The organism is Rhodoferax sp. GW822-FHT02A01, from assembly GCF_038784515.1.
Classification (GTDB): Bacteria; Pseudomonadota; Gammaproteobacteria; order Burkholderiales; family Burkholderiaceae_C; genus Allorhodoferax.
In genome coordinates this window covers 456848-684251 of the sequence record NZ_CP152376.1, presented here as the reverse complement: position 1 = coordinate 684251, position 227404 = coordinate 456848, and the positions used below count along the sequence as shown (strand labels likewise).

209 protein-coding genes, 6 tRNA genes and 2 pseudogenes (2 of these 217 cut by a window edge) are annotated in these 227404 nt (G+C 61.7%); 108 read left to right on the top strand and 109 right to left on the bottom strand.

Going from position 1 to position 227404, the window contains the following annotated elements:
- The 3 genes from AAGF34_RS03215 to AAGF34_RS03205 form a co-directional block, all read left to right on the top strand.
- A protein-coding gene (locus AAGF34_RS03215; RefSeq protein ID WP_342619188.1) for a TerC family protein crosses the window boundary here: on the top strand, positions 1-23 show its 3' portion. Its footprint begins 712 nt before the window's first position; the window shows 23 of its 735 coding nt (coding positions 713-735); its start codon lies beyond the left edge, outside the window; it ends in the stop codon at positions 21-23.
- 23 nt (positions 24-46) lie between these two features.
- On the top strand, positions 47-529 hold the full coding sequence (locus tag AAGF34_RS03210) for an acyl-CoA thioesterase (protein WP_342619187.1): 483 nt from the start codon (positions 47-49) through the stop codon (positions 527-529).
- 131 nt (positions 530-660) lie between these two features.
- A complete protein-coding gene (locus AAGF34_RS03205; RefSeq protein ID WP_342619186.1) occupies positions 661-2724 on the top strand; it encodes an EAL domain-containing protein in 2064 nt (687 codons plus the stop codon).
- 157 nt (positions 2725-2881) lie between these two features.
- On the opposite strand, the gene AAGF34_RS03200 is transcribed toward AAGF34_RS03205, so the two are convergent.
- The 10 genes from AAGF34_RS03200 to AAGF34_RS03155 all read right to left on the bottom strand — a co-directional run bounded on the left by AAGF34_RS03200 (position 2882) and on the right by AAGF34_RS03155 (position 14710).
- A complete protein-coding gene (locus AAGF34_RS03200) occupies positions 2882-3556 on the bottom strand; it encodes a methyl-accepting chemotaxis protein (RefSeq protein WP_342619185.1) in 675 nt (224 codons plus the stop codon).
- A gap of 33 nt (positions 3557-3589) precedes the next feature.
- Positions 3590-4378 (bottom strand): uroporphyrinogen-III C-methyltransferase, encoded by a 789-nt coding sequence (cobA, locus tag AAGF34_RS03195; protein WP_342619184.1) that lies wholly within the window; start codon positions 4376-4378, stop codon positions 3590-3592.
- An 11-nt stretch (positions 4379-4389) separates the two neighbouring features.
- Complete coding sequence (locus AAGF34_RS03190; protein WP_342619183.1) at positions 4390-7278, bottom strand: molybdopterin-dependent oxidoreductase; 2889 nt, start codon at positions 7276-7278, stop codon at positions 4390-4392.
- A 25-nt stretch (positions 7279-7303) separates the two neighbouring features.
- Positions 7304-7708 carry a nitrite reductase small subunit NirD gene (nirD, locus tag AAGF34_RS03185; RefSeq protein ID WP_342619182.1) on the bottom strand — a complete coding sequence of 135 codons (405 nt, stop codon included), beginning with the start codon at positions 7706-7708 and terminating at the stop codon, positions 7304-7306.
- Positions 7705-10194, bottom strand: coding sequence for a nitrite reductase large subunit NirB (gene nirB, locus AAGF34_RS03180; RefSeq protein ID WP_342621026.1), 2490 nt, complete (start codon positions 10192-10194; stop codon positions 7705-7707). Before nirB ends, nirD begins: the two co-directional genes overlap by 4 nt.
- A gap of 47 nt (positions 10195-10241) precedes the next feature.
- Positions 10242-11078, bottom strand: a complete 837-nt coding sequence (locus AAGF34_RS03175; RefSeq protein WP_342619181.1) for an ABC transporter ATP-binding protein — start codon at positions 11076-11078, stop codon at positions 10242-10244.
- A gap of 95 nt (positions 11079-11173) precedes the next feature.
- On the bottom strand, positions 11174-12082 hold the full coding sequence (gene ntrB / locus AAGF34_RS03170; RefSeq protein WP_342619180.1) for a nitrate ABC transporter permease: 909 nt from the start codon (positions 12080-12082) through the stop codon (positions 11174-11176).
- Between the two features lie 36 nt (positions 12083-12118).
- Positions 12119-13363 carry a CmpA/NrtA family ABC transporter substrate-binding protein gene (locus AAGF34_RS03165; RefSeq protein ID WP_342619179.1) on the bottom strand — a complete coding sequence of 415 codons (1245 nt, stop codon included), beginning with the start codon at positions 13361-13363 and terminating at the stop codon, positions 12119-12121.
- 306 nt (positions 13364-13669) lie between these two features.
- Positions 13670-14317, bottom strand: coding sequence for an ANTAR domain-containing protein (locus tag AAGF34_RS03160; RefSeq protein ID WP_342621025.1), 648 nt, complete (start codon positions 14315-14317; stop codon positions 13670-13672).
- A gap of 66 nt (positions 14318-14383) precedes the next feature.
- Complete coding sequence (locus AAGF34_RS03155) at positions 14384-14710, bottom strand: hypothetical protein (RefSeq protein WP_342619178.1); 327 nt, start codon at positions 14708-14710, stop codon at positions 14384-14386.
- A gap of 164 nt (positions 14711-14874) precedes the next feature.
- Here AAGF34_RS03155 and AAGF34_RS03150 point away from each other — a divergent pair.
- Positions 14875-15183 (top strand): annotated as a pseudogene (locus AAGF34_RS03150) (AbrB family transcriptional regulator); the annotation flags it as partial.
- 76 nt (positions 15184-15259) lie between these two features.
- The gene (locus AAGF34_RS03145; protein ID WP_342619177.1) at positions 15260-15931 is read left to right on the top strand and encodes an AbrB family transcriptional regulator; all 672 of its coding nucleotides are present in this window, start codon (positions 15260-15262) and stop codon (positions 15929-15931) included.
- Here AAGF34_RS03145 and AAGF34_RS03140 read toward each other — a convergent pair.
- The 10 genes from AAGF34_RS03140 to AAGF34_RS03095 all read right to left on the bottom strand — a co-directional run bounded on the left by AAGF34_RS03140 (position 15926) and on the right by AAGF34_RS03095 (position 24341).
- Positions 15926-16894: a PDR/VanB family oxidoreductase gene (locus AAGF34_RS03140; protein WP_342621024.1), complete on the bottom strand. Its 969-nt coding sequence runs from the start codon at positions 16892-16894 to the stop codon at positions 15926-15928. The two genes, AAGF34_RS03145 and AAGF34_RS03140, sit on opposite strands and share 6 nt — an antisense overlap.
- Before the next feature lie 9 nt (positions 16895-16903).
- Positions 16904-17950 carry an aromatic ring-hydroxylating dioxygenase subunit alpha gene (locus AAGF34_RS03135; protein WP_342619176.1) on the bottom strand — a complete coding sequence of 349 codons (1047 nt, stop codon included), beginning with the start codon at positions 17948-17950 and terminating at the stop codon, positions 16904-16906.
- Between the two features lie 111 nt (positions 17951-18061).
- On the bottom strand, positions 18062-18472 hold the full coding sequence (locus tag AAGF34_RS03130; protein ID WP_342621023.1) for a MarR family transcriptional regulator: 411 nt from the start codon (positions 18470-18472) through the stop codon (positions 18062-18064).
- A gap of 150 nt (positions 18473-18622) precedes the next feature.
- The gene (locus AAGF34_RS03125) at positions 18623-19573 is read right to left on the bottom strand and encodes a Gfo/Idh/MocA family oxidoreductase (protein ID WP_342619175.1); all 951 of its coding nucleotides are present in this window, start codon (positions 19571-19573) and stop codon (positions 18623-18625) included.
- The gene (locus AAGF34_RS03120) at positions 19573-20442 is read right to left on the bottom strand and encodes a class III extradiol dioxygenase subunit beta (RefSeq protein WP_342619174.1); all 870 of its coding nucleotides are present in this window, start codon (positions 20440-20442) and stop codon (positions 19573-19575) included. Before AAGF34_RS03120 ends, AAGF34_RS03125 begins: the two co-directional genes overlap by 1 nt.
- Before the next feature lie 2 nt (positions 20443-20444).
- A complete protein-coding gene (ligA, locus tag AAGF34_RS03115; protein ID WP_342619173.1) occupies positions 20445-20888 on the bottom strand; it encodes a protocatechuate 4,5-dioxygenase subunit alpha in 444 nt (147 codons plus the stop codon).
- Positions 20889-21833, bottom strand: coding sequence for an amidohydrolase family protein (locus tag AAGF34_RS03110; protein ID WP_342619172.1), 945 nt, complete (start codon positions 21831-21833; stop codon positions 20889-20891).
- A gap of 11 nt (positions 21834-21844) precedes the next feature.
- On the bottom strand, positions 21845-22528 hold the full coding sequence (ligK, locus tag AAGF34_RS03105) for a 4-carboxy-4-hydroxy-2-oxoadipate aldolase/oxaloacetate decarboxylase (RefSeq protein ID WP_342619171.1): 684 nt from the start codon (positions 22526-22528) through the stop codon (positions 21845-21847).
- A gap of 2 nt (positions 22529-22530) precedes the next feature.
- Positions 22531-23571 (bottom strand): amidohydrolase family protein, encoded by a 1041-nt coding sequence (locus AAGF34_RS03100; protein WP_342619170.1) that lies wholly within the window; start codon positions 23569-23571, stop codon positions 22531-22533.
- Positions 23572-23621: 50 nt separating this feature from the next.
- A complete protein-coding gene (locus tag AAGF34_RS03095; RefSeq protein ID WP_342619169.1) occupies positions 23622-24341 on the bottom strand; it encodes a substrate-binding domain-containing protein in 720 nt (239 codons plus the stop codon).
- A gap of 102 nt (positions 24342-24443) precedes the next feature.
- On the opposite strand from AAGF34_RS03095, the gene AAGF34_RS03090 reads away from it, so the two are divergent.
- From AAGF34_RS03090 to queE, 3 genes are all read left to right on the top strand, one after another.
- Positions 24444-25364 carry a LysR substrate-binding domain-containing protein gene (locus AAGF34_RS03090; protein WP_342619168.1) on the top strand — a complete coding sequence of 307 codons (921 nt, stop codon included), beginning with the start codon at positions 24444-24446 and terminating at the stop codon, positions 25362-25364.
- Positions 25365-25480: 116 nt separating this feature from the next.
- A complete protein-coding gene (locus AAGF34_RS03085) occupies positions 25481-26569 on the top strand; it encodes a 6-carboxytetrahydropterin synthase (RefSeq protein WP_342619167.1) in 1089 nt (362 codons plus the stop codon).
- A 3-nt stretch (positions 26570-26572) separates the two neighbouring features.
- Complete coding sequence (gene queE / locus AAGF34_RS03080) at positions 26573-27208, top strand: 7-carboxy-7-deazaguanine synthase (RefSeq protein ID WP_342619166.1); 636 nt, start codon at positions 26573-26575, stop codon at positions 27206-27208.
- 25 nt (positions 27209-27233) lie between these two features.
- Here queE and AAGF34_RS03075 read toward each other — a convergent pair whose 3' ends face one another.
- Genes AAGF34_RS03075 through AAGF34_RS03055 form a run of 5 tightly spaced genes read right to left on the bottom strand, consistent with a single transcriptional unit; the run spans position 27234 to position 31696 of the window.
- On the bottom strand, positions 27234-27959 hold the full coding sequence (locus AAGF34_RS03075) for an ABC transporter ATP-binding protein (RefSeq protein WP_342619165.1): 726 nt from the start codon (positions 27957-27959) through the stop codon (positions 27234-27236).
- Positions 27952-28725, bottom strand: a complete 774-nt coding sequence (locus AAGF34_RS03070; RefSeq protein ID WP_342619164.1) for an ABC transporter ATP-binding protein — start codon at positions 28723-28725, stop codon at positions 27952-27954. The genes AAGF34_RS03075 and AAGF34_RS03070 overlap by 8 nt, the downstream gene beginning before the upstream one ends.
- Positions 28722-29669, bottom strand: a complete 948-nt coding sequence (locus tag AAGF34_RS03065) for a branched-chain amino acid ABC transporter permease (protein ID WP_342619163.1) — start codon at positions 29667-29669, stop codon at positions 28722-28724. Before AAGF34_RS03065 ends, AAGF34_RS03070 begins: the two co-directional genes overlap by 4 nt.
- Positions 29666-30541, bottom strand: a complete 876-nt coding sequence (locus AAGF34_RS03060) for a branched-chain amino acid ABC transporter permease (RefSeq protein WP_342619162.1) — start codon at positions 30539-30541, stop codon at positions 29666-29668. The genes AAGF34_RS03065 and AAGF34_RS03060 overlap by 4 nt, the downstream gene beginning before the upstream one ends.
- A 9-nt stretch (positions 30542-30550) precedes the next feature.
- Positions 30551-31696: an ABC transporter substrate-binding protein gene (locus AAGF34_RS03055; RefSeq protein WP_342621022.1), complete on the bottom strand. Its 1146-nt coding sequence runs from the start codon at positions 31694-31696 to the stop codon at positions 30551-30553.
- Positions 31697-31900: 204 nt separating this feature from the next.
- Here AAGF34_RS03055 and pobA point away from each other — a divergent pair, with 204 nt between their 5' ends.
- The 5 genes from pobA to AAGF34_RS03030 all read left to right on the top strand — a co-directional run bounded on the left by pobA (position 31901) and on the right by AAGF34_RS03030 (position 36612).
- On the top strand, positions 31901-33073 hold the full coding sequence (gene pobA, locus AAGF34_RS03050; RefSeq protein ID WP_342619161.1) for a 4-hydroxybenzoate 3-monooxygenase: 1173 nt from the start codon (positions 31901-31903) through the stop codon (positions 33071-33073).
- Positions 33074-33113: 40 nt separating this feature from the next.
- Positions 33114-33698, top strand: coding sequence for a hemerythrin domain-containing protein (locus AAGF34_RS03045; RefSeq protein WP_342619160.1), 585 nt, complete (start codon positions 33114-33116; stop codon positions 33696-33698).
- Between the two features lie 115 nt (positions 33699-33813).
- Complete coding sequence (locus AAGF34_RS03040) at positions 33814-33999, top strand: DUF3563 family protein (protein ID WP_342619159.1); 186 nt, start codon at positions 33814-33816, stop codon at positions 33997-33999.
- Positions 33999-34226 (top strand): hypothetical protein, encoded by a 228-nt coding sequence (locus tag AAGF34_RS03035; RefSeq protein WP_342619158.1) that lies wholly within the window; start codon positions 33999-34001, stop codon positions 34224-34226. The genes AAGF34_RS03040 and AAGF34_RS03035 overlap by 1 nt, the downstream gene beginning before the upstream one ends.
- Before the next feature lie 157 nt (positions 34227-34383).
- On the top strand, positions 34384-36612 hold the full coding sequence (locus tag AAGF34_RS03030) for a SulP family inorganic anion transporter (protein WP_342619157.1): 2229 nt from the start codon (positions 34384-34386) through the stop codon (positions 36610-36612).
- A gap of 36 nt (positions 36613-36648) precedes the next feature.
- On the opposite strand, the gene AAGF34_RS03025 is transcribed toward AAGF34_RS03030, so the two are convergent.
- The 5 genes from AAGF34_RS03025 to AAGF34_RS03005 all read right to left on the bottom strand — a co-directional run bounded on the left by AAGF34_RS03025 (position 36649) and on the right by AAGF34_RS03005 (position 40978).
- A complete protein-coding gene (locus AAGF34_RS03025; protein ID WP_342619156.1) occupies positions 36649-37923 on the bottom strand; it encodes a SpoIIE family protein phosphatase in 1275 nt (424 codons plus the stop codon).
- A gap of 9 nt (positions 37924-37932) precedes the next feature.
- Entirely contained in the window at positions 37933-38367 is a 435-nt protein-coding gene (locus tag AAGF34_RS03020; RefSeq protein WP_342619155.1) for an ATP-binding protein, read from the bottom strand.
- 8 nt (positions 38368-38375) lie between these two features.
- Positions 38376-38720 (bottom strand): STAS domain-containing protein, encoded by a 345-nt coding sequence (locus AAGF34_RS03015; protein ID WP_342619154.1) that lies wholly within the window; start codon positions 38718-38720, stop codon positions 38376-38378.
- A gap of 125 nt (positions 38721-38845) precedes the next feature.
- On the bottom strand, positions 38846-39301 hold the full coding sequence (locus AAGF34_RS03010) for a universal stress protein (RefSeq protein WP_342619153.1): 456 nt from the start codon (positions 39299-39301) through the stop codon (positions 38846-38848).
- Positions 39302-39316: 15 nt separating this feature from the next.
- Complete coding sequence (locus AAGF34_RS03005; RefSeq protein WP_342619152.1) at positions 39317-40978, bottom strand: L-lactate permease; 1662 nt, start codon at positions 40976-40978, stop codon at positions 39317-39319.
- 173 nt (positions 40979-41151) lie between these two features.
- Between AAGF34_RS03005 and AAGF34_RS03000 the strand changes: the two genes are divergently transcribed.
- Entirely contained in the window at positions 41152-41904 is a 753-nt protein-coding gene (locus tag AAGF34_RS03000) for an FCD domain-containing protein (protein ID WP_342619151.1), read from the top strand.
- Between the two features lie 9 nt (positions 41905-41913).
- Here AAGF34_RS03000 and AAGF34_RS02995 read toward each other — a convergent pair whose 3' ends face one another.
- Both AAGF34_RS02995 and AAGF34_RS02990 read right to left on the bottom strand, forming a co-directional pair.
- Entirely contained in the window at positions 41914-42573 is a 660-nt protein-coding gene (locus AAGF34_RS02995; RefSeq protein ID WP_342621021.1) for a phospholipase, read from the bottom strand.
- A gap of 37 nt (positions 42574-42610) precedes the next feature.
- Positions 42611-43444 (bottom strand): class III extradiol ring-cleavage dioxygenase, encoded by an 834-nt coding sequence (locus tag AAGF34_RS02990; protein ID WP_342619150.1) that lies wholly within the window; start codon positions 43442-43444, stop codon positions 42611-42613.
- A 124-nt stretch (positions 43445-43568) separates the two neighbouring features.
- Here AAGF34_RS02990 and AAGF34_RS02985 point away from each other — a divergent pair, with 124 nt between their 5' ends.
- From AAGF34_RS02985 to AAGF34_RS02960, 6 genes are all read left to right on the top strand, one after another.
- The gene (locus AAGF34_RS02985; RefSeq protein WP_342619149.1) at positions 43569-44468 is read left to right on the top strand and encodes a LysR family transcriptional regulator; all 900 of its coding nucleotides are present in this window, start codon (positions 43569-43571) and stop codon (positions 44466-44468) included.
- An 83-nt stretch (positions 44469-44551) separates the two neighbouring features.
- Positions 44552-45175, top strand: a complete 624-nt coding sequence (locus tag AAGF34_RS02980; protein ID WP_342619148.1) for a flavin reductase family protein — start codon at positions 44552-44554, stop codon at positions 45173-45175.
- Between the two features lie 6 nt (positions 45176-45181).
- Positions 45182-45730 carry a hypothetical protein gene (locus tag AAGF34_RS02975; RefSeq protein WP_342619147.1) on the top strand — a complete coding sequence of 183 codons (549 nt, stop codon included), beginning with the start codon at positions 45182-45184 and terminating at the stop codon, positions 45728-45730.
- Complete coding sequence (locus tag AAGF34_RS02970; RefSeq protein ID WP_342619146.1) at positions 45727-45897, top strand: hypothetical protein; 171 nt, start codon at positions 45727-45729, stop codon at positions 45895-45897. The genes AAGF34_RS02975 and AAGF34_RS02970 overlap by 4 nt, the downstream gene beginning before the upstream one ends.
- A 115-nt stretch (positions 45898-46012) precedes the next feature.
- Entirely contained in the window at positions 46013-46321 is a 309-nt protein-coding gene (locus AAGF34_RS02965; RefSeq protein ID WP_342619145.1) for a high-potential iron-sulfur protein, read from the top strand.
- A 23-nt stretch (positions 46322-46344) separates the two neighbouring features.
- Complete coding sequence (locus tag AAGF34_RS02960) at positions 46345-46665, top strand: ATPase with chaperone activity (protein ID WP_342619144.1); 321 nt, start codon at positions 46345-46347, stop codon at positions 46663-46665.
- Between the two features lie 15 nt (positions 46666-46680).
- Here AAGF34_RS02960 and rsmI read toward each other — a convergent pair whose 3' ends face one another.
- Positions 46681-47595 (bottom strand): 16S rRNA (cytidine(1402)-2'-O)-methyltransferase, encoded by a 915-nt coding sequence (gene rsmI / locus AAGF34_RS02955; protein ID WP_342619143.1) that lies wholly within the window; start codon positions 47593-47595, stop codon positions 46681-46683.
- Between the two features lies 1 nt (position 47596).
- Between rsmI and AAGF34_RS02950 the strand changes: the two genes are divergently transcribed.
- From AAGF34_RS02950 to AAGF34_RS02940, 3 genes are all read left to right on the top strand, one after another.
- Positions 47597-47986, top strand: a complete 390-nt coding sequence (locus tag AAGF34_RS02950; protein WP_342619142.1) for a YraN family protein — start codon at positions 47597-47599, stop codon at positions 47984-47986.
- Positions 47987-48084: 98 nt separating this feature from the next.
- Positions 48085-48684, top strand: coding sequence for a phosphoheptose isomerase (locus AAGF34_RS02945; protein WP_342619141.1), 600 nt, complete (start codon positions 48085-48087; stop codon positions 48682-48684).
- Positions 48681-49313 carry a BON domain-containing protein gene (locus tag AAGF34_RS02940; protein ID WP_342619140.1) on the top strand — a complete coding sequence of 211 codons (633 nt, stop codon included), beginning with the start codon at positions 48681-48683 and terminating at the stop codon, positions 49311-49313. The genes AAGF34_RS02945 and AAGF34_RS02940 overlap by 4 nt, the downstream gene beginning before the upstream one ends.
- A 64-nt stretch (positions 49314-49377) precedes the next feature.
- On the opposite strand, the gene AAGF34_RS02935 is transcribed toward AAGF34_RS02940, so the two are convergent.
- The 3 genes from AAGF34_RS02935 to AAGF34_RS02925 are packed head-to-tail and all read right to left on the bottom strand — an operon-like array spanning position 49378 to position 52509.
- Complete coding sequence (locus tag AAGF34_RS02935) at positions 49378-50286, bottom strand: NAD(P)-dependent oxidoreductase (protein ID WP_342619139.1); 909 nt, start codon at positions 50284-50286, stop codon at positions 49378-49380.
- 3 nt (positions 50287-50289) lie between these two features.
- Positions 50290-51426 (bottom strand): PilT/PilU family type 4a pilus ATPase, encoded by a 1137-nt coding sequence (locus AAGF34_RS02930; protein WP_342619138.1) that lies wholly within the window; start codon positions 51424-51426, stop codon positions 50290-50292.
- Between the two features lie 39 nt (positions 51427-51465).
- On the bottom strand, positions 51466-52509 hold the full coding sequence (locus AAGF34_RS02925) for a type IV pilus twitching motility protein PilT (RefSeq protein ID WP_342619137.1): 1044 nt from the start codon (positions 52507-52509) through the stop codon (positions 51466-51468).
- A 44-nt stretch (positions 52510-52553) separates the two neighbouring features.
- Between AAGF34_RS02925 and AAGF34_RS02920 the strand changes: the two genes are divergently transcribed.
- Positions 52554-53249, top strand: a complete 696-nt coding sequence (locus AAGF34_RS02920; RefSeq protein WP_342619136.1) for a YggS family pyridoxal phosphate-dependent enzyme — start codon at positions 52554-52556, stop codon at positions 53247-53249.
- Between the two features lie 12 nt (positions 53250-53261).
- On the opposite strand, the gene AAGF34_RS02915 is transcribed toward AAGF34_RS02920, so the two are convergent.
- Positions 53262-53747: an Lrp/AsnC ligand binding domain-containing protein gene (locus tag AAGF34_RS02915; RefSeq protein ID WP_342619135.1), complete on the bottom strand. Its 486-nt coding sequence runs from the start codon at positions 53745-53747 to the stop codon at positions 53262-53264.
- A gap of 279 nt (positions 53748-54026) precedes the next feature.
- On the opposite strand from AAGF34_RS02915, the gene AAGF34_RS02910 reads away from it, so the two are divergent.
- Both AAGF34_RS02910 and betC read left to right on the top strand, forming a co-directional pair.
- Positions 54027-57053: an L-glutamate gamma-semialdehyde dehydrogenase gene (locus tag AAGF34_RS02910; protein ID WP_342619134.1), complete on the top strand. Its 3027-nt coding sequence runs from the start codon at positions 54027-54029 to the stop codon at positions 57051-57053.
- Positions 57054-57297: 244 nt separating this feature from the next.
- Positions 57298-58812 carry a choline-sulfatase gene (gene betC / locus AAGF34_RS02905; RefSeq protein WP_342619133.1) on the top strand — a complete coding sequence of 505 codons (1515 nt, stop codon included), beginning with the start codon at positions 57298-57300 and terminating at the stop codon, positions 58810-58812.
- Positions 58813-58821: 9 nt separating this feature from the next.
- On the opposite strand, the gene AAGF34_RS02900 is transcribed toward betC, so the two are convergent.
- The 3 genes from AAGF34_RS02900 to AAGF34_RS02890 all read right to left on the bottom strand — a co-directional run bounded on the left by AAGF34_RS02900 (position 58822) and on the right by AAGF34_RS02890 (position 62538).
- Complete coding sequence (locus AAGF34_RS02900) at positions 58822-60390, bottom strand: methyl-accepting chemotaxis protein (RefSeq protein WP_342619132.1); 1569 nt, start codon at positions 60388-60390, stop codon at positions 58822-58824.
- Positions 60391-60580: 190 nt separating this feature from the next.
- Positions 60581-61825, bottom strand: a complete 1245-nt coding sequence (locus tag AAGF34_RS02895; protein WP_342619131.1) for a hypothetical protein — start codon at positions 61823-61825, stop codon at positions 60581-60583.
- Between the two features lie 8 nt (positions 61826-61833).
- On the bottom strand, positions 61834-62538 hold the full coding sequence (locus tag AAGF34_RS02890) for a response regulator transcription factor (protein WP_342619130.1): 705 nt from the start codon (positions 62536-62538) through the stop codon (positions 61834-61836).
- A 157-nt stretch (positions 62539-62695) separates the two neighbouring features.
- Between AAGF34_RS02890 and AAGF34_RS02885 the strand changes: the two genes are divergently transcribed.
- A complete protein-coding gene (locus tag AAGF34_RS02885; RefSeq protein WP_342619129.1) occupies positions 62696-64159 on the top strand; it encodes a hypothetical protein in 1464 nt (487 codons plus the stop codon).
- A gap of 50 nt (positions 64160-64209) precedes the next feature.
- Here the strand turns inward: AAGF34_RS02885 and AAGF34_RS02880 are convergent, their stop codons facing one another.
- Positions 64210-65562 (bottom strand): GAF domain-containing protein, encoded by a 1353-nt coding sequence (locus AAGF34_RS02880; protein ID WP_342619128.1) that lies wholly within the window; start codon positions 65560-65562, stop codon positions 64210-64212.
- On the bottom strand, positions 65559-66035 hold the full coding sequence (locus AAGF34_RS02875) for a hypothetical protein (protein WP_342619127.1): 477 nt from the start codon (positions 66033-66035) through the stop codon (positions 65559-65561). Before AAGF34_RS02875 ends, AAGF34_RS02880 begins: the two co-directional genes overlap by 4 nt.
- 133 nt (positions 66036-66168) lie before the next feature.
- Here AAGF34_RS02875 and AAGF34_RS02870 point away from each other — a divergent pair, with 133 nt between their 5' ends.
- Entirely contained in the window at positions 66169-66906 is a 738-nt protein-coding gene (locus tag AAGF34_RS02870; RefSeq protein ID WP_342619126.1) for a hemerythrin domain-containing protein, read from the top strand.
- Between the two features lie 27 nt (positions 66907-66933).
- On the opposite strand, the gene rocF is transcribed toward AAGF34_RS02870, so the two are convergent.
- Both rocF and AAGF34_RS02860 read right to left on the bottom strand, forming a co-directional pair.
- Positions 66934-67848: an arginase gene (gene rocF / locus AAGF34_RS02865; protein ID WP_342619125.1), complete on the bottom strand. Its 915-nt coding sequence runs from the start codon at positions 67846-67848 to the stop codon at positions 66934-66936.
- Entirely contained in the window at positions 67845-68852 is a 1008-nt protein-coding gene (locus AAGF34_RS02860; protein ID WP_342619124.1) for an asparaginase, read from the bottom strand. The genes rocF and AAGF34_RS02860 overlap by 4 nt, the downstream gene beginning before the upstream one ends.
- 76 nt (positions 68853-68928) lie before the next feature.
- On the opposite strand from AAGF34_RS02860, the gene AAGF34_RS02855 reads away from it, so the two are divergent.
- Positions 68929-69768 (top strand): phytanoyl-CoA dioxygenase family protein, encoded by an 840-nt coding sequence (locus AAGF34_RS02855; protein ID WP_342619123.1) that lies wholly within the window; start codon positions 68929-68931, stop codon positions 69766-69768.
- A 75-nt stretch (positions 69769-69843) separates the two neighbouring features.
- Positions 69844-71001, top strand: coding sequence for an aminotransferase class V-fold PLP-dependent enzyme (locus AAGF34_RS02850; protein ID WP_342619122.1), 1158 nt, complete (start codon positions 69844-69846; stop codon positions 70999-71001).
- 38 nt (positions 71002-71039) lie between these two features.
- Here AAGF34_RS02850 and AAGF34_RS02845 read toward each other — a convergent pair.
- From AAGF34_RS02845 to AAGF34_RS02825, 5 genes and pseudogenes are all read right to left on the bottom strand, one after another.
- Positions 71040-72224: pseudogene (locus AAGF34_RS02845) on the bottom strand (pyridoxal phosphate-dependent aminotransferase); the annotation flags it as partial.
- Between the two features lie 22 nt (positions 72225-72246).
- The gene (locus AAGF34_RS02840) at positions 72247-72972 is read right to left on the bottom strand and encodes an LrgB family protein (protein WP_342619121.1); all 726 of its coding nucleotides are present in this window, start codon (positions 72970-72972) and stop codon (positions 72247-72249) included.
- A complete protein-coding gene (locus AAGF34_RS02835) occupies positions 72965-73327 on the bottom strand; it encodes a CidA/LrgA family protein (RefSeq protein WP_342619120.1) in 363 nt (120 codons plus the stop codon). The genes AAGF34_RS02840 and AAGF34_RS02835 overlap by 8 nt, the downstream gene beginning before the upstream one ends.
- A gap of 6 nt (positions 73328-73333) precedes the next feature.
- Positions 73334-74836, bottom strand: a complete 1503-nt coding sequence (locus AAGF34_RS02830) for an FAD-linked oxidase C-terminal domain-containing protein (RefSeq protein ID WP_342619119.1) — start codon at positions 74834-74836, stop codon at positions 73334-73336.
- Positions 74837-74937: 101 nt separating this feature from the next.
- Entirely contained in the window at positions 74938-75825 is an 888-nt protein-coding gene (locus AAGF34_RS02825) for a LysR substrate-binding domain-containing protein (RefSeq protein ID WP_342619118.1), read from the bottom strand.
- Between the two features lie 57 nt (positions 75826-75882).
- On the opposite strand from AAGF34_RS02825, the gene asd reads away from it, so the two are divergent.
- The gene (gene asd, locus AAGF34_RS02820) at positions 75883-76728 is read left to right on the top strand and encodes an archaetidylserine decarboxylase (protein WP_342619117.1); all 846 of its coding nucleotides are present in this window, start codon (positions 75883-75885) and stop codon (positions 76726-76728) included.
- Between the two features lie 35 nt (positions 76729-76763).
- Here the strand turns inward: asd and AAGF34_RS02815 are convergent, their stop codons facing one another.
- Together AAGF34_RS02815 and AAGF34_RS02810 are read right to left on the bottom strand one after the other, a co-directional pair.
- The gene (locus AAGF34_RS02815; protein ID WP_342619116.1) at positions 76764-77075 is read right to left on the bottom strand and encodes a DUF3567 domain-containing protein; all 312 of its coding nucleotides are present in this window, start codon (positions 77073-77075) and stop codon (positions 76764-76766) included.
- Positions 77076-77161: 86 nt separating this feature from the next.
- Entirely contained in the window at positions 77162-78280 is a 1119-nt protein-coding gene (locus AAGF34_RS02810; RefSeq protein WP_342619115.1) for a DUF3108 domain-containing protein, read from the bottom strand.
- A gap of 61 nt (positions 78281-78341) precedes the next feature.
- On the opposite strand from AAGF34_RS02810, the gene AAGF34_RS02805 reads away from it, so the two are divergent.
- Entirely contained in the window at positions 78342-79340 is a 999-nt protein-coding gene (locus AAGF34_RS02805; protein ID WP_342619114.1) for a fumarylacetoacetate hydrolase family protein, read from the top strand.
- Between the two features lie 29 nt (positions 79341-79369).
- Here the strand turns inward: AAGF34_RS02805 and AAGF34_RS02800 are convergent, their stop codons facing one another.
- Together AAGF34_RS02800 and AAGF34_RS02795 are read right to left on the bottom strand one after the other, a co-directional pair.
- Complete coding sequence (locus AAGF34_RS02800; RefSeq protein ID WP_342619113.1) at positions 79370-79969, bottom strand: MarC family protein; 600 nt, start codon at positions 79967-79969, stop codon at positions 79370-79372.
- Positions 79969-80382 (bottom strand): VOC family protein, encoded by a 414-nt coding sequence (locus AAGF34_RS02795; RefSeq protein WP_342619112.1) that lies wholly within the window; start codon positions 80380-80382, stop codon positions 79969-79971. Before AAGF34_RS02795 ends, AAGF34_RS02800 begins: the two co-directional genes overlap by 1 nt.
- A 97-nt stretch (positions 80383-80479) precedes the next feature.
- Between AAGF34_RS02795 and AAGF34_RS02790 the strand changes: the two genes are divergently transcribed.
- The 6 genes from AAGF34_RS02790 to AAGF34_RS02765 all read left to right on the top strand — a co-directional run bounded on the left by AAGF34_RS02790 (position 80480) and on the right by AAGF34_RS02765 (position 86149).
- Entirely contained in the window at positions 80480-81187 is a 708-nt protein-coding gene (locus AAGF34_RS02790) for an energy transducer TonB (RefSeq protein WP_342619111.1), read from the top strand.
- An 18-nt stretch (positions 81188-81205) separates the two neighbouring features.
- Positions 81206-81901 carry a MotA/TolQ/ExbB proton channel family protein gene (locus tag AAGF34_RS02785; RefSeq protein ID WP_342619110.1) on the top strand — a complete coding sequence of 232 codons (696 nt, stop codon included), beginning with the start codon at positions 81206-81208 and terminating at the stop codon, positions 81899-81901.
- Between the two features lie 9 nt (positions 81902-81910).
- Positions 81911-82318 carry a biopolymer transporter ExbD gene (locus AAGF34_RS02780; protein WP_342619109.1) on the top strand — a complete coding sequence of 136 codons (408 nt, stop codon included), beginning with the start codon at positions 81911-81913 and terminating at the stop codon, positions 82316-82318.
- A gap of 99 nt (positions 82319-82417) precedes the next feature.
- Complete coding sequence (locus AAGF34_RS02775) at positions 82418-83092, top strand: PhaM family polyhydroxyalkanoate granule multifunctional regulatory protein (protein ID WP_342619108.1); 675 nt, start codon at positions 82418-82420, stop codon at positions 83090-83092.
- Between the two features lie 22 nt (positions 83093-83114).
- Positions 83115-84365 carry an FIST N-terminal domain-containing protein gene (locus AAGF34_RS02770; protein WP_342619107.1) on the top strand — a complete coding sequence of 417 codons (1251 nt, stop codon included), beginning with the start codon at positions 83115-83117 and terminating at the stop codon, positions 84363-84365.
- Between the two features lie 20 nt (positions 84366-84385).
- Entirely contained in the window at positions 84386-86149 is a 1764-nt protein-coding gene (locus tag AAGF34_RS02765; protein ID WP_342619106.1) for a methyl-accepting chemotaxis protein, read from the top strand.
- Between the two features lie 20 nt (positions 86150-86169).
- Here the strand turns inward: AAGF34_RS02765 and tgt are convergent, their stop codons facing one another.
- Together tgt and queA are read right to left on the bottom strand one after the other, a co-directional pair.
- The gene (gene tgt / locus AAGF34_RS02760; protein WP_342619105.1) at positions 86170-87393 is read right to left on the bottom strand and encodes a tRNA guanosine(34) transglycosylase Tgt; all 1224 of its coding nucleotides are present in this window, start codon (positions 87391-87393) and stop codon (positions 86170-86172) included.
- Between the two features lie 20 nt (positions 87394-87413).
- On the bottom strand, positions 87414-88496 hold the full coding sequence (gene queA / locus AAGF34_RS02755; RefSeq protein WP_342619104.1) for a tRNA preQ1(34) S-adenosylmethionine ribosyltransferase-isomerase QueA: 1083 nt from the start codon (positions 88494-88496) through the stop codon (positions 87414-87416).
- 154 nt (positions 88497-88650) lie between these two features.
- Between queA and recG the strand changes: the two genes are divergently transcribed.
- From recG to ubiA, 3 genes are read left to right on the top strand one after another with little or no spacing between them, the layout of a single operon-like run.
- Complete coding sequence (gene recG, locus AAGF34_RS02750) at positions 88651-90702, top strand: ATP-dependent DNA helicase RecG (RefSeq protein ID WP_342621020.1); 2052 nt, start codon at positions 88651-88653, stop codon at positions 90700-90702.
- 21 nt (positions 90703-90723) lie between these two features.
- Positions 90724-91683 carry a LysR substrate-binding domain-containing protein gene (locus tag AAGF34_RS02745; RefSeq protein ID WP_342619103.1) on the top strand — a complete coding sequence of 320 codons (960 nt, stop codon included), beginning with the start codon at positions 90724-90726 and terminating at the stop codon, positions 91681-91683.
- Complete coding sequence (gene ubiA, locus AAGF34_RS02740) at positions 91680-92531, top strand: 4-hydroxybenzoate octaprenyltransferase (RefSeq protein ID WP_342619102.1); 852 nt, start codon at positions 91680-91682, stop codon at positions 92529-92531. Before AAGF34_RS02745 ends, ubiA begins: the two co-directional genes overlap by 4 nt.
- Before the next feature lie 118 nt (positions 92532-92649).
- On the opposite strand, the gene AAGF34_RS02735 is transcribed toward ubiA, so the two are convergent.
- Positions 92650-92949, bottom strand: coding sequence for a PsiF family protein (locus AAGF34_RS02735; protein ID WP_342619101.1), 300 nt, complete (start codon positions 92947-92949; stop codon positions 92650-92652).
- Positions 92950-93089: 140 nt separating this feature from the next.
- On the opposite strand from AAGF34_RS02735, the gene argS reads away from it, so the two are divergent.
- The 9 genes from argS to AAGF34_RS02690 all read left to right on the top strand — a co-directional run bounded on the left by argS (position 93090) and on the right by AAGF34_RS02690 (position 102005).
- Positions 93090-94775 carry an arginine--tRNA ligase gene (gene argS / locus AAGF34_RS02730; protein ID WP_342619100.1) on the top strand — a complete coding sequence of 562 codons (1686 nt, stop codon included), beginning with the start codon at positions 93090-93092 and terminating at the stop codon, positions 94773-94775.
- Positions 94776-94798: 23 nt separating this feature from the next.
- Complete coding sequence (locus tag AAGF34_RS02725; RefSeq protein WP_342619099.1) at positions 94799-95464, top strand: SPOR domain-containing protein; 666 nt, start codon at positions 94799-94801, stop codon at positions 95462-95464.
- A gap of 71 nt (positions 95465-95535) precedes the next feature.
- Positions 95536-96189, top strand: coding sequence for a thiol:disulfide interchange protein DsbA/DsbL (locus AAGF34_RS02720; protein WP_342619098.1), 654 nt, complete (start codon positions 95536-95538; stop codon positions 96187-96189).
- 96 nt (positions 96190-96285) lie between these two features.
- Positions 96286-97215: an exopolyphosphatase gene (locus AAGF34_RS02715; RefSeq protein WP_342619097.1), complete on the top strand. Its 930-nt coding sequence runs from the start codon at positions 96286-96288 to the stop codon at positions 97213-97215.
- A gap of 108 nt (positions 97216-97323) precedes the next feature.
- Positions 97324-97944 carry a lipopolysaccharide transport periplasmic protein LptA gene (gene lptA, locus AAGF34_RS02710; RefSeq protein ID WP_342619096.1) on the top strand — a complete coding sequence of 207 codons (621 nt, stop codon included), beginning with the start codon at positions 97324-97326 and terminating at the stop codon, positions 97942-97944.
- Positions 97941-98696, top strand: coding sequence for an LPS export ABC transporter ATP-binding protein (lptB, locus tag AAGF34_RS02705; RefSeq protein WP_342619095.1), 756 nt, complete (start codon positions 97941-97943; stop codon positions 98694-98696). The genes lptA and lptB overlap by 4 nt, the downstream gene beginning before the upstream one ends.
- Entirely contained in the window at positions 98696-100291 is a 1596-nt protein-coding gene (gene rpoN / locus AAGF34_RS02700) for an RNA polymerase factor sigma-54 (RefSeq protein ID WP_342619094.1), read from the top strand. Before lptB ends, rpoN begins: the two co-directional genes overlap by 1 nt.
- Complete coding sequence (locus tag AAGF34_RS02695) at positions 100288-101559, top strand: class I SAM-dependent RNA methyltransferase (RefSeq protein WP_342619093.1); 1272 nt, start codon at positions 100288-100290, stop codon at positions 101557-101559. Before rpoN ends, AAGF34_RS02695 begins: the two co-directional genes overlap by 4 nt.
- Entirely contained in the window at positions 101559-102005 is a 447-nt protein-coding gene (locus AAGF34_RS02690; RefSeq protein WP_342619092.1) for a putative toxin-antitoxin system toxin component, PIN family, read from the top strand. The genes AAGF34_RS02695 and AAGF34_RS02690 overlap by 1 nt, the downstream gene beginning before the upstream one ends.
- On the opposite strand, the gene AAGF34_RS02685 is transcribed toward AAGF34_RS02690, so the two are convergent.
- The gene (locus AAGF34_RS02685; protein ID WP_342619091.1) at positions 101965-103614 is read right to left on the bottom strand and encodes an FMN-binding glutamate synthase family protein; all 1650 of its coding nucleotides are present in this window, start codon (positions 103612-103614) and stop codon (positions 101965-101967) included. The two genes, AAGF34_RS02690 and AAGF34_RS02685, sit on opposite strands and share 41 nt — an antisense overlap.
- A 53-nt stretch (positions 103615-103667) precedes the next feature.
- Here AAGF34_RS02685 and AAGF34_RS02680 point away from each other — a divergent pair, with 53 nt between their 5' ends.
- Together AAGF34_RS02680 and AAGF34_RS02675 are read left to right on the top strand one after the other, a co-directional pair.
- Positions 103668-104510 (top strand): UPF0149 family protein, encoded by an 843-nt coding sequence (locus tag AAGF34_RS02680; RefSeq protein WP_342619090.1) that lies wholly within the window; start codon positions 103668-103670, stop codon positions 104508-104510.
- 27 nt (positions 104511-104537) lie between these two features.
- The gene (locus tag AAGF34_RS02675) at positions 104538-105143 is read left to right on the top strand and encodes a thioredoxin fold domain-containing protein (RefSeq protein ID WP_342619089.1); all 606 of its coding nucleotides are present in this window, start codon (positions 104538-104540) and stop codon (positions 105141-105143) included.
- Positions 105144-105401: 258 nt separating this feature from the next.
- Here AAGF34_RS02675 and AAGF34_RS02670 read toward each other — a convergent pair whose 3' ends face one another.
- The 4 genes from AAGF34_RS02670 to AAGF34_RS02655 form a co-directional block, all read right to left on the bottom strand.
- On the bottom strand, positions 105402-106928 hold the full coding sequence (locus AAGF34_RS02670) for a porin (protein WP_342619088.1): 1527 nt from the start codon (positions 106926-106928) through the stop codon (positions 105402-105404).
- Between the two features lie 340 nt (positions 106929-107268).
- On the bottom strand, positions 107269-108597 hold the full coding sequence (locus AAGF34_RS02665; protein WP_342619087.1) for a TRAP transporter large permease subunit: 1329 nt from the start codon (positions 108595-108597) through the stop codon (positions 107269-107271).
- Positions 108594-109226, bottom strand: a complete 633-nt coding sequence (locus AAGF34_RS02660) for a TRAP transporter small permease (RefSeq protein WP_342619086.1) — start codon at positions 109224-109226, stop codon at positions 108594-108596. Before AAGF34_RS02660 ends, AAGF34_RS02665 begins: the two co-directional genes overlap by 4 nt.
- Positions 109227-109232: 6 nt before the next feature.
- Positions 109233-110252: a TRAP transporter substrate-binding protein gene (locus AAGF34_RS02655; protein WP_342619085.1), complete on the bottom strand. Its 1020-nt coding sequence runs from the start codon at positions 110250-110252 to the stop codon at positions 109233-109235.
- A 171-nt stretch (positions 110253-110423) separates the two neighbouring features.
- Here AAGF34_RS02655 and AAGF34_RS02650 point away from each other — a divergent pair, with 171 nt between their 5' ends.
- Both AAGF34_RS02650 and AAGF34_RS02645 read left to right on the top strand, forming a co-directional pair.
- Complete coding sequence (locus AAGF34_RS02650) at positions 110424-112430, top strand: PAS domain S-box protein (protein ID WP_342619084.1); 2007 nt, start codon at positions 110424-110426, stop codon at positions 112428-112430.
- Positions 112431-112439: 9 nt separating this feature from the next.
- On the top strand, positions 112440-113060 hold the full coding sequence (locus tag AAGF34_RS02645) for a response regulator (protein WP_342619083.1): 621 nt from the start codon (positions 112440-112442) through the stop codon (positions 113058-113060).
- An 11-nt stretch (positions 113061-113071) separates the two neighbouring features.
- On the opposite strand, the gene AAGF34_RS02640 is transcribed toward AAGF34_RS02645, so the two are convergent.
- The 4 genes from AAGF34_RS02640 to AAGF34_RS02625 form a co-directional block, all read right to left on the bottom strand.
- Positions 113072-113677, bottom strand: coding sequence for a LysE/ArgO family amino acid transporter (locus tag AAGF34_RS02640; protein WP_342619082.1), 606 nt, complete (start codon positions 113675-113677; stop codon positions 113072-113074).
- Positions 113677-114159 (bottom strand): CinA family protein, encoded by a 483-nt coding sequence (locus AAGF34_RS02635; RefSeq protein ID WP_342619081.1) that lies wholly within the window; start codon positions 114157-114159, stop codon positions 113677-113679. Before AAGF34_RS02635 ends, AAGF34_RS02640 begins: the two co-directional genes overlap by 1 nt.
- Complete coding sequence (locus AAGF34_RS02630) at positions 114159-114677, bottom strand: phosphatidylglycerophosphatase A (RefSeq protein WP_342621019.1); 519 nt, start codon at positions 114675-114677, stop codon at positions 114159-114161. The genes AAGF34_RS02635 and AAGF34_RS02630 overlap by 1 nt, the downstream gene beginning before the upstream one ends.
- Positions 114678-114789: 112 nt before the next feature.
- Positions 114790-115695 (bottom strand): LysR family transcriptional regulator, encoded by a 906-nt coding sequence (locus AAGF34_RS02625; RefSeq protein WP_342619080.1) that lies wholly within the window; start codon positions 115693-115695, stop codon positions 114790-114792.
- A gap of 128 nt (positions 115696-115823) precedes the next feature.
- Here AAGF34_RS02625 and AAGF34_RS02620 point away from each other — a divergent pair, with 128 nt between their 5' ends.
- From AAGF34_RS02620 to AAGF34_RS02610, 3 genes are all read left to right on the top strand, one after another.
- The gene (locus AAGF34_RS02620; RefSeq protein ID WP_342619079.1) at positions 115824-116216 is read left to right on the top strand and encodes a 4-oxalocrotonate tautomerase; all 393 of its coding nucleotides are present in this window, start codon (positions 115824-115826) and stop codon (positions 116214-116216) included.
- A gap of 60 nt (positions 116217-116276) precedes the next feature.
- Positions 116277-116654, top strand: coding sequence for a VOC family protein (locus AAGF34_RS02615; RefSeq protein WP_342619078.1), 378 nt, complete (start codon positions 116277-116279; stop codon positions 116652-116654).
- Positions 116655-116776: 122 nt separating this feature from the next.
- Positions 116777-117490: a YafY family protein gene (locus AAGF34_RS02610; protein WP_342619077.1), complete on the top strand. Its 714-nt coding sequence runs from the start codon at positions 116777-116779 to the stop codon at positions 117488-117490.
- Between the two features lie 16 nt (positions 117491-117506).
- Here AAGF34_RS02610 and thiL read toward each other — a convergent pair whose 3' ends face one another.
- From thiL to apaG, 3 genes are read right to left on the bottom strand one after another with little or no spacing between them, the layout of a single operon-like run.
- A complete protein-coding gene (thiL, locus tag AAGF34_RS02605) occupies positions 117507-118505 on the bottom strand; it encodes a thiamine-phosphate kinase (RefSeq protein WP_342619076.1) in 999 nt (332 codons plus the stop codon).
- A gap of 8 nt (positions 118506-118513) precedes the next feature.
- Positions 118514-120502 (bottom strand): site-specific recombinase, encoded by a 1989-nt coding sequence (locus AAGF34_RS02600; RefSeq protein ID WP_342619075.1) that lies wholly within the window; start codon positions 120500-120502, stop codon positions 118514-118516.
- Between the two features lie 9 nt (positions 120503-120511).
- Positions 120512-120913 carry a Co2+/Mg2+ efflux protein ApaG gene (gene apaG / locus AAGF34_RS02595; protein ID WP_342619074.1) on the bottom strand — a complete coding sequence of 134 codons (402 nt, stop codon included), beginning with the start codon at positions 120911-120913 and terminating at the stop codon, positions 120512-120514.
- Between the two features lie 70 nt (positions 120914-120983).
- Between apaG and rpe the strand changes: the two genes are divergently transcribed.
- The gene (gene rpe, locus AAGF34_RS02590; protein ID WP_342619073.1) at positions 120984-121658 is read left to right on the top strand and encodes a ribulose-phosphate 3-epimerase; all 675 of its coding nucleotides are present in this window, start codon (positions 120984-120986) and stop codon (positions 121656-121658) included.
- Position 121659: 1 nt separating this feature from the next.
- Here rpe and AAGF34_RS02585 read toward each other — a convergent pair whose 3' ends face one another.
- Entirely contained in the window at positions 121660-123237 is a 1578-nt protein-coding gene (locus AAGF34_RS02585) for a methyl-accepting chemotaxis protein (RefSeq protein WP_342619072.1), read from the bottom strand.
- Positions 123238-123659: 422 nt separating this feature from the next.
- Between AAGF34_RS02585 and AAGF34_RS02580 the strand changes: the two genes are divergently transcribed.
- The 30 genes from AAGF34_RS02580 to AAGF34_RS02435 all read left to right on the top strand — a co-directional run bounded on the left by AAGF34_RS02580 (position 123660) and on the right by AAGF34_RS02435 (position 153230).
- Positions 123660-125201 (top strand): chorismate-binding protein, encoded by a 1542-nt coding sequence (locus AAGF34_RS02580; protein WP_342619071.1) that lies wholly within the window; start codon positions 123660-123662, stop codon positions 125199-125201.
- 5 nt (positions 125202-125206) lie between these two features.
- The gene (locus AAGF34_RS02575; protein ID WP_342619070.1) at positions 125207-125794 is read left to right on the top strand and encodes an aminodeoxychorismate/anthranilate synthase component II; all 588 of its coding nucleotides are present in this window, start codon (positions 125207-125209) and stop codon (positions 125792-125794) included.
- 5 nt (positions 125795-125799) lie between these two features.
- Positions 125800-126846, top strand: a complete 1047-nt coding sequence (gene ltaE, locus AAGF34_RS02570) for a low-specificity L-threonine aldolase (RefSeq protein WP_342619068.1) — start codon at positions 125800-125802, stop codon at positions 126844-126846.
- Positions 126847-126851: 5 nt separating this feature from the next.
- Positions 126852-127505 carry a LysE family translocator gene (locus AAGF34_RS02565; protein WP_342619067.1) on the top strand — a complete coding sequence of 218 codons (654 nt, stop codon included), beginning with the start codon at positions 126852-126854 and terminating at the stop codon, positions 127503-127505.
- A 10-nt stretch (positions 127506-127515) separates the two neighbouring features.
- On the top strand, positions 127516-128562 hold the full coding sequence (gene trpD, locus AAGF34_RS02560) for an anthranilate phosphoribosyltransferase (protein ID WP_342619066.1): 1047 nt from the start codon (positions 127516-127518) through the stop codon (positions 128560-128562).
- A 7-nt stretch (positions 128563-128569) separates the two neighbouring features.
- A complete protein-coding gene (gene trpC, locus AAGF34_RS02555; protein ID WP_342619065.1) occupies positions 128570-129358 on the top strand; it encodes an indole-3-glycerol phosphate synthase TrpC in 789 nt (262 codons plus the stop codon).
- Positions 129359-129366: 8 nt separating this feature from the next.
- A complete protein-coding gene (locus tag AAGF34_RS02550; protein ID WP_342619064.1) occupies positions 129367-130080 on the top strand; it encodes a uracil-DNA glycosylase in 714 nt (237 codons plus the stop codon).
- Positions 130081-130109: 29 nt separating this feature from the next.
- A tRNA-Tyr gene (locus AAGF34_RS02545) sits at positions 130110-130195 on the top strand.
- A 37-nt stretch (positions 130196-130232) separates the two neighbouring features.
- A tRNA-Gly gene (locus tag AAGF34_RS02540) sits at positions 130233-130306 on the top strand.
- A gap of 33 nt (positions 130307-130339) precedes the next feature.
- Positions 130340-130414 (top strand) — tRNA-Thr (locus AAGF34_RS02535).
- Between the two features lie 45 nt (positions 130415-130459).
- Positions 130460-131650: an elongation factor Tu gene (gene tuf / locus AAGF34_RS02530; protein WP_342619063.1), complete on the top strand. Its 1191-nt coding sequence runs from the start codon at positions 130460-130462 to the stop codon at positions 131648-131650.
- Between the two features lie 11 nt (positions 131651-131661).
- Positions 131662-131737, top strand: a tRNA-Trp gene (locus AAGF34_RS02525).
- A 104-nt stretch (positions 131738-131841) separates the two neighbouring features.
- On the top strand, positions 131842-132225 hold the full coding sequence (secE, locus tag AAGF34_RS02520) for a preprotein translocase subunit SecE (RefSeq protein WP_342619062.1): 384 nt from the start codon (positions 131842-131844) through the stop codon (positions 132223-132225).
- Positions 132225-132818, top strand: coding sequence for a transcription termination/antitermination protein NusG (gene nusG / locus AAGF34_RS02515; protein WP_342619061.1), 594 nt, complete (start codon positions 132225-132227; stop codon positions 132816-132818). The genes secE and nusG overlap by 1 nt, the downstream gene beginning before the upstream one ends.
- Before the next feature lie 169 nt (positions 132819-132987).
- Entirely contained in the window at positions 132988-133419 is a 432-nt protein-coding gene (gene rplK, locus AAGF34_RS02510; RefSeq protein ID WP_342619060.1) for a 50S ribosomal protein L11, read from the top strand.
- The gene (gene rplA, locus AAGF34_RS02505) at positions 133420-134115 is read left to right on the top strand and encodes a 50S ribosomal protein L1 (protein WP_342619059.1); all 696 of its coding nucleotides are present in this window, start codon (positions 133420-133422) and stop codon (positions 134113-134115) included.
- Between the two features lie 229 nt (positions 134116-134344).
- The gene (gene rplJ, locus AAGF34_RS02500) at positions 134345-134872 is read left to right on the top strand and encodes a 50S ribosomal protein L10 (protein WP_342619058.1); all 528 of its coding nucleotides are present in this window, start codon (positions 134345-134347) and stop codon (positions 134870-134872) included.
- A gap of 42 nt (positions 134873-134914) precedes the next feature.
- Positions 134915-135292, top strand: a complete 378-nt coding sequence (gene rplL / locus AAGF34_RS02495; RefSeq protein ID WP_342619057.1) for a 50S ribosomal protein L7/L12 — start codon at positions 134915-134917, stop codon at positions 135290-135292.
- A 265-nt stretch (positions 135293-135557) separates the two neighbouring features.
- Entirely contained in the window at positions 135558-139670 is a 4113-nt protein-coding gene (gene rpoB, locus AAGF34_RS02490; RefSeq protein ID WP_342619056.1) for a DNA-directed RNA polymerase subunit beta, read from the top strand.
- Between the two features lie 18 nt (positions 139671-139688).
- Positions 139689-143912, top strand: coding sequence for a DNA-directed RNA polymerase subunit beta' (gene rpoC, locus AAGF34_RS02485; protein ID WP_342619055.1), 4224 nt, complete (start codon positions 139689-139691; stop codon positions 143910-143912).
- Positions 143913-144005: 93 nt separating this feature from the next.
- Positions 144006-144533: a LemA family protein gene (locus tag AAGF34_RS02480; protein WP_342619054.1), complete on the top strand. Its 528-nt coding sequence runs from the start codon at positions 144006-144008 to the stop codon at positions 144531-144533.
- Positions 144534-144540: 7 nt separating this feature from the next.
- Complete coding sequence (rsmB, locus tag AAGF34_RS02475; protein WP_342619053.1) at positions 144541-145866, top strand: 16S rRNA (cytosine(967)-C(5))-methyltransferase RsmB; 1326 nt, start codon at positions 144541-144543, stop codon at positions 145864-145866.
- Entirely contained in the window at positions 145823-146452 is a 630-nt protein-coding gene (locus tag AAGF34_RS02470) for a DUF4390 domain-containing protein (protein ID WP_342619052.1), read from the top strand. Before rsmB ends, AAGF34_RS02470 begins: the two co-directional genes overlap by 44 nt.
- Positions 146449-148728 carry an ATP-binding protein gene (locus AAGF34_RS02465; RefSeq protein ID WP_342619051.1) on the top strand — a complete coding sequence of 760 codons (2280 nt, stop codon included), beginning with the start codon at positions 146449-146451 and terminating at the stop codon, positions 148726-148728. Before AAGF34_RS02470 ends, AAGF34_RS02465 begins: the two co-directional genes overlap by 4 nt.
- A gap of 35 nt (positions 148729-148763) precedes the next feature.
- Entirely contained in the window at positions 148764-149441 is a 678-nt protein-coding gene (locus AAGF34_RS02460) for a response regulator (protein ID WP_342619050.1), read from the top strand.
- A gap of 54 nt (positions 149442-149495) precedes the next feature.
- Positions 149496-149571: transfer RNA gene (locus AAGF34_RS02455), tRNA-Phe, on the top strand.
- Between the two features lie 170 nt (positions 149572-149741).
- On the top strand, positions 149742-150179 hold the full coding sequence (locus AAGF34_RS02450; protein ID WP_342619049.1) for a hypothetical protein: 438 nt from the start codon (positions 149742-149744) through the stop codon (positions 150177-150179).
- Positions 150180-150365: 186 nt separating this feature from the next.
- A tRNA-Gly gene (locus tag AAGF34_RS02445) sits at positions 150366-150441 on the top strand.
- A gap of 294 nt (positions 150442-150735) precedes the next feature.
- On the top strand, positions 150736-152598 hold the full coding sequence (locus AAGF34_RS02440) for a TolC family outer membrane protein (protein WP_342619048.1): 1863 nt from the start codon (positions 150736-150738) through the stop codon (positions 152596-152598).
- Positions 152599-152672: 74 nt separating this feature from the next.
- Positions 152673-153230, top strand: a complete 558-nt coding sequence (locus AAGF34_RS02435; protein ID WP_342619047.1) for a hypothetical protein — start codon at positions 152673-152675, stop codon at positions 153228-153230.
- Between the two features lie 15 nt (positions 153231-153245).
- Here AAGF34_RS02435 and AAGF34_RS02430 read toward each other — a convergent pair whose 3' ends face one another.
- Positions 153246-155348 carry a UvrD-helicase domain-containing protein gene (locus tag AAGF34_RS02430; protein ID WP_342619046.1) on the bottom strand — a complete coding sequence of 701 codons (2103 nt, stop codon included), beginning with the start codon at positions 155346-155348 and terminating at the stop codon, positions 153246-153248.
- A 147-nt stretch (positions 155349-155495) separates the two neighbouring features.
- Here AAGF34_RS02430 and AAGF34_RS02425 point away from each other — a divergent pair, with 147 nt between their 5' ends.
- Positions 155496-156482, top strand: a complete 987-nt coding sequence (locus AAGF34_RS02425) for an AEC family transporter (protein ID WP_342619045.1) — start codon at positions 155496-155498, stop codon at positions 156480-156482.
- 16 nt (positions 156483-156498) lie between these two features.
- Here the strand turns inward: AAGF34_RS02425 and priA are convergent, their stop codons facing one another.
- The 4 genes from priA to AAGF34_RS02405 all read right to left on the bottom strand — a co-directional run bounded on the left by priA (position 156499) and on the right by AAGF34_RS02405 (position 163019).
- Positions 156499-158742, bottom strand: coding sequence for a primosomal protein N' (gene priA / locus AAGF34_RS02420; RefSeq protein ID WP_342619044.1), 2244 nt, complete (start codon positions 158740-158742; stop codon positions 156499-156501).
- Positions 158743-159119: 377 nt separating this feature from the next.
- Positions 159120-160229, bottom strand: a complete 1110-nt coding sequence (gene hemE, locus AAGF34_RS02415) for a uroporphyrinogen decarboxylase (RefSeq protein WP_342619043.1) — start codon at positions 160227-160229, stop codon at positions 159120-159122.
- A gap of 96 nt (positions 160230-160325) precedes the next feature.
- Positions 160326-162482: a thioredoxin family protein gene (locus AAGF34_RS02410; protein ID WP_342619042.1), complete on the bottom strand. Its 2157-nt coding sequence runs from the start codon at positions 162480-162482 to the stop codon at positions 160326-160328.
- A gap of 165 nt (positions 162483-162647) precedes the next feature.
- Positions 162648-163019, bottom strand: coding sequence for a DUF167 family protein (locus tag AAGF34_RS02405; RefSeq protein ID WP_342619041.1), 372 nt, complete (start codon positions 163017-163019; stop codon positions 162648-162650).
- A 17-nt stretch (positions 163020-163036) separates the two neighbouring features.
- On the opposite strand from AAGF34_RS02405, the gene AAGF34_RS02400 reads away from it, so the two are divergent.
- Entirely contained in the window at positions 163037-164632 is a 1596-nt protein-coding gene (locus tag AAGF34_RS02400; RefSeq protein WP_342619040.1) for a DUF4080 domain-containing protein, read from the top strand.
- A complete protein-coding gene (locus tag AAGF34_RS02395) occupies positions 164629-165471 on the top strand; it encodes a creatininase family protein (protein ID WP_342619039.1) in 843 nt (280 codons plus the stop codon). The genes AAGF34_RS02400 and AAGF34_RS02395 overlap by 4 nt, the downstream gene beginning before the upstream one ends.
- Before the next feature lie 7 nt (positions 165472-165478).
- Here AAGF34_RS02395 and AAGF34_RS02390 read toward each other — a convergent pair whose 3' ends face one another.
- The 3 genes from AAGF34_RS02390 to AAGF34_RS02380 are packed head-to-tail and all read right to left on the bottom strand — an operon-like array spanning position 165479 to position 168645.
- Complete coding sequence (locus AAGF34_RS02390; protein WP_342619038.1) at positions 165479-166153, bottom strand: histidine phosphatase family protein; 675 nt, start codon at positions 166151-166153, stop codon at positions 165479-165481.
- A 25-nt stretch (positions 166154-166178) separates the two neighbouring features.
- Positions 166179-167531 (bottom strand): MATE family efflux transporter, encoded by a 1353-nt coding sequence (locus tag AAGF34_RS02385; protein ID WP_342619037.1) that lies wholly within the window; start codon positions 167529-167531, stop codon positions 166179-166181.
- A 37-nt stretch (positions 167532-167568) separates the two neighbouring features.
- A complete protein-coding gene (locus AAGF34_RS02380) occupies positions 167569-168645 on the bottom strand; it encodes a homoserine dehydrogenase (protein WP_342619036.1) in 1077 nt (358 codons plus the stop codon).
- A 284-nt stretch (positions 168646-168929) separates the two neighbouring features.
- Here AAGF34_RS02380 and AAGF34_RS02375 point away from each other — a divergent pair, with 284 nt between their 5' ends.
- On the top strand, positions 168930-169457 hold the full coding sequence (locus tag AAGF34_RS02375; RefSeq protein ID WP_342619034.1) for a GNAT family N-acetyltransferase: 528 nt from the start codon (positions 168930-168932) through the stop codon (positions 169455-169457).
- Positions 169458-169488: 31 nt separating this feature from the next.
- Here the strand turns inward: AAGF34_RS02375 and AAGF34_RS02370 are convergent, their stop codons facing one another.
- From AAGF34_RS02370 to AAGF34_RS02335, 8 genes are all read right to left on the bottom strand, one after another.
- On the bottom strand, positions 169489-170190 hold the full coding sequence (locus tag AAGF34_RS02370; protein WP_342619033.1) for an aspartate/glutamate racemase family protein: 702 nt from the start codon (positions 170188-170190) through the stop codon (positions 169489-169491).
- Positions 170187-170633 carry a DUF3291 domain-containing protein gene (locus AAGF34_RS02365; RefSeq protein WP_342619032.1) on the bottom strand — a complete coding sequence of 149 codons (447 nt, stop codon included), beginning with the start codon at positions 170631-170633 and terminating at the stop codon, positions 170187-170189. The genes AAGF34_RS02370 and AAGF34_RS02365 overlap by 4 nt, the downstream gene beginning before the upstream one ends.
- Positions 170634-170644: 11 nt before the next feature.
- Positions 170645-171568: a pyridoxal-phosphate dependent enzyme gene (locus AAGF34_RS02360; RefSeq protein WP_342619031.1), complete on the bottom strand. Its 924-nt coding sequence runs from the start codon at positions 171566-171568 to the stop codon at positions 170645-170647.
- 8 nt (positions 171569-171576) lie between these two features.
- Positions 171577-172530, bottom strand: coding sequence for a PhzF family phenazine biosynthesis protein (locus AAGF34_RS02355; protein ID WP_342619030.1), 954 nt, complete (start codon positions 172528-172530; stop codon positions 171577-171579).
- 21 nt (positions 172531-172551) lie between these two features.
- Positions 172552-173172 carry a glutathione S-transferase gene (locus AAGF34_RS02350; RefSeq protein WP_342619029.1) on the bottom strand — a complete coding sequence of 207 codons (621 nt, stop codon included), beginning with the start codon at positions 173170-173172 and terminating at the stop codon, positions 172552-172554.
- Between the two features lies 1 nt (position 173173).
- The gene (locus AAGF34_RS02345; protein ID WP_342619028.1) at positions 173174-174403 is read right to left on the bottom strand and encodes a PLP-dependent aminotransferase family protein; all 1230 of its coding nucleotides are present in this window, start codon (positions 174401-174403) and stop codon (positions 173174-173176) included.
- A 69-nt stretch (positions 174404-174472) separates the two neighbouring features.
- On the bottom strand, positions 174473-175072 hold the full coding sequence (locus AAGF34_RS02340) for a LysE family translocator (RefSeq protein WP_342619027.1): 600 nt from the start codon (positions 175070-175072) through the stop codon (positions 174473-174475).
- A complete protein-coding gene (locus AAGF34_RS02335) occupies positions 175069-176019 on the bottom strand; it encodes a DMT family transporter (protein WP_342619026.1) in 951 nt (316 codons plus the stop codon). The genes AAGF34_RS02340 and AAGF34_RS02335 overlap by 4 nt, the downstream gene beginning before the upstream one ends.
- 142 nt (positions 176020-176161) lie before the next feature.
- Between AAGF34_RS02335 and AAGF34_RS02330 the strand changes: the two genes are divergently transcribed.
- The gene (locus AAGF34_RS02330) at positions 176162-177604 is read left to right on the top strand and encodes a PLP-dependent aminotransferase family protein (RefSeq protein WP_342619025.1); all 1443 of its coding nucleotides are present in this window, start codon (positions 176162-176164) and stop codon (positions 177602-177604) included.
- Here the strand turns inward: AAGF34_RS02330 and AAGF34_RS02325 are convergent.
- From AAGF34_RS02325 to flgB, 12 genes are all read right to left on the bottom strand, one after another.
- Positions 177601-177843, bottom strand: a complete 243-nt coding sequence (locus AAGF34_RS02325) for a hypothetical protein (protein ID WP_342619024.1) — start codon at positions 177841-177843, stop codon at positions 177601-177603. The genes AAGF34_RS02330 and AAGF34_RS02325 overlap by 4 nt on opposite strands.
- Before the next feature lie 127 nt (positions 177844-177970).
- Positions 177971-179212 (bottom strand): flagellar hook-associated protein FlgL, encoded by a 1242-nt coding sequence (gene flgL, locus AAGF34_RS02320; protein ID WP_342619023.1) that lies wholly within the window; start codon positions 179210-179212, stop codon positions 177971-177973.
- A 20-nt stretch (positions 179213-179232) separates the two neighbouring features.
- The gene (gene flgK, locus AAGF34_RS02315; RefSeq protein WP_342619022.1) at positions 179233-181155 is read right to left on the bottom strand and encodes a flagellar hook-associated protein FlgK; all 1923 of its coding nucleotides are present in this window, start codon (positions 181153-181155) and stop codon (positions 179233-179235) included.
- Between the two features lie 11 nt (positions 181156-181166).
- A complete protein-coding gene (flgJ, locus tag AAGF34_RS02310) occupies positions 181167-182069 on the bottom strand; it encodes a flagellar assembly peptidoglycan hydrolase FlgJ (RefSeq protein ID WP_342619021.1) in 903 nt (300 codons plus the stop codon).
- A gap of 1 nt (position 182070) precedes the next feature.
- On the bottom strand, positions 182071-183228 hold the full coding sequence (locus tag AAGF34_RS02305) for a flagellar basal body P-ring protein FlgI (protein WP_342619020.1): 1158 nt from the start codon (positions 183226-183228) through the stop codon (positions 182071-182073).
- 66 nt (positions 183229-183294) lie between these two features.
- Positions 183295-183999, bottom strand: a complete 705-nt coding sequence (locus AAGF34_RS02300; protein ID WP_342619019.1) for a flagellar basal body L-ring protein FlgH — start codon at positions 183997-183999, stop codon at positions 183295-183297.
- Positions 184000-184016: 17 nt separating this feature from the next.
- Positions 184017-184799 carry a flagellar basal-body rod protein FlgG gene (gene flgG, locus AAGF34_RS02295; RefSeq protein ID WP_342619018.1) on the bottom strand — a complete coding sequence of 261 codons (783 nt, stop codon included), beginning with the start codon at positions 184797-184799 and terminating at the stop codon, positions 184017-184019.
- A gap of 21 nt (positions 184800-184820) precedes the next feature.
- Positions 184821-185561 carry a flagellar basal body rod protein FlgF gene (locus AAGF34_RS02290; protein ID WP_342619017.1) on the bottom strand — a complete coding sequence of 247 codons (741 nt, stop codon included), beginning with the start codon at positions 185559-185561 and terminating at the stop codon, positions 184821-184823.
- Positions 185562-185577: 16 nt separating this feature from the next.
- Positions 185578-186807 carry a flagellar hook protein FlgE gene (flgE, locus tag AAGF34_RS02285; RefSeq protein WP_342619016.1) on the bottom strand — a complete coding sequence of 410 codons (1230 nt, stop codon included), beginning with the start codon at positions 186805-186807 and terminating at the stop codon, positions 185578-185580.
- A 21-nt stretch (positions 186808-186828) separates the two neighbouring features.
- The gene (locus tag AAGF34_RS02280) at positions 186829-187479 is read right to left on the bottom strand and encodes a flagellar hook capping FlgD N-terminal domain-containing protein (RefSeq protein WP_342619015.1); all 651 of its coding nucleotides are present in this window, start codon (positions 187477-187479) and stop codon (positions 186829-186831) included.
- A 19-nt stretch (positions 187480-187498) separates the two neighbouring features.
- The gene (gene flgC, locus AAGF34_RS02275) at positions 187499-187903 is read right to left on the bottom strand and encodes a flagellar basal body rod protein FlgC (RefSeq protein ID WP_342619014.1); all 405 of its coding nucleotides are present in this window, start codon (positions 187901-187903) and stop codon (positions 187499-187501) included.
- A gap of 29 nt (positions 187904-187932) precedes the next feature.
- Positions 187933-188388 carry a flagellar basal body rod protein FlgB gene (gene flgB / locus AAGF34_RS02270; protein ID WP_342619013.1) on the bottom strand — a complete coding sequence of 152 codons (456 nt, stop codon included), beginning with the start codon at positions 188386-188388 and terminating at the stop codon, positions 187933-187935.
- Positions 188389-188582: 194 nt separating this feature from the next.
- Between flgB and flgA the strand changes: the two genes are divergently transcribed.
- The 3 genes from flgA (at position 188583) to AAGF34_RS02255 (ending at position 190176) form a co-directional block, all read left to right on the top strand.
- Positions 188583-189332, top strand: a complete 750-nt coding sequence (gene flgA / locus AAGF34_RS02265; protein WP_342619012.1) for a flagellar basal body P-ring formation chaperone FlgA — start codon at positions 188583-188585, stop codon at positions 189330-189332.
- A 94-nt stretch (positions 189333-189426) separates the two neighbouring features.
- Positions 189427-189741 carry a flagellar biosynthesis anti-sigma factor FlgM gene (gene flgM / locus AAGF34_RS02260; RefSeq protein ID WP_342619011.1) on the top strand — a complete coding sequence of 105 codons (315 nt, stop codon included), beginning with the start codon at positions 189427-189429 and terminating at the stop codon, positions 189739-189741.
- Positions 189742-189795: 54 nt separating this feature from the next.
- Positions 189796-190176, top strand: coding sequence for a hypothetical protein (locus AAGF34_RS02255; protein WP_342619010.1), 381 nt, complete (start codon positions 189796-189798; stop codon positions 190174-190176).
- A gap of 25 nt (positions 190177-190201) precedes the next feature.
- Here the strand turns inward: AAGF34_RS02255 and AAGF34_RS02250 are convergent, their stop codons facing one another.
- The 11 genes from AAGF34_RS02250 to flhD all read right to left on the bottom strand — a co-directional run bounded on the left by AAGF34_RS02250 (position 190202) and on the right by flhD (position 200392).
- The gene (locus AAGF34_RS02250; protein ID WP_342619009.1) at positions 190202-190918 is read right to left on the bottom strand and encodes an RNA polymerase sigma factor FliA; all 717 of its coding nucleotides are present in this window, start codon (positions 190916-190918) and stop codon (positions 190202-190204) included.
- Positions 190918-191706, bottom strand: coding sequence for a hypothetical protein (locus AAGF34_RS02245; RefSeq protein WP_342619008.1), 789 nt, complete (start codon positions 191704-191706; stop codon positions 190918-190920). The genes AAGF34_RS02250 and AAGF34_RS02245 overlap by 1 nt, the downstream gene beginning before the upstream one ends.
- Positions 191699-193174: a flagellar biosynthesis protein FlhF gene (gene flhF / locus AAGF34_RS02240; protein WP_342619007.1), complete on the bottom strand. Its 1476-nt coding sequence runs from the start codon at positions 193172-193174 to the stop codon at positions 191699-191701. The genes AAGF34_RS02245 and flhF overlap by 8 nt, the downstream gene beginning before the upstream one ends.
- Entirely contained in the window at positions 193171-195249 is a 2079-nt protein-coding gene (flhA, locus tag AAGF34_RS02235; RefSeq protein ID WP_342619006.1) for a flagellar biosynthesis protein FlhA, read from the bottom strand. The genes flhF and flhA overlap by 4 nt, the downstream gene beginning before the upstream one ends.
- Positions 195246-196400 (bottom strand): EscU/YscU/HrcU family type III secretion system export apparatus switch protein, encoded by a 1155-nt coding sequence (locus tag AAGF34_RS02230; protein ID WP_342619005.1) that lies wholly within the window; start codon positions 196398-196400, stop codon positions 195246-195248. The genes flhA and AAGF34_RS02230 overlap by 4 nt, the downstream gene beginning before the upstream one ends.
- Before the next feature lie 92 nt (positions 196401-196492).
- Positions 196493-197137, bottom strand: coding sequence for a protein phosphatase CheZ (locus AAGF34_RS02225; protein WP_342619004.1), 645 nt, complete (start codon positions 197135-197137; stop codon positions 196493-196495).
- Positions 197138-197139: 2 nt separating this feature from the next.
- Entirely contained in the window at positions 197140-197529 is a 390-nt protein-coding gene (cheY, locus tag AAGF34_RS02220) for a chemotaxis response regulator CheY (RefSeq protein ID WP_342619003.1), read from the bottom strand.
- Positions 197530-197590: 61 nt separating this feature from the next.
- On the bottom strand, positions 197591-198529 hold the full coding sequence (gene motB, locus AAGF34_RS02215) for a flagellar motor protein MotB (RefSeq protein ID WP_342619002.1): 939 nt from the start codon (positions 198527-198529) through the stop codon (positions 197591-197593).
- An 18-nt stretch (positions 198530-198547) separates the two neighbouring features.
- The gene (gene motA / locus AAGF34_RS02210) at positions 198548-199405 is read right to left on the bottom strand and encodes a flagellar motor stator protein MotA (protein WP_342619001.1); all 858 of its coding nucleotides are present in this window, start codon (positions 199403-199405) and stop codon (positions 198548-198550) included.
- A gap of 100 nt (positions 199406-199505) precedes the next feature.
- Positions 199506-200042, bottom strand: coding sequence for a flagellar transcriptional regulator FlhC (flhC, locus tag AAGF34_RS02205; protein ID WP_342619000.1), 537 nt, complete (start codon positions 200040-200042; stop codon positions 199506-199508).
- 23 nt (positions 200043-200065) lie between these two features.
- Entirely contained in the window at positions 200066-200392 is a 327-nt protein-coding gene (gene flhD, locus AAGF34_RS02200; protein WP_342618999.1) for a flagellar transcriptional regulator FlhD, read from the bottom strand.
- Between the two features lie 333 nt (positions 200393-200725).
- Between flhD and AAGF34_RS02195 the strand changes: the two genes are divergently transcribed.
- From AAGF34_RS02195 to AAGF34_RS02170, 6 genes are all read left to right on the top strand, one after another.
- A complete protein-coding gene (locus AAGF34_RS02195; RefSeq protein WP_342618998.1) occupies positions 200726-201571 on the top strand; it encodes a flagellin in 846 nt (281 codons plus the stop codon).
- A gap of 142 nt (positions 201572-201713) precedes the next feature.
- Positions 201714-203162 carry a flagellar filament capping protein FliD gene (gene fliD / locus AAGF34_RS02190; protein ID WP_342618997.1) on the top strand — a complete coding sequence of 483 codons (1449 nt, stop codon included), beginning with the start codon at positions 201714-201716 and terminating at the stop codon, positions 203160-203162.
- Between the two features lie 162 nt (positions 203163-203324).
- The gene (locus AAGF34_RS02185; RefSeq protein ID WP_342618996.1) at positions 203325-204170 is read left to right on the top strand and encodes a flagellin; all 846 of its coding nucleotides are present in this window, start codon (positions 203325-203327) and stop codon (positions 204168-204170) included.
- Positions 204171-204362: 192 nt separating this feature from the next.
- Complete coding sequence (locus AAGF34_RS02180) at positions 204363-207932, top strand: glycosyltransferase (RefSeq protein ID WP_342618995.1); 3570 nt, start codon at positions 204363-204365, stop codon at positions 207930-207932.
- Positions 207933-207996: 64 nt separating this feature from the next.
- On the top strand, positions 207997-208518 hold the full coding sequence (fliS, locus tag AAGF34_RS02175) for a flagellar export chaperone FliS (RefSeq protein WP_342618994.1): 522 nt from the start codon (positions 207997-207999) through the stop codon (positions 208516-208518).
- A 2-nt stretch (positions 208519-208520) separates the two neighbouring features.
- The gene (locus AAGF34_RS02170; protein ID WP_342618993.1) at positions 208521-208817 is read left to right on the top strand and encodes a flagellar protein FliT; all 297 of its coding nucleotides are present in this window, start codon (positions 208521-208523) and stop codon (positions 208815-208817) included.
- Here the strand turns inward: AAGF34_RS02170 and AAGF34_RS02165 are convergent.
- Complete coding sequence (locus AAGF34_RS02165) at positions 208806-210632, bottom strand: tetratricopeptide repeat protein (RefSeq protein ID WP_342618992.1); 1827 nt, start codon at positions 210630-210632, stop codon at positions 208806-208808. The two genes, AAGF34_RS02170 and AAGF34_RS02165, sit on opposite strands and share 12 nt — an antisense overlap.
- 168 nt (positions 210633-210800) lie before the next feature.
- Here AAGF34_RS02165 and AAGF34_RS02160 point away from each other — a divergent pair, with 168 nt between their 5' ends.
- From AAGF34_RS02160 to AAGF34_RS02135, 6 genes are all read left to right on the top strand, one after another.
- Positions 210801-212165 (top strand): efflux transporter outer membrane subunit, encoded by a 1365-nt coding sequence (locus tag AAGF34_RS02160; RefSeq protein ID WP_342618991.1) that lies wholly within the window; start codon positions 210801-210803, stop codon positions 212163-212165.
- A gap of 2 nt (positions 212166-212167) precedes the next feature.
- A complete protein-coding gene (locus tag AAGF34_RS02155) occupies positions 212168-214081 on the top strand; it encodes a hypothetical protein (RefSeq protein WP_342618990.1) in 1914 nt (637 codons plus the stop codon).
- Between the two features lie 269 nt (positions 214082-214350).
- Positions 214351-222390 carry a heme utilization protein gene (locus AAGF34_RS02150; RefSeq protein ID WP_342618989.1) on the top strand — a complete coding sequence of 2680 codons (8040 nt, stop codon included), beginning with the start codon at positions 214351-214353 and terminating at the stop codon, positions 222388-222390.
- A gap of 89 nt (positions 222391-222479) precedes the next feature.
- Entirely contained in the window at positions 222480-224624 is a 2145-nt protein-coding gene (locus tag AAGF34_RS02145) for a peptidase domain-containing ABC transporter (protein WP_342618988.1), read from the top strand.
- On the top strand, positions 224621-226051 hold the full coding sequence (locus AAGF34_RS02140; RefSeq protein WP_342618987.1) for an HlyD family type I secretion periplasmic adaptor subunit: 1431 nt from the start codon (positions 224621-224623) through the stop codon (positions 226049-226051). Before AAGF34_RS02145 ends, AAGF34_RS02140 begins: the two co-directional genes overlap by 4 nt.
- A 20-nt stretch (positions 226052-226071) precedes the next feature.
- Positions 226072-227404, top strand: the 5' portion of a protein-coding gene (locus tag AAGF34_RS02135) for a hypothetical protein (RefSeq protein ID WP_342618986.1). It continues 218 nt past the right edge of the window; the window shows 1333 of its 1551 coding nt (coding positions 1-1333); the start codon lies at positions 226072-226074; the stop codon falls past the right edge of the window.

Here is a 227404-nt window from a genome sequence, read left to right as displayed (position 1 = left end):
GGATCGAAGACAGCATTGACTGATCCCCTACTCCAGGAATACGCCCATGAATCTACCCATCCACCAACTGACCATGACCGTGCTCATGACGCCGGACATGGCCAACTTCTCCGGCAACGTGCACGGCGGCACCATCCTCAAGTTTCTGGACCAGGTGGCCTATGCCTGCGCCAGCCGCTACGCCCGGCGCTACGTGGTGACGCTATCGGTGGACCAGGTGATGTTTCGCCAGCCCATCCACGTGGGGGAACTGGTGACCTTTCTGGCCGCCGTGAACTACACCGGCACGTCCTCCATGGAGGTAGGTATCAAGGTGATTGCAGAAAACATCCAGACACAAGTGGTGCGCCACGCCAATTCCTGCTTCTTTACCATGGTGGCTGTGGACGATGAGCGTAAGCCCGTGCCCGTCGATCCGCTGGTGCCCTCTACTCCCGACGAACACAGGCGCCACGCGGCGGCCCAGGTGCGCAAGCAGCTGCGCCAGGAGTTTGGCGAGCGCTTCGAGAGCCTGCGCAAACCGGGGTAGTACAGTGCGTCAATGCCACAAACCTTGATATTGACCAAGGTTAAGGCCATTGGACCTTTCTAAAATCGGCAGAATCGTTGGAAAAAGTACATAAAGGCTTCCATGTTTGAATTTGTGGCACGCAGCCGACTATGAAAAGCCGTTTGCAAGCCTTGGTAGACGCCATACCGGACCTGCTGTTTGAAGTGGATCTGGCGGGCTGCATCTACAACTACCACTCACCGCACCAGGATTTGCTGGACGTGCCCGTGCAGGCCTTTCTGGGCCAGCGCATCGATGACGTGCTGCCAGCCCACGCCGCAGCTACCTGCATGGAAGCCGTGCAGGAGGCGGCGCAGCATGGCCGCTCTACCGGTGCCACCTACTGGCTGGAGGGGCCCCACGGACGGGTCTGGTTTGAGCTTTCTGTGTCCAGTGTGGTCTTGCCGGAGGATGTGGATCTGCGCTTCATCTTGCTGGCGCGCGACATCACCGCGCGGATGCAGGCCGAGGAGGATTTCCGCATTGCCGCCGCCGCCTTTGAAACGCAGCAGGGCATGCTGATCTGCGATGCCAAGGGCGTCATATTGAAAGTCAACCGGGCCTTCAGCCGCATCACCGGCTACAGCCCCGAAGAGGCGGTGGGCCGGACCCCCGGTCTGCTGGCCTCCGGGCGGCAGGATGCCGTCTTCTATGGCCGGATGTGGGCCGACATCCTGCAGGTGGGAACTTGGCAGGGCGAGATATGGAATCGCCGCAAGAATGGCGAGGAATACCCCGAATGGCTGACCATTCATGCGGTAAAGAATGAAGCGGGCATCACAACCCACTACGTAGGCGCCTTCAGCGACAGCTCCTTCCAGAAAACCGCCGAGGCCCAGATCGCGAGCCTGGCCTATACCGACAGCCTGACTGGCCTGGCCAACCGGCGCCATCTGGTCATGCAGATCCAGAAGCTCACCACCGAGGCCCGCCACGACAAACATTTGGGCGCATTGCTGCAAATCGACCTGGACGACTTCAAGAACCTCAATGACGCGCTGGGACACGAGCAGGGCGACATGATTCTGAAGCAGGTCGCACGCAGGCTGCGGCATTGCGTGCGGGAAACCGATACCGTGGCCCGGGTGGGCGGGGACTCCTTTGCGCTGCTGTTGACCCATCTGGATCCGGTGCCGCAACGCGCCACCGAACAGGCTGAATTGATTGCGGCCAAGGTGCTTGCTGCCATGCAGGAGCCCTACCAGATCGATGCCGACGGACATTCGGGTACAGCCAGCATCGGCGTTACGCTGTTGAGCGGCCAGCGCCATGAAGACATCGATTCGCTGCTGGAGCAGGCCGAACTGGCCATGTACGAAGCCAAGAATGCCGGGCGCAACGCCATCCGCTTCTTCGACCGGCAGATGCAGGAGCAGGTTCGCCGGCGTGTGGCCATGGAGTCGGGTTTGCGTCAGGCTATCCAGGGCGGCACCTTTGAGCTGGCGTATCAAGCACAGGTGTCGCACCACGGCGGCCTGATCGGTGTGGAAGCACTGCTGCGCTGGCAGCATCCGGAACGCGGCTGGATTCCGCCAGCGGAATTCATTCCGCTGGCGGAAGAGACCGGACTGATCCTGGGCATAGGCAACTGGGTGCTGCAAGCGGCCTGCCTGCAGCTGCGGCAATGGGCGTCACACCCGGTGTTCTGCAACCTGACCATGGCCGTCAACGTCAGCGCCTTGCAGTTCCATCAGGACGATTTTGTCGATCAGGTGTTGTCCACGCTGCAGCGTACCGGCGCACGGCCCGACCGGCTCAAGCTGGAGCTTACCGAGTCGGTGCTGGTATCCAATGTGGAAAGCATTATCGAGAAGATGAACGCGCTCAAGGCGCAGGGCATTTGCTTCTCCATGGACGACTTCGGTACCGGCTATTCGTCGCTGTCGTTCCTCAAGCGCCTGCCGCTGGACCAGCTCAAGATCGACCAGAGCTTTGTCAGCGGCATCCTGACCGATGCCCACGACGTGGACATCGCCCGCATGGTGGTGGCGCTGTCCCGCAGCATGGGGCTGGACGTGATTGCCGAAGGGGTGGAAACCGAAGAGCAACGCCAGGCGCTGGCGCAAAACGGTTGCCTGAATTACCAGGGCTACCTGTTCAGCAGGCCCTTGGATATCCGTACGTTTGAAGACTGGGCCGAGCCGAGCCATCGATTGGCGGCCAGCGGGAAGTGACCCTCACGCCCGATTGCGCTGGCTCCACAGAAGCATGAATTGGACACTCGGGCCACGATTCTCTTGGTCCGGAGGCCATGCGTTCGGGACAACCTCATCAGGAAATAGCCGGTTCAATGCGGCTGTTGGATGCCAGCATGCAGACCATTGAGCAGACTCAAGCCGCTGCTTTGGAGAGTGCCGCTTGAACCAGTTTGTCAATTTCTGCAGTGATGCTGGTCATCACATTGGCAACTACCGTAAACTCGCGTCCCGCGTTGCCTGCCCTGGCGGCAATGATTTGCGCATTGAACGCGACCATGTGTGCCTGCTTTGATATGTCTTGGATTTCACTCATCACATCCTGAAGCTGATTCTTTACGGAGTTGGCGTGGGAGCGCGCTTCTTTCTCGTAAATGGCCGTGATGCTGTTGAGTACTGCAAGCAAGGGAGTGGTGCTGGCAATAAGCTCTTTCAGAAAGTCCGACCTCTGCCGCCAATTTGATTCAATGGCTATGAAGGTGCGCTCGGCCAGATCTATAAATGCCTGGATCTTTTTGTCACCAGACTCGGGACCAAAGTAGGCCATATGCAGTTCATCGCTGAACACGCCGGGCAAAGCATCATTTCCCTTGACCAGGGCAGTGTGTGCATCCCTAAAAAGTTTCAGCGCTTCCCTGGCAGTGGCCAGTGCATCCGGGTCTTCGCCGGACGCCAACACGGCATAGAGCACAACGCGCTGGGACGTAAAACGCCTGCGGCCAGAAAGGTTGATGAGTGTTGCAAATGTCTCCCCGGACAATTTGCCGGAGTGGGTGCTTGAATTCGGTTGGATGACGTTTGTGGTGCGCATGCAGGTGCATCAGAGAATTCTTCGATTCCGGGCCTACCCTCTGCGCTCCAGGTAGATGCCTGTCTGGTCCATTGCAGAAACTCCAGATACCACATCACCCACCACAATCACCGCCGGGCTGCCAAGCCCTTCGCGCTCAATGGTGGCGTGCAACTGGTCCAGTGTGGTCTGGGCATGACGTTGCTGCGGCAACGAGGCGTTTTGCACGATCAACACCGGCGTGCCGGCAGCCAGGCCGCTCAGCAACTCCTGCTGGATGCGAGCCGCGCCACCCACACCCATGTAGATCACCAGGGTCAGCTTGGCACTGTGGGCAGTTTGTGCCAGCGCACGCCAGTCCGTCCCGCTGTCGCCGGGCTTGGCATGACCGGTCACGAACACCACGCCATGGGCATGCTGGCGGTGGGTCAGCGGCAGTTGCAAAGAGGTGACTGCCGCCAGGCCGGCAGTGATGCCGTTGACCACGTCCACACGCACACCGGCTGCCTGCAGGTGTTCAACCTCTTCGCCGCCACGTCCAAACATGAACGGGTCGCCGCCCTTGAGGCGCACCACCCGTTCGCCCTCCTGGGCGGCCGTGATCATCAGCTTCTCAATGAACGACTGTGGCGTGGAGCGGCAGCCCCCGCGTTTGCCGACCCGGATGATGCGCGCGCTGGCCGTTGCCAGTGCCACGATGCCTTCGCTCACCAGATCGTCCACCAGCAGCAGGGTGGCGGCCTGTATGGCCTTGAGGGCCTTGATGGTCAGCAGTTCCGGGTCGCCCGGGCCTGCGCCCACCAGGGTGACCTGGCCGCTGGCCGCATACGATGAAAGAGACATGTCCATGGTCTTCAGGCCGCTTCGGCGGTCGGGGTAGAAAGGTTGGAGGGAGTCGAATTTCGTACCATGCGCTGCAATTCCGGTACACAAGAACCGCAGTTGGTGCCGCAACGCAGGGCGCCTTGCAGGTTGGTCAGCCGCTCGGCATCGGTTCCGCTGCAATCGGCCAGTTTTTCGGCGATCGCGATGTCCCGGACATTGAAGCAGGTACACACCACCTTGCCCAACGTCACCACCGGCACCGGGGGTTTGCTCACCGGCAGCAGCAGGGCGCGGCCATAGGCCTGGGTGGCCTGCTCGTCCCGCAGCAAGCCGCTGATCCACTCCTGTGCACGGGTATCCCCCGAGAGCAGGAAGCCATCGAGCAGGGTGTCGTCATGGGTGCGGCGCAGCCGCATGGTGCGGTGTTGGCCGCGCTTGGGATCGGCATAGCGCAGCACCTGGCTGCCTTGCAGTTGCAGGATGACTTCGATCTGTTGCAGCACCTCAGATGCAGGTGCTTCATGGTCCGCAGCGCGCAGCAGCAGGCCTTGGCGCTCGGCCGCGCCATCCATGGCTGTGGCACTGGCAAACGGCACACAGGTGGCGTAGGCAAAGCGCTCCATGAGCGACTGCAGCTGGCTGCGCGCGGCCAGCACCTGCTCGGGGGCCAGCCAGGCCATGGCCACCAGAGAATAGGGCAGCTCGGCTTTGAGAACTTTGACTGCGGCATGCTTGAATTCGGGCTGTTTGGAGTCCGGGCAGAAGGCCGGGCTGGTCAGCGCATTCACGCCCGCCAGGCGCTGGCCGGTGCTGCTGCGCCCGCTGATGAATTCCTCACCCCAGTGCATGGCCAGAAACACCTGGCTCATGGCCTGCTCGGCACTGGCTTGCACCGGCACCAGGATAGAGCCGCGCCGACTGGTCACATGCACCAGGTCGCCCTCCTTGAGCAGGCGCCGTGCCATGTCCTGCGGGTGCATCTGCAGGGCCGGCTCACGCGCATGGCCAAACAGACGTCCCAGCGTGCCGGTGCGGCTCATACCGTGCCATTGGTCGCGCAGGCGCCCAGTGTTGAGCGAGAACGGGTAGCGCGCCTCGCGTGGTTCGGCCACGGGCTTGTAGGGCACGGCGGCAAACTGCGCACGGCCATCCGCAGTGGGGAAGACGCCGTCTTCGTATAGCCGGGCGCGCCCCTTGCTGGCACCTTCTGGAAAGGGCCACTGCTGCGGTTCTATCTCCAGTGCCGTGTAGCTCAAGCCCGTGATGTCCAGATCGCGCCCGCGGGTGGATTCGCGGTGTTCGTTCCAGATCGACTCAGGTGTGGTGTAGGGGAACAAGGTGGGTCCTACGCGCCCCAACGAGCGCTCCAGGCGCTGCGCAAAGTCCACGGCGATGGCCCAGTCATGTCGGGGGGCGCTTTCGCTCTGGTGGGTGTTTGCCTCACTGGGTGGCGGCACTGCTGCGCGCACGCGGCTGATGCGGCGTTCGCTGTTGGTCACCGTGCCCTCCTTCTCGCCCCAGGTGGTGGCGGGCAGCAGCAGGTCGGCGTAGCGGCAGGTGGCCGTGGTCGCAAACGCTTCCTGCACCACCACGTACTCGGCACGCTCCAGCGCGCGGCGCACGGTGGCCTGATCGGGCATGCTTTGGGCCGGGTTGGTGCAGGCAATCCACAAGGCCTTGATCTCGCCGTCGGCGGCGGCCTGGAACATTTCCACGGCGGTCTTGCCGGGTGTTGCGGGCACATCGGCCACGCCCCAGAGATCGGCGACTTCTGCGCGGTGTTGCGCATTGCCCAGGTCCCGGTGGGCACTGAGCAGATTGGCCAGGCCTCCTACTTCGCGCCCGCCCATGGCATTGGGCTGGCCGGTGAGCGAGAAGGGGCCAGCTCCGGGCTTGCCGATCTGGCCGCAGGCCAGGTGCAGGTTGATGAGGGCGGCGTTCTTGGCGGTGCCGCTGCTGGACTGGTTCAGGCCCTGGCAATACAGGCTCAAAGTGGGCTGGCGCTGTACGGCCTGCAACTTGCCATCTGCGCCGACCACTCTATGGCCCAGGCCCGTGAACAGACGGGTGGCTTCCAGCAGAGCGTCCTTGCTGATGCCGCAGACCTGCGCCACCAGATCGGGCGTGCAGTCGCGCACCGTTGCCTTGAGCGCATCAAAGCCGGCTGTGTGCTCGGCGATGTAGGCGGCATCGGTCCAGCCCTCCCACAGCATGAGGTGCAGCATGCCGTTGAACAGCATCACGTCGGTGCCGGGCTGTATCTGCAGATGCAAGTCGGCCATGTCGGCCGTATCGGTGCGCCGAGGGTCTACCACCACCACCTTCAGCGTGGGGTTGGCTCGTCTGGCATCTTCGATGCGGCGGTACAGCACCGGGTGCGCAAAGGCGGTGTTGGAGCCGGTGATGAACAGCGTGGCCGCAAAGTTCACATCGTCGTAGCAGGCCGGGGGCGCATCGGCACCCAGCGTCTTCTTGTAGCCCGCCACGGCGCTGCTCATGCACAGGCGCGAGTTGGTGTCGATGTTGTTGGTGCCAATGAGCCCCTTGGCGAGCTTGTTGAAGACGTAATAGTCTTCGGTGAGCAACTGGCCCGAGACATAGAAGCCCACTGCATCGGGGCCGTGCTCACGAATGATGCGGGCAAAGGTGGCGCTGGCCTGGGTCAGTGCCGCATCCCATCCCAGCGGCTGGGGCGTTGCGCCGCGCGTGAGCCGCTGCATGGGTTGCAACAGACGCGTCTGCTGCGTCACTACCGCGCTTGCAGTGAGATGCAGGGTGCTGCCCTTGGAGCAGAGTCGCCCGAAGTTGGCTGGGTGGTCCGGGTCGCCGCGCACACCGGTGATCTGCGCGCCCTTGCTCTCGATGATGACGCCGCAGCCCACACCGCAGTAGGGACAGGTGGAGCGGGTTTCCTGCATGGGGCGCTCGTTCACTGTATGCGGCTTACGCCGTGGCCGTGCGCCGGGCAGGTCCTGCAACCGGGCGCAGCAGATCGGTGGCGTGGTTCTGCAGTTCGGCTGCCTTGAGGTAGACCTGCCCACCCTCGAGCTTGACGCTGAACTTCGGGGTGCAACCCTCATCCGGCGCAGAAGCCTGGCCGTCACACAGGCCAATGCTCCAGTTGTGCAGCGGGCAGGCCACATGGGTGCCAAACACAATGCCCTGGCTCAAGGGGCCACCCTTGTGCGGGCAGCGGTCCAGCAGCGCGAACACCTCGTCCTGACTGTTGCGGAACACCGCCACGTCCAGCCCTTGTGCGCGCGCCACGCGGCGCGAGCCCAGCACCGGGATGTCGGTGAGCGCACAGATCAGAGCCCATTCATTGGACGTGTTGTGGAGCTTGCTCATGCTGCTGCTCCTTCCTTGACGGTCAGCGCGTCAAACTGGCGCGTGTCCACCTGTGCTTCCTTGAAGTCAAACCAGGGATCGGGCTCGCCATCGAGCGCAAATTGCAACTGCTCCCACAGCGCCTTGCGACCGGCATGGTCTTCGAGGATGCGCTTCTTCACATAGTCCAGGCCTACGCGGTTCACAAAGTGCACCGTGCGCTCCAAGTACCAGCCCTCCTGGCGGTACAGCTCGCAGAAGGCGCCGGTGTACTCCAGCACCTCTTCGGCCGTCTTGAGCTTGGTGAGGAAGTGCGCCACCTCGGTCTTGATGCCGCCATTGCCCGCCACATACATCTCCCAGCCGCTGTCCACGCCAATGATTCCGACGTCCTTGATGCCGGCCTCCGCACAGTTGCGCGGGCAGCCCGAGACGGCGAACTTCACCTTGTGCGGCGCGTACATGCGCCACATCGCACGCTCCAGGTCCTTGCCCATCTGGGTGCTGTCCTGCGTGCCCATGCGGCACCACTCGGAGCCCACGCAGGTCTTGACCGTACGCAAGGCCTTGGCATAGGCGTGGCCGCTGGGCATGCCGATGTCCTTCCACACGGCCTGCAGGTCTTCCTTTTTCACGCCCAGCAGGTCGATGCGCTGGCCGCCGGTGACCTTGACCGTGGGGATGTTGTACTTGTCCACCGCGTTGGCAATGCGGCGCAACTCATCGGCCGTGGTCTCGCCACCCCACATGCGCGGGATCACGCTGTAGGTGCCGTCCTTCTGGATGTTGGCATGGCTGCGCTCGTTGATGAAGCGGCTTTGCGGGTCGTCCACCGCCTCCTTGGGCCAGCTGCTGATCAGGTAGTAGTTCACAGCCGGGCGGCACGATGCACAGCCATTGGGCGTCTTCCAGCCCAGATGCTTGTACACCGCGGTTATGGTGAGCAGCTTGCTTCCATCGGCCAAAGGCGTGCGTATGGCTTCGCGCACGGCCGCATGGCCCAGGTCGGTGCAGCCGCACATGGCCTTGGTCTTGGGGGTGGCCGAGTAGTCGCCACCGGCGGTGAACATCAGGATCTGCTCGACCAGTCCGGTGCATGAGCCGCACGAGGCGCTGGCCTTGGTGTGCTTGCGCACCTCTTCGATGGTGAACAGGCCCTTATCCTTGATGGCCTTGCAAATGGTGCCTTTCTTGACACCGTTGCAGCCGCACACCTCGGCGTCGTCTGGCATGCTGGCGGCCTTGTTGTGGCCCTCATGCCCCACGTCGCCGATGTTGCTCTCGCCAAACATCAGCTTGTCGCGGATGTCGGCAATGGAGCGGCCGTCGCGCAGCAGCTTGAAGTACCAACTGCCGTCCACCGTGTCGCCATACATGCAGGCGCCCACTAATCTGTCGTTCTGGATCACCAGCTTCTTGTAGACACCGCCAAAGGGGTCGCTCATCACGATCTCTTCGGTGTTCTCGCCGCCCATAAAATTGCCCGCACTGAAAAGGTCGATGCCAGTGACCTTGAGCTTGGTGGAGGTGAGTGACCCCTGGTAGCGGCCAATGCCGTAGAGCGCCAGGTGGTTGGCTGCCACCTTGGCCTGCTCGAACAAAGGCGCCACCAGCCCATAGGCGATGCCGCGGTGCGCAGCGCATTCGCCCACGCTGTAGATGCGTGCGTCGGTCACGGTCTGCATGGTGTCGGTCACCACGATGCCTTTGTCCACGTGCAGCCGCATACTCTGGGCCAGCTCGGTGTTGGGGCGTATGCCCACAGCCATGACGACGAGATCGGCGGCCACTTCGGTGCCGTCCTTGAAGCGGATGGACTTGACGCGTCCGCCCTTGCCATCGTCCTGGCTGCCAATGAGTTCCTGGGTTTGCGCGCCCATGAGGAACTTGAGGCCGCGCTCCTCCAGCGACTTGCGCAAGAGACCGCCTGCGACGCTGTCGAGCTGGCGCTCCATCAGTGTGGGCTGCACATGCACCACGGTGACCGTCATGCCACGCAACATCAGGCCGTTGGCTGCTTCCAGGCCCAAGAGGCCGCCGCCAATCACCACCGCATGCTTGTAGCGTGTGGCGGCCTCGATCATGGCGTTGGTGTCGGCAATGTCGCGGTAGGCAATCACGCCTTCCAGGTCCTTGCCGGGCACCGGCAGGATGAAGGGGTTGGAGCCGGTGCACAGCAGCAGTCGGTCATAGGCCGCTTCGGTCACTGCACCGTCGGCGCCCACCGAGCGCACTACGCGCTTGACGCGGTCCACCTCAGTGACCTTCTTGCCTGCGTGCAGGGTGATGCCGTTCTCTTCGTACCAGCTGAAGGGGTTGAGCACGATCTCATCGAGCGTCTGCTCACCGGCGAGCACCGGGCTCAAGAGGATGCGGTTGTAGTTGGGATGCGGCTCGGCACCAAAGACCGTGATGTCGTACAGGTCCGGTGCGATTCTGAGCAGCTCTTCTATCGTGCGCACGCCGGCCATGCCGTTGCCAACCATCACGAGTTTCTGTTTCTGCAGCGGGGGCGGTTTCATGTCCATAGGAGTCTCCGGTGAACGGGGTTTGTTCAGGCTGCCTTTTCCACGTGGGCTTGCCGGGTGTAGAGGAAGTCGATCACGGCCTTGCGATAGCCCAGGTACTGCGGGCTGTCGGCCAGTTCGACGCGGGAGCGTGGCCGCGGCAGGTCCACATGCAAGACCTCGCCAATCGTGGCGGCGGGGCCATTGGTCATCATCACGATCTTGTCGGACAGCAGCACCGCTTCGTCCACGTCATGGGTCACCATCACCACGGTGCTCTGGGTGCGGGCCACGATCTCCAGCAGCTCGTCCTGCAGCTTGGCGCGGGTGAGCGCGTCCAGTGCGCCAAAGGGCTCGTCCATCAGCAGTACCTTGGGCTCCATGGCCAGGGCGCGAGCAATGCCCACGCGCTGCTTCATGCCGCCGGAGACTTCACCAGGACGTTTCTGCGCGGCGGCGGTCAGGCCGACCAGCGCCAGTGCGGCGTCTGTTCGCGCGGTGAGCTGGGCCTTGTTTTCAGAAGGCGCGCCGGTGCTCTTGGATGCCGCACCAAAAACGCGTTCCACACCCAGGTACACATTCTCGAAACAGGTGAGCCAAGGCAACAATGAATGGTTCTGGAACACCACGGCGCGTTCGGGGCCGGGGCCGGCGATTTCACGGTTGGCGCACAGCAGGGTGCCGGCGGTGGGCAGCGCGAGCCCGGCGATCAGGTTGAGCAATGTGGACTTGCCACAGCCGCTGTGACCAATGAGTGCGACGAACTCGCCCTTGGCGACGGTGAGGTTGATGTCGCGCAGCGCGGGGAAGGAGCCCTTCTTGGTCTTGAAGGTCTGCGCTACGCCCTGGATATTGATGAATTGGGATGTGAATGCTGTATTCATGGTGTGCTCCGGTTCAGGGCCACCGTGGAACCGGCTTTGCCGGGCCACTGGGGGCGCCCCTTGAGGGGGAAGCGCCAAAGGCGCTTCGGGGTGGTTCAGGTTCTTACCTCTTCAAATGTGAATGCGGTTGCGACCTTGATCAGTACGTACTCGAGGACAAGGCCAACGATGCCGATGACAAAGATGGCGATGATGATGTGGGCCACGTTGAGGTTGTTCCACTCGTCCCAGACCCAGAATCCGATGCCCACGCCGCCGGTCAGCATCTCGGCGGCCACAATCACCAGCCAGGCAGTGCCCACGGCCAGCCGCACACCCGTCAGCATGTAGGGCAGCACCGAGGGGAACAAAATCTTGGTGATGATCTTCCACTCGGAGAGATTCAGCACACGCGCCACGTTCATGTAGTCCTGTGGCACGCGTTGCACGCCGACGGCGGTGTTGATGATCATGGGCCAGATGGAGCAGATGAAGATGGTCCAGATGGCCGCCGGGTTGGCGCCCTTGAAGACCAGCAGGCCGATGGGCAGCCAGGCCAGCGGCGAGACCGGACGCATCAGGCTGATCAGCGGGTTGAACATGCGGCTGAGGAAGTCGAAGCGCCCGATCAGAAAGCCTGCTGGTATGCCCACCACCGCCGCCAGTCCGAAGCCCATGGCCACACGCTCCAGCGACATCAGCACATTCCAGCCCACGCCCTGGTCGTTGGGGCCTTTGCGGTAGAACGGATCACTGAAGATTGCCACTGCCTGCTTGGCCGTTTCGGTGGGCGTAGGGATGCTGCCACCCGTTCCCATGCTGATGCCAGCCCAGATCAGCATCAGCAGGGCCAGACCGAGCACCGGCGGCAGGACGGCCATCAGCAACGCGTTCCAGTCGTAGCCCGACCGGGCTTCGGTGGGGGCGGTTGGCACCACCACCGGTGCCGGCTTGGCTGGCACGTGCATGACGGCCACGTCTTCGGCTGCAGTGGCCAAGGGGGAGTGAAAAACAGCACTGACCATGGTGGGCTCCTTTGCGTGAGAGTTCGGCACGGGTACTCAGGCCTTGACCTTGAAGGCGTCGGCGTATTTCTTGGGGTCCTTGCCGTCCCAGACCACGCCGTCCATCAGCTTGGAGGTGCGCAGCACGTCCTTTGGAACGGGCGTCTTGGTGGCAGTGGCAGCCTGCTTGTAGATGTCGATCTGGTTGATCTGTTTGGCCACAGCCAGGTAGTCGGGATGCTCCTTGAGCAGGCCCCAACGCTTGTGCTGTGTGAGGAACCACATGCCGTCCGACAGGTAAGGGAAGTTCACCGCGCCGTCGTTGTAGAACTTCATGAAGTTGGGGTCGTCCCAGGTCTTGCCCAGGCCGTTTTGGTAGCGACCCAGAATGCGCTGGTTGATCGCGTCCACGCTGGTATTGACGTAGCTCTTGTCGGCAATGGTTTCGGCCATCTTGTTCTTGTTCTGCAGGCCGGCATCGATCCACTTGCCGGCTTCCAGGATGGCGGCTGTCACCGCGCGTGCGGTGTTGGGGTACTTCTTGACGAAGTCACCGGTAGTGCCCAGCACTTTTTCCGGGTGGTCTTTCCAGATGTCCTGGGTGGTGGCCGCAGTGATGCCGATGCCGTCAATGATGGCGCGGTGGTTCCAGGGTTCGCCCACGCAGTAGCCGTCCATATTTCCCACGCGCATATTTGCCACCATCTGGGGAGGTGGCACGGTGATGACCTTGGCGTCGTTCAGGGGGTTGATGCCATTGGCCGCCATCCAGTAGTACAGCCACATGGCATGGGTGCCAGTGGGGAAGGTCTGTGCAAAGGTGTACTCGCGCTTGTCCGATGCCATCAGCTTGGCCAGGCCGGCGCCGTCCACCGCACCTTTGTCCGCTAGCTTCTTGGACAGGGTGATGGCCTGGCCGTTGTTGTTGAGCGTCATCAGCACGGCCATGTCCTTCTTGGGGCCGCCGATTCCCAGATGCACGCCATAGACCAAGCCATAAAGCACGTGGGCGAAGTCCAGTTCACCGGTGACCAGCTTGTCGCGCACGCCGGCCCAGCTGGCTTCCTTGCTGGGGATGATCTTGACGCCGTACTTCTGGTCTATGCCCAGCACCGATGCCATCACCACGCTGGCACAGTCGGTCAATGGAATGAAGCCGATCTTGACCTCCGTCTTTTCCGGTGCATCGGAGCCGGCGGCGTACACCGCGGCACGCAGTGCGGGGTCCACGCCAAAGGCGCCAACAGCTGCGGTTTGCAGTACCGCGCGACGGGTGAGTTTGTGTTTGAGCAGATCGGTCAAGGCAACACTCCAGGTTAGAAAAACAAAAACAAAAAGGCGTCCGCACGGCGCTCAGTCGCTGGTAGCGCTGAACGCGTGGGGACGCCTTTGTCCGGTGTGATCTGCACCGCCCGCCGTTGGATGGTGCACATCAGTTGACCATCACTGGTCTTGTGTTTTTCTACGCAAACTGCGTGCCATGTTTGGTAGCTATAGAAGTTATAGCGTCAAATGCTTTCTGGTATTGGTCTACAAGCTTGTTTGTAATGGAGTCTACGGATTGCAGGGCTCGCACTTCTTTTGTGCAACGCACCAAGAGTGGCGGTTTCAGCCCATCAGATCGGCCACGTCCAGCATGCGCTGGGCCACTTCCACGATCTTCATGTTCTTGTCCATGGCGGCCTTGCGCAGTCTGGCGTAGGCCTCACTCTCGCTGAGCTTCTGACGCTCCATCAAAAGCGCCTTGGCGCGGTCTATGACTTTGCGTTCCTGCAGCGTGGCGCTGAGTTCGTTGAGTTCGGAGCGGGCGTCGGCCAGTTCCTTGCGCAGTGCCTGCTCGTGCTGGAAGCGGGCCATGGCCACATCCAGAATGGGGCGTATGCGCTCGGGCTGCAGACCGGCCACGATGTAGGCCGTCACCCCGGCGGCCACTGCGGCACGTGCATTGCCGCTGTCCTGGTCGTTGGTGAACATCACGATGGGGCGGCGCTCGTCGCGCGTGGCCATCACCACATGCTCCAGCGCATCCCGGGCGTCACTTTCGGCGTCCACGATGATCAGATCGGGCCGCAACTGGGCCAGCCGCTCTGTCAGAAACACGTCTCCTGGCAACGAGGCCACCAGATTGAAGCCGCTTTCCAGTAAACCAATGCGCAGGCTGCGTGAGCGCTCGGCCTGCTGCTGGGCGTGCTCATCCTGTGGATCCAGGATATCCAGATCGGTGGAAACAACAACGATGCGCAGTGCCTGGTTCATATCAGTGGAGCGCATGACGCAAATAGCGCGCCACGCTACCGTGCAGCATAGCAAGCGGCAGCGGTTTCAGCGCGAAGGTGCGCAGGGCATGTCGGCACCTTGCGCCGACATGAAGGCATGTTGGGATATGGGTGAGCCGGATTGAAGCCGCTCAAGTGAATGGATCAGCGAATCCACTTTCACCAGGAAGTCTTCCTTGTTCACGTAGGGGTTTTCGGTAAACATCTTGGTGGATTGGCTGGCGATGCCGATCTCCCCGGCTTGACGGGCCCAGCCGCGCACCTCGCAGTACGCGAGCAGCGCCAGTCGCCCCAGTTCCGCATGCCGGCGGGCATGGCGCAGATCTGCAAGCAGGTCTTCAAGGCCGAGGCGAATGCTGAGGGAGGCGTTCATGGTGCGTCGCAGCATAGGATTCGATTCTGACTCGAAACTTACAAGATGATTTTTTAAAACGGGGTCAGAAACATGACGTCAGTCAAGCCGGCGATGTGGGCCAAAAGTGCCGTCATGTGCATTCGCGATAATGGTTTCACACCTGTTTCACGAACCCGTATTGCATGATCCCTGACCGAATGCGCTGGCCGTTGCTGTTGCTGCTGAGCGCCGCGCTGGTGGGCCTGCTCCATTTGCTGCAGCTCCCTGCCAGTGTGTTGCTGGGCTGTATGTTGGCAGGCATCTGGATGGGGCACCGGGGATATGTTCTGGCTCCATCTCGCAACCTGTTTGCGCTGGCACAGGGGATTGTGGGTTGCCTGATTGCCCGAAGCCTGCAATGGCCCATGCTGGAACGGCTGGCCAGCGACTGGCCTTTCTTCCTGGGTATTACCTTTTCGGTGATCGCCGCCAGCGCGGTGCTGGGCTGGTTTTTGATGCGCATGCGCATCTTGCCGGGCAGTACGGCGGTGTGGGGCCTGGCGCCGGGCGCCGGGCGCCGCTTCTGCCATGGTGCTGATGTCGGAAGACTTTGGTGCCGACGTGCGTCTGGTGGCCTTCATGCAGTATTCGCGGGTGGTGGTTGTGACGGCACTGGCCTCACTGGTCGCGCACTTTGGAAGCCATCATGCCGTCCTGCCGGTAGCCGAGGTGGATTGGTGGACGCTGAAGAGCCCGTTGAATGCAGGCGTCACCCTGTTGCTGGCCGGCGGTGGCGCCGCCCTGGCCCGGCGCTTTGAGATTCCGGGTGGAGGCATGTGGCTTCCCATGTTGCTGGCGATCGTTTTGCCTGCGTTGGGCTTGTTTCAGGTGGAGCTTCCGTCCTTGCTGTTGGGGCTGGCGTATGCGCTGATCGGCTGGAGCATCGGCCTGCGGTTCAACCGGGCCAGCCTGCTGTATGCCTGGAGGGTGTTGCCTGTCGTGCTGGGCGCCATTCTGGCGCTGGTGGTGGTGGGCGGCCTGCACGCATTGGTGCTCAGCCGCTGGGTGGGCTTTGACGTGCTGACCTCGTATCTGGCCACCAGTCCCGGCGGCGCCGATTCTGTCGCAGTGATTGCCGCCACCAGCGCCGTCGATGCGGGATTTGTGATGGCCATGCAGATGGCCCGTTTCATCATGGTGCTGCTGGCAGGCCCGGCGGTGTCCCGCTGGGTTGCCAGCCGCGACCCGCGCCCCTTATAGGTCCAGCACCAGCATGGCGCTCTTGGAGCGCGAGCAGCAGGGCGTGAACTGGTCGTTGGCGGCCTGTTCCTCGGGCAGCAGGTAGCTGTCCCGGTGGTCTGGCGTGCCTTCGAGCACCCGCGTCAGGCAGGTTCCGCATACGCCCTGCTCGCAGGACAGCATGATGTCCACACCCGCCTCGGCCAGCGCCTGGGCCACGGTCTTGTCCTTGGGGATGCGCACGATGCGTCCGTTGCTGGCGAGTTTGACGTCGAAACTGGCATCGCTGTCGGAGTGGACGACTTCGGCCGTGAAGAACTCATAGTGCAGCTGCTCTTCCGGCCAACCCTGCGCGCGTGCATTGGCGAGTACCGCATCCATGAAGCCCTTGGGGCCGCAGACATACAGATGGGTGCCTGCTTGGGGTTTTGCCAACAGGGCGGGCAGGTCCAGCTTCTGTTCGGCAGCGCCATCGTCAAAGTGGAATTGCACCTGCTTGGCAAACGCGGAGTCGCTGATGCGCTGGTAAAACGCCGTGCGCTCCAGCGTGCGGCTGGCGTAGTGCATCTCGAAGTCTGCGCCCGTAGCGTTCAGGTGCTCGGCCATGCACAGGATGGGTGTGACACCGATGCCGCCTGCTAGCAGCAGGTTGCGCTTGGCCTCAGGCGCCAACGCAAAATGGTTACGGGGCGCGCTGATCTGCAGCGTTTGCCCTTCCTGAATCTCGTCGTGCATGGCGCGCGAACCGCCACGGGAGGACGCGTCACGCAGCACACCAATCAGGTAACGACCACTTTCGCGCGGGTCATTGCACAAGGAATATTGCCGTATCAATCCGTTGGGCAAATGCACGTCCACATGCGATCCGGCCGTGAAGGCGGGCAGGGCAGAGCCGTCAACGGAGACCAGCTCGAAGCTGCTGATGTCCAGCGCTTCCGCTACCTTGCGCGCGACACGTACGGACAGTATGGGACTGGTATGCATCGTCATGCCTCAAGCCTTCGCCGTTGCAGCGGTCTGCTCTTCGGCCAGCATGCGGTCGATGATCTTGCGTGCCTGCACGCCACCCGAATCGATGTTGAGCATCAGCAGCTTGCGGTCAGGGTAGGCCAGCAGGTTCTTCTGCTGCAGTTCCAGCATCTCCAGGTCTTCGCTGAAGATCTTGCCCTGGCCTTCGCGGATGGTGGCCGTGAGCGCCTTGTCGGTGGGGTTGAACTTGCGTGCCATGCCCCAGAAGTAGTGGATGGAAGTTTCGGTCTCGGGGGTGATGAAGTCGATCACCTTGCTGTAGGCCTTGAACTCGTTGGGTGCGTCGTAGCCGCCGTGGCCGCGGTGCGCCACGCCCACTTCGATGATCACATTGCTGGGCGGGGTGAAGCGGCAGATCTGCCAGCGGTCCACCGGCACGTCGTCGGCCAGGTTGTTGCCGCGCAGGGCCAGCTTCCAGAAGGGCGGTGGCGTGACGTTGTCCATGTAGCGCGCGGTGGTGACGGTGGTTCCATCCACCGTGGTCTTGCTGGGCGTCTCGTCAATTTCCTTTTGGCCGATGCTGGTGGAGTGCACATAGGTTTCGTGCGTGAGGTCCATCAGGTTGTCGATCATCAGGCGGTAGTCGCAGGCGATGTGAAACAGGCCGCCACCGAAGGCCCACTCGGGGTGGTCGTACCACTCTTGGTGCGGGATGGTTGCCTTGTCAGCCAGGGCCGCATCACCGGGCCAGACCCAGATGAAGCCGTAGCGCTCTTCCACCGGATAGCTGCGCACTGCGGGAAAGCCTTGCACACGTTGGCCAGGCATGGACACAGTCTTGCCGTTGCAGCCCATGTGCAGGCCGTGGTAGCCGCACACCAGCTTGCCTTCGCTCACATAGCCCAGCGACAAGGGAGCACCGCGGTGCGGGCAGAAGTTCTCCACCGCGGCGACCACGCCTTCGGGGCCGCGGAAGAACGCGATCTTCTCGCCGCAGATGGTGCGGCCCAAGGGCTTCTCGTCAATCTCGTTGGGGGTGGCAGCAACATACCAGGCGTTCTTGGGATACATGGACATTCTCCTTGGAGTGAATACGTGTACTGAATGACATTCATTGTACGGAATGACTTTCCCATTGACCAGCACAATTTGATCCGTGTTAACCCTAGGTTTGGGCGGTTCTCAGTTGTCTATCTGGACCAGTTTGCGCAGCAGGCGCATGAACTCGTCCTGCTCTGCCGGCTCCAGATTTCTCAAAACGGCTTGGTACACCAGCTCGATACCCGGTTGCAGCTCCAGCAATACTTCCGCCCCGGTTGGCGTCAGCGACAGGCTGCGCTGGCGCCGCGGCATCACCTTGCGCTCAATCCAGCCCTTGGCTTCCAGGCGGGTGGCAATGTCGGCGGTGGTGGAGGTGTCCAGCGCAATCTTCTGCGCCAACGTCACTTGGTCAATGCCGGGCGACTCCTGCAGGGTGCGCAGGATGGCGTATTGGATGGGCGTGGCATTGCGGCCATGCACTTCGTGAAAACGTGCCACGGCCAGCTGTTGCGCGCGGCGGATCAGGTGGCCCGGCTCATCATGCACCGGCATGACGGCCGGGACTTTGGTGGTTTTGCGGGCAGTGCTGGTTTTGGCGGATGGGCTGGCTTTGCTCATGTGCGGATTGTGCGGCAAGCAATAAGTAAAAAGGGCACACCCCGGATGGAGTGTGCCCCGCACAGATGCGAACAGAAAGAAAAATCAGCCCTGCAGCTGCTGCTCCAGCTTGTGCAGCACTTCGTAGCAGGCCAGCACGCCAGCCACGCTGCTGTTGGGTTCGCGGCCTTCACGGATGGCTGCGAAGAATTCGCGGTCCTGCAGCTCGATGCCGTTCATGGACACGTCCACCTTGCTGACGTCGATCTTCTCTTCCTTGCCGTTGAACAGGTCGTCGTAGCGGGCAATGTAGGTGGCGCTGTCGCCGATGTAGCGGAAGAAGGTGCCCAGCGGGCCGTCGTTGTTGAAGGACAGGCTCAGCGTGCAGATGGCGCCGTTGGCGGCCTTGAGCTGGATGCTCATGTCCATGGCAATGCCCAGCGTGGGGTGGATGGGGCCTTGCAGTGCGTTGGCGGCCACGATGGGGCTGCCGCACTGGTAGGCGAACAGGTCCACGGTGTGGGCGGCATGGTGCCACAGCAGGTGGTCGGTCCAGCTGCGCGGCTGGCCCAGCGCATTCATGTTGGTGCGGCGGAAGAAGTAGGTCTGCACATCCATTTGCTGGATGTTGAATTCGCCGGCCTGAATCTTCTTGTGCACGTACTGGTGGCTGGGGTTGAAGCGGCGGGTGTGGCCGCACATGGCCACCAGCCCGGTCTGCTTCTGCAGCGCCACCACGTCCTGCGCGCCCTTGAGGCTGTCGGCCAGCGGAATCTCCACCTGCACATGCTTGCCGGCCTTGAGGCAGGCCATGGTCTGCTCGGCGTGCATCTGCGTGGGGGTGCATAGGATGACGGCGTCCAGCTCGGGGATGGCCAGGCTATCGGCCAGCTCGGTGGTCACGTGGCCAATGCCGTATTTGCCGGCCACTTCGCGGGTTTTTTCCAGGTCGCGGCTGATGAGGGAAATCACTTCCACGCCATCAATGTTCTTGATGCCGTCCAGGTGCTTGATACCGAAGGCGCCTGCGCCTGCGAGTGCTACTTTGATAGTCATTATTTGTTCTCCAGAATCAGATGGCCCACGGCCGTGTTGGACGCCGGCACATGGAAGAAGCGGTGCTTGAGGTTCACGCCATCGGCGCGTCCGGCCACATCATCCATGGCACCGCGGGCAATCAGCCACATCACCAGCTCGATGCCTTCGCTGCCGGCTTCGCGCACATAGTCGATATGTGGAATGGCGGCGGCGGCACGGGGGTCGGCAATCAGCTTGTCCAGAAAGGCGTTGTCGAATTCCTTGTTGATCAGGCCGGCGCGTGGACCTTGCAGTTGGTGGCTCATGCCGCCCGTGCCCCAGATGTGCACGTTCAGGTCTTCGTCATAGCTCTCCACCGCCTTGCGGATGGCCTGGCCCAGGTTGAAGCAGCGCTGGCCGCTGGGAACGGGGTACTGCACCACATTCACGGCAAACGGAATCACCGGGCAGGGCCAATGGAAATCTTCCTTGGGCGGGTTGCCGCACATCAGGGACAGCGGCACGGTCAGGCCGTGGTCCACGTCCATCTTGTTGACGATGGTGAGGTCAAAGTCCTGCTGGATCACCGACTGGGCAATGTGTGAAGCCAGCTCAGGATGGCCGATCACGGTGGGCACGGGGCGCGCACCGTAGCCTTCGTCGGCCGGTTCGAACTTGTCTGCCGTGCCGATGGCGAAGGTGGGAATCATGTCCAGGCTGAAGGCCGTGGCGTGGTCGTTGTAGACCAGGAAGATGACGTCGGGCTTGTTGTCCTTCATCCACTGCTTGGAATATTCATAGCCCTTGAACAGCGGGGCCCAATAGGGCTCCTTGTCCTTGCCCAGGTCGAGCGCGGCACCGATCGCGGGGACGTGCGAGGTGTATACAGATGCGGTTATGCGTGCCATGTTCAGGCTTCCCTTTTTTTGTTGGCCGAGCCCTGGGGCTGGTTCTTTGCCTGCGCGTCACCGTCTTCACCGATGTAGCGGTTGCCTTCTACGCTGCGCCCGCCGTTGATCATCATGTTGCGGTATTCCTCTTCGGTCATGCCCGTCATGCTGCCGGCCATCTGCTGGAATGAGAGGCCGTCGGTGGCGCCGATCTTGGCGAGAAAGTAGATGTTGCCGCCAGCAGCCATGCAGCGGTTCAGGTCGCGTGTGAGCACGCCCTGCTTCTGCTCCTCGGTCATGGGCCACTCGTCCAGATAGGCGCGTTCGTTGGCCTTGAAGCGGGCACGGTTCTCGGCCTTCATCAGGCTCATGCAGAACTGGTTGAGGTGATAGCCCTTGCGCGACTGCTCGGCATCAAAAATGATGGTGCCGGGCACATCCAGGTATGGTTTATCTAATGACATTCAATTTTCCTCGGGCCAGTACAGGCGCATGGGGTTGTCGACCAGAAGCTTCTTCTGCAGCTCTGGCGTTGTGGCGATATGGGGAATGAAATCCACCAACAAGCCATCGTCGGGCATATGGTCCTTGAGGTTGGGGTGCGGCCAGTCCGTGCCCCAGAGCACGCGGTCGGGGAATTCCTCGACGATGCGCTTGGCAAACGGGATAACGTCTTTGTAGGCGTTCTGTTCGCCGTCCAGGGCCTTGGGTCCGGTGACCGAGAGGCGCTCAGGACAGCTCACCTTGCTCCACACATTGCTGTGCTCGCGCATGAACTTCACGAACAGCTCGAACTCCGGACCATCGATCGGCTTGCTCACGTCGGGGCGGCCCATGTGGTCCACCACCACGGTGGTGGGCAGGGCGGTGAAGAAGTCCCACAGCTCGGGCAAGTCCACTGCCTCGAAATAGATCACCACATGCCAGCCCCATTTGGCGATGCGGCCGGCGATTTCCAGCAGCTCGTCCTTGGGGGTGAAGTCCACCAGGCGCTTGACGAAGTTGAAGCGCACGCCGCGCACGCCGGCGTCGTGCATGGCCTGGATCTCGGCATCGCTCACGCTGCGTTTGACGGTGGCCACGCCACGTGCCTTGCCACCGGAGTTCAGCAGCGCGTCCACCATGGCGCGGTTGTCGGCGCCGTGGCAGGTGGCCTGCACCACCACGTTGCGGGCAAAGCCCAGGTGGTCGCGCAAGGCGTAGAGCTGGTGCTTGGAGGCGTCGCAAGGCGTGTACTTGCGTTCGGGCGCGTACGGGAATTCGGCACCGGGTCCGAAGACATGGCAGTGCGCGTCCACGGCGCCGGCGGGCACCTGGAAGCGCGGCTTGGACGGGCCGGTGTACCAGTCCAGCCATCCGGCGGTCTTGGTGAAGTCACCCGTGGTGGGTTTGCTGGGAGCGTTGCTCATGCGTGCGGCTTTCAGTCGATGTAGCGCAGACCGGCTTTTTCCAGTGGTTCGCGCATCTTGTACATGTCCAGACCCAGAACGCCTGCGGCAAACTTCTCACGCTTTTCGCCTTCAAAGCTTTCGCGCTTCTCGGCGGCATCCGCCACTTCCTGTGCACGGGCTGCGGGCACGACCACGATGCCATCCACGTCGGCAACCACCACGTCACCGGGATTCACCTGCGCACCGGCACAGACGACCGGGATATTGACGGAGCCCAGTGTGGCCTTGATGGTGCCTTTTGCGCTGATGGCGCGGCTGAAGGTGGGGAATCCCATCTTCTCCAATTCATCCGCGTCACGCACTCCGCCGTCGATCACCAAGCCCGCCGCACCGCGTGCCTTGAAGCTGGTCGCCAGCAGGTCGCCGAAGAAGCCATCGGTGTTGTCGGTGGTGCAGGCTGCTACCACCACGTCACCGGGCTGAATCTGTTCAGCGGCCACATGCATCATCCAGTTGTCGCCGGGTTGCAGCAGCACGGTCACGGCGGTACCGCAGGTGCGCGCGCCCTTGTAGACCGGACGCATATAGGTCTTCATCAGGCCCACGCGACCCATGGCCTCGTGGATGGTGGCCACACCGAAGCGGCTCAGTTTCTCTACCGCAGCCTTGTCGGCGCGGGTGATGTTGCGTTTGACTACTCCGAGTTCGTACATGGTTATTTGCCTTTCTTTTGCAGCAATGCGTTAAGACGTGGGAACACGCGGCGCACATTGCCTTCGTAAATCTGGAAACGGTCGTCATCGCTCAAAATCTTCGACGATTCGATGTAGCGCTTGGTGTCGTCGTAGTAGTGGCCGGTCTGCGGATCAATGCCGCGCACCGCACCAATCATCTCGGACGCAAACAGCACGTTCTTCACCGGGATCACCGTGTTGAGCAGGTCAATGCCGGGTTGGTGGTAGACACAGGTGTCAAAGAAGATGTTGTTGAGCAAGTGCTCTTCCAGCAGCGGCTTCTTGAGCTCCTGTGCCAGACCGCGGAAGCGCCCCCAGTGGTAGGGCACTGCACCGCCGCCATGCGGAATCAGGAAACGCAGGGAGGGGAAGTCCTTGAACAGGTCACTGGTGAGGCACTGCATGAAGGCCGTGGTGTCGGCGTTCAGGTAGTGCGCGCCGGTGGTGTGAAAGCACGCGTTGCAGCTGGTGCTTACGTGGATCATGGCGGGGATGTCGTACTCCACCATCTTTTCGTAGATTGGGTACCAGTGCTTGTCGCTCAAGGGCGGCGAGTTCCAATGGCCGCCGCTCGGGTCCGGGTTCAGGTTGATACCGACGTTGCCGTATTCCTTGACGCACTTCTCCAGCTCGGGGATGCAGGTCTTGGGGTCTACACCGGGGGATTGCGGCAGCATGGCCACGGGCACGAAGTTGTCGGGGAAAAGCTGGCTGACACGGAAGCACAACTCATTGCAGATGGCTGCCCAGGTGCTGGAGACCTGGAAGTCACCGATGTGGTGGGCCATGAAGCTGGCGCGTGGGCTGAACAAGGTGATGTCACTGCCGCGCTCCTTCATCAGGCGCAACTGGTTGAGCTCGATGGTTTCGCGCAGCTCGTCGTCACTGATCTTCAGGTCCGATGCCTTGGGAGCGGATGCCGGGTCCTTGATGCCGGCGATCTGCGCATTGCGCCAGGTCTCCAGCGCTTTGGGGGCCGTGGTGTAGTGGCCGTGGCAGTCAATGATGAGCGGTTTTTTCATATGTTTCCTCTTTGTTGGCTCTTTGCTTGTTGTGGGATTGGTTGCCCGGGTTAGGCTGCAGCCGGTTCCATGCCCTGGCGCCGCTTGGCGGCCGCTGCGTCATCGGACACCAGGAAATGCAGCAACTCCTGCGCCGCTTTCTTGTGGGCGGACGCGGATGTGATGGCGGCGGAGAATGTGGTGGTGATCTGGATCTCGGGAGGCAGATTGCCCAGCAGGGTGATGCCTTCCAGATTGATGAGTTCGCTCAGCTGCTGGAAGCCCAGCTCCACCTCGCCACGCGCCACCAGGGTGCCCACCGGAACGCCGGGTGGCGCCTGGACGATGCGGCCCTGCAATTGATCGGTGATGCCCCAGACATCAAACAGTTTTGCCAGTGCCACGCCGCTGGGGCCGGTGGAGTAGCTGATGTTCCTGGCAGCCAGTACGGCCTGGCGCACCGCTTCCGCTGAACGGATGTCGGGCTGCGCGGCACCCGCACGTACTGCCAATGCCACACCGCTGTCGGCCAGATTCACCTTGCTCTGCGCGTCCAGCTTGCCGGCTGCCACCAGCTTGTCGATGGCGTCACTGGCCAGAAAGACGATGTCAAAAGGCTCGTCCGCCTGCACCCGTTTGGCGGCGTCCACACCGCCTACCGACTCGAGTTGCAGCGTGCTGCCGCCGCGCGCGGCATACAGCGCCAGCAGCTCGTTCAGGAGCTGGCGCGTGGCCATGGACGATATGCCCTTGAGGGCGGGCGCGCTGGTGACGGAGCTTGGGCTTTGCATGAGGAAATTCTAGGGACTTCCCCCATTCAGCGGTGTAACGATGCCCACTAGCTGTTATAAACAATTCGCATAGCTATTCCACAGATATACCGAGACAAAACGATGGACCTCAAACAGATTGAATCCTTTGTCCGGGTGGCCGAACTGGGCAGTTTCACCCGTGCCGCCGCCGCTCTGGGCATTCCCCAGCCCTTGCTCAGTCGCCATGTGCGCCAGCTCGAAGTCGAGTTGCGACAGACCTTTCTGCTGCGCAATGGTCGCGGTGTGACGCTGACCGAGCCGGGCCTGGTGCTGCTGGAACATGGCCGCGGCATCCTGCACCAAGTGGCGCTGGCGCGCGAAGACCTGGAGGCCACACGCGGTGCCTTGGGCGGTCATGTGTCCATAGGCCTGCCACCCAGTCTGTCCAAACTCATCACCGTGCCGCTGACCCTGGAGTTCCGCAAGCGCCTGCCCAACGCCCATCTGACGCTGACTGAAGGGTTTTCGGTGGTGATGCATGAGGGGCTGCGCTCTGGCCGGCTGGATATGGCAGTGCTGTACAACACCGCCCATTCCCCTGAAATCGAAACCAGGCTGCTGCATCGCGAAACCCTGGTGCTGATTGCCTCCGAGGCCAGCGTCAAGCGCATGCCAGGGCTGAACCTGAAGGCGCGCATGCCGCTGTCGGCGCTGGCATCGCTGCCGCTGATACTGCCGAGCCGGCCCAACGCCTTTCGCATTCTGATTGACACCGAGCTGGACCATCTGCGCCTCAAGCCCGAGATCGTGCTGGAGGTGGATGGCCTCAACGCCATTCTGGAACTGGTCGGCGAGGGGCTGGGCTTTGCCGTGTTGCCCCACTACACCTTGAGCAATTTCCCCAAGCCCCACAGCTTTACTACCCACCGACTGCACAGCCCGCAACTGGCGTGCGAACTGATGCTGGTGACTTCAGCGCGCCGCCCCAGCACCGAGACCCACAAGGGCGTGCATGCGCTGGTGGCCGATGTGGTGAAGTCGGCCATCGAGTCCCTGTCCTGAGGCGGGTCCCGGGGGTGAAATCTCCGGGCGTTGGATAATGCACCTTTTACGTGCAGTCGGAACGGTCAGTGCAGTGGCCCGGATTTGCGGCGTGTTTGACCTGGAACCCCCTGAGAATGAATGTAAAGACCCTCTTCACCGCATCGGCCGGTTTTGAAGCGGCACGGCAGCTCGATGGCCTTGCTGCACAGCATCGGCTGGGCCGCCTGCATGGCCACAGTTTTATGGCCTCGGTGCGTTGTGCCCCGCCCGAAGGTTGGGCGCACTTTCCCGGAGGGGAAGTCGATCGGCTGCGCAGTACGCTGACCCAGGCCATTTCCAAGCTGGACTACCGTCTGCTGAATGAGCAGTTGCAGCAACCGACCGACGCCAATCTGGCGCGCTGGCTGCAATCGCAGTTGCAAGTGCCATCCATCACCCAGGTGGGGTTGCAAAGCACGTCCACCAGCGGTGCCACGCTGGACCAAACCGGTCAGGCACACGTCTGGCGACGCTATGTGTTCCAGTCGGCACACCGTTTGCCCAACGTACCGGTCGGGCACAAATGCGGGCGCATGCACGGCCATGGTTTTGAAGTCATTCTGCATGCCAAGGAGCAGTGTAATGGGCGCGTTGTGGATGCCGACGTGCTGGATGCGGTCTGGGCGCCCATGCAGCAGCAGCTCGATTTCGCCTGCCTGAACGACCTGCCCGGTCTGGGTAATCCGACCAGCGAAATGCTCTCCAGTTGGTTGTGGCAGCGGCTGCTGCCGCTGCTGCCGGAGTTGTCCTGGATCACCGTGTTTGAAACCGCGTCCTGCGGCGCCAACTTCGACGGCAGCCACTACCGCATCTGGAAGGACTTCACGCTGGACAGTGCCCTGCAATTGCGCCGTGCGCCCGACGGCAGCGCGCTGCGCCGCATCCATGGTCACACCTACACCTTGCGCCTGCATCTGACCGCTGCGCTGGATCAGGTCATGGGCTGGACGGTGGACTTTGGTGACGTGAAGCAGGTGTTCAAGCCGGTCTTCGATGCACTGGACCATAGGCCTCTGTACGAAATAGCCGACCTGGCCGATTGCGATACGGCCAGCATCGCTGCCTGGATTCTGGCCAAGGCGCGCACGCAACTGCCGCAGCTCAACCGTGTGGACCTGTTTGAGACACAGGGTTGCGGCGCCGTGGTGTCGACCGATCTGGAGGCGCCGGCCCTGCCGGTGTAAGCCATGGCCTATACCGTCAAGGAAATGTATTACACGCTGCAAGGCGAGGGCGGGCAGGCGGGGCGGGCGGCGGTGTTCTGCCGCTTTGCCGGATGCAACCTTTGGTCTGGAAGGGAAGAAGACCGCAGCAAGGCCGTCTGCCAGTTCTGTGACACCGACTTCATCGGTACCGATGGTCCGGGCGGTGGCAAGTTCGCGTCAGCCGACGCCTTGGCGCTGGCGGTGCAGGACCATTGGCCGTTGGCCCCCGGTGGCAAGCCGTTGGTGGTGTTTACCGGCGGAGAACCGCTGCTGCAACTGGACCAAGAACTGGTGGACGCGATGCACCGCCTGGGTTTTGAAATCGCCGTGGAGACCAATGGAACCCAGCCGGCGCCTGAGGGGCTGGACTGGATCTGCGTCAGCCCCAAGGCAGACGCAGAGCTGGTGCTCACGCGTGGCAGCGAACTCAAGCTGGTGTTTCCTCAGGCCCTGGCCATGCCGGAGCGCTTTGCGCAGCTGGAGTTCACCCATTTCTTCCTGCAACCCATGGATGGCCTGGAGGCCAAGCGCAACACGCAAGCCGCCATTGCGTACTGTCTTGCGCACCCGCAATGGCGCTTGAGCATTCAAACGCACAAGGTCGTCGGTATCGCCTAGCCCCTGGGGTCGGGGCCGACCCGGCTTAGCGCGCTACGCCTAGCAACTTGTCCAGCAGCTCGGGCTGTGCCAGCAGGTTGTCAGCGCTGTCGGTGTGTACCACCGTGCCGCGGTCCAGCACGGCAGCCGTGTCGGAGATAGCCAGGATCGCCTGTGGATGCTGCTCCACGATGATGGCTGCCAGCCCTTCGCTCTGGGTGATGCTGCGAATGGCTCGCAGCAGCTCTTGCACGATGATGGGTGCCAGGCCTTCCAGCGGTTCGTCCAGCAGCAGGATGCTGGGGTTCAGCACCAGTGCACGGCCCACGGCCAGCATCTGTTGCTCGCCGCCGCTGAGCTGGGTGCCCAGGTTGTATTTGCGCTCAGCCAGACGCGGGAACATTTCGTACACGCGTTTGGGTGTCCACTGCGGATTCTTGCTGCCCGCACGCGGGGGGCGCGCCACCGCAGTGAGGTTTTCATCCACCGTCAGTGATTTGAAGATGTTGCGCTCCTGCGGAACCCAGCCAATGCCAGCGGCGGCGCGTTCGTGCGAAGGTAGCTTGTGCAGGGCCACACCACCTAGGGTGATGCTGCCGCCGTGCTGGCGCGTGGCGCCAGCCAGGGTGTTGATGAGCGTCGTCTTGCCGGTGCCGTTGCGGCCCAGCAGCGCCAGGGTCTGGCCTTCAGCCAATGACACGTTGATGCCGTTGAGCACTACGGCTTCGCCATAGCCCGCGCTGAGGTTTTCCACGCGCAGCAGATCAGCCATGCTGTGCTCCTTCGCCATGGCCCAGATACACCTCTTTGACCCGTGGGTCGTTGGCGATTTCGTCGGGCGAACCTTCGGTCAGCACCGTGCCGTTGACCAGCACCGTCATGCGGTTGGCAAAGCTGAAGACAAGATCCATGTCATGTTCAATCAAAAGGATGGACACATCCGCTGGCAGCGCAGCCACCGTTTGCAGCAGCTCCTCGCGCTCGCCCGCAGGAACGCCAGCCACCGGCTCGTCGAGCAGTAGCACGCGCGGCTCGCAGGCCAGGGCGATGGCGATTTCCAGCAGACGGCGCTTGCCGTAGGCCAGCACATTGGTGGTCTGGTGCGCAACGCTGGTCAGGTGGAATTGCTCCAGCAGTTCTTCGCAGCGGCGCGTGACGTTCTTGTTGGAGCCCAGCGCCTGCCACCACTTGCCACCCAGCCCTTGCTGTTGCGACACTGTGAGAGCCAGCGTTTCCATGGGCGTCATGGTGTCAAACAGCTGGTTGATCTGGAAGGTGCGCACCATGCCCCGGCGTACCCGTTGGTAGGGTGGCAGGTTGCTGATGTCGTTTCCTTCGAGCGTGATGCGTCCTTCGGTGGGCGTCAGCACGCCGGTCAGCAGGTTGATCAGCGTGGTCTTGCCGGCACCGTTGGGGCCGATGAGCGCATGGCGTGCGCCCTTGCGCAGGTTCAGTGTCACGTTGTTGGTGGCGGTGATGCCACCAAACACCTTGACTAGGCCTTGCGCGCTCAGCACGATGTTGTCTTGCGCGCTCATGCCTTGCCTCCGCGTCCAAACCAGGTCCAGGGGCGTAGCAGCCGCTCGCGTCCGACCAGCACCAGTACCACCAGGAACAGACCAATCCAGAAGGTCCAGTACTGGGGCGTGATGGCGGAGATGACGTTCTGCAGCAGCGTGAATACCAGCGCGCCAGCCACACCACCGTAGAGCCAACCCGTGCCACCCACGACCAACACCAGCATGACGTCAGCCGAGCGATGGAACTCAAACACGTCCAGCGAAGCAAAGCCGCTGGTCTGCGCCAGCAGGCCGCCGGCCGCACCGGCCATGCCGGCAGCAATGGTGTAGACCACCGCAATGCGTTGCGTCACCGGAATACCGATGGCCATGGCGCGCAGACGGTTGTCCCGAATGGCCTTGAGCGTGGCACCGAAAGGCGATTGCACCAGATGGCGTGCCAGCACGAACATGATGAGCAGCACGGTCAGGGAATACCATGCAGCCGTCTTGCCAAACAGGTCAAATTCGAACGTGCCCAGGAGCGGCCCCATGACCACACCCTGCAGGCCATCGGCGCCACCGGTGAGCCAGTCCAGCTTGTTGGCCAGCTCTGCCAGGATCAGACCGACGCCCAGTGTCACCATCAGGCGCGTGAGGTCACTGCCACGGATGATGGTCATGCTGCAAAAGGCGCCCAATACGGTGGACACCACGATGGCGGCAGCCAGACCCAGCAATGGGTCGGGCATGACCAGCTTGGCAAACAGGGCTGCCACGTAGGCGCCCATACCAAAGAATGCCGCATGGCCCAACGACACGATACCGGTAAAGCCCAGGATCAAATCCAGTGACACGGCAAACAGCGCGACGATGGCAATCTCATTGATGATGAGTGCGCGCTCTGGCAAAACCAGCGGTGAAGCCAGCAGCAATACCCACAGCACATATTCCCACCAGGCCCAGCTTTTGGGGACTTTCATGATTTGCCCCCTTGACGCACAAACAGGCCCTGCGGACGCCAGATCAGAATGGCAATCATCAGGCTATACACAATAAAAGCACCCAGCTTGGGGATGTAGTACTTGCCCGCCACATCGGCCACACCCAGCAGCAGGGCTGCCAACAGCGGGCCGGTGATGCTGGACGTGCCGCCCACAGCCACCACAATCAAAAAGTACACCATGAACTTCAGCGGAAAGGTGGGGTCCAGGCCCAGCACCTCGGCGCCCAGTGCGCCTCCGAGTCCAGCCAGGCCCGAGCCCACAGCAAAGGTGGCCAGAAACACCACATTCACATTGATGCCCAGTCCAGCGGCCACGCGCTGGTCATCCACCGAGGCGCGCAGGCGGCTGCCAAAGCGGGTCTTGGCCAGCACATATTGCAGGGCAATGGTGAGCGCGGTACAGACGGCGATGATGAACAGGCGGTAATGCCCCATGCCCAGCATCCACGCGCCTTCGCCCAGCTCGGTGCGACCCTTGAGCCACTCGGGCAACTGGATGATCTGCTGGGTGGAGCCAATGAAGTAGTCGGCACTGGCCACCGCCATAAAGGTCAGGCCGATGGAGAACAGCACCTGGTCCAGGTGCGGCTTTTTATAGAGCGGACGGTACAGGCTGCGCTCCAGCACGGCGCCGAGCAGCGCCGAACCCAGAAACGCCAGCGGCAGGCACAGAAGAAAGGGCATACCGGCGCGTTGCATCAGCAACACCGTGATGTATCCCCCCACCATCGCAAACGCACCGTGGGCGAGGTTGATGAAGTTCATCAACCCCATGGTGACGGCCAGTCCTACAGCAAGAATGAACAACAGCATGCCATAGGCGATACCGTCAAATAACAGTGTCAACATCGAGTGCGATTAACGGTTCTTGCCAGGGTCTTTGACGTCCTTGATCACGTCGAATTCCACGTTGTAGAGTTGGCCTTCCTTGCGTTCCACCTTGCGCAGATAGATGTTCTGCACGATGTCGCGGGTCTGCGCATCGATGAACACCGGGCCGCGTGGGCTCTCAAAGATCTGGCCCTTCATGGCGGCCAGCAGGGCGTCACCGCCGCCATTGCCCTTGGTGGCCTTGAGTGCTTCGTAAATTACGCGCATGCCGTCATAGCCACCCACAGCCATGAAGTTGGGGCGCAGGTTCTTGTTGGCTTTCTGGAAGGCCTCAACAAACTTCTTGTTGGCAGGCGACTGGTGATAGGTGGAATAGTGGTGGGAAGTCACCACGCCCAAAGCGCCATCGCCCATGTCGTTGAGTTGATCGTCATCGGTGATGTCACCAGTGCCGATCAGGCGGATGCCGGCTTTGTCCATGCCGCGTTCCAGGAACTGCTTCATGACTGCTGCGCCCGCACCGGAGGGCACAAACACAAACAGCGCATCGGGCTTGAGGTCACGCACTTTTTGCAGGAAGGGCGCAAAGTCCGGTCCACGAAGGGGCACGCGCAGGGATTCGATGACCTGGCCGCCGTTGAAGGTCAGGCGTTCCTTGAAGAACTTTTCGGCATCGATGCCGGGGCCGTAATCGCTCACCAGGGTGACGACCTTCTTGATGCCGTTCTTGGGAGCCCAGTCGGCTAGCGACACGGATGCCTGCGGTAGCGTGAAGCTGGTGCGGATGATGTAGGGCGAAGATTCCGTGATGCTGGAGGTGGCTGCTGCCATCACCACTTCCGGTGTCTTGGATTGGGTGGCGATGGGGGCCACGGCCAATGCGGACGGCGTGATGCCGAAGCCGGCCAGTACGTTGACCTTGTCGTTCACGACCAGTTCCTGTGCCATGCGCTTGGTGACGTCAGGCACGCTGGTGTCGTCCTTGACGATCAGCTCGATCTTCTTGCCGGCAACCGTGTCACCGTTTTGCGCCATGTACAGGCGCGCTGCAGCTTCGATCTGGCGACCCGTGGTGGCCTGCTGTCCGGTCATGGGCAGGATCAGTCCGATCTTGAATGTGTTGCCATCAGCGAAGGCAGCACCTGACCACAGAGTGGCGATGGCCATGGACATGGCGCCGATCAGTACGCGTTTTTGCACGTTTTGTCTCCTGTAAAAAGCGAATTATGTGGCATGGTGTTCGCAAAACGACCTATTGGCAAGCGCGATTTCATACTGGTAGCTATAACGATTTTAGATAGCTGCTAGCGGCTGGTTCCACCCCAACTGATCCATGATTGCCGTAGCATGAAATTCGTAAAAGCAGGAGTCATTTAAATGCGTACACAAGTAGCCATCATAGGCGCTGGCCCCTCGGGCCTGTTGCTCGGACAGTTGCTGCACAAGGCGGGGATTGACGCCATCATTCTGGAGCGGCAGACCGGTGAATATGTATTGGGCCGCATCCGCGCGGGCATTCTGGAGCAGGTCACCATCGATTTGTTGGATGAGGCAGGCGTTGGCACGCGCATGCACAAGGAAGGCATTCCCCACCACGGCTTTGACATGCTGTTCGGCGGCGAGCGTCACCGCATCGACATGACCGGGCTCACAGGTGGCAAGCAGGTGATGGTGTACGGCCAGACCGAATTGACGCGCGACCTCATGGACGCGCGCAAGACCGCCAATTTGCCCACGGTATACGAGGCCGGTAACGTAACGGTCCATGACTTTGACACCCTGAAGCCGCGTGTGCGCTATGAGAAGGATGGCAAGACGCATGAAATCGAATGTGATTTCATTGCAGGGTGTGACGGTTTCCATGGCGTCTGCCGTGCCAGCGTGCCACGCGGTGCCGTAACCGAATACGAAAAGGTCTATCCCTTCGGTTGGCTGGGCTTGTTGTCCGATACCCCGCCGGTGCATGAAGAGTTGATCTATGCCAATAGTACGCGTGGTTTTTCGCTGTGCTCCATGCGCAGCCAGACGCGCAGCCGCTACTATCTCCAGGTGCCGCTGAGTGACCGCGTGGAAGACTGGTCGGACGAAGCGTTCTGGCAGGAGCTGCGTCTGCGTCTGGACCCGCCTGCACGCGAGAAGCTGGTGACGGGGCCATCGCTTGAAAAGAGCATTGCTCCGCTACGCAGTTTCGTTGCCGAGCCCATGCGCTTTGGCCGCATGTTCCTGGCGGGTGACGCGGCGCATATCGTGCCACCTACCGGTGCCAAGGGACTGAATCTGGCGGCCTCGGACGTGAAGTACCTGTGCGGATCCATCATCGAGTTTTACAAGGAGCGTAGTGAGGCCGGCATCAACCATTACTCTGACCGCTGCCTGCGCCGTATCTGGAAGGGTGAGCGTTTTTCGTGGTGGTTTACCAATCTGATGCATCGTTTTCCCAATGATGGCGCCATCGGGCAGAAATTGCAGGAAGCTGAGTTGGAGTACCTGATCGGCTCCAAGGCAGCCTCCACCGTGATGGCAGAAAACTATGTGGGCCTGCCGCTATAGAGTGGGTATGAAGTTTGAAACAATAAATTGAGGAGTCACCATGAAACACAGCAGTCTGCAAATCATTCGCGAAGAACATTCATCTCTGGCAGCCATGTTGCAGTCCTTGCGCATGATGCTGGAGCGTGGTCCCGGTCAGGATGCCCAGCAATACTTCGACGTGCTGCGGGCCATGCTGTTCTACATCGACGAATTCCCGGAAAAGCTGCACCACACCAAGGAGTCGGCGCTGCTGTTTCCCAAAGTGCTCAAGGTTGCGCCCGAGGTCAAGGACACCCTGAACCGCCTGGAGCAGGACCACGAACACAGCGAGGCGGGCGTGCGTGCACTGCAGCACCTGCTGTCGGCCTGGGAGTTGCTGGGAGATACCCGCAGGAAGGTTTTCGAGGAGCGGTGCACGCAGTACATCGACTCCTACATGGACCATATGCGGCTCGAAGAATCCATCATCCTGCCGCAAGCCATACAGCATTTGACAGAAGCAGACTGGAAGGAGCTGGATACTGCGTTTGAACAAAACACCGACCCGCTCAACGGCAAATATGCGCGCGACCCGGTGTATGACCGTTTGTACTCACGCATTGTTTCCACGGCTCCGGCACCGATCGGACTCGGGCCGAACTGAGGCTTTGCAAAGGCCGTTGCCTAACGGCACCGGATTGGGTGTTTCAGTCTATAGGGGTTGAAACACTAGGGTAAACCCTTATAATTAAGTCATCGCACTTTATTAAGGACTTACCATGTCCCACTTTGTTGAGCTCATCAAGGCTCTTGTTCCTCACATTCCCTCGCAACAAGAGCTGGATGAGAAGTATCTGAATCAGGCCGTAGACATCTATGACGTCGAGCGCCGCATCTGGGAAATCGACCATCGCAGTCAGCAATCGGGTCTCAACTGCCCGGCCTTGGGTGGAGCGATCCACTGATGACTCCCGTTATCGAGAGCGCCGCCGCTGTGCCTGCAGTGCTCAAGAGCATGACGCGTCTTGGCAGTGACATGCTTGCGCTGCCGTTTGACGTGGCGCGCGAGCAGTACGCCAAGTCGGTACGTGCTGGTCTGGTGGAGCGCTCCCTGATTGCATCCGCCCGGTTTGAGCACACCATCAGCGCCCTGGAGCGTCTGGCGCTGGGTTGCATGGCTCGGCGTTACTGACTCCATCATTCTTCGACCAATCCAATTCGCACGGCCGTGTCGTAGCAAAATAGCCCGGCGTATTGATGTCGGGCAATGAATCGGCGAGGAACAACCGGAAGTCAGGCTTCCGGAATGAGTAACACGTTCGGCATCCTTTCTGCGCAAGGGGAAAAGGGTGTCCACTACAAAAATTCACGCTTGGCGCAGCGAACTGCGTGGCGGTATCGAGAGCGCGCTTCAGGGCATACCCATGCTGCTTACCCCGAGCCTGCTATCTGTGGGTATTCTCGGGGCCCTGGCGGCGGGCGCTGGCCTGTGGGGGACCCTGCTGGCCATCACGTTCATTCCCGTATTGCGGTTGTGGTTCAGGGGCTCCAGCGCCGTCATCGCCGGCCCACGCATTGCCTCCACTGCAACGTATGCGGCATTGGTGCTGAACATGGCTCTTCTCGCGTCAGATGCCCCGGTACGCAGCAACGCCGTATTGACACTCTCCCAATTGCGCATGGGGCTGGCTGCGGCCAGCGTGATGTACCTGATCGCCAGCTTCCTGATTCTGCTGTCGGGCCTGTTGCGGCTGGGGCGGGTGTTCAAAATGATTCCTACACCGGTGACCTCCGGCATCAGCAATGGCACCGCGCTGATCCTGCTCGTGCTGGCTGCGCACAAGGTGGACGCGGGTGGAGTGGCCGCAGGCCTGACGGCGGCAACCATGTTGGCGGTGCATCTGGCCTGGCCGCCGGTTCAGCGGCGTTTGCACCTGTTGCGATTCCTTCCCACAGTCGTCATGGTGCTGCTCTCGGGTTTGCTGTGTGTGATGCTTCTAGGGGGGCTGCACGTGGAGTCGGAAGCGGCTTCAGGCGGGCAGGATCCCGTGCAATGGATGTCCGCAGCGCTGTGGCCGTCACTCCATGGCGTGCACCTTGGCGTGCTGATCAAGCAGGGCATTCCGGCAACCATTACGCTGGCTCTGGTAATGGTGCTCGAGACATTCACCGCGGCCAGCACCATGGAGATTCGGTTCGGTGCGAGATTCAGCGCAGACCGCGAGTTGATCGCCTTGGGTGGGGCCAATATGGTGGGCGCCTTGGTGGGCAGCTTGCCCTGCAGCGGTAGCCCGGTGTACAGCGTTGCGGCCAGGCTCTCGGGCGGACGGGGGCGTATGACGTCTTTTGTCTGCTTTGCGGTCAGCGGCATTGGACTGGCGTTCCTCAATCCCTGGCTCATGGCGTTGCCAGCCGGTCTGGCGGCCGGGTTGCTGATACTGCAGTCGACCATGATGGTGAGCCCGGCGTTCCTGGAAAGCCTGTCGCAGGTTGTGCATACCCGCCGCTGGACCAGGCCGCAAGCCAGTGACCTGGGCTTCTGGATCACGGTGGTGATTTCGCTGGTGGGTTTTTTTGGCAATCTGATCTGGGCTACTTTTGCAGGTGTGGGGCTGTCCTGTCTGGTGGTGTTGCGCCGTGTTTCGGCCAACCTGACCGCGCGTTGGGTGTATCTGGATGGCGTGCGCTCCCGCCGCATACGCACGCTTGCGGAAGCGGATGCGCTGACGCATCTGGCCCACCACGTGGGTGTGCTGCGCATGACTGGCCATCTGTTTTTCGGCAACAGTGCGCGCATCACCCAGTTGGCGGATGAGCTTGACGAAGACTGCATCTGCGCGGTCATAGACGTCAGTGCCGTGCAGGATGCAGACCCCAGCGGTCGTGACGCAGTGCTCTGGCTGGTGCGTGCACTCAAGGAGCGCAACCTGCAGGTGGTGATAGCCGGCTTGTCCAAGTGCCGTGTGCCCAGTCTGCAGACTGCTCTGGACAGTGTTCCAGTGCTGGATCAGTGCATTGATCTGGACCGCGGCCTGGAGCGTTGCGAGGAATGGGTGTTGCAAAACGCAACCGCTCTGCCCAGGGCACAGGCCGCGCGCGTCGTCGAAGGCAACAGCTTGCTGCGGGGGCTGGATGAAGACGAAATCACTGCCGTGCTGATGGTGGCCGAGGAGCGCCAAGTGGAAGCCGGCATGGCGCTGTTTCGCAAGGACGATCCTTCCAACGGCGTGTGGATGTTGCAGTCCGGGCAGGTCAGCATTCTGGCGGGGGCGGGTGCCAGCTCCATGCGGCTGGCAACCTTTGGTCCGGGCCAGTTTGTCGGTGAGATGGGTTTGATTGACGGCAACACCCGGTCGGCAACGGTAACGGCGGATACGCCGGTGCAGGCGGTACTGTTGGACAACCAGGGCATCGCCGCCTTGGTACGCGACCACCCGCAAGCGGCGCTCAAGATCACCCGCAACATTGCCAGGGAGTTGTCTCAACGTGTGCGCAGCACCTCGGCCGTGTTGGCCCAGGAGTGGGAGACGCCCAGCGCGGTATGGGGCGACAGCATGCTCAGCGTCGTCAACAAATAGTGGGGTGGACTTTGCGCCGAGGCGGCAGCAGCTGTCTCAGCGCAGCCGCTTGACCGCCAGCATGGTGCAATCATCATCCAGCACCTGCTTGTCGGTGAACCGTGCCACGTCGAAGCGCACCGTGTCCAGCAGTTCAGCCAGCGTCAGGTGCCGGCTGGCCTGCAGCAGGTTGATGCAGCGTTCCTCCGAATATTCGGTGCCATCGGGCATCTGCGCCTCGGTCACACCGTCCGTGTAGCAAAAAAGCAGCTCGCCGAGTTGCAGCGTCTGGTGCTCTTTTCCAAATCGAACGCCCTCAAACGCGCCAATGAGCGGGCCTTTGGGCACCGGCAGAAAACGCGCGCCGGTGTGCGTCAGCAGCAGTGGTGCGCAGTGCCCGCCATTGGAGTAACGCACTTGCCCGGAGCGGACATCGTAGAAGCCACAGAAAATAGTCAGGAAGATATTCGTCTCGTTGGCGATGCAGAGTCTGTCATTGAGTTCCGTGAGCAACTGGCTGGGGTCATCGGTCTTGATCGCCAGCAGGCGCAACAGACCAATGGCCCGCGCCATGAACAGTGCCGACGCCACGCCGTGCCCCGACACATCACCGATGCAGAAAAACAACTGGTGGTCGTCCACAAAAAATGCGTCAAAGAGATCGCCACCCACGTTGGAGGCCGGCTCCATGAAGCCACACACGTCAAGTTCGGGACGTTGCTGGAAGATGGGGCGTTGCAGCGGCAACATGCTGGCCTGCAATTGGGTGGCAACGGCCAGCTCCTTGCGCAAATGCATCAACTCCAGCTGTTCCCTTTGGGCCTTCAGGGCGAGGTCGTTGGTTCTGCGTACCCGCTCGCTCAAGGTTCTCTGCAGATTGCGTGCCACGCTGGGCATGGTCATCAGTCGATCCCAGAATATGTCCGCTGGAATTTTCAGTACCCGTGTTTCGCTGACCGCGATGACCAGGGCCGATACGGCCTTGCCGTCAATGGCAGACATTTCGCCCACGCATTCGCCGTTGACGATGGGGATTTCAGAAGTCGCACCCTGTCCACTGTTGAGCCGGACCACCACGGTGCCGGACAGGGGGATGAAGATGCTGTGGTTGATTTCTCCCGGCGAGAGCAGTCGGGTGTCGGCTGGTAGTTCCAGAACTTCACAGTCCGCCAGTGCATCCCTGAGCTGCGCCGGTGGGATGTCGCGAAACAGGGGGATCCATTCCAGCTCTTCGCGCCTGCGCTCTTCCTTGCGGCGTTCGGGGTGGTGCGGCATGCGCACGTGCCGGCGCTCTTCCCTGTCCTTGAATTTGCGTGGGAATTGGGTGGTCATCAGGGAAGGCTAGCCCCAGTGCACCCGGAAGGTGAGTTCGTTCTTGCCGTCAATGCGGCGATACGCCACGTCGTCGGAAAAGCTGCGGATCATCATCAAACCCAGACCACCCGGCTCGGCATCGGCCAGGGTTTGTGGCCGCTCGGGCAAAGGTGCCGAGGCCATGTCGAAGGCCGGGCCTTCGTCGGTGACGGTGACGGCGGCCTGCGCGCAGTCGCAGACTTCCAATGTCAATCTGATAGGCTTGTTTTCACTGCCCGAGTAAGCATGCGCGATCACGTTGGCCAGCGCCTCGTTCAGACACAAGTCCAGGCGACCCATCTGGTCGGCCGGAACGCCGTGTTCGGTGGCGTGCTGTGCCATCCATTCGGATGCACGGCGTACTTCCGAAGCGTTCGCCTGAACGCAGATGTCAGAACGGAAATGCGTTCCCAGCGCAGTCATGCCGTGCGTTATCCGTTGAGTGCCTTCTCGGCCTCGGACAGTTCGGTGAACATGGGGATCAGGCTATCGATGCCGGTGGTTTCCAGTGTCTTGTACACCGGCGCGTTGTCGCCCACAAACAGAACCATGCGTCCCCCCCTTTGCTGCAAAGCCTTTGCATTGGTGATGATGGCACGGATTCCGATGGAGGCCAGAAAGCTCACGCCGCTCAAATCCACAATGACGCGGCGGTTGCTGGTGGCGGACAGTGCCGCAAACTTGGTGGAGATTTCATCCGTGCCGGGCAGATCCAGACGGCCGGTCAGGGTAACTTTGCGCAGTGTGTCGGTGATGTCTTGAAAATCGATGGCCATGGCAGGGATCCCCGTTGGTAAAGGCTGGGAAGTGAAGAAGGTCCGTCATACGGGCTTCCAACGAGGGTAAGTCAAATATGTGAAACAAATATGACAACTCTTTTTCACCATGGTCCCAACCCTTGCTAGTGCCCCTGGCGAACAATCAGCAGCGAGATGCTGCAGATGCGCGTCAGGTTTTCGGCCACGCTGCCCACCAGCAGGCGCTCCACGCCCCGCACCCCGTGGGCCCCGATGACCAGCAGATTGGCGCCCCAGCGGGTAGCGGCTTCGGACAGCGTTTCCGCCACACGGCGGTTGGCCGATTCGATCAGGAGCTTTTGTGCCTGGCAGCCTGACGCTGTCGCCTTGGCAACGGCTTCATCCAGCAACTGGTTGCCCATGTTTTGCATGTCGGCCTTGACCTTGTTGACGTCGATATAACTGCCAAGCCCCATTCCATGCTGCATGAGTCCGGCCTCATCGGCGACAAAGGCAATGCACAGCTCAGCCTTGAGGGCGCGAGCCAGTGCAATGGCTTCTTCCAACGCCTTTCTGGCGGTGCTGCTGTTGTCGATGGCGACAAATACTTTGGTGTACATACGCTTGCCTTTCGTTTAGTGGACGACCATGGCCGTGAACGGGAACACATAGGCCTGCAGCGTCACGAAGATGCCAACCAGACAGGCCAGGGCGATGGAGTGGAAGAACACGTAGCGCAGGATGTCGCCTTCGTGGTTGAACCAGCGCGTGGCGGTGGAGGCCACCACAATGCTTTGTGCGTCGATCATCTTGCCCATGACGCCGCCAGAGCTGTTGGCCGCGCCCATCAGGTTGGGGGAAAGACCCAGCTGTTCTGCAGCCACCTTTTGCATACCGCCGAACAGCACGTTGCTGGCCGTGTCAGAGCCCGTCATGGCCACGCCAATCCAGCCCATCAGCGTGCCGAAGAAGGGATAGAGCACGCCGGTGTTGGCAAAGGCCAGGCCCAGCGTGGTGTCGGTTCCGGAGTAGCGCGTCAGCGTGCCAAGTCCCAGCATCAGCACGATGGTGGCCAGCGAATAGCGCACCAACCAGGCGGTGCGACCAAAGGTGCGTACGATTTCCAGTGGTTTGTATTTCATCACCAGGGCGCCCACGATGGCGGACAGCAGAATGCCGGTGCCGGTGGCCGACAGGATGTTGAGCGTGTAGACCGCGGCTTCCTTCGTGGGTTTGGCCACCACGGGGGCCACCTTTTCCACCATGTTGTGCAAGCCCGGCATGGGGAAGGCCGGCGCATACAGGCTGTTGAGGAATGCCTTGACCGGTGGCAATCCCCATACGAACACAAAGGCTGTCAGGATGATCCAGGGTGTCCAGGCCTGCATGAGCGCGGCCTTGGAGTGCACCGCAGGTGCCACTTCGGCCTTGGCGTCTCCACCATCATTCTCGTGGCCCTTGAGCGAAGGGGAGCGCCAGATCTTCCTGGGTTGCCAGACGCGCAAGAACAGGATCAGCGAAGTCATGGAGACCAGGGCGGCGATGATGTCTACCAATTCGGGGCCGATGAAGTTGGAGACCAGGTATTGGGGGATGGCAAACGACAGACCGGTCACCAGAATGGCGGGCCAGATTTCCAGCATCGCCTTGCGCCCGGCAAAGGCCCAGATCAGCCAGAACGGTACCAGCAGCGAGAAGAAGGGCAACTGGCGTCCGATCATGGCGGTGACCTGCATCAGGTCGTAACCGTGCACCTTGGCCAGCGTGATCACCGGCGAGCCCAGGGCGCCAAAGGCCACGGGCGCCGTGTTCGCAATCAGCGACAGGCCGGAGGCCGCCAGCGGAGAAAAGCCCAGACCGATCAGGATGCCCGCGGTCACGGCTACCGGAGTGCCAAAGCCGGCGGCCCCTTCAAAGAAGGCGCCGAAGCAAAAGGCAATCAGAAGCAACTGCAGACGCCGGTCGGTGGTAATGCCGGACAGGGAGTCCTGCAGCACCTTGAAGCTGCCGTTTTGCTCGGCCAATTGCTGCAGGAAGATGATGTTGAGCACGATCCAGCCAATCGGCAGCAGACCGGTGAACCCGCCCAACAGTGCCGCTTTGCCCGCCATCTCTGCCGGCATGCCGTAGGCCAGCACGGCAATCGCCAGAGCGCTGACCAGGCCCAGCGCCGCAGCGATATGTGCCTTGATATGCAGAAGGCCCAGGCAGATCAGCATCACGGCCACCGGCACTGCGGCCAGTAGCGTAGAGATGACCATATTCCCGAACGGGTCGTAGATTTGCTGCCAGACCATGAAAGTCTCCTCGTTGGAATTTAGAAAAGGTAAAGTGGTATTACCACTATGTGCGGCAGAATTACACGATAACTTCTAGATTGCGTCAATTGAATTTATCGAGACAGGGGTGAGAGATTTTTTGAAGGGCAGGGATGCTAAACTGGTAAGACCACTTGAAATGGCGTACTTTCATGAATAGCACCCGACCTGCCATGGCCCGCATAGCCGACGTTGTTGCCAGCGAGCTGGAGCAACGCATCCTGGAAGGTTCACTCAAGCCCGGGGACAAGTTGCCGGCAGAGCGCAATCTGGCGCTGGAGCTGAATGTTTCGCGTCCCACCCTGCGTGAGGCGATTCACAAACTGGTATCCAAGGGCCTGCTGCATACGCGGCATGGGGGCGGCACCGTGGTCACCGACCGGTTGCAGGCGCCGTTCACCGATCCCTGGAAAGACATGCTGCGCGGTCATCCGCTGCTGCAAAGCGACATGCTGGAGTTCCGTCACATGCTGGAAGGGGAAGCTGCCAAGCTGGCGGCGGAGCGGGCGACCGATATGGATCTGGCGCGCATCGATGCGGCCTACACAGCGCTGGAGAAAGCCTACGCCAGCAATGACATGAACGCCTGCGTGGAGCGGGATGTGGCCTTTCACCAGGCCATTGCCGACGCATCCCACAACACGTTGATTGGTCAGCTCACCGCCAGCCTGATGCAGGTGATCCATGGCCACGTCACGGACAACCTGATCCACTTGCATGAACTGCCCAAGCAGTGGGAACAGTTGCGCACCCAGCACAAGGCGATCTGGGAGGCGGTGCATAGGCGCGAGGCCGAGGAAGCCTCGCAAGTTGCAAGGGACCACATCCGCTTTGTGCGCCTCAGCATGGAAGAGTCTGCCAAGCTGGAAGATCGCAGGAACAGCGCCCTGCGGCGGTTGACCTGAAGGCCTGCGTCAGCCCGCCAGCCAGCGGACAAAGTCCGCATGCATCTCGGCGCTGATGCCGTGGTCTATGGGGTAGCGGTGCGACTCAGGGATTACGCCGCGCGCCTTCAGCAAAGCATCAGACCGTTCGGCCCAGTGCACCGGCAGCTTGCTGTCGTAGTCGCCATGACCGACGAACGCACGCAAGGTGGCCAGGCGCGCATTGCTGGCTATCTGCGGCTCCAGCTCGGGCAGTATGCGGCCCGACAGGATGGCAAAACCGCGCACGCTCTCGGGTGACGACAGAGCCACGCTGGCACTCATGATGCCGCCCTGACTGAAACCGGCAATCACGCTGTTTGCAGGCGCGATCCCATGCTGCTGCTGAAGCTGCAGCAGCAGCGTGATCAGCAATTGGCGGCTGTGCTCGGCTTCCTGCGGGACGATCTGCGGCCCGCTTGGTGTGAACATCACACGAAACCACGCATATTGCTGCGGCCCCATTTGCAGCGGCCCTTGACCAAACACTACCAGCGTGTCCGCGTCAATGCCCGTGGCAAGGGTCAGCAGGTTGGTCTCGTTGCTTCCCACGCCGTGCAGCAGAACCAGCAGCTTGCTGGGTTTCGCGGGCGTCGGTGTGCGCAGGCGGTAGGCCAGGCCAGATACCGGCTCGGTTTGCAAATCGCTCAATCCGAAAGAGAGTGTGGTCATGGGGGTTCCTTACCTCTTATGCTGCAACCGATGGGGCAACGGCGCTCTGCGGCACTCCCCAGGCAAAGGAGTCCATGGACAGCATGCCGTGTTCGATGCCCCCTTCGAGCAATTGTGCGCTCTCGCCCGGCAGCTGCGCGCCCATGGCTACCAGCAATGGCAGAAAGTGCTCCTCCGTCGGGTGGGCACGTTGGGCGTGGGGAGCTTCTGTGCGGTAGTTCACCACCGGCTGCAGCGCATTGGCCAGCACAGCGGTCTTCACCCAATCGGAAAACTCCTGCACGTAACTTGCGGGTTGGTTCACGCCCTGGCGGAATTCGCGCAGGTTGTGCGTCATGCTGCCGGAGGCAATGATCAGCACGCCCTCCTCGCGCAAAGGTGCCAGCGCCCGGCCCAGTTGCACGCTTTGTTCGGCGCTCAGGTCGTACGGCATGGAGACTTGAAACACAGGGATCTGCGCTTGGGGAAGCAAGTGGTAAAGCGGCACCCATGCGCCGTGGTCCAGGCCGCGGCCCGGGTCCAGCTTGGTGGCAAAGCCCGCATTGCTGAGCAACTGCGCTGCGCGTTCGGCAATGTGAGGCGCTCCGGCGGCGGGGTAACTCAGGTCATACAGCTTGGCCGGGAACCCCCCGAAGTCGTGGATGGTTTCGGGCTTGGAGTCGGTAGAGACGCTGACTCCGCGTGTTTGCCAATGGGGTGAAACCACCAGTACGGCCTTCACGTTAGAGAGCTGCGCACCCAGTGCATTCAGCCGGGGACCCAATTGGCCGGGCTCCAGTGCAAAGGTAGGAGCACCGTGCGAAATGAAGAGCACGGGTGCCTTCACGGCTTGGGTAGACGTATGTGCCATGGCGTTTCCTGGGTTGTTGGGACTATGTATGGCGCCACTCTGCAGCGCATGCAGGAACTGTATTGGCTTATCGCTTGAAGATAAATATGCAAAAATAAGATTGATTGTTCCGTTTGGAGGGATAGTGGACCGATTTCTGGAAATGCAGACCTTCAACGCCGTGGTCGATGCAGGAAGCTTTGTGAAGGCGGCAGAGACACTGGACATGTCCAAGGCCGCGGTATCGCGCTACGTAGGCGACATGGAGACGCGCCTGGGCGTGCGGCTGCTGCACCGGACTACGCGTCGTCTGTCGCTGACCGATGAGGGGCAGTTGTTTTACGCCCGCAGCAAGGAGCTGCTGGACGCGCTGGAAGGCGCAGAGGCAGAGGTCACTTCGCGCAGCGAAGCGGCCACTGGTTTGCTGCGGGTGAATGTGCCCTTCACCTTCGGAATCCTGCATCTGGCGCCCTTGTGGGGACAGTTCAAAGCGCAGAACCCCAAGGTCACACTCGACATCACGCTGGCAGATCGTCTGGTGGACCTGGTGGAAGAGGGCTATGACGTTGCCATCCGGATTGCCACGCTGGAGAGTTCCACCCTGGTGAGCAAACGGCTGGCCAGCACCCGCATGGTGTTGTGTGCCTCGCCCCGATATCTGGCGCAACACGGCACACCACAGCATCCCCACGAACTGAGCAGCCACGCAGTCATCTCCTACAGCTACTGGTCCACCCGGGATGAATGGCGATTTGACGGGCCGCAGGGGCCGGTGAGCGTGAAGACCCAGCCCATCATCAGTACCAACAGCGGCGATACCTGCCGCGCCGCCGCGCTGGCGGACCAGGGTGTGATACTGCAGCCCAGCTTTCTGGTGGGCAAGGATCTGGCCGATGGCACGCTGGTGGAGCTGATGCCGCAATTCCGTTCGCTGGAGCTGGGTATCTACACCGTCTATCCGACACGCAAACACGTGCCTGCCAAGGTGCGTGCTCTCATCGACTTCCTGCAGAGCCACTTTGGCGGCAACCAGCAGCCCTGGTGAGGGGGCATGTGGCCCCGGTCACGCTTTCGCGCAAGCTGCGATACTTCAGCGCATGTATGGCACCTTGCGCGATTGACGGCACCATGGACGAACGTTTCCATTCCTACGAACCCCGATCCGGCCACGGCCTGGCGCATGACCCGTTCAATGCCATCGTCGGCCCGCGCCCCATAGGCTGGATCTCAACGTGCAGTGCCGCAGGCCAGGTGAATCTGGCGCCCTACAGTTTCTTCAACGCGTTCAACTACGTGCCACCCATCATCGGTTTTGCCAGCATTGGCCACAAGGACACGCTGCGCAACATTGAGGAAACTGGTGAGTTCGTCTGGAATCTGGCCACCCGTCCCCTGGCCGAGGCCATGAATCAGACCTGTGCTCCGGTAGGTCCGGAAGTCAATGAATTCGAGCTGGCCCGCCTGGCCGCCGCACCCAGCCGTCTGGTCAAGCCGCCGCGTGTGGCCGACAGCCCGGTAACTTTTGAATGTCGTCGGACGCAGATCGTGCAACTGCAGGGGCTGGATGGCCAGACGATTTCCACCTGGCTGGTGCTGGGCGAGGTGGTTGCAGTGCACATCGCGCAGCACCTGATCGTGGATGGCGTGTACCAGACTGCTGCGGCAGCGCCCATATTGCGTGGCGGCGGCCCCGCCGACTATTTTGAAATTGGCCCGCAGCAGTTGTTCCACATGTGGCGGCCATCCCGGTAAGAAGACATGCACACCACGACGCCCGACGCTGCACTGCGTGCCTTGCTGACCCAGGCCTATGAGGCCGCGCGCCATGCCGTGGGAGCAGATCGCAACATCGTGGTGTTGCACATTGGTGATGCGCAATGCGGGATCGCAGCCGGTACGGGGGCGCAACCGCAGACCCTTCATGCCCTGCCCATGGGGGCCGAGCGCACTGCACGCGAACATTTCCGCTCCGATCCCCCAACTGCGCTGGCCATGGAAAACGCAATTGCAGCAGTGGAAGACGTGGTCATGCCGCTTAGACCACTGTTGCCGCGTGATGCGTTGTTGTTCACCCTGGATGCTCCCTTGCGCGACCTTGCGACGCTCGCAGGAGTGCCAGCCAATGCCCGCGTGCTCTCGCTGGAGTCCATGGAACAGTGCTTCGACAATCTGACGGCGGTGGTCATGGGCACGCCTGCGGCGCGTCTGGGGCTGCCGGAGTCCAGGTCTTTCGCCGCCAGACTGCTGATCCTGCGCGAGTTCATGCACCACATGCAGTTTGCCCAACTGGAGTTCATAGACCCTTGATTGCTGCAGCCCGGATGCGCAGCCGCATTCCACGCCTTTTTCAGCGCAGCTCCTGGCATTTCGCCCTGGACCGCAATACCGTTCACTATCTGGCGTATCAGATCGCGGCCTACGTGATACTGAACCTGGGGGAAGACGTCGCCATGGCGGCCTTCATGTTTTGTTAATTGACCTACATCAGGGGCTATTCAATTTCTGGTTGGTAGGTCAACGGCAGTAGGCGACAATGCGTTGTGCTTTTACATACTCCCCCCTGTTAACTAACCTTTGAGGATCTTCCCCATGAGCAATCGTCGCGAATTCATCGTTCAATTTGGCCTTGGCGGCGCAGCAGTGCTTGCTGCTGGTCAGTCTTTCGCCCAAGGCGCCATGGTCGCCGATGCTGATCCTCAAGCTACAGCACTGGGTTACCACGCTGACGGCACCAAGACCGACAAAACCAAGTTCCCCAAGTACGCTGCTGGTCAGCAATGCAGTTCCTGTGCCTTGTTCCAAGGCAAAGCTGGTGACAAGGCTGGCGGCTGCCCCCTGTTTGCCGGCAAGCAGGTGTCCGCATCTGGCTGGTGCAGTGCTTACGCCAAGAAGGCCTAAGCCAAGCACTGCAAGGATTGCATTTGTCTGAAGACAATCAGATCGAGATTCCGCAGTCCTTCATAGCGCTTTTCATTGAACCGGGTCGCAGCAAACCAGCTGCAACCCGGTTTTTTATTGCCGAGCGCTATGAGTTGTGCGAGGACATGGCCAACATGCTGACGCAGACCGCGCAGGAAATGTTGCACGGGTTGGGCATTACCGAAGCGGACGTGTTGCAACGGTGCTACCTGGGGCTGGTTGCCGGCGACGCAGTGTTCAGCGTGGCCGAGGCCGAATGGGTGGTGCGCCGACTGGCCGAACTATCACAATGGCCGCAGCCATTGCAGCTTTCAGCTCCTTAGAACCTCCCAAGCTTTTCAGTCTTGTTTCTTTAGCAACAGTGCTTGCTCGTATAGTGCATTGCGTGGCTGGCCGGTGATTTCAGCTGCCAGCTTGACGGCGGATTTCAGCGGTAGCTCTGCCATCAACAAGGTCAAGATCCGTACCGCATCACCGCCCTGCGCAGCAATGGCGGCAGGGTGCAGCACCAGTGCGAATTCGCCACGCAGCCGATTGGCATCGGCTTGCAGCCAGGCCGAGAACTGGCCGGCGGACATGGTTGCAATTTCTTCGAACTGCTTGGTCAGCTCACGCCCCAGGGTCAGTTGCCGGTCTCCCAGAACCGCCAGCGCCTGCGCCAAGGCCTCAATGCGGTGGGGTGCTTCCAGCAACACCACGGCGCGCGGCTCCTGGGCCAAAACACCAATCGTGTGCGCTCGCTCGGTGCTCTTGCTGGAAAGAAAACCATGGAATACAAAGCCCGACGTGTCCGCCGACTCGCCACCGATGCCCGCAACACTCAGCAGCGTGGTGACGCTGCTGGCACCGGGCAGCGGAATGCAGCGCAAGCCCTGCTGCGTCGTGACTGCCGCGAGCCGTGCGCCGGGGTCGCTGATGCCGGGCGTGCCCGCATCGCTGACATAGGCCACTCGCAGGTTCTGCCGCAGCCTGTCGATGACGGTCTGCGCAGCCTCGGACTCGTTGTGCTGGTGTACTGCCAGCAGCTGGCCGGCGCTTTTGTCGATGCCGTAGGCGCGCAGCATCTGCTGGGTATGGCGCGTGTCCTCGCAGGCGATGACGTCGGCCAGCTCCAGAACATGCAGGGCGCGCAGGGTGATATCGGCCAGGTTGCCAATCGGCGTGGCCACCACATAGAGCGCCCCTTGCGGATAATGCTGCGAAGAGGCCGCCTCGCGGGCGGCACCCCGGGCAGAAGAATAAGAAGCGCTCACTATGGAATTCCCATCATCAAAATCACCGCACAAGGTCACCACCAAACAAACTGGTGATGCCGCAGAAGGCGTGGCGCTGCGTTACCTGCAGCAAAAGGGCTTGCGCCTCATACAGCGCAATTATCGAACCCCGGGCCGGGGTGGCGGCGAAATCGATCTCATCATGGCCGCGCCTGACGGTACCACGGTGTTTGTGGAGGTACGTAGCCGCGCGTCGGGAGCGCACGGCGGCGCTGCCGCCAGCATCGGGTTTGTCAAGCAAAGGCGCATCATTTTTGCGGCGCGCCACTACCTCGCAAGGCTGCGGCAGTTGCCCCCTTGCCGATTTGACGTGGTACTGGTGGAGCCGGATGGTGTGCAGTGGCTTCAGGCCGCATTTGACGCCAGTTGAGATGCGTTGGGCGCCCAAAGACGTTTGGTAACAAATGCCATTGTTTCGCGCAGGGACTGCTTCACAAGGGATTTATGTCGGGCAGGTATCATTGCCCCATGCTGGAACAACGAATTCACCAACACTTTATCGATAGTGCCGACTTGAAGTACCAGTCGGCAGAGGCGCTGAGCAAACCCATTGCGGCCGCAGTACAAGCCGTGGTGGCAAGCATCACCAGTGGTGGCAAGGTGCTGGCTTGCGGAAACGGCGGCTCGGCAGCCGATGCCCAGCACTTCTCCGCAGAGTTTGTCGGACGGTTCGAGCGTGATCGCCCCGAACTGGCCGCCATAGCGCTGACTACCGATACCTCCATCATCACGGCCATTGCCAACGATTACGACTTCAATGTGATCTTTTCGCGCCAGGTGCGTGCGCTGGGCCAGCCCGGCGACGTGCTGTTGGCCATTTCCACCAGCGGCAACTCCGCCAATGTGTTGGCCGCCATTGAGGCGGCGCACGAGCGCGAAATGGTCGTCATTGGCCTGAGCGGTCGGGGCGGCGGCAAGATGAACCATGCGCTGCGTGACACCGATGTGCATATCTGTGTCCCCCATGATCGCACCGCACGCGTTCAGGAAGTTCATATTCTGGCTTTGCATTGCATTTGCGATGCGGTCGATGCCCTTTTGTTGGGCGATCAGGAAGCGTCTGCATGAAAACATTGATTCAAAAATCCGTACTGGGCTTGACCCTGCTTGCTGCCGTGGCTGGGCTCTCCGGCTGCTTTCCGTTGTTGGTGGGTGGTGCGGTCACCACCGTGATGGTGGCATCCGACCGCCGCACCCCAGGAACCGTGGTGGAAGACAACGGCATTCAGCTCAAGGCCAACAACCGTATCGACGATAGTTTGGGTGACCGTGGGCATATCGATGTCACGGCCTACAACCGCCAAGTGCTGCTCACCGGTGAAGTGCCGTCCGAGCAGGATAAGCAGTTGGTCGAAAAAATTGTCGCCAATGTGGAAAACGTGCGTAGTGTGCTCAACGAGCTGGCCGTCATGGGCAACTCCACATTGGGCCAGCGTTCTTCCGACGCGCTGGTCACCAGCCGCGTGAAAGCCAACCTGGTTGACGCGAAAGACCTGTATGCCAATGCCTTCAAGGTCACCACCGAGCGTGGCACGGTGTACCTGATGGGGCGCGTGACAAAACGGGAAGCCGATCGTGCGACAGAAGTGGTGACGGCGACCTCGGGCGTGCAGAAGCTGGTGCGCATACTGGAGATCATCAGCGAAGACGAGTTGGTTCGCATGATGCAGCAACCATCGGACGCCAAGGCGCAGTAATTTGGCTTCCAACAAAAAGGCCCGGAACAATCCGGGCCTTTTTGCTTTCAGGTGTTGATGCGCTTTACTTGAGTCGTTTGATCAGGCTGCTGGTGTCCCAACGTCGGCCCCCCATCTGCTGCACGTCCGCATAGAACTGGTCGACCAGTGCCGTGACGGGCAGGCGGGCACCATTGCGCTTGGCCTCGTCCAGCACCAGTCCCAGGTCCTTGCGCATCCAGTCCACTGCAAAGCCGAAGTCGAATTTGTCGGCCACCATGGTCTTGCCACGGTTGTCGAGTTGCCAGCTTTGTGCCGCACCCTTGCCGATGACGTCGAGCACCTGGTTCATGTCCAGGCCGGCGCGCTGGCCGAATGCAATGGCTTCGGACAGACCCTGCACCAGACCGGCAATGCAGATCTGGTTCACCATCTTGGCCAACTGGCCCGCTCCGCTTTCTCCCAGATGCGTGTAGGCGCGCGAAAACGCCATCGCCACCGGTTGGGACTTGGCAAAGGCCGCCGCATCACCGCCACACATCACGGTCAGCATGCCGTTTTGCGCCCCGGCTTGGCCACCGGATACCGGCGCATCGACAAATTCCAGCCTGGCCTGTTTGGCCAGTGCATGGAGCTCACGCGCTACGCTGGCCGACGCCGTGGTGTGATCCACAAAGACAGCGCCGGGCTTCATGCCGGCAAATGCGCCGTCGGCACCGAGGGTGACGCTGCGCAGGTCATCGTCATTGCCGACGCAGCAAAAGACAAAGTCAGCGCCCTGAGCCGCCAGCTTGGGTGTCGCAGCGAATGCATGCCGGTTGCCGAATTCGGCTACCCAGGCTTCAGACTTGGTTGCGGTGCGGTTGTATACCGTGACACGGTGGCCAGCTTTGGCCAGATGGCCTGCCATGGGGTATCCCATGACACCAAGACCCAGAAAAGCAACAGAAGCAGGAGAGGATGTTTCGTAGGTTTTGGCGTTGATGCTGGACATAAATTACATGATGGCGAGGTTTTCGGTGCCGGCACTCAGGTCTTGCGACTTGCCGCGCACGCTGTTGAGTTTAATCTGCAGGCGCAAGTCGTTGAGCGAGTCGGCATTGCGCAAGGCATCTTCATAGGTGATCTGATTGTTCTCGTAGAGATCGAACAGCGCCTGGTCAAACGTTTGCATACCCAAGTTGCGGCTCTTCTTCATGATCTCCTTCACCTCCGAGACTTCGCCCTTGAAGATCAAGTCGGATATCAGAGGGGAGTTGATCATCACCTCCACCGCGGCCATGCGGCCCTTGCCATCCTGTTTGGGGATGAGGCGCTGCGATACCAGCGCCTTGAGGTTGAGTGACAGGTCCATGAGCAACTGCTGGCGCCGCTCTTCCGGGAAGAAGTTGATGATGCGGTCCAGCGCCTGGTTGGCGCTGTTGGCGTGCAAGGTGGCCAAGCACAGGTGACCGGTTTCCGCAAAGGCAACCGCGTGCTCCATGGTTTCCCGGTCGCGGATTTCGCCCATGAGAATCACGTCCGGTGCCTGGCGCAAGGTGTTCTTCAGAGCCGCCTCCCAGCTGTCGGTATCCAACCCCACTTCGCGCTGTGTGACTACGCAATTCTTGTGGGCGTGCACAAATTCCACCGGGTCTTCGATGGTGATGATGTGCCCATAGGAATTTTCATTGCGCCAGTCCACCATGGCCGCCAGGGTGGTCGACTTGCCCGAGCCGGTGGAGCCCACCATGATGCACAGCCCGCGCTTGGACTGTACGATTTCCTTGAGCACCTGGGGAACACCCAGGCCGTCAATGGTGGGCAGATTGGCCGGGATGACCCGCAGCACCAGGCCGACTTTGCCTTGCTGGATGAACACATTGACCCGGAACCGGCCAATGCCGGGTGGCGAGATGGCAAAGTTGCCTTCCTTGGTGCGCTCAAACTCCGCGACCTGCTTGTCGTTCATGATGGAACGTGCCAACGCCAGCGTGTGTGCGGAATTGAGTGGCTGGGGCGACACCTTGGTGACCTTGCCATCCACTTTGATGGCTGGCGGGAAGTCCGCGGTGATGAACAGGTCGCTGCCATTGCGACTGATCATCAGCTTGAGCAGGTCATTGATGAACTTGGTTGCCTGGTCGCGTTCCATGATGGGTCACCCTGGGAAGTTTTAGTGAAACATCCCGGCTTAGCCTGGGAAGTTTTCTGGGATCTTGGCCTTGCTGCGTGCCTCTGCCGGGCTGATGATGTTGCGCTTGACCAAGTCTGCCAGATTCTGGTCCAGCGTCTGCATGCCGACGCTGTTACCGGTCTGGATGCTGGAGTACATCTGCGCCACCTTGGCTTCACGGATCAGATTGCGGATGGCGCTGGTGCCCAGCATGATTTCATGTGCCGCCACGCGACCCTGGCCGTCCTTGGTCTTGCACAGCGTTTGCGAAATCACGGCCTGCAGTGACTCGGACAGCATGGCACGCACCATCTCTTTTTCGTCGGCCGGGAACACGTCAATGATCCGGTCAATGGTCTTGGCGGCACTGGAGGTGTGCAGCGTGCCAAACACCAAGTGGCCGGTTTCCGCGGCGGTCATGGCCAGGCGAATGGTTTCCAGATCACGCATTTCGCCCACCAGAATGGCGTCCGGGTCTTCCCGCAGCGCGGACTTCAGGGCAGCGGCAAACGACAGGGTGTGCGGACCAACTTCGCGCTGGTTGATCAGGCACTTCTTGGATTCGTGCACGAATTCGATGGGGTCTTCCACCGTCAGAATGTGGCCGAACTCGGTTTCGTTGAGGTAGTTGACCATGGCAGCCAGGGTGGTGGATTTGCCCGAACCGGTGGGGCCGGTCACCAGCACCATGCCGCGTGGTTTGAGCGCCAGGTCGCCAAAAATCTTGGGCGCATTCAATTGTTCCAGCGAGAGGATCTTGCTGGGAATGGTACGGAACACGGCGCCGGCGCCGCGCTGGTGGTTGAACGCATTGACCCGGAAGCGTGCCAGTCCGTCGATCTCGAACGAATAGTCGATCTCCAGAAACTCTTCGTAATGCTTGCGCTGGGTGTCATTCATGATGTCGTACACCATGCTGTGCACCTGCTTGTGGTCCAGTGGCTCCACGTTGATGCGGCGCACGTCACCGTGCACACGGATCATGGGTGGCAAGCCAGCTGAGAGGTGAAGGTCCGACGCTTTGTTCTTGACGCTGAACGCCAGCAATTGGGTGATGTCCACAAAGTCCTCTCTCGCTTGATGTTGTTTGGTACGCTTGGCAGATTATGACCATGATTGCCGACAATCTCCAGCGCGTAAGGGCCCGAATTGCGCAGGCCGCCACAGCCTGCCAACGCAAACCAGACAGCGTGACCTTGTTGGCTGTATCCAAAACCTTTCCCGCCGAGGCAGTGCGCCAGGCCTATGCGGCCGGGCAGACGGCGTTTGGCGAGAACTACATCCAGGAAGCCGTGGACAAGATGGCCGCATTGGCCGACCTGCCCCTGGTCTGGCACTGCATAGGCCCGATCCAGAGCAACAAGACGCGCCTGGTGGCAGAGCATTTCGATTGGGCGCACTCGGTGGACCGGCTCAAGATCGCCCAGCGTCTGAGCGATCAGCGCCCGGAGGGCATGGCTCCCTTGCAGGTGTGTATCCAGGTGAACATCGACGGCGGGCCGACCAAGGCTGGCGTAGCGCCCGAGGCCGTGCTGGAACTGGCCCGGCAAATCGCTGCGCTGCCACGCCTGCATCTGCGTGGGCTGATGACCATTCCCGAGCCTGCAGCCGATTTCGCGTCAGCCTGTGCCGTGCACACACGGGCGCGCGCCTTGTTCGATGCGCTCAACGCAGAGGGTCTGCAGCTGGATACCTTGTCCATGGGCATGACGGCAGACCTGGAGGCAGCGGTGCAATCCGGCAGCACCTTGGTCCGCGTGGGGACGGCCATCTTCGGCAAGCGGGACTACGCCACCGCCTGAAATCCGAGCGCCTCAGCTGAGCTTGAGGTGCGTGGTGCTCTTCACTTCTTCCATCACGGCATAGGTGCGGGTTTCGCGCACACCGGGCAACTGCCACAGCACATTGCCCGCAAAGTCGCGGTACGCGCCCATGTCGGCGATGCGCGTCTTGAGCAGATAGTCAAAGCCGCCGGCCACCATGTGGCATTCCTGGATCTCACCATGCACCTGCACGGCCGCCTTGAACGCATCAAACACGTTGGGCGTGGTGCGGTCCAGCAGCACCTCCACAAACACCGTCAAGCCTGCGTCCAGCTTGAGCGGGTTGAGGCGCGCCTCATAGCCCAGGATGTAGCCATCCTTGGTCAGTCGTTGCACCCGCGACAGCACCGCCGTAGGCGACAAAGCCACCGTTTCAGCCAACTTGAGGTTGGACATGCGGCCATCCGTTTGCAGACAATTCAGGATCTTCAGGTCTATGCGGTCAAGATCAGCGCGGCCGTTGGTGGATTGGGTCATGGCGTTATCTGGCCTCGGTTTATTTTGTTGATCACACGGTGCCCTCCACATTCTTTGCGATCCATGTGCAGGTAACCACTGCAAAAGCGCTCCCACAGTGGAGTTTGTCTCTTAAAGTTGATGAACTTGGTCATTATTGTGGTTGCTTTAGTCAATTTCGGTCAATATTGTTTGGAATTCATGCAAAGGAGATTTATCCAGCATTTGTAGATAAATATAGTGATTAATTCATGTGTGTAAGCCGGATGATCTCTCCCATCGCTAATATGAGGAGACTCTGTGCTAATCCATTCCCACCTTCCCACTCCCTATCGCCCCGAGAGTGAAGTCGTAGCCAGACTGCTGCAGGTTGTCACCACCGGCCTGGACTGGGCCGCAGCCGCCAAGGTGGCCTCCCCATGGGTGCAGGCAGTGCGCGACAACCCGCCGCCTTTCTGGGCGATGGAAAGCCTGCTGCGCGAGTACCCCATCTCCAGTGCGGAGGGCTTGGCACTCATGCGGCTGGCTGAAGCGCTGTTGCGCGTGCCGGATGCGGAAACCGCCATTGCCCTCACCGCAGACCAGCTGGGGCGCGCAGACTTCGAAAACAGCGGCGACAAGGTTCTGGCGCGGCTTTCCAGCACCGCCATCGCCCTGTCCAAACACTTCTTGCCAGATCCACAAACCGGCCCGGGTGCGCAGGAAGAACCCGGCATCATGGCCAAGCTGGGAGCCAAGACCGTGGTCGCGGCAACCCTGCGGGCTGTGCAACTGCTGGGTCGCCAGTTTGTGCTGGGCCAAAGCATGGACGAGGCGATGAAAGAGGCCAACGCAGCACGCAAACATGCGCAGGGGCTCACCTACTCGTATGACATGCTGGGCGAAGGGGCCCGCACCGATGCGGATGCCCTGCGCTATCTGAAGAGCTACATCGCTGCGATCGACTTCATTGCCGGCCATACCGACACATCGGCAGCGCCCGAGCGCAATGACGGCATTTCCATCAAGCTCAGCGCCTTGCACCCGCGCTATGAAGACGCGCAAAGCCAGCGCGTGCTCGACGAGTTGGTGCCCCGTGTCTGGAGCCTGTGCGAGCGCGCAGCCAAGGCCAACATCAACCTCACCATCGATGCCGAAGAAGTGGACCGGCTGGAGCTCTCACTGGCCGTGTTCGAGGCACTGCTGGAACGGGTGGCACAGCATTGCCCGCAATGGACCGGTTTCGGTCTGGCACTGCAGTCGTACCAGACCCGCTCGCTGGAACTCATAGAGCACCTCACGGCCCTGGCACGCAAGCACAAGGTGCGGCTGATGTGCCGTCTGGTCAAGGGCGCGTACTGGGATGCCGAGATCAAGCGAGCGCAAGAGCTGGGTCTGCCCTGCTACCCGGTGTTCACCCACAAGCAGCATACCGATGTGTCCTACCTGGCCTGCGCACGCACGCTGCTGGATGCGCCGGACGCCATCTATCCCCAGTTCGCCACCCACAATGCGGCCACCATTGCAGCCATCCTGCAAATGGCCGCGCGCACCGGTGGCAAGTTCGAGCTGCAGCGCCTGCATGGCATGGGCGAGGGCGTCTACCGCGAGGTGCTGAAGAATCCCACTGTCTCTTGCCGCGTCTATGCACCGGTGGGCGCGCACCGCGACCTGCTGGCCTACCTGGTGCGCCGCCTGCTGGAGAACGGTGCCAACTCGTCCTTTGTGCACCAGATGGCCGATGAGTCGGTCAACATGCAGGAGCTGCTGATCTCGCCCTTGCGCCTGGAGCCGGTGTCATCGCTGCCCATGCCGATAGACCTGTTTGGCGCCCATGCCGGTGCGCGCAAGAACAGCACCGGTCTGGACCTGACCGTGCCCGCCATGCGCTCGCCCCTGCTGGCTGCGCTGGATACCACCACCGTGCCACAGGTGGCCGAGGCCAATGTGCAAACCATCCCGCAGGCCTATGCATCCAGCTATGCCAGCTACAAGAGCTGGAGCCAGACGGACGTCAGCGCACGCTCGGCCATCCTGCGCCGCGCGGCAGACGCCATGCTGGCCAAGACGCCCGCCCTGTGCGTCATGCTGGTCAAGGAGGCCTTCAAGACTTGGGGCGATGCGGTGTCGGAAGTGCGCGAGGCGGTGGACTTCCTGCGCTACTACGCCGACGAGGCCGAACGCATCATGCAGCCCCTGCCCATGCCGCAGGTGCATGGCGTGGTGGCGGCACCGTTCACCTACGGTGTGACGGGCGAGACCAACACCCTGCGCCTGACGGCGCGCGGCGTGTGGGTGTGCATCAGCCCCTGGAATTTTCCCCTAGCCATCTTCGCCGGCCAGGTGGCTGCGGCACTGGCCACCGGCAATACGGTACTGGCCAAACCGGCGGAGCAAACGCCTGGCATTGCATTGGCCGCCGTGCGCATCCTGCATGAGGCCGGTGTGCCGCAGGACGCGCTGCAGTTGCTGCACGGTGCTGGCGAAACCGTGGGTGCGGCCCTGGTGGCCCAGCCCGGTGTGGCCGGCGTGGTGTTTACCGGCTCCACCCAGGTGGCCAAGATCATCCAGCGCGCGCTGGCCGCCAAGGACGGCCCCATCGTTCCGCTGATTGCGGAAACCGGCGGCATCAACGCCATGGTGGTCGACTCCAGCGCCTTGCCTGAGCAGGTGGTGGATGCGGTCTGCCTGAGCGCCTTCCGCTCCGCCGGCCAGCGCTGCTCTGCGCTGCGCTTGCTCTGCGTGCATGAGTCGATTGCCGACGGCGTCGTCGAGATGGTGCAGGGCGCTGCGCGTGAATTGCGTGCAGGCAACCCGGCCGAGCTGAGCACCGACGTGGGCCCGGTCATCGACCAGGAAGCGTTTGACAACATCCAGCGCCAGATCGACCGCCTGAGCAGAGAAGCGGTGGTGGTGGTCAAGCCGGATGCATCTGCGCAAGACGGGGTGAAGCATCTGATTGCGCCCCACGCCTTTGAGGTCAAGCGCATTGCCGACGTGAAGGCGGAAATCTTCGGACCCGTGTTGCAGATCGTGCGTTGGACAGGTGACCCGGCGCAGGTTGTGGAAGAGATCAACGCCCTGGGCTACGGCCTGACCTTTGGCATCCAGACCCGCATCGACTCACGCGCCAACGCGCTGGCACACGCGGCGCATATCGGCAATGTCTACGTCAACCGCAACATGATCGGCGCGGTGGTGGGCGTGCAGCCGTTTGGCGGTGAAGGCTTGAGCGGCACCGGACCCAAGGCGGGTGGGCCGCACTATCTGTACCGCTTCTGCGCGGAGCAGACGGTGACGGTCAACACCACCGCCGCGGGGGGGAATGCTGCTTTGTTGGCGCGTTGATTTTTCGGGCCGCGTGTGGTGAGGCGGGCGGCGCAGCTTGTGCTCTCCGGCTCACCTCGCGGGCGGCTATTGCTGGTGCCGCTCGCTGAAACGCCGGCCACGGCGTTAACGGAATAGTGCAGGTCGCCCGGAAGCAGGCACCGGAGAGCGTGGGCCAGAGAATGCATGGATGGTCTGATGGCCCACCTACCCATGGGCGCTACCATTTCCTCTTCCCTCGCCAATAGAAAGAAAGCCCAAGTCCATGGCCGCCAAACGCCCGCATATCCTGTTCATCATGGCCGACCAGATGGCCGCGCCCATGTTGCCCATGTACAACCCGCAGTCGGTGGTGAAGATGCCGCATCTGAGCCGTCTAGCGTCCGAAGGCGTGGTGTTCGAGTCGGCTTACTGCCCCAGTCCTTTGTGTGCGCCCTCGCGCTTCAGTCTGGTCAGCGGCCAGTTGCCCTCCAAGATTGGCGCGTACGACAATGCTGCGGACTTTGCTGCGGACGTGCCCACCTACGCGCACTACCTGCGCAACCTGGGCTACCGCACGGCGCTGAGCGGCAAGATGCACTTTTGCGGTCCCGACCAGTTGCATGGTTATGAAGAGCGCATGACCAGTGACATCTACCCGGCCGATTACGGCTGGGCGGTGAATTGGGACGAGCTGGAGGTGCGCCCCAGCTGGTACCACAACATGTCTTCCGTGCTGCAGGCCGGCCCCAGCGTGCGCACCAACCAGCTGGACCACGACGAGGAAACCATCTTCAAGGCGCGCCAGTACCTGTACGACCATGTGCGCAACACTCCGGATCAGCCCTTCTGCCTGACCGTGTCCATGACGCACCCGCATGACCCGTACACCATTCCGGCAGAGTTCTACGACCTGTACCGCGATGAAGAAATTCCCATGCCCGCGCACCCGATTGCGCAGGCTGACCAAGACGTGCATTCCAAGCGCCTGCTCAAGGTGATCGACCTGTGGGACAAGCCGCTGACCGAGGAGTCGATTCGCCGTGCGCGGCGCGCCTACTTCGGCTCCTGCAGCTATGTGGACTCCAAGATTGGCGAGCTGCTCAAGACGCTCAAGGACTGTGGTCTGGAAGACGACACCATCATCGTCTTCTCCGGCGACCATGGTGACATGCTGGGCGAGCGCGGCCTTTGGTACAAGATGCACTGGTTCGAGATGGCCGCACGCGTGCCCATGATCATCCACGCGCCCCAGCGCTTCCAGGCGGGCCGCGTGGCGGGCAGTGTTTCCACCATAGACCTGTTGCCTACCTTTGTGGAGTTTGCTGGCAGCCAGGTAGATGCGCGCCTGCCGCTGGATGGGCGCACGCTCATGCCGCATCTGCAGGGCCAGGGCGGGCACGACGAGGTCATTGGCGAATACATGGCCGAGGGCAGCAAGACGCCGCTGATGATGATCCGCCGCGGTCCCTGGAAGTTCATCTACTCGCAAGACGACCTGTGCATGCTCTACAACCTGCAGAGCGACCCAGCCGAGCGCACCAACCTGGCCGGTGACGCCAAATACAGCGAGATCCTGCAGGCCTTTCTGGCAGAGACCGCCAAGCGCTGGGATCTACCCGCGTTGCATCAGCAGGTGCTCAACAGCCAGCGCCGCCGCCGACTGGTGTACAGCGCACTGACCAAGGGCAAGCTTACGTCGTGGGACCACCAGCCCTTTGTGGACGCCAGCCAGCAGTACATGCGCAACCACATTGATCTGGACGACCTGGAGCGCCGGGCGCGCTTTCCGCGCCCCTAGTCCGGTGCGTTAGTGGGTCAAGCGTGGCACGGCGTCTTCGTCCTGTGCCACCTTGAATACCGCCACCGTGCCCACCAGCTCTTGCGCCTGAGATTTCAGGCTGCTCGCAGCCGCCGCCATCTGTTCCACCAGGGCGGCGTTTTGCTGGGTGGAGCGGTCCATCTGTGTGACTGCTTCACCAATTTGGGCCACACCTGCACTTTGTTCCGAGCTCGCGGCGCTGATCTCGCCCATGATGTCGGTCACGCGCCGGATGGAGCTCACCACTTCCGTCATGGTGACGCCAGCCTTGTCCACCAGCGCCGAGCCCTGTTCGACCCGCTCCACGCTGGCATTGATGAGCGACTTGATCTCCTTGGCGGCCTCAGCTGAGCGACCGGCCAGGCTGCGCACCTCGGAAGCCACGACCGCAAAGCCCCGCCCTTGCTCACCCGCCCGGGCGGCTTCCACGGCTGCATTGAGGGCCAGGATATTGGTTTGAAAGGCGATGCCGTCGATCACGCTGATGATGTCGCTGATCTTGCGTGAGGACTCGTTGATGCCCTTCATGGTGTCCACCACCTGTGCCACCACTTCACCGCCCTGCACGGCCACCGTGCTGGCATTCATGGCCAGTTGATTGGCCTGACGGGCATTGTCGGCATTCTGGCGGACGGTGGAGCTGAGCTCTTCCATGGATGCGGCCGTCTCCTCCAGTGCGCTGGCCTGGCCTTCGGTGCGGGCCGACAGATCGTTGTTGCCGTGGGCTATTTCGCTGCTGCCATTGGCAACCGCCTCAGAGCCCTGGCGCACCCTGGACACCACGGCAACCAGGCTCTCGCGCATTCTTTCCAGAGCCATCAACAACTGGCCCAGGTCGCCTTCAACTTTGGCGCGGATGGGTGTGCGCAGGTCACCGTCGGCAATGGACTCGGTTGCGCTCAGGGCATGGGCCAATGCAGTGCGGATGCTTTGCGCCAGTTTCCAGGCCAGAAAACCGCTGAAGAGGATACCGATCAATCCCAGTGTCAGGATGATGTTGGTCGCACGGTCAATCCGGTTGCCGATCTGTGTGCTGCCTTCATCCATGCCGTTCTGCTGTTCCAGCGCGAAACCGTCTAGCACTTTCTGGTAGCTCTGCAGGGATGGCATCAAGGAGTCATAGAACTCCGATCGGGCGTAGTCGGAAGAGCCGGAACCCAGGGCGTCCAGGAAGGACTTTCTGGCCTTCTGGTATTTGTCGTCCGCCTTGGCAATTTCAGCAAAGGTGGGGGAATCCTTGGACGTCTCGGCAAAGGTGGCCTTGGCCTGGTCGATGATTTTCTTGTTGTCATCAACCTGCTTGTGCAGCACGTTCAACTTGTCCGGGTCGCCAGTGGCCAGCATGAAGCCGAACTGGAGTGCGTCCTGCGACAGAGTGGAATGCCACTGCCGGGCAGCCCGTTCCCTTGCGACTTCGTTCTTCATGAGCGCACGGGACGCAGAGCCGACACCACGCAACTGGCTCCAGCTGGCGATCAGGATGAGGATCAGGACCCCCCACATCACGGCATAGCCCACCATGAGGCGTGATGCGGTCGTCTTCCGAAACTCCAACATAGCTTGACTCCAAGTATTTTTGTTGCCGTTGCGACCCCCTCGCCACGGCGCGTCAGCCAAGTGTAAGGCGTGGGCCGACAGGCCAAAAACATTCAATGCGAACTAGCTGTTAGCCCGAAATGGTATAGCTCCCCCGATGTGGCTGGCTGCTTCAGAGCGGTGTGCGTGCTTTCCCAGGCCCGGAGTGGACTCAGGCAACTGGCAAGGCCATCGGCAGGTAAACCTCGACACTGGTTTCGCCGACCTTGCTGTTTATGGTGAGTTGTGCGTGGATGGCGCGGGCGCGCTCCTGCACGGCGGCAAGGCCTTTTTTGAAGGGGTTGCCGGTGTCGAATCCGTGCCCGTTGTCCACCAGCATCAGGCATACCCCATCCGACGTGCACGCATCCGCTCCCGTGCGGACATGTGCCACCACCCTGAGCGTAGTGGCATGCGAGTGTTGCATCACGTTGGACAGAACCTCCAGCAGCAGGAACTGCAGTTGCCGCATGGAATCCACTGACAGGTAATCCAGATGGGGCAGCATGCCCACATCCCAGAACAATTCGAGGTGCATGGCCCGCAAGCGCGGCTCCATGCGGTAGCGCAGGTTGGCCAACAGCGTGGTGATGTCGCCGGGCTCCAGGTGCATGGCGTCTATGGAAAGCTTGAGTTGGTCCAGCGAGTCGCGCAGCGTGGCCAGCACTTCGGCGGTGTGGAACGCGGGAGATTGCAACTGCCGGATGGCCGAGCTGATGTGTGCACCCACGCCATCATGCATGTCGCGCAAGATGCGGGTGCGCTCCAACACCCGTGCCCGCTCTGCCTCGCCTTCGCGCAGACGCAGCTCAGCGCGGGCAAGCTCTTCCCTCTGTAAAAAGAGCAGGCGCTTTTGTCGTTCGGCAAGATACCCCGCGGTGCCCCCAATCAGGTTGGCAGAGAAAAGGAAAAAGTCGTGCCCGACGAGCTCTGTAACCGGATACGGGTGCCATATGCCAAAGACCACGTTGTACAAAACCAGCAAACTCAGGTCCACCCCGAGTGCGTAGACAAAGCGCACGCCAACAAAGTTGTAGGTGTAAAACGCGACTTCAACAATCAGCGGGTAAAACGCCGACGCGTAGTCATCGTGCACCATGGTCTGCATGGCAATAAGCCCCCAGCCTGCTGCAAACCCCACCATGGAAAGACCCATGTGACAGTGTTTTGCAAACCATTGCGTGGGATGCAGCAGCAGCATCAGAACAGGAACCAGCATTGCAGTCAGTCGCATGGACCAAAGCCCTGTCACCTGCGGTGCGGGCAACACCAGATCCAGCACAAACCCGTGCACCAGATAGACCAGGATTCCCATCCAGACGGCAATCTTCCCCTGACGGGCAACGCGTGCCAGAGAGGCTTCTGCAAAAGCGCGCTCCAGCGTCTGGTCCGAAAAGCGCAGCGTCAGCCAGTGCATAAGCGCGCTCAGCGTTCCGCGGAATTCAGCAGACCAAGGCGCCCGGCCTCGAATACGGCTTCATTTTTGGAATGCACCGAGAGCTTGGCGTACAAGTTCTTGATGTGGGTTTGCACGGTATGCACGCTCACCCCTTGCAGGCGGGCGATCTCCGCATAGGAAAAGCCGCGCGCAACCAGGTCCAGCACACCCTGCTCACGCGGTGACAGCGACGGCGTGTTGTCATCGGCGGGCTTTTGCGCATCCGGCGTGCATTTTCTGGTTGCTTCGGCAACTGGCGGTTGGACGGCATGCAGGTACCTGCGCAGGACCTTGCGTGCAATCATGGGCGAGATGGGAGAAGCGCCAAGTTTCATCTCGGTGATGGTGTGCGCAATGTCGTCCGGCGTGGCATCTTTGTGGATGTAGCCCAGGGCACCCGCCTCAATGCTTGCCAGCACGTTGTCATCGTCACCGAACATTGAAATCACCAGCGCCTCGCATTCGGGATGCTGCTGCCTGGCAAAACGGATCACATCCAGCCCGCTGCCATCCGGCAGGCCCAGGTCGGTGAGAAGCACGTCAACTCTGTTGCTGGGGTCCGAGAGAAACGCCTTGGCTTGCGCCACATTGTTCGCGCATCCGGCCAGCGCCAGCTGACTGCTTTTACCCACGCTTAACGCAAAAAAATCCACGGTTTCCGGATCGTCTTCAACGATAAGCACATGCCACATGGTGTGGGAGTCCTACATAAATTGACAAGACCGGAGCATATCGCCTTGGTGGACTCCAGTCGCTGTTGTTCCATCCCCCTTTTATGGGATGCCGTAATACGGCACGCAACAGTAACCTGTGCCGTCTCTTACCCATACCGACAAAGGAAATGCACATATGAAGACGATTCAAGCCAGGGCTGGTCTACTTGCGGTGGCAGCGGCCATATTGGTGGCGTGCGGTGGTGGGGGCGGAAGTTCTCCCCCGGCGACGGGCACCACGGCTACCACCACCTCCTTGTCCGGCGTTCTCACGGATGGACCTGTCAAAGGGGTTTGTTATCTGGCATCGCCCTCAGGACTCAATGGCACCACCAGTGCAACTGGGGCCTACAGCTTCAGTGCGGGCGATTCGGTGGCTTTCTGGATTGATACCAGCGGAACCGGATGCGGCACCACCGCGGCGAACAACTCCAGTACCACCGGCATTTCACTTGGCACAGTGTCACCCGGCACGACGGCCACCGGGACCACGGAGCAAACATTCATCCTGAGCCTGTCGACCGGTTCACAGGCGGCAGAAACGTTGCAGGCGCTGAACCACGGGACAACCAGCAATATGGACGTCAGCGGTATCACCCTGCCAGCGGCGAACGTGCGGGACATCAATACCTACATTGCCAGCTCCGGGGACAACACAGGAACGTCGAGCAATGTTGTCAACCTGTTCACTGCCGCCCAGGGGGCTGCGAAAGTTGCGAGCGTCACTTTGGTGCCCAATTTGCCGGTGACCAATACGTTTCAGTTGACGGTGGTGAACAACCTGTCGACAACCATCAGCAGCGGACTGGGAACTGCACCAACCAATTTCAGCATTCCCGAAGGAACGCTGGTGTTTGCAATCAACAGTGGCAACGTCACCGCAACCACCTACCCTGCAAACTCCGTAGGACCCTATTCCAAGGCCAGAATTTTGTATTACGGAGCCAATGGCGCGGGCCGACGCATTGTGTCCGGCACCATGTCCACCGCCAGCACGTTCTCACTGACGGGAACGACCGGCGACAACCTGCTGGTGGTGGATCAGCCCCTGACCTACTCGGTGTCGGGCAACACCGTGTCCATTGCGGTTCAGAAGAGCAACAAGAATGGCGTTCGTACCAACAATGTGGCCTCTTCCAAGACCATGACCTACTTCGATGGCAAAGCCGGCTTCTATACCGGGCAGGCCACCACAACGAATATTGCCAATGGCTACACGGAAAGCGAAACGTTCACCGGTGCAGATGTGCGGCTTACACCGCTGACCAATGCCATGCTGGCGGGCAAAGTCGTCAAGATAGTTGCGCCGAATTGCACAAACGGAGTGGCCTCCATGACCTTCTCGGCCGATGGCACAACAGCCGCATCGGATTGTGGCGGCACTTCTACCTTTACACCCATGTCGGATATCCCCGGCGTGATGGTGGTGACCAGCCCGGTCGGCGCCCAAGCCGGCAACGATGGATCCATTCTGTTTGCGGGCCTGGATGGCTCCAGCGTGAGTGCAGGATCTGCCCTGGTCTTTGTAACGGGCAATCCCGGAGTGACTTCCACCGACTATCCGGCCTGGGGCCGTCTGTCCATCATCTCGGTCAAATAGCCCTGCCTGGATGCGCTGGAGTGGTGGGCGCGATTTCGGGGTTGCCGAGATCAGTCCACCTGCTTGAGCTCGACGCTCCCCTGAACACTCAGGCGTAGCCGTCCGCGTCCGCATTTTTCGATCGCAATGCCCATGGCCTGGTCTGCCAGGCGCCGCCGCAGCAGGACCAGGCGCGCCTCCAAGTTGTCCACCACGTCTGGCAGGCCCAGGTCCGGATTGAGACGGATCTCGCGGTTGCTGAACTCGGTGCGTCCGTCACGCACATACTCCTGTAGCAAGTGCCACAGAATGGCACCGGCCACGCCCTTGATGATGTAGGTATCGTCGAAGAAGATGCTGCGGGACTCGCGGAAGCAGCGCACCCGCAGGCTTTGTGCAGGCGGTGGCGCGGCCACCACGGAGTCTTGCGGGGCGGGCGTCTCGGCATCGATGGAGCCGTCGCCGCCTTCCTGCAGCGCACGCATGCTTGCGGCGACCTGTGCAGCCAAAGCAGCCAGCGTGTCCTCGTCGTCGTAGCTGAATCGCAAGTCCACGTTGCTCTCCACAAACAGCACACCGCACACCTTGCCGGCCTGCATCAAAGGCAGGCCCAGCTGGCTGTGCGGATCTGCTAGGCCCGGGTAGGGGATCTCGGTGGAAAGCGTGCGCCCTATGCCGTCCTGCAGCACCACATCACGTATGGCCTTGCTGTAGCGGTAGGCTTGCGTTACCCAACTTACACGGATAGCTGACTTTGCTTCTGCGCAGACACCGATGACGCCATCGCCCAGCGCCACTTCCGAGCCCACGCCCGAAGTGGAATAGCCCCGGCTGCCGACGGTGTAGAGGCGTGTACCGCTTTCATCGAGCATGAGGAAGATGGCATGTTCTATGCCCATCTCCTGTTCCAGCACATCCAGTGTGGTATCCACCAGGGCGCTCAGGGAGGCGCATTCCGCGATGCGCTCACTGCACCGGCGCAGTGCCGACAGGTGGTTGCGATCGGGCACTGGAGCGGGCAGGGTATTGCCCGGCAACGCCTCGACGTTCAACACCTCGTAGATGTCGGAGCCCAGCAAACGAAAGACACCACTCATGCCCGTGTGCGAGGCAATGCCTTCCAGATGCGCTTTCATGCGCTCGAACAGGGGGCCGCTGCTTTCGGTGCGCAGATAGTGCAAGCGTAGACGGTATATCTGAGCTGTGCGCGGATGGACGATGGTCAGCTGGCCATAGGGGTTGGCCAGGATGTTGCGTCGCGTCTTGTTGAAGAACTGGTACGACAGTGCAATGTGCGATCGGTCTACATACTGCACCTGCGACAGAAAGGCCACATTGGGCTCCCCCTCTGCTGAGCAGGTGGCCATGACGCCAGGTATGACGCCTTCCATGGCCTCGCGGATGTGGTCTATGCGCACGTTCATGGCGAGGGCTCGACTGTGCGCCCTGCACGAGGTCCGGGTGTTTGCTCAAACACGCTGTGGATGGTGAAGTCGATTGCCACCAGGTCGTCGGGACACTGGTCAAAGGCCGCACGCGCAAACGCCTCCCTGACATTCACCAGCCGCAACTCCCTGACCATATTCGACACGTGGCGCTCGAGCAGCGCAGCATCCGTTGCATCGACGGCGCGCACGCGGGCATCCTGTCCCTTGAGTTGCAAGCTGAAGTTGGTGAAGGGCACGGTGAACACGGCAGCGATCCAGCCGTTCGATGCAATATCGGCCGTGGCCTGGGACGCATGGTCCCTGCGTGTCCACACCGTTGCGGACTTGCGGTCTTCTGCCACGTGGCCACCCATACTCCAACACACACTGGGCGCCATCGTTGCACTGCGCGTGGCAATGACCACATCGCTGCGCGTATTCAATAGCTCCAGTTGCTGAATGCTGATCATGGGGTGGCGAATGTATTTAGCAAAATTTTAAGCTTCCTTTATCAAATAGTTAGCCGCAAGAAGACGGTGAAATTTCTACAGTCATGCCGTGGATGGATAGCCACATGTGAATTGAACCAACCAAGGGAAAACTATGAAATTTGATAATGCTGAATCTGCCGCAGTGGCCCATGCCAACAGCCACGTACGCCTGGACATCTACCGTGACATACACAAGGCACTGCGCATGTGCATGGGTCACACGCTGCAACGGGTCGGCAGTGCGGACTGGCAGGACGCGGCCTGCGTAGCCAAGGCATGCGAACAGGTGCAAGGCCTGGCCGATTTCTGCGAAGGCCACCTCGCGCATGAAAACGCCCACGTTCACGCGGCCATGGAAGCCCGTGCGCCGGGCTCCAGTGGCAAGATCGCTGCGGAACACATCGAGCACGAACTCGAAATTGCGGCATTGCGCAATCTGGCCAACCAACTGGCGGCGGCACAACCGGCACAGCGCGAATCGGCAGCACGCGCGCTCTACCAGACGCTGGCGTTGTTCATTGCGCACAACATGGTGCACATGCACGTAGAGGAGACGCGGAACAACGCGGTGTTGTGGAACAGCTATACCGACGCAGAAATCCTCGGCATCGAGCAGCGTCTGGTGGCCGATATCGCGCCGCCCATGATGATGCAGTCCATGCGTTGGATGATCCCTGGCATGTCCCACCCCGAGCGCGTGGCCAAGTTCACCGGCATCAAAGCCGGTGCTCCCAAGCCCGTGTTCGAAGCCCTGATGAATGTGGCCCGTGAGACGCTCAACGACACGGAATGGGCCAAGCTGGCACGTGCCCTGCAACTGCCGGTTACCCCCGGCCTGGTCGCCGGCTGAGTGGCAAAGGGCGCGGCGATGGGGACGTCAGTCCCGCATCAACGTGCTCTTTCCGAACAGCGACTCGATCAGGTCCACCGCCACTTCTGCCGTGCGGTTGCGCTCGTCCAGCGCGGGGTTGAGCTCCATCACATCCATGGAGGCCAGCAACCCGGTGTCGGCAATCATCTCCATGCACAGCTGGGCTTCCCGGTAGGTGGGGCCGCCGCGCACGGTGGTGCCCACGCCGGGGGCGATGTCGGGATCCAGAAAGTCCACATCAAAGCTCACATGCAGATGGGTGTTGTCGTCCAGCTCCATCAAGGCCTGCTCCATGGTGGAGCGTATGCCCATTTCGTCGATGAAGCGCATGTCGAACACCTCCAGCCCCTGCGCGTGCACAAAGCGTTTTTCGCCCTGGTCCACGCTGCGGATACCGATCTGGCGCACCCACTGCGCCTGGATAGCGGGCACTTGGCCACCGATTTCGATCAACTCCTGCGGGCCGTGGCCACACAGGCAGGCCACCGGCATGCCGTGGATGTTGCCGCTGGGCGTGAGCGCGCTGGTGTTGAAGTCGGCATGGGCGTCCAGCCACAGCACGCGCAACTTCTTGCCGACATCGCGGCAGTGGCGTGCCACGGCGCTGATGCTGCCAATGCCCAGACAATGGTCGCCGCCCAGCACGATGGGCAGGCGGCCCAGTTGCAGTTCGGCGTAGACCGCCGCATGCAGCGTCTGGTTCCAGGCGGTCACTTCGGCCAGGTGCCGGTAGCCATTGACCGGCGGTAGCCAGGGGTTGCGCGGGCCGCTCAGGTTGCCGCGATCCAGCACTTCCAGGCCGTGGCTCTCCAGCGTGCTGGCGATGTGGGCCACGCGCAGGGCTTCTGGCCCCATGCTGGCGCCGCGGCTGCCAGCGCCCACATCGGTGGGTGCACCTATCAGACTGATCTGTGTGTTCATGGTGTGTGCAGTGTGAAGATGGGAGAGCGGCTGCCCACATGCAGGCCGCGTGCATTGCGCAGGGTGCTGGCACGCCAGGGTTCCAGTTGGGTGCGTTGTGCATCGTCGAGCCAGCCCAGCTGGTCCAGCACGGCCACGGTGGTGGCAAACAGGGCCGGCTTGTTGCCGTCGATGATCTTGATGGCCAGCGCCTCGCCCCGGCTCTTGCTGCCAATCACCTGCACACCGTCGGCGCCCACCTTGCTGACCCAGTCGCCGCGCCCGGCCTGCATGAAGGCCAGATCGTTGCGCGCCGTGCCGCTCACCATCCAGGGCTCTGCGGTCATGGCGCTGGAGAGCGTGGCAAAGCTCTCGCCGAACTCCGCGTCGGCTGCGCCACTGGCCAGCCGCGCATAGCCATAGGCCAGGCGCGACAGCGGCATGGCGTAGTTGGGCGCCGAGCAGCCGTCTATGCCCATTCCCATATCTTCTGCGTCCATGCCCACTGCACGGGCCACGTCACGGCGGATGGCTTGCTGCAGGGGGTGCTCCGGGGCTATGTAGTCCTGCACCGGCCAGCCGCTTTGCACGCAATGCGCCAGAAAGCCCGCATGCTTGCCGCTGCAGTTGTTGTGGCGCTCGTCAAACTGCAGGCCTTCGGGCGGTGCCTGCTCCAGCTGGGTGAAGATGCCCGGCACATGGCAGCCGCAGCGCAGCGTTTTGTAATGCAGGCCGGCCTTGCCCAGCATGGAGTCGGTCGCCGCCACGTGGGCGTCTTCGCCGTTGTGGCTGGCACACAGCATCGCCACTTCGGCTTGCGTGAAGCCCAGTTGGGTGTGGCCGCCGGCCTCTATGAACGGCAATGCCTGCAGCGCCTTGAGGGTGGAGCGGGTGAAGGTGCGCAGGTGGGCGTCGCCCGCATGGGCGACCAGCTCGCCGCGTGTGTTGACCACCGCAATGGCGCCGAAGTGCAGGCATTCGCTTAAAGACCCGCGGGTGAGTTCGATCAGGGGTTCGAGTTGCATGGCCGCAAGCATAGTGCGTATGGAGCGAAAGCGGATGCCTTGCCTATACTGCCGACATCAACAAGGGTTTTTCAGCATGCTTTCACAAGAGCAGATGGCGCGCTACCAGCGCGAGGGTTTCCTGGTGTTGCCGGGCTTCAAGCGCGCGGACGAAATTGCCGCGTTGCGCGCACGCGCTATGCAGATGGTGCACGACTTCGACCCGCAGACCAGCAAGACCATCTTCACCACCAACGACCAGGTCCGCACCATAGACCGCTACTTCCTGGACTCCGCAACGAAGAGCAGTTGCTTCTTTGAAGAAGAGGCGTTTGATGCGGACGGCAACCTGCGCCAGGCCAAGGAGTTGTCCATCAACAAGATCGGCCACGCCATGCACGATCTGGACCCGGTGTTCAGCGCGTTTTCGCGCGGCGCGGCACTGGATGCCGTGGCCAAGGGCGTGGGCTTGGAGCAGCCACAGATCTGGCAGTCCATGTACATCTTCAAGCAGCCCGGCATTGGCGGCGAAGTGGGCTGGCACCAGGACGCCACCTTCTTCGACAGTACCCCCATCAGCGTGACCACCTTCTGGTTTGCATTGGAAGACGCCACGCTGCAGAACGGCTGCCTCTGGACCCAGGTGGGCGGCCACCACGGCCCCTTGCGTGAACGCTTTGTGCGCCACGGTGACGTTGTGCGCAAGGAGCCCCTGGACGCCACGGCCTGGCCCGATAGCAGTACGGCGGTTCCGCTGGAAGTGCAGGCCGGCACGCTGGTGGTGTTCCACGGCCTGCTGCCGCACTACAGTGCGCCCAACCGTTCCCCCATCTCGCGCCATGCCTACACCCTGCATGTGACCGACGCCCGTACGGCCTATGCGCCCACCAACTGGATACAGCGCGGAGCAGACTTTCCGGTGCGCGGGTTTGTCTAGCTGCGCTAAACAGCCCCGCGTGCTAAGCTGACTGCCCGACTTTGCTGACATAACAATTTGACGGAGACCCTCACCATGCCAGGACTCGTACCCCATATTGATCCGGACGGATTGCTCGAATTTTCCGTGGTCTATACCGACCGCGCACTCAACCACATGTCGCAGCGTTTCCAGGGCGTGATGCGTGACATTTCCGCGATGCTCAAGGAGGTGTACCACGCGCCTTCCGTGGCGCTGGTTCCCGGCAGCGGCACCTTCGGCATGGAAGCCGTGGCACGCCAGTTCGCCACTGGCAAGAAGGCCATGGTCATCCGCAACGGCTGGTTCAGCTACCGCTGGACCCAGATCTTCGAGATGGGCAGCATCCCCGCACAGTCCACCGTGCTCAAAGCACGCCGCACCAGCGATGCCAAGCAGGCGCCCTGGGTGCCGTGCCCCATTGCCGAAGTGGTGGCCACCATCCGCGACGAAAAACCCGATGTGGTGTTTGCGCCCCATGTGGAAACCTCGGCCGGCATGATCCTGCCCGACGACTACCTGCGTGCTGTGGCAGACGCCGTGCATGAAGTGGGTGGCCTCTTCGTGCTGGACTGCATTGCCTCCGGCGCACTGTGGGTCGATATGGAAGCCATTGGCGTGGACGTGCTGGTGACCGCACCGCAAAAGGGCTGGAGCGGCTCGCCCTGCTGCGCCATGGTGATGCTCAGCGCCCGTGCGCGCGCCGCCATCGACGGCACCACCAGCACCAGCTTTGCCTGCGATTTGAAGAAGTGGCTGCAGATCATGGAAGCCTACGAAAAGGGCGGCCATGCCTACCACGCCACCATGCCCACCGACGCCCTGGTGCGTCTGCACGAAGTCATGCGTGAAACCCGCGCCTACGGTTTCGAGAAGGTACGCCAGGAGCAGATCGCTCTGGGCACCCAAGTGCGTGCGCTGTTCGAGAGCCGCGGCATTGTCAGTGTGGCAGCCGAGGGCTTCAAGGCGCCGGGTGTGGTGGTGAGCTACACGAGCGACGCCGATATCCAGAACAGCAAGAAGTTCCTGGCGCTGGGCCTGCAGACTGCTGCCGGTGTGCCGCTGCAATGCGACGAGCCGGCCGACTTCATGACCTTCCGCGTGGGCCTGTTCGGCCTGGAGAAGCTGCACAACGTGGACCGCAGTGTGGCGCATCTGGCCGCCGCGCTGGACGCCATGGGCATCAAGGCACCCGCAGAGGCTGTTGCCGCCTGAGAGGTTCGTTGCCTGCGGCGCAGTGCGCCTTGCGGGCTTTAGCGCGCGTTGGCCTGCAGCCAGGCCTGCAGGCGCGCAACACCCTGGTGCAGACGCGCAATGTCCTTGGACGCAAAGCACCAGCGCAGCCAGCCATTGGCCTCCGGGGCAAACGCATTGCCCGGTGCCAGGCCCAGCCCCGCTTCCTGCACCAGCCGCTTGGCAATGGTGAGTGAGTCACCCGCCACCGGCACCTTGAAAAACGCATACATCCCGCCCTTGGGGCTGGCCACTTCCACACCCGCCAGCGCCTGCAATGCGGGTATTAGCGCATCGCGGCAGGCCTTGAGGTGCTGCACCACGCGCGGCGTGACTTCATCGGCACGATCCAGCGCCGCGATGCCGGCACGCTGCACAAAGGTGCTGGCACAGGAGGTGTTGAACTCGATCAGCTTGCCCATGGCCTGCGTCAGCGTGGGCGGCAGTACCAGCCAGCCTAAGCGCCAACCGGTCATGAGGTAACTCTTGGAAAAGCTGTGTACCACCAGCAGCCGGTCTTCTGGCACGGAATGGTCCAGAAAGCTGGGCGCGCAGGCCTGCGCTGTGGGCTCGTAATACAGGTTTTCGTAGACCTCGTCGGCCAGTATCCAGGTGCCTGTCTTGCGGCAATGCGCCAGGATGGCACGCTGCTCCTCGGGCGTGAGCGTCCAGCCCGTGGGGTTGTTGGGCGCGTTGACGATCAGCAGCTTGGTGGCTGGCGTGATGGCCGCCAGCAGCGCGTCCAGGTCCAGCGTCCAGGCGCCCGCCTTGGGTTGCAGGCTGACCGTGCGCAACTTGCCGCCCATGATCAGCGCCTGCGCCGTCAGGTTGGGCCACACTGGGGTAACCGCCACCACTTCATCACCCGGGTCCACAATCGCCTGCACCGCCAGCATCAGCGCACTCACGCCGCCACTGGTCACCGCAATGCGGTCCGCCGTAATGCCCGCGCCCGCATTGTGCTGCGGGTGCTTGGCCGTCATGGCGCGGGCAAGGCCTTCGCGCAGCGGCGGCAGGCCCAGGTTGTGGGCGTAAAAGGTCTCGCCCTGGCGCAATGAATCGATGGCCGCTTCACGGATGAAGTCAGGTGTGACTTCATCGCTCTCGCCAAACCAGAAAGCCAGCACATCGGTGCGCCCTATGCCGGCGTTGGCTACTTCACGGATCTTGGATTCTTCGAGGTTCTGTATGGTGCTGCGCATGGTAGTGGGGCGTGTGGAAACAGCCTCACAGCATACGCGCTACCAGCGGGATCAGGACCGATGCAAACACGACTTGCAACCCCAGCGCCAGCGCCGCCCAGGCGCCGGCATCGGCGTTGACCTGCATGGCGCGGGCCGCGCCTATGCCGTGCGCCGCAGTGCCCAGCGCAAAGCCGCGCGCCATCCAACCGGTGGCGTCCCTGCCAATGCGCAACACATCAAACAGGTACTTGCCCGACAGCGCGCCCACCATGCCAGTCACCACCGCAAAGACTGCAGCCAGCGCCGGAATGCCGCCTAGTTTTTCCGCCACACCCATGGCCACCGGCGCGGTCACCGACTTGGGCGCCAGAGACAGCAGCACATCGTGCGGCAGGCCCAGTGCCCAGGCCAGGCCGGTGGCGCTGACGGCAGCTGCCGCACCGCCGGCCAATGCCGCGATGGCAAAGCGGCTCCAGCGCGAGCGCAGCACGGCTCGGCGCTCCCACAGCGGCCAGGCCAGCGCCACCACGGCGGGCCCCAGCAGAAAGTGGATGAACTGCGCACCCGAAAAATACGTGGGGTAGGCAGTGCCGGTGAGCGTCAGTCCCACGGCCAGCGTCAGTACCGACCACAGTACCGGGTTGGCCCAGGCAGCCTGCCCCATGCGGCCATAGAAGGCCTGCGCCAGCACATACACCACCAGCGTGGCGGTCAGCCCGAACAGGGGTGTGGAAGACAGGTACACCCAGAGCTGCACGAACTCAGCCATGGCCCTCCTCCGTAGCATCGTCTTTGAGCAGGGCGCGCAGCACCAGTGCAGTGACGGCCAAGCTGGCCCAGGTGGACAGCACGATCACCACTGCGATACGCACGCCGTAAGTGCCCAGCACATCCAGGTGCGTCATCACGCCCACACCCACCGGCACAAACAGCAGCGAGAGGTGCTGCAGTAAAAAAGCCGCCACCGCACCCACGCTTTCCTGCACCAACGGCCAACGCAGCGCCACCAGCAACAGCAGCATGCCCACCACCGGTCCGGGCAGCGGCAGGTGCAGCCCGCGTGAAATCACCTCGCCGATGGATTGCAGCAGCAAAAGCCAGGTGATGCCGCGCAGCGCCTGCATCGCAGCCTAGAAACGTTCGAGTTCGGGGTGCTTGATCTGCCCGCCGAGCACCAGCATCTTGCCGTACTCGGCACAGCGGTGCAGCGTGGGAATCACCTTGCCCGGGTTGAGCAGGCCCTTGGTATCAAAGGCGGCCTTGAGCGCAAACATCTGGGCGTTTTCTTCGGCCGAGAACTGCACGCACATGCTGTTGAGTTTTTCCACGCCCACACCGTGCTCGCCGGTCACCGTGCCGCCCATGGCCACACTGGTTTCCAGGATGTCGGCGCCAAACAGTTCGCAGCGGTGCAACTGGTCGGGGTCGTTGGCATCGAACAGGATCAGCGGATGCAGGTTGCCGTCGCCAGCGTGGAACACATTGCAGCAGCGCAGCTGGTATTTCTTTTCCATCTCCTGGATGGCCAGCAGGATGTCGGCCAGGCGCTTGCGTGGAATGGTGCTGTCCATGCACATGTAGTCCGGGCTGATGCGGCCCGATGCGGGGAATGCATTCTTGCGTCCGCTCCAGAAGCGCATGCGCTCGGCCTCGCTCTGGCTTACCGCAATGCGGGTGGCGCCAGCGGCGGTGAGCACTGCGCTCATGCGGCCGATTTCCTCTTCCACCTCTTCGGGCGTGCCGTCGCTCTCGCACAGCAGGATGGCGGCGGCGTCCAGGTCGTAGCCGGCGTGCACGTAGTCTTCCACGGCGGCGGTCATGGGCTTGTCCATCATCTCCAGCCCGGCCGGGATGATGCCCTCGGCAATCACGGAGGCTACCGCTTCCCCGGCTTTGCGCACGTCGTCGAAGCTCGCCATGATGCAACGCGCCAGAAGGGGCTTGGGCACCAGCTTGACGGTGACCTCGGTGGTCACGGCCAGCATGCCTTCGCTGCCCACCAGCACGCTCATCAGGTCGTAGCCGGGCTCGTCCAGCGCGTCGCTGCCAAATGTGACGGGTTCGCCTTCGGCAGTGAAGCCGCGCACCTTCTGGATGTTGTGCAGCGTCAGGCCGTATTTCAGGCAGTGCACGCCGCCGGAGTTTTCCGCTACGTTGCCACCAATGGTGCAGGCGATCTGGCTGCTGGGGTCGGGCGCGTAGTACATGCCATAGGGTGAGGCTGCCTCGCTAATAGCCAGGTTGCGCACGCCGCACTGCACGACTGCTGTGCGGCTGCGCTTGTCGATCTTTACGATCTTGTTGAACTTGGCCAGCGACAGGGTCACGCCCAACGGGTTGGGCATGGCGCCGCCCGACAGGCCGGTGCCGGCGCCGCGTGCCACCACGGGCACTTCCAGCGCGTGGCAGGCCTTGAGCACGGCGGCCACCTGGACCTCGGTTTCCGGCAATGCCACCAGCAAGGGGCGGGCGCGGTAGGCGGTGAGGCCGTCGCATTCGTAGGGCGTGGTGTCTTCTGTCTGGTAGAGCAGGGCGTGGGGTGGCAGCAGGGGTTTGAGGGCCTGCAACACGCGGGCCTGCAGTTCGGCGCGTTGCATCAATTCGTTGGCAGCAGATGGGGTCGGGGCGTTCATGAAGAGCGTGTTTTGGGGTGTCTGTCCACTGTAGGGCAAGCGCCGCAGGTGTGGCGTGAATTAACTTGCACGGGCTGTTGAATTGCCGCCACGTTGCGTGGTCAGGCCATGGCTTTCTTGAGCCACTCGGTGAAAGCGGCCACTTCCCAGCGGTCCATGGCACCGGTGCGCCAGCACAGGTAGTGGGCGTGGGGGCTGGGCACATTGCGCATGAACGCATCGGCGGTGCCCAGGCGCACCAGGGAGCCTTGCTCCAGCCAGGGCGCACCCAGTTTCAGCCGCACCAGTGCGATGCCCATGCCGGCAGCGGCGCAGTCGCACATTAGGCCGATGTCGTTGAACTGCGAGCCTTCCGTGGGTTCGGGCCAGTCCAGCCCATTGGCGGCAAACCAGGTGCGCCAGGGTTCCAGAGGACTGCGCAGCAAGGGCATGTTGTCAAGATCCTGCGCCGACTCGAATGGCCCGTGCTCACGCACATAGGTGGGTGAGGCCAGGGGCGTCACCTCGTCCTTGGTCAGGCACAGGTATTCCAGGTCGGAGTAACGCCCGGCGCCAAAGCGCACCGTCAGGTCGGCGTCTTCGGCCACCACGTCCAGCAGCGGGATGGATACCTGCAGCGTCAGGTCGATTTCCGGGTAGGCGTCGGTGAACTGGCGCAGCCGGGGGATGAGGATGCTGCGCGCAAAGGTGGGCGTGACGGCCAGCCGCAGCTTGCGTTTTCCCGGAACCGAGGTGGAGCTGGGGAACTTTTGCAGGATGGCCAGCCCTTCACGCACATGGGCCAGGTATTCACTACCCTCGGTGGTGAGCGAGAAGTCGGCCCGTCCGAACAGCTTGGTGCCTATGATCTCCTCCAACTGACGCACCCGGTGGCTGATGGCGCTGGGCGTGACGTGCAGTTCTTCGGAGGCCTGGGTCACACTGCGCAGGCGCGCCAGTGCTTCAAAGGTCAACAGACACTGAATTGGAGGAATGCGGGCGGTGCTCATGCCCTCACTATAATTCGCGGCCCTCCCCCCGCATACCCAAACACCCGAGAAACTGCCATGTCCGACTCCCTAGCGGTGCTGCCGCAGTACCTCCTGCCCAAGAAGGCGCTTACCGTCTTCGCCGGCTGGGTAGCCGGTGCCAAGGGTGGCGCCATCACCACAGCGCTAATCCGCTGGTTCGTCAAGCGCTACCAGGTGAACATGGGCGAGGCGGCCCAGCCAGACGTTTCCGCGTATGCCAGTTTCAACGACTTTTTCACCCGCGCGCTCAAGGCCGGTGCGCGCCCTCTGGCCGCAGCCGATTACCTGTGCCCGGTGGACGGCGCCATCAGCCAGTTCGGCCCCATAGCCGGCGACCAGATCTTCCAGGCCAAGGGCCACAGCTACAGCAGCACCGCGCTGGTGGGTGGCGACGCGGCGCTGGCGGCGCAGTTCCAGGATGGCGCCTTTGCCACCCTGTATCTGAGCCCGCGCGACTACCACCGCATTCACATGCCCTGTGACGGCACCTTGCGCCGCATGATCTACGTGCCGGGCGATCTGTTCTCAGTCAACCCGACCACGGCGCGGGGCGTGCCGGGGCTGTTCGCCCGCAATGAACGGGTGGTGTGTGTGTTTGACGGTGCAGACGGTCCTTTCGTGCTGACCCTGGTGGGCGCCACCATTGTGGGCAGCATGGCCACGGTCTGGCATGGTCAGGTGAACCCGCCGCGCAGCCCGCAGGTGTGCGAGTGGCATTACGACGCCGGTGCCGTGCAATTGAAGAAGGGTGAGGAGATGGGCCGCTTCCTGCTGGGCTCCACCGTGGTGATGCTGTTTGGCAAGGGCACACTCGCGTTCAACCCGCAGTGGGCGCCCGCTGGCGCCATCCGCATGGGCGAAGCCATGGCCTCCAAGCCCTGAAAGGGCGACTTCCCCGCGCGCTGCGCGGGGAGGTTTTAGTGCACCAGTACCGGGTTTTGCGCCAGTTCGGCGTAGCGCTCCAGCGTGTCTTCCACCTCTTCCTGGGTCGGGGTGTTCACCTGCCATGCAACGATGTGCTGCTGGAAGAGTTCGGCCCAGGAGCCGTCCAGATAGACCTCTTTGCCGGATCGTTTGTCCACGATTTCAAAGCCGTGGCGCAGCAGCATGGGCAGTACCTGTGCACCGTGTTCTGTCTTGCTGGCGCCGGAGGGGTGTTGCACCTCCGACTCCAGGTTGGCCAGCATGTGGGTGACCGAGTAGGTTTCAGAATCGTAGAGTGTGTGCATGTCGTAGCGGGTTCCTATGTTGCTTTGCAATTGGGAGCGGGCTGTCGCAATTCAAGATTAACAGGAAAACTCGGCTTCCAAGGCCTTCAGTCCGGTTTTTGTGACTTTCGCCACAAAAGGTCTGCAAATGCGCCGCTGGCCTCGGTAATGCGGATGCGCACCGGCAGGTAATGCATGTCCGGCGCCAGCCAGACCTCGATGCGCTGGTCGAACTCCACTGTGGGCTCCTTGACAAAGCGCACCACCATCAGCGTGCCGCCCGGCAGTTCCATGGATTCCGGCGTGCCAGCCTTGAAGTCCCACAGTTCCGCCCGGTGTGCATCGGCTGCCTGGAAGCTGATGACCGAACCCGCCGGGTAGCGCGCAGGCTCGCCCGCCACCATGGCACTGAGTTGCAGCATCGCGCTGAGCTTGTCCTGTGCACCTGCCTGCAGCGGCACGTCCGGGTTGTTGGCACTGAAGGAGATGATGCCCTTGTCGCGCTGGAAATGGGTGGCCTGCTCGGCGCCGCGCGGCTTGTCGCCAAAGCGCGTGGGTTGCAGGCCGCTGTCAGTCAGCTCGCCCTTGCTGGTCCAGGTGCGCAGCCGAAAGCCGAAAGCCGAGAGCTCCAGCTTGGCGGTGTACTGCAGCGTATCGGGTTGCCATAGCAGCTCGCCGGACGCGGCGTACTTGATGTACCCCTTTTCCTCGCCCTTGCCGTCATACAGCAGCCGCACCGGCTCGGAATAGGACACCTTCTGGGCGCGCCGGACTTCGGCGCCCGCAGCGGCGGCGGTGGAAGCGACTAGCGGCGAGGGCGTCACGCTGGCACTGGCAGGTGGCTCGGGTTTGGCTGCGGCAAGCACGGCCAGTGCACTGGCAGGCGGTTGCGGTGCTGTCGCTGCTACGGCTGGTGCGGCATCCACGGCGTCTGTAGGGCCGGGTGCGGCAACTGCGGGTGTGGGGTCGACTGTGGCCGCGGGCGCCGGTGGTTCCGGGGCGGGCGCTATCGGCTTAGGAGCCGCGTGGGGTGCGGGCCGGGGGGGGGCGTGTGGCGGAGTCGGACGAGCGACTGCCGGTGGCTCGTCGATGGTGCGGGTCTCGAAGTGCAGGTCTGGGGCACTGTCAGGGTTTCCCACGTGAAAGCCTATGCCGCTGGGCAGGCCACCTAGCAGCAGCACATGGGCCAGTGCAACGGCGGCGGTCAGGATCAAAAGCTTGCGCATGGAGTAGGGCGTGGTGGGCAGTGAGTTTAGGGCACAGCATAAATGCGGCGAAAATCCCCCCATGAAACTTGCAAGCTACAAAGACGGTTCCCGCGACGGCCAACTGGTCGTGGTCTCCCGGGACCTGAGCCAGGCCCATTACGCCACCCACATTGCCAACCGGCTGCAACAGGTGCTGGACGACTGGAATTACCTCTCGCCGCAGTTGCAGGATATTTTTGATGCACTGAACGCGGGCCGTGCGCGCCACGCCTTTCCTTTCGACCCGGCCCAATGCATGGCGCCGCTGCCACGTGCCTACCAGGTGGTGCAGGCAGATGCCTATCCCAGCCTGGCCGCATTGCTGAACAAATCCCGCGGTGTGGAAGAGTCCTCGCCCGTGCTGCAGATGGCGCAGGCCAGTGGCGACGCGCTGCTGGGGGCGCACGAGCCGCTGCGCTGTGCCACCGAGGCGTTTGGTGTGGATTTTGGTGCTGCCGTGGCAGTGATCACTGGGGACATACCGCAGGAATGCCCGGGTGACCGTGCTCTGGACGGTGTGCGCTTGCTGGCGCTGTGCAATCTGGTGACGTTGCGCAACCTGCTGCCTGCCGATGCAGCCGCCAGCGCTTCGGTGCAGAGCCAGTGCGCCACCGCTTTCAGCCCGGTGGCAGTGACGCCCGATGAACTGGGTGAAGCCTGGTCCAAAGGGCGGGTGAACCTCACACTGCAATGCAGCTGGAATGGCCGCAAGGTAGGCATGGGCGACGCGGGTGCAGGCATGGGCATGCATTTCGGTCAGCTGCTGGCGTATCTGGCCAAGACCCGCGCAGTGCGCGCAGGCAGCATAGTGGCCGCAGGCCCGGTCAGCAATGCGGGGACCGAGAAAAAGGGCCAGTGGAGCTGGCCAGCCGGCTACCACTGCATCGCCGAAAAACGCGCCATGGAAATCGTGCAGGACGGGCAGGCGGCGACAGAGTACCTGCGGTTTGGCGACACCGTGCGTATCGACATGAAGAACGCCGCCGGCCACAGCGTGTTCGGCGCGATCGAGCAGGAAGTGGTGGCGCTGCAGGACTGAGTCCGGCCAGGGCGCCGCGTTTGCGGCGCTCAGCCGTGCAGCTGCTGTGCGAAGGTCTTGATACCGCGCAGCATCATCTCGATGGCCACGGAAACCAGCACCAGGCCCATCAGCCGTTCCACCGCCACCACCAGGCGGGTGCCGATGATGCGCTGGATGCGCTCTGCCGAAACCAGCACCACGGCGCTCACCAGCATGGTGACGCACAGGGCACCTATCCACTCCATGCGCCGCTCCGGTTGCTGCGATACCAGCAGCAGCACGGTGGCCAGCGCGCTGGGGCCGGCCACGGCGGGCACCGCCAGCGGCACGATGAGTGGCTCTTCCATCTGTTCCGGGTCCATGCTTTCAGGCGGTGGGAACACCATGCGCAAGGCGATCAGGAACAGGATCACGCCGCCACCGATCTGCAGCGCCAGCTCGCTCAGGTTCATGACCTGCAGGAAGCGCTCGCCCACAAACATGAAGGTGAGCAGCAGCACAAAGGCGATCATGATTTCGCGCAGGATCACCCAGGGCCGGCGCTGCGGCGCGACATGCTTGAGCGCGTTGGCAAAGATGGGGATGTTGCCCACCGGGTCGGTAATCAGCACCAGCAGGATGGTGGCCGACAGAAAGGTGTAATTCATCATGCGGCGTACAGGGTGTCGAGCGAGGCAAACCCTTTGACCTCGATCGGGTTGCCAAACGGGTCCAGGAAGAACATGGTCCATTGCTCGCCGGGTTGACCGGCAAAGCGCAGTTGCGGCTCCAGCACAAAGGCGGTGCCGGCATCCTGCAGGCGCTGTGCCAGGGCCTGCCAGTCGGGCAGGGCCAGAACCAGTCCAAAGTGCGGCATGGGCACCAGGTGGTCACCCACATGGCCGGTGTTGGCCGTCTTGAAAGGTTCGCCCAGGTGCAGCGAGAGCTGGTGGCCGAAGAAATCAAAGTCCACCCAGGTGGCGGTGCTGCGCCCTTCGGCGCAGCCCAGCACGCCGCCGTAAAAGCGGCGCGCGGTATCCAGGTCGGTGACGTTGAAGGCGAAATGAAACAGGCTGCGCATGCCCGCAGGATAGCAGCCCGTGCAATGGCCAATATGGCGGCGTAAGGCCCGTCACGGCGCTGGGGGCGGTATGGAGGAAAATGGGGTGCTCCACCCCATGTCGCTCACCAACCCCGTTCATCGCCAGCGTTTTATTCTGGTCGCCTGCGTGCTGCTCTTGCATGCGCTGGCGCTATGGGCCTTGCAGACGGGCCTGCTGCAGCGTTTTGTCGAAGCTGATCGTGAAATCGTGGTGCCAGTGGAGGCCATTTCGGAGCAACCGATGCCCGCGCCCGTTGCACCTGTGAAACCAGCCCCTGCAAACAAGGAAGTGCCTGCTCCCAAACAGAATGCCGTCACAATACCGGCGCCTTTGCTACCCAACCCGGCACCGGTGGCCGTGCCTGCGCCGCAGGCGATTGCCGATGCCACGCCCACACCCAGTGCACCCGCGGGCGTTCAGGCTGGCCAGCCAGCATTGGCGGCGCCGGCACAGCCTTTGGCTGCACTGCCAGTTGCTGCGCCACCTGCCGCTCCCAAGATGGAGCTGCCCTCCAGTACCGCCGACTACCTGCACAACCCCAAACCAAAGTACCCCCGGCTTAGCCTGAGCCGCAACGAGCAGGGGAAGGTCATACTCAGCGTATTGGTGGGGCCGGACGGCAAGGTGCGTGAAGTAGTGGTGAAGTCGTCCAGTGGTTTTAATCTGCTGGACCGCGCGGCGCGCGAAGCAGTATTGGAATGGACGTTTGTCCCGGGCAAACGCAATGGCGCACCGGTGGAGATGTCGGTGGACGTGCCCATTCCCTTCCAGCTGACGGATTAGTTTTTGGAGAACAAGGCAATGAATCCCACTTTCGGGTTGGTCAATGTGTGGATGCAAGGCGACGCGGTCAGCCGCGTCGTGCTGCTGGTGCTGCTTGCGATGTCCCTGGCCTCGTGGCTGGTGATCGGTTTTCGTTTGCTGGACCTGCGGCGCCTCTCCCGTCAGGCGGCTGCCATCGAATCCTTTTGGCACGCCAAGGACTTTGCAGAAGGGATACGCGCGCTGGGGCCGGTAGACAGTCCGTTTGTGGCGCTGGCGCAGGAAGGTCAGAAGGCTGCAACCCATTTGACAGGGAAGGGCAGCGCGCAGGCCGAGTTGCACGAAGGCTTTGACTTCAGTGACTGGGTGACGCGCAGCCTGCGCAACAGCGTGGATGACAGCACCGCGCGCATGCAGTCCGGCCTGGCCATCCTGGCTTCGGCGGGTTCCACCGCACCCTTTGTCGGTTTGTTCGGCACGGTCTGGGGCATCTACCACGCGCTCATGTCCATCGGCATGGCGGGCCAGGCCACCATCGACAAGGTGGCAGGGCCCATTGGCGAAGCGCTGATCATGACCGCCCTGGGCCTGGCAGTGGCCATTCCGGCAGTGCTGGGGTACAACGCGCTGGTACGTGCCAACAAGGCCATCATTGCCAAGCTCAACCGCTTCGCCCATGACCTGCATGCCTACTTTGTGACCGGCGCGCGCGTGGGTTCAGGCAAGCACACCTAAGGAGCGCACATGGCCTTCGGAACCCAGGACGACACCGACGAAGTCATGAACGAGATCAATATGACGCCCCTGGTGGACGTCATGCTGGTACTACTCATCATCTTCATCATCACCGTGCCGGTGATGCAGCATGCGGTCAACATCGAGTTGCCGCGCGCCACCAACCAGCCCGAGAACATCAAACCCGAAACCATACGCCTGAGCGTGGATGCCTCCGGTGCCTATTTCTGGAACGACATCCCACTGAGCGATGCCGAACTGCCCGCGCGCATGGCTGCGGCGGCGGCCAGGGTGCCCCAGCCCGAGTTGCATATACGCGGTGACAAGGCGGTACGCTACGAGCGTGTGGCCAGTGCCATGGCTGCCGCCCAACGCGCCGGACTGCACAAAATCGGCTTTGTCACCGACCCCGGCTAGGCGCCGTTTGCGCTCCGATTTAACTGCCGTGGTGGCTTGTGGATGGAGTACAGTGCTTGCAAGGCAGCGCGCATATTTCAATGACTTCAAGGAGACAGCATGAGCGACACAGACGCCACCGGATTTGCCAAGTTCGTCCCAGGTTTTGATTTCTTGCAGACCCTTGCCAAGGGTGCCAGCGCCAGCGTGAACCAGATGCCCAATATGGGCAACTGGATCGCTCCCACACTCAGCGTGGAAGAACTCGACAAGCGCATTGGAGAACTCAAGAACGTGCAGTTCTGGCTGGAGCAGAATTCCCGCGCGCTCTCGGCCACCGTCCAGGCACTGGAAGTGCAGCGCATGACGCTGGCCACGCTCAAGGGCATGAACTTCAACCTGAGCGAGGTGGCCAGCGCATTTGGTGCCAAGTCTGCCGAGACGCCCGCCTCCCCGCCGCCCAAAGCGGCAGAAAAGGCCGCCAGCGCAGCCAAGCCTGCAGACGAAGAGCCCACTGCAAGTGCCGAACCCGGCAAACCGGCTTCCAAGGCAGCGGCGGGTGCGTCCATGGTCGACCCCCTGCAGTTGTGGGGTTCCCTGACACAGCAGTTCCAGCAGATTGCGTCCAACGCTATGCAGGAAGTCACGGCCAAGGCGGGCATAGACCTGGCCAAGACCATGGCGGCTGCCAGTGTCAAGGAGCCCGTCAAGGCAGCCCCCGTGGCGCGCAAGAAGGCTCCGGCCAAGAAGACAGCTGCGCGCAAGACGGCAGCGCGCAAGACCACCGGCCGATAACTGCATCGATGGCAGGCGTGGAATGAAGCTGTTTCCCTATGGCCATGCCACGCATCCGCAGTGGCAAATGGCGGCGGCTCTGGTACTGGCGCAATTGCGTGCCCAGATGGCGCTGCACGGCTATGCGGCGAACCCTACGTTGGCCTTGCTCTACATCACCGACCACTACGCCACCGACGCGCAAGACATTCTGGAATACCTGAGCGGCGAACTGCCCCTGGTGACGGATTGGTCCGGCACCGTGGGCGTGGGCATCAGTTCCAACAACGTGGAGTACTTTGACGAACCCGCACTGGCCGTCATGTTGCTGGAATTGCCTACCGATCAGTACCGCATCTTTTCCGGTGTGGCACCGCTGGGCATGGGCTTTGAGGTCAACACGGCACTGGTGCACGCAGATGGCAGCACGCCCGACGTGGTGGAGCTCATTGCCGAGCTGGCGCATCGAACGGATGCCGGTTTCCTGTTCGGAGGACTGTCGTCCAGCCGGTCGGTCAGTGTGCAATTTGCCGTCGCTGCCGACGGCAACATCAGCGGGCAGGGTGCGGCCAGCGGCGTGTTTAGCGGAGGCATGAGTGGCGTGGCATTCGGCCCCGGCGTGGGCCTGGTGTCGCGTGTTACGCAAGGCTGCGTGCCGGTATCCGCTGCGCGCACGGTGACTGCGGCGGACGGCAACCTGATCCTTGAGCTCGACGGGATTCCCGCGCTCGACGTATTGCTGGAGGACCTGCACGTCACGCTGGACAAGCCGCAGGAGGCCATAGAAGCGGTGCGCTCGACCCTGGTCGGTCTGGTCGAGGCCGGTGATGAACTGGTTCGCCAGACCGGCAACTTCGGCAATGACGTCATGGTGCGCCACATCATCGGACTGGACCCGGCCCGCCGCGGCGTGGCCATCGCAGCACCGGTGCAGCAGGACAGCCGCATGGCCTTTTGCCAGCGCAACATGCAGGCGGCGCGTGCCGACCTGATGCGGGTGTGTGCGGAGATCCGGGAGGAGCTGGAGCCGCAGGAGATGCCGTTGCAGACCGCCAATGCACTGATGGCCTCGGAGCTGGAGTCGGCGCCCCATCCGGCGCGCCGCATAGCCGGAGCGGTGTATGTGAGTTGCACTGGCCGTGGTGGACCGCATTTTGGTGGCCCCAGCGCCGAGCTGCAACTGGTGCGCAGGGCGCTTGGCGATGTGCCACTGGTCGGTTTCTTTGCCGGCGGCGAGATCGCCTATGACCATCTGTATGGCTACACCGGCGTGCTGACCGTGTTTACTACATAAGATTTGGGCCAGAGACAAATATGAATACATCCAATATAAAAATCGCCACCTTGTTGCGCCTGGGCTTTGGCCTGCTGGCCATTTTGATCGTGATCATGGGGGCCTTGAGCCTCTGGAAGGCCAACAGTGTGCAGGGCTCATTCAGCAGCGTCCTGGACAACCGCTATCCCAAGATCAGTGCATTGCAGTCCATCAATAGCCGCGCCAGGGAATCCAGCCGTATCCAGCGAGATCTGCTGCTACTGTCAGATGCCGATGACATCAAGAAGGCCATAGAGTCCGTCGGACGCCTGCAGAAGGAAGACGCAGACCAATTTGCCAAGCTGGAAGGCACATTCAAATCCGAAGAGGGCCAGACGCTCTTCAAGGCAACCCTGGCTGCGCGCGCCCAATATGTGCCGGCAAGCCAGAAATTCATGAACAAGGCGGTCAGTTCCCAGGAACTGGCCAAGATCGCGCTGCAGACTGAAGTCGCGCAGCTGGAGCAGAATTACCTTGCTGCGGTTGATGCGCTGGTGATCTTTGTGGAAAAGCAGATGCAGGGGGCCCGCGAAGAGGCCTCATCGGCAATCAGCCAGATGCGCATGGCAGTGGAAATCGCAGGTGGCCTGGCGCTGGTTGCTGCAGTGCTTGCCGCGATTTGGATTCCCCGTGTTGTTGCGCAACCCATCAACCTGGCCGTGGACGTGGCGCGCGCTGTTGCGGGTGGCGACCTCGCCTATTCCTTTGAAGCCCGGGGCAACAGCGAAACCGGCATGCTGTTGCGTGCGTTGAAGGAAATGCAGACGGCATTGGTGCGGGTGGTTTCGCACGTACGTCAGGGCTCGGAAAGCGTGGCCACGGCCTCTTCGGAAATCGCTCAGGGCAACCATGATCTGTCCGCCCGGACTGAGAGCCAGGCCAGCGCGCTGGAGCAGACCGCCGCCAGCATGGAGGAACTGGGCTCCCAGGTAAAGCACAACGCCGACAACGCGCGCCAGGCCAACCAATTGGCCATGAATGCCTCCACCGTCGCCGTACAAGGCGGGGAAGTGGTGGGCCAGGTGGTACAGACCATGCAGGGCATCAACGAGAGTTCGCGCAAGATTGCCGACATCATCAGCGTGATCGACGGCATTGCCTTTCAGACCAACATCCTGGCGCTGAATGCCGCGGTGGAAGCAGCGCGCGCCGGAGAGCAAGGCCGCGGCTTTGCAGTGGTGGCTTCCGAAGTCCGTGCCCTGGCCGGACGCAGTGCCGATGCGGCCAAGGAAATCAAGTCCCTCATCGGTGCGAGCGTGGAACGTGTGGAGCAGGGCACGCTGCTGGTGGACAAGGCGGGCGCCACCATGACCGAGGTGGTGGCGTCCATCCGGCGCGTCACCGACATCATGGGCGAGATCAGCGCTGCCAGCGGCGAGCAGTCCGCCGGTGTGGCCCAGGTGGGAGAAGCCGTTTCCCAGATGGACCACACCACGCAGCAGAACGCAGCCCTGGTGGAGCAGATGGCGGCAGCGGCCAGCAGCCTCAAGACCCAGGCGGGCGAACTGGTGCAGGCAGTGGCTGTATTCAGGCTGGGAGCCGCGGATCACGTTCCCTTGCCCAGCAAGGTGGGCGTGCGTTCACCCAGCTCTCAGGGCAAACCTTTCAACGGGGAAGAGCGTCGTGCAGACGCGGCCGCCAAGGCAAAGCCCGCCGCACCCAAGGCTGCCGCACCTGCGCCTGCACCCGTGCGCGCGGAACCACCCACGCTCACCGCCAAGGTCACACCCGCCAAGGGTGACGACGAGTGGGAAACTTTCTGAGCTGAAGCGGTAAAGGCGGCTCAGACGCCGCGGGCGCGGTCCGCGTGGAACTGGGCCACATAGGCGCCAAAGCGACCGGCATCTAGCGCATCGCGGATTTCCTGCATCAGGTTCAGGTAGTAGTGCAGGTTGTGGATGCTGGCCAGCATGGGGCCCAGCATTTCGCCGCAGCGGTCTAGGTGGTGGAGGTAAGCACGGCTGAAGCCGGCCCGCCCGCCGTTGGCCCACGATTGCGCGCCTTCCGGCGTAGGGCTTCCCGCACAGGCGTAGCAGGTGCAGGTCTCGTCAATCGGTTTGGGGTCGGCCTTGTGGCGGGCATTGCGGATCTTCAGGTCGCCATAGCGGGAGAACAGCGTGCCGTTGCGGGCATTGCGGGTGGGCATGACGCAGTCGAACATGTCGATGCCGTTTTGCACGCCGGCAATCAGGTCTTCCGGGGTGCCCACGCCCATCAGGTAGTGCGGTTTGTGCGTGGGCAGCTTGGGGCCTATGTGTTTGAGCACCCGCATCATGTCTTCTTTGGGTTCACCCACCGAGAGGCCGCCCACGGCAATGCCGGGGAAGTCCAGCGCTTCCAGGCCGGCCAGTGACTCGTCGCGCAAATGGGTATGCATGCCGCCCTGCACGATGCCGAACAGCGCATTCGGGTTGGCCAGGCGGGCGAACTCCTCCTTGCAGCGCGCAGCCCAGCGCAGGCTGAGCTCCATGGAGCTGCGCGCCTCGCGCTCGGTCGTCACCTGGCCCTTGGTCTTGGGCTCCACCGAAAGGTAGGGCGTGCACTCGTCAAACTGCATGACGATGTCGCTGTTGAGAATGGTCTGGATCTGCATGCTGATCTCGGGCGTGAGAAACAGCTTGTCGCCGTTCACGGGGGAGGCGAACTTCACGCCTTGCTCGGAAATCTTGCGCATCTCGCCCAGGCTCCAGACCTGAAAGCCGCCGGAGTCGGTGAGGATGGGCTTGTCCCATTTCTCGAACGCGTGCAGGCCGCCGAACTGTTTGACCACATCCAGCCCGGGGCGCATCCACAGGTGGAAGGTGTTTCCCAGGATGATCTGGGCATTCATGTCGTGCAGGCTTTGCGGCGTCACGCCCTTGACCGTGCCATAGGTGCCCACCGGCATGAAGATGGGCGTCTGCACCACGCCGTGGTTGAGCGTGAGCTTGCCACGGCGGGCATGGCTGCCCAGGTAGGAGCCGTCGGCAGTGGCGGGGTCGGTCTTGAGGAGGTCGAATTTCAGCATGGTGTGTCGGATACGGATGTTCAGGATTGTCGTGCCAGCAGCATGGCGTCGCCATAGCTGAAGAAGCGGTACTGCTCTGCAATGGCATGCCGATACAGCGCCATGATGTGGTCGTACCCGGCAAAGGCGCTTACCAGCATCATCAGACTGGACTTGGGCAGATGGAAGTTGGTCAGCAGCAGGTTCACATGGGTGAAGGTGAAGCCGGGCGTGATGAAGATGGTGGTGTCGCCACTGGCCTGGCCGCTCTGGGCCCAGCTTTCCAGCGTGCGCACGGTGGTGGTTCCCACGGCGACCACGCGTCCGCCGCGGGCCTTGCATTCGGCAATCGCACGCTGCGTGGCTTCGGGCACCTGGTACCACTCGCTGTGCATATGGTGTTCTGCCAGGTTCTCCGTCTTCACCGGCTGGAAGGTGCCTGCGCCCACATGCAGCGTGACGTGCGCGCGTTGCACGCCCATGGCGTCCAGTGCCGCGAGCACGGCTTCGTCAAAATGCAGCGCGGCCGTGGGGGCGGCCACGGCACCGGGGTTCTTGGCGAACACGGTCTGGTAGCGCTGGGCGTCTTCGGCCGAATCGCTGTGGGTGATGTACGGGGGCAGCGGCACATGGCCGTGGCGCTCCATCAGGGTGTACGGGTCATCGCCCCGGTCGTTGGACAGCACGAAGCGGAACAACTGGCCGTCAGCATCCGGCCAGCGGCCCAGCAAGGTGGCGCACAGGCCATCCTCATGGCCAGCAGCGCACAGCAGTTTGAGCGTGGTGCCCACCTCGGGCTTCTTGCTCACGCGCATGTGGGCCGCTACCTGGTTGCCGCCCAGTACGCGCTCCACCAGCAGCTCCACCTTGCCACCTGTCGGCTTCTCGCCGAACAGGCGTGCGTGCAGCACCTTGGTGTCATTGAAGACCAGCAGGTCGCCTGCGCGCAGCAGGCCGGGCAGGTCGCGGAAGATGCGGTCCACCGGCTGGGCAGCGCGCCCATCGAGCAGGCGCGAGGCACTGCGCTCGGGGGCGGGGTGTTGGGCAATCAGGTTTTCGGGCAGAGCGAAATCGAAGTCGCTCAGGGTGAAGGTGCGCTCGGGGGCGCCAGGGGCAAGGGACATGATGCTTGAGGGTCGAACAAACCCGTACCAAGGAGTAAAGACAGGGCAGAATTGTCCCATGCCGGAGTCCACCCTTTCCATCACCCTGATCGAGCCGCCCAAAGCGGCCGGAAAGGCTGCGGCCAAAACGGCACCGCAGGCGCCCAAGAGCGCTATGCAAAAGGGGCTGGAAAAGCTGGGGCTCAAGCGCGACATCGACCTGGCGCTGCACCTGCCGCTGCGCTATGAGGACGAGACCCGCATTACCCGCCTGCGTGACGCGCGCGAAGGCGACACCATCCAGATCGAGGCGGTGGTGACCGACTGTGAAGTCGCCCATCGCCCGCGCCGCCAACTGCTGGTCAAGGTGGATGACGGCTCGGACGTGTGCACGCTGCGCTTCTTCAACTTCTATCCCAACCACCAGAAGACCTTGGCCGTGGGCAACCGCATCCGCGTGCGGGGTGAGGTGCGCGGTGGCTTTCTGGGTTGGACCATGCTGCATCCCAGCTTCAAGTCTGCCGTGGGCGACCTGCCGACGGCACTTACCCCCATCTATCCCACAGTGGCGGGCATGCCGCAGGCCTATCTGCGCAAGGCGGTGCTGGGCGGGCTGGCGCGGGCGGAGCTGTCCGACACCTTTGCACCTGGTGACCTGAGCCGCCTCAACACCCATGCCCTGTGGACGCTGCGCCAGGCGTTGCAGTTCTTGCACCATCCCACGCCCGATGTGTCGCTGGAAACCTTGCAGGACCACAGCCACCCGGCCTGGCAGCGCCTCAAGGCGGAAGAGCTGCTGGCGCAGCAGCTCTCACAGCTGCAATCGCGTCGCGCCCGCGCCGCCTTGCGCGCACCGCAGTTGCAGGGCAAGGTGGGTGATACCTTGCACGCACGCCTGCTGGCTGCACTGCCGTTTGCGCTGACCAAGGCGCAGCAGCGGGTAGGCTTTGAAATTGCGAAGGACATGGCACACCACCAGCCCATGCACCGCCTGCTGCAGGGCGACGTGGGCGCCGGCAAGACCGTGGTCGCCGCGCTGGCCGCCACCATCTGCATGGATGCGGGATGGCAGTGCGCGCTGATGGCGCCTACCGAGATCCTGGCCGAGCAACACTTCCGCAAGCTGGTGGCCTGGCTGGAGCCGCTGGGCGCCACCACCGCCTGGCTCACCGGCACGCAAAAGACCAAGGCCCGGCGCGAGGCGCTGGCGCAGATCGAAAGCGGCGAAGCCAAGCTGGTGGTGGGAACCCACGCGGTGATCCAGGACAAGGTGCGGTTCAAGAACCTGGCGCTGGCCATCATCGACGAGCAGCATCGCTTTGGCGTCGCCCAACGCCTGGCACTGCGCAGCAAGCTGCAGCACGACGCCATGGAGCCGCACCTGCTGATGATGACGGCCACCCCCATTCCGCGCACGCTGGCCATGAGCTACTACGCCGATCTGGACGTGTCCACACTGGATGAGCTGCCGCCCGGACGCACACCCATCATCACCAAGGTGGTGAATGAAGCGCGCCGCGACGAGGTGGTGCAGCGCATTCGTGCGCAGATCGCGCAGGGGCGGCAGATCTATTGGGTGTGCCCGCTGATTGAAGAAAGCGAGGCGCTGGACCTGACCAATGCGACCCAGACCCATGCCGATCTCAGCATTGCGTTGCAGAACGCAGGGACCGACGGCAAACCGGTAGTCGTGGGTCTGTTGCATTCGCGCATGCCGGTGGAAGAGAAGAAGGCGGTGATGGCGGCCTTTGTGGCGGGCCAGATGGCAGTGCTGGTCAGCACCACCGTGATCGAGGTGGGCGTGGACGTGCCCAATGCCTCGCTGATGGTGGTGGAGCATGCCGAGCGGTTTGGCCTGTCGCAGTTGCACCAGCTGCGGGGCCGGGTCGGACGCGGTGCCGCAGCCTCGGCCTGCGTGCTGCTGTATTCCACGGGTGATGGGCCGCGTCTGGGTGAGGCCGCGCGGGAGCGGCTGCGCGCCATGGCCGAAACCAACGATGGCTTCGAGATCGCCCGGCGCGACCTGGAAATCCGTGGCCCGGGCGAATTCCTGGGCGCGCGCCAGAGCGGGGATGCCATGCTGCGCTTTGCCGACCTGGCCACCGATACGGCGCTGCTGGAGTGGGCCCGCCAGGAAGCCCCCATGATGCTGGACCACCATCCGCATCTGGCCGAAAAACACGTACAGCGTTGGCTGGGTACTAAGGCGGAATTCCTCAAGGCCTGAGCTGCGGAGCACAATAGCGCCATGACACTGACCGAACTCAAATACATTGTGGCCGTGGCCCGCGAGCGCCACTTCGGCAAGGCGGCGGACGCATGCTTTGTGTCGCAGCCCACACTGTCGGTCGCCGTGAAAAAGCTGGAAGAAGAGCTGGACGTTAAGCTGTTCGAGCGCAGTGCCAACGAGGTCACGGTGACGGCCCTGGGCGAAGAAATCGTGCGTCAGGCGCAAAGCGTGCTGGAGCAGGCCGCCAACATCAAGGACATTGCCAAGCGCGGCAAGGACCCGCTGGCCGGTTCGCTGGCACTGGGCGTGATCTACACCATCGCTCCCTATCTGTTGCCGGACCTGGTGCGCCAGGTGATTACCCGCTCTCCCCAGATGCCGCTGATGCTGCAGGAGAACTTCACCGTCAAGCTGCTGGAGATGCTGCGCACCGGCGAGATCGATTGCGCCATCCTGGCCGAACCTTTTCCCGACACCGGGCTGGCGACTGCCCCGCTCTATGATGAGCCGTTCTACGCAGCCGTGCCCATGAACCACCCGCTGGCAACCAAGCAAAGCGTGTCGGCACAGGAGCTCAAGAGCGAGACCATGCTGCTATTGGGCAATGGCCATTGCTTTCGCGACCACGTGCTCGAGGTGTGCCCGGAGTTTGCCCGCTTCTCCAGCGACGCCGAAGGCATACGCAAGAGTTTCGAGGGTTCTAGCCTGGAAACCATCAAGCACATGGTGGCAGCCGGCATGGGCATCACACTGGTGCCGCGCCTGAGCGTACCGCGTGAGGCACTGGAATCCAAGAAGCGCCGCCATGAAGACGCCTTTGTGAAGTACCTTCCGGTCACCGACGACAAAGGAGGACCACCGCCCACACGACGCGTGGTGCTGGCGTGGCGGCGCAGTTTTACCCGTTATGAAGCCATTGCAGAGTTGCGCAACGCAATCTATGCCTGTGAATTGCCAGGAGTGACCCGTCTATCGTGAGTGCGCGTTTTGCCTTGTATCTGGATCTGATCCGTTGGAACCGGCCCGCCGGCTGGCTTTTGTTGCTCTGGCCCTCTTTGTCCGCTCTCTGGATTGCCTCCGGTGGTTTTCCCGGCTGGCATCTGACCGCAGTGTTTGTGCTGGGCACCATCCTGATGCGCAGCGCCGGCTGCTGCATCAACGACGTGGCCGACCGCAACTTTGACCGGCATGTCAAACGCACGGCGAACCGGCCCGTCACCAGCGGCAAGATTTCGGTGCAGGAGGCGTTGGCCGTAGGCGCCGTGCTGGCGCTGCTGGCCCTTGGGTTGGTACTCACTACCAACAGCACCACCTTCGCCTGGTCGTTTGCCGCCCTGGCTGTGACGCTGATTTATCCGTACGCCAAGCGCCATGTCTCCATGCCGCAAGCGGTGCTGGGGATAGCCTTTAGCTTTGGCATTCCCATGGCCTTTGCCGCGGTGCAGTCGCAGGTGCCCTTGCTGGCCTGGGTGCTGCTCATTGGCAATCTGTTCTGGGTTTTGGCCTATGACACCGAGTACGCCATGGTGGACCGCGATGACGACCTGCGCATCGGCATGAAAACCTCCGCTATCACGCTGGGGCGCTGGGACGTGGTGGCCGTGTTGTCCTTTTATCTGGTGCAGCTTGCCATTTGGTCCTGGGCGATTGTTCCGCAACCGCGTGGCTGGGCATGGTGGCTGGGTGTGGTGGTGGTGCTGGCGCAGGTGGTGTGGCATGCCACGCTGATCAAGGACCGTACCCGGGAAGGCTGCTTCAAGGCATTCCGCGCCAACCATTGGGTGGGATTCACCTTGTTTGCCGCCATTGCGGTGGGTTTCGCCTGACAGCATCCGCCTCCCGGTCAGCGCAAAAAGCAAAAGGCCCGAACCTGTAACAGTTCGGGCCTTTTGCTTGAGGCCCCGGTAGGGGCTCCATCGCCGCTTGCGACGGCGCAACGCAGAATTACTTGGCGCTCAGGCACTCTTTCATGAAGGCCTTGCGTTCGTCGCCTTTGAGCGCCTTGGTCTTGGCGTCGGCGTTGCAGGTCTTCATCTTGTCCTGCTGGGTGGCAGGCTTGGCAGGTTCTTCTTTCTTGGCGCTCAGGCATTCCTTCATGAATGCTTTGCGCTCGTCACCCTTGAGTTCTTTTGCCTTGGGGTCTGCATTGCAGGTCTTCATCTTGTTTTGCTGATCGGACGCTGCATGGGCTACGCCCACGGTCAATGCCATACCCAAAGCCAGGAGAGTCAAAATTTTCTTCATCGTTGTTCCTCAAAAAGGTTGGGCAGGAGGCCTGCCATTACGTCGGAATCCGGGGGGATTCCAGCACATAACGTAGGGTTTTGCAAACCCGTTGACCAGCAAAACACGGATAAAAAGCCCCCCGCTTAAAATCAGCGGCTATGTTGTCTGTAAAAAACGAACTCTTGCTGGCGCTTTCCGCCTGTCTTGAAAACCTCTCTGCTGGCGCTGGTGCCAAAGCAGCCTTTGAATCCCCCAAAGTGGCGGCCCATGGCGACTTTGCCACCACGGCGGCCATGCAACTGGCCAAACCGCTCAAGCGCAATCCGCGCCAACTGGCCGAAGACCTGTGTGCTGCACTGCGCGCCCAACCGGCTTTTGAGCGCTGGGTGGATGCGGTGGAGATCGCCGGGCCGGGCTTTATCAATATCCGCCTCAAGCCTGCTGCCAAGCAGGAAGTAGTGCGCGAGGTACTGGGCCAGGGCCAGCAGTTTGGCAAGCAGTCGTCCAACGGCCAGCGCATGCTGGTGGAATTTGTGTCCGCCAACCCCACGGGCCCGTTGCACGTGGGTCATGGCCGTCAGGCCGCGCTGGGCGATGCCATTTGCAACCTGTTCGACACCCAGGGCTGGGATGTCTACCGCGAGTTTTATTACAACGACGCAGGCGTGCAGATCAACACCCTGGCCGCCAGCACACATTTGCGTGCGCAGGGTTTCAAGCCTGGTGACGCCGAGTGGCCCAGTGGAGAGAATGCCGCAGCCTACAACGGTGATTACATTGCCGATATTGCAGCAGACTTTCTGGCGGGCAAGACCGTTCAGTCCGACGACCGCAGCTTCACCGCCAGCGGCGATGTGAACGATGTGGACGGCATGCGCCAGTTTGCCGTGGCCTATCTGCGCCATGAGCAGGATCTGGATTTGCAGGCCTTTGCGGTCCGTTTTGACAACTATTACCTGGAAAGCAGCCTCTATACCAGTGGCCGTGTGGACGCCGCTGTGAAGAAATTGCAGGAAGCTGGCAAGACCTACGAGAAGGACGGCGCGCTGTGGCTCAAGTCCACCGATTACGGGGACGACAAGGACCGGGTGATGCGCAAGCAGGACGGTAGCTACACCTACTTTGTGCCGGATGTGGCCTACCACATCGCCAAGTGGGAGCGCGGCTTTACCAAGGTCGTCAACATCCAGGGCACCGACCACCACGGCACCATTGCCCGCGTGCGCGCCGGTCTGCAGGCCGCCAATGTCGGCATTCCCCAGGGCTACCCGGACTATGTCTTGCACACCATGGTGCGGGTGGTCCGTGGTGGCGAGGAAGTCAAGATATCCAAGCGCGCCGGCAGCTATGTGACGCTGCGTGACCTGATTGAATGGACCAGCAAGGATGCGGTGCGCTTCTTCCTGCTTAGCCGCAAGCCGGACACCGAGTACACCTTTGACGTGGACCTGGCGGTACAGAAGAACAACGACAACCCGGTCTATTACGTGCAGTACGCCCATGCACGCATTTGCTCGGTTCTGGCGACTTGGGGCGGTGATCGGGCCAGCCTGGCGCAGGTGGATTTGTCGGCCCTGACCAGCCCGCAGGCCCAGGCGCTGATGCTGCTGCTGGCCAAGTACCCCGAAATGCTCACTGCGGCGGCCGTGGACTTTGCCCCGCACGACGTCACGTTCTACCTGCGCGAGCTGGCCGCCTGCTACCACAGCTATTACGATGCCGAGCGCATCCTGGTGGATGACGAAGCCGTCAAGCTGGCTCGACTGGCGCTCGTGGCCGCAACCGCACAGGTGTTGCACAATGGACTGGCTGTGCTGGGCGTGAGCGCTCCACAGAAGATGTAATTTCTTTCAAGAGACTCAAAGGCATGAAGCAACAGCGCGGCGGAACCATTCTGGGTTTCATTATTGGTGTGGTGGTGGGCCTGGCAGTGGCTCTGGGTGTGGCTGTGTACGTCACCAAAGTGCCCGTTCCCTTCATGAACAAGGGCCAGACCCGCAGTGCCGACCAGGATGCGGAAGAGGCCAAGAAGAACAAGGACTGGGACCCCAACGCGCCCTTGTATGGCAAGAACCCAGTCAAGCCGCCGCAGCCCGCGGCTTCAGGCCCCGTCACGCCGGCGGCTCCGGTCGCCAGTGCCCCTGCAGCACCGACCAAACCCGAAGCCAAGGCGCCGGATGCCAAAGCCAGCGATGCCAAGGCCGCAGATGCCAAGAAGCCCGAAGCCAAGGCCGCGGCTTCAGCAGACCCGATCGGTGAATTGGCCAAGGCCAAGACTGCGGCAGCGGATGCCGAGCCCTTTGTTTATTGGGTGCAGGTGGGCGCCTACCGCACGGCAGAAGATGCAGAGAGCCAGCGTGCCAAGCTGTCGCTCAGCGGCATCGAAACCAAGATTTCGGAGCGTGAGCAGTCCGGGCGCACGGTGTACCGCGTGCGGGTGGGGCCTTTCGATAAGAAGGAAGATGGAGAGAAGACCAAGGAAAAGCTGGACAAGGCGGGTCTGGATACCGCCCTGGTCCGGGTGCAGCGTTAACGCTTCTTTACCTGGGTGAGATAACCTTTGTCTGATGGACAGACCATAGATTCGAACAAGACTGGAGTGATATGAAACGTCGTGATTTTTCCCTGCTGGCCGGCGGTGCTGCCGTGGCTTCAACCACCCTGTGGAGTGCCGCGGCCCACGCCGACGCTGCCAAGCCCGAGGCTGGGACGGACTACCTGGTGGTGGACCCGCGCGCACCGGTAGAGGCGCCTGCAGGCAAGATAGAAGTGGTGGAATTCTTCTGGTACAGCTGCCCGCACTGCAACGCGTTCGAGCCCATGCTGGAAGGCTGGATCAAGCAGCTGCCAAAGGATGTGGCCTTTCGCCGCGTGCCCGTGGCATTCCGCGATGACTTTGTGCCGCAGCAGCGCCTGTTCTACGCCCTGGACGCCATGGGCCTGGTGGACAAGCTGCATGCCAAGGTCTTTGCTGCCATCCACGTGGAAAAGCAGGATTTATCCAAGGCGCCTGCCATTCTGGCGTGGGTGGGCAAGCAGGGTGTGGACGTTGCCAAGTTCACCGAACAATTCAACTCCTTCAGCGTTGCCGCCAAGGCAAGCAAGGGAACGCAATTGCAGAACAGCTACAAGGTCGAAGGCGTGCCCGCGCTGGGTGTGGCCGGCCGTTTTTACGTGGACGGTTCTCTGGCCAAGGGCATGGACAAGGCTATCAAGGTCGTTGAAGCCCTGGCTGCGACAGTGCGCAGCGGCAAATAGGAAAACCCTGAGGCCGGGTCCACGGTCGCGGGTGACAAGTGACGTATCCCCGAACTAGAATGATTGCAATATCAATCACTCAGCGGGGCATACGCCATGTCGGATTCCAAGTTCAGGCTTATTACAAGAAGTGACTTTGACGGCCTGGTATGCGCCGTCTTGCTCAAAGAGCTGAACCTGATTGATGACATCAAGTTCGTCCATCCCAAGGATATGCAGGATGGCAAGATCGAGGTCACCAGCCGCGATATCACCACCAATCTCCCCTACGTCCCGGGGGTGCACCTGTCGTTTGACCACCATGCGTCAGAGACCTTGCGCAACGATGTTGCCGCCAACCATGTGATCCACCCGGATGCGCCATCGGCTGCGCGGGTGGTGTTTGAACATTACGGTGGCACCGCCCAGTTTGGCGCGCGCTTCAATGAAATGATGGAGGCCGTCGACAAGGGTGACTCCGCGCAGTTCAGTGTTGATGAAATCCTCAACCCCACTGGCTGGGTGCTGCTGAATTACCTGATGGATTCGCGTACCGGCCTGGGCCGTTTCCGCGAATTCCGGGTCAGCAACTACCAGCTGATGATGGATCTGATCGACTACTGCCGCACCCATGGCATTGACGACATACTGAAGCTGCCCGACGTGATGGAGCGGGTGGAGTTGTATTTCGAGCATGCCCAGAAGGCCAAAGCCCAGCTGCAGCTGTGTTCCACGGTCCACAACAACGTGGTGGTGTTGGACCTGCGCCACGAAGACACCATCTACGCGGTGAACCGCTTCATGGTGTATGCGCTGTTTCCCCAGGCCAACGTGTCCATCCATGTGATGTGGGGCGTGCAAAAGCAAAACACCGTCTGCGCGGTGGGCAAATCCATCACCAACCGGACCTCGCGCATCAATATCGGTGCCTTGATGCTGGTGTACGGTGGGGGTGGCCATGAAAATGCTGGAACCTGCCAGGTACCCAATGAGCGGGCCGACACGGTGGTCAAAGAGCTGGTTTCCCGCATCAACACCGTAGGTTGAACTTCTGCGGGTAATCCCGCACACACGATTCAATTTTCGTCAAGGCATAAAACATGCCATGCGCTCGCTACAATGGCCGTGCGCACTGTGTGCAAGTTTCGTGCCTTTATGAAAAAACACATTCTTTTCTCGTTGGTGATTGCTACGCTGCTGTTTGCAGCCGGTGGCGTGCGCGCCGAAAAAGCCGACCAGAAAAAGCCCATGAACATCGAGGCCGACGCGCTGCGCTATGACGACCTCAAGCAGGTCAGCGTATTCACCGGCAAGGTTGTGCTGACCAAGGGAACCATCGTGATCCGCGCAGATCGGCTGGATGTGCGCCAGGATCCTGACGGATATCAATTTGGCGTTGCCACCGGTTCCGCAGACAAGCTGGCCTTCTACCGGCAGAAGCGCGAAGCCTTGGACGAGTTCATCGAGGGGGAGGGCGAAACCATCACCTATGACGGCAAGGCCGATACCGTGACCTTCACCGGCAAGGCGCAGTTGCGCCGACTGCGTGGCGCCACGTTGGCCGATGAAATCACCGGCGGTGTCATCGTTTATGAAAATCTCACCGACCTGTTTACGGTCGATGGTGCCGCCAACACCAAGGGACCGACAGGCGCCCTGGGAACCGGTCGCGTGCGGGTCATGCTGACCCCCAAGCCCGAAGCCAGTGCTCCGGCGCCTGCCGCAACCCCGTTGCCGCTCAAACCATCCGCGACCCTGGGGGGGGCCGCCAAGTGAGTGGTTTTGCTGCGGGGAACTTGACGGCGCAACATCTGCAAAAGTCCTATGGCAAGCGCCAGGTGGTCAAGGACGTGTCTCTGACCGTGCGTACGGGCGAAGTGGTGGGCCTGCTGGGTCCCAACGGCGCTGGCAAGACCACCTCGTTTTACATCATCGTGGGACTGCTACGGGCCAGTGGAGGAGACATCTCCATCGACGGCAATTCGATCGAGTCCATGCCCATACACCGGCGCGCGCGTCTGGGGCTGGGCTACCTGCCGCAGGAAGCCTCGATTTTTCGCAAGCTCAATGTGGAAGACAACGTGCGCGCCGTGCTGGAACTGCAGCGCGACGAAGACGGCACTCCATTGCGCAGCGCGGAGATCGAGAAGCGGCTGACCAATCTGCTGCAGGAATTGCGGGTCGAGCACTTGCGCGAGTCTCCGGCGCTGGCCTTGTCGGGCGGTGAGCGGCGGCGCGTGGAGATTGCCCGCGCTTTGGCTACCGGGCCGCGTTTCATCCTGCTGGACGAGCCGTTTGCCGGCATCGACCCGATTGCGGTGATCGAGATCCAGCGCATCATCAACTTCCTCAAGGCGCGCGGCATCGGGGTGCTCATCACCGACCACAATGTGCGCGAGACCCTGGGCATTTGCGACCACGCCTACATCATCAGTGATGGCCGCGTGCTGGCCGAAGGCACGCCTTCGGAAATTGTTGACAACCCCGAGGTACGCCGCGTGTACCTGGGTGAAAACTTCAAGATGTAATGAAGCAAGGTCTCTCATTACGCGTCTCCCAGCATCTGGCGCTCACGCCCCAGTTGCAGCAGTCGATCCGTCTTCTGCAGCTCTCCACGCTCGAACTGAGCCAGGAAGTGGAGCAGATGCTGGACGAGAACCCTTTTCTGGAACTGGGTGAGGACCATGCCGAGCGGGAAGAGTTCGGCATCGCACAGGCGGATACGCCGGTCAGTGAAGGCGACAAGGATGTGGAGTTTTCCGCCACCATGCCCGACCTGGGCAGCAGCACCGTGGCCTCCACCAGCAGTGATGAAGACAACAGTCCCCTGAGCGGGGACGAAGGCATCGACTGGGAAGGCGACGGCACCACCGAAATGACCCCGGACGACGGCGAGTGGGGCGTCGAGGCCAAGGCCAGTACCAATAACCTCACTGGCGACGAAGACAAGGACGCCACCGAGCTGGCCCGCACGCAGGAGAGCTTGCAGGCCTTCCTGCATCGGCAGACACTGGGTTTGCGCCTGAGCGCCGAAGACGCTGCCGCGCTGCGTTTCCTGATCGAGTCGCTCAACGATGACGGCTATCTGGAAGAGCCGCTCGAGGACCTGGCCCGCACCTTGAACCCGCAGGATGAAGAGCAGTTGTACGACCTGGTGCACCATTTCTCGGTAGCCCTGGGACTGCTGCAAAGCCTGGAGCCGGTTGGCGTCGGTGCCCGCAATTTGAGCGAGTGCCTCAGTCTGCAATTGAAAGCTCTGCTGCGCAATCCGGACCTGGAAGACGAAGAGCGCGAGCAACTGGAAGTGGCCCTGCGCATTTGCCAGCAGCCCATGGAATTGCTGGCGCGCCGTGACATCAAGCGGCTGGTGCAATTGGGCGTGGGCAGCGATGCCCTGGTGCGCGAGGCCATAGCGCAGATTGCGCGGCTGGAACCCAAGCCGGGGCGGCGCTTTATCGACGTGGAGCGCAACATCGTGGTGCCCGACGTGCTGGTGGTGCCGGTGACCAACGCCAACAAGGCGGCTGCACCCAAGTTCCGCGTCATGCTCAATCCCGATGTGATGCCGCGCCTCAAGGTGCATGACATCTACGCCAATGTGCTGCGCAACCACCGCGGTGGCAAGGACAGCGCCAGCCACGCCGCGCTGCAGCAACGGCTGCAGGAGGCGCGTTGGTTCATCAAGAACATCCAGCAGCGCTTTGACACCATCCTGCGCGTGAGCACGGCGATTGTGGAGCGGCAGAAGAGCTTCTTCACCCATGGCGAATTGGCCATGCGCCCGCTGGTGCTGCGTGAGATCGCCGACGAACTGGGCTTGCACGAGTCCACCATCAGCCGCGTGACCACCGCCAAGTACATGGCAACGCCTTTTGGCACCTTTGAGCTGAAGTACTTCTTCGGCTCCGGCCTGGGCACTGAGTCCGGCGGCAATGCGTCCAGCACCGCGGTGCGTGCACTCATCAAGCAGTTCATCAGCGCCGAAAGTGCCAAGAAGCCGCTGTCAGACAACCAGATATCCGAGATGCTCAAGGAGCAGGGTATTGAATGTGCCCGGCGCACTGTGGCCAAATACCGCGAGGGGCTGAAGATCGCCCCCGCATCCCTGCGCAAGGCGCTATGAACCAACTGCAACTCTTTCTTCCCTGCGCCGCCGGTGTGGAGGATTACCTCGCGCCCGAAATCCTGCGCATCACCGGCCTGCCGCCCGGTTGCATCACCAAGCAGCGTGGCGGTGTGGCCGTGCGCACATCGTTCACGGACGCCATGCGCCTGAACCTGTACTGCCGCCTGGCACAGCGTGTGCTGGTGCTGGTGTCGTACACCGAATACCGCAACGAGCAGGACCTGTACCGCGCCGCCATGGCGGTGCCGTGGGAGCGCTGGTTCACACCGCGCGAGACCATCAAGATCGAGGTCACCGCCCAGCACAGCCCATTGACGTCGCTGAACTTTGCAGCACTCAAGGTCAAGGATGCCGTCTGCGACCGCTTCCGCGAGACTTCGGGGGGCGTGCGTCCTGATGTCAACACACAGTGGCCCGATGTGCGCATCTATGCCCACCTCACCACTGACAGCTGCTCGCTCTACATTGACACGTCCGGTGAGCCATTGTTCAAGCGGGGCTGGCGCGAGGACAAGGGCGATGCGCCGTTGAAAGAGACCTTGGCAGCCGCCATGATCGCCGCCAGCGGCTGGGCCGATGGTGACGACGACCTGATGCCCTTGTACGACCCCTGCTGCGGCAGCGGCACCATTGCCATCGAAGCCGCGCAGATTGCCTGCAATATTGCGGCGGGCTCGTTGCGCCGCTTTGCCTTCGAGAAGTTTGTGCCCTTCCAGCCCAAGGTCTGGCAGGCCATGAAGCAGGAAGCGGCTGACGCCGTGGTCAAGCCCGAGCCCGGCCAGAAAGCTCTGATCTACGGCAGCGATGTGTCGCACCGCATGGTCGACTTCGCGCAGCGCAACGCGGAGCGCGCGGGCGTGGCCGATGTCATCGAGTTCCGTGGTGGTGACGCCCTGCAGCGCATGCCACCCATCGAAGGCGGTGGCGTCATGCTGCTGAACCCACCCTACGGCGAGCGCATCGGCATTGGCGGTGTGGCCGGTGAGGGCGTGCAGGCCCGCTATGGCGCCCGCGAACTGGCCGAGACCGAAGACGGTGTGGCCTTCTTCACCCAATTGGCCAGCCACTGGAAGAAAAACTTCTCCGGCTGGACTGCCTGGATGCTCACGCCAGACCTCAAGCTGCCTGGCAAGATGCGCCTGAAAGAGTCACGCCGCGTGCCGATGTGGAATGGCCCGCTGGAATGCCGGCTGTTCAAGTTCGACATGGTGGCCGGACGCATGGCCAAGGACAAAGGTTCAACGGACAAACCGGCGGCCAAGTGATGCGCGTCGTTCTGGACACCAACATCGTTCTGGACCTGTTTGTCTTTGCCGACCCGGCAACTCCGCTGCTGCTGGAGGCTTTGCAGTCCCAGCAGTTGGCCTGGATTGCCACCCAGCCCATGCGCGACGAGCTGGAGCGTGTGCTGGCCTACACGCACATCGTTCCACGCCTGCAGTTTTACCAGCGCACGGCGCAGACCGTTCTGGACCACTTTGACCGGATGGCGCAGATCGTGGAGGTGGCAGTGAAGGCCCGCATGGTGTGCAAGGACGCCGACGATCAGAAGTTCATCGATCTGGCGGTCGCGCACCAAAGCCTGCTGCTGAGCAAGGACAACGCCGTGCTCAGCATGGCCAAACGCCTGCGGCCCTTGGGCGTGCAGACGGCATCCACCCTGGACGCGCTCAGGCTGCAACCAGCTGCGCATCTCCTCCCTGCAACATGAAACTCTCGGCCGCTGCGCGCGGCCAGGTCATGCGGTAAATCAGAGGCAGCGCCTGCAGGTCACTTTGCAGTAGCGCACGATCGGGCAACTGGGTGAGTATGAGCTGCGCCAGCGAGCGTACCTTCTGGTCGGTGGAGCGGCGCACGATGTGGTGTGCGGTGATCTGGTTGGGATGCTCGATGCCGGCAGCCTGTACCAGCTCCTTGAGCGCATGCAGTGTCTGCTGGTGGAAGTTGTAAACCCGTGTGGCCTTGTCCTCCACCACCAGCGACTTCTGTCGCTGCGGGTCTTGCGTGGCAACGCCGGTGGGGCACATGCCGGTGTGGCAGGTCTGGGCCTGCAGGCAGCCCAGCGCAAACATGAAACCGCGCGCGCTGTTGCACCAGTCGGCTCCCAGCGCCATCAGGCGGGCAATGTCAAAGGCGCTGGTGACCTTGCCTGCCGCGCCCAGTTTGACTTGGTCGCGCAGGCCCACGCCGCGCAGCGTGTTGTGCACCAGCAGCAGGCCTTCCTGCAAGGGCGAGCCCACATGGTCGGTGAATTCCACGGGGGCTGCGCCGGTGCCGCCCTCGGCCCCGTCGACCACGATGAAGTCCGGCGTGATGCCGGTGACCAGCATGGCCTTGACCATGGCAAACCACTCCCACGGATGGCCTATGCACAGCTTGAAGCCAGTGGGCTTGCCGCCCGAGAGCGTGCGCAGTTTTTCGACGAAATGCATCATCTCCACCGGCGTGGAAAAGGCGCTATGCGACGAGGGAGAGATGCAGTCCACGCCCTGCGGTATGCCGCGTGCGGCGGCAATTTCCGCGGTTACCTTGGAGCCGGGCAGCATGCCGCCGTGCCCTGGCTTGGCACCTTGGCTGAGCTTGATCTCTATCATCTTCACCTGTGGTTGCGTGGCGTTGGCGGCGAACTTGTCGGCGTTGAAAGTACCGTCTTCGTTGCGGCAACCGAAGTAGCCCGAGGCAATCTCCCAGATCAAGTCCCCTCCATGCACGCGGTGGTGTGCGGAGATCGACCCTTCGCCGGTGTCATGCGCAAAGTTGCCGCGCTTGGCGCCCGCATTGAGTGACAGGATCGCATTGGCACTGAGCGCACCAAAGCTCATGGCAGAGATGTTGAACACGCTGATGCTGTAGGGGTACGGTCGCTGCCCACCCACCATCACGCGAAAGTCGTGCGAATGCAAGGTGGTGGGGGATACCGAATGGTTGATCCATTCATAGCCTTCGGCATGCACGTCCAACTGGGTGCCAAAAGGCCGCTTGTCTACCGCGTCCTTGGCGCGCTGGTACACCAGGGAGCGTTGTGCACGCGAGAAGGGTGCGGCATCGTTGTCACCCTCAAAGAAATACTGACGGATTTCGGGCCGTACCGACTCCAGCATAAAGCGGATGTGGCCGGTGACCGGATAGTTGCGCAGAATGGAGCGCTTGGTCTGGCTCAGGTCATGGATGCCCACAATCACCAGTGCGGCAAGCAGGGCCACCACCGTTGCGCCCGAACCGACCACCAGCAGCCAGAGCAGGCTGAACACGAGACCCAGACAGCACAGCGCAAAAACCAGATAGCGCGCGGGAATTATTTTGTTGATGTTGTCAAGCATGCGGGGACTCCTTGGGGGCGACAATAGCAGCCACGACCTGATTTGCACACCCCATGAATACCCATACATCCGGCCAGACACCTGACCTGGCACCCGCGGCCCAAGCAGTCGCCCTCAGCCCTGAAGAGTTCGACGAAATCGACGCCATCCTGGACGACCTGCGCCAACGCTTTGAGGAAACTCCGCAGTGGGAGTTCTGCGAAGGCTTCATGGCCGCGCTGATCGTCAGTCGGCGCGCCATTCCCCTGCAGGAATACCTGCCGGTACTGCTGGACACTGACGATACCGACGTGGCTGCCAGCGCTGGTGCCGAGGTAGGTGGCGGCACGTTTGCAGACGCAGCGCAGTACGCCCGCTTCATGGAGCTCTGGCAGCGCCGCTGGAGTGAGATTGAGCAAAGTCTGGCGGTGGAAGTGAAAAGCCTGGACGATGAGCGCGCCTACCACCCCGAAGTGATGGACGTGCGCGGCGCCGTGGCCGCACTGCCTGAGGCCGAGCGTGCCCAAATGGCGGACGAGGCGCTACCATCCTTTGCCCAGGTGTGGGCCGTCGGCTTCATGTACGCCGTGGAGAACTGGCCAGACGAATGGCAGCCGCCGCGTGACAAGGAAGCCCGCAAGTGGCTGGACGACGCGCTGCAGCGCATGGTGGCCCTGACCGAAGACGACACCGACGAACCTACCCTGTCCGTGTTTGATGACGAAGGCGTACCTACTGTCAGCGTGAACCGGTTTAACGCATTTGCCGATGCGGTGTGGGCGGTGTATGACCTGCGCGAACTGTGGCGCAATATCGGGCCGCGCGTGGAGACTGTCCACAAAGAAGCCGAGCCGGGCCGCAATGATCCCTGTTATTGCGGCAGCGGCAAGAAGTACAAGAAATGCCACGGGGCCTGATCCCGATCTACCCTGCGACAATTGGCCATGGCACAGCGTTTCAATCCCTTGTTTCGGGCGCATTTGCGCTATGCGCTGTGCAGCATGGTGGTGGCACTGGCCGCGTGCAATGAAGCCACACCTCCGGCCCCGCCACCGCCTGCCCTGAAGAAGCCCCAGCAGCAGTATGAAGCGCTGAAGGCTTCGGCCAAGGGCATTGCCACCGGGCCCGCCACATCCGACTACACGGTGTATGTGATGTTCGACCCGCAATGCCAACATTGCGCCCGGCTGTGGGAGGAGGCGCAGGCATTGCAGGCAACCGTGCGGTTCGTCTGGGTGCCGGTGACCATCATGGACGTGCGCAGCGCGGCCATCAGCGCCGCGTTGCTGGGTTCAGCCTCCGCGCAGGAAGACCTGCGTCGACAGGAGAAGGCGGTTCTGCAGCGCACCGAAGGCATCAAAGGTATGGACCCGGTGCCGCCCTATCTGGACTCGGTCGTCAAGGCCAATACCGATCTGATCAACCGCTTCCGGGTGCTGGGTGTGCCCTATGTGGTGGCCCGCAACCAGACCACCTCCGAATACGTGTCGCACGAAGGCGTGATGTCGCGCGAAATGCTCCAGCGCTTCCTGGGGTTAGGCAGCCGCTGAGGTTTGTCGATAGCGCGGTACATATACTTTCGCCAGCGCGTAGATTGCATTCATTAGCCAGTTTGTATTCACTGTTCGTTTGCGGTGGCAAAAGCTCAGCGGATAGACCGTATACCCGCGGGTGCACAGCAAGCAGTCTCGCACCCTGATGCGTAACTCTGCCGCTTGAACACCGGTCAAGAAAGTACGGATAAGCGCCACATCTGCTTGTAAAGCGATAGGTCAAATGCGGCGCTTATTTCATCAAGGGATGCCGTGTCAGAAAATGTATTTCATCCCAACACTCACGCCCTCAACGTGCCCCCCTCCATAACAGTGACCGCTACCATCCAATGCACCAGAAGCATCATGACAATCTGTGGTGACAGCACGACCGCCGGCGCCCAAGTCGTAATGTGCAGCGTCGTGATTGATGGTCAAGGCATAGTCAGCATAGTAGGTCAGGCTCTTATCCACTTGATGTTTCCACGCCAAGGTGTACAGGTCTGCTGCATTGTCAAGATTTGCTGCTGGCCCCGCAGTGTTGTGTACCCCGGGGTCTCCTGGCGTTACGTTGGCGTGCGCCCAGCCGAAATGCAAGCTGTCCTTGTCGCCAATTTCCTGGCTGATCGCAACCCAGGTTCCACTTCGGCTCCGTTCGTTGTAGTACACCAGATCATCAGAGACGCGTCTGTTCATAACCTCATATATGCCACTGACTGTAGTGCGGGTTGAATCAAACTTGTATTGAATACCGATCTTCGCTGCGGTTTCATCACCTATGTCGTTAGCGTCTCCGTTGTCACTTACCCGGTTTACCTGTTGATGCACTTCATACGCAGCAACGGCATACAAGCCGGCGTTGCGATAAGCCAAACTCACGCTGTAGGCGTTGCCGTAAGAGCCGTCTTGGCAGGCTGTCCCTCCGCCGCTGCTAGGCACATTTCCCCCAGTACAGTCCGAGGAACCGGAAGCAATATTGCTGTTATCCGTTGCCCTGTTTTGCCCTGGTGCAGCAAGGGCATTGATCGTGATGCCATTCATATTGGGGGACTCATACCAGATTGCATGATCCAGACGGGTGCCAAATTCAACCCGGTTGTCTCCCCCTGTATTTCCCATGATCACCGAGTAGTCACCCAGCATTCCGGAGAACGGGTTCATGTTGGCGGTGGATGTCTTATAGGGCGCGTCAGTTTTACCAATTTTCAGTGCCCCCCAATGGGGCGACATCAGTCCAATATAGCTATTGCGCGATGTCAACGCACCTTTCACAACGTCACTGGTATTGCTGTTCGTGTTGGTTGTTCCTGAAGTAGCAGCGACATCTATTTGGGTTTCAAGTTGCCAGACAAATTCAGGCGCTGAATCACCCAAGGCTTGATGCCCTCTGAGTCCAATACTGGACAGGTTGGTAGAGATAGCCGGCATCCATCCCATATTTCCGACCGGTGTATCGCCATTTCCGGCAACCTTGTTCGATATACCTTTGGTCGTGCTATCAACCGAAAGATCCAGGTTGCCGTATACGGTTACCTCTCCACCGTGCGTCAAAAACGTAACACCTTCGCCAGATTTTCGCTCCAGGTATTCGTGCGCTTTTGCAGGAGCGGCGGATTCACTTGGCTGCTGTGTTTTCGGGGCCAACTGGGACCTGATGCTCTGGATTTCGTTCTGCAATTCGTCTATACGTCGTAGCAAGTCTAGATTGGTCTGTTGCGCAAATGCTGACGCACTGAAGCATGTACCGGACGCGGCTACAACCCATGCAAAATGGTTGAAAGACTTCCTTAATTTGGGGTTCAATTTTGTCTCCTGAATTATTTAAAGGCGGATCGTGCAATGCTGGATTGCGCTCGCATTGGATGCCCTACCTGTCAGTGAGACGCATGACCACGGTCAAGTTTTTAATGTCTTAACAATACTTTGCAATTCGCCCTTGGGGCGAAATGAGTTCCGAATTTCCAGTTTGTACCCACTGGTCGTTTATGGCGGCGATAGATCACGGCCATGGTTGTCGGAATTTTCGAGGCATCAACGATGCGTGCTGGAGAGCAACCAATACACCGGCGCTGAACGCAACTCAAACAAGAAAAAAACCCGCCAGGGCGCGAGGCCGTGGCGGGTTGATGCAGGGGCAGCTTCTTCAGTTGACCATGCCCATCAGGTGCGGGAACCACAAGGTCAGTCCCGGCCAGAAGGTCACCACCAGCAGGAAGCAGATCATGGTCAGCAGCCATGGCCATACCGCCACGGTGAGCTCGGTGATCCCCATCTTGGTAATGCCCGACGACACGTAGAGGTTGAGCCCCACCGGTGGGTGGCACAGTCCGACTTCCATGTTCACCGCCATCAGGATGCCGAAGTGCACCGGGTGCACACCCATCTTCACCGCCACCGGGAACAGAATGGGCGCCATGATCAGCACGATCGCAGCCGGGTCCATGAAGTTGCCGGCAGCCAGCAGGATGAAGTTCACCAGCAGCAGGAAGGCAATCAGGCCAAAGCCCTGGCTGGTCATCCACGCAGCCATGGTCTGCGGAATCTGCTCGGACGTCATCAGGAACGAGAACAGCACCGCATTGGTCACGATGTACAGAAGCATGGAGCTCATGGCCGCAGCGCTCAGCAGCGACTTGGGCACATCGCGCAGCTTCAGGTCCTTGTAGACGAACACGGAGATGAAGAACGCATACACCGCAGCCATCGCAGCTGCCTCGGTGGGCGTGAACTTGCCGCTGTAGATGCCGCCAATCACCACCACGATGAGCAGCAGGCCCCACATGCTTTCACGGAATGCCTTGTAGCGCTCACCCCAGGTCGCCTTGGGCATGCGGGGGTAGTCGTACTTCTTGGCGCGCCACCAGGTGGTCAGGCCCAGCAGGAACGACAGGCACAGCCCCGGCACGATACCGGCAATGAACAGCTGCCCCACGGACGCAGAGCCCACTGGCTGGCCGTCCGGGCCCAGCGCATTCATGCCCGCCGTGGCAATGGCGTACATCACCAGGTTGATGGAGGGCGGGAACAGAATGCCCAGGGCGCCCGAGGTGGTGATTACGCCTGCACCAAACTGCTTTGGGTAACCCTGTTTGACCATGGCCGGCAGCATGATGGAGCCCACCGCCACCACGGTAGCTACCGAGGAGCCGGAGATGGCTGCAAACAGCGCGCACGCCAGAACCCCTGCCAGACCCATGCCGCCGTACCAGTGGCCGATCATGGAGGTGCAGAAGTTGATCATGCGCTTGGCCACGCCACCGTGCGTCAGGAAGTTACCCGCCAGGATGAAGAACGGAATCGCCATGATCTCGAACTTCTCGATGCCGGTGAACAGCTTGAGCGCCACCGATTCGATGGGCACATCGGTCAGCGTGAACAGGAAAGTCAGAACCGTCAGGCCCAGCGAGATCGAGATCGGCATGCCGGTCAGCATCAAGAGGACCAGCAATGTGAAGATGATGAGCGTGTTCATTTGCGGTCACCTCCGGCCGGTTCGAAGTCGGCGTCTTCAATGGCCGCGTCATCCACACCTGCCACATGGTGTTGGGCGTGGGGCACTTCGCCAGTTTTCAGGAAGATCCAGGCCACCTGCAGAAAGCGGAAGCACATCAGGTAGGAACCCAACGGTACGCAGGAATAGGCAATCCATGTGGGAATTTCCAGGTCCGGCGAAGTGGGGCCTTCCGGCACATCGGCCACGTCCCAACCCATGAAGTGGAAGTAGGCGTAGTGGAAGCCGTTTTCCCAGACAAAGCGTGCGCCCAGGGTGCCCACGGTGCCGGTGAATACGGCGCCTGCGAGCAGCCCGAACAGCACCAGCCATTTGGCCTTGTCAGCCGAGAGCTTGCGCACCAGCACGTCCACGCCCACGTGGGTACCGTTGCGCACGCCATAGGCCGCGCCGAACTTGGCCATCCACACGAACATGTAGATGCACAGCTCCTGTGCCCAGCTCACGTCCATGCGCACGGCGTAGTCCTGTATGACCGGGACGCCGGAGAGAAAGCGGTGCAGCACGGCCATGAAGATGACCAGTGTTGCCGCACCGATGAGGAAGGTGATCAGCCATTCCTCCAGGTGGTTGAGGATCTTGTTGAACATGCCGGATTACTTCACGGGAACAAATCCGGCGGCCTTGTACGCAGCTTCGATGGTGGCCTTGCCCACGCGGCCTTCCATGTCGTGGTGCACCGGCATCAGGGCCTTCTTCCATTCCAGGGTTTCGGCCGGGGTCAGGGTGTAGACGGTGGACTTGCCGCTGGCCTTGATCTTGTCTAGGGCCTGTGCGTTTTCGGTGGCGGCAATGGCGTTGGCGTAGGTGGTGGAGTCCTTGATGGAGCTTTCCAGCGCGGTGCGGATATCAGCCGGCAGGCCGTCCCAGAACTTCTTGTTCACGATCACGGCGTAGGCCAGGTGACCGTGGTTGGAGATGGTCATGTGCTTCTGCACTTCGTAGGTCTTCTGGGTGTAGAAGTTGGAGGCCACGCCTTCGGTGCCATCCACCACGCCGGATTGCAGCGCTTGGTACAGCTCGCTGAAAGCCATCACCTGTGGAATGGCGCCCAGTGCGCGCATTTCAGCGTCCAGCACCTTGGAGCTCTGGATGCGCATCTTCAGGCCTTTGAAGTCTTCCACTTTGTGCAATGGCTTGTTGGCACTCATCTGGTGGAAGCCGTTGTCCCAGTACGCCAGACCCTTGATGCCCTTGGGTTCGAGCTTCTTGAACAGTTCGGCGCCCAGCGGGCCTTCGGTAATGCCACGGAAGGCTGCGTCGTCCTTGAACAGGAAGGGCAGGTCAAACACTTCAAATTCTTTCACGCCCAGGGGGCCGAACTTGGCCAGCGAGGGGGCCAGCATCTGCACGGAGCCCAGTTGCAGGGCTTCCATTTCTTCCTTGTCCTTGTAGAGCTGGCTGTTGGGGTAGACCTCCACCTTCACGCGGCCGCCGGTACGTTGCTCGGCCAGTTCCTTGAAGCGCAGGGCGCCCTTGCCTTTGGGGGTATCGGGTGCCACGACGTGGCTGAACTTGATGACGATGGGGGCTTGCGCCAGGGCGGCCACACTGGTCAGTGCGGTGCAGGCCAGCAATGCGGCCTGGACGAGGGTACGGCGGGTGAAGTGGGTCATGGGGAATGCTCCGTTGTAGATTTGGGTGGCGCGAGTGTGCTGTACGTCGTCCGGTGGCGCGATTGTGGTTTTCCACATTTATTCATTTTTGGCGTTCAAACCAAGGGTAAACCCTTGGGTTTGGGTGGGGTGCTGCAGCACATTCGACCCGTCGGAAGCTAGACTGCGGCCATGCTTGCGACCCACAGCATCCCCCTGGAACTCGCCTCCGATGCGCGCTGGAGGCGTGTGCGGCGCAGCCTGTGGTTGCTGCCGCTGCTGGCATCCCTGCTGTTTGTATCTGGCGTGCTGGCCTGGGCCTACAAGACCGACCGTGAAGACCATGAAGAGCGCCGTGCCACCATGATCGCGGACGCCTTGAGTACCGAAGCCCAGCTGCGTGATCGCCTGGCGGCGGAGATGGTGCACCTGCAGGCCCTGGCGCGCCAGTTACCCACGCTGCCGCGCAATGCCGCGGGCCTGGCGGGCAATGCGGAAGTGAGTGAAGGTCTGCATCGCCTGTGGCTGAGCGTGACCTGGCTGGATGCACAGAACCGCATCATTGCCAATGTGCCCGAACAGCCCCCCCTGGTCAGCACCCGTGTGGGTGAACTGGGTGAGGAGCCCGGTATCTCGGCACACCTGAACCTGAATGCCGGTGACGAGAAGCTGGTGCTGCGATATTCCCCGGCGCTGCTGCTGCGCAAAGGCATCCCCTGGTGGGTGACGCGCAAATACGATGTGCAACTGATTGACTCCAACGAGCAGGTTATCGCCTCAGTGGACCAGACGCCCCTGCGTACCGATACCCAGGAGCGTGAGACCTATATGGTCTCCGTAGGCAGCGACATGCCGGGCGCCTATCTGGAGCTGGCCTTGCGCGAAGCACCGCGCCCCATTCTGCGGGTGGTGCCGCTGGTGCTGATTGGTGGCTTTCTTGCGCTCATGGTGGTGGCAACCTTCTTGCTGCGTCGCCAGGTGGCGCGTATTTCGCTCGCCGAGAATGCCTGGCGGACCGAGGCCGCCTGGCGCCAGGCCATGGAGGATTCGGCGCTGGTGGGCTTGCGTGCCAGGGACGCCGATGGGCGCATCCTGTATGTGAACCGGACCTTCTGCAATATGGTGGGCCTGCGTGCCGACCAGTTGGTGGGGCTCAGCCCGCCCATGCCCTACTGGCCGCCGGAAGCACTGGACGAGGTCATGCTGCGCCACAAGCGCAATCTGGAGGGCAAGGCGCCGCGCGATGGGTACGAGGCCCTGTGGTGCCACCAGGACGGTCGGCGCATCAACGTCATGGTGTTCGAGTCGCCCTTGATTGATGCGCGGGGCCAGCAGATTGGCTGGATGGGCTCCATCATCGACATCTCCGCGCGCAAGAAACTGGAAGAACGCGAGCGCCACCAGGCCGAGGCCATGGCGCACCAGTCGCGCCTGACCACGCTGGGCGAAGTGGCCTCCGCGCTGGCACACCAGCTCAACCAGCCGCTCACGGTAATCATGGGCTACAACGCCGGCCTGCAGCGCATGCTGGCCGATGCGGGCTATGACAACCAGGCGGTGCTCAATGCCCTGGCGCAGCAGGGCGCGCAGGCGGCTGAGGCCGGGCGCATCGTGCAGCGCATCCGCGAATTCCTGACCCGGCGCGCACCTCAGCGCGAGGCTTGCGACCTTGGCACCATGGCGCACCGCGCGGCGGAGCTGCTGCAGCGCGATGTGCGTGCCGCCCAGGTGCAGCTGCAATGGGATATGGCCGCAGACCTGCCACAGGTCTTTGCCGACCCGATCCTGATGGAGCAGGTGCTGATCAACCTGATACGCAACGCCTGCGATGCCATGCAGGCGGCGCCTGTGCAATCCGCAGGTCGCCGCATCCGTCTGGCCGCCCAGCGCAGCGGCGAGCGGTTTGTGCGCATGGACGTGGAAGACAACGGGCCAGGCCTGCATGGCTTGAGTGTGGAGCAGTTGAGCGCGCCGTTCTTCTCCACCAAGTCGGACGGCATGGGCATGGGGCTAGCGATCTGCCGCTCCGTGGTCGAGGTACACCACGGCGGCATGGATGCGGGCATCAGCAGCCTGGGCGGAGCACGTTTCTCCTTCACGCTGCCGGTGTTTGACGCACGCCTGCAAGGACACAGCCCGGAGCAGGCCAACGAGCTGGCAGACGAAGACGCCCGCGCAACCATGGAAATCGATGTGTGAGAACCGAGCATGACCCAGGCCCCTGACGTGGTCGCTGTGCATCTGGTGGATGACGAAGCCACCGTGCGCGCAGCGCTGGAATTCCTTTTTGCATCGCATGGCCTTGCGGTGCGCAGCTATGACAGTGGCGTGGCCCTGCTGGACCATCTGAACCGGGGCCATACGCTGCGCGGCTGCGTGCTGCTGGACGTGCGCATGGAGCCTCTGTCGGGCTTGCAGGTACACGACGAACTGGTGGCGCGTGGCATCCAGGTGCCGGTGATCTTCCTGACCGGGCACGGTGACATCCGCATGGCAGTCGGGGCCTTGAAGAAAGGTGCGTTCGACTTTGTGGAAAAGCCCTTTGGCGATGCAGCCTTGGTGGAGCGGGTGCGCGACGCACTGCAGGCCGACGCACAGCAACAGCAGCGGCGTGCCAACGGCGATTCGCGCGGCGAACTGCTGGCCGGGCTCACACAACGGGAGCAGGACGTGATGGTGCGCGTGGCCGCAGGCAAGCTTAACAAGGTCATAGCCGACGAGATGAACGTCTCCATGCGCACGGTGGAGGTGTACCGCGCCCGCGTGTACGCCAAACTGGGTGTGCGTTCGTCGGCCGAGCTGGCCACCCTGCTGGCTCGCAGCGAATAGCTGCGACCGTCCTACAGGCCGAGTGCCAAGCTGGTGGCCAGCGCCAGCATGACCAGCGCAATCACGCTGTCCAGCACGCGCCAGGCGTTGTCCTTCTCGAACCAGGGTGCCAGCAGGCGTGCACCAAAGCCCAGGGCGCTGAACCACAGCACGCTGCCCAGCATGGCGCCGGCGGCAAACCACCAGCGGCCATCCCCGCGCTGCGTGGCCACGGCGCCCAACAGCACCACCGTGTCCAGGTACACATGGGGGTTGAGAAAGGTGAAGGCAAAACAGGCGGCCAGCGCCGCGCGCAGGCTGCCCGGGCCGCTGCCTTCCACATGCAGGTGTCCACCCATCCAGGCCCGACGTGCTGCCAGCAGTCCGTAGCAGCCCAGAAACAGCGCGCCGCCGTAGCGTGTGCCCTGCATGAGCAGTTCATTGCCGCGCAGTACCGCACCGGCACCGCCCACGCCGGCAGCAATCAGCAGCGCGTCGGACAAAGCGCAGAACAGCACCAGTGGCAGCACGTGTTCCTGCTTGAGCCCGCTGCGCAACACAAAGGCATTTTGCGAGCCGATGGCCACGATCAGTGCCAGCCCGGTAGCCAGCCCGGCGCCCATATCCATCAGCATCATCAGCCCTTCAACAGTGTGACTAGGCGCTGCAGCGCGTGCAGCACCGTTGCGCTGCGCACGGCTGCGCGGTCGCCGTCGAAGTGCATCACTTCGGACGTGATGCTGCCGGCCACGTTCCAGGCAAACCACACCGTGCCCACTGGCTTGGCAGCACTGCCGCCAGAGGGGCCGGCAACTCCGGTGACGGCCACGGCCACCTGGGTGCGTGCACGTTCTGCCGCTCCCCGGACCATGGAGCGGGCAACGCCCTCACTCACCGCACCTTGGGTGGCAATGAGCTGCGCGTCCACGCCCAGCATCTCGGTCTTGGCTGCGTTGGAGTACGTGACGTAGCCGCGTTCAAACCACAGGCTGGAGCCTGCCAGATCGGTGCAGGCCGCGGCAATCATGCCGCCGGTGCAGCTTTCGGCGGTGGCGAGTGTGAATTGGCGCTGCAGCAGCTGGCTGGCCAGTTGTGCGCAAAGGTTCTGCGTGTTGGCCATCAGATGAATTTCCACAGTGCAATGGTCAGCAGGGTGCAGCCCGCAGCCACCAGATCGTCCAGCATGATGCCGGCGCCAGCCTTGACCCAGGCATTGCGGTCGGTCAGCGGGTCCACGCCGTGGAACAGGGCGTCGGCCCAGCCCACCGGGCCTGGCTTGGCCGCGTCAAAGAATCGAAACAGCGCAAATGCCACGCACTGGGCCAGCAGGCCCGCGGGCATCACCAGCCACAGCACCAGCCAGAATGCCGCAACCTCGTCCCACACCACGCTGCCGGGGTCGAGCACGCCCATGTGCCGCGCCGTCACGCTGCAGGCCCACCAGCCTATGGGCAGCGACGCGGCGATCAACAGTCCCCAGCCCGCCTCGCCCAGCCAGTGGGAAAGCACCACATACGCTGCCCAGGCCCACAGCGTGCCGGCAGTGCCCGGCGCCACGCGCGACAGCCCGGAGCCAAAACCCAGCGCGATCCAGTGCGCCGGATGGGCGCGTAGAAAGCGTGCGGTGGGTCGGGTCATGGGAGCAGCGCCTGGAGTGGCGTGGGTTTCTGCACTGGAAGAAATGCCATCAGCCACTTCGGTGGCGCTTACATCGATGGTGAGGGGGGTGTTGGGATCCTGCATGAGGGGATTATCCGAGTGCGCCGATCCACGCAGACCAATAATCGATGCAGGCCCGTATTTTGGGGAGCCGCTGGCGCCCCTGTTGCATGACGGCGTAGATGGGAAAGCGCGGGCTGCTGAAGTAGCCGGGCAGCACCTGCACCAGGCTGCCGGCCTGCACCAACGGGCGTGCCATCAGATCGTTCAGCCGCCCAATGCCCACGCCCTGGACGACCAGGCTCATCATCAGGGCGCTGTTGTCGGTGCGCGTGTGGCCATAAACCGGAATTTCACCGGCGTCGGACCGGGTCCATTGGTTCATCCAAGGTGACACGCTGCTGCCGATCAAATGGTGGCGCTCCAGTTCGTCGGGATGCTGCGGTGTGCCCTTTTGCGCCAGATAGGAGGGTGCTGCATACAGGCTGCGGCCATGCTCCCCGACCTTGCGTGCCACCAGGCTGTCCTGGCCCGCGCTGCCGGTGCGAAACGCAATGTCGATGCCGTCACGCACCATGTCCACCATCCGGTCATCGGCCTGTATTTCGATGTGCAAATCCGGATGCAGCTGGTACAGCCCTGCCAGGCTGGGGGCAATGACGCAATGCGCCAGCAGCGGGCTGACCGCCACGCGAACCCATCCGTTGGGCCCGCTGAGCTTGCCGCTGAGTTGGCTGTCCAGATCAGCCGACAGGTCCAGCATGCGCCTGCCGTAGTCCAGCAGGGTGTCGCCTTCATCCGTCAGGCTCAGTCCATGGGTACTGCGGTGTAGCAGGCGCATGCCGCAACTGGCTTCCAGTCGCTTGAGTGAGCGCGTGACCTGGCTTACCGGAATGTTGCGCTCCCTGGCGGCGGCAGACAGCGTGCCCAGCTCCGCAATGCGGGTGAAAAGGGCGATGTCATCCAGGCGGGCGGGCATGGCTGGATTGTGGGGCATTCAGGACTTGTTTTGCAAATAGTGCAACACCCATTTGGTTTTTTCGGTGTTTTCATAGGTTGGTACTTTCGATAAAGTGAAATCCAAGGGGCCAACCCCTGTGTCTTTTCAAACCACCGAGGATTTCTATGCCCACACTTGTTGTCACCTTGTCCCACCAACCACCACCGGAGCGCTATGCCCTGTTGGCCGACGCCCTGACCCGCATTACCGCGCAAACGCTGGAAAAGCGCGCCGAGGTCACTGCCGTCGCGATTGATGTGTTGCCCCCGGGGCGCTGGTTTGTGGGCGGTCGTGAACCAGCCCGGCCAACTGTCCTGCTGGAGATCAACGTGACACGGGGCACCAACTCCGACCACCAGAAGGCTGCGTTCGTACAAGCGGCCTATGCCGAGCTCGCATCCCAGCTGGGTGCAGCTGCAGGCATCGAGCTGGCGAGCTATGTGGTGGTGAATGAAGTGGATGCCGCCAACTGGGGCTATGGCGGGCGCACGCAGCAGGACCGGCACAAACCCTCCTGACACCACGTTGTCAGGAGGGGTGGCGCACGATGGCGGCCTCTCTTACTCAAAGGACTCTTCATGAAAAACGCCATCAGCTGGTTTGAAATTCCCACCACACAACTGGATCAGGCACAGGCCTTCTATGAGGCCGCGCTGGGTAGGCCCATGCGTCGGGAGGCCATGGGCCCATCGCAAGGCGCCGTGTTCGCGTATGCACACGAGCAGGACGGCGTCGGTGGCGCACTCATGATGGGCCCCACCGCGCCGCAGCCATCTGGCACGGGTACCCTGGTGTATCTGGATGCATCTCCCGCACTCGACGCCGCATTGCAGCGGGTAGTGGAGCAGGGTGGCCGCATCGCATTGCCGCGCCAGGCCCTTCCGCCGGGGATGGGCTACTTTGCCCACTTCATCGATCTGGACGGCAACCGCCTGGGCCTGCACGCGCTGGACTGAGACCGCCGACCATGGCATGCGGCGGATAGCCAACGCCCTGCAGGCAGACATGCACGCATTGGCGCTGCAGTGAGGATGCCAAGTAACATGCCGTTTCCCCGGCTGAATACCCAACCCCCACCATGCGCCGCGCCGACCGCCTCTTCCAAATCGTGCAACTGATCCGCGGGCGCAGGCGCACCACGGCATCATTCCTGGCCCAGCGCCTGGAGGTGTCGGAGCGCACGGTGTACCGCGACGTAGCCGACCTGCAGCACCAGGGGGTGCCGATTGAGGGCGAGGCGGGCGTGGGCTATCGGTTGGGCCGGGGCTTCGAGTTGCCGCCGCTGATGTTCAGTCCGGACGAAGCACGGGCGCTGGTGGCTTCGGTGCGCATGGCGCAGGCCTGGCAAGACCCGGCCATGGCACAGGCCTCGCAGGTTGCACTGGGCAAGATCCTCTCCGTATTGCCTGCAGCCGCGCGAGCAGCGGCACAGAGCATGGCCCTGTATGCGCCGCCCGTGCGCATGCAGCCCGCCGTATTGGCGACCCTGCAAACCTTGCGTGAAGCCGTGCAGCAGCGCTGCAGGCTGCGTTTTGCCTACCGTGACGCGCAAGGCGTTGGCAGCCAGCGCAAAGTGCGGCCCCTGGGCTGCTTTTACTGGGGTAGTGTGTGGACGCTGGCAGCGTGGTGTGAAGACCGCAATGACTTTCGCAGCTTCCGTCTGGACCGCATGCGTGATCTGGCTTTGGTGGAAGGTGCGGCGGGGCACTTTCAGGAGGAAGCCGGCAAGACCCTGGCCGACTGCTTGCGCGCAGCAGCACCTCCCCATGTGCTGGACCAGCTCAGCAGCTAGCAATCAAAGGGGGTTTTCAGTCGGAGCCGAAGTGGTCAAACGACTGCAGATGCAGCTCCATAGGTTGGCCGTCGCCGTCGGTCAGCCGCAGGCCGGATTGCGCTTCTATGCGCCCGATGCGGGTGACCGGTGTGTGGCTGGCACGCGCTGCGGCTTGCACTGCGGCAGCCTGCGTTGCCGGTGCAGTAAATACCAGCTCGTAATCATCCCCGCCGCTGAGTACATGCTTGAGCAGCGCGCGTTGCAGCGCTGGTGCGTCCGAAGGGGCCGCCGCTGCAGCGAGGGCGGGGTAGGCCGCCAGCAAATGCAAGGCGGCAGAGGTGTCCAGTGTGGCGCCCACCCCGGACCGCTCCAGGATGTGGCCCAGGTCGCCCAACAGTCCGTCGCTGATGTCGGCTGCCGCCGTGGCAATGCCGCGCAGTGCCATGCCCAGGGCCAGACGCGGTGTGGGTTGCTCCAGGCGCAGCCGGGCTTGCGCGAAGGTTTCGGGCGGCAGCGGTGTTGTGCCTTGTTGTTGCAGATGGGCAAGAGCCAGATTGGCGTCACCCACATTGCCGCTGACGTAGATGTCGTCACCTGCGCGCGCACCGCTGCGCAGCAGGGCCTGCCCATGCGGCACTTCGCCGAATACGGTGATGCAGATGTTGAGTGGTCCCTTGGTGGTATCGCCACCAATCAGCTCGCAGCCATGGGCATCGGCCAGGGCCAGCAGGCCTTGCGAGAAGGGGGCCAGCCAGGCAGGGTCAGCTTGCGGCAGGGCCAGGGCCAGGGTGAAAGCCAGCGGCGAAGCGCCACAGGCCGCCAGGTCGCTCAGGTTGACCGCCAGCGCCTTGTGGCCCAACGCGCGCGGGTCCACATCGGCAAAGAAGTGGCGCCCGCTGACCAGCATGTCGGTGGAGATGGCCAGGTGCATGCCAGGTCTGGGCTGCAGCAGTGCGCAGTCGTCGCCCACGCCCAGTACCGCCTTGGGTGTGGGGCGCGTGAAGTATTGCTTGATCAGGTCGAACTCACCCATGCGATGTGTCAGTCATTGGAGCGTGCGGGCCAGACAAAGCTCAGGGGACTTTGTACCAGTCGGCGCGTAATGGCCCGGTAAATGCGGTTGCGGCTGATGTTGGACACGTCGTGGGCGCGCAGCGCAACCCGGAACGCAAACAGAAAACTCACGCCTACATTGAGCTGGCCGATCAGCGGGATGGCCGCCACGGCCCACCACAGCGCGGGTTCATGCACCACCTCCCAGCCTAGCGTGGCGCATGCGGCGCCCAATTGGCCGGTCGACAGGGTGACGTGCCGCACGTCCAGCGGGATCCCGAAAAAACCCAGTATGGCGGGCGTCAGCCCCAGGATGAAGCCCAGCGACACATTGGCTGCCAGACCGGAGATGTTGTGGCGCCAGAAATGCGCCCAGCGGTCGGCACGCTGTACACCCAAGACTGCAGTGAAACGCGGGTTGTATCGGATGGCCGAGTCCAGCCGGTGCAGCACAAACCAGTTTTCCACCCAACCCGCCAGAATGCTGCTGGAAAACAGCAGCACGCCGGTGAACGCGGCATAGAGCACGCTGGGCCCCAGCAGGGTGAGCGAGTGCAGCACGTAATGGGCTGTGGTGGCGTCGATCATGGGCGTGCCGCGCAGTTGCTGCACGCCCAGCGCCAGGAGCACGGTTGCCGGGAATACCACGGCCACATTGCCGATGACCGCGGCGGTCTGCGAGCGCACCAGGTGGGTCACTTCATCCACAAAAGACTCCAGCGCCTCGGGTGTGGACACGTCCTTGAGCTTGGCCGCCATGGCTGGTGCGGTCATGGCCGGCTGTTTGGTGGCCAGCGTGAAATGCAGCAGCTGGATCAGGACGAAGCTGGCGGCATACACCGCGCCGGCCCAGAAGCCGTACCAGAAGGCGCTCAGGCCCAGGGCCATCACCGCAAACTTCAGCGCTGTCGTAAGCGCCGTCAAGGCGCCACCGCCAGCCGCGTTGGACAGCATCTCGCGGTATTCGGTGCGGGTGCGGGCAATGTAGTGCTCCCCGGTTTCCGAACTGCGCTCGGCCACCTTGGCAGCCAGCAGGGACGAGCTGGCGCGTACCAGTGCGCCCACGCTGCGCTGTTCCTGCTCCAGTGTCGCCAGGTGGGACAGCAGACCGGCGCAATTCAGGTACTGCGGGTCATCGAGCAGACAGGCCAGCAGTGCCCGTACCCGTTGGATACGCCCGCGCAACTGGCGCAGGCGAAACACCAGATCCACCGAGATGCCATGCGCGTCCAGATGCTCGTAGACGCTGGTGGCAGCCCAGTTGCAGGAGTCCAGCTGTGCTTCAAAGGCTTTTACCGCCTCTGTCAGATCCTGGCCACTGAACCAGGCGTCGCGCAGACGGTCAAAACAGGCGGTCAACTCGTGGAAGGGGTTGTGCTCGCGCCAACCTGCATCCATGCGCAAGCGGACTTCGGGTGAGAAACCGGTGGCGCGGATCTGGCTGGTGCAAAAGGTCAACGCGTCCAGCAAGCCGTCTTGCCAGTAGCTCAGGCCTGGCCGCACCTTGGCGTGGTGGCCGTTGGACGGTGCACTCAGAATGGCTGCCAGGCGTGCCAAGTGCTTGGGTGTGAGGGCATGCAGCCACTGGGCGTCTGCCGGATGGGACAGCACCAGCGCAAACAGCTCCGCGGCATCGGTGGTCTGTGGTGACGCCGGCAGCCAGCGCCGGTGCAGGCGCTGCACCATTTCGCTGACAAAGGCGTTGCGGGCGGAAAAGCCGTAGTCGCACAGCAAGTTGCTGATGTCCACCGCGTCAATGAGCGCACGCCACCAGCGTTGCAGCTTGAGGCGTGTGTCTTCACGGGCTTCCAGCACATCGAGCAGCATTTCGATGTGGCCCAGCGCCGTGGCTGGGGCGCCGTCGGCTCCGCGAATCCATTCGAGCAGGGAAATCAGCCACAGGTGGCGGTGCACCAGATCCGCCTCAGGGTCCAGTGCTTCAAGTAGCTGGGGCAGGTCGGTTGCGGTTTTGGCCATGCGTTGCGGTCAGTGCAGCGTGCGTTTCTGGTCCAGCCCGTGGTCACCGCTGAGGGCATCCAGCACGAACATGGGCACGGTGGCGTCGAATTTCTCGCCATCTTCGGCCACGCAAAAAAAGCTGCCGTGCATGGTGCCCGTGGGCGTGCGCAAACGCGTGCCGCTGGTGTACTCGAACGACTGCCCCGGCTTGAGCAGCGGCTGCTGGCCGACAACGCCCAGGCCGCGCACTTTTTCGGTGTGGCCGTTGGCGTCATTGACGTTCCATGTCCGCGAGATGAGCTGCGCGGTCACCTCACCGGTATTGGTGATGGTGATGGTGTAGGCAAAGACGTACAGGGCCTCTTCCGGATTGGATTGGTCGGGAAGGTATTGCGGCACCACTTCCACCAGAAATTCATACTTTGGCATGCCCCGATGCTACCTGCGAAAATGCGGGGCTGCAGATCCTGCCCACCAAGCCCACTTTCCATCTCGACCCATGACCTACCGTATTGCCCCGTCCATCCTCTCCGCCGACTTCGCCCGCCTGGGGGAAGAAGTGAAAAACGTCATCGCCGCTGGCGCCGACTGGATCCACTTCGATGTGATGGACAACCACTATGTGCCCAATCTGACCTTCGGCCCCATGATTTGCAGTGCACTCAAGCCCCATGCCAAGACCGCTGCGGGCGTGGCCGTGCCCATTGACGTGCATTTGATGATTTCGCCCGTCGACGCCCTGGCCGCCAGCTTTGCCGAGGCCGGAGCCGACCTGATCAGCTTCCATCCGGATGCCAGCGGCCATGTCCATCGCAGCATCCAGGCGATCAAGAGCAAGGGTGTGAAGGCCGGTCTGGTCTTCAACCCGGCCGAGCCGCTGGACGTGCTGGATTGGGTGATAGAGGACATCGATCTGGTTCTGATCATGAGCGTCAACCCCGGTTTCGGCGGACAGAGCTTCATCGACTCGGCGCTACGCAAGATCGCGGATGTGCGCAAACGCATTGACGCCAGCGGCAAGGACATCCGCCTGGAAGTCGATGGTGGCATCAAGACCGACAACATCCGCCGTGTGGCCGATGCGGGTGCCGACACCTTTGTGGCGGGCAGCGCCATTTTCGGCAAGCCGGACTACAAGGCGGTGGTGGACGCCATGCGCCAAGCGCTGGCCTGATTCAGGCGGGCAAGGACGCGCCCAGCAGCACGTGCGTGGGGGCATCTCCCGCCCGCAGCTTGAACACCGAGACGGCATCCACCAGATCCATGGCCTGGCTTTTGAGGCCGCTGGCAGCGGCGGCCATTTCCTCGACCAGGGCGGCATTTTGCTGGGTGGCCTGATCGATCTGATTGACCGCCTGGCCAACCTGGTTCACGCCCGCATCCTGCTCGGCGCTGGCCGCGCTGATTTCCGCCACGATGTCGGTTACACGCCGGATGGCGGTGACCACCTCGGTCATGGTGGCGCCTGCCTGATCGACCAGGGTCGTGCCATGTTCCACCCGTTCCACGCTGGTGCCGATGAGGGTCTTGATTTCCTTGGCGGCATCGGCCGATCGACCGGCAAGGGCGCGGACCTCGGAGGCCACCACGGCAAACCCGCGGCCTTGCTCGCCGGCACGTGCTGCTTCTACTGCCGCATTCAGCGCGAGGATGTTGGTCTGAAAGGCAATGCCGTCTATGACGCTGATGATGTCCGCAATGCGGCGCGAGCTGTCGTTGATGCCCTTCATGGTTTCCACCACATGGCCCACCACCTCCCCACCGCGTGTGGCAACGGCTGAAGCGCTACTGGCCAGTTGGCTGGCCTGGCGCGCGTTGTTGGCGCTGTGGCTGACGGTGGAGCCCAGTTCCTCCATGCTGGAGGCGGTCTGCTGCAGGGCGCTGGCCTGTTGTTCGGTACGAGCTGACAGGTCATTGTTTCCCTGGGCAATTTCCGCGCTGGCATGGGCCACGTTTTCAGAGCCCTGGCGCACACGCGCCACCAGTACTGCCAGCTTGTCCTGCATGGTGGCGAGTGCGCGCAGCAGTTCGGCAATTTCGTCACGTCCTCGCGTCTGGACTTGCGAGCTGAGGTCACCGTCGGCGACCTGGTTGGCCAGACCCACGGCCCGCTGCAGAGAGCCCACGATCTGGCGGCTGATCAGCACACTGCCAATCAGGGCCGCAAGCGAGATGAACACCATCACCCCGGTCGCAATCTGGGTGGCGCTCTTGGCGCCCTGCGATGCCACCACCGCCACGGCGGCTTCGGATTTGGCCAGTACGCCACGCAAGGCATTCAGCGTGGCTGCGGCATCGCGGTCCTTGCCGCGGGCCGCCTTGTCGCCCGCGATGGGGTCATTGCTGGCTTGCTTGTAGGCATCGAAAGCCTGCAGGTAGCCGGCCTGGGCATTGGCCATTTCGGTGCGCAGCTTGGAGACCAGCGGTTTTGCCTCCGGGTTGTCGCCCACCATCTTGCCCAGTTCATCAATTCCAGAGTTGACCTCGCTCATTTCCTTGAGGTGTGAAGCCCAGTACTTTTCCTGGTCTTTGGGGTCCGATCCGCGCAGCAAGGTGTTTTTCCATTCCTGGATGGCGACCGAAAAGTGGCCCGCGATGTCCGCGCTCTTGCGGTGCGCAGCGACTTCGTGCAGCACATCGTTTTCGTAGGTGGAGACTGCGCCGTTGAGTCTCCAGATTCCGAACAATGCGCCGGCCAGCAGCAGCAACAGGGAGACGGCGAATGCCAAGGGTAGCTTGAGACTCAGTTTCATCACAACTCCTGTCTGTCAGGCATTTTGCTACGCGGGTAATGCAATTTAGACCACAAACCAACAGCTGTCATCAGGAAACACAGCAGTTTTCATGCCGGCGAGCCCATTTGCACAACTTGCAAGCGACCGCCAATGCATGACATCTTGTTTTGCTACACTGGACGCATGTTTATTCACCGCATCAGCATTACGGGTTGTAGCGACCGGGGAGCCTGGCCCTGGCGTACCTTGCCTGCTTTCGCTGGGCGCACACCCTCGCTCGCTGCCTGACTTTGCGGCGAGTCCCGGGTTGATGTGCTTGCACTGCGCGGCCATTGCTTACACCCGGGAATGCGATTTCCATCACGGTTGAGCGACGCGCATCCCCGAACCCCGCACCTGTGGGGAAACCGAATGCAATCCTTCCAATAGGCACAACCAACGTGATGACCGAAACCCAATTCCAGGCCTTGCGCGACCAGGGCTACAACCGCATACCGCTGATGGCGCAAGCCTTTGCGGACCTTGAAACCCCGCTTTCCCTCTACCTCAAGCTGGCGCGCACTCCAGGCAGTGCCGAGCCCGCGCCCTACAGCTTTCTGCTGGAGTCCGTGGTGGGCGGGGAGCGCTTTGGCCGCTACAGCTTCATAGGCTTGCCAGCGCGCACCCTGTTGCGCGCCAGTGGCTTTGGCCAACATGCCCGCACCGAAGTCGTGACCGATGGCGTGGTGGTGGAGACCTCCGGCGCCAACCCGCTGGACTTCATCGCCGAATACCAGAGCCGATTCAAGGTGGCTCTGCAGCCGGGCCTGCCGCGCTTCTGCGGCGGTCTGGCCGGTTACTTTGGCTACGACGCCGTGCGCTATATCGAAAAGAAGCTGGAAAACAGCTGCCCACCGGATGAGCTGAACTGCCCCGACATCCTGCTGCTGCAAACCGAAGAGCTGGCGGTGATCGACAACCTCTCGGGCAAGTTGCATCTTATCGTCTATGTGGACCCGACACAGCCCGGCGCCTTTGCCAGGGGACAAGCCCGACTGGCCGAACTGCGTGCGCAACTGGCCCAGGCCGTGATTGCGCCGGAGGTCAGGCCTACCCAGACGCATGAGGCGGTACGCGACTTCGCCAAGGCCGACTACATTGCCGCGGTCGAGCGCGCCAAGGAGCTGATCGCCGGAGGCGACTTCATGCAGGTGCAGGTGGGCCAGCGTATCAAGAAACGCTACACCGAGTCCCCCTTGAGCCTCTACCGCGCTCTGCGCTCGCTCAACCCCAGCCCCTACATGTACTACTACAACTTCAGCGGTGCAGACGGGCAGGGCGGTGACTTCCACGTGGTGGGGGCGTCGCCTGAAATCCTGGTGCGCCAGGAGCAGGTGGTGACGGACGGTGTGACCGAGCAAAAAGTCACTATCCGCCCCCTGGCCGGCACCCGCCCGCGCGGCGCCACTGCAGAACTGGACAAGGCCGCCGAAGTGGAGCTGGTGGGTGACCCCAAGGAACGTGCCGAGCATGTGATGCTGATCGACCTGGCGCGTAACGACATCGGCCGCATTGCCAAGATCGGCAGCGTGAAGGTGACCGATGCCTTCTGCGTGGAGCGTTACAGCCACGTGATGCACATCGTGAGCAATGTGGAAGGCACCCTCAATGACGGCATGACCAGCATGGACGTGCTCCGAGCCACCTTCCCGGCCGGCACGCTAACCGGCGCGCCCAAGGTGCATGCCATGGAGCTGATCGATCAGCTGGAGCCCATCAAGCGCGGCATCTATGGCGGCGCTTGCGGCTATCTGAGCTACGCCGGTGACATGGATGTGGCCATTGCCATTCGCACCGGCATCATCAAGAACCAGACCCTGTACGTGCAGGCGGCAGCCGGTGTGGTCGCCGACAGCGTGCCCGAGCTGGAATGGAAAGAAACCGAAGCCAAGGCGCGCGCCTTGTTGCGTGCCAGCGAGCTGGTCGAGGAAGGATTGGAGTAATCACCATGACAAACAAAATCAAGCTTCTCATGGTCGACAACTACGACAGCTTTACCTACAACATCGTCCAGTACTTTGGCGAGCTGGGGGCGGACGTCGAGGTGTATCGCAACGACGAAATCACTTTGGAAGAAATTGCTGCGCGCAAGCCCGACCGTCTGGTTGTTTCACCCGGCCCTTGCTCTCCCAACGAAGCCGGAATTTCTGTGCCAGCCATACGCCATTTCATGGGCAAGCTGCCGATTCTGGGCGTCTGCCTGGGGCACCAGAGCATTGGCGCGGCGCTGGGCGGCAAGATCATCCGGGCGCAGGAACTCATGCATGGCAAGACCTCGGTCATCACCACCACGCAAGAGGGCGTGTTTGCCGGATTGCCCAGGCAGTTCACGGTGAACCGCTATCACTCCCTGGCCATCGAGCGATCCAGCTGTCCCAAGGAGCTGGCCGTCACCGCATGGACGGACGATGGTGAGATCATGGGGGTTCGCCACACCGGCTTGCCGTTTGAGGTGCGCATGGAAGGCGTGCAATTCCACCCGGAAAGCATCCTGACGGAGCATGGGCATGCCATGCTGCAAAACTTTTTAAGGTAATTCCCATGGTTTCTACAGTGGATTTGCGCAGCGACACGGTGACCCAACCCACGGCCGCCATGCGGGCAGCCATGGCGGCGGCCCCGTTGGGGGACGACGTCTTTGGCGATGACCCCAGCATCAACGCCTTGCAGGACAAGGTCGCGGCAATGCTCGGGTTCGAAGCTGCGCTATTCATGCCTACCGGTACGCAAAGCAATCTGTGCGGCATTCTGAGCCACTGCCAGCGCGGCGACGAGTACATCGTCGGCCAGCTGGCGCATACCTACCGCTGGGAAGGAGGGGGCGCTGCCGTGCTGGGCAGCGTGCAGCCGCAGCCGCTGAGCCACCAGCCGGATGGCACACTTTCCCTGTCTGATATCGAGGCCGCAATCAAACCCGATGACGCGCATTTCGCCCGCAGTCGCCTGCTGACGCTGGAAAACACCTGGGGCGGCAAGCTGCTGCCGTTTGCCTACGTGCAGGCGGCAACCGAGCTGGCAAAGCGCAAGGGCCTGAGCCGCCATCTGGATGGCGCGCGCCTGTTCAATGCCGCGACTGCCCAGGCCGCCTTGACGGGCACTGATCCGTACCAGGAGGCACGCGCCATCGCCGGTTGTTTTGACAGCGTTTCCGTGTGCTTCAGCAAGGGGCTGGGTGCGCCCGTGGGCTCGGCTCTGTGCGGCAGCAAGGAGTTCATTGGCCGCGCGCACCGTATCCGCAAGATGGCGGGTGGCGGCATGCGCCAGGCCGGCGTGCTGGCGGCTGCAGCAACCCATGCACTGGACCACCACGTACTGCGGCTGGCGCAAGACCACCAATTGGCCAAGCGTCTGGCAGACGGGCTCATCGGGATCGAGGGCCTGCAAGTGGAAGCGCCACAGACCAACATCGTGTTCGTTGATCTGGTGGGCCCGGCACGTGAACAGTCTGCGGCCCTTCTGGACTATCTGAAGACCCAGGGCGTGTTGGCCACGGGCCTATATCGCTTGCGGTTTGTCACCCACCTGGACGTGGACGCTGCGGGTGTTGACCGTGCCGTGGCTACCGTGCGGCAATTCTTCAAGGCGTAAATACGGTGCCTACCCACCAGTTGCTGTTGTTTGTTGCCGCAGGGTGGCTGCTGAATCTGACGCCAGGGCCTGATGTGCTCTACATCGTGTCCCAGGCTTTGCGCAGCGGCGCGCGTGCCGGAGTCGTGGCGGGTTTGGGCATCACGGCGGGCTGCTTTGTGCACATCTTCGCGGCGGCGCTGGGCGTGAGCGCCCTGCTGGCGGCCTCTGCCACAGCTTTCACTGTGCTGAAGTGGCTGGGCGCGGGCTACCTGTTTTATGTGGGAATCAAGCTGTTGTTTTCCCGTGCAGAGAGCAAGCCGTTGGCGGTCGAGGCAGAGGGCTCCGACCAGCCCGTCGCAACGGACCTCTGGCGCGTGTTCACCGGCGGCTTCTGGACCAATGCCCTCAACCCCAAGGTGGCGATCTTCTTTTTGGCATTCGTGCCGCAATTCATCGCACCGGGTACCGAGCATGCCACCCTGGCATTCCTGGCCTTGGGCGTGCTGTTCAATGTCAACGCCATTCCGGTCAATATCGGCTGGGCGTTGGCTGCGGCCTGGCTCGCGCGCCACGCCAGCGTGGTACAGCGCGGCATGCACTGGCTGGACCGCGTGGCCGGCACCCTGTTCATCGCATTCGGGCTGAAGCTCGCTTTCACAGACAATCCTGCATCCTAAGGAGACTTACATGCCTCAGCCAAAAGGCCAGATCACCCCGCAAGAAGCCTTGCAACGCACCATCGAGCACCGCGAGATATTTCACGACGAGATGCTGCACCTGATGCGCCAGATCATGTCTGGCGAGGTTTCGCCGGTGATGATTGCCGCCATTACAGCAGGCCTGCGCGTCAAGAAGGAAACCATTGGCGAGATCACCGCTGCCGCACAGATCATGCGGGAGTTTTCCACCAAGGTGGAGATTGCCGATAAGTCGTCTCTGGTGGACATCGTGGGCACCGGGGGCGACGGATCGCACACCTTCAATATTTCAACCTGCGCCATGTTCGTGGCGGCTGCGGCGGGTGCCAAGGTCAGCAAGCATGGCGGACGCGGTGTCAGCAGCAAGAGCGGCAGCGCCGATGTGATGGAGGCGCTGGGCGTCAACATCAACCTCACGCCGGCGCAGATTGCCCAATGCCTGGCGGAGACGGGTGTCGGTTTCATGTTTGCACCCAACCACCATCCCGCCATGAAGAATGTGGCGCCAGTGCGCCGCGAGATGGGTATCAAGACCATCTTCAACCTGCTGGGCCCGCTGACCAATCCGGCCGGCGCTCCGAACATCCTGATGGGCGTTTTCCATCCGGACCTGGTGGGTATTCAGGTGCGTGCCCTGCAGCGTCTGGGCGCGGAACACGCGGTGGTGGTCTACGGCCGTGATGGCATGGACGAAGTCAGCCTGGGCGCCTCCACGCTGGTGGGCGAGCTCAAAGACGGTGAAATCCGGGAGTACGAAATCCATCCGGAAGACTTCGGCATGATCATGGCCAGCAACCGTGCCTTGAAGGTGGAAAACCCCGAGGCTTCACGGGCTATGTTGCTGGGCGTGCTGGATAACCAGCCCGGCGCAGCCAAAGACATCGTGGCGCTCAATGCGGGGGTGGCCTTGTACGCGGCCAATGTCGCCGGCACCATGCAGGATGGCATCCAACGCGCCTATGCGGCCATTGAATCCGGGGCGGCCAAGGCCAAACTGGAGGTCCTGGCCTCCCTGTCGGCCCGCTTGGCGGGGTGAGGAAACCATGAGCAATATTCTGGACAAAATCGTCGCGGTGAAGCACCAGGAAGTGGCGGCAGCGCGCAAGCGTAAATCCTTGGAAGTGGTGCGCGCCGACGCCGAATCGCGCGTGTTGACGCGTGACTTCGTGGGTGCCATCCGCGCCAAGGTGGCTGCGGGCAAACCTGCCGTGATTGCCGAGGTCAAGAAGGCCAGCCCATCCAAAGGCGTTCTGCGCGAGGACTTCATTCCTGCCGACATCGCGCAGAGCTATGCCGAGCATGGCGCAGCCTGCCTGTCCGTGCTGACTGACGTGCAGTTCTTCCAGGGGAGCGTGGATTACCTGAAGCAGGCGCGTGCGTCCTGCCAGTTGCCGGTACTGCGCAAGGACTTCATGGTGGACCCCTATCAGATCTACGAATCCCGAGCCATGGGGGCGGATGCCATTCTGCTGATTGCCGCCAGCCTGGATGATGCGCAGATGAAAGACCTGGAGGCTATCGCTCTGGGGCTGGACATGGCGGTTCTGGTGGAAGTGCATGACCAGCCCGAGCTGGAGCGGGCGCTCAAACTGCGCACGCCCCTGCTCGGTATCAACAACCGCAACCTGAAGACCTTTGAGGTTTCGCTGGAAACCACGCTGTCTTTGCGCGCGCTGGTGCCTCCAGAGCGCATTCTGGTGACCGAAAGCGGCATCCACACGCGTGAAGACGTGCTGCGCATGGGGGCGGCTGGGGTCAATGCCTTTTTGGTGGGCGAGGCCTTCATGCGGGCGCCCGAGCCCGGTGAAGCGCTGGCCAAGCTGTTCGGATAATTTCAGCCATGCAGGTGACCACGGAGCCGGTTGCAGACCAATTGACGGCGGCAGATCCGGCCGCCTGGCCGGTTGCAGAGGGCTGGCAGCCTCTGGTTCAGGATTTCTTTCAATCCGCCACTGGGCAGGCGTTGTTGCTGTTTCTGCAAGAAAGACTGCAGGCAGGGGCTAGCATTTTTCCGCCGCAACCATTGCGCGCGTTGCGACTGACCCCGCCGGAGGAGGTTCGGGTAGTGATCCTGGGGCAGGACCCGTACCACGGGCGTGGCCAGGCGGAGGGCTTGGCGTTTTCCGTGGCGCCGGGTGTTCCCTTTCCCCCTTCGCTGCGCAATATCTTCAAGGAATTGCAGCGCGATCTGGGAACGCCTCCGCCAACTTTTCCGCAGCCGGGAGGCAGTCTTGTGCGCTGGGCGCAAAAAGGCGTCTTGCTGCTCAATACCTGCCTGACCGTGGAGGAGGGCCAACCTGCAAGCCATGCCAACCGGGGGTGGGAACAGCTGACCGATGCGGTCATCCGCCATGTTTCGCAGCATGCCCAACCCGCAGTTTTCATGCTCTGGGGCGCCCACGCCCAGGGAAAGCGGCCCTTGATTGACGCCAATCGCCATCTGGTGCTTTGCGCCAATCACCCCTCGCCGCTGTCGGCCATGCGTCCACCGGTTCCCTTCATTGGGTGCGAACATTTTTCAAAGGCGCGGGCCTGGAGGGATGCACGGAAATAATTTCGTGGCATAATCAGCGGCTCACCCATGGAGAGGTGGCCGAGTGGTTAATGGCAGCAGACTGTAAATCTGCCCTCTTACGAGTACGCTGGTTCGAATCCAGCCCTCTCCACCAGTGATAGTCAGTTGTTCGAGCGCGTGCCCGGAATCGTGCGGGGTTCGTATAGTGGTAATACCTTAGCCTTCCAAGCTAAAGCGAGGAGTTCGATTCTCCTACCCCGCTCCACATCTGATCGTTTGCTGTGGTGAAAGATTTTTAGCCCATTTGGCTCAGTGGTAGAGCACTCCCTTGGTAAGGGAGAGGTCGCGGGTCCGATTCCCGCAATGGGCACCAGTTTTGTATTGATGGTTTTATCTCGTAACTTCTCGGAGTCTGATAATGGCAAAAGAAAAATTCACGCGTACCAAGCCCCACGTGAACGTGGGCACGATTGGTCACGTTGACCACGGCAAGACCACACTGACAGCGGCCATCACCACGGTTCTGGCGCAGAAGTTTGGCGGCCTGGCCAAGGCGTACGACCAGATCGACGCTGCTCCCGAAGAAAAAGCACGCGGCATTACCATCAACACCGCCCACGTGGAATACGAAACGGCCAATCGCCACTACGCCCACGTGGACTGCCCCGGACACGCCGACTATGTGAAGAACATGATCACCGGTGCTGCCCAGATGGACGGTGCCATTCTGGTGGTGTCCGCAGCCGACGGCCCCATGCCCCAGACCCGCGAGCACATCCTGCTGGCCCGTCAGGTGGGTGTTCCCTACATCATCGTGTTCCTGAACAAGTGCGACATGGTGGACGACGCCGAGCTGCTCGAACTCGTTGAAATGGAAGTGCGCGAGCTGCTGGACAAGTACGAATTCCCCGGCGACGCAACCCCCATCATCCACGGCTCTGCCAAGCTCGCCATGGAAGGCGACAAGGGTGAACTGGGCGAAGGCGCCATCATGAAGCTGGCTGACGCACTGGACTCCTACATCCCCACGCCCGAGCGCGCTGTGGACGGCGCATTCCTGATGCCCGTGGAAGACGTGTTCTCCATCTCCGGCCGCGGTACTGTGGTGACCGGTCGCGTTGAGCGCGGCATCATCAAGGTCGGCGAAGAAATCGAAATCGTAGGTATCAAGCCCACCTTGAAGACCACCTGCACCGGTGTGGAAATGTTCCGCAAGCTGCTGGACCAAGGTCAAGCGGGCGACAACGTGGGTATTCTGCTGCGCGGCACCAAGCGCGAAGAAGTGGAGCGCGGCCAAGTGCTGTGCAAGCCCGGCTCGATCAAGCCGCACCTGCACTTCACGGGTGAGATCTATGTTCTGTCCAAGGACGAAGGTGGCCGTCACACGCCTTTCTTCAACAACTACCGTCCCCAGTTCTACTTCCGTACAACGGACGTGACCGGTGCGATCGAGTTGCCCGAAGGCAAGGAAATGGTGATGCCTGGTGACAACGTGTCCATCACGGTGAAGCTGATCAACCCCATCGCCATGGAAGAAGGCCTGCGTTTCGCTATCCGCGAAGGCGGCCGTACCGTGGGCGCTGGCGTGGTGGCAAAGATCATCGCGTAAGGAATAGTTAAAGGGGTATAGCTCAATTGGCAGAGCGTCGGTCTCCAAAACCGAAGGTTGTAGGTTCGATTCCTACTGCCCCTGCCACCTAGTTGAGATGTGGCAAAAGAGCCCGCTACTGCGTAGCGGGCTTCAGCGTCTTCTGGGTGCTGAATTTGATACTAACAAGAAGCTTGCGAATTTAGAGAACTATGGCCACTACACAAGTTGAAACCATCAATACAGGGGCAGACAAAGCCAAGCTCGGCGCTGCCGTTGCTTTGGTGGTGGCTGCGCTGGCCGGATTTTATTTGCTGGGCAAGCAAGGCCAGTTGGTGCAGTGGGCTGTCTTTTTGGTTTGCATTGCGGCAGCGGTTGTCGTGTTTTTCATGGCTGAGCCTGGGCGCCAGTTGGCGGCCTTCGGTCGCGACGCCTGGCGTGAAGTCAAGAAGGTCGTTTGGCCTGCCCGCAAAGAGGCGATTCAGATTACCGCCTATGTGTTTGGCTTTGTTTTGATCATGGCGCTGTTCCTCTGGCTGACCGACAAGTCGCTGGAGTGGCTCTTTTACGACCTGATTCTGGGATGGAAGAAATAATGACTGACGACACCGTGGCTACTCCTGCTGTTGAGACGCCTGCTGCCGCTCCGGTCAATCCGGATCTGCGCTGGTACGTTGTGCATGCCTATTCCGGAATGGAGAAGGCGGTGGAGCGCAACATCATCGAGCGCATCAACCGCGCCGGTATGCAGAACAAGTTTGGTCGCATTCTGGTGCCCATGGAAGAAGTGGTCGAAGTCAAGAATGGTCAGAAGCGTACGACTGAGCGCAAGTTCTTTCCTGGCTACGTCTTGGTCGAAATGGTCATGGACGACGACACCTGGCATTTGGTCAAGCACACCAACAAGGTGACCGGTTTTGTGGGTGGTGCGAAGAATCGCCCCGCTCCCATCTCTGAAGCCGAGGTGATGAAGATCGTCAACCAGATGCAGGAAGGCACCGACAAGCCGCGCCACAAGATTGAATTCGTGGTGGGTGAATATGTGCGCGTCAAGGAAGGTCCGTTCACCGACTTCAACGGATCTGTGGAAGACGTCAATTACGAAAAGAGCAAGGTGCGCGTGTCGGTCACCATCTTCGGCCGTTCCACTCCGGTGGAGCTGGAGTTTTCTCAGATCGAAAAGACATAAGTCTTTCTGCAAAAGACCTGAGACGTATTTCAAATCCAGGGTGCGCAAGTACCCGCACTGTTTGCACTATCCGACTCGGTGCAGGCTTTTAGAGAAGAGTCGCTAACCCCGGGGAGCTGCGGTGACAAAAAGGTTGTCACCCAAGCGCTACTACCCGTAAGGAGAAATCATGGCAAAGAAAATCATTGGTTTCATCAAGCTGCAAGTGCCAGCTGGTAAAGCCAATCCTTCCCCCCCGATCGGCCCGGCGCTGGGTCAGCGCGGACTGAACATCATGGAATTCTGCAAGGCATTCAATGCGCAGACCCAAGGTGTTGAGCCCGGCCTGCCGCTGCCTGTGGTGATCACTGCTTTTGCAGACAAGAGTTTCACTTTCGTGATCAAGACGCCGCCCGCAACGGTGCTGATCAAGAAGGCCATCAAGCTGGACAAGGGATCTGCCCGTCCGCATCTGGACAAGGTTGGCAAGATCACCCGCGCCCAGCTCGAAGAAATCGCCAAGACCAAGATGAAGGACATGAATGCTGCCGATCTGGAAGCTGCCGTTCGTACCATCGCTGGTTCTGCCCGCTCCATGGGCGTGAATGTGGAGGGCGTGTAAATGTCCAAGCTCACCAAGAAACAAAAGACCCAAGTCGGCAAGATCGACAGCACCAAGCTGTACCCCCTGGGCGATGCCCTCGGTTTGGTCAAGGAATTTGCCAACGCCAAGTTCGATGAGTCCATCGACGTGGCAGTGCAGCTCGGCATCGATGCCAAGAAGTCGGACCAAGTGGTGCGTGGCGCCGTGGTTCTGCCCAACGGCACTGGCAAGACCAAGCGCGTGGCTGTGTTCGCCCAAGGCGCCAAGGCTGAAGAAGCCAAGGCTGCTGGCGCCGACATCGTCGGCATGGACGATCTGGCTGCCATGGTCAAGGCTGGCGACATGCCTTTCGACGTGGTGATCGCTGCTCCGGACGCTATGCGTATCGTGGGTACCCTGGGTCAGATCCTGGGACCACGTGGCCTGATGCCTAACCCCAAGGTGGGTACTGTGACTCCCGACGTTGCCACGGCTGTGAAGAACGCCAAGGCTGGTCAAGTTCAGTTCCGCGTTGACAAGGCCGGTATCGTGCACAGCACCATCGGACGTCGTTCATTCGAATCCGACAAGCTGCAAGCCAACTTGGCTGCTCTGGTGGATGCACTGAACAAGGCCAAGCCCGCTTCGAGCAAGGGTGTGTATTTGAAGAAGGTTGCTGTTTCGTCGACCATGGGCGTGGGGGTTCGTGTGGACCTCCAGACCATCTCGGCGTAATCGCAGAATTTGGGCGGCTGGCAACAGCCGCCTGATGTGGTGGGCTGTCGGTGTTGCAAAGCGCTGGCAGGTCATCCAAGACCGTTGGTGTGCAGGCAACTGCACTTAATTTCCAACGCAGATGGCGATCCCGCTGCAGATGGAATGGAAATTTCTGTTAACAGTTGGTCGCTGCAATGTGGAGCGTGGCGCGGCAATAGTCGCAAAGCGCATTTTTAAGGAGTAGACCTTGAGTCTGAATCGCAGTGAGAAAGAAGCGGTCATCAGTGATGTGACCGGCCTCGCCGCTAAAGCTCAAACGCTTGTGATCGCGGAATACCGCGGCATCACGGTCGCTGACATGACCAAACTGCGCAACAACGCGCGCAGCGCTGGTGTGAGCCTGAGTGTGTTGAAAAACACCCTGGCCCGCCGTGCTGTTGCCGGAAGCAGCTTTGAAGTCGTGTCCGACCAGATGACCGGTCCTCTGATCTATGGCTTTTCTGTAGACGCAGTCGCAGCCGCCAAGGTGGTTGCCGAGTTCGCGAAAACCAACGACAAGTTGGTGATCCGTGCTGGTGCGTATGGCGGAAAAGTCCTGGACGTGAACGGCGTTAAACAACTGGCAAGCATCCCTTCCAAGGAAGTGCTGTTGGCGCAGTTGCTGGGCTTGATGCAATCCCCCATTTCCCGTACGGCCCGCGTGCTGTCGGCTCTGGCGGAACAAAAGGGCGGTGGTGCAGCAGAAGCAGCCCCCGCAGAGGCAGTTGCCGCCTGAGTGGCGCAACCCTTAGTAAACCAAACTTGTTAGGAAATCAAAATGGCATTCGATAAAGACGCATTTTTGACCGCGCTGGACAGCATGACGGTCATGGAACTCAACGACCTGGTGAAAGCCATCGAAGAGAAATTTGGCGTGAGCGCAGCTGCTATGGCTGCTCCCGCTGCTGCTGGTGGTGGCGCTGGCGCTGCTGCTGCTGAAGAAAAGACCGAATTCAACGTGGTGCTGGTTGAAGCTGGCGCCAACAAGGTGTCGGTCATCAAGGCTGTGCGCGAAATCACCGGTCTGGGTCTGAAAGAAGCCAAGGACCTGGTTGACGGCGCTCCCAAGGCCGTGAAGGAAGGCATTGCCAAGGCTGACGCTGAAGCTGCCAAGAAGAAGCTGGAAGAAGCCGGCGCCAAGGTGGAATTGAAGTAATTCTTCTCCCCTACAGAGGCTGGAGTGCTCGCAAGGGCCTCCAGCCTTTGGTGCTTACAGAGCACACCCAAAAACACCACGAAAAGTGTGTTTTTGAGTGTCTTCTGACCCGACTGCAGAAGATGCCTTGGTACGGGCCGTGTGCAACGCGCGGCCGTCCGCCAATGATTGGTAGTGGCCAATCACCAAGCCTGTTGAGAGTGATGCTCAACGCGACAGTCGCCTGGGAACCGCAGGGTTCCCCTAGTCTTTGCCCGGAGATCGAATGGCTTATACATACACTGAACGCAAGCGAATCCGCAAAAATTTCGGCAGCCGCGACAGCGTGCTTGAAATTCCCTACCTGCTGCAAATGCAAAAGGACGCCTATACCGCGTTCCTGCAGGCCGATGTAGCGCCCAAAAAGCGGACCAATGAAGGTTTGCAAGCGGCATTTGAGGCTGCATTCCCCATCGTCTCGCACAACGGTTTTGTGGAGATGAAGTATCTGGAATACAACTTGGCCAAGCCTGCGTTTGATGTGCGTGAATGCCAGACCCGGGGTCTGACCTTCGCATCGGCTGTGCGCGCCAAGGTTCAGCTGATCATCTATGACCGTGAGTCCTCCACTTCGCAAAACAAGGTGGTCAAGGAAGTGAAAGAGCAGGAGGTCTACATGGGCGAAGTGCCCCTGATGACGACCAAGGGCTCCTTCATCATCAACGGCACCGAGCGCGTGATCGTGTCTCAGTTGCACCGCTCTCCTGGCGTGTTCTTCGAACACGACAAGGGCAAGACACACAGCTCAGGCAAGTTGCTGTTCTCTGCGCGCATCATTCCTTACCGCGGCTCCTGGTTGGACTTTGAATTCGATCCCAAAGACCTGCTGTACTTCCGTGTGGACCGCCGCCGCAAGATGCCGGTCACGATTCTGTTGCGCGCCATCGGCCTCAACAACGAATCCATCCTGGCCAACTTCTTCGTCAATGACAACTTCCGCCTGATGGACAGTGGCGCACAAATGGAATTTGTGGCTGAGCGTCTGCGCGGCGAAGTCGCCCGTTTTGACATCACCGACAAGAGCGGCAAGGTCATCGTGGCCAAGGACAAGCGCGTCACCGCACGCCACACACGCGATCTGGAGCAATCCGGTACCACGCACATCAGCGTGCCCGAAGACTTCCTGATTGGCCGCGTGGTCGCCCGCAACGTGATTGATCCCGACACCGGCGAAATCGTGGCCAAGGCCAACGAGGAAATCACCGAAGCGCTGCTCAAGAAGCTGCGCACAGCCGGCATCCAGGACCTGGCCTGCATCTACACCAACGAGCTGGACCAAGGCGCCTACATTTCGCAAACCCTGCGCACCGATGACACCGCGGACGAGTTCGCTGCGCGCGTGGCCATCTACCGCATGATGCGCCCTGGCGAGCCGCCTACGGAAGACGCTGTGCAGGCCCTGTTCCAGCGCCTGTTCTACAACCCCGACACTTACGACCTGTCGCGCGTGGGCCGTATGAAGTTCAACGCCAAGATGGGCAGCAATGACCCGACGGGCCCCATGGTGCTGACCAACGAAGACATCCTGGCCGTGGTCAAGATCCTGGTGGATTTGCGCAATGGCCGTGGCGAAGTCGATGACATCGATCACCTGGGCAACCGCCGCGTGCGTTGCGTGGGCGAACTGGCCGAGAACCAGTACCGCACCGGTCTGGCACGTATCGAAAAAGCCGTCAAGGAACGTCTGGGGCAGGCCGAGCAAGAGCCGCTGATGCCCCACGACTTGATCAACAGCAAGCCGATTTCCGCAGCGCTCAAGGAGTTCTTCGGTGCGTCGCAGCTGTCGCAGTTCATGGACCAGACCAACCCGCTGGCCGAAATCACCCACAAGCGCCGCGTGTCGGCCCTTGGCCCGGGCGGTCTGACCCGCGAACGTGCCGGCTTCGAAGTGCGCGACGTGCACGTGACCCACTACGGTCGTGTGTGCCCGATTGAAACGCCTGAAGGCCCGAACATCGGTCTGATCAACTCCCTGGCTCTGTATGCCCGCCTGAACGAATACGGTTTCATTGAAACCCCGTACCGTCGCGTGGTGGACAGCAAGGTTACCAACGAGATCGATTACCTGTCCGCCATTGAAGAAGGCAAGTACGTGATTGCCCAGGCCAATGCGACGCTGGACAAGGATGGCAAGCTCACTGGTGACCTGGTGTCTGCCCGTGAAAAGGGTGAATCCATCCTCTGCGGTGCGGAGCGCATCCAGTACATGGACGTGTCGCCTGCGCAGATCGTTTCGGTGGCTGCCTCCCTGGTTCCGTTCCTGGAACACGATGATGCGAACCGTGCTTTGATGGGCGCCAACATGTCACGTCAGGCTGTGCCCGTACTGCGTCCCGAGAAACCCATGGTGGGCACCGGTATCGAGCGCGTGGCGGCGGTGGACTCCGGCACGGTGGTGACCGCTTCCCGTGGCGGTGTGGTCGACTACGTCGACGCGACCCGTATCGTGGTGCGCGTCAATGACAGCGAAGCACAAGCCGGTGAAGTCGGTGTGGACATCTACAACCTGATCAAGTACCAGCGTTCCAACCAGAACACCAATATCCATCAGCGTCCCATCGTCAAGCGTGGTGACAAGCTGGAAAAGGGTGACGTGATTGCCGACGGTGCATCGACCGACCTGGGCGAAATCGCCATCGGTCAGAACATGCTGATCGCCTTCATGCCCTGGAACGGCTACAACTTTGAAGACTCGATCCTGATCTCCGAGCGCGTGGTGGCCGATGACCGCTACACCTCGATTCACATCGAAGAACTCGTGGTGATGGCACGCGACACCAAGTTGGGTGCGGAAGAAATCACTCGCGACATTCCCAACCTGTCCGAGCAACAGCTCAACCGTCTGGATGAGTCCGGCATCATCTACGTGGGTGCCGAAGTCATGCCCGGCGACACGCTGGTAGGCAAGGTCACGCCCAAGGGCGAGACCACGCTGACTCCGGAAGAGAAGCTGCTGCGCGCCATCTTCGGCGAGAAGGCTTCCGACGTGAAGGACACCTCGCTGCGTGTGGATCAGGGCTCGCAAGGTACCGTGATCGACGTGCAGGTCTTCACCCGTGAAGGCATCCAACGCGACAAGCGCGCCCAGCAGATCATTGACGACGAACTCAAGCGTTTCCGTCTGGACCTGAACGACCAGTTGCGCATTGTGGAAGCCGACGCGTTTGACCGTATTGCCAAGCTGCTCGATGGCAAGACTGCCAACGGTGGCCCCAACAAGCTGGCCAAGGGAACCAAGATCGACAAGGCCTATCTGGCTTCCGTCGAGAAGTTCCACTGGTTCGACATCCGTCCCGCCGACGAAGAAGTGGCATCGCAACTGGAGTCCATCAAGAACTCCATCGAGCAACAGCGCCACAGCTTTGACCTGGCTTTTGAAGAAAAGCGCAAGAAGCTCACCCAAGGCGACGAGTTGCCCGCTGGTGTGCTCAAGATGGTCAAGGTCTACATTGCCGTCAAGCGTCGCCTGCAGCCTGGTGACAAGATGGCCGGCCGCCACGGTAACAAGGGTGTGGTTTCCAAGATCACTCCAGTGGAAGACATGCCTTACCTGGCCGACGGTACCCCCGTGGACATCGTGCTGAACCCGTTGGGCGTGCCTTCGCGTATGAACATCGGTCAGGTGCTGGAAGTGCATCTGGGTTGGGCCGGCAAGGGCCTGGGCCAGCGCATCGGTGACATGCTGCAACGCGAAGCCGCGGCCAGCGAAATCCGTGGTTTCCTGGAAAAGGTATACAACAGCACCGGCCGTAAGGAAGACCTGGCACAACTGTCTGACGACGAAGTCAAGCAGATGGCGCAAGAGCTCACCAGCGGTGTGCCGTTCGCCTCGCCCGTGTTCGATGGCGCCACCGAGAAGGAAATCGGTGACATGCTGCAACTGGCCTATCCGGATGACGTGGCCAAGGCCAAGGGCCTGACCGCCACACGTACGCAGGCACAGTTGTACGACGGCCGCTCCGGCGATGCCTTCGAACGCACCACCACCGTGGGCTATATGCACTACCTCAAGCTGCACCACTTGGTTGATGACAAGATGCACGCTCGCTCCACAGGCCCCTATAGCCTGGTTACGCAACAACCTCTGGGCGGTAAAGCCCAGTTCGGTGGACAGCGTTTCGGTGAAATGGAAGTGTGGGCGCTGGAAGCGTATGGCGCTTCCTACGTCCTGCAGGAAATGCTCACCGTCAAGTCCGATGACGTGCAAGGTCGTACCAAGGTGTACGAAAACATCGTCAAGGGCGAACACTCCATCGAAGCCGGCATGCCGGAATCGTTCAATGTGCTGGTCAAGGAAATCCGTTCCTTGGGCCTGGACATCGAACTCGAACGTTCTTAAAGACAAGGGAAAGAGCACATGAAATCATTACTCGACCTGTTCAAGCAGTTCACCCCGGACGAGCATTTCGATGCCATCCGGATTGGCATGGCCTCGCCCGAAAAGATCCGTTCCTGGTCCTTCGGCGAAGTGAAGAAGCCCGAGACCATCAACTACCGTACCTTCAAGCCTGAGCGTGACGGCCTGTTCTGCGCCAAGATCTTCGGGCCCATAAAGGACTACGAATGCCTGTGCGGCAAGTACAAGCGCCTGAAGCACCGCGGCGTGATCTGCGAGAAATGCGGCGTTGAAGTGACACAGACCAAGGTGCGTCGTGAGCGTATGGGTCACATCGACCTGGCTGCGCCCTGCGCCCACATCTGGTTCCTCAAGTCGCTGCCGTCCCGTCTGGGTCTGGTGCTGGACATGACACTGCGTGACATCGAACGCGTGCTGTACTTTGAAGCTTATGTGGTGACCGACCCCGGCATGACTCCGCTGAAGAAATTCAGCATCATGTCCGAAGACGATTTCGACGCCAAGTTCAAGGAATACGGCGATGAATTCCAGGCCAAGATGGGCGCCGAAGGCATCAAGGACCTGCTGCAGAACATCGATATCGAACGCGAAATCGAAAAGCTGCGCAACGACCTGACCGGCTCCGAGCTCAAGATCAAGAAGAACGCCAAGCGCCTGAAGGTGCTGGAAGCCTTCAAGAAGTCCGGCATCAAGCCCGAGTGGATGGTGCTGGACGTGCTGCCCGTGCTGCCACCGGACCTGCGTCCGTTGGTGCCGCTGGACGGCGGCCGTTTTGCGACCTCCGACCTGAACGACCTGTACCGCCGCGTGATCAACCGTAACAGCCGTCTGCGCCGTCTGCTGGAACTCAAGGCACCGGAAATCATTGCGCGCAACGAAAAGCGCATGTTGCAGGAAGCAGTGGACAGCTTGCTGGACAACGGCCGCCGCGGCAAGGCCATGACTGGCGCCAACAAGCGCGCACTCAAGTCCCTGGCTGACATGATCAAGGGTAAATCCGGTCGTTTCCGTCAGAACTTGCTGGGCAAGCGCGTGGACTATTCCGGTCGTTCCGTGATTACCGTGGGCCCAACCCTCAAGCTGCACCAGTGCGGTCTGCCCAAGCTGATGGCCTTGGAACTGTTCAAGCCCTTCATCTTCGCGCGCCTGGAAGCTATGGGCATTGCCACCACCATCAAGGCGGCCAAGAAAGAAGTCGAAGCCGGTACACCGGTGGTGTGGGACATCTTGGAAGAGGTCATCAAGGAACACCCCGTGATGCTCAACCGTGCGCCTACGCTGCACCGTCTGGGTATCCAGGCCTTTGAACCCATCCTGATCGAAGGCAAGGCCATCCAGCTGCACCCCCTCGTTTGCGCGGCCTTCAACGCCGACTTCGACGGTGACCAGATGGCTGTTCACGTGCCCCTGTCGGTGGAAGCACAGATGGAAGCCCGCACCCTGATGCTGGCCTCCAACAACATCCTGTTCCCCGCTAACGGCGAGCCTTCCATCGTTCCTTCTCAGGACGTGGTGCTGGGTCTGTACTACACGACCCGCGAAAAAATCAACGGCAAGGGCGAAGGCCTGATCTTCTCCGACACCGGTGAAGTGCAGCGTGCGTTTGACGCGGGTGAAGTGGAACTCAACGCCCGCATCAATGTGCGTCTGACCGAGTACACCAAGGACAAGGAAACCGGCGAGTTGGTGCCTTCGACCAAGCTGTGGGAAACCACCGCGGGCCGTGCCCTGCTGTCCGAAATTTTGCCCAAGGGACTGCCCTTCTCCAACCTGAACAAGGCACTGAAGAAGAAGGAAATCTCCAAGCTGATCAACGTGTCCTTCCGCAAGTGCGGTCTGAAGGAAACCGTGGTGTTCGCCGACAAGCTGTTGCAAAGCGGTTTCCGTCTGGCCACGCGCGCCGGTATCTCCATCTGCATCGACGACATGCTGGTGCCGCCAGAAAAGCAAAGCATCATCGAGCGCGCCCAGAAGGAAGTCAAAGAGATCGAGCAGCAATACGTCTCCGGTCTGGTGACGGCTGGCGAGCGCTACAACAAGGTGGTGGACATCTGGGGCAAGTCGGGTGACGAAGTGTCCAAGGTGATGATGGCCAAGCTCTCCAAGGAGACCGTGACCGATCGCCATGGCAAGCAAGTCTCGCAAGAGTCGTTCAACTCCATCTACATGATGGCCGACTCCGGTGCCCGCGGTTCTGCTGCGCAGATCCGTCAGGTGGCCGGTATGCGGGGTCTGATGGCCAAGCCTGACGGCTCCATCATCGAGACGCCTATTACCGCGAACTTCCGCGAAGGTCTGAACGTGTTGGAGTACTTCATCTCCACCCACGGTGCCCGTAAGGGTCTGGCCGACACCGCGCTGAAGACTGCCAACTCGGGTTACCTGACCCGTCGTCTGGTGGACGTGACGCAGGATCTGGTTGTGACCGAACAGGACTGCGGAACGCACGCCGGTTACCTGATGCGCGCCATCGTCGAAGGCGGTGAAACCATTGAATCCCTGCGCGACCGAATCCTCGGACGCACCACAGCGGATGAAGTGCTGCACCCCGAAACCCGTGCCGTGCTGGCCGAAGCGGGCGAAATGCTCGACGAAGACAAGATCGAAGAGCTTGAAGCCGCAGGTGTGGACGAAGTCAAGGTGCGTACCGCACTGACTTGCGAAACCCGCTTTGGTATCTGCGCCAAGTGCTACGGACGCGACTTGGGCCGTGGCGGCCTGATCAATGGCGGCGAAGCCGTCGGTGTGATCGCTGCCCAGTCCATCGGCGAACCCGGTACCCAGCTGACCATGCGTACCTTCCACATCGGTGGTGCGGCATCCCGTGCTGCCATCGCCTCCAGCGTGGAAGCCAAGTCCAACGGCGTGATCGGCTTTAACGCCACCATGCGCTATGTGACCAACAGCAAGGGCGAACTGGTGGTGATTTCCCGTTCCGGCGAGATCGTCATCCAGGACGAACACGGCCGTGAGCGTGAGCGCCACAAGGTGCCGTATGGCGCTGTGCTGACCATCAAGGCAGACCAGACCATCAAGGCTGGCGCCATTTTGGCCAACTGGGATCCGCTGACCCGACCCATCATTACCGAATTCGCCGGCAAGGCGCATTTCGAGAATGTGGAAGAAGGCCTGACGGTTGCCAAGCAGGTCGACGAAGTCACCGGTCTGTCGACCCTGGTGGTTATCGATCCCAAGCGTCGTGGTGCCGCCAAGGTGGTGCGTCCGCAGGTCAAGCTGATCGACGCATCTGGCCACGAAGTCAAGATCCCCGGTACCGACCACTCCGTGACCATCGGCTTCCCGGTGGGCGCGCTGGTGCAGGTGCGTGACGGTCAGGACGTGGGCCCCGGCGAAGTGCTGGCCCGTATCCCAATCGAAGGCCAGAAGACCCGCGACATTACCGGTGGTCTGCCCCGCGTGGCCGAGCTGTTCGAAGCCCGTTCCCCCAAAGACAAGGGCGTGCTCGCCGAAGTCACGGGTACGGTCTCCTTCGGCAAGGAAACCAAGGGCAAGGTCCGCTTGCAGATTACCGATCCAGACGGCAAGGTCTGGGAAGAGCTGGTGCCCAAGGAAAAGAACATCCTGGTGCACGAAGGCCAGGTGGTCAACAAGGGCGAGTCCGTGGTGGACGGCCCGGCCGATCCGCAGGACATCCTGCGCCTCTTGGGTTCCGAAGAACTGGCCCGCTACATCGTGGACGAAGTCCAGGACGTCTACCGCTTGCAAGGCGTGAAGATCAACGACAAGCACATCGAAGTGATTGTTCGTCAGATGCTGCGCCGTGTGGTGGTGGAAGCCGCTGGTGACTCCAACTACATCAATGGTGAACAGGTTGAGCGTTCCGAGATGCTCAACACCAACGACGCCCTGCGCGCCGAAGGCAAGGTGCCCGCCACCTTCACCAACTTGTTGCTGGGTATCACCAAGGCATCCTTGTCCACCGACAGCTTCATCAGTGCGGCTTCCTTCCAGGAAACCACCCGCGTGCTGACCGAAGCCGCCATCATGGGCAAACGCGACGAGCTGCGCGGCCTGAAGGAAAACGTGATCGTCGGTCGTCTAATTCCTGCCGGAACCGGTCTGGCCTATCACGAAGCCCGCAAGGTTCGCGAGAAGATGGACGACGCCGAGCGCCGTGCCATTGCCGAAGCCGAAGCCGCCGAACTGGCGGGTGCTGGCGAGTCGGCCGATGCCGCTGCTGACGAAGGTGTGGCTGGCGAGTAATCGCTACCAGCGGCCTTCCATGAAACGCCCCAAGCCCGCCCCGGGCCTTGGGGCGTTTTTATTGGCCGCAGTGTTATCCAGTATGCTGTTTGCATGAGCGCGTCCGTCCTGACCTGGTTGTTGGCTGCCACCACCGTGTTCTGGTGCGTGGGGCTGTACAACCGCTTGATGCGCTTGCGCGCAAGAGGTCTGGATGCACTCGGCTCCGTGGAAAAGAACCTGCGGGTTTACATCAGCCTGGTGGATGCCCAGTTCCCCAACGAAGAGGGAAGCTTCATACCGCTGGTTTGGGCTGACTTGGCGCGATATGTACAGTCCATCGATGCCCATTGCAAGGCGGCGCGCGGCGCGCCCCTTGCTGCAGCTCAGCTCCAGGGCCTGGGTCAGATTGTGGATGCCATAGAGCGAGAGTGGGCGCGCATTAGCGAACAAGCCGAAAACCTGGAGCAACCTCCCTTGTCCGACGCGATGCAGAAGCTCTGGCAGGAGGCTGCCTTGAAAGTACGCACCGCACGTGGCGGATTCAACCAGATTGTGGACCGCTACAACGAGGCATTGCATCAGTTCCCTGCCAGCATGGTGGTGGACATGATGGGGTTCAAGCCAGCGGGAAACCTTTAGCAAATCAATGCAACAGACAACAGAACAGATTCCGCTGTGGCGGCAACTGCTGGCCACTGCGCAAGTGGTACAGGCCGTGCGATCCGGTGCGTCCGGGAGTGCCGCGGTAGAAGCGGTGGCGCCCGAGTTGCGCCCTGGCGTGCAGGCGCTCGCCTTTCAGGCCTGGCGCAATGCCGGCCGTGCCGAGGCATTGCGCAGGCAACTAGCGCGCAAGGCGCCTCCACCCGCAGTCGATGCTTTGCTGTGCCTGGCACTGGCCCTGCTGTGGCGTGAGGAAGATTCACCTTATGACGCTTTCACTCTGGTGAACCAGTGCGTGGAAGCGGCCAAGCAGCATACGCAAACACGGGCCCAGGCCGCGTTCATCAATGCCTGTCTGCGCCGCTTCCTGCGCGAGCGGGAGGCACTGGTTGCCTCCACCGACACGGATCTGCAGGCGCGCTGGAACCATCCGCTGTGGTGGATACGGCGTCTGCAAAAAGACCATCCCGACCACTGGGAAGCCATTTTGCTGGCTGCCAATCGGCAAGCGCCCATGGCTTTGCGGGTGAATGGGCGCAAGACCTCGGTTCCGGCCTACCTGGAGCGTCTGGCCGAAGCGGGCATTGCAGCGCACGCGGTGGGACTCAGTGGCATTGAGCTGGAGCGCGCGGTGCCGGTGCATCAACTGCCCGGCTTTGCGGAGGGAGCGGTATCCGTGCAGGATGCCGCCGCCCAGATGGCAGCACCGCTGTTGCTGGCCGGATTGGAAGGACTGGACTCCAAGCGCGTACTGGACGCGTGCGCTGCGCCCGGTGGCAAGACCGGCCACTTGCTGGAGTGCGGTGTCGGAGAAGTAGTTGCTCTGGACGTGGATGCCAGGCGCTGCAAACGCATTGCCGAGAACCTGGAGCGACTGGGATTGCAGGCCACGGTCAAGGCGGCAGATGCCGGTCAACCACAGAGCTGGTGGGATGGGCGCCAGTTTGATGCCATCCTGCTGGATGCACCCTGTACCGCCTCCGGCATTGTTCGCCGTCATCCCGACGTGCGCTGGCTGCGCCGTGAGAGCGACATTGCCCAGCTCGCAGCCCTGCAAAAGAAGTTGCTGCAGACGCTCTGGTCCCTGCTGGCGCCCGGCGGCCGCCTGCTGTATTGCACGTGCTCGGTGTTCCTCGCCGAGGGGGCCGGGCAAGTGCAAACGTTTCTTGCACACAACACCGATGCTGCACTGCTGCCGTCACCGGGGCATTTAATCCCGGCAAACCCCATGAAAGCCGATGCAGTCACGGACAATCACAACGGTGACCATGACGGATTTTTCTACGCACTCCTGCAAAAACAGGCTGTTTGATTGCAGCCTGCGGCTGTTGCTGGCGTGGCTGCTGATGTTCGTGGCCCTGGCGCATGCGCAAGTCACGACCGAAATCACCCAGTTGCGGCTGGAACGTGCAGATGAAGAGTGGCTGCTGTCGGCCCAGGTGCAGTTCGAGATGCCCTCGGCGGTAGAAGATGCTTTGGTCAAAGGTATACCGATGGTGTTTGTGGTCAGCGCTGAAGTGCTTCGTGAACGCTGGTACTGGTATGACCGTCGTGTGACGTTTGCAGAGCGCCATATGCGCCTGGCCTACCAGCCGCTCACCCGCCGCTGGCGTCTGAACGTCAGTCCGGGCGCCATCGCCAGCACCGGTGCCGGGCTGGCGCTCAGTCAGAACTTCGATACCCTGGCCCAAGCCTTGGTGGCCATCAAGCGTATCGCTAAATGGAAGATTGCCGACGTGTCCGACCTGGACGCATCCGCCAAGTACAAGCTTGATTTCCGCTTCAAGCTCGACCTGGGGCAATTGCCCCGTCCGTTCCAGATTGGCGCCATCGGCCAGTCAGATTGGGACATCTCCGTTGGCGTACTGACACCGTTCTCCACCGAGACCGGCAAATGACCGAATCCTTGCAGACCGCGCCTACAGTGCGCCACACGTCGCGCGCCGTGCGACGCACCGTGACGGTGGCAGCAGCATGCATGGTGCTCATAGGCGCCGTGCTGCTGTACATGCTGATGCAGGCGACCAATAACCGCGATTTGTACGAGCGCAACTACGCGCTGCTGTTTTCCGTCAATGTGGCGGTGGCTTCCGTGCTGCTGGTGGCCATTGTGTGGGTGGCCTACCGCCTGTTCATGCGTTTGCGGCAAGGACGCTTCGGTAGTCGCCTTCTGGTCAAGCTCGCGGCGATCTTCGCATTGGTCGGCTTCGCACCCGGCCTGTTGATCTACGTAGTGTCCTACCAGTTCGTGTCGCGTTCCATCGAGACCTGGTTTGACGTCAAGGTTGAAGGCGCGCTTGACGCAGGCCTGAGCCTGGGGCGGGTGACGTTGGATACCCTGTCCAGCGAGTTCAGTGCCAAGGTCCGCGCGGCTGCGCCACAGCTCAATGACGTGTCCGAGGCTGGCGCCGGATTGCAGTTGGAAAAGCTCGTCGATCAACTGGGAGCGTCCGAAATCGCCATCTGGACATCCGGCGGCAGATTGGTTGCCACAGGCGGCCAGACACGTATTCAGCTCAACCCAGACAAGCCCACGAGTGCGCAGTTCCGCCTTGCCAAATCTGAGCGTGCCGCGGCTTGGATCGATGGCCTGGAAGAGGCAACGCCCGACTCGCTCGCGGCGTCGCGCATCCGCGTGCTGGTGCCTCTGGCGCTGTCGGGTCTGGGTCTGAGCCCCGAGCCCCATTTCCTGCTGGTGTCCAAGGCGTTGCCACGCAATCTTGTGGCCAATGCACTGGCCGTGGACACCGCGAACCGGGAGTACCAAGAGCGCGCATTGGCACGCGTGGGCCTCAAGCGCATGTACATCGGCACGTTGACGCTCAGCCTGTTTCTGGCGGTGTTCGGCGCAGTGCTGCTGGCCGTGGTGCTGGGCAATCAGTTGGCGCGGCCTCTGCTGCTGTTGGCCGAAGGCGTCAGCCAGGTTGCAGCCGGAGATCTGCGCCCCAAGCTGGCCATGCAGGGCAAGGACGAGCTGGGCGGATTGACGCGCGCGTTCGCCACCATGACCGCCCAATTGGCCGATGCCCGGGCCGCTGTGGAGCACAGCATGGCGGAAGTGGACGCTGCGCGTGCCAACCTGCAGACCATCCTGGACAATCTGACTGCCGGCGTCATCGTGCTGGACCGGCAGGGCGCTTTGCTCTCAGCCAATCCGGGAGCTACCCGCATACTGAAGGTCCCTCTGGCCGCACATCAAGGTCAGGTGCTGTCCAGCATTCCTGGCCTGGAGGATTTCGGCCAGTCCGTGCAAATCCAGTTCACGGAATTTCTGCTGGCCAAGCAGGAACGCGAGCCGGATCATTGGCAGCAAACTTTCGAATTGGGTGTCAGCAGTGCACCCATGCATGCCCCGTTTGACCGCGCCTTGACCATCGTGGCACGTGGTGCCGAATTGCCGGGCGATACGCGCCTGCTGGTGTTTGACGATATTTCCGAGATCGTGTCGGCGCAGCGCGCCCAGGCCTGGGGTGAAGTGGCACGGCGACTTGCGCACGAGATCAAGAATCCGCTGACCCCCATCCAGTTGTCGGCCGAACGTCTGGAGCTCAAGCTGTCGGGCAAGCTCGAACCCGCCGAACAGCAAGTCCTCAACAAATCCGTCAAGACCATCGTGGACCAGGTCGATGCCATGAAGCGCTTGGTCAATGAGTTCCGTGACTATGCGCGCCTTCCGGCGGCGGAACTCAAGCCGGTGGACCTGAATGCCTTGGTGCAGGACGTGCTGCATCTGTACGACGCCGAGTCTCCGCGCGTGCAGGTCTTGCTGGAGTTGGATGCCAAGTGTCCCAAGGTTCGGGGTGACGCACATCAGTTGCGCCAAGTCATTCACAACTTGCTGCAAAACGCCCAGGATGCGACCGAGTCGCAAAATCTGGAGCAGGGCTCGGATGGGCACATCGTGGTGCGCACCGTATGGCAGGAGACCAAAGGACGCGTGCGCCTGAGCGTACTCGACCAGGGAACCGGTTTCGCTGAAGCCATCCTCAAGCGGGCCTTTGAACCTTACGTCACCACCAAGGTCAAAGGCACCGGACTGGGGCTTGCGGTGGTCAAGAAAATAGCCGATGAACACGGCTCGCGTGTGGACATCAGCAATCGTGTTGTGGACGGCAAAGTCGTAGGTGCGCAAGTGTCGTTATCATTGGCCGTTGTAAATAGCTCACAGACTTGAGCCTTTAGACATACTCCAAGGAATTCGCGGACACGATGGCAAACATTTTGGTGGTCGATGACGAGCATGGAATCCGGGACCTGCTCTGGGAAATCCTCAACGACGAAGGGCATCAGGTTGAACTTGCCGAGAACGCGGCACAGGCCCGTTCAGCCCGTGTGCGCGAGCGACCGGATCTGGTTCTGCTGGACATCTGGATGCCCGATACGGACGGCGTCACCCTGCTCAAGGAGTGGTCGGCATCCGGTTTGCTGAACATGCCTGTCATCATGATGAGCGGTCATGCAACCATAGACACGGCGGTCGAAGCTACAAAGATCGGCGCCTTGGCCTTTTTGGAAAAACCCATCACCATGCAGAAGCTGCTCAAGGCAGTGGAGCAAGGTTTGACGCGTGGCAATCTTCGAAAGGCCGCCCAACCTGAAGTGCCCTCCAAAGAGCTTGTCCTGGCCGAATCAGTGGACGCTTCTGCCCAGGCACTTGCAAACGGAGTAGAGGCCGGCCCACAACCCAACCAGAGCTTTTTGTTGGACAAGCCGCTGCGCGAAGCACGTGATGAATTCGAAAAGGCCTATTTCGAGTATCACCTTGCGCGTGAAAATGGTTCCATGACTCGGGTTGCTGAAAAAACCGGCCTGGAGCGTACCCATCTGTACCGCAAGCTCAAGCAGTTGGGCGTGGACCTTACCCGAGGCAAACGCCAGGCAGCCTGAGCCGAACGCCTGTCTGCCGAAGTTGCGAAAAGTTGATGCTATAATTCAAGGCTCGGCCCGGTAGCTCAGTCGGTAGAGCAGAGGATTGAAAATCCTTGTGTCGGTGGTTCGATTCCGCCCCAGGCCACCAATAACGACGCGCCCCAGTACCCTTTTGGATACCGGGGCGTTTCTACGTCTGGTGTGTGATCTTCATGATTTGCCCCGGTACCCGTGCCGCAATTTACCAATTGAATAAGCTGTAGCCCGAACTATCATGAAAGTGTCGGGGGTGATTTCATTCTTTCAGGGGCCAATCAAATGACAAGACAGTTGAGAGGGCTGGCATTCATTCCTGCGCTTGTATTCGTAATGCTTGCGGGGACAGGCGGTCAGGCGCAGGAGCGTGCCGTCTACAAATGTATGGATGCGACTGGGATTGTCGTGTTCTCGGACAAGGAATGCCAAGGCAGGCTGTCCAAGTTGAACATCAATGCGCCGTCAGACGCCGAGATGACGCAGCAAAAGGCCGAGCACGACGCCAAGGTTGCCCGCGACAAGGCACTGGCCGATGAGGTTGAAGCCAGACGCTTGGCGCAGGAGCAAGTAGCGCGTGCTGCGCAAGACCAGCAGTCTAGGGTGAATAGGGATCTTGCGAATAAAGTGGAGCAGGACAGAGCGCAGAAAAACTCCAACGTGAACAGCGCCCCCAACGTCATGCAGTCTGCTCCGACCAATACCGTTCCCTTCAAGTACTGAGTAAGAAGCTCGTATTGGGGCTGGAGAGGTCGTTGTCGGTGTACAATAGAAGACTTGCTTCGGGTAACAGGGTTCTCTTCAAAAGAGAAAAAACCTTGAGTTGTACATTGATACAGCCCGAAGCCATCAATTGGAATTTCCATCGCGAAGATGGGATTTCATCTGACCACAAAAATGGTCGCTTATGCGGGATTAGCTCAGTTGGTAGAGCGATACCTTGCCAAGGTATAGGTCGAGAGTTCGAGCCTCTTATCCCGCTCCAACATTAGGACATCATGGCTCAAGCTGCCATGATGTCCTGTCTGTGCAATCCCTTCACGCCCGTACCACATAACGCATTGCCAACCACCGGGGCAGGCCCTATATTCGGGCCATCTGACAGTGTGGGTTGCGCTCTTGGGGGCACACTGAAATTCAACGAACAATAAATATCATCGTGCACCAGAAATTTGTAATCTCATCGTTTGTCGTATGTGTGCTCACTGCGCAACCGGGTTGGGCTCAGTCGGCTTCCGAAGCCAAACTAGCGACCCTTCCTGAACCGATGGTGCTGGCGGTGAAAAAAGCAGTTGGTAGCAACCCAGAGGTACAGGCCAAGCTGGCTGCCTTTGCTGTGGCCGACAGCCTGCGCGATATTGCAAAGGCCGGTTTCTTGCCGCAAGTGGACTTCTCTGCCTCTGCCGGCCCCGAGAACCGCACCACCCCAACTGTGCCCAGCACCAATTACGACACCAGTTCTGCCAAGCTCACGGTCAATCAGATTCTGTTTGACGGCTTTTTCACTTCCAACGAAGTGCACCGCCTGACTGCGGCCAAACGCACCCGGTATTACGAGTTGCTGGAGACCGCAGAAAACACCGCGCTGGAGGCCGTCAAGGCCTATGCCGATGTGGTGCGTTACCGTGAGCTGGTTGAGCTGGCAACACAGAATTACGTGGATCACAAGCAATCGGCCAATTTGGTCGAGGAGCGTGTGAACGCGGGGGTAGGGCGTCGCGTGGACCTGGAGCAGGCTACGGGGCGAGTGGCGCAAGCCGAGTCGAATCTGTTGACCGAATTGACCAACTTGCACGACGTCAGCGCCCGTTACTTGCGTGTTGTAGGCGAGGTCCCGCCGCGCAATCTGCCCGCGTTGGCAGAGCCCTTCAAGCTCGGCACGATGCCTGCCAGCGCTGAAGCTCTGATGCGAGATGGCATTCAGAACAGTCCGACCTTGCTGGCCGCGCTTCAAAATGCGCGGGCCAGCCAAATCGCAATCGCCTCCGCCAAGGCGGGGTACATGCCGCGTGTGGATCTACAGGGTTACGCCACCAGTGGCAACAACAACTCGGTTGCCGGCGAAAACAGGGCGATGGGCGCGGCCGTGGCGCTGACCTACAACCTGTTCAAAGGTGGGGCGGACAGGGCCAATGAAAAGATGGCTACTTTCAACTCCGATCAGGCGCGGGATCTGCAGAACAAAGCCTGCCGTGACGTACGTCAAGTGCTTTCGCTGGCTTACAGTGATGTGCGTAGCCTGAGCGAGAAGCTGGACTACGAGGACCGGCACCGGCTTGCCAGTGAAAAGACGCGCGAGGCCTACCGCCAGCAGTTTGAAATTGGTCAGCGCACCTTGCTCGATTTGCTGGACACCCAAAACGAATTTTTCCAGGCCTCCCGTTCGTACACCATCGCCCGCCACGATCAGGCAGCGGCGCAGGCACGCACACTGGCAGCCATGGGCCAACTCATCAACACCGTGGGCGCGGCACGTGCCGACATGCCAGGCAACAAGGAGTCTGATGAACAGGACAAGACGGACGTGAACGCCATGTGCAAAGGCGTGGAGACTGCCGTCGACACGGTGGCAAACATCAAGGCTGGATTGAACTTCGGCAAACCCGAAAAGCCTACCGGATCCTACGTGGTGCTATTGCCGGACCGCGACAACGTGGTGGGCAAGGTCATTGTCGAAGGCAAGGGCGGCAAGCAAGTGCTTCAGGATGCGCAGCAGGGTGTCAAAGCCGATGGTGGTGGCGCAGCCTTTGCAGTGAGTGATGAGCAGCTGAAACGGGATTTCGGAGCGGTAATGGCGGCTCTGCCCAAGGCGCCGGAGCGATTTGTTCTGTATTTCCAGCGAGGCAGCGATGTGCTGACTACGGAGTCCACGGCCTTGCTCTCCAAAATCATCGAGCGAGCGGCAGCCCATCCGGGCCTGGACGTGTCGGTGATCGGTCACACGGACACTTCGGGTTCAGAAAAGGCGAACGAGTTGTTGGGCCGTAAGCGCGCCCATTTTGTCGTCCAGCAACTGATCACCTTGGGGCTCAAGGTGGAAGCCATATCCGAAGAGTCGGCTGGCAAGAAGATGCTGGAAGTGGCCACGCCGGACAACACCAGGGAACAGCGCAATCGCCGTGTGGAAGTCATTTTGCGTTGAGCTGTTGTACACAATTCAATGGAACAAACGGTTCGTAGTGCGGTAACATTTCGCTAATTTCAAGAAAGTCTCACATGCTCAGCAGGTTTTTTGGCAAGCGCGACAAGTCTGACGACTCGCCAACCCAAGAGGCGAAGGTCACGCGTGGTATAGAGGTCATCGAAGATGATCCGGATACGGCTTGGGGTATGTGGGACAGTGCAGTTGCGGAACAGCAGACCCCTCCGGCGTCGGCATCAACACCATCACCTCAACCCGTAGCCTCCAAAGCGGCGCCGCAGGCAAGCGCACCTGCACCCGTGCAGGCGCCCCCTGCAAGCGCAATTGCCGATGCGCCCACCAAACCGATCCCCCTGGAGGAGATGACGCTGGATCAGCGCAAGGAAGCCGCCCTGGCCGTGGTGGAACTGCACCACAAGCGCATTGCCAACACGATACGCACCCTGTGGGGCTACAAGGAATGCAGCGTCTACATCAACAAGCTAATCATGTCCGGTGGCGACGGCATGGGACACGCCCGCGTCGGCTTCAACCAGGAAGCGGTGCAAGCCATGCTGGCACTCTCTGACCTGCATGACTCCGAGTTTGGTCCGCCCGACACACCCAGCGGTGGTCTGGGCCTGTCCATCTAAGCCCTTTCCATTGACTTAGCGGTTGGTGGCGGCTGCCGCAGCCGATGCCTGTGCCTTGAGTGCGAACTCGGCGCGTAGCGCCCGCAGTTTCTCGCGCGGATCTTCCTTCACCGTGGCCTGGTCAAGTGCCATCTCGGCAATGAACCGGCTCGGCAATGCGGCGACAAGCTCGCGTCCCTTCTTGCGTCGCCGGGTCCAGCTCACGGCCAGACTGCGTTGGGCGCGCGTGATGCCCACATACATCAGGCGCCGCTCTTCCTGCAAGCGGCTCGCCAGATCCTCATTAACGGCCTCGGCGCTACGCTTGCCATCGCCGTTGGCGTCTTCATTGAGCTTGAAAGGCAGCACGCCTTCGTTCACGCCCACCAGCATCACGTGGGGCCACTCCAGGCCTTTGGACGCGTGCAGGGTCGACAGGGTCACCACGTTCTGGTCCTTCTCGCGCTCGCTGATGGTGGAGAGCAGTGCAATGGTCTGAGAGACCTCCAGCAGGTTCTTGATTTCACGCTCATCCACCCCCGCCACGCCCTCCACCTGGCCGCCGCAGCGCTGGGCCATCCATTCGCAGAATTCGGTCACATTGGCCCATTTGGAGGCCGCCAGCTTCTCGCTGTCTTCGCCGTCATACAGGTGCTGCTCGTAGCCGATCTCCTTGAGCCATTCGGCCAGGAACACGCCGGCGTTTTCAGCGCCTTCGGTATGGCGGGCGCGGAACTGCAGGTCATTCACATAGCGGCCGAACTCGTGCAGGCTGCCCAGTGCCTTGCCGCTCAGCACCGAGCCCAGCGAGGAGGAAAACAACGCCTCGAACAGGCTGATCTTGTACTGGTTGGCAAAGGTGCCCAGGGTGCCCAGGGTCTGGTGCCCTATGCCGCGTTTGGGCGTGGTGACGGCACGCACGAACGCCGGGTCGTCGTCGTTGTTGGCCCACAGGCGGAACCAGGCACACAGGTCGCGGATTTCGGCGCGGTCAAAAAAGCTCTGCCCCCCGGAGACCTTGTAGGGGATGTTGGCCTTGCGCAGCGCTTTTTCGAACGGTTTGGCTTGGTGATTGGCGCGGTACAGCACGGCAAAGTCGCGGAACTCGCGGTACTGCGCGCCCGCCTGGGCCAAGGTGCCCTCGGCGCGCAGGCTCTGGATGCGGGCCACCGCGCGCTCGGCTTCGTGTTCTTCGCTGTCGGCGTCCACTACCCGCACCGGTTCGCCTTCGCCCAGGTCGCTCCACAGGTTCTTGGGAAAGAGCTTGGGGTTGGGGCCGATCACATTGTTGGCCGCGCGCAGGATGGCACTGGTGGAGCGGTAGTTCTGCTCCAGCTTGATGACCTTGAGCGTCGGGAAGTCCACCGGCAGCTTCTTCAGGTTGTCCAGGGTGGCGCCACGCCAGCCATAAATAGATTGGTCGTCGTCGCCCACTGCGGTGAAGCGCGCGTCCCGCGGGTTCTCTCCAACCAGCAGCTTGAGCATTTCGTACTGCGTGGCGTTGGTGTCCTGATATTCATCCACCAGCACATGGCCCATCTGGGCCTGCCAGCGCTGGCGCACTTCGGGATGGTTCTGCAGCAGCTTGAGTGGCAGGCTGATCAGGTCGTCAAAGTCCACGCTCTGGTAGGCGATCAGGCGCTCCTCAAAGCGCGCCATCACGATGGCAGCCACGCGCTCTTCCTCGTTGGCCGCCTGCGCCAGGGCCTGGGCTGCGTTCAGGCCGGCGCTCTTCCAGCCGCTGATGGTCCACTGCCACTGGCGCGCCGTAGCGGCGTCGGTGGTGCCGCCGGCGTCCTTGAGGATGCTGGTGATGTCGTCCGTGTCCAGAATGGAGAAGTTGGGTTTGAGGCCCATCACCGTGCCATCCTGGCGCAGCATGCGCACGCCCAGCGAGTGGAAGGTGGAAACCACCACTTCCTTGGCCTGCTTGCCGATCAGGCCCTTGGCACGTTCCCGCATTTCGGCCGCGGCCTTGTTGGTGAAGGTGATGGCGGCTATGCGCTTGGGCGCCATGCCCATCTGGATCAGCCGGGCAATCTTGTGCGTGATCACGCGGGTCTTGCCCGACCCCGCACCGGCCAGCACCAGACAGGGGCCGTGCAGATAGTTCACGGCCTCTTGCTGGGCGATATTCATTCCGGATGGGGAGGCTGCAGACATAGAGGGAGCGGACGGGGACAGGTGGGCAAACAAAAGGCGAGGGCTGATCTTAACGGCCTGCCACCTGTCGCGCGCACGACCCGGGATTGCGGGGCGCCGTGCGATCACGTTGACAATGGCGCGGTGCTGGCCATTCTGACGATCACCTTTCCCTTTTTTGCCCTGGTCGCCTGTGGCTACCTGGCTGCGCGCTGCAGGATGCTGGCGCTCTCGGCGATTCCCGGCCTGAACAGCTTTGTGCTGTTCTTTGCGCTGCCTTGCATGTTGTACCGGTTTGGCGCGTCCGCTCCGCTGGCTGAGCTGCTGGCACCTCAGTTGGCGTTGACCTACCTTCTGTGCGCCTTGCTGATGGTGTCGCTTTGCCTTTGGCTGACCCGGCGCGGGCGCACCGGCTGGAACGATGCCGCCTTTGGCGCACTGGTGGCTGCTTTCCCGAATACCGGGTTCATGGGCGTGCCCTTGCTGGTGGCCCAGCTGGGGCAGGCGGCCGCCACACCGGTCATCGTGTCCCTGGTTGTGGACATGGTGGTCACCTCCAGCCTGTGTATTGCCCTCTCACGCTTGGGGCTGCATGTGTCGGATGGAGCACCCCATGCAAGCGCCGCGGAGGCGGCGGCCAAGGCCTTGCGGGGTGTGGCTGCCAATCCCTTGCCCTGGGCCATTTTTGCCGGTGCCTGTGTTTCCTGGTTGCATTGGGAGTTGCCGCAACCCGTAGGCAAGACCTTGGGCTTGCTGGCCGATGCAGCCTCACCGGTCGCGTTGTTCACCATTGGTGCTGTTTTGGCGCGGTCTCAGATACTGTCGGCAACCGACCGGACACACGCCGTACCTTGGCAAGCCTATCTGCCCGTCGCCGCCCTCAAGTTGTTTGTCCACCCGGCGCTGGTCTGGGGTGTGGGGTCGGCTGCCATTGCCTTGGGCATTGCGCTCCATCCTTTTGCACTCAAGGTGCTGGTATTGCTGGCAGCCCTGCCCAGTGCCAGCAATGTGGTGCTTCTGGCCGAGCGTTACGGTGCCGACAGTGGACGCATCGCCCGCATCATCCTGGCTTCCACAGTGGCGGCCTTCTTCACATTCTCTGGTGCCGTCGCTCTGCTGAGCGTGCGCTAACTTCTGTCAGCTGGGGCTAGATCGCCAACGGGTCCACATCCACCGCCCAGCGGATCAGGCCCTTGCATTCCGGCGCAGAGCGGCTGGCATGCAGCACGTCGTGCCATGCCGCCAGGAACTTCTGCAGGGCCGAGCGCGAGGGGCTTTCCACCAGCATCTGGGCACGCTCGATGTTGGCTACGCGCTGGATCGCCATGGGGACGGCCGGGTACACCGACACCTGCTCCAGGATGGGAGCCCAACCCGGCCACTGTGCCATGTCCTCCAAAGCCGACATGCGCGCCAGGTTCAGAAAGGCTTGTGCCGCCTCCTGCGTGCGGGCTTCCGCCCGCACCAGCGCCTGCGCGCTGAAAGGTGGCATGCCGGCCTGTTCCCGTTCCAGCAGTTGCTGATCGGCAAAGGCCGGGTAGTCGTGCGCCTTGAGTGCAGCATAAAGCGGGTGCGCCGGTTGGAATGTCTGTATCCAGACTTCGCTGCTTTCACCCAATGCCGCGTCGCGTCCGGCACGGCCTGCGGCCTGCATCAGCAGGCTGAACAGGCGCTCGGGCGCACGAAAGTCGCTGGAGAACAAGGCGCCATCGGGGTTGACCGCTGCCACCAGCGTGATGCGGCGGAAGTCATGGCCCTTGGCAATCATCTGGGTGCCCACCAGCACATCCACGTCACCGGCATGGACGGCGGCCAGTTGTTCTTCCAAGGCACCCTTCAGGCGGGTGCTGTCGGCATCAATACGGGCAATGCGCAGCGGCTCACCCTGCGGGTGCTCCGCGCTGGCGGTCCCCGGGCGCCGCACATCGGCCAGCAGTTCGGCGAGTTGCTCTTCCAGCTGCTCGGTGCCACGTCCCATGGGCTCTATGTCCAGATTGCCGCAGGCCGGGCAGGCGCGTGGCACGCGCTCGGTAAAGCCGCAGTGGTGGCAGCGCAGGGTGCGGTCTATTTTGTGGAAGACCCGGAAGGTCGAGCAATGCGGGCACTCGCTCTTCCAGCCGCAATCGGCACAGTGCAGCACCGGTGCATAGCCGCGCCGGTTCAGGAACACCATGCACTGTTCGCCGCGCGCCACCCGCTCCTTGATGGCTTCCAGCAGCGGTGTGGAAAACACGGCCCTGCGGGGCTGGTGGTTCATATCCACACGCCGCACCAGGGGCAAGCCTGCGGGGGTGCCCGACTGCAGCCGCATGGCCTGGCGCGCGGCGGTGGCCAGGCTCTGCACGCTGGGGGGTGAAACATCGGGTGCCGCAGGTAACACCGAAGTGCCTTCTTCGGCGCCTATGCGGCTGGGCATATGTAGCCGCTGGTAGCGACCGCCCTGGTCAGCCGGGCGGCTGTGGTACCAGCTCTCCAATGACGGGGTGGCTGAACCCAGGATGACCTTCGCGCCCTCCAGCTTGCCCCGGTACACCGCCAGGTCGCGCGCCGAATAGCGTGCACCTTCGCTGCTCTTGTAGCTGGGATCATGCTCTTCGTCCACCACGATCAGGCGCAGGGCCGGCAGGGAGGCGAAAACGGCCATGCGCGTGCCCAGCACGATGCGCGCGCAGCCGCTGTGTGCCGCCAGCCAGCTTTTCAGGCGCTGCGGGTTGGTCATGCCGCTGTGCAGGGAGACCACCGCCTGTTCGCCATACAGGGGCGCGAAGCGGGCCAGGAAGCGCGCTTCCAACTGTGGCGTGAGGTTGATTTCCGGCACCATGACCAGCGCCTGGGCATGCGGGTCCTGTGCCAGCAAGGTCTGTACGCAGTGCAGGTACACCTCGGTCTTGCCGCTGCCGGTGGCGCCAAACAGCAGAAACGGTCCGGGTTGCTGGCGGATCTGCTCCACCACTTCGGCCTGTTCGGGGCTCAGCGTTTGCGCCGTTTGCATCGCGGCAGGCATTGCATCGGTGGATTTCTTGCGCTTGAGCCGACGCTGCATCTGCTGGGGCGAGAGGTCCCGCAACTGCGGTGGCAGGGCCGCCAACGCCACTTCACCAACCGAACGCTGGTAGTACTGGGCGGCAAATGTCACCAACTGCTGCCATGGCGTGCCCAAAGGCGCTATACCTTCCAGCACGTCAGCGATGTCACGCACCTTGTCCGGGTCGATCTCGCCGGTGGCATCTGCCGCACTCGGTTCCCAGACCAGGCCCAAGGTCTCGCGTGTACCCAGCGGCACCCGCACCAGCGTGCCACTCGGCAACGGTTGCGGGTTGCGGTAGGTCAGCACCGGCCCCAGGGCGGAATGCGCGGGGGTCTGAACGAGTACGCAGAGCCAGGTGGTCATGGAGTGAGGGCGGGTGAAACCGGTACTGGAACGTTCGCAGCTGGGTGCTCAGTTGGGGTGTTTAGTTGATGTAATTCTGAGGAAGGAAGGCTAAGTGCTTGATTTACAAACCATTTGTGAGTAGTTCAGAGTTTCTGTGGATAACTTTGTTCATATCTTGGACCGACACCTGTCAACGCCTTGTAAATCAAGGCTTTCGCCGGAATGCCCAGAAAAAAAGCAAAGTTTTAAATCCTTACAAATCAACAACTTACACGCGCTATGGAGTTTGTAGCGCAATATGCACCGTTTCCGATTTGCTGCTGTGCCGCATCCCTCATTTTGTGCATAAGTAGTGATGCGGTCGCTTGCAAGGTGCCAAAAACGTGGTATAGAAATTACCGTCGCTGCACTTTTGAGTGGCTGTGCACGGCTTCGACCAGTGCTGCAACGTTTTCGGGCGGCGTGTACTGGCTGATGCCATGGCCGAGGTTGAAAATGTGCGTGGGTCCGGTGCCCGTGCCCTGATACGGTGTGCCAAAGCTGTCGAGCACGCGTGCCACTTCGGTAGCGATTTGCACGGGCGGTGCGAACAGCACATTCGGGTCGATATTGCCTTGCAGTGCTTTGCCAGGGCCGTTCTCGGTTCCGCCCACCAGGGCACGTGCAATACCCAGATTGACTGTCCAGTCCAGGCCCAGCACTTCGCAGTCGAGTGGTGCCATGTCTTTCAGCCACAGGCCACCGCCCTTGGTGAACACAATGCGCGGCACCACCTTACCGTCCACGCCGACACGCTTGAGCTGCGCCAGCACCCGCTTGGTATAGGCCAGTGAGAAGTCCTGGAACGCACCATCGGCTAGCACACCGCCCCAGCTGTCAAAAACCATCACGGCCTGGGCGCCGGCGTCAATCTGGGCATTCAGGTAGGTGGCCACGGCATCGGCATTCACCGCCAGCATGCGGTGCATCAGGTCCGGGCGGCTGTACAGCATGGTCTTGACCAGACGGTAATCGTCCGAGCCCTTGCCTTCGACCATGTAGCAGGCCAGTGTCCAGGGGCTGCCGGAGAAGCCGATCAGGGGAACACGGCCATTGAGTGCCTTGCGGATGGAGGTGACGGCATCGAACACATAGCGCAGCTTGTCCATGTCCGGCACTTCCAGCTTGGCGACGGCGGCTTCATCGCGCACAGCGGTGGCAAAACGCGGGCCTTCGCCCTGCGCGAAGGACAGGCCCAGACCCATGGCATCGGGCACGGTCAGGATGTCACTGAACAGGATGGCGGCATCCAGTGGGTAGCGTTCCAGCGGCTGCAGCGTTACTTCGGTTGCGTAGTCGGTGTTGGTGGCCAGCCCCATGAAGCTGCCTGCCTTGGCACGGGTGGCGCAGTATTCCGGCAGGTAACGCCCGGCTTGGCGCATCAGCCACAAGGGCGTGTAGTCCGTAGCCTGGCGCATGCAGGCGCGCAGGAATGTATCGTTCTGGAGCGGGGCAAAAGTGGTCATGAGGCAGCGCAGCTTGGCGTTAGGTAGATAGCCTGATTGTCGCAGGTGACCGCCCTGCAGCCTTACACCAAGCTTGGCAGTAGCAGCGTGCGGCGCTTAGAGGCGCGCCAGCGCGGACCGCAACTCACCCACGCCCAGCAATTCCGACAGGACCACCGCTGGCTTGCCTGGCTGGTACAGCACGTACACCGGCACACCGCTGCGACCCAGATCGCTCAGGGCCTGGGTAATGGCTGGGTCGCGATGGGTCCAGTCGGCGCGCAGCAGGCTTACCTTCTTGGCGGAAAAGTCCGCCTGCACGGTGGCGTCGGCAAGCGTGGTCTTCTTGTTGTACTGGCAGGTAATGCACCAGGCGGCGGTAAAGTCCACAAACACAGGCTTCCCGGCAGCAAGCTCTGCTTCTACACGGCCGGGCTCCCAGGGCTGCCAGGCACCTGCGGCTGAGCCGGCGGACGCAGACGCGGAGGCAGCGGCTTCCTCGCGCAGCACATTGGGCCCCAGGCTGGCAGTCAGCCAGATGCCGGTCAGCAAAGCAATGGCGCTGAGCACCACACGGCTGCGCCCGCTCAAACGCAGCGACCACACCAGCAGCGCCAGACACAGCAACAGGGCCAGCAGGCTGGCGGCGCCGTCCACGCCGCTCAGATGGCCCAGCACCCACAGCAGCCAGACCACCGTGGCCCACATGGGGAAAGCCAGAAAGCGGCGCAGCGTGACCATCCATGCACCGGGCCGTGGCAGCAGCTTGGCCGAACCGGGAATCCAGCTGATGGCCAGAAACGGCAGGGCCAGCCCCACACCCAGTGCAGCAAAAATGCCCAGCGCCTGCAGCGCTGGCAGCGCAATGGCGTAACCCAGCGAGGCGCCCATGAAGGGCGCCGTGCAGGGCGACGCAATGGCCACCGCCAGCACCCCCGACAGGAATGCGTCACCCACCGGGTGGCGCAATTGCAGGGAGGCCAGCTTGCCGGGCAGCAGATTGCCCACTTCCAGCAAGCCCATGAGGTTCAGGCCGATCAGCGTAAACAGCAAGGCCAGTGCCGCAATCACCGCTGGCGACTGAAGCTGAAAGCCCCAGCCCAGACGCTCCCCACCGGCACGCAGCGCCAGCATTAGCCCACCCAGTGCCAGAAAGGACAGCACCACACCGGCGGTATAAGCAAGGCCCTGGGTGCGGTGGCTCACGTGCGACTGTCCCGGGCGGGTGAACCCCAGCACCTTGATGGCCAGTACCGGGAATACACAGGGCATGAGGTTGAGGATCAGCCCGCCCAGCAAGGCCGCGCCCATGGCCAGGGCCCAGGTTCCCAGTCCGGCATCTGCCTTGGCAGGGGGGAGCGGCGCACTGCCGCTGGTGCCGGTCAACTGCGGTGTGGCGGACGCGGCTGGTCCCGTGGGCAAAGGCGGCCAAGTCCCATGTACGGTGGCCTGGGTTCTCAGACTCTGCGTGCCTGATACCAGCACAAAGGCCAAGCTTGCCGGTGATTCGCTGCGCAAGGTGGAGTAGGGCAGCGTGGCAGACCAGCTTCCATCGCCGCTCCAGTTCTGTGGCTTGCTGTCGCTGGCTGAAGGTGAGCGGGCAGTCTCGATGATGTCCGGTGCTTCAATGAAGGCGCTGATGTTCTTGCCAAGCCAGGCGGCGGGCAGACCGGCAATCGTGACGGTGAGTCCGTCCTTGGCCAACTGGACCTCGGACTTGCCGTTGTGCGCAACGGGCTGCGCTGCGCGGGCACGCTCAAAGTCCGCAGCATGCAATGCGGTGGAGCCGCGCAAGGGCAGTTGCAATACAAAGTTGCCGTCCTGCGGCACGCACTCCTGCTTGCACACCAGCCAGGATGCCGAAAGCTTGACCTCCATGGTGTCGGCCAAAGCAGACGGCGCGAATGCTTTGTCGATGCTCAGCGGCACCGGCAGCAGCACCGTGCCTTCATAGCCAAAATTGGCCAGGCTGCCAATATTGATTTTTTGTGGTGTGGGCCAAGCAATCTCACCCGCGGTGACGCCGGCGGGCAGGCTCCACTCCAATCGCGTGGGCAGGCCGGAGTCCCCGGCGTTCTTCCAATAGGTGTGCCATTGCGGCTGGTGCGTAAGCTGCAGCCCCACCCAAACCGGTTTGCCGGCACTTACGCCGTCCGGCGCGTAGGCAACCAGTTCGGCGCGCACCTGCTCGGTTTGCACCACGGCACTGACGGCTCCTCCGCCCACCGAACTGGCGGCAGGGGACGAGAACTGTGCCCAGGCGGTGGTGGCCATGCAAAGGGTTGCCATGCAGGCGGCAGCCGCGCGAGCCCACGGACGCGCGAGCGGGCGCGAGCCGGGCATAGGGTTATGGGAGCGTTCAGGGAATAGGAACATGGGAGCAGGCCGACAAATAAGGGGCGCACACTGCGCTACCCCCCGATTGTCGCGCCAAGCCGTTTATGACGCTTCCGAGTCAAAAACAGGCGGCAATTTCTTGGGGGATCGGATGCGCAATTGCTTGTTGACGTTCTCGCGCCCAAACACCACCTCGATGTCTGACACCGCCACGCCAAAGAGTGGCGCCAGAAAGCGCACCATGTGGTCAGTGGCCTTGCCATCCTTGGGCGCGGCCGTGACGCTGACCTTGAGCTGTGTGCCCTTGGGTTTGCCGATGGCATCCTTGGACGCGGCTGGTTTGCCCAGGATGTTGACGACCAGAACGTCCCCGTCCCAGCCAAAAAAGGTGTCACCCGTGCTGTTGCGCGCGGCGGGTGCAGCGCCAGGCGATGCGTTCTTGGCGTTGGTCTTGGAGCGTTGCTTGCTGGCCATGCTTTGATAATACGGCCATGTCTGCTCGCATCGCCCTTGCCACGCTCAACGCCAAATACATCCACGCGTCCCTGGGCTTGCGCTATCTGATGGCGAACATGCCGCTTTACGGCGGCGCCGATCTGACAGCGGTGACGCAGCTGCATGAGTTCACCATCCACCGCGCACCCCAGGCCATCGTGGACGAGCTGCTGGCGTCGCTGGGGGATGCCGATGTGCGCATCGTGGGCTTTGGCGTGTACATCTGGAATGTGGTGCAGACCGAGGAAGTCATTCGCCTGCTCAAGCGCCAGTGCCCGCAGATCCAGGTGGTGTTGGGTGGGCCGGAGGTGAGCTTCGAGCTGGAACAGCAAGCCATCGTGCAAGCGTCAGACTACGTGATTACCGGCTGGGGTGATGTGAGTTTCCCCAAACTGTGCAAAGCACTGGTGCATGGGCCCAGGCCGCTGATGAAGGTGATTGCCGGTGAGCAGCCACCCCTGTCGGAACTCACTCTGCCCTACGCCCACTACAGCGCCACCGATCTGGCCCAGCGTGTGCTGTATGTGGAGGCCTCACGCGGTTGCCCGTTCAAATGCGCTTTCTGTCTGAGCGCTCTGGACAAGACCGCCTGGGCCTTTGCGCTGGAACCGTTTCTGCTCGAACTGCAGTCGCTGCTGGCGCGGGGTGCACGCAGCTTCAAGTTTGTGGACCGCACCTTCAACCTCAAGGTGGATGTGTCGGTGCGCATCCTGCAGTTCTTTCTGGACGCGCTGCAGGCCATGCCGCATGAGCGCCTGTTTCTGCACTTTGAATTGGTGCCCGACCACTTGCCCGATGCGCTCAAGGACATGCTGGTGCGCTTTCCCGCGGGCACGCTACAGTTTGAGATCGGCATCCAGAGCTTCAACCCGGAGGTGCAAAAGGCGATATCGCGCCGGCAGGACAACCCGCGCACAGAGGACAACATCCGCTGGTTGCTGACCCACACCCAGGCGCATCTGCACACCGACCTGATCTTCGGCCTGCCCGGCGAGAGCTGGCACAGTTTTGCGCAGGGATTTGACCGCCTGTACGCGCTGGGCCCCCATGAGATTCAACTGGGCTTGCTCAAGCGTTTGCGCGGCACGCCGCTGGCGCAACGCAGCCCGGCTGGTGGGCCCGCGCAGGAAGGCATGGTGTATGACCCGCTGCCGCCGTACACCGTGCAACACACCGGTGCCGTCAGCGCCGCAGAAGCGCAGGCCTTTGCGCGTCTGGCGCGCTACTGGGACTTGCTCGCCAACTCCGGCCGTTTTGGCAAAAGCTGCGGCCTGCTGCTGCAAGCCGGCAGTGCCTTTGCCGCGCTGTCCGACTTTTCAGCGTGGCTGTGGCAGCGCACTGGCAGCACCCATGCACTGACGCCCGAAGATTTGGTGGACGCCTTGTTTGACTACCTCACGCAGGTGCGGGCCCTGCCCGCAGACGCGGTACGCGCAGCCCTGCTGGCGGACTATGTGGGCAGCGGCGCACGCTCCAACCCGAGCGCCCTGCAAGGCCTGCTGCCGCGCCGCGAAAAGCAGAATGCGCACAACCGGCCTGCCGCGCAACGGCAGCAGCGCCACCAGGCATCTCGCTCTAAGATAGACCTATGAGAACCACATCACGATTCTGGGCGGACTGGACAGCGCGCGACTTTGCACAGGCACAGGCCCATGGCCGCATGCCGCAGATCATCGCCGTGCTGCCGCTGGCGGCCACCGAGCAGCATGGTCCGCATCTGCCGCTGTGCGTGGACACCGCGCTGGTGGACGGCGTGATCGCCGCCACATTGCCGCAGCTGGCCGCCGATGTACCGGCCCTGTTCCTGCCCACGCAGGCCGTGGGCTTCAGCCCGGAGCATGCAGCCTATGCGGGTACGCTGACACTCAAGTCCGAAACGCTGATCCGCCTGTGGACCGACATCGGCGAAAGCGTGGCCGCTGCCGGAGTGCGCAAGCTGGTGCTGCTCAATTCGCATGGCGGCCAGGTGGGTCTGCTCGATGTGGTGGCGCGTGACCTGCGCGCGCGGCTGGGCATGCTGGTCTACAGCGTCAACTGGTTTGGCTTGCCCTTGGTCGGACCGCAGGGTGAGGATGTGAATGCGCAGTTCAGTGCCGACGAGCACCGCTTCGGCATCCACGCAGGAGACATAGAGACTTCCATGATGCTGGCGCTGCAGCCGCAGGTAGTGGATATGGACCACGCGCAGAACTTTGCCTCCACTTCGCAGGAGCGCGCCAGCCAGTACGCCATCCTGGGCAATGGCAAGAGCGCCAAGCTGGCCTGGCAGACCCAGGACTACAACCCCGCCGGTGCGGTCGGCAATGCGGCGGCGGCCACTGCGAAAAAAGGCCGCAGCGTGCTCGACGCGGCAGGCTGCGCCCTGGCGCAACTGCTGGCCGAGCTGCACCAGCTTCCCATGAGTACGCTGGTCGACAAGCCGCGGCTGTAATGCGCTCTCAGGAGTAGCTGGCCCAGTCGGCGTAGGGCGCTGCGTCCAGATGGGGCAGGGTGTTGAAAGTGAGCAAGGCCTGGCGCTTGGGCGTGAACGCAAATTCGGTGAGCGCCGTGTTGCGGATGCGCATATTGAGCTCCACAAACGCCTCGGGGCTGGTGCCCAGGGTCAGCGCCACCGCTGTGGCAATCGGTCCGCCGCTGCTGACCAGCAGCACATTGCCGCTGTGCTGGCTACGTATCTGCGCAAGCACTTCGGCCACACCCCCTGCAAAGTCTCGGTAGGGCAGCATGCCTTCGGGCGTGACGCTGCCTGCGGCCCATTGCTGCAGGCCGTTGCGCAGGCGCAGGAAATGCGCACGCACGGACTCGGGTGTGGTCGGGCGTGGCGCGGGTTCGGTGGAGGTGCTGCGGATCACCGCTTCGCTGTTGTACTCGTTGAGGCCCGTGCGCACGGTGGGCTCTAGGGACTTACTGCTTCCCATGCCTTGCGCGATGCCGGCCCAGGTCTGCGCATGGCGCTTGAGGCTACCGGTATAGACCGCGTCGAACTGCAGGCCCTTGTGGGCCAGGTATTCACCCAGGCGCACTGACTGGCGCTGGCCCAAGCCGCTCAGGTTGTCGTAGTTGTCGGCGCCCAGCGAGGCTTGTCCATGGCGGACCAGATAGAGAGTTCCCATGGCTGCACTGTAAGAGACCTGGGCCTCAGTGCGTGTCGCCAAAGCGCCGCGTCAGCCACTGGGCGGTGAGCATCGCCAGGGTGCCGAAGATCACCAGCCCTGCAGCTTGCCCCACCATCACCTGCACCGGGCCGTATTGCGCGCCCCACCAGGCAAAGGGAATGGTGCCCAGGGTGGCACGTGCCCAGTTGAAACCGGTAGACCACAGTGGGCGGCCCAGGTTGTTGAATGCCGCGTTGGCTACGAACAGGGCTCCGGCAAACAGAAAGCTGGCGCAAATCCAGGAGCAGAACGCGTGCACCATCTCGGCTGCCACGCCTTCCAGAGAAAACGCGCGTATCAGCAGGCCTTGCAGCAGCGCCAGCAGCAACCAGGCGGCGCCTACCGCCAGCGCCATGAACCACAGGCTGGCACGCATGCAGGCGCGCACGCGGTCGAACTGTCGGGCGCCCAGGTTCTGTGACAGGATGGGACCGACCGCACCGCTGAGGGAATAGATCAGCCCGAACGCCACGGGGGTGATGCGGTCAATGGTGGCCTGCCCGGCCACGGCGGACGGGCCGAACTGCGCCACGCTGTGCGTCACAAAGGCAGCGCCCACCGGCGTGGCCAGGTTGGAAAGCACTGCGGGTGCGGCAATGGCCGAGAGCGCGCGGGCGTCGGCGGAGAAGTGCTGCCACTCGACCGGCCCCAGCATGTGATGCACACGCCACACACCGAACGCGCCCAAGCCCACCATGACGCAGCGTGCAATCACCGAGACAATGGCGGCGCCATCCAAACCCAGGCCGAACACGAAAATGAACAGCGGGTCCAGGCAGGCAGTGACCGCAGCCGCGCCCAGCGTCACCCACATGGAGCGTCGCGCATCGCCTACCGAACGCAGCAGGGCCGACGTGGCCATGCCGATGCCGAGCAGCGGTACCGAAGGCATGGTCACCGTGAGATAGCGCTGCGCCAGTCGCGCCACTTCCCCGGTGGCACCCAGCGCATTCAGCAGTGCCGGTAGTACCACCACCGTGCCCAGGCCCAATACGGCAGCGATGGCCACCATGATCAGCTGGCTGTGGGTTGCCATGCGGCGCGCGTCCTGCATGTGGCCGGCACCAATGGCTCGGGCCACGCAGGCGGTAATGCCGATCATCAGCCCGATGCAGATCGAGGTATGGAAAAACGCCACCACCCCGGCAAAGCCCACCGCTGCCGCAATCTCCTTTTCACCCAGCAGCGAGATGTAGAACAGGTTGATCAGGTCCACCGCAAACACCGCCACCAGCCCGATGGCCCCGGTACCGGCCATGACGAACACATGGTGGAACAGGGAGCCACTCAAGTAGCGGGCGGGTGCTGCAGGGGCGCTGGTTGCGGTACGGGTCATAGGGGGCGCAGTGTGTCATGGATTGGAAAAACCGCTTTCAGGAGAAGCTTTGTATCGGGGTGCCCAGGTAGGGAACGCGAAACTGCGGCGGGCAGTGCATCGCCCTTGCCACATCCACCAGGTCGGCAATCACGGCAGAGGCGGTTTGCTCGGAACCTGCGCCTGCGCCGTAATAAAACGTGTCGCCTGCCGCGTCGCTGCGTACCAGGATGCCGTTCATGGAGCCGCTCACGCAGCCCAGCCAGTCCTGCGCCGGTACCAGCGTCGGCCGGACCGACAGGTGGAGGCCATGTGTATCCCGCTTGGCCACGGCCAGCAGCTTGATGCGGCAGCCCTGTTGCTTGGCCTCTTCCATGTCGCGCGGCTGCAGGTGCGCTATGCCCTGCACGTCCACCTGCGCGAGCGAGATGGGCGTGCCAAACGCAATGGCCGCCAGCAGGCAGAGCTTGTGCGCGGCGTCAATGCCTTGCACGTCCAGGTGCGGATCAGCTTCGGCAAAGCCGCGCGCCTGCGCTTCACGCAGGGCCTTGTCAAAGTCCACACCCTTGTCCTGCATTTCGGTCAGGATGAAGTTGGTGGTGCCGTTGAGGATGCCGCTAACGCTTTCCACGCGATTGGCGGCCAGGCCCTCGCGCAAGGCCTTGACGATGGGAATGGCCACAGCCACCGCGCCCTCATACGCCACGATCACGCCGCACGCCTGCGCCGCTGCAAATACCTCCGCGCCATGTTCGGCCAGCAGCGCCTTGTTGGCAGTGACCACATGCTTGCCGTTGGCAATGGCTTGCAACACCAGCTCCTTGGCTAGCGTGGTGCCGCCTATGGTCTCTACCACCACGTCGATATCGGGCTGGTTTACCAGAGCGAACGGGTCCGACAGCACCCGCACCTCAGACCCAACCATCGCTTGCGCCCGCGCTGTATTGCGAACCGCTATCGCAGTGATGGTGATGGCTCGGCCACAGCGCGCCGCGATGAGTGCCTGATTGCGCACGAGCACACGGTAGGTGCCGCCGCCTACTGTGCCCAGGCCGAGCAGGCCTACCCGCAGCGGCGCCTGTTCCGCGTGGAAAGGAACGGGGCCATGATTTGTATTTGTGATTGCTTGAAACATCTTGCTCTCCAGACAGTTGAAAACCCAACTGCCTGGGCTGGGAACTGTTTGAAGAGACACCAGAAGGCAGCCGGGACGGCCACCTGCACGACTCAGGTGGCCGTGGTGGTAATGGTGGTAATGCGTGCAAGCTCCGTTCGCACGGAGGCGGGTGTGGCATTCAAGGCCCGTTGCAGGGCAGTGAAGGCATCGGAGAAAGGCTTGCAGAACATGCATGCAGTGTAGCAAAGCGACCCTCGTACACTGACCCCACCCGCCCCGACGAGGTCAAAAGAAGGAAGCCTATGCCCCACGTGGAATTCACAGTTGCTGATGCAGTACGGGACCGCGCCGCACTCATAAGTCTCAACCTCGAATACATGACTTGGGCATTCGGGGAAATCGAGGCGTATTTCGCCGTACCCATGAACGACATTGCGGGTGTGTCGGTGAACGAGTACGTTGCAGCCGTTATCGACAAGGTCTGTGGTGATCCACCTCCCAAGGGGATTTTCTACCTGGTCTATGTGGATGGAGGTCTGGCAGGCATGGGTGGTCTGCGCTATCTGCGCAAAGGCACAGCGGAAATCAAACGCATTTATTTCAGCCCGCAATACAGAGGCAACAAATTGGGAGAACGGATGCTCAGGCGCCTGTTGTCAGACGCGGGTGCTTTCGGATATGAGCGCGCGCTCCTGGACTCCGCACCTTTCATGACTTCTGCGCACAGAGCGTACGAAGCCTGCGGCTTTGTCGACTGTGCGGCCTATGAAGAGACAGAGGTTCCCGTCCAGTTTCGCGAAAGGTGGCGGTTTATGGGACGCAGTCTGTGACAGGAATGAGCTGCTAGCGTTGCCTTGCAGGTCAGTCGGTCTGTTGCAATGCCAGTTCCACCGCCGCCTGCCCGTGCAAAGCCGTTGTGTCAAACAGCGGCACGGTTGCATCCTCCGCACCCACGAGCAGCGTAATTTCCGTGCAACCCAGGATGATGCACTCGGCACCTTGCTGCACCAGGCCTGCCATCACGCGGCGGTATTCGGCGCGCGAAGCTTCGGTGGTCTTTCCCAGGCACAGCTCCTCAAAGATGATGCGATGCACCGTGGCGCGATCGGCCTCATCGGGCAGCACCACCTGCAGTCCGTGCCGCTGGATCAGGCGGTCCTTGTAGAAACTCTGCTCCATGGTGAAGCGCGTGCCGATTAGTCCCACCTTGGAAAAACCGGCTGCCCGGATAGCCTGTGCCGTAGGGTCTGCCACATGCAGCAGGGGGATGGTGGCCGCGGCCTCGATGGCAGGCGCCACCTTGTGCATGGTGTTGGTACACAGCACCAGAAAGTCGGCTCCAGCGATCTGCAGCGTGCGTGCTGCCTGCGCCAGGATTTCACCGGCGGCCTGCCAGTCGCCGGCGCGCTGCAGCACTTCGATCTCGGCAAAGTCCACACTCAGCAGAATCAGCTTGGCCGAGTGCAGTCCACCCAGGCGCTGCTTGATACCTTCGTTGATCTGGCGGTAGTAGAGGGCAGTGGACTCCCAGCTCATGCCACCGATGAGGCCAATGGTCTTCATAGCGGCGCGGGGAAAGGCTGCTTGAAAGTAAAGGCCTTGTCGGTCGGGCCCAGGGTGCGCAGGGTCTGCAGCCTATCCTTGGCTTCGGCCTCATCGGGGCGGTGGTCGGCGGGTACCCACCACAGCACCATATAGGCCTGCTCCATGCGGTCGAACCACTCCTTGCGCCGCTTCATGATTTCCACATGCGCCGTCTTGTAGACGAACGCGCCCAAGGCGTCCACGTTGTCCCACACCGACAGGTTGACCAGTGTGTCTTCGCCAAACGGGCGGAACGCGGTGGCGTTGCCATCGTCGCCTGCCAGGCGCCAGACAAAGCCCGGCGCGCTGTCGGCCAGCGCATTGATACGGTCTAGGTTGGCGACAAAGTCGGCCATCTCGGGCGAGTCCATGGGCGTGCGCATCTGCGCGATGTTGAGTTGGGCAAGTTGGTAGGCGGCCATGGTGTTCCTTGCTAGGCGGCCAGCTGCCGGGCCCATTGCTGCAGATTGCCCGCAGTGGCCGTGGCGCCACCGCACACGATTACCAGCACGTTGCGGTAGGGCGCGAGGGCACTGGCGTTGCCGTACGCGGCGGCCAGTGCAGCACCGCAGGCTGGCTCCACCAGCAGACGGTGGTCGTCCAGAAAGCGGTTGCAGGCATCCACGGCCTCCTGGTCTGACACCAGCACGCTGTGCACCTTGCCGCTTTGACCCAGCTCGAAAGCTTTTTCACAGACCTGGCGTGCGCCCAGGGAGGTGGCGATGCTGGTGATGGCATCCAGTGTTACGCGCTCGCCAGCCTGCATGGCGGCGTGCAGGGACGCGGCGCCGTCCGTTTCCACGGCCAGTACCGGCACATCGCCCCAGCCATTGCGCGCCAGGCCTTCCATGACGCCGGCCAGCAATCCACCGCCACCAACCGACAGCACTACAGCATCGGGCCGCACGCCGCTGGCTGCGACTTCATCAATCATGCTGGCGTGGCCGCTCCACAGCAGCGGGTTGTCAAACGGATGCAGAAAGGCGTCGGTGCCGGTCAGCAGCGACTGCGCCAGCGCATTGGCTTCCTGCCAGCTGGCGCCATGCACGGTGACCTCGGCACCTTCCTGGCGCAGCAGGTCTTTGGCACGCTCCGAGGTGGTGGACGGGACCACCACGGTCACGGGAATGGACAGATGGCGACCCGCATAGGCCACGGCCAGCCCGGCATTGCCACCGCTGGAGGACACAAAGCGCTTGGCGCCGTGCTGTGCATAGTGTTCGCAGGCGGCACCTATGCCGCGGATCTTGAAGGAGCCGGGCGGCTGCAAGGCTTCGAGCTTGAGCCAGACGGAGCGTTGCGCGGCATGGGACAGTGGGGTGGATTGAACCAGTGGAGTGGCAATGTGCAAAGGCATGGAAAACGTTAAAGAAGAACTTGACCGTTGATACACGTGACGCTGTCCCCGCCAACCCAGACTTGGCCGGACGCGTCCTGGTAAATGTGCACCCGTCCTTCGCGCCCTATGCAGGTTCCTTGGGCTGCGACATAGCTGGAAGGCGCGTGTCCGTCGGCAATCAGCCATTGGGCGAGGCTGGCATTGAAGCTGCCGGTGATGGGGTCTTCCGACACCGCTAGGTCGCTGACAAACATGCGCACTTCCACGCTGGGCTGGGCGTTGTCCGGGGACGCTGCGGCTGCAGAGCCGCCGAAGGCGCGCGCCTCGCGGTTGGAGCGCTTGATCAACCCATGGCTGCCGCTCTCCTGCTCGATGGCCGCAATGCCCACGCCGCTGCATCCGCCCTGTGCCAGCACCGCGCGGATGGCGGCAGAGTCCGGCTTGAGGGAGAGCACGGTGTCCGCGCTGTCCACCAGCAGGCCGAAGAATTGTGGGCCGTTGACCAGTCTCTGGTTGGCGACCAGTTGCTCTGCTTGCAGCCCCAGGGCCGCCAGCAGTGCAGGCAACAGCTCCGGCGCGATGGCGCTGCGCGCAAGCGGCGGTGCGGCAAACGCCAGGCGCCGGCCTTCGGGCCGAATGGCCACCAAGCCGACCTTGCACTGCTGCACGATGCGCGCCGGGTCTTTGGGCGTACCGCCGTGCTCCAGCCAGGCGTGGCAACTGCCCAGCGTGGGGTGGCCGGCAAATGGCATCTCGTACGCGGTGGTGAAGATGCGCACCTGGTAATCCGCGCCGGCTGCCGCCGCCTCGGGCGTGGGTGGTAGCAGGAAGGTGGTTTCGGCCAGATTGGTCCAGGCGGCAAAGCGCTGCATGGCGTCGTCGCTCATGCCGCTGGCATCCAGCACCACGGCCAGGGCGTTGCCGTAATAGGGGCGGGCAGTGAAGACGTCGACCTGTTTAAAGGGGCGTTGGTGCGGCATGGTGGGACCCGATGTGCGGGTTCAGGACAAGGGCAGGTCCAGCACACCCTTGGCGCCGGGGCGTGCCAGCAGGGCGGCGATCCAGCGCCGCAGGTTCGGCAACGCGGGGTGTTGCTCAGGCAAGCCCAACCAGCGCTGCACGTCGCAGCCCAGCGGAATGTCGGCCATGGTGAAGTGGTCGCCGCCCATGTAGGCATGCTGCGCCAGGTGGGCATCTAGCAATGCGAGTAGCGGCTGCGTCGCTGCCACGGATTGGGCAATGGCCGCCATGTCGCGCTTCTCCGCAGGCGTGCGAAACCATTGCACAAAGGCGGTGCCAGCTGCCCGGTTGAAAGTGGTCTGTTGCCAGTCCATCCAGCGCTCGGCGTCGAAGCGCGCGGTCAGGTCCTGCGGATAGAGGGTGCCGTTGGCATGCTTGGCGCACAGGTAGCGCACGATGACGTTGGACTCCCACAGCACCAGATCACCATCCTGGATGGTGGGCACTTCGCTGTTCGGGTTCATGGAGCGGTACTCCGGCGTTCTCACCACGCCATAACTCAGCCCCGCATCGGTGCGCTGGAAGGGTACACCCACTTCCTGCGCGGCCCACACAACTTTGCGAACGTTGAGCGAACTCAGGCGACCCCAGATATGCAGCATGTCAGCGTCCTTGTTGTTCCTTGATGGCGGAGGCCAATGCTGCCACACCGCGGCGGATTTCTTCCACACTGGGGGTAACAAAGCTCAAGCGCATGCTGCGCTCGTCGGCTTGGCTGGCGTAGAACGGTGCGCCTGGCACAAAGGCTACGCCCTTGTCCACGGCGTGGGGCAGCAGGTTCACCGCGTTCATGCCTGCGGGCAAGCGTGCCCACAAGAACATGCCGCCCGCAGGCGTATTCCAGGTCAGTGACTGTTCGGGCTGTGTGGCCGCATCCGGGAAGTGCTCGGCCAGGGCCTGCAGCATGGCGTCGCGCTGGCTCTTGTAGAGGGCGCGAATGGTAGGCACGTGGCGGTCCAGAAAGCCGTCCTGCATCACCTCATAAATCATGCGCTGGTTGAAACCGGGGCTGTGCAGGTCGGCGGCCTGCTTGGCCTGCAGCAGCTTGGGGTACACCGCCTGGGGCGCCACGATGAAGCCCATGCGCAAGCCCGGTGCCAGCACCTTGGAGAAAGAGCCCAGGTAGATGCCCCCTTCGGGGTTGCGCGCCGTCAGCGATGCGGGTGGCGGTGTGTCGAACCACAGGTCGCCGTAGGGGTTGTCTTCCATCAGAGGCAGACCCAGCTCGCCAGAAGCCTTGCTGAGTGCGGCACGGCGCGCTTCGGACATGGTGCGCCCGGTCGGGTTCTGGAAGTTGGGCAGCGTATAGAGGAAACGTGCGCCGCGGGCCTTGTCGCGCAGGTCGGCCAAGTCAATGCCTTCTTCGTCACTTTCCACGCTCACCACTTCCGGCTCCATGGGGGTGAAGGCCATCACCGCACCCAGATAGGTGGGTGACTCCACCAGCACGCGGCTGCCTTGGTCCACCAGGATCTTGGCCACCAGGTCCAGTCCTTGTTGGGAGCCGGTGGTGATCAATACCTGCGAGGGGTTGACGTCCCAGTGCTGGCCCTGTTCGCTGGCCTGTTGGGTCAGGTTGGCTGCCACCATCTCACGCAGCGGTGCATAGCCTTCGCTGGCGGCGTACTGCAGTGCACCGCTGGGATCGTCACGCAATACCTTGGCGCAAGCTGCTTCAAATTCCGCCACGGGAAATGTCTTGGCCGAGGGCAGGCCACCGGCAAAGCTGATGATGCCGGGACGCTCGGTGACCTTGAGGATTTCGCGGATCACGGACGGGTTCATCTTGGCCGCGCGGGCGGAAAGAGTCCATGGGGATTTGGCAGAGCTCATGCTGTGTGCTTTCTGTTGTTATGGATGGAGGATGAAGTCAGGTGTCGTTGTGCGCAATCCGGGGCCGCGTCAATTCATCAGCATGGGGTACAGCGAAGCCACCAGGGCCAGTGCCATTGCGTTGTTGAAGATGCGAAGTTTCAGCGGGTCCTGCAGGAATCTGCGCATGCTACTGCCAAACGCTGCCCAGGTCCCCACGCAGGGAATGCCCAGCACCGTGAACATGCTGCCCAGCATAAGCACCTGGGTGGTGCTGGCTTGGGTGGGCAGGTAGGCGGTCATGGCGGTCATGCACATCACCCACGCCTTGGGATTGACCCATTGAAAGGCCGCTGCTCCCCAGAAGCCCAGGGGGCGTGTACTGGCGGCAACCACACCGGGTGCGGAACGCGAGGTTGCCAGTTTCCAGGCCAGCCACAGCATGTAGGCGCCGCCCACATAGCGCAGGATTTCCAGTACCGACGGGTATTGCCCGAGCAGGGTGTGCAGACCCAGGCCCACCAGCACCTGCATCAGGCCAAAGCCAATGCAAATGCCCAGCAGATGGGGCAGCGTGCGCTGCAGGCCGAAGTTCACCCCCGAAGTAAGGACCATGGTGTTGTTGGGTCCGGGCGTGATCAGACTCACCACGGCAAACAGGCTGGCGGCAACAAGCAGTTCGTAGTTCATGTGGGTGCCTTTGCGCCAAGCGGCGCGGGTATGGGGCTGGGCCGTTGTGTGGGTGCTGGACCGCTGGCCAAGCGCTTACCCAGAAACACCACTGCCACCACCGCCAGCGCAAAGCCCAGCGTAACCGGCTCCAGCATTTCACCCACCAGAGGGACGGCAGCCAGAATGCTGAAGAACGGCTGCAGCAACTGCACCTGGCTCACGCGCAGTGCGCCACCGATAGCCAAGCCGCGGTACCAAGCAAAAAAGCCCGCCCACATGGAGAATACGCCCACATAAGCCAGTGCAAACCACGACGCGGTGTGGATGCTGCCCGCAGGCCAGTTGAGCAAGGCGCCCGGTATGCTGAAGGGCAGGGTCATGACGCAAACCCAGCAGATCACGCGCTCGGCACCCAGTTGCGGCGTGACCTGGGCGCCATACACATAGCCCACCGCGGCGGACAGAATGGCGCCCAGCAGTAGCAGGTCTGCCCATTCCAGTGCAAAGCCCTGTGCATGTTGGTACGCCCGCATCAACGAGAACGCCATGACCAGCAGGGCACCCAGACCGGCGCAAACCCAGAAGCCCAGACGGGCGCGCTGGTGCAGCACCCAGGCGGCCATGGCGGCCGTGGCCAGTGGGAGCAGCGCAGTAAACACGGCGGCATGGCCAGACGTGACATGGCGCAGGGCAAAGCCCAGCAGCAGCGGAAATCCCAGCGCGTTGCCCAGCATGGCCATGAACAGGGGTTTGCGTTGTGCAGCGGTAGGCAGGGGCGAGCGCGTCAACCCCAGAAAGACCAGCGACAGGCCGCCAGCCAGTGCGGCGCGGGCGAAGGTGATAAACCAGGCCGAGAGCTGCGGGTCCTGCGGCGTGCCGGTGGCAAGACGCGTCATCGGCAAGGTGACGGCAAAGATTGCCACGCCCAGCACGCCCAGCCACATACCCCGTGCTTCTTTTTTCATGGGAATGCCTGGAGGTTAGGGGGCGTGTGGTGCATGGCTTCCACTGTACGTGCAAAATCAATACACTTGCAGTACAGTTTTTATGAACATTTTTTGAACTGTACTGCTGGCAGAACTGGCACAAGTACGTAAGGATTTACCCATGCTGATGAAAAGCAGCGCGCAATCGCTGACCGAACAACTGGCACAGCGCTTTGCCCAGCGCATTCGGGATCGCCTGCTGGCGCCCGGCGCACGACTGCCTTCGGTGCGCCAATGCGCGCAGCAGCAGGGTGTGAGCCCGTCCACCGTGGTGGGGGCTTACGACCAGTTGCTGGCCCAGGGGCTGGTAGAGGCCAGGCGTAACCGCGGCTTCTATGTACGGGAAAGCGTGCGCCATCCGGGCGAGCCAGTCAGTGCTTCTGAGGTCGGTGCAGGGGATGTGACGCAGGCCGGCGCAACGCCACACCCGCCGCCTCTGAACGCCACCACCCTGATTCGCGGCATGTTCCACACCGTCAGTGACAAGCCGCAGCCCGGCATGGGTGTGCTGCCACAGGAGTGGCTGCAGAGCTCCTTTCTGTCCAGCGCGGTGCGGCGGTTCTGCAATGTGCGGGAACTCAACGACCTGTCGCTGCAATACGGTGAGCCCGCTGGCGACACCGGGCTGCGCCGGGCCATCTCTCAGAAGCTCAAGAACGTTGCCGTGCAGGCCACTCCGGCGCAAATCATCACCACCATTGGCGCCACCCACGCGCTGGACATCGTCAGCCGCACGCTGCTCAAGGCCGGGGACTACGTCATGGTGGAGGAGCCCGGCTGGGCGGTGGAATTTGCCCGCCTGGATGCACTGGGCATGCGCATCCTGCCGGTGCCACGCCGTGCCGAAGGGCCGGATTTGGAGGTGATGGAACGCTACGCCCAGGCCCACGCGCCCAAGCTGTTCGTGAGCGTGAGCGTGCTGCACAACCCGACCGGCTACAGCCTCAACCCGACCAGCGCGCACCGCATCCTGCAACTGGCCAATGCGCACAACTTCCATGTGGTGGAGGACGATACCTACAGCCACTTTGCGCCCGAACATTCCACCCGCCTGTGCGCCCTGGACGGGCTGCAGCGCACCATCTACGTGGGCGGCTTTGCCAAGATCCTGGCGCCCAACTGGCGCGTGGGCTACATGGCCGCGCCACAGGACCTGGTGGAGCGGCTGCTGGATACCAAACTGCTATCCACGCTCACGACACCGGCCTTGCTGGAGAAGGCATTGGCCTGGTGTGTGGAGCAGGGGCAGATACGCCGCCACGCCGAGCGCATACGCCTGCGGCTCGATGGCGCCCGCACGCGCAGCGTGGCACTGGCGCTGGCGCACGGGTTTTCATTCGCCTCGGAACCGACGGGCCTGTTTGGTTGGGTGGAGACCGGCGTGGACACCGACGCGCTATCGCAGCGCATGCTGGACGAGGGCTACCTGCTGGCGCCCGGCGCGCTGTTCCATGCCCAGCGCACGCCCAGCAGCCTCATGCGCATCAACTTCGCGACTACGCAGGAACCGGTGTTCTGGGAGACGTTGCAGCGGCTTTGCGCCGAGCAATGGGGCCGGACCTAGAGTGGCTCGTGCCCGTTGGCAAACAGGCGCTTGGCGGTGGCGATGATCAGAAATACTTCCTGGGAGCTTAGCTCGGGGAAATGATCCTTAAGGGTATGGAATGCCAGGTGTTCCTGTGCACCGTGACCCCATTGCGTTCTGGGGTCAAAGAATGGGCGTATGGCTTCGTAAGCGGGCGGGTAAATAAGACGGTCCTCGAGAGTGAGACGCGGATTGACGTCATGCGAAGGGTTGGACACGGGCGGCACCAGATCTAGGGTTAGTACCCATATGGTCGCACTCTCACGGACAAAGCTCAAGCGCAAGTCGCGTTGGCACGCTCACGCCAATTGATCTGCCTCAAGTAGCGTCAATTCAGTGTCTGAATCAGCTGATGTAGTTGAACAGCGAGAGCTTCTGGATCTGTGCGTAGGACTGCAGCGCGGCCTGGTAGCCGGTGGTCTGGTTCTGGAATTGCGAAATGGTCTTCACCATGTCCGCGTCTTCGGCGGCGGAGCGGTTGGACTCCTGCTCGATGTTGCGCTTGTCGTTGGAGCTGCTGATGATGTCCGCCCGGTTGAGCAGGTCGCCCGCCTGGCCGCGTACGGCGGAAATCCGTCCCAAGCTGATGTCGATGTTGTGCAGCGCCTGTGCCACGGCCTGGCTGGCAGCCGCACTGGTGGTGGCGTTGGCGATGTCATTCGCCGCCTTGTCCACAGTCGAGAAGACGCTGGAGTTCGGGGTGACGCTCAAGGTGTCGCCCACCGTGGGCGTGCCGCTGACGCTCATGGTCAGGCCTTGCATTCCGGTGACGGTGAATCCGCTGGCCTTGGTCCAGGGAACGGTGATCCCGCTGGTCGTGGTGGGCGAGCCCGAGGTAGGCGTCTCGGTGAGGTCGTAGGTGGCCGTGCCGGCAACCGGATCAAAAGCAGTTACCTGGATGGAATACGACGAACCATTCACCTGCGATGAATTGGTCATGGTGACCGGCGAGCTGACCAGGTTGGGGGCAGTGCCACCATTAGTGATCTGCACGTTGTACACCGCGTCACGTGCGGGTTGCAGCATGAAGGCGCTCTCGCCGTCCAGGGATGCAGGGATGGTGTAGGTCCCGGTGGCATTGGTACCGGGCAGTCCGTTGAAGGAGTAATCGGGCGAGGTGGCAGGACCGGCAAAAGGCTTGAGTGCGCTACCCAGCGCCGCGAACAGGGGCTGCCCATTGCTGTCCTGCGTATTGGCCAGACTCAGTATGCGCTGGCTCAAGCCTGCAATTTGATTCGCCACCGTCTTGCGCTCCGCGTTGCTGTAGCTTGCGTTGCCCGCGCTGGACACCAGGTCGCGCACCTGTTGCAACGCATCGGTGATGTCGCCCAGGGTGCTTTCCGCCGTGGTGATTGCATTCTTCTGCGCGTCCAGCGCACGTTGATCGGTTGCGATGCGAGAGAGGCGGTTGAGTGCGCGCTCTGCCTGCGCGGCACCGGTGGGGTCGTCTCCGGGCGTGGTGATCTTCTTGCCGGTGGACAGCTGCTCCTGAATCTTGGTGAGATTGCTCTGGCGCGTTTCCAGGTTGCCGATGACGGTGTCGTAGGCGTTGGCAGAGCCGAGGCGGGTAAGTCCGGTAATTGACATGGGATCGCTCCTGCTGAAACTCAGGCTCCAAGGGTCTGTATCAGGGTGTCGAAAATGCTTTGCGCAACCTGCACCATTTTTGCAGAAGCCTGGTAGGCCTGCTGGTACTGCAGCAGCTTGGACGCTTCTTCATCCAGGTTGACACCCGACACGGCGGTGCGGTTTTGCTCGGCAGTGGTTGCAATGCTGCTGGAGACCTGGGACGCGTAGCTGGCGCTCTGGGCCCGCACGCCAATCTGCGAAATCAGGCCGGCGTAACCGTCACTCATGGCGGCCCCGTCAAATGTGGGCACGTCACGCAGGTTCATGATGTTGGTGGCGTTGCCACCATTCAACTTGAGATCCAGGTTGAGGCTTGGGTCGGAAATGCTGCGAACGTCAAAGGTGTCCCCCGACTTGGGGGAGCCCTGCAGTGTCAGCGTCCACGAGTTCGGCGTATCGCCGCTCTGGATGGCTTGTCCCGATGTGTAGGTGAAGGTGCCGGCAACGTCGCTGCGCGTGTAGCTGTTGGACGATGTGAAGGTGATCGTGACAGGTACATTGGTCGGCGGGTTGACCCCTGCTGTGAGACTGCTCAACTGCAGGCTGCCAGTGTTGTTGGTCCCCATCTTTCCGACCACGGGACTTGCCACGGCCAGTGCAGCAGGGTTGGAGAACTCCCTGGAAATGGAGTTGGCCGCCGAGCTGAACGGCTTGAGGTAGAAGCGGTCGCCGGCTACTGCATTGCCGCCTGCGTTGCTGATAGTGAGACCGTCTACGACTACCGGAGGGCTGGCCAGATCAAAGTTCTGGGTCGTGCCATCGGAGGTCCGCTTGATCGTTCCCGCCGTACCACTCGTAAACGTGATTTCGTAGTCCGAGGCAACAAACTTGGTGCTGTCGCTGATTGCCAGATGCAGGTCTGCCGTGCCGGCGTTGACCGTCGCCGGTGCCACCGGTTGCAGCACGTTGTCCACACTCACCGGCGTGAAGAGGTTGGCACCCGGGTTGCCGTTCAGGTCCAGGCCCAACTGATGCTGCGTGTTCATCGCCGTGGTGACGGATGTCGTCAATCTTCCCAGCAGGTTACGGCCTTCCACCAGGTCGCTGTTCTGAAAGCGCAGCAGGCCCGATACCTGGCCTCCGCCCAGCGTGTTTTCGTCCATGGATACGCTGACACCACCACGGGTGATGGCGATCTTGGACTGCTGTGCGTTGCTGAAGTCATCCTTGACCAGGGACATGGTGGCTGCCTGGTTGCCCAGCACCAGGGACTGGCTGCCGCCAATGAAAATGCCGATGGAGCCATCGCTGGCCGGCAGCGAAGTGGTCTGCACATACTGGTTCAGATTACGTACCAGCTGGTCGCGCTGGTCCAGCAAGTCGTTGGGCGGCTGGCCGCTGGACTGGGCCAGCGCAATCTTGCCGTTGACGTCCGCGATCTGCTTGGCAATGGAATTGACGGAGTTGATCTTTTCGTTCAGCGATTGGGTGATGCCGGTTTGCAGGTCATCCAGGCTCTGTGACGCCTCACGCAGCCTGCGCGAGGTTTCGTCCACCTGGGTCAGTGCCACCGTGCGGGCCGTAATGTCGGTAGGGGTCGAAGCCACGTCCGAAAACGAGTTCAACATGTCGTTGATGGACTGGCCGATGCCGTTGGTTCCACCTTGAAAGATCGAGCTCAGCTGTTTCAGGTAATCCGTGCGCACTGCATCGGAAGCCTGGGTGGCGCTGGCCAGGGTGGACTGGCGGTCCAGGAACTGGTCGTAATTGCGCGTGATCGTCTGGACGGTCACACCTTTGCCGACGTAGCCATTACCGGTGTACTGGCCCTGTACCGTTGCCAGAGAGACGTTCTGCCGCGAGTAGCCCTGGGTGTTGACGTTGGCGATGTTGTTGCCAATGGTCTGCAGCGCGACCAGGTTGGCCTGCAGGGCTTGCGAACCGATGTTGAGAATGCCCATGTGCTAACCCTCTAGACTTGCACCCGCCGCAGCTGCAGCGTGGTGTTGATGGCCCGGCTCAGCTTGGCCGCGTATTGGGGGTCGGTGGCGTAACCGGCCTTTTGCAGTCCGCTGGCAAAGGCCTGTGGCGAAGCGGTGGCCAGCTTGACCTTGGCATAGCGGGGACTGTCGCCAATCAGCTTGGCATAGTCCTTGAAGGATTCTTCATAGGAGTTATAGGAACGGAACTTGGCCACCTGCTTTTGCGCCACACCGTTGACATATTCGGTGGTGGTGACTTCGGCCACCTTGCCCTTCCAGTCGGCACCGGCCTTGATGCCAAACAGGTTGAACGACGGACTGCCGCCCTTGTTCCTGATTTCGTGCTGGCCCCAGGCTGTTTCGTGCCCGGCCTGACCGATCATGTAGCTGGCCGGTATGCCAGTCTCCTGCTCGACCTTGGCGGCCACGTCCGAAAGCTTGTTCACAAAGTTCACCTGGCCCGCCGTGGGTGACTTGCTCACCTTGGCTGCCGGGGGTGCATTGCTGGCGGGGGCGGATATGGCCGGAGTGGTGGTGGCGGGCTTGCTGGTGCCTTCGGGAATGGTGCCCATCTGGCGTGTGAGCTGGGCGGCGATCAGGTCGGCCAATCCACCGGGCTGGCCCGACATCTGCACCGAGAACTGCTGGTCCAGCAAGTCGGTTCCCAGGTCACTGCCAGCGTTGTCCAGCATGCCCGACTTCATGGCTGCATTGGCGTCGCGCATGCTTTTGAGCAGCTCCTTCATGAACAGCGACTCAAACTGCTTGGCCGTTTCCTTGATGGATTCGGGTGTGCTCTTGCCGGCTTCCATCTTCAGATTGCCCAGCGACTGCGCATCGGCAGCCAGGCTCTGGCTGAATGCAGAAGTGCCGTTGATGGAACCGTAGCTCATGTCAGATGACCTCCAGTTCCGCGTTCAGGGCGCCAGCCGACTTGATGGCCTGCAATATGGCCAGCAGATCCTGCGGTGTGGCTCCCAGCGAGTTGAGTGCCTTGACCACGTCCGCCAGTTGCGCGGCCGCAGGCAGCTGGATCAGTTTGCCGGGTTCGGACTTGATGTCGATATTGGCCTTTTCGGTGGTTACCGTTTGGCCACCGGAAAAAGCACCGGGCTGGCTCACGGAAGGAGTGGAGGAGATGCTGATGGACAGGTTGCCGTGCGCGATGGCGCAGGCACCCAGTGTGACGGCCTGGTTGAGCACGATGGAGCCGGTGCGTGCATTGATGATTACCTTGGCGGACTGGACGGAAGACTCGACCGGCAACTCTTCCATCTCCGCGATGAAGCTGACGCGGTCATTCGGACCGGGGGGAACCTGCACCTGCACCGTGCGTCCGTCCAGTGCGGCAGCGATGCCTGCGCCAAAGTGCTGGTTCACTGCAGCTGCCACCTTGCGCGCGGTTTGAAAGTCGGATGCGTTCAGGCTCAGGCTGATGCTGTTGCCCTCCAGCAGAGGGGTGGGCACGGCACGTTCCACTTGGGCGCCGTCCGGAATGCGGCCCACGCCCAGATGATTGACCGTGACCTTGCTGCCGCCGGACGAAGCACCGGCGCCGGCCACGATGATGTTGCCCTGGGCCATGGCATAGACCTCACCATCGGCGCCTTTGAGCGGCGTGGCGATCAGTGTGCCGCCCTTGACCGACTTGGCGTTGCCAATAGACGAGACGCTGACATCCATGCTTTGGCCAGGGCGTGCAAAGGCGGGGAGCTGGGCCGTGACCAACACGGCGGCCACGTTCTTCATTTGCAACTGGGTCAGCTGTGCGGCGGGCAAGGTCAAACCGAGTTGCCGCAGGTAATTGGCCAGTCCCTGGGTGGTGTAGGGCATCTGGGTGGTCTGGTCACCGGTTCCATCCAGGCCCACGACCAGTCCGAATCCGGTCAACTGGTTGCTGCGAACGCCCTCAATGGAGGCGATTTCCTTGACGCGCGCAGCCTGTGCCCAGGGAGTGAAAAAAAGGCCGCATAGGGCCAGCCCGAGCGCCACCCACAGCCTGAGCAGCTGCTGCTGGCCGGTGCCTGAAGGGGTGTGCGTCTGGGTTTTCATGTGCTGAGTCGGTAGGTGGGGGGATCCGACTGGACCCTATACCCCTCGGCACAATTCTGGAGTTCTTTAGAACGGATTAAAGCTCAAAAAGAACCGGGATAACCAGCCAACTGTTTGGGCTTCACCCTGGGCGCCGCGGCCCTTGGACTCCACGCGCACGTTGGCGACCTGGGTGGAGCTGATGATGTTGTTGGGCTGCAGCAGGCGCGGGTCCACCGTGCCGGTGAAGCGCATCACGTCCACATTCTGGTTCACGCCAATCTGCTTTTCGCCGGAAACCACCAGGTTGCCGTTGGGCAGCACCTCGACCACCGTGGCGGTGATCGATCCGGTGAAGGTGTTGGCCGCCGTGGTTCCGCCCTTGCCGGAGAAGTCGTTGTTGGTCTTGGCGCCCATGTTCAGGTTCATCAGGTCGGCCCCCAGCAGACCGGGCAAGGGGGCCGCGCTGATGGTGGTGTCGGCCGATGTGTTGCGGTTGACGGTGGACGCGGTGACCTGGCTGGCGGCCAGGCTTTCCACAATCTGGATGGTGACCAGATCGCCGAGCAGGCGGGCCCGGCTGTCCTCGAACGCGGGGCGATAGTTGGTCTGCTGGAACAGGCTGCCATTGGGCTTGCGCACCATGGCGTCGGCGCTGGCGCTTGCCGGTGTCACCTTGGGTTCGGCGAAGTCCACCACGACTTTTTGCGGCAGCGGCGCGCAGGCGGCGCACAGCAAGACCGTGGCCGCAACAGCGCTGCGGCGCGCAAGGGTAGAGGTGGAAGAGGACATGGCGAGCACCTATGGAGTTACAGCTGGCCGAGCTTTTGCAGCATCTGGTCGGAAGTCTGGATGGCCTTGGAGTTCATCTCGTAGGCACGCTGGGTCTGGATCATGCTGACCAGTTCCTGCACCACGTTCACGTTCGATGTTTCCACAAAGCCCTGCATGATGTTGCCCAGGCCGTTGGAGCCAGCGGTGCCCGCATTGGGCTGGCCGGAGGCGGCGCTTTCGGCATAGGTGTTCTGGCCCTTGGGCTCCAGGCCGGCCGGATTCACAAAGTTGGCCAGCGTGATGGTTCCAATGGTCTGCGGCGTGGTGGTGCCGGGAATGCTGGCCGTGACCGTACCGTTGGCGGCCACTGCCACATTGGTCGCATTGGAGGGCACGGTGATGCCGCCTTGCACCAGCAAACCGTTGGCTGTGACCATGCGGCCCTGATTGTCCAGCTGGAAGGAGCCGTCTCGGGTGTAGCCGGTGGTGCCATCCGGCATGGTCACCTGGAAGAAGCCGTTTCCCTGAATGGCCACATCCAGGTTGTTGTTGGTCTGCTGCATGCTGCCCTGGGTGAAATTGCGGCTGGTCGCCACCGTGCGCACACCCAGGCCGACCTGCAGGCCGGTAGGCAAGGTGCTTTGCTCGGCGGTGGTGGCGCCGACTTGACGCAGGTTCTGGTACATCAGGTCTTCGAAGACGGCGTGTGCTTTCTTGAAGCCGTTGGTGGACACATTGGCCAGGTTGTTGGAAATCACGTCCAGCTGCATTTGCTGGGCTTCCATTCCGGTCTTGGAGATCCAGAGCGAGTTGATCATGGTGGTTCCTTAGGTGCTGGATCAGCCTTGCAAGCCCAACAGTTGGGCAGCAGAGCGGTCATTGGCTTCGGCGCTGCTGAGCAGCTTGGTTTGCGCTTCGAACTGGCGTGCGGTCTGGATCATGCCGACCATGGTCTCGATCGCATTCACGTTGGAACCCTCAAGCACACCCACATGCAGCCGGGCGGTTTCGTCGTTGTCCAGCGGGTTGCCCGAGTAGGTGCGAAACAGCCCGTCATCACCGCGCTTGAGTGGGTCTTCCTCGTTGGGTGTGACCTGTTTGAGCTTGCCCACCACGGTGATGGGCTGGTTGATGGCCTTGGCACTCACGGTGCCGTCGTAGCTGATGGTGACTTCGGAGTCCTGTGGCACGGTGATGGGAGCCCCACCGCTGGAGAGCACAGGTAAGCCGTTGGACGTCTTGAGCGTGCCGTCTGCCGCCACTTCAAAGCTGCCGTTGCGGGTGTATGCCTCGTTGCCGTCCAGAGCCTGCACCGCAAACCAGCTTTTGTCGGTGGTCATGGCATCCAGCGCGCGCCCGGTCTGCTGGGCAAAGCCGGGCTTGTCCAGAAATCCGGCGGTGGACTCCACCGCAAACACGCGGGTGCTGGCACCTTCGCCATTGAGCGGAACGGCACGGTAGGTTTCCAGTTGGGCACGAAAGCCGTTGGTGGATACATTGGCCAGGTTGCTCGCCAGAATCGCCTGCCGGTTCGCGGCAGCGCTGGCCCCGGTCATGGAGGTGTATATCAGGCGGTCCATGGCGTGCTAGTTCCGGTTAGCGCAGGTTGACCAGGGTCGACATGATCTGGTCCTGTGTCTTGATGGTCTGGGCGTTGGCCTGGTAGGCGCGCTGGGCGGTCATCATGTTGACCAGCTCGGCGGTCAGGTCCACGTTGGATTCTTCCAGTGCACCGGAGCGCAGCTCGCCGTAGTTACCGATGGTGGGTTTGCCCAGCTGGGCCTGGCCGGACTTGAAGGTTTCGGTGTACTCGCCGCCACCCGTGGGCGTCAGGCCCTGCGTGTTGCGGAAGTTGGCCAGGGCCACCATGCCACCGTTCTTCATGGTCTGGCCATTGGAATAGGTGGTGGTGATGACGCCCTTGCTGTCGATGCTCAGGCCGGTGAAGTTGCCCGCGGTATAGCCGTCCTGCGTCAGGTTGGAGACCGCGAAATCGGTCCCGTACTGGGTGGCCTTGGTCAGGTCCAGTTGCACATTGAAGTTGCCAATGCCGTTGTAGGGCGAGTTCAGCGTAATGGACGTGGCGGCGGTGGGTGATATCAGGGTGCCGGTGGTGCTGAAGACCAGCGTGGCATTCGCGGTGCTGTAGTCAGCACTGGTAATGGCTGTTTGTGCGGCAGTGAGGTCGGTATATCCACTCCAGGTGTTGTTGGCGCTTTTGACAAAGTAGAGGCTCAGGGGAACCTGGTTGCCCTGCGTGTCGTAGGCCACAACCGATGTACCGTACTGGCCGGGCGCCGTGGTGGCAGAGGCAATGGGCGCACGCGCGTCGAGGTTCATTTCCGCGGTAATCGTACCGGTCACCTTGGCGGGAATGGATGCGCCCGTGGGAAGGGCGAGCTTTTGCGGGGTCGTGCTCGTGGCGGCGCCGGTCGTGTCGGTGGGGTAACCCATGAGGTTGGCGCCCGTGTTGGTGACGATGTTGCCGTCCTTGTCCAGCTTGAACTGTCCGTTGCGGGAGTAGGCGGTGGTGCCATCGGGCTTGGTGAGCTGGAAGAAGCCGCTGCCATTGATGGCGATGTCCAACGAGTTGCCGGTGATGCTCACATTGCCCTGCGTGAATTGCTGTGATATCGCCCCCACCGCAGTACCAATTCCGGGCGACACATTGGCGCCACCAGCGCCAATGGTGGAAGCCACCAGATCGGCAAACTCGGCACGCGATGACTTCATGCCAATCGTGTTGGCATTGGCGATGTTGTTGCCGATGACGTCCAGGCTTTGGCTGGAGGCGTTCAGTCCGGAGAGACCTGTTTGAAAGCTCATGGTGCGATCCTCGTGGTGGATTTAGAGAATGGATACGATGGTGTCGTACTTGATGCTGGTGCCGCTCTTGAGGTTGAGCGTCATGGCACCAGTGGAATCGGTTCCGACCGAAGCAATGGTGTCGCGCACCAGCGGTGTCCCTGTCACGGCGGTGGTGCCCTGCTTGGCGATGATCTTGAAGCTGGGGTTGTCGGTACCCTTGTACTTGGACGCATCCCACTGGAAGTTGTGGTTGCCGGCCTTCATGGCGCCCAGGTTGATCTGGTCGATCACCGAACCGCTGGAAGAGAGCACCTGCACCTGCACGCTGGAGGCGTCGGCATCCAGGCTGAGTGCCGCAGTGCCCACGCCGCTGTTGACACTGATGGTGGAGCCGTCGGCCACCACCTGGTGACCGATCATGGCCGCACCCTGCATGACCTGCATGGAGGTGTATTGCGAGGCCATCGACTTGATGGTGTCGTTGAGCTGCTGGATGCCCGAGACGGTGTTGATCTGCGCGATCTGCGTCGTCATCTGGGCGTTGTCCATGGGGTTCATGGGGTCCTGGTTGTTGAGCTGCGCCACCAGCAGCTTCAGGAAACGGTCCTGCTGATCTTGCGCCGAGGTGGAGTTCAACGACGAGGCTGTGTTGCTGGTTGAGGAGGTGGAGGAGCTGACTGAGGCGACCATGGAAGGATTCCTTTACGTCTTATTGACCCATTTGCAGGGTTTTGAGCAGCAAGGTCTTGGCGGTGTTCATCACCTCGACGTTGTTCTGGTAGGAACGCGAAGCAGAGATCATGTTGACCATCTCTTCCACCGGGTTCACGTTGGACTGGGTCACATAGCCATCCGCATCGGCAGAGGGGTGTGACGGGTTGTGCACGCGTTTGAGCGGCTCCTGGCTCTCCTGGATGCCGCTGACCTTGACGCCGGCGGAAGCCTGCGAGTCCATGGGCACGGTTTCGAAGATGACCTGGCGCGCCTTGTAGCCTTTTCCATCGGGTCCGGCCACGGCATCGGCATTGGCCAAATTGCTGGCCACCACGTTGAGGCGCTGCGCCTGTGAACTGATGGCGCTGCCCGAGACGTTGAAAATGGAAAACATGGACATGGTGCTGCTCCTTGTGGGTGGTCAGAGAGCTACTGGCCCTGGATGGCGCTCAAGATTGTCTTGGACGAGCCGTTAATGAAGCGAAGGGTGGCTTCATAGCGGACCGAGTTGTCGACGAAGTTGGCGCGCTCCTGGTCCAGGTCCACGCTGTTGCCGTCCATGGAGGGTTGGCTCTGAACCGTATAGGCCAGGGAATTGGTGCCGTCACCCAGGCTGCCCAGTGTGCTTTGCAGCGGAATGTGGGCGCTGTGGGAAGTGCCGTCACTGCTGGCGGCGGTTTCATTGCTGCGGGACAGTTGCAGCCGGCCACCGGCCTGGGTTTCGCCCAGGGCGGCATTCATGGCCTCCTTGAAATTGACGTCGCGCCCGACGTAGCCGGGCGTGTCGGCGTTGGCAATGTTGCTGGCAATGACGCGCTGACGCTCGGCCCGAAGCACCAGTGCTTTGGCCTGAAAGTCCAGTCCGTTGGTCAAATTGGCAAACATTGCTTTCCTCGCATAAGGGGACACGCACTCCAGGAAGGGCCTGGGGCTGGTGTCGTGAGGCAATTATGGGAAAAACTTTAATTTTTTAGCCGTGGAATAGGGTGGCTTTTGGCCCGCAATTGCGTTCTTTGCGGCGCGGGTCTGCTGCCTATAGTTGCCGTCAACGTTGCCCATGGTGGGCACAGGAGCAGGGTATGCGCACACTGATACAGATACGGCCACAGCACATGCGCTGGTTGCTGCTTCGCGGGCTGCTGGTAGCGGCTGCTGTATTGCTGCTGGGCAAGATCGCACACGCTCAAAGCCAGGAGCCCGACTATGCCGCAATGGCACTGAAATGGGCGCGCAGCAACGTCAATGCCTCGCTGCCGGAATCTGCAACGCCGCTGCGCGTGGATATGACGGTGGGCGCGCTGGACAGCCGCTTGCGTCTGGCGCCCTGCGGTAATGTGGAGGCTTACCTGCCACCCGGCTCGCGTCTGTGGGGGCATACCCGGGTTGGCGTGCGTTGCGTGGATGGCGTCTCGCGCTGGAATGTGAGCGTTCCGCTGACCGTCAAGGTATTTGGCAATGCCTGGGTGGTGCGGGGCCAGGTGATGGCTGGTGCCGCGCTGGCGCAAAGCGATCTGGTACAGACTGAAGTGGACTGGGCCGAAGACAGCAGCCCGGTGCTGATCGATGCGGCCCTTTGGCTGGGGCAGACCGCCACCCGCCAATTGATGACCGGACAGGTGCTGCGCCAGGGCATGGTGCGGCCGACCCAGGTGTTCCAGGCCGGCACACAGGTCCGGGTCGTGGCCGAAGGGGCGGGTTTCCAGATTTCCAGTGACGCGCAGGCGCTCTCGGCCGGTGTGGTCGGTCAAACCGCCCGGGTGCGCATGGACAACGGACGGGTCACCAGTGGCACGGTACTGGATGCACGCACAGTAAAAATTGAGCTCTAAATGAAAAACCGGCTGCAATTAGTCCTAAAGTCCGTTAGATTCGAGCCGATAACCTTCGTACGAGGCTACGCGCATCGTAGTTTTGGAGCACACCATGAGAGTTACTGGCCAACCCCTATCCGACGTTTCCGGGCAAAAGCCCCAGCAGACCAATGCGCCCAAGGCAGACCAGAATGCGGCTCAAACTGCAACCAAGTCAGCCTCCAACGCCGGCGTGGCCGTGGTGATCGGTGGAGCCGCACGCTCCCTGAGCAAGGACTCGGTCAATCAACATTCGGAAATCGACAATGCCAAAGTGCAGGCCGTAAAGGCGTCCATCAAGGACGGCACCTTTGTAGTCAACCCGGAAGCCATCGCCGACAAGCTGCTTTCCAATTCGCAGGACCTGCTCAATACCACGCTGAAATAAAGCGCGTCCCGGGTTTTCAGGTCTGCGCAACCCTCTCTGTGCAAAGGACCTGAAATGCAAGACCCCGTCAAAGCCCAACTCGACCTGGTAGAACAACAGTTCAACCAGGTCGCTGCGTTTCTGGCAAATGGAGATGCGCTCCAGTTGCAGACCGCCAGCCAGTCGCTCCAGTCCTTGGGTCTGGAACTGGCCAAGTTGCTGCAAACCTCTTCCCAGTACAGTCCGGCGGCCAAGGCCGTGTTGCGTAGACGCGTCCAGTCACTGGCTGCAGGAATGCAGATATTGCGGGACAACCTGTCTCGCCGGGCCGCCTACACCGACCAGGCCTTGGCCGTGGTGGTGCCGGTCGCGGAAAAGTCGACCTACTCGGCCGGCAGTTCCGTCTATGGATCGGTGGCGCGCCAGACCGGCGCATTCAAGGTGCTGGCGGCCTGAACGGGCCGCGCCGTCTGCCGGATCTTCAGTGCGAGCGCATCTTGGCGCGCAGTCTGGCAATCGACTGGCTGTGCAACTGGCAGACGCGCGATTCGGTCACTTCCAGTACAGCGGCAATTTCCTTGAGGTTCATGTCCTGCTCGTAGTACATGCTCATGATGTACTGCTCGCGCTGGGGTAGCAGCTTGATGGCGGCCACCAGTGCCTCGCGCAGCTTCTGGTCGCGCAGCATATTGAGCGGGTCGGATTCGGTATCTGCCACATGGCGGTCCAGATAGGTGTCGTCGTCTTCATTGCGCCCGGTCATGTCTTCCAGGTAGACCAGCTGGGTGCCGCGCACTTTGCCCAGCAAAGTCTGGTAATCGGACAGACTCATGCCCAGTTCGGCGGCAATTTCCGACTCCATGGGAGAGCGTCCGACCTTGTGCTCGACCTTGCGGATAGCGATTTCGATGTCCTTCTGGCTCTTGCGGGATCCACGCGACATCCAGTCGTTCTCGCGTAGCTCGTCGAGCATGGCGCCGCGTATGCGCTGGGTCGCAAAGGTCTCGAACTGCACGCCCTGAGCGGCTTCGTAGCGTGTGAGTGCATCCGCCAGGCCGATCATCCCCACCTGGATCAGGTCATCCACCTCCACGCTGGGGGGCAATTTGGCCATCATGTGGTGCGCCAGCCGACGTACCAGTGGCTGGTACTGCTTGATCAGCGCGTTGCGGTCCAGTTGACCTTTGGCCGTGTACATCAATGGCTCCTGCCCAATTCCCTATATCCTGACGAATCAAATCCTGCATTACCCGAGCCCTGGCTCCTGAGCGGTAACGCATTCTCCAACAAACGGGTCGCCAGTCGCCGCATATCCATGTCCAGCAGCGATTCTTTTTGCGTCGGGTCAATGCGCAGCGCCTGGACTTCGTAGTTCAGAAAGTTCCTGGCACATTCGCTCAGCGCCTTGGCAACGCCCAGGTCACCGCGACCATCCGTGTCCTTGTCCATCATATTCAATATTGTGGGCTCGATCCGACCGTTGCGCAAAAGCCGTTTGAGGGCCAGATAGGTGGTCATGAGCGATCCCTTTTCAGAGGACACGCTGAGCAGCGGTCGCGCATCGGTGTGGCCGAGCAGCTTGACCAGCACATCCACGCCCGCATAGAGCACCACGACCCCGTTGGTCTGGAAAGTCTGGGCCAGGCGCAGCAGGCTGTGCGTGGGCCGCATGCCCAGGGCGCACAGGGTTTGCAACCCCAGTGCAGCCGGGAGCACATTCCACTCAGGGGCATCGCTTTCCACGACACCATGGCCAAACTGGAAGTCCAGCAGTTGCTGCAGACCCGGGTTTTGTTCCGTTTCGGCCACTGTGCCGTCCAGCACAGTCACTCCGTAGCCAAGCTGGGTGAGTGCGTTGCCCAGTTGCCAGAGCAGGGGTTGCTCATGGCGCAGGTCTCCATGGCTGACCATGGCCAGCAGCTGCGGAGATTGCGTGGCGCCCAGGCCCATCAGTCCAATCGCCTGATTGAGCGGGACATCATGCATTGAACATGTTCCGGGCTGCAGGGTTCGATGTGGAGTGGCTGAAGATGAAGCCCAGATCCGAGATCTTGGGGTCATACACCGAGTTGCCGGCCGAACGCATGGAAGCGCGCACCAGCTTGTTGGCGTTGGCAGCTTCCCAGTCTTCCGGAACGCGCTGGCCGGTCGTGATGCCACGCAGCACCAATTGGTGGCGGATGGCGGCGTCCAGGGCCGGGCCCAGTTTGACCGCCTCGTCTGTCTTGGAGAGGATGACCTGCTGGTTGGCGGTCGTCTTGAAGTTGGCAACCGTGTCTTCGAGCGTGTCGCCGTGGCCACCCGCATTGAGCACCAGCAGGCGCTTGACGCCCGGGATCTCCAGCAGGTCCATCATTTCGCGCTTGCGCGGATCGCGCGGTGCCAGGCCGGTGGTGTCGATCAGGACCATTTTCTTGTTGGCCAGCAAGCCCAGCAGGTCCTGCAGCGCGGCGCGGTCATGGGCCAGGTGGGCCACGATGCCCAGCATCTTGCCGTAGGCGCGCAGTTGTTCCTGTGCACCGACGCGGTAGGAGTCCAGCGTGATCAGCCCCACGCTGTTGGGACCATGGGTGCGTGCGCACAGGCCGGCCAGCTTGGCCGTGGTGGTGGTCTTGCCGACGCCGGTGGCGCCCACCAGGGCGAATACACCGCCTTCCTGGTGCAAGGGCACACCCTTGGAATCGGTATGCAGATTGCGCTCCAGCACATCCATCACCCATTGCATGGACTGCATGGCGTCGGCCGCTGCCGGCAGGCGTTCAAGGATGGTGCGCGACAGCGTGGGCGAGTAGCCGGCGCGGATCAGCTTGAGCATCAGGTTGGCCTGGATCGGGTTCTGGCGCGCCTGGCCCAGCCAGTTGAGCGTGTTGAAGCGGTCTTCAATCAGCTCCTTCATGGCATTGAGTTCGCGGCTGATGCTGGGCGACATGGCCTGTCCGGCAAGGCTGTCCGTTTCGGGGCGCACCGGGGGGCTGGCCTTGATCACCACGGGCCGAGGCTCTGCAAAGGCCTGTGGTGCTGCAGACTGCTGCATCGGCTCCATGGTCGGGCGCGGTTCCGGTGTACGCGGTGCGGGTGCTTCGTCGCGCGGAATGCGAATGAGTTTGCTGCTTTCCTCGGTGGCTTCCTGGCGGCGACGCGCCATGCGTTCGCGCACATAGTCCTGGAAGGAGAGGGTGCTCATGGCCAACTGGTTGGCATCGTCTTCCACCAGGGATGCGGTGTCGCGGGAGCTGGATTCAGCCGAGCGACGTTGTGGTTCGCCATTGCCACCCTTGCCAAAGCCGGAGGTGCCTTGGTCCAGGCTGTTCAGGCTGTCTTCGCCGGTGGCCACGACCTCCACGCCGTTTTCAACTGGGCGGTTGGAAAGAATCAGAGTGCCTTCGCCAAATGCCATGCGGGCCTTGGCCAGCGCTTCGCGGGAAGTCGCAGCGGTAAAGCGTTGGATGTTCATGTTGCACCTCTCAGGATGGGGCCAATGCGGATGGTGTGGGTTTCAGGGATTTCGCTGTGGGCAAGCACCTGCAGGCGTGGCGCCACGCGGCGCAGCAGGCGCGCAATGGAGCTGCGGATCTGGTCGGGCACCAGCAGGCAGGCGGGTACACCGATCTCTTCCTGCTTCATGGCGGTCTCTGCGGCGGTGCGCGACAGCATGTCGGCCACGCCCGGGTCCAGTGCCGGTCCGGCGGAATTGCCCAGGGCCTGCACCAGCAGGCGCTCCAGACCGGGGTCGATGGCAATCACGTTGAGCTCGCGGGTCGGGCCGTAAATCTGCTGGACGATGGCAGGCGACAGTGCCACCCGAACGCGCTTGGCCAGCTCGACCGGATCAGTGGTGCTCGTGGCGTGTTCGGCAATCGATTCGATGATGGTGCGGATGTCGCGGATGTGCACAGCTTCGTCCAGCAACAGCTGCAGGACTTTCTGGAAGACAGCGATGGAAACCATTTTGGGGACAACTTCCTCGATCAGTTTGGGGGCCAGTTTGGCGACGTGTTCCACAAGTTGTTGGGTCTCGGTGCGGCTGAGCAGCTTGGAGGCTTGAACCTGCATCAAGTGTGACAAATGGGTGGCCATCACGGTCTCGGAATCAACCACGGTAAAACCGGCCATTTGCGCCGCTTCCTTTTGCTTGTCGTCGATCCAGTGCGCGGGCAGTCCAAACGCAGGGTCGGTGGTGGCCGTGCCGATCAGCGGCGTGGTAATGCCGCCCGGGTTGATGGCCAGGAACATGTTGGGGAATGCCTCGCCCTCACCGACGATGACGCCGCGCAATGTGATGCGGTAGGCGCTGGGTTTGAGTTCCAGGTTGTCACGCACGTGCACCGGCGGCGGCAGGAAGCCAACCTCCTGCGCAAACTTGCGCCGCACACCCTTGATGCGGTTGAGCAGGTCGCCCTGGCGGGTCTTGTCCACCAAGGCGATCAGGCGGTAACCCAGTTCGAGCCCCAGCTGGTCCACCGGCTGCAGGTCATCCCAGGATGCCTCGCCGTCGGACGGAGGCGTGGGCGCCACGACTTCGGTTTCCGTGACCACAGGCCGGTTGGCCAGCACCCATGCACCGTAGAACAGCACTGCCGCAATGGTCAGAAACACGAAGTGCGGCATGCCGGGGATGATGCCCAGCACAAACATGATGGTGGCGGTAATGGCCAGCACCCGCGGCGAGACGAACATCTGGCCAATGATCTGCTTGCCGATGTCGTCTTCCTTGCCCACGCGGGACACCACCATGGCAGCGGCCACCGAAATCAGCAGGCCGGGAATCTGCGCAACCAGCGCATCACCGACAGCCAGCAGGATGTAGGTGTTGGCAGCTTCCGAGGGGCTCAGATCATGCTGCAGCACACCCACGGTGAGACCGCCAAAGATATTGATCAGCAGGATCAGGATGCCGGCCACGGCATCGCCACGCACGAACTTGGAGGCACCGTCCATGGAACCGAAGAAGTCCGCTTCCTCGCCAATCTCCAGGCGGCGGCGTTTGGCTTCCTTCTCGTCAATCAGACCGGCGTTCAGGTCGGCATCCACCGCCATCTGCTTGCCGGGCATGGCATCCAGGGTGAAGCGTGCCGACACTTCGGCAATACGTTCCGAACCCTTGGTCACCACCACGAAGTTGATCACCACCAGGATGGCAAACACGATCAGACCGACGGCGAAGTTGCCACCGATCAGAAAGTGACCGAAGGCTTCAATCACCGCGCCTGCGGCGCCAGCACCGGTGTGGCCTTCGAGCAGCACCACCCGGGTGGAGGCCACGTTCAGCGACAAGCGCATCAGCGTGGTGAGCAGCAGCACACTGGGGAACGCCGCAAAGTCCAACGGACGCACCATGTAGGCGGCAACCATCATCACCATCAGGGCTACGGCGATGTTGATGGTGAAGAACGCATCCAGCAGCAGGGGCGGCAGCGGCAGCACCATCATGGCCAGGATGGCCACTACCAGCAGGGGGGCGGCCGCGCCCTGAATGACGCCGGCGTTATTGCCGTACCACTGCTGCAGGTTTTTCAGTTGGGCGTTCATGCGTTAACCGCTTTCAAGGTTTTGGACAGCGGATCGAGCTCCGGCGGGACAAAAGGTTGCGGCACTTCTTCAGGCATGGGGCCCATGCCCTTCATGGCCGCGCGCAGGCGGTAGACGTAGGCCAGGACCTGGGCAACCGCCGTGTACAGCGTGGAGGGAATGTCCTGGTCGAGCTCGGCGTGGGCATACAGTGCACGTGCCAGCATGGGGGACTGCAACACGGGAATGGCGTGGTTCTTGGCAATGTCACGGATCTTCAGCGCCAGCAGATCGGTGCCCTTGGAGATGACTTGGGGCGCCACCATGGTCTTGTCGTCGTACTTGATGGCCACGGCAAAGTGGGTGGGGTTCATCACCACGAAATCGGCCTTGGGAACCTTGGTGACGCTGGCACGTTGCGATAGTTCGCGCTGCTTTTGCCGGATCTTCTGTTTGACCTGGGGGTTGCCGTCGCTTTCCTTGCCTTCCTGCTTGACTTCCTGGTGCGACATCTTCATCTCGCCCTTGTGCAGAAAGCTCTGCAGGGGAACGTCGACCATGGCCGCCAGCAGGATCACCAGCAGCATCAGACCCAATCCGCCCATGAGCCACTGCACCAGGTGCATGACGGCCGAGCTGGACGGCTGCAACACCAGGGAGGCCATGGGCACCAGCCCGTTCCTGAGAAAAATGGTGGCGATGGTGAACAGGATGCTGGTGATCAGCACCATCTTGGCCGTGGTGATCAGCTTCTTCTTGCTCACCAGGTTGCCAAAGCCCGACAGGGGGTTGAGGCGGCTGAAGTCCGGCATCAGCGGCGTGAGGCTGGCAACCCAGCCGCCGGACGCAATGGCCGACAGCACCGAAGCCGTCATCACGATGCAGGCGAACAGGGCACAGACGCCCAGGCACAGCATCATGGCTTCATCCAGGCGGGAAAACGCGATTGCAGGGGTCTTGATGGTGAGTGCGTCGAAGGTGAGCTGACGCCCCATCTCCTGGCGAAGCAGGTCGAACAGGCGGGGTGAGAGCGACACAATGGCCAGAGAACCCGCTCCCAATACTGCAAGGTGGGACAGATCTTCGGAACGGCTGACCTGGCCGTCTTCCCGCGCTTTCTTAAGCTTGCGTTCCGATGCGGGTAAGTTGCGGTCTTGGCTTCCGGAATCCATGGTGAGAACTTGAGTGGTTCACACCATTGTCGCGAGGGGGTCGCGAAACTAAAGCCTGAAAAGCAGGGTAAAACCTGCTTTGTTTGGGGAGGTTAGAAGCCCAGGCTGGCCAGCAGGTCGTCCACTTGCGACTGGTCGGTTACCACATCCGGGTTGCCCTTGCCATCCACCACCGGACCGTCCAGCGCTGGCACATAAGGTTCGTGAACGGCGGGAGCCTTGACCACGGCGTCAGGCGGAGCCGTCTGGATCAGCAGCTGCACCAGTTGCTCTTCAATGGTGGCGGCCAGATTCACAACCTTGGCAATGACCTGGCCGGTGAGGTCGTGGAAATCCTGCGCCATCATGATTTCAGTCAGGTGCTGGTCCACCTTGCGACTGGCCTTGTCCACGTCTTCGATGAAGTTCATCACATGGCCCTTGGCCACGGCGGCCACCGGATCCTTGACGATGAGTTGGCCGATGCGGTGCGTCTCGGACGCAATGAAGTCGTGCTGTTCCTTGGCCTGATCGACGTGGTTCAGAACTTTTTCGGCCGCTTCGCCGGTGAGGCGGGCAATGTACGACAGGCGGCTCTTGGCGTCAGGCAGCTCTCCCGCCCAGGTTTGCACCTTGGCGGTCAGACCCAAGCCGTTGAGGGAGTCATGCAGTTGGCGGGTGAGTGCACCCAGTTGCTGGTGGACTTCCGCCGCTGAGGCAAGTGGCGAGCTTGCGGGGTGGGTGTCGTGCTCGGCCATGGTTACTTCAGACCCATTTTGGTCAGGATGTGGTTGACCTTGTCTTCCAGTGTGGCCTTGGTGAAGGGCTTGACAATGTAGCCGGCAGCGCCTTGCTGCGCTGCCATGACGATGTCTTCCTTGCGGGCTTCGGCGGTCACCATCAGCACGGGGAGATGCTTGAGCTTGTCGTCCTTCTTGATTTCGCCTAGCAGCTGAAACCCGTTCATATTGGGCATGTTGATGTCGCTGACCACGAAGTCGAAGCTGCTGTTGCGCAGCTTTTGCAGGGCGATCAGTCCGTCTTCTGCTTCGTCGGCATCGGCATAACCACTTTCTTTGAGCAGGTTGCGCACGATGCGGCGCATGGTTGAGAAGTCATCGACGATTAAAAAACGCAATTCTTTGGACATGACAAGCTCTTTCGCGGGCGAATTTTCTGTTATCTATGAGTATGACCGAAATTCCAGGCCATTACGGCGCCGATTTTGCCGCAGGCGCAGCTGGCGCGGCGTCCTCTGCGCTTTCGGGGGGAGTCAACGGGGTTCCCAGCAGACGCTCTTCTGCTTCCTTGGTCATAACCAGCAAGGTAATGCGCCGGTTGCTGGGGGCGTCAGGGTTTTGAGGGTCCAGTGGCAGGCTCGAACCCATGCCTACTACGCGGGCAAGTTTTTCTTCCGGCATGCCGGCAGCCATGAGTTCGCGGCGCGTGGCGTTTGCGCGGTCGGCAGAGAGCTCCCAGTTGCTATAGCCGCGTGCCGCGTTGCCGTAGGACTGGCGGTCTGTATGGCCATCCAGGCTGATCTTGTTTTCCACGTCCATCAGGGCCACGCCAATTTCCCTGAGCAGGTCGCGCATATAGGGTTTGACGGTGGCGCTGCCACTGTCGAACATGGGGCGCTTCTGGTCATCCACGATCTGGATCTGCAGTCCGTCCGGGGTGATCTGCAGCTTGATCTGGGAACTGAACTCGGCGAGCTTGCGGTTGTTGGAAATGGCCGCAGCAATCTTGGCGCTCAGCACCGAGAGACGGCGCGAGTCGGCCTTGGCCTCCGATTGGCGGAACTGTTCGGTGGCGACGCGGCGCGAGCGCTTCTCTTCGCTCTCGGACTTGGCGGTTTGTCCGGCGGTCTGGGTGATGTCGTTGCCGCCGCCGTTGATGACGCTGTTGCTGGAGCCGGCCCCGCTGCCGCCCGCCATGGCAACCTTGACTGGCGACTGGAAGTAATCCGAAATGCCTTTTTTGTCACCGTCGGTGGTGCTGCCCAGCAGCCACATGAGCAGGAAGAAGGCCATCATCGCGGTCACAAAGTCGGCATAGGCAATCTTCCAGGCGCCCCCGTGCGCCACGTGGCCGCCTTTCTTGACCCGCTTGATGATGATCGGCTGTAGTTTCTTGGCGTCCCCTGCCATGGTCAGACTCCCACGGCCTTACTTCTTCTTCACGAAGGCTTCAAGTTCAGAGAACGTCGGGCGCTCGGTGGAATACAGCACCTTGCGTCCGAACTCGATGGCTGTCGACGGGTTGTAGCCCTGCATGCTGGCCAGCAGGGTGGTCTTGATGCACTGCAGTTCCTTGCCGGCTTCTTCGACTTTCTGCTCCAGCAGACCGCCCAGGGGTTCGGCAAACGCGTAGGCCAGCAAAATGCCCAAAAAGGTTCCCACCAGCGCTGAGCCGATCATGCCGCCCAAAACGGCAGGCGGCTGGCCCACCGAGCCCATGGTGTTGACCACACCCAGAACGGCGGCCACGATCCCGAAGGCGGGCAAACCGCCGGCGATGCGCTGGATGGCGGCGACGGCGGCGTGTTCTTCGTGGTGGTGGGTTTCGATTTCGCTGTCCATCAGGGACTCGATTTCGTGGGCGTTGAGGTTGCCCGAGACCATCATGCGCAGGTAATCCGTGATGAATTCCACCACGTGGTGGTCATGCCCCACGGTGGGGTATTTCTTGAAAATCGCCGATTCGTGGGGGTTTTCGACGTCGTTTTCGATGGCCATCAGGCCCTCTTTGCGGGCCTTTTGCAGGATGTCAAACATCAAGGCCATCAAATCCATATAGCGCGCCTTGGTGTACTTGCTGCCCTTGAAGCAGGCACCCAAGCCCTTCATGGTGGCCTTGACCACCTTCATCTGGTTGTTGGCCAGAAAGGCGCCCAAGGTGGCGCCCCCGATGGTGATCAATTCAAAAGGCAGTGCGTGCAGCACCACGCTGATGTTTCCCCCGTGTGCAATGAACACACCAAACACGCAGCCGAGTACGACAAGCCATCCGACGATTACAAACATAGCGGCATTGTGACAGCAGGGCTTTGGGGCCCAATGGTTGAATAGAGTGGCTTTTCAGGGCCTCTACCCATCATATCGTCCCCTGGGGGCGGCACTTGAATCAGTGCAGCAAAATCCCGCCGGAACTTGCGCCCTTGCCTGCGCGAGCCGGTGGCGAGCACAGGCCGCACTCGAAGTGACGGCTGTTTTCGTAGGCCTCGCTCACAAAATGCCCGCCGCATTTGGAGCATTTGGTCATGGACAGCATGTTGTTGTCGATGAACTTCACCAAGCGCCAGGCGCGGGTGATGGACAGCAGCGGCTCCACCCCGCAGGCCGCTATCTGCTCGGTATAGAGTTTGTAGGCCTTCATGATGGCGTCGATATCTTCCAGAGCGGTCACCTTGGTCAGGTATTCGTAGGTGTTCTGGAACAGGGAAGCATGGATGTTGGGCTGCCAGGTCAGGAACCATTCGGTGGAAAAGGGCAGTTGCCCCTTGCTGGGAGAACGGCCGGCCACTTCCTTGTACAGGCGCAACAGGCGCTCATAGGACAGGTCGGTTTCACTTTCCAGCACCTGCAGGCGCGCACCCAGCTGGATCAGGGCAACAGCTCGTTCAACCTGCTTGGAATCGTTCAAAACGCTTTTGGTAGCCATGGGACTCTCCGAAAAATGGGGGATTACAGGGTTTCAGCGAAGCGACCGGCCATCAGGATGCTGGCGTGCAGGCGCGTCGTGGAATCGTTGTCCACCTTGTTTACGGAGTGGTTGGTCAGCAGGCTCCAGATCACTTCGTCATCCATGCGGAAGCGGCACAGCAGCATGTTGCTGGAGGCGATTTTCAGGATCTGGGCGGGGGAGAGGGTGCCAATCATGTCGGCGGACTCTTCTGACATGCCCAGGCGGAACAGGGCTTCGGCCTTGTCCTGACGGATCAGGTTCTGGGCCAGCATCAGATAGGTCAAATTGGCTTCCTGTATTTCAGAAAGGATTTGTTCGTTTGTCATAACAGGCTCCAGAAAGTGATTCATTCATTTGGGCGGTGAAAAGCATCTATTTGTTTGCCGTTCACCATGGCCTGAATTCTGGAAGCCGGGGGCAGGAACTTGAATCAGGGTTTGGATGTTTGGCCTGTCAGCCTTGCGGAAATGGCTTGTAAGGGAACTTCCTACAGGCTGCATGTGGACCGCGTAAAGCAACTATTTCGATCGGGAAGCCTAAAGTTCTTCCAGACCCTACCGATAAATCTTGCAACGAGCTTCAACCAGGGTTCGTTGTCAGGGCAGTCCAGGCTGATCTGGCTCCGGTCAATCCGGTTCAACTTTTTTAGGAGCTTTAGCATGAGTTACACGATCAATACCAACATCATTTCTTTGAATGCGCAAAGAAATGCCAGTCAGAACTCAGTGTCGCTGGCTACTTCCATGCAGCGCCTGTCTTCCGGCCTGCGTATCAACAGTGCCAAGGACGATGCGGCCGGTCTGGCGATTGCGACCCGTATGGACGCCCAGTACCGCGGCATCAACGTGGCCATCCGCAATGCCAATGACGGCATCTCGCTGGCGCAAACGGCTGAAGGCGGTTTGCAGACCCTGACCGATATGGTGCAGCGTATGCGTGAACTCACGGTGCAGGCTTCCAACGGCACCAATCAGACCGGTGACCTTTCCGCTCTGAACCAGGAGTACACACAGCTCGCAACGGAAATTGCGCGTACTGTCAGCTCCGTTCAGTTCAACGGCCAGTCGCTGCTCGACACCACTGCGCAATACGACTTCCAGGTGGGCGCAAACTCCGGTCAGACCATTTCCATCGCCGCCAGCTCCATGGCTGTGGCAACGGGCGACCTCTCCGGCGTGATGGCCAACTCTGGTGCGGCTTCCGCTCTGGTGACTTCTGCTGCTGCCGCCAACTCGGGCAACCTGTCTGCACTGGACGCTGCGCTGACCGCGATCAACAACGTTCGCGCCAACCTGGGTGCTGTGCAAAGCCGCTTTACCAATACGATCAACTTCCTGCAGAGCGCTGCGGAAAACCAGGCTGCTGCCAAGGGTCGTATCATGGACGCCGACTTCGCTGCAGAAACATCCAATCTGAGCCGTGCCCAGATCCTGCAACAAGCCGGTACGGCCATGATTGCGCAAGCCAACCAGTTGCCACAAGGTGTTCTGGCTCTGCTGCGTTAAGCAGTAATGCTCCACAAAAGCCTGGAATGTTTCCAGGCTTTTGTTTATGCTGGGTTTTTTCCGTGCATTTTTGGCTTTTCAAGAACTTTGAAGGCGTTACAAGTACAGCTTGTTATTGATGCATTGAAGTCAAGGAGCTCAAGTGGCCATATCCTCAACAGGTATTGGTAGTGGTTTGGATATCAACTCCATCGTCAGCCAGCTGGTTGCGGTGGAGCAGCAGCCTATCAAGCTGTTGCAAGCAAAGGTTTCCACCCTACAGACCAAGATGTCTGCTTTCGGACAAGTCAAGTCCGAACTGTCAGCGCTCCAGGATGCTGCCAGCGCGCTGATGTCATCGGCCACTTGGAATGGCATGAGCTTCTCCTCGGGCAATGCAAGTGCGCTGACCGGGACCGCAACCTCCACTGCGGTTCCGGGTTCTCATTCCGTGACGGTCAACAACTTGGTGACGGCCCAAACCCTGAAGTCCGCCGCAATCACTTCCGGATCGGCAATGGGCGCCAGTGGCACACTGACCTTCTACACGGGTTACTACAACACGGACAGCCCAAGCAAATTTGTCTCTTCCGGCGCGTCTGATACGGTCAGCGTATCCGCCACCGACACATTGGCTGACGTGGTCACCAATATCAACGCCAAGTCTTCGACGCTGGGAGTCACGGCCTCCATCGTCACGACTTCGGGCAAACAGCAGTTGGTGATCCGGGGCAATTCGACGGGGGCCAATGCGGCGTTCCAGGTGGATGCCTCTTCAGGGCTGGAGCAGTTGCGCTACATGCCTTCCAATATTGTGGACTCCAGTGGCACAGCCATTGCCAGTTCCGCGACCTCGGCGCAAGACATGACCTACGGGCAACTGGCTGCGGATGCGTCGGTCACGATTGACGGCATTACCGTCACCTCTTCGACCAACACGGTTTCGGATGCATTGTCTGGCGTGACGCTGAATCTGCTGACACCCACGACAACGCCCACGCAGATCACGATAGCCACGGACAAGGCGACCATGAAGGCCAAGATACAGGCCTTTCAGGATGCCTACAACACGCTGTATGCGGACCTGAAGACGCAGACTGCCTACGACTCAACGACCAAGACCGGCGGCCCTTTGCTGGGAGACAACACCGCCAACAGCGTGCAGAACATGCTCCGAACCCTGGTGGGTGCAGCGGGGCCGTCAAGCAGCACCCTAGGTCGCCTGAGTGATCTGGGGCTGGAAATTCAAAAGGATGGATCCCTCAAGACCAACGCCTCCAAGCTGGATGCCGCATTGCAGAATCCAACCAATGTGAAGAACTTTTTCAGTACCATCACCGGGACTGCAAACGGCAACGGCATAGCCAAGCGGGTCTACGACTTTGCCTTTGGCGCGCTGGGGGTTGGTGGCTCCGTGAGTGGGCACAGCACGGCGTTCCAGAAGTCCATTGACCAGAACAATGCGACCATTGACAAGTTCAATGATCACATCACCGCCTACCGCAAACAGCTGCTGGCCCAGTACACTGCACTGGACACCAACATGGCCAAACTCAACAGCCTGAGCACCTACGTGTCGCAGCAGGTCACCACCTGGAACAAGAGCGGCTAGACGCCCAGGAATCCTTCAAATAGACCGAATTAAGCCCCGTTTATCGGGGTTTAGTTTTTTTCGGGTCAGAGAACAATCATTCCAACACTCGGTTGAATTGGTTTCTCGCTTCAAACCGTGTGGGTTGATCCATCACGACTGAATTTTTGAAGGAGTAATCCCATGGCAATGACCATCAACACCAACATCATGTCGCTCAATGCGCAGCGCAACGCTTCCGCCAATCAAAGCAGTTTGGCCACTTCCATGCAACGGCTGTCATCCGGCTTGCGTGTCAACAGCGCAAAGGACGACGCAGCCGGTCTGGCGATTGCCGACCGCATGAACACCCAAGTGCGCGGAATGAATGTTGCGATCCGCAATGCCAATGACGGCATTTCGCTGGCACAGGTGGCTGAAGGTGGTTTGGCCGTAGTGACCGACATCCTGCAACGTATGCGTGAACTGGCCGTGCAGTCCATCAATTCGACCAACACGTCTGCCGACATTTCCGCCCTGAACCAGGAATACTCACAGCTGGCCTCGGAAATCGGTCGCAACATGAGTTCCGTCGAATTCAATGGCACAGCACTGTTCACCACGACTGCGGACTTCACGTTCCAGATCGGTGCCAATGTGGGCCAGATCGTTACCATTTCCGCGTCCGACCTGGGTGTTGCCACCGGCGATATTTCTGGCGTGGTTGCCAATAGCGGCACTGCCTCGGCCCTGGTCATTTCTGCGAACGCTGAAAACTCTGCCATGCTCACCGCCATCGACGCAGCGCTGGCTGCAGTGAACAGCTCACGGGCAACACTGGGCGCTATCCAAAGCCGATTCAGCCAGACCATCACCTATCTGCAAACCGCAGTGGAAAACCAGACAGCTGCGCGTGGTCGCATCATGGACGCCGACTTTGCGGCAGAAACTTCCAACTTGAGCCGCGCCCAGATCCTGCAACAAGCTGGCACCGCTATGATTGCCCAAGCCAACCAGATGCCGCAAAGCGTATTGCAGCTCCTGAAGTAGTCTGATACCCAGGCGTTGGCCGTATCGGCTGGCTACGCCAAATGATTGTGCGTTTTGGAAAGAGGTGCGATGGTGAGAATAGAAAGAAGGATCGACAGTGACGTTCTACCATGCAGTTCCAACTACCAACATGACGCGCAACCGTACTACATAGTATGTCCGCCATACCGGCAGCAATCGGCGGGAATCCGCTTGCTCCATGAGCTCTGCAGCATACTGAACCAGTTGGGTTACGAGGCCTATGTGGACTCGCCCGGCACGCTTGGAAAGCTCTGGACGCCTCGCCTGACCGAGACGACCAAGCTCGCGCATTACAGGGCGGGGAAGAAGCCCATTGTGGTGTATCCGGAGGTGGTCGCCGGCTCGCCCATGGGGCTCGGGCAGGTGGTGCGCTATGTGCTGAACTATCCCGGACTGTTGGGCGGTGACAAGGTCTACGCCAAGGAAGAGCTGGTCTATACCTACCAGCACTGCTACTACCCAGGCGTTGAGCGTCTGTATCTGCCCATCATCAATCTGCGCAACATTGTTGACGACAGGCTGGAGCAGGACCAGCGTACGCAGGTGGCCTACTACCACAACCGTTACACCAAGGCTGGTGGAAAGATGCGGGACTTCGGGCCTGATGCATTGGAAATTTCCTCCACATTTCCGGCAACCAACGTCGAAACATTGGCCATTCTGAAGAAGGCCAAGGTGCTCTATACCTACGAATCATCCGGCATTGTTCTGGAGGCTGCGCTGTGCGGCTGCCCGGTCGTGATGATTCCGAACGCCATATCCCTGGAAACCATGCCCCAGTCGATCAACGAGCTGGGGAAAGAGGGCATTGCGTGGGGAGAAGATCCCGAAGAAATTGAATATGCCATGCGCACGGTCACCGAAAGGTGGCCCAGGTTTCTCAAGGACCTCTCGCTGTGGCAGCAGGAGCTCCAAACCTTCATTCAGGGCACACAAAGTGCTGCAGAAAAGCTGACATTGGAGCAGGCTTGGCCTGCAGCAATTGTTGACACCTTACCCATTCCGGATCTTTCAGCGCAAGAGCTGGGTGGCCGTGCAGACCGGCGCAAATATGCGCGCCTGAATGCCCAGTACACGCGCTGGAAAGAGTTGTGCACGTTGCGCGAGATCGACGCCGACATCTACGCCGAGCACCTGGTTTCTGGCAAATTGCCCCAGCTATCGGTCGTCATCGACCATCGAAACACGCACATCAACGAACTGGCCGATACCCTGGACAGTCTGGCCGAGAGCCTGGGTGAGCCCGCAACACTCTTCATCGTGAGTGAACAGGCCGCACCCGCAGAACTGGAGGGCGTGGCCCATATCCACTGGCTCGAAACGCCTGGCGGTGACGCAACTTTCAATCTGGAAGGCGCAGGGCTGGGTACCGACTGGGCGCTGCTGGTCAAGTCCGGCACCAGGATTCTTCCGCAGGGCATTGTCGAATGGTCACTGGCTGCTGCTTCGCACGCCGGTGTGAACCTGATCTATGCGGATGACGATAGCTGGTCTGAGGAAAGCTCCGGCCAGTACCCCAATTTCAAACCCGATGCCAACGTGGAGCTGTTGCGCTGTACCAATTACCTGGGCAACGCAGTACTGGTGAACGTGCAGTCGTGGGCGAAGGCTTCCTGCCCCTTGTCGGGTGACGAGATCTACCGCCACGCACTGGACCTGTTGGCGCGCAAGGGACGTAGCGCGCTGGCCCATATAGACATCGTGCTCTCGCACATCGCGGGCGGCCTGGATCCCGAGAGCGAAAATCGTGAATTCCTGGCTGCGCGCCAAGTGCTGGTGGACGGGGGCATTGCCAAACGCATGCTACCCCACGATAAGTTGGGCACATGGCTGGTGGACTATGACGCCCGGCCGGACGCCCGCGTCAGCCTGGTGGTCCCCAGCGGATTGCAGACCGGTTACCTGCGCAGTCTGGTTGAATCCCTGCAGTCGTACCCGCAATCGCATCTGGCGGAAATCATCGTGGTGACCGCGCCCGACCAGGTGTCGGAAGTGGAATACGCGCTCAGCGACGTGATGCCGGCCATCCCCCTGGTCATAGTCCAGCTGCAGCAAGACAGCTATTGCCACTCCCGTGCGTTGAACACGGGCATAGAGCGCGCCAGCGGCGACTTCATCCTGGTCTGTGACGATGACACCGAGATCCTGCACAAGGACTGGTTGACGCCCCTGCTGGGTATTGCGCTGCAATCCGATGTGGGCTGTGTGGCGCCGCGCCTGATGGCCAATCGCGGTCCGGAAGCGCGTGTCGTCGGTGGTCCCATGGTGCTGGGCATCAACGGTTCTGCCGCTAGCTACAACGGGGAGGAAGGGCGCTTGGAAGAGTCCGGCATCTATTCCCGCTTGCAGCTTACACAGGACGTCAGCACGGTTTCGGGCCACTTTTTCCTGATGCGCCGCAGTGACTGGAAAAGTCTGGGCGGATTCAATGAGACGGAATTTGGCCTCTGGTACGCCGTACTGGATTACTGCCTACGCCTGTCGCAGGCGGGCAAGCGCCACGTCTGGACGCCGTTGAGCAATGTCCTGCACCACGGTGGCAAGACAGTGGGCAGCCTGGCCCGCGACGCACGCAGCAAATTCAGACTGGCGGACTCGGAGCTGCAGGAAAAGGATGCCCTGTTGCTCAAGTGGGCCAGCGTGCTTTCTTCGGACCCTTGCTACAACCGCCATTTGTCTCTGGTGGCTCCGTTTGATCTGGAGTCCATCGTGGTGATCGACTGGCATCCCAAACGCCACGACAGACCGCGGGTGCTGGCCGTTCCGCTGACCAGCGGCGCCGGGCAGTACCGCGTGATCGAACCACTGAACGCACTGCAGGATGCCAGCCTGGTGCAAACCTGTGTGGTCATTCCCCCCATGCGAGGAACGACGCGACCCTTGTTGCCGCTGGAGCTGGCAAGAGCCGCGCCCGACCGCCTGGTACTGCAGCATTCGGTGGACGATGGTCAACTGGGCCTGATCGACAAATACCGGCTGGTCATGCCCGATTTGAAAATCGTGCAGATGGTGGACGATCTGCTGGGCGATGTACCTGCCAAGCACCCGAACCGCAACTTCCAGACCCGCGAGGGACACCAGCGCATGATCCAGGCTCTCAAGAAGTCGGACATCCTGGTGGTGACCACCGAGCCCCTGAGAACCCACTACAAGAAGTACGTTGCCGACGTCCGGCTGGTGCCCAATACCCTGGACAAGCAGTGGCTGGGCCTGCGCACGATTCCCGAGCCGCGCGAGAAACTGCGCGTGGGCTGGGTCGGTGCCGGTCAGCACAAGGGTGACCTGGATCTGGTGGTAGACGTGGTGCGTGAGCTGGCCGATGAGGTCGATTGGGTGTTCATGGGCATGCAGACCGACGAGATAGCGCCGCACCTCAAGGAGTTCCATCGCTTCGTGCAGATTTCAGACTATCCCCGCAAGATGGCCAGCCTGAATCTGGACATTGCCATAGCGCCGCTGGAGTCCAACATTTTCAACGAGTGCAAGAGCAATCTGCGCCTGCTGGAGTACGGTGCCATGGGCTGGCCGGTGGTGTGTTCGGACGTCTATCCCTATCGCTCCTATGATGCCCCTGTGATCCGCTGCAGCGACAACAAGGACGAGTGGATAGGCGCCTTGCGCAGGCTGATTGCCGACCGGGAATTGCGTCTGGGCATGGGGCAGCAGCTGCATGACTGGGTGAATTCCGGGTTTTTGTTGAGTGGCGTGGTGCAAAAGTGGAAAAGTTGTTTGCTGGACTGACACGACGCTATAAAGTTCGTGCAGATTGAGCCGATAACTGAATCACTAGCTACTCGGACATGACATGACAACTTTACAATCACGCGCAGCATCTGCCTATGCATCGGTTGGCCTGGAGAGCAGGGCAAGCTCTTCCAGTGGTGTTGATTTGGTCATTTTGCTGATCGAAGGCGTTCTGGACCGCGTCAAGCTGGCCAGGGCCGCCATGGCGCAGCGCGACATCGGCCAGAAAATCAAGCACATCAACAAGGCACTGGAAATCATCAGCGAAGGTTTGCGTGCCCATCTGGACATGGCTGCCGGTGGCGAAATCGCGGTGAACCTTGACGACCTGTATGCCTACTGCTCGGTCCGTCTGCTGCACGCCAATTCCCGCAATGATCTGGCGGCTCTGGACGAGATCGGCGAGTTGCTCACCCCTCTGTTGAACGCCTGGATGACGGTCCGCGCGGGTGGACAGGCTGGCGCTGACAATAGTCAGGACGTCTTGGCCACCGTCACACGTACTCTCAAAAGCGCTGTGCCCAGCGTTCAGCGCTTGTATGGCTCCAATGCCTATGCAGGCTTTGCCGCAGGAGGCCGGTAACCATGCAAGACAGTTTGATCGGCTGCTATCAGGCCATCGAGGAGAGCAGCAGGAAAATGCTGGACGCCGCACGCATGAAGGACTGGGAGTCCGTGGTGCGTTACGAAGGGGCTTGCGCGGTGCTGATAGAGCAGTTGCGTCTGCGCGCCAAGTCAGAAGCGCTGGACTTGGCGGCCCGCATCGAAAAGACCCACATCATGCAGCGCATCCTCAAGAACGATGCCCAGATCCGTTACCTGGCTGAGCCCTGGCTTGCCCAGTGCGAACAGCACATCGAAGGCAGCAGGCTACTGCACTGATGCGGTTTGCAGACCCGCTACCAGTGTGCGTAGCCGGTCTTCCAGATTTCTCGCAAAAAGCGGAGTGTTAAACAGCACCCCGCTTTTTTTCACTTCTGCGAGCTGCGTCTTCAACGCCTTGCAATGGTCCGGATCGTGGGCCAAGTCAACGGCTTTCTCTTCGTACGCCTGCAGGTTGTAGGTGATCAGCTCCGGCAGGCCGGCGGCAGTCAGCAGGGCACCGGCCATGCGCGAGGCAAAGCTGCGCCCACAGTAGGTGAGCAGGGGCAACTCCATCCAGAGCGCGTCGTTGGCCGTGGTCCCCGCGTTGAATGGGAATGTGTCCAGAAAGAGGTCGGCACAGGCGTATTGCGCCAGATAGTTTTCCGGCGACAGACGTCCGCCAAAGACCAGACGCTCCGGCCCAATGCCGCGCGCCGCCGCTTCCTTGCAGATGTTTTCCTGCGCCCAGCGGTTGTCGGAGAGTAGCCACAGCACGCTGCCCGGTGTGCGCGTCAGGATGCGCATCCAGGTATCAAACACCTCGGATGTGTACTTGTAGTTGTTGTTGAGCGAGCAGAACACAAAGGCGTCTTCCGGCAGATTGCATTGGGCCCGTGTTGGAATGGCGCCGACCAGTCGCTTGCGGTCGCTGACCTGGTAGATGTCCGGCATGTACAGCGGCTTTTCCGAATAGAAAGGCGCAAACTCCTGCGGAATCAGGAACGGATCGGCGATCACATAGTCAATCGAAGGCAGCCCGGTCGTGGCTGGCAATCCCAGGTAGGTGATCTGGATGGGCGCCGGGCGCAGACCCAGCATGTTGGGCCGGGCGCCGGACGTCTGGCCCTGCAGGTCGATCAGCACGTCAATCTCGTGGGAACGGATCAGCTCGGCCGCGTCTGCATCACTGAGTGCGTCAATGCGGTGAAAGTGGTCCATGGCGGCAATCACGCGCTGGCGCATGGCGGAGCCATCCTCGGGACTCCAGCAATAGCCGTACACCTCCACCTGCGAGCGGTCGTGCAGCTCAAAGAGCTCCACCATCAGCATGGAGACCGGATGCAGGCAGAAGTCCGACGAGGCGTAGGCAATGCGCAGTTTTTTGTGACCGTAGCCGCCACCCGGTGCCAGCACGCGAGTCGGGGCCGCCACTTTCTTCTGCACAAACCGCCGGGCGGCGGCGAGCTGGGCAGCCGGGTCGTCGGAAATGCTGAGCATGGCCAGGGCAGAGGTAGCCTGTTGCATGGCTTGCAGGCTGATACCCGGAAGTTCCGCGTACACCGGCCAGATGCACTGCTTCTGTCGTATGTGCACCCAGTGGTGCAGGGCGTCCGGCTGGTTGGGGTCAATGGCCAGGCTGCGGGTCAGATAGGCATAGGCATCGGCAAACTGTTTGCGGCTTTCCTGCAAGCGGCCCAGGTTGTTCAGGGCCATCACGACAAAGGGAACGTTCTCCTTTTGTGCCGCGCTGATGTTTTGTTCGACCCAAATCCACTCCTGCAGCGCCTGCTCCGGTCTTCCCATGCGTTCGTACAGCATGCCCAGGTTCAGCCGCGGTTGGGCAAAGCCGGGATGGATTTCTATGGACTTGCGGTAGGCCGCCTCGGCGCCCTGCAAGTCGCCGGCGTTGGCCAGGGATAGCGCGCAGTTGAAATGTGCGGCATAGGCGTAGGGCGACTCATTGCGGCTGAGCCAGGTCTGGTACAGCACCGCAGCCAGGTGTGGTTGCCCCGCCGCCTCCAGGCTGCTTGCGGTCTCCAGCAGACTGGAGAAGTCCATGGTCTTCTGCCAGGCACGGGTGACAGATTCGGCGTACGTAGCGTCTGGGGTCATGGGTCTGGAGAGTTGTAGGCGCACATTGGACACGCTTCCATCACCCGGACCGGGCAGAAGTAGCGTGCGTTCGGGGGCTATTTTCCCCGCATATGGAGTCATTGGCGCGGCCTACACTCACTCCATGCTGCTTATCCGTGTGCGCTTTGATTTGATGGACAGGACTTCATGTTGAGCCGTTGGGGTTCTCTGCTTCTGGTATTGCTCCTGGCGGCCTGCGCCCAGCCGTCGGAATATGTGCGCCCGGAACTGCCCGTGCCCACCCAGTGGCCCGGGGTGGCGGGCGACCCGCAAGAGGTGTCGCGCATCCACTGGCGCCAGTACTTCGTGGATCCGCGTTTGCATGCGCTGATCGAATCAGCGCTCAAGAACAACCGCGACCTGCGTATTGCCGTGGGGCGGGTGCAGGAGGCGAAGGCGCAATACGGAATCGCCCAGGCAGACCGGTATCCCAGTGTCAACCTGCTCAGCAGCGCCGCCTTTACGGGAGTGCCCGAGAGTCTGTCCAGCACCACCACCGCAGAGCGCTACGATCTGGGCGTGTCGTCGATTTCCTACGAGGTGGACTTCTGGGGGCGCATTGCCGGATTGACCGAATCGGCCCGAAACAGCTATCTGGCGACCGAAGAGGCGCAAAAGGCGTTTCAGGTATCGCTGATCGCCGACATTGCTACGACTTACTTTACGCTACTGCAGCTCGACGAGCAGATTGCCTTTGCCACGAAGACACTGCAGTCGCGCGCCCAGAGTCTGGATTTGGTCAAGAAAGGCAGAGACGCCGGCGGTGCCTATGACTTGGAGGTCGAGCAGGCCCAAGGGCTGCAGGAGTCGGCGCGCGCCGCGCTGGATGCATACGGACACCAGCGCAACACCACGGTGAATCGCCTGAATTACCTGGTGGGAGAGGTGGTCCCGGACTTGCCGCCTCCCTTGCCATTCGACAGCCAGGGCTTTGGCGAGGTGATCATTCCCGGTCTGCCCAGTGATGTGCTGCTGCTGCGCCCCGACGTGATTGCCGCCGAAAAGCGGTTGCTGGCGGCGCATGCCAATATTGATGCGGCGCGCGCAGCGTTCATGCCCAAGGTGCTTCTGACCACCAGCCTGGGTGTGGCCAGCGCGGGACTGTCCAGCCTGTTCAGTGGCGCGGCCTGGACGTTCCAGCCCCTGATTTCCGCACCGCTGTTTGACGGCGGGCGTCTGACCGGCGGCAAGGAGCTGGCCGAGGCGCGCAAGGTGATTGCGGTGGCCGACTACGAAAAAACCATCCAGATGGCGTTTCGCGAAGTCGCTGACCTGTTGTCGGCCAGGGGTTCGCTGGCACGCCAGATGCGCTCCGCGAGGATCAACGAGAAGTCGCAGCAACGGCTGCTGGACATCGCGCAGGCGCGCCACAACATCGGGCTGACCGGATATAACGACGTACTGGAGCGCCAGCGTGATCTGGTTGCCGCCCAGCAGATCACCTTGCAACTCAGGCGCTCCCAGCTGGAGACGGCTGCACAACTCTACAAAGCCCTGGGCGGTGGAGCCTGACCATGGCAACCAGATTCAGCGCCAAAGACAAGCGTGTATTCGATGAAACACTGAAATCCGCAAGGCTGGGTGCGGCCGATGCGCAGTATGAAGTTGGCCTGATGTACGCCAACGGCATTGGTGTGTTGCAAGACATCGCCCAGGCCGTGCACTGGGTATCGCAGGCTGCCCAGCGGGGGCTTGCTGCCGCGCAGTACCTGCTGGCCACGCGCTACGAGTCCGGCATCGGTGTCGAGCAGAGCGTGCATTCGGCCAAACTGTGGTTTGCCAAGGCCGCTGAACAAGGGCATTCCAAAGCTCAGCTTCGTCTGGGCGTGCTGTATGGGAAGACGCACACCGCCCAGGCCATGCAGTTTCTGCGCAGTGCTGCCGATGCCGGTCTGGCCCAGGCCCAGCTCGCGCTCGCCAATGCCTACCTGCAGGGTGATGGCATGGAGCAGGACCCGGCACAGGCGATCCATTGGTACCAGGCAGCCGCCTCTCAGGGGTTGCCGGAGGCCCAGCATGCACTGGGTGAGGCGCTGCTCAAGGGGGTGGTCTCGCCGCCGGACACCGATGCGGCGCTGGTCTGGTACCGCAAGGCCGCCCGCCAGGACCATCTGGCTGCCCAGGTCGCCATTGAGACCCTGGAGCAGGAAGGTCAAACCATTGGTTCCTTGCGCGGCCTGCGTGTCCAAAGGCATGGGCAGGCGGAGCGCAGGCGCAATGAGGGGCGCTGGATCAAAGCTGCGGAACAGGGCAACTCCGATGCGCGCTATCACCTGGGCCAGATGTATGAGAGGGGCTTGGGGCTTGATGCGGATTTCGATTCGGCACTCTATTGGTATGGTGTTGCGGCCCAGCAGGGGCACGCCCGTGCGCAGCTGGCGTTGGCGCGCCTGAGCGAGGCGGCCGGGCTACCGGACGTGTTCAAGTGGTATCTCAGCGCCGCCAAGGCCGGGCTGCCGCAGGCGCAATTTGCGCTGGGTCAGCTCTACCTGTACACGTCCAGCGGCATGCAGGACCCGCTCGAAAGCCTGGACCTGTGGATGCAGGCCGCGCGTCAGGAGCATCCCCAGGCTCTGGCTGCGTTGGGCCACTGGATGCTGAGTGACACCCGGGAACTGGGTCTGCTTGCTTTGCGAAAGGCCGCGCAACTGGGCGAACCCCAGGCGCAATTCCTGCTGGGGCAGCAACTGGAGCAGGGCAAGACGCGGTCGCAGCATGGCGATACAGCCCTCGAGTGGTACGAGAAGGCCGCGCACCAAGGGCATGCCGGTGGCCAATGCGCACTGGGCGTGGCTTATCTGCGTGGCAAGGGCGTTGCAAAGAACTTCAAGGTGGCGCTCCAGTGGTTGCTCAAGGCGGCTGAGCAGGGGGATGCCCGTGCGCAGTGGAATTTGGGTGCCTTGTACGCAGCCGGTGCAGATGGGCTCACGCGGGATCTCAAGCTCGCCTTTCAGTGGTTCCAGCGCTCCGCCGACCAGGGTTTTGTCGCTGCCAGCTCCAATCTGGGCATTTTGTATGCACTGACCGGACTGCCAGAGCGTGCCGTGGCGGAGTGGAAGAAGGCCGCAATGCAGGAAGACCCAGAAGCCCAGTACAACCTGGCCTTGGCATATACCAAGGGGGAAGGCGTGGAAAAGGACGAAATCCAGGCGCTCTCCTTGTTGGGCCGCGCCGCCGAATTGGGTGTGGTGGCCGCCCAAAGCCGTCTTGGCTTGATGTATGTCACGGGCGAGGGGGCTGCGCTGGACCCGATTGAAGGCCACAAATGGCTTTTTCTGGCTGCCGAAAGTGGCGATGCAAGCGCCCGGGCGAATTTGGAGCGCTCCCTGGCCCTCAACAGCCCCAAGCAGACGGCGGAAGGCCAAAGGCGCGCAAATGAGTGGAAAAGCCGCGCTTTATCGCGTTCTGACAAGCAAACGCGCATTTAAGATGACCTGATGTAACAAAAGTTTGCTGAAATCAGGCCGAAATCGGCTGATTTCAAGGATTTGTCAGATTTTTGCTTAAGAATTGCAAAGATCTGCCGATTAGGAAGACAGGCCGTAGTCTGCTCGACTGCGGCATTTGTTAATTTATGTGTCTGCCGAAAAGCAAGCGGTTGGATGCGATGGGTGGCGTTTGCAGGGATGGGCTGAACCAGGGTGGGGCGGCCGTTCAAAGATGGTTTGGTGAACCTTCGGGTTCCAAAGGAAAATAAATGGCTAGCAATATCAGTGGTTTCTCGACAGCAGTCATTGCATCCTTCACGACGCAATATATACAGTCGTTGACGACTGACGACATTGCCTCCCTGAGAACGGATCAGGTCCAAGCGCTCACCACCGCCCAGATTCAAGCGCTGACCACCAAGCAAATCCAGGCCCTCACCAGCACCGAACTGATTGCCCTGACCACCAACCAGGTGGCCGCCATTGAAACCGCGGACATTGCAGCCCTCAAGACAAGCCAGATCACCGCCCTTGAAACGGCAGACCTGGCTTCCCTGACCACAGCGCAAGTGCAGGCCATCACCACCGCCGGTGTGGCAGCACTCACCACCAGCCAGGTGCAGGCGATCACCACCACCCAGATTGCCGCCCTTGCCACCAACCAGACCCAGGCACTTACCACCAGCCAGGTAGCCACGCTGACGAGCGCACAGGTGCAGAACATCACCACGGCGGACATTGCAGCGCTGAAGACGAACCAGATTGCGGCGCTGACGACCACGGGCGTGGTGGCCCTGACGACCAACCAGGTGCAGGCGATCACGACCACGGACGTGGCAGCCTTGACGACGGCGCAGGTAGCGTCCTTGACGACTGACCAAGTGATTGCGCTCAACACCAACCAGGTGCAGGCAGTCACCACTGCGGGTATCCAGGCGCTGTCGACCAGCCAGGTGGTGGCGATTGAGACAGTGGATGTGGCCGCGCTCAAGACAGCACAGGTTGCAGCACTGACCACCAGCCAGGCCGTGGCATTGACCACGAACCAGGTGATTGCCCTGACGACGACCGGTGTGCAGGCCCTGACGACGGCCCAGCTGCAGGCGCTGACCACCAACCAGGTGGTGGCGATCGAGACGGTGGACGTGGCCGCGCTGAAGACCGCGCAGGTACAGGCCATCACCACAGCTGGTGTGGCAGCGCTGACGACCAACCAGGTGCAGGCGATCACCACGGCAGACGTGGCGGCCCTCACGACCAACCAGATTGCGGCGCTGACGACCAACCAGGTGATAGCGCTGAACACCAACCAGGTGCAGGCAGTGACCACCGCGGGCGTGCAGGCGCTGAGCACAGGTCAGGTGGCGGCCATCGAGACGGTGGACGTTGCAGTCCTCAAGACCAACCAGATATCGGCCATCACCACCTCGGGCGTGCAGGCCCTGACCACGGCCCAGGTGCAAGCCATCAGCACAGCAGATGTGGCAGCGCTGACGACCGCACAAGTGGCCGCGCTCACGACCAACCAGATCGTGGCGCTGACGACCAGCCAGATGCCGGCGTTCACCACGGCGGGCATCCAGGCGCTGAGCACGGCCCAGAACGTGGCCATCGAGACGCTGGACATTGCGGCCCTCAAGACCTCGCAGGTGGCAGCTTTGACCACGGCGCAGGTGGCAGCACTCACGACCGATCAGATCATTGCCCTGACCACGGCCCAGATCCAGGCCCTGACTACGGCCCAGCTGCAGGCGCTGACCACCAACCAGGTGGTGGCGATCGAGACGGCGGATGTGGCAGCGCTCAAAACAGCACAGGTACAGGCCATCACCACAGCCGGTGTGGCAGCTCTGACGACCAACCAGGTACGGGCCATCACCACGGCAGACGTGGCCGCGCTCACGACCAACCAGATTGCGGCGCTGACGACCACCCAGGTGGGCGTGCTCACCACCAGCCAGACCCAGGCGGTAACCACTGCCGGCATCCAGGCGCTGACGAGCGCGCAGGTGCAGAGCGTCACCACAGCGGACATTGCAGCGCTGAAGACGAACCAGATTGCGGCGCTGACGACCACGGGCGTGGTGGCACTGACGACCAACCAGGTGCAAGCGATCACGACCACGGACGTGGCGGCCTTGACGACGGCGCAGGTAGCGTCTTTGACGACCGACCAGGTGATTGCACTCAACACCAACCAGGTGCAGGCAGTGACCACTGCGGGCATCCAGGCGCTCTCGACCAGCCAGGTGGTGGCGATTGAGACAGTGGATGTGGCCGCGCTCAAGACAGCACAGGTTGCAGCACTGACCACCAGCCAGGCCGTGGCATTGACCACGAACCAGGTGATTGCCCTGACGACGGCCGGAGTGCAGGCGCTGACGACGGCCCAGCTGCAGGCGCTGACCACCAACCAGGTGGTGGCGATCGAGACGGTGGATGTGGCGGCGCTGAAGACTGCGCAGGTGCAAGCCATCACCACCGCCGGTGTGGCAGCGCTGACGACCAACCAGGTGCAGGCGATCACCACGGCAGACGTGGCGGCCCTCACGACCAACCAGATTGCGGCGCTGACGACCACCCAGGTGGGCGTACTCACCACCAGCCAGACCCAGGCAGTGACCACTGCCGGTATCCAGGCACTGACGAGCGCGCAGGTGCAGAGCGTCACCACGGCGGACATTGCCGCGCTGAAGACGAACCAGATCGCGGCACTGACGACCTCGGGCGTGGTGGCACTGACGACCAACCAGGTGCAGGCGATCACGACCACGGACGTGGCGGCACTGACGACGGCGCAGGTAGCGTCCTTGACGACTGACCAGGTGATTGCGCTCAACACCAACCAGGTGCAGGCAGTCACCACTGCGGGTATCCAGGCGCTGTCCACCAGCCAGGTAGTGGCGATCCAGACAGCGGATGTGGCCGCGCTCAAGACCAATCAGGTTGCAGCGCTCACCACGGCAAGTGTTGCTGCGCTGACGACCAATCAGATCGGTGCGCTGACCACCAGCCAGGCTCAGGCAGTGACCACTGCCGGTATCCAGGCTCTGACGAGCACGCAGGTTCAGAACATCACGACAGCGGACATTGCCGCGCTGAAGACGAACCAGATCGCGGCGCTGACGACTTCGGGCGTGGTGGCACTGACGACCAACCAGGTGCAAGCGATCACGACCACGGACGTGGCGGCCTTGACGACGGCGCAGGTAGCGTCCTTGACGACCGACCAGGTGATTGCGCTCAACACTAACCAGGTGCAGGCAGTGACCACTGCGGGCATCCAGGCGCTGTCGACCAGCCAGGTGGTGGCGATTGAGACGGTGGATGTGGCCGCGCTCAAGACCAATCAGGTTGCAGCGCTCACCACCAGCCAGGCTGTGGCATTGACCACGAACCAGGTGATTGCCCTGACGACGGCCGGAGTGCAGGCCCTGACCACGGCCCAGCTGCAGGTGCTCACTACGAACCAGGTGGTGGCGATCGAGACGGTGGATGTGGCGGCTCTGAAGACTGCGCAGGTCCAGGCCATCACCACAGCCGGTGTGGCAGCGCTCACGACCAACCAGGTGCAGGCGATCACCACGGCAGACGTGGCGGCCCTCACGACCAACCAGATTGCGGCCTTGACGACCAACCAGGTGGTGGCACTGAACACCAATCAGGTGCAGGCAGTGACCACCGCGGGCGTGCAGGCGCTGAGCACAGGTCAGGTGGCGGCCATCGAGACGGTGGACGTTGCAGTCCTCAAGACCAACCAGATATCGGCCATCACCACCTCGGGCGTGCAGGCCCTGACCACGGCCCAGGTGCAAGCCATCAGCACAGCAGATGTGGCAGCGCTGACGACCGCACAAGTGGCCGCGCTCACGACCAACCAGATCGTGGCGCTGACGACCAGCCAGATGCCGGCGTTCACCACGGCGGGCATCCAGGCGCTGAGCACGGCCCAGAACGTGGCCATCGAGACGCTGGACATTGCGGCCCTCAAGACCTCGCAGGTGGCAGCTTTGACCACGGCGCAGGTGGCAGCACTCACGACCGATCAGATCATTGCCCTGACCACGGCCCAGATCCAGGCCCTGACTACGGCCCAGCTGCAGGCGCTGACCACCAACCAGGTGGTGGCGATCGAGACAGCGGATGTGGCAGCGCTGAAGACCGCGCAGGTACAGGCCATCACCACCGCCGGTGTGGCAGCCCTCACGACCAACCAGGTGCGGGCCATCACCACGGCAGACGTGGCCGCGCTCACGACCAACCAGATTGCGGCGCTGACGACCACCCAGGTGGGCGTGCTCACCACCAGCCAGGCTCAGGCAGTGACCACTGCCGGTATCCAGGCACTGACGAGCGCACAGGTGCAGAGCGTCACCACGGCGGACATTGCAGCGCTGAAGACGAACCAGATCGCGGCGCTGACGACTTCGGGCGTGGTGGCACTGACGACCAACCAGGTGCAAGCGATCACGACCACGGACGTGGCGGCCTTGACGACGGCGCAGGTAGCGTCCTTGACGACCGACCAGGTGATTGCGCTCAACACCAACCAGGTGCAGGCAGTGACCACTGCGGGCATCCAGGCGCTGTCGACCAGCCAGGTGGTGGCGATTGAGACGGTGGATGTGGCCGCGCTCAAGACCAATCAGGTTGCAGCGCTCACCACCAGCCAGGCTGTGGCATTGACCACGAACCAGGTGATTGCCCTGACGACGGCCGGAGTGCAGGCCCTGACCACGGCCCAGCTGCAGGTGCTCACTACGAACCAGGTGGTGGCGATCGAGACGGTGGATGTGGCGGCTCTGAAGACTGCGCAGGTACAGGCCATCACCACCGCCGGAGTGGCAGCGCTGACGACCAACCAGGTGCAGGCGATCACCACGGCAGACGTGGCGGCCCTCACGACCAACCAGGTTGCGGCGCTGACGACCAACCAGGTGGTGGCACTGAACACCAACCAGGTGCAGGCAGTGACCACTGCCGGTATCCAGGCACTGACGAGCGCGCAGGTGCAGAGCGTCACCACGGCGGACATTGCCGCGCTGAAGACGAACCAGATCGCGGCACTGACGACCTCGGGCGTGGTGGCACTGACGACCAACCAGGTGCAGGCGATCACGACCACGGACGTGGCGGCACTGACGACGGCGCAGGTAGCGTCCTTGACGACTGACCAGGTGATTGCGCTCAACACCAACCAGGTGCAGGCAGTCACCACTGCGGGTATCCAGGCGCTGTCCACCAGCCAGGTAGTGGCGATCCAGACAGCGGATGTGGCCGCGCTCAAGACCAATCAGGTTGCAGCGCTCACCACGGCAAGTGTTGCTGCGCTGACGACCAATCAGATCGGTGCGCTGACCACCAGCCAGGCTCAGGCAGTGACCACTGCCGGTATCCAGGCTCTGACGAGCACGCAGGTTCAGAACATCACGACAGCGGACATTGCCGCGCTGAAGACGAACCAGATCGCGGCGCTGACGACTTCGGGCGTGGTGGCACTGACGACCAACCAGGTGCAAGCGATCACGACCACAGACGTGGCGGCCTTGACGACGGCGCAGGTAGCGTCTTTGACGACCGACCAGGTGATTGCACTCAACACCAACCAGGTGCAGGCAGTGACCACTGCGGGCATCCAGGCGCTCTCGACCAGCCAGGTGGTGGCGATTGAGACAGTGGATGTGGCCGCGCTCAAGACAGCACAGGTTGCAGCACTGACCACCAGCCAGGCCGTGGCATTGACCACGAACCAGGTGATTGCCCTGACGACGGCCGGAGTGCAGGCGCTGACGACGGCCCAGCTGCAGGCGCTGACCACCAACCAGGTGGTGGCGATCGAGACGGTGGATGTGGCGGCTCTGAAGACTGCGCAGGTACAGGCCATCACCACCGCCGGAGTGGCAGCGCTCACGACCAACCAGGTGCAGGCGATCACCACGGCAGACGTGGCGGCCCTCACGACCAACCAGATTGCGGCCTTGACGACCAACCAGGTGGTGGCACTGAACACCAACCAGGTGCAGGCGGTGACCACCGCGGGCGTGCAGGCGCTTTCCACCAGCCAAGTTGTGGCGATTGAGACGGTGGATGTGGCCGCGCTCAAGACAGCGCAGGTCCAGGCCATCACCACAGCCGGTGTGGCAGCCCTCACGACAGCGCAGGTCCAGGCGATCACTACCGCCGGCGTAGCGGCTCTGAACACCAACCAGATTGCGGCGCTGACGACCAACCAGGTGGTGGCGCTGAACACCAACCAGGTGCAGGCAATCACCACTACGGGCGTGCAGGCGCTCTCCACCAGCCAGGTGGTGGCGATTGAGACGGCGGATGTCGCGGCACTCAAGACCAACCAGGTCGCAGCCCTGACGACAGCCCAGGCGGTGGCATTGACCACGGACCAGGTGATCGCCCTGACCACGGCAGGCGTGCAAGCACTGACTACAGCTCAGTTGCAGGCGCTCACTACCAACCAGGTGGTGGCGATCGAGACGGTGGACGTTGCAGCGCTGAAGACGGCGCAGATCCAGGCCATCACCACAGCCGGTGTGGCGGCGCTGACGACAGCGCAGGTGCAGGCGATTTCCACCGCGGACGTGGCCGCACTGCAGACCAACCAGGTTGCGGCGCTGACAACCGACCAGGTGATTGCGCTCAGCACCAACCAGGTGCAGGCAGTCACCACTGCGGGTATCCAGGCGCTGTCCACCAGCCAGGTGGTGGCAATCCAGACGGTGGATGTGGCAGCACTCAAGACGGCACAGATCCAGGCGATCACCACGGCGGGCGTAGTGGCTCTGACGACGGCGCAGATCCAGGCGATCACCACGGCAGACGTGGCAGCGCTCACGACCAGCCAGGTGCGGGCACTCACGACCAACCAGATCGTGGCGCTCACGACCAATCAGGTGCAGGCCTTGACCACGGTCCAGATGGCAGCGCTCACGACATCGCAGGTGGCCTCCATTGAAACAGTGGACATTGCAGCGCTCAAGACATCCCAGGTCGCTGCACTGCAAACTGCGGAAGTGGTGGCGCTCACGACCGATCAGGTCGTGGCGTTGACGACGGCGCAGGCCATGGCGCTGACGACCAGCCAGGTCGCGGCATTGACGACCGCGCAGATTGCAAGCATTGAGACGACCGACCTGGTTGCCCTCAAGACCTCGCAGATCCAGGCCATCACGACGGCAGGAATCGCAGCGTTGACGACGCAACAAGTGGCCATGCTGACCACCATGCAGGTGGCGGCGCTGACAACGGCGCAGACTGCGGCGTTTACCACCGCACAGGGACCGGCCCTGGGATTGGGTACGCCTATCGTGCTGGACTTGAATGGCGATGGCGTCAAGACCAAGAGTGCTGCCGATGGTGTGAACTTCGACCTGTTTGCCACCGGTACCAAGGTCTCCACAGGCTGGGTCTCCAGCAGCGATGGTCTGCTGGTGATGGATCGCAATGGCGATGGACAGATCAACGACGGCTCTGAGCTGTTCGGCTCGTCCACCACCTTGTCCAACGGCACCAAGGCGACCGACGGTTATCAGGCCCTGAGGGAGCTGGATAGCAATGGCGATGGTGTTATCGACAAGAAAGATGCTGCCTTTGCCAACCTGCGTGTCTGGATAGATGCCAACTCCGACGGCATCTCCGAGAAGGGCGAGGTGGTGACGCTGGACTCCCTGGGAATCACCAGCATCAGCACAAATGCGACCGTGGCACCGACCAAGGACAACGGTAACCTGATCGGCATGACTTCCACGTTTGAGAGGAACGGCACGACGCAGACCGCGGCGGACGTCTGGTTCGTGGCGGACAAGGCAGCGGCTTTGGCTGGCACCTCGCAACCTGTGGCTTCTGTTACCACTGCGGTTTCGGAGCCGACTACGCAGGTGACTGCGGCAAGCACGCCGATTGCGCTGGACTGGAACGTGGCCCTTGCACCGGCTGCTACACAGACTGCAACGGCTGCATCGCCGGCACCGGTTCCGCAAGTTGCCGGTACGGTCGACTTGCGAACCCAGGTGAGCGGCATTGCACAGGCCATCAGCGCATTTGCCGGGGACGCTGCGGCGGGAACGGCGGATACGCCCAAACTCAATGTTGCAACCAGCAGCAGTGGAAGTGGGGTGGCGCTGACGGCGGTGAGCATGGCCGACGTGATGAAGCAATTCGACGCGAACGGCAACTTGCTGGCGACGCAGGGTACATCGGCAAACGCGCTCAACGGTGTGCCAAGCCTGACGGCGACGCAGGATCCGAACGCGGCGGGAGCGCTGGCGGCGGCTACGCCGAAGCCAACAGGCAGCTGATGAAATAGGGGCCCAAAGGGCCCCTATTTCTTTGGCTGGCCAAGGGGTGACCATGTTGAAATCGCCGTGTCCCCTTGGGATACATACACATGGCCGAAAGATTTCCCCACACCACTGTCCAATGCATTGCTGCCATTGCACAGCACCACCGGTTGCCGATCAATCCTGAGCGATTGATTGAAGACTATGCCTTGGTGGGGGAAGAGCCGTCCAAAGCAACCGTACTGCGCATTGCCACGGACATTGGCCTGAAGGCCAAGGCCGACCGACTGACCTGGTCCAATCTGCTGGCCCAAGGTGGCGTGTTCCCGCTGATCGCCCGCATGAAGGACGGCACCAGTGTGATCGTGGTGGGTGCCAACGCCAAGGACGGTGAAAAGGTTGCGGTACTGAACCCGGCTGCGACCACCCCCACCGAAGTGCTGCTATTGAATCAGCAGCAGTTCTGCGCCCACTGGGATGGTGAAGTCTTCCTCATGAAGCGTATCTACACGCTGCCGGAAGAAGGACAACCCTTTGGCTTTCGCTGGTTCATACCGGACATCCTGAAGCAGAAGGCGGCCCTGCGCGACATTGCCGTGGCTGCCATCGCCATGCACTTTCTGGCGCTGGGCTCGCCCATCTTCTTTCAGCTGGTGATCGACAAGGTGCTGGTGCACCAAAGCGTGTCCACGCTGTGGGTGTTGGGGGTGGGGATCGTGATCGCGCTGATATTCGACTCCTTGTTCGGCTATCTGCGCCAAATCCTGACCCTGTCGGCGACCAACAAGATCGACATGCGTTTGACGCGCAAAACCTTCGCCCATCTGCTGTCGCTGCCGATTGACTACTTCGAGACGACCACTGCGGGCGTGATCACCCGGCACATGCAGCAGGTGGACAAGATACGGGCCTTCCTGACCGGACGCATGTTCTTTACCGTGTTGGACGCCACATCGCTGGTGATCTTCCTGCCGCTGCTGTTCACCTACTCGGTACAACTGGCCCTGATCACCCTGGTGTTTACCTTGCTGATAGCGGGTATCGTCGCGCTGATGGTGCCTACCTTCCAGAAGCGGCTCAAGGATTTGTACCAGGCGGAAGGCGAGCGCCAATCGATGATGGTGGAGACCATTCACGGCATGCGCACGGTCAAGGCACTGGCCATCGAGCCGGCCCAACGGCGCTTGTGGGACCAGCGCTCGGCGCACTCCATCAACATGCATTTCCGCGTCGGCAAGCTGGCCGTCACCGGCAACGCCGTGACCGACTTTCTGGGCAAGCTGCTGCCGGTGGTCATCATCGTGATGGGTGCGCAGCAGGTGTTCGACCAGACCATGACCGTGGGCGCACTGATCGGCTTCCAGATGATTACCGGGCGCGTCACCGGGCCCCTGATCTCCATTGTGGGACTGGTCAACGACTACCAGGAAACCATGCTGTCCATCAAGATGATGGGCGAAGTGATGAACCGGCCCTCGGAAGGGCGGGCGACGTCGGGCGGCTTGCGCCCTGAACTGGCTGGCGAGGTGGCATTCGACAACGTCACTTTCCGCTACCCCGGCTCCAGCATCAATGCGCTGGACCGCGCCTCGTTCACTATTCCCGCCGGCAAGGTGGTGGGCATCGTGGGCCGCAGCGGCTCGGGCAAGTCCACGCTGACCAAGGTGATTCAGGGGCTCTATACCATTCAGGAAGGCGTGGTCCGCTTCGACCGCACCGATGCACGCGAAATTGAACTGGCCCATCTGCGTCGGCAGATCGGCGTCGTGCTGCAGGAGAATTTTCTGTTCCGCGGCTCGGTGCGCGACAACATCGCCATGGCCAAGCCCGAGTCCACCTTCGAACAGATCGTGGCAGCGGCGGAGGCCGCGGGTGCCGCCGAGTTCATCGAGCGCATGCCCCAGGGCTACAACACCATGTTGGAGGAAAACGCGGCCAATCTGTCGGGCGGCCAGAAGCAGAGGTTGTCGATCGCACGTGCCCTGCTGACCAACCCGCGCATACTGATCCTGGATGAAGCGGCCAGCGCCTTGGACCCCGAGAGCGAAGCCATCTTCATGAACAACCTCACGCGCATTGCCGTGGGGCGTACCGTGATCATGGTGTCGCACCGCCTCTCCACGCTGGTCAATGCGCATGCCATCCTGGTGATGCAGCAAGGCAAGCTGATGGATAGCGGGCGCCATGAGGAACTGGTTGCCCGCTGTGAAACCTATCAGCAACTCTGGAATCAGCAGACGAGCCACCTATGAAGCTGCCGTTTCTGAAATCCAAAGACAAGGGTGCACCTGCCGCGCCCAAGCCGGCCAAGGCTGCCAAGCCGGTCAAACCGGCCGAGAGCAAGTCCGCCAAGGTGGGCAAGGGCAAGACCGTCATCGAGTACCTACCGGATGCCGACGAGATAGAGCGCAGCCCGGTTCCGCGGTATGCCCAGTTCACCCTGCATCTGCTGTTGGTGGCGCTGCTGACCTTCATCATCTGGGCCACTGTGTCTGAACTGGATCAGGTGGTGGTCGCACGGGGCCAGCTGACCAATCCCTTGCCCAATGTGGTGGTGCAGCCCCTGGACACCTCCATCATCCAGACCGTGGACGTGCGCCAGGGTCAGGTGGTGAAAAAGGGTGACAAGCTGGCCACGCTGGATGCCACCTTTGCCAAGGCCGATGAATCGCAGCTCAAGGTGCGGCTGGCCAGCCTGGAGACGCAGATCCGCGGCATTGAACTCGAACTCAACGGCTCCAATGCCAACCTGAGTGTGCCGACGACCGATGACGAACGATTGCAGGCCAATCTGCTGGCCGAGCGCCGCGCCAACTACCGCGCCCAGGAGCTCAAGCTCACGGAGTCGGCCGCCAAGCTGCGGGCCGCCCTTGCCACCAACCGCAGCGACCAGCGCCAGATTGAGTCGCGCCTGCGCTCCATGAAGGAGATGGAAGCGATGCAGGAAAAGATGGTGGCCCAGAAATACGGCGCACCGTTGCAACTGCTGGAAGCGCAGCAACGCAGCAAGGAGGTCCAGCGTGACCTGGAGCTGGCCCAGAACCGGGAAAAGGAGCTGCGGCTGGAACTCTCCGCCTTTGACGCGGAGAAAACCGCCTTCGAGCGCAACTGGCGCCAGAAGGCCATGGAAGAGCTGCTCACCGTGTCGCGCGAGCGCGACTCCATCCTGCAGCAATTGCAGAAGGCGGACCTGCGTACCCAACTGGTGACGCTGTACGCGCCGGTAGATGGCGTGGTGCTGGAAATTGCCAAGCTGTCACCCGGCTCCATCGTGCGGGGCGCGGAGACCTTCTTCACCCTGGTCCCTCTGAATGCCAAGCTGGAAGCGGAAGTGCAGATCAACTCGGGCGATGTGGGCTACATCAAGGCCGGTCTGCCGGTGCACATCAAGCTCGACGCCTTTCCGTTCCAGCGCCATGGAACACTGGATGCGAAGGTTGTCTCGGTCAGCGAGGATGCCTTCAAGCGAGACGCCGCGGGCAAGTCCGGCTCCGATGCTTACTACCTGGGTCACATTGCGTTGGAACACACCGACTTAAAGAATATGATGGACGGATCCAGACTGCTTCCGGGGATGACTTTGAGTGCGGAAATCGTAGTGGGCAAGCGCTCCATGATTTCCTACCTGGCCTGGCCATTGACCAAAGGATTGGATGAAGCAGTCAGAGAGCCCAAATAAACGTAGTCTCTGAGCACATGGTGAGCGCCACAACAATTCCGGAAACATGGGTCGAGATCATCGGTAGGGCAGAGGCGCTGGCGGGAGCCGGGCATGTGGATGCTGCCATCGATGCGTACCGCAGCTGGTTGGCGCTGAACGATGCACCCGAGGCCTACGCCGCATATTTCAACCTGGCCGTCCTCTATTTCAAAAAGCTGCAAACAGGTCTGGCACAGGCCGCTTTGCGGGCCTGTCTGCGCTGCAACCCCGGCTTTGAAATGGCGCGCAAGCTGTGTGTCGAACCAACCATGGACCAGCGGCGCCCGATGGCGGCACGTGTCTCTTACGGTCATGACGCACTGCGCATTGTCTGGATCGGGCACGCCCGTTCCTTTGCCGCATCGCATGTGCAGAACCTGCTGGCAGGCCTTCGTGAAGGCCGTGAGATGCATTTCATGCTGGCCTGGGGCCAGGACATTCCCGTGGACGCTCAGGACGTTGGATCCCTCAGCGACGAGGCCGTTGCCTGCGAAATCCGCAAGCGGGAGGCAGACGTACTGATTGACCTGACCGGGTGGAACCCGGACGGGCGCCCCGGCATCGTGGCCTACCACCCTGCGCCTACGGTGCTGGCGTGGCAGGCAGACCCCGAACCCAGCGGCCTTGTGGCGGTGGATGCAGTGGTGGCAGATGGGCAGACCCTGCCTGCGTCCAGGGAAAAGGAATTTCGGGAATCCGTACTGCGCCTGGAGCGTCCGCAAGTGGAAGCGGGCACGGCAGACGCCGGCTTGACCCCCCGCGTGGAGGCACTGCTGCGCTCAGTCGACCGCCAACTTCCCGCGCGCGAACCCGTGCCAGTGCCCACCGATTCCGAGTTGACCTATCTGCACGCGCCGCGCCAGCGCGGCAGGCGCTATGTCATCGTGGCGCCACCCTATCAGCATGCGTCGGCCGGAATCCGGGTGCTGTATGACTTGCAGAAGTGGCTGGTGCTGGCAGGTTATGACGCAGTGGTCTGCACCTGGTTTGCGGGCTATCCGGTCGAGTCATTTGCCGAGGACATCGTGGTGTACCCCGAAGTGGCTCCCGGCAACGTGTTGCATGCCCAGCGCGTGGTGCGGTTCATACTGAACACGCCTGGCAAGCTCGGCCATGGAGAGAAGGTGTACGGCCCGGGCGAGCTGCTGGTGGCCTACAACAACGAGCTGGCGCCGTATGCGGATGGACTGGTTCTGCAGGTCCCCACCACGGAGCCGTTCTTTCACGATGCCCATGGTGTGCGCGACAAAGACGCCGTCTATGTGGGCAAGGGGCGCAACCTGGGCGCCCATCCTGCTGGCTGTGTGGAGATCACCAAGCTGTATCCGCCAA

Coding starts and splice junctions, on each gene's coding strand:
- AAGF34_RS03210 (WP_342619187.1), top strand. CDS start 47: ATGAATCTACCCATCCACCAACTGACCATGACCGTGCTCATGACGCCG.
- AAGF34_RS03205 (WP_342619186.1), top strand. CDS start 661: ATGAAAAGCCGTTTGCAAGCCTTGGTAGACGCCATACCGGACCTGCTG.
- AAGF34_RS03200 (WP_342619185.1), bottom strand. CDS start 3,556: ATGCGCACCACAAACGTCATCCAACCGAATTCAAGCACCCACTCCGGC.
- cobA (WP_342619184.1), bottom strand. CDS start 4,378: ATGTCTCTTTCATCGTATGCGGCCAGCGGCCAGGTCACCCTGGTGGGC.
- AAGF34_RS03190 (WP_342619183.1), bottom strand. CDS start 7,278: ATGCAGGAAACCCGCTCCACCTGTCCCTACTGCGGTGTGGGCTGCGGC.
- nirD (WP_342619182.1), bottom strand. CDS start 7,708: ATGAGCAAGCTCCACAACACGTCCAATGAATGGGCTCTGATCTGTGCG.
- AAGF34_RS03175 (WP_342619181.1), bottom strand. CDS start 11,078: ATGAATACAGCATTCACATCCCAATTCATCAATATCCAGGGCGTAGCG.
- ntrB (WP_342619180.1), bottom strand. CDS start 12,082: ATGGTCAGTGCTGTTTTTCACTCCCCCTTGGCCACTGCAGCCGAAGAC.
- AAGF34_RS03160 (WP_342621025.1), bottom strand. CDS start 14,317: ATGAACCAGGCACTGCGCATCGTTGTTGTTTCCACCGATCTGGATATC.
- AAGF34_RS03155 (WP_342619178.1), bottom strand. CDS start 14,710: ATGAACGCCTCCCTCAGCATTCGCCTCGGCCTTGAAGACCTGCTTGCA.
- AAGF34_RS03145 (WP_342619177.1), top strand. CDS start 15,260: ATGGTGCTGATGTCGGAAGACTTTGGTGCCGACGTGCGTCTGGTGGCC.
- AAGF34_RS03140 (WP_342621024.1), bottom strand. CDS start 16,894: ATGCATACCAGTCCCATACTGTCCGTACGTGTCGCGCGCAAGGTAGCG.
- AAGF34_RS03135 (WP_342619176.1), bottom strand. CDS start 17,950: ATGTATCCCAAGAACGCCTGGTATGTTGCTGCCACCCCCAACGAGATT.
- AAGF34_RS03130 (WP_342621023.1), bottom strand. CDS start 18,472: ATGCCGGTGCATGATGAGCCGGGCCACCTGATCCGCCGCGCGCAACAG.
- AAGF34_RS03125 (WP_342619175.1), bottom strand. CDS start 19,573: ATGACTATCAAAGTAGCACTCGCAGGCGCAGGCGCCTTCGGTATCAAG.
- AAGF34_RS03120 (WP_342619174.1), bottom strand. CDS start 20,442: ATGGCACGCATAACCGCATCTGTATACACCTCGCACGTCCCCGCGATC.
- ligA (WP_342619173.1), bottom strand. CDS start 20,888: ATGTCATTAGATAAACCATACCTGGATGTGCCCGGCACCATCATTTTT.
- AAGF34_RS03110 (WP_342619172.1), bottom strand. CDS start 21,833: ATGAGCAACGCTCCCAGCAAACCCACCACGGGTGACTTCACCAAGACC.
- ligK (WP_342619171.1), bottom strand. CDS start 22,528: ATGTACGAACTCGGAGTAGTCAAACGCAACATCACCCGCGCCGACAAG.
- AAGF34_RS03100 (WP_342619170.1), bottom strand. CDS start 23,571: ATGAAAAAACCGCTCATCATTGACTGCCACGGCCACTACACCACGGCC.
- AAGF34_RS03095 (WP_342619169.1), bottom strand. CDS start 24,341: ATGCAAAGCCCAAGCTCCGTCACCAGCGCGCCCGCCCTCAAGGGCATA.
- AAGF34_RS03090 (WP_342619168.1), top strand. CDS start 24,444: ATGGACCTCAAACAGATTGAATCCTTTGTCCGGGTGGCCGAACTGGGC.
- AAGF34_RS03085 (WP_342619167.1), top strand. CDS start 25,481: ATGAATGTAAAGACCCTCTTCACCGCATCGGCCGGTTTTGAAGCGGCA.
- queE (WP_342619166.1), top strand. CDS start 26,573: ATGGCCTATACCGTCAAGGAAATGTATTACACGCTGCAAGGCGAGGGC.
- AAGF34_RS03075 (WP_342619165.1), bottom strand. CDS start 27,959: ATGGCTGATCTGCTGCGCGTGGAAAACCTCAGCGCGGGCTATGGCGAA.
- AAGF34_RS03070 (WP_342619164.1), bottom strand. CDS start 28,725: ATGAGCGCGCAAGACAACATCGTGCTGAGCGCGCAAGGCCTAGTCAAG.
- AAGF34_RS03065 (WP_342619163.1), bottom strand. CDS start 29,669: ATGAAAGTCCCCAAAAGCTGGGCCTGGTGGGAATATGTGCTGTGGGTA.
- AAGF34_RS03060 (WP_342619162.1), bottom strand. CDS start 30,541: ATGTTGACACTGTTATTTGACGGTATCGCCTATGGCATGCTGTTGTTC.
- AAGF34_RS03055 (WP_342621022.1), bottom strand. CDS start 31,696: ATGTCCATGGCCATCGCCACTCTGTGGTCAGGTGCTGCCTTCGCTGAT.
- pobA (WP_342619161.1), top strand. CDS start 31,901: ATGCGTACACAAGTAGCCATCATAGGCGCTGGCCCCTCGGGCCTGTTG.
- AAGF34_RS03045 (WP_342619160.1), top strand. CDS start 33,114: ATGAAACACAGCAGTCTGCAAATCATTCGCGAAGAACATTCATCTCTG.
- AAGF34_RS03040 (WP_342619159.1), top strand. CDS start 33,814: ATGTCCCACTTTGTTGAGCTCATCAAGGCTCTTGTTCCTCACATTCCC.
- AAGF34_RS03035 (WP_342619158.1), top strand. CDS start 33,999: ATGACTCCCGTTATCGAGAGCGCCGCCGCTGTGCCTGCAGTGCTCAAG.
- AAGF34_RS03025 (WP_342619156.1), bottom strand. CDS start 37,923: ATGACCACCCAATTCCCACGCAAATTCAAGGACAGGGAAGAGCGCCGG.
- AAGF34_RS03020 (WP_342619155.1), bottom strand. CDS start 38,367: ATGACTGCGCTGGGAACGCATTTCCGTTCTGACATCTGCGTTCAGGCG.
- AAGF34_RS03015 (WP_342619154.1), bottom strand. CDS start 38,720: ATGGCCATCGATTTTCAAGACATCACCGACACACTGCGCAAAGTTACC.
- AAGF34_RS03010 (WP_342619153.1), bottom strand. CDS start 39,301: ATGTACACCAAAGTATTTGTCGCCATCGACAACAGCAGCACCGCCAGA.
- AAGF34_RS03005 (WP_342619152.1), bottom strand. CDS start 40,978: ATGGTCTGGCAGCAAATCTACGACCCGTTCGGGAATATGGTCATCTCT.
- AAGF34_RS03000 (WP_342619151.1), top strand. CDS start 41,152: ATGAATAGCACCCGACCTGCCATGGCCCGCATAGCCGACGTTGTTGCC.
- AAGF34_RS02990 (WP_342619150.1), bottom strand. CDS start 43,444: ATGGCACATACGTCTACCCAAGCCGTGAAGGCACCCGTGCTCTTCATT.
- AAGF34_RS02980 (WP_342619148.1), top strand. CDS start 44,552: ATGGACGAACGTTTCCATTCCTACGAACCCCGATCCGGCCACGGCCTG.
- AAGF34_RS02975 (WP_342619147.1), top strand. CDS start 45,182: ATGCACACCACGACGCCCGACGCTGCACTGCGTGCCTTGCTGACCCAG.
- AAGF34_RS02965 (WP_342619145.1), top strand. CDS start 46,013: ATGAGCAATCGTCGCGAATTCATCGTTCAATTTGGCCTTGGCGGCGCA.
- AAGF34_RS02950 (WP_342619142.1), top strand. CDS start 47,597: ATGGAATTCCCATCATCAAAATCACCGCACAAGGTCACCACCAAACAA.
- AAGF34_RS02945 (WP_342619141.1), top strand. CDS start 48,085: ATGCTGGAACAACGAATTCACCAACACTTTATCGATAGTGCCGACTTG.
- AAGF34_RS02940 (WP_342619140.1), top strand. CDS start 48,681: ATGAAAACATTGATTCAAAAATCCGTACTGGGCTTGACCCTGCTTGCT.
- AAGF34_RS02935 (WP_342619139.1), bottom strand. CDS start 50,286: ATGTCCAGCATCAACGCCAAAACCTACGAAACATCCTCTCCTGCTTCT.
- AAGF34_RS02930 (WP_342619138.1), bottom strand. CDS start 51,426: ATGGAACGCGACCAGGCAACCAAGTTCATCAATGACCTGCTCAAGCTG.
- AAGF34_RS02920 (WP_342619136.1), top strand. CDS start 52,554: ATGACCATGATTGCCGACAATCTCCAGCGCGTAAGGGCCCGAATTGCG.
- AAGF34_RS02915 (WP_342619135.1), bottom strand. CDS start 53,747: ATGACCCAATCCACCAACGGCCGCGCTGATCTTGACCGCATAGACCTG.
- betC (WP_342619133.1), top strand. CDS start 57,298: ATGGCCGCCAAACGCCCGCATATCCTGTTCATCATGGCCGACCAGATG.
- AAGF34_RS02900 (WP_342619132.1), bottom strand. CDS start 60,390: ATGTTGGAGTTTCGGAAGACGACCGCATCACGCCTCATGGTGGGCTAT.
- AAGF34_RS02895 (WP_342619131.1), bottom strand. CDS start 61,825: ATGCACTGGCTGACGCTGCGCTTTTCGGACCAGACGCTGGAGCGCGCT.
- AAGF34_RS02890 (WP_342619130.1), bottom strand. CDS start 62,538: ATGTGGCATGTGCTTATCGTTGAAGACGATCCGGAAACCGTGGATTTT.
- AAGF34_RS02885 (WP_342619129.1), top strand. CDS start 62,696: ATGAAGACGATTCAAGCCAGGGCTGGTCTACTTGCGGTGGCAGCGGCC.
- AAGF34_RS02880 (WP_342619128.1), bottom strand. CDS start 65,562: ATGAACGTGCGCATAGACCACATCCGCGAGGCCATGGAAGGCGTCATA.
- AAGF34_RS02875 (WP_342619127.1), bottom strand. CDS start 66,035: ATGATCAGCATTCAGCAACTGGAGCTATTGAATACGCGCAGCGATGTG.
- AAGF34_RS02870 (WP_342619126.1), top strand. CDS start 66,169: ATGAAATTTGATAATGCTGAATCTGCCGCAGTGGCCCATGCCAACAGC.
- rocF (WP_342619125.1), bottom strand. CDS start 67,848: ATGAACACACAGATCAGTCTGATAGGTGCACCCACCGATGTGGGCGCT.
- AAGF34_RS02860 (WP_342619124.1), bottom strand. CDS start 68,852: ATGCAACTCGAACCCCTGATCGAACTCACCCGCGGGTCTTTAAGCGAA.
- AAGF34_RS02855 (WP_342619123.1), top strand. CDS start 68,929: ATGCTTTCACAAGAGCAGATGGCGCGCTACCAGCGCGAGGGTTTCCTG.
- AAGF34_RS02850 (WP_342619122.1), top strand. CDS start 69,844: ATGCCAGGACTCGTACCCCATATTGATCCGGACGGATTGCTCGAATTT.
- AAGF34_RS02840 (WP_342619121.1), bottom strand. CDS start 72,972: ATGGCTGAGTTCGTGCAGCTCTGGGTGTACCTGTCTTCCACACCCCTG.
- AAGF34_RS02835 (WP_342619120.1), bottom strand. CDS start 73,327: ATGCAGGCGCTGCGCGGCATCACCTGGCTTTTGCTGCTGCAATCCATC.
- AAGF34_RS02830 (WP_342619119.1), bottom strand. CDS start 74,836: ATGAACGCCCCGACCCCATCTGCTGCCAACGAATTGATGCAACGCGCC.
- AAGF34_RS02825 (WP_342619118.1), bottom strand. CDS start 75,825: ATGAGCACCGCCCGCATTCCTCCAATTCAGTGTCTGTTGACCTTTGAA.
- asd (WP_342619117.1), top strand. CDS start 75,883: ATGTCCGACTCCCTAGCGGTGCTGCCGCAGTACCTCCTGCCCAAGAAG.
- AAGF34_RS02815 (WP_342619116.1), bottom strand. CDS start 77,075: ATGCACACACTCTACGATTCTGAAACCTACTCGGTCACCCACATGCTG.
- AAGF34_RS02810 (WP_342619115.1), bottom strand. CDS start 78,280: ATGCGCAAGCTTTTGATCCTGACCGCCGCCGTTGCACTGGCCCATGTG.
- AAGF34_RS02805 (WP_342619114.1), top strand. CDS start 78,342: ATGAAACTTGCAAGCTACAAAGACGGTTCCCGCGACGGCCAACTGGTC.
- AAGF34_RS02800 (WP_342619113.1), bottom strand. CDS start 79,969: ATGAATTACACCTTTCTGTCGGCCACCATCCTGCTGGTGCTGATTACC.
- AAGF34_RS02795 (WP_342619112.1), bottom strand. CDS start 80,382: ATGCGCAGCCTGTTTCATTTCGCCTTCAACGTCACCGACCTGGATACC.
- AAGF34_RS02790 (WP_342619111.1), top strand. CDS start 80,480: ATGTCGCTCACCAACCCCGTTCATCGCCAGCGTTTTATTCTGGTCGCC.
- AAGF34_RS02785 (WP_342619110.1), top strand. CDS start 81,206: ATGAATCCCACTTTCGGGTTGGTCAATGTGTGGATGCAAGGCGACGCG.
- AAGF34_RS02780 (WP_342619109.1), top strand. CDS start 81,911: ATGGCCTTCGGAACCCAGGACGACACCGACGAAGTCATGAACGAGATC.
- AAGF34_RS02775 (WP_342619108.1), top strand. CDS start 82,418: ATGAGCGACACAGACGCCACCGGATTTGCCAAGTTCGTCCCAGGTTTT.
- AAGF34_RS02770 (WP_342619107.1), top strand. CDS start 83,115: ATGAAGCTGTTTCCCTATGGCCATGCCACGCATCCGCAGTGGCAAATG.
- AAGF34_RS02765 (WP_342619106.1), top strand. CDS start 84,386: ATGAATACATCCAATATAAAAATCGCCACCTTGTTGCGCCTGGGCTTT.
- tgt (WP_342619105.1), bottom strand. CDS start 87,393: ATGCTGAAATTCGACCTCCTCAAGACCGACCCCGCCACTGCCGACGGC.
- queA (WP_342619104.1), bottom strand. CDS start 88,496: ATGTCCCTTGCCCCTGGCGCCCCCGAGCGCACCTTCACCCTGAGCGAC.
- recG (WP_342621020.1), top strand. CDS start 88,651: ATGCAAAAGGGGCTGGAAAAGCTGGGGCTCAAGCGCGACATCGACCTG.
- AAGF34_RS02745 (WP_342619103.1), top strand. CDS start 90,724: ATGACACTGACCGAACTCAAATACATTGTGGCCGTGGCCCGCGAGCGC.
- AAGF34_RS02735 (WP_342619101.1), bottom strand. CDS start 92,949: ATGAAGAAAATTTTGACTCTCCTGGCTTTGGGTATGGCATTGACCGTG.
- argS (WP_342619100.1), top strand. CDS start 93,090: ATGTTGTCTGTAAAAAACGAACTCTTGCTGGCGCTTTCCGCCTGTCTT.
- AAGF34_RS02725 (WP_342619099.1), top strand. CDS start 94,799: ATGAAGCAACAGCGCGGCGGAACCATTCTGGGTTTCATTATTGGTGTG.
- AAGF34_RS02720 (WP_342619098.1), top strand. CDS start 95,536: ATGAAACGTCGTGATTTTTCCCTGCTGGCCGGCGGTGCTGCCGTGGCT.
- AAGF34_RS02715 (WP_342619097.1), top strand. CDS start 96,286: ATGTCGGATTCCAAGTTCAGGCTTATTACAAGAAGTGACTTTGACGGC.
- lptA (WP_342619096.1), top strand. CDS start 97,324: ATGAAAAAACACATTCTTTTCTCGTTGGTGATTGCTACGCTGCTGTTT.
- rpoN (WP_342619094.1), top strand. CDS start 98,696: ATGAAGCAAGGTCTCTCATTACGCGTCTCCCAGCATCTGGCGCTCACG.
- AAGF34_RS02695 (WP_342619093.1), top strand. CDS start 100,288: ATGAACCAACTGCAACTCTTTCTTCCCTGCGCCGCCGGTGTGGAGGAT.
- AAGF34_RS02690 (WP_342619092.1), top strand. CDS start 101,559: ATGCGCGTCGTTCTGGACACCAACATCGTTCTGGACCTGTTTGTCTTT.
- AAGF34_RS02685 (WP_342619091.1), bottom strand. CDS start 103,614: ATGCTTGACAACATCAACAAAATAATTCCCGCGCGCTATCTGGTTTTT.
- AAGF34_RS02680 (WP_342619090.1), top strand. CDS start 103,668: ATGAATACCCATACATCCGGCCAGACACCTGACCTGGCACCCGCGGCC.
- AAGF34_RS02675 (WP_342619089.1), top strand. CDS start 104,538: ATGGCACAGCGTTTCAATCCCTTGTTTCGGGCGCATTTGCGCTATGCG.
- AAGF34_RS02665 (WP_342619087.1), bottom strand. CDS start 108,597: ATGAACACGCTCATCATCTTCACATTGCTGGTCCTCTTGATGCTGACC.
- AAGF34_RS02660 (WP_342619086.1), bottom strand. CDS start 109,226: ATGTTCAACAAGATCCTCAACCACCTGGAGGAATGGCTGATCACCTTC.
- AAGF34_RS02655 (WP_342619085.1), bottom strand. CDS start 110,252: ATGACCCACTTCACCCGCCGTACCCTCGTCCAGGCCGCATTGCTGGCC.
- AAGF34_RS02650 (WP_342619084.1), top strand. CDS start 110,424: ATGCTTGCGACCCACAGCATCCCCCTGGAACTCGCCTCCGATGCGCGC.
- AAGF34_RS02645 (WP_342619083.1), top strand. CDS start 112,440: ATGACCCAGGCCCCTGACGTGGTCGCTGTGCATCTGGTGGATGACGAA.
- AAGF34_RS02640 (WP_342619082.1), bottom strand. CDS start 113,677: ATGATGCTGATGGATATGGGCGCCGGGCTGGCTACCGGGCTGGCACTG.
- AAGF34_RS02635 (WP_342619081.1), bottom strand. CDS start 114,159: ATGGCCAACACGCAGAACCTTTGCGCACAACTGGCCAGCCAGCTGCTG.
- AAGF34_RS02630 (WP_342621019.1), bottom strand. CDS start 114,677: ATGACCCGACCCACCGCACGCTTTCTACGCGCCCATCCGGCGCACTGG.
- AAGF34_RS02625 (WP_342619080.1), bottom strand. CDS start 115,695: ATGCCCCACAATCCAGCCATGCCCGCCCGCCTGGATGACATCGCCCTT.
- AAGF34_RS02620 (WP_342619079.1), top strand. CDS start 115,824: ATGCCCACACTTGTTGTCACCTTGTCCCACCAACCACCACCGGAGCGC.
- AAGF34_RS02615 (WP_342619078.1), top strand. CDS start 116,277: ATGAAAAACGCCATCAGCTGGTTTGAAATTCCCACCACACAACTGGAT.
- AAGF34_RS02610 (WP_342619077.1), top strand. CDS start 116,777: ATGCGCCGCGCCGACCGCCTCTTCCAAATCGTGCAACTGATCCGCGGG.
- thiL (WP_342619076.1), bottom strand. CDS start 118,505: ATGGGTGAGTTCGACCTGATCAAGCAATACTTCACGCGCCCCACACCC.
- AAGF34_RS02600 (WP_342619075.1), bottom strand. CDS start 120,502: ATGGCCAAAACCGCAACCGACCTGCCCCAGCTACTTGAAGCACTGGAC.
- apaG (WP_342619074.1), bottom strand. CDS start 120,913: ATGCCAAAGTATGAATTTCTGGTGGAAGTGGTGCCGCAATACCTTCCC.
- rpe (WP_342619073.1), top strand. CDS start 120,984: ATGACCTACCGTATTGCCCCGTCCATCCTCTCCGCCGACTTCGCCCGC.
- AAGF34_RS02585 (WP_342619072.1), bottom strand. CDS start 123,237: ATGAAACTGAGTCTCAAGCTACCCTTGGCATTCGCCGTCTCCCTGTTG.
- AAGF34_RS02575 (WP_342619070.1), top strand. CDS start 125,207: ATGACAAACAAAATCAAGCTTCTCATGGTCGACAACTACGACAGCTTT.
- ltaE (WP_342619068.1), top strand. CDS start 125,800: ATGGTTTCTACAGTGGATTTGCGCAGCGACACGGTGACCCAACCCACG.
- trpD (WP_342619066.1), top strand. CDS start 127,516: ATGCCTCAGCCAAAAGGCCAGATCACCCCGCAAGAAGCCTTGCAACGC.
- trpC (WP_342619065.1), top strand. CDS start 128,570: ATGAGCAATATTCTGGACAAAATCGTCGCGGTGAAGCACCAGGAAGTG.
- AAGF34_RS02550 (WP_342619064.1), top strand. CDS start 129,367: ATGCAGGTGACCACGGAGCCGGTTGCAGACCAATTGACGGCGGCAGAT.
- tuf (WP_342619063.1), top strand. CDS start 130,460: ATGGCAAAAGAAAAATTCACGCGTACCAAGCCCCACGTGAACGTGGGC.
- secE (WP_342619062.1), top strand. CDS start 131,842: ATGGCCACTACACAAGTTGAAACCATCAATACAGGGGCAGACAAAGCC.
- nusG (WP_342619061.1), top strand. CDS start 132,225: ATGACTGACGACACCGTGGCTACTCCTGCTGTTGAGACGCCTGCTGCC.
- rplK (WP_342619060.1), top strand. CDS start 132,988: ATGGCAAAGAAAATCATTGGTTTCATCAAGCTGCAAGTGCCAGCTGGT.
- rplA (WP_342619059.1), top strand. CDS start 133,420: ATGTCCAAGCTCACCAAGAAACAAAAGACCCAAGTCGGCAAGATCGAC.
- rplL (WP_342619057.1), top strand. CDS start 134,915: ATGGCATTCGATAAAGACGCATTTTTGACCGCGCTGGACAGCATGACG.
- rpoB (WP_342619056.1), top strand. CDS start 135,558: ATGGCTTATACATACACTGAACGCAAGCGAATCCGCAAAAATTTCGGC.
- rpoC (WP_342619055.1), top strand. CDS start 139,689: ATGAAATCATTACTCGACCTGTTCAAGCAGTTCACCCCGGACGAGCAT.
- AAGF34_RS02480 (WP_342619054.1), top strand. CDS start 144,006: ATGAGCGCGTCCGTCCTGACCTGGTTGTTGGCTGCCACCACCGTGTTC.
- rsmB (WP_342619053.1), top strand. CDS start 144,541: ATGCAACAGACAACAGAACAGATTCCGCTGTGGCGGCAACTGCTGGCC.
- AAGF34_RS02470 (WP_342619052.1), top strand. CDS start 145,823: ATGACGGATTTTTCTACGCACTCCTGCAAAAACAGGCTGTTTGATTGC.
- AAGF34_RS02465 (WP_342619051.1), top strand. CDS start 146,449: ATGACCGAATCCTTGCAGACCGCGCCTACAGTGCGCCACACGTCGCGC.
- AAGF34_RS02460 (WP_342619050.1), top strand. CDS start 148,764: ATGGCAAACATTTTGGTGGTCGATGACGAGCATGGAATCCGGGACCTG.
- AAGF34_RS02450 (WP_342619049.1), top strand. CDS start 149,742: ATGACAAGACAGTTGAGAGGGCTGGCATTCATTCCTGCGCTTGTATTC.
- AAGF34_RS02435 (WP_342619047.1), top strand. CDS start 152,673: ATGCTCAGCAGGTTTTTTGGCAAGCGCGACAAGTCTGACGACTCGCCA.
- AAGF34_RS02430 (WP_342619046.1), bottom strand. CDS start 155,348: ATGAATATCGCCCAGCAAGAGGCCGTGAACTATCTGCACGGCCCCTGT.
- priA (WP_342619044.1), bottom strand. CDS start 158,742: ATGACCACCTGGCTCTGCGTACTCGTTCAGACCCCCGCGCATTCCGCC.
- hemE (WP_342619043.1), bottom strand. CDS start 160,229: ATGACCACTTTTGCCCCGCTCCAGAACGATACATTCCTGCGCGCCTGC.
- AAGF34_RS02410 (WP_342619042.1), bottom strand. CDS start 162,482: ATGGCCACCACCGCCTGGGCACAGTTCTCGTCCCCTGCCGCCAGTTCG.
- AAGF34_RS02405 (WP_342619041.1), bottom strand. CDS start 163,019: ATGGCCAGCAAGCAACGCTCCAAGACCAACGCCAAGAACGCATCGCCT.
- AAGF34_RS02400 (WP_342619040.1), top strand. CDS start 163,037: ATGTCTGCTCGCATCGCCCTTGCCACGCTCAACGCCAAATACATCCAC.
- AAGF34_RS02395 (WP_342619039.1), top strand. CDS start 164,629: ATGAGAACCACATCACGATTCTGGGCGGACTGGACAGCGCGCGACTTT.
- AAGF34_RS02390 (WP_342619038.1), bottom strand. CDS start 166,153: ATGGGAACTCTCTATCTGGTCCGCCATGGACAAGCCTCGCTGGGCGCC.
- AAGF34_RS02385 (WP_342619037.1), bottom strand. CDS start 167,531: ATGACCCGTACCGCAACCAGCGCCCCTGCAGCACCCGCCCGCTACTTG.
- AAGF34_RS02380 (WP_342619036.1), bottom strand. CDS start 168,645: ATGTTTCAAGCAATCACAAATACAAATCATGGCCCCGTTCCTTTCCAC.
- AAGF34_RS02375 (WP_342619034.1), top strand. CDS start 168,930: ATGCCCCACGTGGAATTCACAGTTGCTGATGCAGTACGGGACCGCGCC.
- AAGF34_RS02370 (WP_342619033.1), bottom strand. CDS start 170,190: ATGAAGACCATTGGCCTCATCGGTGGCATGAGCTGGGAGTCCACTGCC.
- AAGF34_RS02365 (WP_342619032.1), bottom strand. CDS start 170,633: ATGGCCGCCTACCAACTTGCCCAACTCAACATCGCGCAGATGCGCACG.
- AAGF34_RS02360 (WP_342619031.1), bottom strand. CDS start 171,568: ATGCCTTTGCACATTGCCACTCCACTGGTTCAATCCACCCCACTGTCC.
- AAGF34_RS02355 (WP_342619030.1), bottom strand. CDS start 172,530: ATGCCGCACCAACGCCCCTTTAAACAGGTCGACGTCTTCACTGCCCGC.
- AAGF34_RS02350 (WP_342619029.1), bottom strand. CDS start 173,172: ATGCTGCATATCTGGGGTCGCCTGAGTTCGCTCAACGTTCGCAAAGTT.
- AAGF34_RS02345 (WP_342619028.1), bottom strand. CDS start 174,403: ATGAGCTCTGCCAAATCCCCATGGACTCTTTCCGCCCGCGCGGCCAAG.
- AAGF34_RS02340 (WP_342619027.1), bottom strand. CDS start 175,072: ATGAACTACGAACTGCTTGTTGCCGCCAGCCTGTTTGCCGTGGTGAGT.
- AAGF34_RS02335 (WP_342619026.1), bottom strand. CDS start 176,019: ATGAAAAAAGAAGCACGGGGTATGTGGCTGGGCGTGCTGGGCGTGGCA.
- AAGF34_RS02330 (WP_342619025.1), top strand. CDS start 176,162: ATGCTGATGAAAAGCAGCGCGCAATCGCTGACCGAACAACTGGCACAG.
- flgL (WP_342619023.1), bottom strand. CDS start 179,212: ATGTCAATTACCGGACTTACCCGCCTCGGCTCTGCCAACGCCTACGAC.
- flgK (WP_342619022.1), bottom strand. CDS start 181,155: ATGGGCATTCTCAACATCGGTTCGCAAGCCCTGCAGGCCAACCTGGTC.
- flgJ (WP_342619021.1), bottom strand. CDS start 182,069: ATGAGCTACGGTTCCATCAACGGCACTTCTGCATTCAGCCAGAGCCTG.
- AAGF34_RS02305 (WP_342619020.1), bottom strand. CDS start 183,228: ATGAAAACCCAGACGCACACCCCTTCAGGCACCGGCCAGCAGCAGCTG.
- AAGF34_RS02300 (WP_342619019.1), bottom strand. CDS start 183,999: ATGTCCTCTTCCACCTCTACCCTTGCGCGCCGCAGCGCTGTTGCGGCC.
- flgG (WP_342619018.1), bottom strand. CDS start 184,799: ATGATCAACTCGCTCTGGATCTCCAAGACCGGAATGGAAGCCCAGCAA.
- AAGF34_RS02290 (WP_342619017.1), bottom strand. CDS start 185,561: ATGGACCGCCTGATATACACCTCCATGACCGGGGCCAGCGCTGCCGCG.
- flgE (WP_342619016.1), bottom strand. CDS start 186,807: ATGAGCTTTCAAACAGGTCTCTCCGGACTGAACGCCTCCAGCCAAAGC.
- AAGF34_RS02280 (WP_342619015.1), bottom strand. CDS start 187,479: ATGGTCGCCTCAGTCAGCTCCTCCACCTCCTCAACCAGCAACACAGCC.
- flgC (WP_342619014.1), bottom strand. CDS start 187,903: ATGTCCATGTTTTCCATTTTCAACGTCTCGGGCAGCGCCATCAGTTCA.
- flgB (WP_342619013.1), bottom strand. CDS start 188,388: ATGTTTGCCAATTTGACCAACGGACTGGACTTTCAGGCCAAAGCACTG.
- flgA (WP_342619012.1), top strand. CDS start 188,583: ATGCGCACACTGATACAGATACGGCCACAGCACATGCGCTGGTTGCTG.
- flgM (WP_342619011.1), top strand. CDS start 189,427: ATGAGAGTTACTGGCCAACCCCTATCCGACGTTTCCGGGCAAAAGCCC.
- AAGF34_RS02255 (WP_342619010.1), top strand. CDS start 189,796: ATGCAAGACCCCGTCAAAGCCCAACTCGACCTGGTAGAACAACAGTTC.
- AAGF34_RS02250 (WP_342619009.1), bottom strand. CDS start 190,918: ATGTACACGGCCAAAGGTCAACTGGACCGCAACGCGCTGATCAAGCAG.
- AAGF34_RS02245 (WP_342619008.1), bottom strand. CDS start 191,706: ATGCATGATGTCCCGCTCAATCAGGCGATTGGACTGATGGGCCTGGGC.
- flhF (WP_342619007.1), bottom strand. CDS start 193,174: ATGAACATCCAACGCTTTACCGCTGCGACTTCCCGCGAAGCGCTGGCC.
- flhA (WP_342619006.1), bottom strand. CDS start 195,249: ATGAACGCCCAACTGAAAAACCTGCAGCAGTGGTACGGCAATAACGCC.
- AAGF34_RS02230 (WP_342619005.1), bottom strand. CDS start 196,400: ATGGATTCCGGAAGCCAAGACCGCAACTTACCCGCATCGGAACGCAAG.
- AAGF34_RS02225 (WP_342619004.1), bottom strand. CDS start 197,137: ATGGCCGAGCACGACACCCACCCCGCAAGCTCGCCACTTGCCTCAGCG.
- cheY (WP_342619003.1), bottom strand. CDS start 197,529: ATGTCCAAAGAATTGCGTTTTTTAATCGTCGATGACTTCTCAACCATG.
- motB (WP_342619002.1), bottom strand. CDS start 198,529: ATGGCAGGGGACGCCAAGAAACTACAGCCGATCATCATCAAGCGGGTC.
- motA (WP_342619001.1), bottom strand. CDS start 199,405: ATGTTTGTAATCGTCGGATGGCTTGTCGTACTCGGCTGCGTGTTTGGT.
- flhC (WP_342619000.1), bottom strand. CDS start 200,042: ATGGCTACCAAAAGCGTTTTGAACGATTCCAAGCAGGTTGAACGAGCT.
- flhD (WP_342618999.1), bottom strand. CDS start 200,392: ATGACAAACGAACAAATCCTTTCTGAAATACAGGAAGCCAATTTGACC.
- AAGF34_RS02195 (WP_342618998.1), top strand. CDS start 200,726: ATGAGTTACACGATCAATACCAACATCATTTCTTTGAATGCGCAAAGA.
- AAGF34_RS02185 (WP_342618996.1), top strand. CDS start 203,325: ATGGCAATGACCATCAACACCAACATCATGTCGCTCAATGCGCAGCGC.
- fliS (WP_342618994.1), top strand. CDS start 207,997: ATGACAACTTTACAATCACGCGCAGCATCTGCCTATGCATCGGTTGGC.
- AAGF34_RS02170 (WP_342618993.1), top strand. CDS start 208,521: ATGCAAGACAGTTTGATCGGCTGCTATCAGGCCATCGAGGAGAGCAGC.
- AAGF34_RS02165 (WP_342618992.1), bottom strand. CDS start 210,632: ATGACCCCAGACGCTACGTACGCCGAATCTGTCACCCGTGCCTGGCAG.
- AAGF34_RS02160 (WP_342618991.1), top strand. CDS start 210,801: ATGTTGAGCCGTTGGGGTTCTCTGCTTCTGGTATTGCTCCTGGCGGCC.
- AAGF34_RS02155 (WP_342618990.1), top strand. CDS start 212,168: ATGGCAACCAGATTCAGCGCCAAAGACAAGCGTGTATTCGATGAAACA.
- AAGF34_RS02150 (WP_342618989.1), top strand. CDS start 214,351: ATGGCTAGCAATATCAGTGGTTTCTCGACAGCAGTCATTGCATCCTTC.
- AAGF34_RS02145 (WP_342618988.1), top strand. CDS start 222,480: ATGGCCGAAAGATTTCCCCACACCACTGTCCAATGCATTGCTGCCATT.
- AAGF34_RS02140 (WP_342618987.1), top strand. CDS start 224,621: ATGAAGCTGCCGTTTCTGAAATCCAAAGACAAGGGTGCACCTGCCGCG.